Annotated in this window: 222 protein-coding genes, 3 tRNA genes and 2 rRNA genes (2 of these 227 cut by a window edge); 97 read left to right on the top strand and 130 right to left on the bottom strand. The window is 64.8% G+C overall.

Annotated elements, in window-relative coordinates; genetic code table 11:
- Positions 1-401, top strand: partial view of a phospholipase D-like domain-containing protein gene (locus K0P03_RS19795; RefSeq protein ID WP_023513947.1) — the 3' end only. It extends 1060 nt beyond the left edge of the window; the window shows 401 of its 1461 coding nt (coding positions 1061-1461); its start codon lies beyond the left edge, outside the window; its stop codon occupies positions 399-401.
- Here the strand turns inward: K0P03_RS19795 and K0P03_RS19790 are convergent.
- Both K0P03_RS19790 and K0P03_RS19785 read right to left on the bottom strand, forming a co-directional pair.
- On the bottom strand, positions 373-1197 hold the full coding sequence (locus tag K0P03_RS19790) for an endonuclease/exonuclease/phosphatase family protein (RefSeq protein ID WP_272790506.1): 825 nt from the start codon (positions 1195-1197) through the stop codon (positions 373-375). The two genes, K0P03_RS19795 and K0P03_RS19790, sit on opposite strands and share 29 nt — an antisense overlap.
- Before the next feature lie 110 nt (positions 1198-1307).
- Positions 1308-1787: an Lrp/AsnC family transcriptional regulator gene (locus tag K0P03_RS19785; RefSeq protein ID WP_023513945.1), complete on the bottom strand. Its 480-nt coding sequence runs from the start codon at positions 1785-1787 to the stop codon at positions 1308-1310.
- Between the two features lie 148 nt (positions 1788-1935).
- On the opposite strand from K0P03_RS19785, the gene K0P03_RS19780 reads away from it, so the two are divergent.
- The 3 genes from K0P03_RS19780 (at position 1936) to K0P03_RS19770 (ending at position 4157) form a co-directional block, all read left to right on the top strand.
- Complete coding sequence (locus K0P03_RS19780) at positions 1936-3105, top strand: amino acid aminotransferase (protein WP_272790404.1); 1170 nt, start codon at positions 1936-1938, stop codon at positions 3103-3105.
- Positions 3106-3112: 7 nt separating this feature from the next.
- The gene (locus tag K0P03_RS19775) at positions 3113-3733 is read left to right on the top strand and encodes a YitT family protein (RefSeq protein ID WP_023513943.1); all 621 of its coding nucleotides are present in this window, start codon (positions 3113-3115) and stop codon (positions 3731-3733) included.
- A 79-nt stretch (positions 3734-3812) separates the two neighbouring features.
- Positions 3813-4157: an ArsC family reductase gene (locus tag K0P03_RS19770; RefSeq protein ID WP_050742819.1), complete on the top strand. Its 345-nt coding sequence runs from the start codon at positions 3813-3815 to the stop codon at positions 4155-4157.
- A 3-nt stretch (positions 4158-4160) separates the two neighbouring features.
- Here K0P03_RS19770 and K0P03_RS19765 read toward each other — a convergent pair whose 3' ends face one another.
- Complete coding sequence (locus K0P03_RS19765; protein WP_050742695.1) at positions 4161-5060, bottom strand: helix-turn-helix domain-containing protein; 900 nt, start codon at positions 5058-5060, stop codon at positions 4161-4163.
- A gap of 183 nt (positions 5061-5243) precedes the next feature.
- On the opposite strand from K0P03_RS19765, the gene K0P03_RS19760 reads away from it, so the two are divergent.
- From K0P03_RS19760 to K0P03_RS19730, 7 genes are all read left to right on the top strand, one after another.
- Entirely contained in the window at positions 5244-6470 is a 1227-nt protein-coding gene (locus tag K0P03_RS19760; RefSeq protein WP_272790403.1) for an amino acid ABC transporter substrate-binding protein, read from the top strand.
- Between the two features lie 257 nt (positions 6471-6727).
- Positions 6728-7600 (top strand): branched-chain amino acid ABC transporter permease, encoded by an 873-nt coding sequence (locus K0P03_RS19755; RefSeq protein WP_272790402.1) that lies wholly within the window; start codon positions 6728-6730, stop codon positions 7598-7600.
- Positions 7597-8520 carry a branched-chain amino acid ABC transporter permease gene (locus K0P03_RS19750; RefSeq protein WP_272790401.1) on the top strand — a complete coding sequence of 308 codons (924 nt, stop codon included), beginning with the start codon at positions 7597-7599 and terminating at the stop codon, positions 8518-8520. Before K0P03_RS19755 ends, K0P03_RS19750 begins: the two co-directional genes overlap by 4 nt.
- Entirely contained in the window at positions 8517-9245 is a 729-nt protein-coding gene (locus tag K0P03_RS19745; RefSeq protein ID WP_050742698.1) for an ABC transporter ATP-binding protein, read from the top strand. Before K0P03_RS19750 ends, K0P03_RS19745 begins: the two co-directional genes overlap by 4 nt.
- The gene (locus K0P03_RS19740; protein ID WP_050742699.1) at positions 9238-9951 is read left to right on the top strand and encodes an ABC transporter ATP-binding protein; all 714 of its coding nucleotides are present in this window, start codon (positions 9238-9240) and stop codon (positions 9949-9951) included. Before K0P03_RS19745 ends, K0P03_RS19740 begins: the two co-directional genes overlap by 8 nt.
- A 21-nt stretch (positions 9952-9972) precedes the next feature.
- Positions 9973-11424, top strand: coding sequence for an aldehyde dehydrogenase (locus tag K0P03_RS19735; RefSeq protein WP_272790400.1), 1452 nt, complete (start codon positions 9973-9975; stop codon positions 11422-11424).
- Positions 11425-11427: 3 nt separating this feature from the next.
- Positions 11428-12186: an SDR family NAD(P)-dependent oxidoreductase gene (locus K0P03_RS19730; protein WP_272790399.1), complete on the top strand. Its 759-nt coding sequence runs from the start codon at positions 11428-11430 to the stop codon at positions 12184-12186.
- A gap of 68 nt (positions 12187-12254) precedes the next feature.
- Here K0P03_RS19730 and K0P03_RS19725 read toward each other — a convergent pair whose 3' ends face one another.
- The 13 genes from K0P03_RS19725 to pcaD all read right to left on the bottom strand — a co-directional run bounded on the left by K0P03_RS19725 (position 12255) and on the right by pcaD (position 23664).
- Positions 12255-12431, bottom strand: a complete 177-nt coding sequence (locus K0P03_RS19725; RefSeq protein ID WP_272790398.1) for a hypothetical protein — start codon at positions 12429-12431, stop codon at positions 12255-12257.
- 141 nt (positions 12432-12572) lie between these two features.
- Positions 12573-13106, bottom strand: a complete 534-nt coding sequence (locus K0P03_RS19720) for a 2,4'-dihydroxyacetophenone dioxygenase family protein (protein WP_272790397.1) — start codon at positions 13104-13106, stop codon at positions 12573-12575.
- Between the two features lie 23 nt (positions 13107-13129).
- Positions 13130-14851 (bottom strand): thiamine pyrophosphate-requiring protein, encoded by a 1722-nt coding sequence (locus K0P03_RS19715; protein WP_272790396.1) that lies wholly within the window; start codon positions 14849-14851, stop codon positions 13130-13132.
- A 151-nt stretch (positions 14852-15002) separates the two neighbouring features.
- Positions 15003-15719 carry an ABC transporter ATP-binding protein gene (locus tag K0P03_RS19710; protein WP_023516219.1) on the bottom strand — a complete coding sequence of 239 codons (717 nt, stop codon included), beginning with the start codon at positions 15717-15719 and terminating at the stop codon, positions 15003-15005.
- Complete coding sequence (locus tag K0P03_RS19705) at positions 15700-16464, bottom strand: ABC transporter ATP-binding protein (protein ID WP_272790395.1); 765 nt, start codon at positions 16462-16464, stop codon at positions 15700-15702. The genes K0P03_RS19710 and K0P03_RS19705 overlap by 20 nt, the downstream gene beginning before the upstream one ends.
- Complete coding sequence (locus K0P03_RS19700; RefSeq protein WP_023516217.1) at positions 16461-17468, bottom strand: branched-chain amino acid ABC transporter permease; 1008 nt, start codon at positions 17466-17468, stop codon at positions 16461-16463. Before K0P03_RS19700 ends, K0P03_RS19705 begins: the two co-directional genes overlap by 4 nt.
- Positions 17468-18331 carry a branched-chain amino acid ABC transporter permease gene (locus K0P03_RS19695; RefSeq protein WP_023516216.1) on the bottom strand — a complete coding sequence of 288 codons (864 nt, stop codon included), beginning with the start codon at positions 18329-18331 and terminating at the stop codon, positions 17468-17470. Before K0P03_RS19695 ends, K0P03_RS19700 begins: the two co-directional genes overlap by 1 nt.
- A gap of 189 nt (positions 18332-18520) precedes the next feature.
- Positions 18521-19693 (bottom strand): ABC transporter substrate-binding protein, encoded by a 1173-nt coding sequence (locus tag K0P03_RS19690; protein WP_272790394.1) that lies wholly within the window; start codon positions 19691-19693, stop codon positions 18521-18523.
- 139 nt (positions 19694-19832) lie between these two features.
- On the bottom strand, positions 19833-20888 hold the full coding sequence (locus tag K0P03_RS19685; protein WP_272790393.1) for a 3-carboxy-cis,cis-muconate cycloisomerase: 1056 nt from the start codon (positions 20886-20888) through the stop codon (positions 19833-19835).
- Between the two features lie 195 nt (positions 20889-21083).
- The gene (pcaG, locus tag K0P03_RS19680) at positions 21084-21698 is read right to left on the bottom strand and encodes a protocatechuate 3,4-dioxygenase subunit alpha (RefSeq protein WP_272790392.1); all 615 of its coding nucleotides are present in this window, start codon (positions 21696-21698) and stop codon (positions 21084-21086) included.
- Positions 21698-22447: a protocatechuate 3,4-dioxygenase subunit beta gene (gene pcaH, locus K0P03_RS19675; RefSeq protein WP_272790391.1), complete on the bottom strand. Its 750-nt coding sequence runs from the start codon at positions 22445-22447 to the stop codon at positions 21698-21700. The genes pcaG and pcaH overlap by 1 nt, the downstream gene beginning before the upstream one ends.
- A 7-nt stretch (positions 22448-22454) precedes the next feature.
- Complete coding sequence (pcaC, locus tag K0P03_RS19670) at positions 22455-22859, bottom strand: 4-carboxymuconolactone decarboxylase (RefSeq protein ID WP_023516211.1); 405 nt, start codon at positions 22857-22859, stop codon at positions 22455-22457.
- Complete coding sequence (pcaD, locus tag K0P03_RS19665) at positions 22852-23664, bottom strand: 3-oxoadipate enol-lactonase (RefSeq protein ID WP_023516210.1); 813 nt, start codon at positions 23662-23664, stop codon at positions 22852-22854. Before pcaD ends, pcaC begins: the two co-directional genes overlap by 8 nt.
- Positions 23665-23758: 94 nt before the next feature.
- Here pcaD and pcaQ point away from each other — a divergent pair, with 94 nt between their 5' ends.
- Together pcaQ and K0P03_RS19655 are read left to right on the top strand one after the other, a co-directional pair.
- Entirely contained in the window at positions 23759-24682 is a 924-nt protein-coding gene (gene pcaQ, locus K0P03_RS19660) for a pca operon transcription factor PcaQ (protein ID WP_023512545.1), read from the top strand.
- 88 nt (positions 24683-24770) lie between these two features.
- Positions 24771-25637 (top strand): phosphotransferase family protein, encoded by an 867-nt coding sequence (locus tag K0P03_RS19655; protein ID WP_272790390.1) that lies wholly within the window; start codon positions 24771-24773, stop codon positions 25635-25637.
- On the opposite strand, the gene pobA is transcribed toward K0P03_RS19655, so the two are convergent.
- Positions 25631-26803, bottom strand: coding sequence for a 4-hydroxybenzoate 3-monooxygenase (gene pobA / locus K0P03_RS19650; RefSeq protein WP_272790389.1), 1173 nt, complete (start codon positions 26801-26803; stop codon positions 25631-25633). The genes K0P03_RS19655 and pobA overlap by 7 nt on opposite strands.
- A 115-nt stretch (positions 26804-26918) precedes the next feature.
- Between pobA and K0P03_RS19645 the strand changes: the two genes are divergently transcribed.
- A complete protein-coding gene (locus K0P03_RS19645; protein ID WP_272790388.1) occupies positions 26919-27803 on the top strand; it encodes a helix-turn-helix domain-containing protein in 885 nt (294 codons plus the stop codon).
- Here the strand turns inward: K0P03_RS19645 and K0P03_RS19640 are convergent.
- The gene (locus K0P03_RS19640) at positions 27788-28438 is read right to left on the bottom strand and encodes a sulfite oxidase-like oxidoreductase (protein WP_272790387.1); all 651 of its coding nucleotides are present in this window, start codon (positions 28436-28438) and stop codon (positions 27788-27790) included. The two genes, K0P03_RS19645 and K0P03_RS19640, sit on opposite strands and share 16 nt — an antisense overlap.
- A gap of 83 nt (positions 28439-28521) precedes the next feature.
- Positions 28522-29277, bottom strand: a complete 756-nt coding sequence (locus tag K0P03_RS19635; RefSeq protein ID WP_272790386.1) for an IclR family transcriptional regulator — start codon at positions 29275-29277, stop codon at positions 28522-28524.
- Positions 29278-29540: 263 nt separating this feature from the next.
- Between K0P03_RS19635 and K0P03_RS19630 the strand changes: the two genes are divergently transcribed.
- The 6 genes from K0P03_RS19630 (at position 29541) to K0P03_RS19605 (ending at position 35121) form a co-directional block, all read left to right on the top strand.
- On the top strand, positions 29541-30248 hold the full coding sequence (locus K0P03_RS19630; RefSeq protein WP_272790385.1) for a 3-oxoacid CoA-transferase subunit A: 708 nt from the start codon (positions 29541-29543) through the stop codon (positions 30246-30248).
- The gene (locus tag K0P03_RS19625) at positions 30245-30934 is read left to right on the top strand and encodes a CoA transferase subunit B (protein ID WP_272790384.1); all 690 of its coding nucleotides are present in this window, start codon (positions 30245-30247) and stop codon (positions 30932-30934) included. The genes K0P03_RS19630 and K0P03_RS19625 overlap by 4 nt, the downstream gene beginning before the upstream one ends.
- A 101-nt stretch (positions 30935-31035) precedes the next feature.
- A complete protein-coding gene (gene pcaF, locus K0P03_RS19620) occupies positions 31036-32241 on the top strand; it encodes a 3-oxoadipyl-CoA thiolase (protein ID WP_023512537.1) in 1206 nt (401 codons plus the stop codon).
- A gap of 299 nt (positions 32242-32540) precedes the next feature.
- On the top strand, positions 32541-33014 hold the full coding sequence (ybaK, locus tag K0P03_RS19615; protein ID WP_272790383.1) for a Cys-tRNA(Pro) deacylase: 474 nt from the start codon (positions 32541-32543) through the stop codon (positions 33012-33014).
- Positions 33015-33082: 68 nt separating this feature from the next.
- Positions 33083-34336 carry an aminopeptidase gene (locus K0P03_RS19610; protein ID WP_272790382.1) on the top strand — a complete coding sequence of 418 codons (1254 nt, stop codon included), beginning with the start codon at positions 33083-33085 and terminating at the stop codon, positions 34334-34336.
- The gene (locus K0P03_RS19605; RefSeq protein WP_023512534.1) at positions 34333-35121 is read left to right on the top strand and encodes a pyrroline-5-carboxylate reductase family protein; all 789 of its coding nucleotides are present in this window, start codon (positions 34333-34335) and stop codon (positions 35119-35121) included. Before K0P03_RS19610 ends, K0P03_RS19605 begins: the two co-directional genes overlap by 4 nt.
- Here K0P03_RS19605 and K0P03_RS19600 read toward each other — a convergent pair.
- Complete coding sequence (locus K0P03_RS19600; RefSeq protein ID WP_272790381.1) at positions 35072-35986, bottom strand: EamA family transporter; 915 nt, start codon at positions 35984-35986, stop codon at positions 35072-35074. The two genes, K0P03_RS19605 and K0P03_RS19600, sit on opposite strands and share 50 nt — an antisense overlap.
- 83 nt (positions 35987-36069) lie before the next feature.
- Between K0P03_RS19600 and K0P03_RS19595 the strand changes: the two genes are divergently transcribed.
- A complete protein-coding gene (locus tag K0P03_RS19595) occupies positions 36070-36552 on the top strand; it encodes a MarR family winged helix-turn-helix transcriptional regulator (RefSeq protein WP_272790380.1) in 483 nt (160 codons plus the stop codon).
- A 60-nt stretch (positions 36553-36612) separates the two neighbouring features.
- Here K0P03_RS19595 and K0P03_RS19590 read toward each other — a convergent pair whose 3' ends face one another.
- From K0P03_RS19590 to K0P03_RS19580, 3 genes are all read right to left on the bottom strand, one after another.
- The gene (locus tag K0P03_RS19590; protein ID WP_272790379.1) at positions 36613-37203 is read right to left on the bottom strand and encodes an NAD(P)H-dependent oxidoreductase; all 591 of its coding nucleotides are present in this window, start codon (positions 37201-37203) and stop codon (positions 36613-36615) included.
- A gap of 7 nt (positions 37204-37210) precedes the next feature.
- A complete protein-coding gene (xseA, locus tag K0P03_RS19585) occupies positions 37211-38797 on the bottom strand; it encodes an exodeoxyribonuclease VII large subunit (protein WP_272790378.1) in 1587 nt (528 codons plus the stop codon).
- An 80-nt stretch (positions 38798-38877) separates the two neighbouring features.
- Entirely contained in the window at positions 38878-40641 is a 1764-nt protein-coding gene (locus tag K0P03_RS19580) for a hypothetical protein (RefSeq protein WP_272790377.1), read from the bottom strand.
- A 180-nt stretch (positions 40642-40821) separates the two neighbouring features.
- Here K0P03_RS19580 and K0P03_RS19575 point away from each other — a divergent pair, with 180 nt between their 5' ends.
- The 3 genes from K0P03_RS19575 to K0P03_RS19565 are packed head-to-tail and all read left to right on the top strand — an operon-like array spanning position 40822 to position 42898.
- A complete protein-coding gene (locus K0P03_RS19575; protein WP_336314290.1) occupies positions 40822-41811 on the top strand; it encodes a glycosyltransferase in 990 nt (329 codons plus the stop codon).
- A gap of 17 nt (positions 41812-41828) precedes the next feature.
- The gene (locus tag K0P03_RS19570; RefSeq protein ID WP_023512451.1) at positions 41829-42536 is read left to right on the top strand and encodes a class I SAM-dependent methyltransferase; all 708 of its coding nucleotides are present in this window, start codon (positions 41829-41831) and stop codon (positions 42534-42536) included.
- The gene (locus tag K0P03_RS19565) at positions 42533-42898 is read left to right on the top strand and encodes a transporter (RefSeq protein WP_050742723.1); all 366 of its coding nucleotides are present in this window, start codon (positions 42533-42535) and stop codon (positions 42896-42898) included. Before K0P03_RS19570 ends, K0P03_RS19565 begins: the two co-directional genes overlap by 4 nt.
- A gap of 6 nt (positions 42899-42904) precedes the next feature.
- Here K0P03_RS19565 and K0P03_RS19560 read toward each other — a convergent pair whose 3' ends face one another.
- A complete protein-coding gene (locus K0P03_RS19560) occupies positions 42905-43678 on the bottom strand; it encodes a helix-turn-helix domain-containing protein (RefSeq protein ID WP_037405661.1) in 774 nt (257 codons plus the stop codon).
- A 126-nt stretch (positions 43679-43804) separates the two neighbouring features.
- Here K0P03_RS19560 and K0P03_RS19555 point away from each other — a divergent pair, with 126 nt between their 5' ends.
- From K0P03_RS19555 to K0P03_RS19540, 4 genes are all read left to right on the top strand, one after another.
- Positions 43805-44215, top strand: coding sequence for a hypothetical protein (locus tag K0P03_RS19555; protein WP_023512454.1), 411 nt, complete (start codon positions 43805-43807; stop codon positions 44213-44215).
- Positions 44216-44368: 153 nt separating this feature from the next.
- A complete protein-coding gene (locus K0P03_RS19550; RefSeq protein ID WP_023512455.1) occupies positions 44369-45394 on the top strand; it encodes a histone deacetylase family protein in 1026 nt (341 codons plus the stop codon).
- A 142-nt stretch (positions 45395-45536) separates the two neighbouring features.
- Complete coding sequence (locus K0P03_RS19545; protein ID WP_023512456.1) at positions 45537-46427, top strand: EamA family transporter; 891 nt, start codon at positions 45537-45539, stop codon at positions 46425-46427.
- Between the two features lie 78 nt (positions 46428-46505).
- The gene (locus K0P03_RS19540) at positions 46506-47168 is read left to right on the top strand and encodes an OmpA family protein (RefSeq protein WP_023512457.1); all 663 of its coding nucleotides are present in this window, start codon (positions 46506-46508) and stop codon (positions 47166-47168) included.
- A gap of 27 nt (positions 47169-47195) precedes the next feature.
- On the opposite strand, the gene K0P03_RS19535 is transcribed toward K0P03_RS19540, so the two are convergent.
- Complete coding sequence (locus K0P03_RS19535) at positions 47196-48020, bottom strand: lipo-like protein (protein ID WP_272790376.1); 825 nt, start codon at positions 48018-48020, stop codon at positions 47196-47198.
- A 221-nt stretch (positions 48021-48241) separates the two neighbouring features.
- Between K0P03_RS19535 and mbfA the strand changes: the two genes are divergently transcribed.
- Positions 48242-49225, top strand: a complete 984-nt coding sequence (gene mbfA / locus K0P03_RS19530) for an iron exporter MbfA (RefSeq protein WP_130517912.1) — start codon at positions 48242-48244, stop codon at positions 49223-49225.
- 263 nt (positions 49226-49488) lie between these two features.
- On the opposite strand, the gene pheT is transcribed toward mbfA, so the two are convergent.
- The 6 genes from pheT to infC form a co-directional block, all read right to left on the bottom strand.
- Entirely contained in the window at positions 49489-51915 is a 2427-nt protein-coding gene (gene pheT, locus K0P03_RS19525) for a phenylalanine--tRNA ligase subunit beta (RefSeq protein WP_272790375.1), read from the bottom strand.
- A 23-nt stretch (positions 51916-51938) separates the two neighbouring features.
- On the bottom strand, positions 51939-53021 hold the full coding sequence (pheS, locus tag K0P03_RS19520; RefSeq protein WP_023513680.1) for a phenylalanine--tRNA ligase subunit alpha: 1083 nt from the start codon (positions 53019-53021) through the stop codon (positions 51939-51941).
- Positions 53014-53877, bottom strand: a complete 864-nt coding sequence (locus tag K0P03_RS19515; protein WP_023513681.1) for a hypothetical protein — start codon at positions 53875-53877, stop codon at positions 53014-53016. The genes pheS and K0P03_RS19515 overlap by 8 nt, the downstream gene beginning before the upstream one ends.
- Positions 53878-53978: 101 nt before the next feature.
- Positions 53979-54383, bottom strand: coding sequence for a 50S ribosomal protein L20 (rplT, locus tag K0P03_RS19510; RefSeq protein WP_064332218.1), 405 nt, complete (start codon positions 54381-54383; stop codon positions 53979-53981).
- Between the two features lie 39 nt (positions 54384-54422).
- Positions 54423-54626 (bottom strand): 50S ribosomal protein L35, encoded by a 204-nt coding sequence (gene rpmI / locus K0P03_RS19505; protein WP_024270153.1) that lies wholly within the window; start codon positions 54624-54626, stop codon positions 54423-54425.
- Positions 54627-54845: 219 nt separating this feature from the next.
- Complete coding sequence (gene infC / locus K0P03_RS19500; protein WP_037405667.1) at positions 54846-55382, bottom strand: translation initiation factor IF-3; 537 nt, start codon at positions 55380-55382, stop codon at positions 54846-54848.
- Positions 55383-55614: 232 nt separating this feature from the next.
- On the opposite strand from infC, the gene K0P03_RS19495 reads away from it, so the two are divergent.
- Positions 55615-56433 carry an alpha/beta hydrolase gene (locus tag K0P03_RS19495; RefSeq protein ID WP_272790374.1) on the top strand — a complete coding sequence of 273 codons (819 nt, stop codon included), beginning with the start codon at positions 55615-55617 and terminating at the stop codon, positions 56431-56433.
- A 108-nt stretch (positions 56434-56541) separates the two neighbouring features.
- Positions 56542-57159 (top strand): transglutaminase-like cysteine peptidase, encoded by a 618-nt coding sequence (locus tag K0P03_RS19490; RefSeq protein WP_130517920.1) that lies wholly within the window; start codon positions 56542-56544, stop codon positions 57157-57159.
- Between the two features lie 76 nt (positions 57160-57235).
- Here the strand turns inward: K0P03_RS19490 and K0P03_RS19485 are convergent, their stop codons facing one another.
- The gene (locus K0P03_RS19485; RefSeq protein ID WP_130517922.1) at positions 57236-57772 is read right to left on the bottom strand and encodes a GNAT family N-acetyltransferase; all 537 of its coding nucleotides are present in this window, start codon (positions 57770-57772) and stop codon (positions 57236-57238) included.
- 14 nt (positions 57773-57786) lie between these two features.
- A complete protein-coding gene (locus tag K0P03_RS19480) occupies positions 57787-58365 on the bottom strand; it encodes a helix-turn-helix domain-containing protein (protein ID WP_272790373.1) in 579 nt (192 codons plus the stop codon).
- Between the two features lie 142 nt (positions 58366-58507).
- On the opposite strand from K0P03_RS19480, the gene K0P03_RS19475 reads away from it, so the two are divergent.
- Positions 58508-59758, top strand: coding sequence for an MFS transporter (locus K0P03_RS19475; protein ID WP_272790372.1), 1251 nt, complete (start codon positions 58508-58510; stop codon positions 59756-59758).
- A 61-nt stretch (positions 59759-59819) separates the two neighbouring features.
- Complete coding sequence (lepA, locus tag K0P03_RS19470; protein WP_024270155.1) at positions 59820-61652, top strand: translation elongation factor 4; 1833 nt, start codon at positions 59820-59822, stop codon at positions 61650-61652.
- Between the two features lie 36 nt (positions 61653-61688).
- Here lepA and K0P03_RS19465 read toward each other — a convergent pair whose 3' ends face one another.
- From K0P03_RS19465 to K0P03_RS19450, 4 genes are all read right to left on the bottom strand, one after another.
- The gene (locus K0P03_RS19465; protein ID WP_023514916.1) at positions 61689-61919 is read right to left on the bottom strand and encodes a hypothetical protein; all 231 of its coding nucleotides are present in this window, start codon (positions 61917-61919) and stop codon (positions 61689-61691) included.
- Between the two features lie 105 nt (positions 61920-62024).
- Complete coding sequence (locus K0P03_RS19460) at positions 62025-62771, bottom strand: F0F1 ATP synthase subunit A (RefSeq protein ID WP_023514915.1); 747 nt, start codon at positions 62769-62771, stop codon at positions 62025-62027.
- Between the two features lie 207 nt (positions 62772-62978).
- The gene (locus K0P03_RS19455) at positions 62979-63608 is read right to left on the bottom strand and encodes a class I SAM-dependent methyltransferase (RefSeq protein ID WP_272790371.1); all 630 of its coding nucleotides are present in this window, start codon (positions 63606-63608) and stop codon (positions 62979-62981) included.
- 77 nt (positions 63609-63685) lie between these two features.
- Positions 63686-64402 carry a pyridoxamine 5'-phosphate oxidase family protein gene (locus tag K0P03_RS19450; protein WP_272790370.1) on the bottom strand — a complete coding sequence of 239 codons (717 nt, stop codon included), beginning with the start codon at positions 64400-64402 and terminating at the stop codon, positions 63686-63688.
- Between the two features lie 43 nt (positions 64403-64445).
- On the opposite strand from K0P03_RS19450, the gene pdxR reads away from it, so the two are divergent.
- Positions 64446-65876, top strand: coding sequence for a MocR-like pyridoxine biosynthesis transcription factor PdxR (gene pdxR / locus K0P03_RS19445; RefSeq protein ID WP_272790369.1), 1431 nt, complete (start codon positions 64446-64448; stop codon positions 65874-65876).
- 19 nt (positions 65877-65895) lie between these two features.
- Here pdxR and K0P03_RS19440 read toward each other — a convergent pair whose 3' ends face one another.
- From K0P03_RS19440 to K0P03_RS19425, 4 genes are all read right to left on the bottom strand, one after another.
- Positions 65896-66621: a type 1 glutamine amidotransferase gene (locus tag K0P03_RS19440; RefSeq protein ID WP_272790368.1), complete on the bottom strand. Its 726-nt coding sequence runs from the start codon at positions 66619-66621 to the stop codon at positions 65896-65898.
- 138 nt (positions 66622-66759) lie between these two features.
- Positions 66760-66936 carry a hypothetical protein gene (locus K0P03_RS19435; protein ID WP_023514910.1) on the bottom strand — a complete coding sequence of 59 codons (177 nt, stop codon included), beginning with the start codon at positions 66934-66936 and terminating at the stop codon, positions 66760-66762.
- Between the two features lie 100 nt (positions 66937-67036).
- Positions 67037-67465, bottom strand: a complete 429-nt coding sequence (locus K0P03_RS19430; RefSeq protein ID WP_050742736.1) for an RbsD/FucU family protein — start codon at positions 67463-67465, stop codon at positions 67037-67039.
- Complete coding sequence (locus tag K0P03_RS19425) at positions 67466-68695, bottom strand: ROK family transcriptional regulator (protein ID WP_050742737.1); 1230 nt, start codon at positions 68693-68695, stop codon at positions 67466-67468. It lies immediately after the preceding gene.
- A gap of 289 nt (positions 68696-68984) precedes the next feature.
- On the opposite strand from K0P03_RS19425, the gene K0P03_RS19420 reads away from it, so the two are divergent.
- The 5 genes from K0P03_RS19420 to pyrC all read left to right on the top strand — a co-directional run bounded on the left by K0P03_RS19420 (position 68985) and on the right by pyrC (position 73905).
- Positions 68985-70007, top strand: a complete 1023-nt coding sequence (locus K0P03_RS19420) for a sugar ABC transporter substrate-binding protein (RefSeq protein ID WP_272790367.1) — start codon at positions 68985-68987, stop codon at positions 70005-70007.
- Positions 70008-70266: 259 nt separating this feature from the next.
- Complete coding sequence (locus tag K0P03_RS19415) at positions 70267-71349, top strand: ABC transporter permease (RefSeq protein ID WP_023512746.1); 1083 nt, start codon at positions 70267-70269, stop codon at positions 71347-71349.
- Positions 71349-72128 (top strand): ATP-binding cassette domain-containing protein, encoded by a 780-nt coding sequence (locus K0P03_RS19410; RefSeq protein ID WP_023512747.1) that lies wholly within the window; start codon positions 71349-71351, stop codon positions 72126-72128. The genes K0P03_RS19415 and K0P03_RS19410 overlap by 1 nt, the downstream gene beginning before the upstream one ends.
- Positions 72125-72748, top strand: coding sequence for a nucleoside triphosphate hydrolase (locus K0P03_RS19405; protein ID WP_050742738.1), 624 nt, complete (start codon positions 72125-72127; stop codon positions 72746-72748). The genes K0P03_RS19410 and K0P03_RS19405 overlap by 4 nt, the downstream gene beginning before the upstream one ends.
- 116 nt (positions 72749-72864) lie before the next feature.
- Positions 72865-73905, top strand: coding sequence for a dihydroorotase (gene pyrC, locus K0P03_RS19400; protein ID WP_272790366.1), 1041 nt, complete (start codon positions 72865-72867; stop codon positions 73903-73905).
- A gap of 55 nt (positions 73906-73960) precedes the next feature.
- Here pyrC and K0P03_RS19395 read toward each other — a convergent pair whose 3' ends face one another.
- Positions 73961-74722: a Crp/Fnr family transcriptional regulator gene (locus K0P03_RS19395; protein WP_050742740.1), complete on the bottom strand. Its 762-nt coding sequence runs from the start codon at positions 74720-74722 to the stop codon at positions 73961-73963.
- 186 nt (positions 74723-74908) lie between these two features.
- On the opposite strand from K0P03_RS19395, the gene K0P03_RS19390 reads away from it, so the two are divergent.
- Entirely contained in the window at positions 74909-75307 is a 399-nt protein-coding gene (locus K0P03_RS19390) for a hypothetical protein (RefSeq protein ID WP_024270056.1), read from the top strand.
- Here K0P03_RS19390 and K0P03_RS19385 read toward each other — a convergent pair.
- Positions 75298-75747 (bottom strand): DoxX family protein, encoded by a 450-nt coding sequence (locus K0P03_RS19385; RefSeq protein WP_024270055.1) that lies wholly within the window; start codon positions 75745-75747, stop codon positions 75298-75300. The genes K0P03_RS19390 and K0P03_RS19385 overlap by 10 nt on opposite strands.
- A gap of 179 nt (positions 75748-75926) precedes the next feature.
- On the opposite strand from K0P03_RS19385, the gene K0P03_RS19380 reads away from it, so the two are divergent.
- Positions 75927-76229, top strand: a complete 303-nt coding sequence (locus K0P03_RS19380) for a SelT/SelW/SelH family protein (RefSeq protein WP_272790365.1) — start codon at positions 75927-75929, stop codon at positions 76227-76229.
- A gap of 52 nt (positions 76230-76281) precedes the next feature.
- On the opposite strand, the gene K0P03_RS19375 is transcribed toward K0P03_RS19380, so the two are convergent.
- Positions 76282-76677, bottom strand: a complete 396-nt coding sequence (locus K0P03_RS19375; protein ID WP_023513980.1) for a BA14K family protein — start codon at positions 76675-76677, stop codon at positions 76282-76284.
- Between the two features lie 128 nt (positions 76678-76805).
- On the opposite strand from K0P03_RS19375, the gene K0P03_RS19370 reads away from it, so the two are divergent.
- The 4 genes from K0P03_RS19370 to gdhA all read left to right on the top strand — a co-directional run bounded on the left by K0P03_RS19370 (position 76806) and on the right by gdhA (position 81242).
- Positions 76806-78236 carry a phosphomannomutase gene (locus K0P03_RS19370; protein WP_272790364.1) on the top strand — a complete coding sequence of 477 codons (1431 nt, stop codon included), beginning with the start codon at positions 76806-76808 and terminating at the stop codon, positions 78234-78236.
- Between the two features lie 136 nt (positions 78237-78372).
- Positions 78373-78459, top strand: a tRNA-Leu gene (locus K0P03_RS19365).
- Positions 78460-78645: 186 nt separating this feature from the next.
- Positions 78646-79797: an HPP family protein gene (locus tag K0P03_RS19360; RefSeq protein WP_272790505.1), complete on the top strand. Its 1152-nt coding sequence runs from the start codon at positions 78646-78648 to the stop codon at positions 79795-79797.
- 89 nt (positions 79798-79886) lie between these two features.
- A complete protein-coding gene (gene gdhA / locus K0P03_RS19355) occupies positions 79887-81242 on the top strand; it encodes an NADP-specific glutamate dehydrogenase (protein WP_023514799.1) in 1356 nt (451 codons plus the stop codon).
- 17 nt (positions 81243-81259) lie between these two features.
- On the opposite strand, the gene K0P03_RS19350 is transcribed toward gdhA, so the two are convergent.
- Complete coding sequence (locus K0P03_RS19350; protein WP_053190725.1) at positions 81260-81766, bottom strand: hypothetical protein; 507 nt, start codon at positions 81764-81766, stop codon at positions 81260-81262.
- Positions 81767-81945: 179 nt separating this feature from the next.
- Entirely contained in the window at positions 81946-82371 is a 426-nt protein-coding gene (gene rnk / locus K0P03_RS19345) for a nucleoside diphosphate kinase regulator (protein WP_023513088.1), read from the bottom strand.
- 359 nt (positions 82372-82730) lie between these two features.
- On the opposite strand from rnk, the gene K0P03_RS19340 reads away from it, so the two are divergent.
- The 4 genes from K0P03_RS19340 (at position 82731) to K0P03_RS19325 (ending at position 85741) form a co-directional block, all read left to right on the top strand.
- Positions 82731-83366, top strand: coding sequence for a carbonic anhydrase (locus tag K0P03_RS19340; RefSeq protein WP_272790363.1), 636 nt, complete (start codon positions 82731-82733; stop codon positions 83364-83366).
- Positions 83338-83685 carry a DUF488 domain-containing protein gene (locus K0P03_RS19335; RefSeq protein ID WP_023513086.1) on the top strand — a complete coding sequence of 116 codons (348 nt, stop codon included), beginning with the start codon at positions 83338-83340 and terminating at the stop codon, positions 83683-83685. The genes K0P03_RS19340 and K0P03_RS19335 overlap by 29 nt, the downstream gene beginning before the upstream one ends.
- Positions 83686-83803: 118 nt before the next feature.
- On the top strand, positions 83804-84970 hold the full coding sequence (gene metB / locus K0P03_RS19330) for a cystathionine gamma-synthase (protein ID WP_272790362.1): 1167 nt from the start codon (positions 83804-83806) through the stop codon (positions 84968-84970).
- 57 nt (positions 84971-85027) lie between these two features.
- Positions 85028-85741, top strand: coding sequence for a 5-formyltetrahydrofolate cyclo-ligase (locus K0P03_RS19325; RefSeq protein ID WP_272790361.1), 714 nt, complete (start codon positions 85028-85030; stop codon positions 85739-85741).
- Here K0P03_RS19325 and K0P03_RS19320 read toward each other — a convergent pair.
- The 8 genes from K0P03_RS19320 to K0P03_RS19285 form a co-directional block, all read right to left on the bottom strand.
- A complete protein-coding gene (locus tag K0P03_RS19320) occupies positions 85705-86982 on the bottom strand; it encodes a CynX/NimT family MFS transporter (protein ID WP_050742748.1) in 1278 nt (425 codons plus the stop codon). The genes K0P03_RS19325 and K0P03_RS19320 overlap by 37 nt on opposite strands.
- Positions 86979-87656 carry a FadR/GntR family transcriptional regulator gene (locus K0P03_RS19315; protein ID WP_272790360.1) on the bottom strand — a complete coding sequence of 226 codons (678 nt, stop codon included), beginning with the start codon at positions 87654-87656 and terminating at the stop codon, positions 86979-86981. The genes K0P03_RS19320 and K0P03_RS19315 overlap by 4 nt, the downstream gene beginning before the upstream one ends.
- Positions 87657-87773: 117 nt before the next feature.
- A complete protein-coding gene (locus K0P03_RS19310; protein WP_272790359.1) occupies positions 87774-89579 on the bottom strand; it encodes an aminopeptidase P family protein in 1806 nt (601 codons plus the stop codon).
- A gap of 33 nt (positions 89580-89612) precedes the next feature.
- Positions 89613-90608 (bottom strand): ABC transporter ATP-binding protein, encoded by a 996-nt coding sequence (locus K0P03_RS19305; RefSeq protein ID WP_130517965.1) that lies wholly within the window; start codon positions 90606-90608, stop codon positions 89613-89615.
- Positions 90605-91609 (bottom strand): ABC transporter ATP-binding protein, encoded by a 1005-nt coding sequence (locus tag K0P03_RS19300; protein WP_272790358.1) that lies wholly within the window; start codon positions 91607-91609, stop codon positions 90605-90607. Before K0P03_RS19300 ends, K0P03_RS19305 begins: the two co-directional genes overlap by 4 nt.
- 1 nt (position 91610) lies before the next feature.
- A complete protein-coding gene (locus tag K0P03_RS19295) occupies positions 91611-92477 on the bottom strand; it encodes an ABC transporter permease (protein ID WP_050742752.1) in 867 nt (288 codons plus the stop codon).
- Positions 92474-93415, bottom strand: a complete 942-nt coding sequence (locus tag K0P03_RS19290; RefSeq protein ID WP_050742753.1) for an ABC transporter permease — start codon at positions 93413-93415, stop codon at positions 92474-92476. The genes K0P03_RS19295 and K0P03_RS19290 overlap by 4 nt, the downstream gene beginning before the upstream one ends.
- 81 nt (positions 93416-93496) lie before the next feature.
- Entirely contained in the window at positions 93497-95074 is a 1578-nt protein-coding gene (locus tag K0P03_RS19285; protein ID WP_272790357.1) for an ABC transporter substrate-binding protein, read from the bottom strand.
- A gap of 221 nt (positions 95075-95295) precedes the next feature.
- Here K0P03_RS19285 and K0P03_RS19280 point away from each other — a divergent pair, with 221 nt between their 5' ends.
- Positions 95296-95916, top strand: coding sequence for a cupin domain-containing protein (locus tag K0P03_RS19280; RefSeq protein ID WP_023513075.1), 621 nt, complete (start codon positions 95296-95298; stop codon positions 95914-95916).
- 5 nt (positions 95917-95921) lie between these two features.
- Here the strand turns inward: K0P03_RS19280 and K0P03_RS19275 are convergent, their stop codons facing one another.
- Positions 95922-96953: a trans-3-hydroxy-L-proline dehydratase gene (locus tag K0P03_RS19275; protein ID WP_130517973.1), complete on the bottom strand. Its 1032-nt coding sequence runs from the start codon at positions 96951-96953 to the stop codon at positions 95922-95924.
- Between the two features lie 154 nt (positions 96954-97107).
- Between K0P03_RS19275 and K0P03_RS19270 the strand changes: the two genes are divergently transcribed.
- Positions 97108-97809, top strand: coding sequence for a GntR family transcriptional regulator (locus K0P03_RS19270; protein WP_272790356.1), 702 nt, complete (start codon positions 97108-97110; stop codon positions 97807-97809).
- Between the two features lie 119 nt (positions 97810-97928).
- Here K0P03_RS19270 and K0P03_RS19265 read toward each other — a convergent pair whose 3' ends face one another.
- Complete coding sequence (locus K0P03_RS19265) at positions 97929-99980, bottom strand: HAMP domain-containing methyl-accepting chemotaxis protein (RefSeq protein WP_272790355.1); 2052 nt, start codon at positions 99978-99980, stop codon at positions 97929-97931.
- Positions 99981-100134: 154 nt separating this feature from the next.
- Between K0P03_RS19265 and K0P03_RS19260 the strand changes: the two genes are divergently transcribed.
- Entirely contained in the window at positions 100135-100860 is a 726-nt protein-coding gene (locus tag K0P03_RS19260) for a sulfate transporter family protein (RefSeq protein WP_050742826.1), read from the top strand.
- On the opposite strand, the gene K0P03_RS19255 is transcribed toward K0P03_RS19260, so the two are convergent.
- Complete coding sequence (locus K0P03_RS19255) at positions 100843-101268, bottom strand: VOC family protein (RefSeq protein WP_050742755.1); 426 nt, start codon at positions 101266-101268, stop codon at positions 100843-100845. The genes K0P03_RS19260 and K0P03_RS19255 overlap by 18 nt on opposite strands.
- 141 nt (positions 101269-101409) lie before the next feature.
- On the opposite strand from K0P03_RS19255, the gene K0P03_RS19250 reads away from it, so the two are divergent.
- The gene (locus K0P03_RS19250) at positions 101410-101982 is read left to right on the top strand and encodes a TetR/AcrR family transcriptional regulator (protein ID WP_272790354.1); all 573 of its coding nucleotides are present in this window, start codon (positions 101410-101412) and stop codon (positions 101980-101982) included.
- Here K0P03_RS19250 and nth read toward each other — a convergent pair.
- The gene (gene nth, locus K0P03_RS19245; protein ID WP_023514168.1) at positions 101972-102727 is read right to left on the bottom strand and encodes an endonuclease III; all 756 of its coding nucleotides are present in this window, start codon (positions 102725-102727) and stop codon (positions 101972-101974) included. The two genes, K0P03_RS19250 and nth, sit on opposite strands and share 11 nt — an antisense overlap.
- 75 nt (positions 102728-102802) lie before the next feature.
- Between nth and K0P03_RS19240 the strand changes: the two genes are divergently transcribed.
- Both K0P03_RS19240 and K0P03_RS19235 read left to right on the top strand, forming a co-directional pair.
- A complete protein-coding gene (locus K0P03_RS19240; RefSeq protein WP_272790353.1) occupies positions 102803-103303 on the top strand; it encodes a DUF2244 domain-containing protein in 501 nt (166 codons plus the stop codon).
- A gap of 125 nt (positions 103304-103428) precedes the next feature.
- Positions 103429-104301, top strand: a complete 873-nt coding sequence (locus tag K0P03_RS19235) for a methylated-DNA--[protein]-cysteine S-methyltransferase (RefSeq protein ID WP_050742758.1) — start codon at positions 103429-103431, stop codon at positions 104299-104301.
- Positions 104302-104412: 111 nt separating this feature from the next.
- On the opposite strand, the gene K0P03_RS19230 is transcribed toward K0P03_RS19235, so the two are convergent.
- The 6 genes from K0P03_RS19230 to mepA all read right to left on the bottom strand — a co-directional run bounded on the left by K0P03_RS19230 (position 104413) and on the right by mepA (position 110574).
- Entirely contained in the window at positions 104413-105048 is a 636-nt protein-coding gene (locus tag K0P03_RS19230; protein WP_023514165.1) for a 2,3-bisphosphoglycerate-dependent phosphoglycerate mutase, read from the bottom strand.
- Between the two features lie 79 nt (positions 105049-105127).
- The gene (gene dapB, locus K0P03_RS19225) at positions 105128-105946 is read right to left on the bottom strand and encodes a 4-hydroxy-tetrahydrodipicolinate reductase (RefSeq protein WP_272790352.1); all 819 of its coding nucleotides are present in this window, start codon (positions 105944-105946) and stop codon (positions 105128-105130) included.
- An 80-nt stretch (positions 105947-106026) separates the two neighbouring features.
- On the bottom strand, positions 106027-107823 hold the full coding sequence (locus K0P03_RS19220; RefSeq protein WP_023514163.1) for an ABC transporter ATP-binding protein: 1797 nt from the start codon (positions 107821-107823) through the stop codon (positions 106027-106029).
- A 120-nt stretch (positions 107824-107943) separates the two neighbouring features.
- On the bottom strand, positions 107944-108969 hold the full coding sequence (locus tag K0P03_RS19215) for a glucokinase (RefSeq protein ID WP_272790351.1): 1026 nt from the start codon (positions 108967-108969) through the stop codon (positions 107944-107946).
- A gap of 50 nt (positions 108970-109019) precedes the next feature.
- Entirely contained in the window at positions 109020-109400 is a 381-nt protein-coding gene (locus tag K0P03_RS19210; RefSeq protein ID WP_023514161.1) for a methylglyoxal synthase, read from the bottom strand.
- A gap of 103 nt (positions 109401-109503) precedes the next feature.
- The gene (mepA, locus tag K0P03_RS19205) at positions 109504-110574 is read right to left on the bottom strand and encodes a penicillin-insensitive murein endopeptidase (protein ID WP_443020564.1); all 1071 of its coding nucleotides are present in this window, start codon (positions 110572-110574) and stop codon (positions 109504-109506) included.
- Between the two features lie 182 nt (positions 110575-110756).
- Between mepA and K0P03_RS19200 the strand changes: the two genes are divergently transcribed.
- The 5 genes from K0P03_RS19200 (at position 110757) to K0P03_RS19180 (ending at position 117640) form a co-directional block, all read left to right on the top strand.
- On the top strand, positions 110757-112607 hold the full coding sequence (locus tag K0P03_RS19200) for an extracellular solute-binding protein (protein WP_272790350.1): 1851 nt from the start codon (positions 110757-110759) through the stop codon (positions 112605-112607).
- A 153-nt stretch (positions 112608-112760) separates the two neighbouring features.
- Entirely contained in the window at positions 112761-113837 is a 1077-nt protein-coding gene (locus K0P03_RS19195) for a microcin C ABC transporter permease YejB (RefSeq protein WP_272790349.1), read from the top strand.
- Positions 113837-114976 (top strand): ABC transporter permease, encoded by a 1140-nt coding sequence (locus K0P03_RS19190; protein WP_023515701.1) that lies wholly within the window; start codon positions 113837-113839, stop codon positions 114974-114976. Before K0P03_RS19195 ends, K0P03_RS19190 begins: the two co-directional genes overlap by 1 nt.
- Positions 114973-116607 carry an ABC transporter ATP-binding protein gene (locus K0P03_RS19185; RefSeq protein ID WP_050742764.1) on the top strand — a complete coding sequence of 545 codons (1635 nt, stop codon included), beginning with the start codon at positions 114973-114975 and terminating at the stop codon, positions 116605-116607. The genes K0P03_RS19190 and K0P03_RS19185 overlap by 4 nt, the downstream gene beginning before the upstream one ends.
- 73 nt (positions 116608-116680) lie before the next feature.
- On the top strand, positions 116681-117640 hold the full coding sequence (locus K0P03_RS19180) for a 2-hydroxyacid dehydrogenase (RefSeq protein ID WP_023515699.1): 960 nt from the start codon (positions 116681-116683) through the stop codon (positions 117638-117640).
- A gap of 27 nt (positions 117641-117667) precedes the next feature.
- Here the strand turns inward: K0P03_RS19180 and K0P03_RS19175 are convergent, their stop codons facing one another.
- The 3 genes from K0P03_RS19175 to K0P03_RS19165 all read right to left on the bottom strand — a co-directional run bounded on the left by K0P03_RS19175 (position 117668) and on the right by K0P03_RS19165 (position 120355).
- Complete coding sequence (locus tag K0P03_RS19175) at positions 117668-118522, bottom strand: C40 family peptidase (protein ID WP_050742766.1); 855 nt, start codon at positions 118520-118522, stop codon at positions 117668-117670.
- Positions 118523-118545: 23 nt separating this feature from the next.
- The gene (locus K0P03_RS19170) at positions 118546-118896 is read right to left on the bottom strand and encodes a MarR family transcriptional regulator (RefSeq protein ID WP_023515697.1); all 351 of its coding nucleotides are present in this window, start codon (positions 118894-118896) and stop codon (positions 118546-118548) included.
- A 67-nt stretch (positions 118897-118963) separates the two neighbouring features.
- A complete protein-coding gene (locus tag K0P03_RS19165) occupies positions 118964-120355 on the bottom strand; it encodes a leucyl aminopeptidase family protein (RefSeq protein WP_050742767.1) in 1392 nt (463 codons plus the stop codon).
- Positions 120356-120490: 135 nt separating this feature from the next.
- Here K0P03_RS19165 and K0P03_RS19160 point away from each other — a divergent pair, with 135 nt between their 5' ends.
- A complete protein-coding gene (locus K0P03_RS19160) occupies positions 120491-121306 on the top strand; it encodes a tetratricopeptide repeat protein (RefSeq protein ID WP_130517990.1) in 816 nt (271 codons plus the stop codon).
- Positions 121307-121449: 143 nt separating this feature from the next.
- On the opposite strand, the gene K0P03_RS19155 is transcribed toward K0P03_RS19160, so the two are convergent.
- From K0P03_RS19155 to K0P03_RS19115, 9 genes are all read right to left on the bottom strand, one after another.
- Positions 121450-122433: a type II secretion system F family protein gene (locus K0P03_RS19155; RefSeq protein ID WP_023515694.1), complete on the bottom strand. Its 984-nt coding sequence runs from the start codon at positions 122431-122433 to the stop codon at positions 121450-121452.
- An 11-nt stretch (positions 122434-122444) separates the two neighbouring features.
- Positions 122445-123455 (bottom strand): type II secretion system F family protein, encoded by a 1011-nt coding sequence (locus K0P03_RS19150; RefSeq protein WP_024270980.1) that lies wholly within the window; start codon positions 123453-123455, stop codon positions 122445-122447.
- Positions 123456-123464: 9 nt separating this feature from the next.
- Positions 123465-124937, bottom strand: coding sequence for a CpaF family protein (locus tag K0P03_RS19145; RefSeq protein ID WP_023514250.1), 1473 nt, complete (start codon positions 124935-124937; stop codon positions 123465-123467).
- A gap of 36 nt (positions 124938-124973) precedes the next feature.
- Positions 124974-126257 carry an AAA family ATPase gene (locus K0P03_RS19140; RefSeq protein ID WP_272790503.1) on the bottom strand — a complete coding sequence of 428 codons (1284 nt, stop codon included), beginning with the start codon at positions 126255-126257 and terminating at the stop codon, positions 124974-124976.
- 62 nt (positions 126258-126319) lie between these two features.
- Positions 126320-127036 (bottom strand): CpaD family pilus assembly protein, encoded by a 717-nt coding sequence (locus K0P03_RS19135; protein WP_023514252.1) that lies wholly within the window; start codon positions 127034-127036, stop codon positions 126320-126322.
- Positions 127037-127047: 11 nt separating this feature from the next.
- Entirely contained in the window at positions 127048-128586 is a 1539-nt protein-coding gene (locus K0P03_RS19130; protein WP_272790348.1) for a type II and III secretion system protein family protein, read from the bottom strand.
- A 23-nt stretch (positions 128587-128609) separates the two neighbouring features.
- Complete coding sequence (gene cpaB, locus K0P03_RS19125; RefSeq protein ID WP_024270979.1) at positions 128610-129416, bottom strand: Flp pilus assembly protein CpaB; 807 nt, start codon at positions 129414-129416, stop codon at positions 128610-128612.
- Positions 129417-129606: 190 nt separating this feature from the next.
- A complete protein-coding gene (locus tag K0P03_RS19120) occupies positions 129607-130110 on the bottom strand; it encodes an A24 family peptidase (RefSeq protein WP_024270978.1) in 504 nt (167 codons plus the stop codon).
- Positions 130111-130232: 122 nt separating this feature from the next.
- Complete coding sequence (locus K0P03_RS19115; protein WP_023517587.1) at positions 130233-130421, bottom strand: Flp family type IVb pilin; 189 nt, start codon at positions 130419-130421, stop codon at positions 130233-130235.
- A gap of 322 nt (positions 130422-130743) precedes the next feature.
- On the opposite strand from K0P03_RS19115, the gene K0P03_RS19110 reads away from it, so the two are divergent.
- The 7 genes from K0P03_RS19110 to K0P03_RS19080 all read left to right on the top strand — a co-directional run bounded on the left by K0P03_RS19110 (position 130744) and on the right by K0P03_RS19080 (position 136194).
- Positions 130744-131157 carry a pilus assembly protein N-terminal domain-containing protein gene (locus tag K0P03_RS19110; protein ID WP_156032038.1) on the top strand — a complete coding sequence of 138 codons (414 nt, stop codon included), beginning with the start codon at positions 130744-130746 and terminating at the stop codon, positions 131155-131157.
- A gap of 124 nt (positions 131158-131281) precedes the next feature.
- Entirely contained in the window at positions 131282-131872 is a 591-nt protein-coding gene (locus tag K0P03_RS19105; protein ID WP_037408207.1) for a TadE/TadG family type IV pilus assembly protein, read from the top strand.
- A complete protein-coding gene (locus K0P03_RS19100) occupies positions 131872-132483 on the top strand; it encodes a TadE/TadG family type IV pilus assembly protein (protein ID WP_272790347.1) in 612 nt (203 codons plus the stop codon). Before K0P03_RS19105 ends, K0P03_RS19100 begins: the two co-directional genes overlap by 1 nt.
- 119 nt (positions 132484-132602) lie before the next feature.
- Positions 132603-133832 (top strand): phosphopentomutase, encoded by a 1230-nt coding sequence (locus tag K0P03_RS19095; RefSeq protein WP_272790346.1) that lies wholly within the window; start codon positions 132603-132605, stop codon positions 133830-133832.
- Positions 133833-133840: 8 nt separating this feature from the next.
- On the top strand, positions 133841-134797 hold the full coding sequence (locus K0P03_RS19090; protein ID WP_443020586.1) for an adenosine deaminase: 957 nt from the start codon (positions 133841-133843) through the stop codon (positions 134795-134797).
- Positions 134798-134902: 105 nt separating this feature from the next.
- Positions 134903-135532 carry a uracil phosphoribosyltransferase gene (upp, locus tag K0P03_RS19085; RefSeq protein ID WP_023515052.1) on the top strand — a complete coding sequence of 210 codons (630 nt, stop codon included), beginning with the start codon at positions 134903-134905 and terminating at the stop codon, positions 135530-135532.
- A gap of 125 nt (positions 135533-135657) precedes the next feature.
- A complete protein-coding gene (locus K0P03_RS19080; protein ID WP_023515051.1) occupies positions 135658-136194 on the top strand; it encodes a retropepsin-like aspartic protease family protein in 537 nt (178 codons plus the stop codon).
- On the opposite strand, the gene deoA is transcribed toward K0P03_RS19080, so the two are convergent.
- The 7 genes from deoA to K0P03_RS19045 are packed head-to-tail and all read right to left on the bottom strand — an operon-like array spanning position 136184 to position 143113.
- On the bottom strand, positions 136184-137497 hold the full coding sequence (gene deoA, locus K0P03_RS19075) for a thymidine phosphorylase (protein WP_272790344.1): 1314 nt from the start codon (positions 137495-137497) through the stop codon (positions 136184-136186). The two genes, K0P03_RS19080 and deoA, sit on opposite strands and share 11 nt — an antisense overlap.
- Position 137498: 1 nt before the next feature.
- Positions 137499-138275, bottom strand: coding sequence for a deoxyribose-phosphate aldolase (gene deoC, locus K0P03_RS19070; RefSeq protein WP_272790343.1), 777 nt, complete (start codon positions 138273-138275; stop codon positions 137499-137501).
- Positions 138268-139080, bottom strand: coding sequence for a purine-nucleoside phosphorylase (locus tag K0P03_RS19065; RefSeq protein ID WP_023515048.1), 813 nt, complete (start codon positions 139078-139080; stop codon positions 138268-138270). The genes deoC and K0P03_RS19065 overlap by 8 nt, the downstream gene beginning before the upstream one ends.
- Positions 139077-139469 carry a cytidine deaminase gene (locus K0P03_RS19060; RefSeq protein ID WP_023515047.1) on the bottom strand — a complete coding sequence of 131 codons (393 nt, stop codon included), beginning with the start codon at positions 139467-139469 and terminating at the stop codon, positions 139077-139079. The genes K0P03_RS19065 and K0P03_RS19060 overlap by 4 nt, the downstream gene beginning before the upstream one ends.
- A 3-nt stretch (positions 139470-139472) precedes the next feature.
- Positions 139473-140444, bottom strand: coding sequence for an ABC transporter permease (locus K0P03_RS19055; protein ID WP_023515046.1), 972 nt, complete (start codon positions 140442-140444; stop codon positions 139473-139475).
- Between the two features lie 3 nt (positions 140445-140447).
- Complete coding sequence (locus tag K0P03_RS19050; protein ID WP_272790342.1) at positions 140448-141581, bottom strand: ABC transporter permease; 1134 nt, start codon at positions 141579-141581, stop codon at positions 140448-140450.
- On the bottom strand, positions 141578-143113 hold the full coding sequence (locus K0P03_RS19045; RefSeq protein WP_024270976.1) for an ABC transporter ATP-binding protein: 1536 nt from the start codon (positions 143111-143113) through the stop codon (positions 141578-141580). The genes K0P03_RS19050 and K0P03_RS19045 overlap by 4 nt, the downstream gene beginning before the upstream one ends.
- Before the next feature lie 155 nt (positions 143114-143268).
- Here K0P03_RS19045 and K0P03_RS19040 point away from each other — a divergent pair, with 155 nt between their 5' ends.
- On the top strand, positions 143269-143502 hold the full coding sequence (locus K0P03_RS19040; RefSeq protein WP_272790341.1) for a SlyX family protein: 234 nt from the start codon (positions 143269-143271) through the stop codon (positions 143500-143502).
- Positions 143503-143565: 63 nt separating this feature from the next.
- Here K0P03_RS19040 and K0P03_RS19035 read toward each other — a convergent pair whose 3' ends face one another.
- The 3 genes from K0P03_RS19035 to K0P03_RS19025 all read right to left on the bottom strand — a co-directional run bounded on the left by K0P03_RS19035 (position 143566) and on the right by K0P03_RS19025 (position 145830).
- Positions 143566-144558, bottom strand: coding sequence for a BMP family lipoprotein (locus K0P03_RS19035; RefSeq protein WP_023516382.1), 993 nt, complete (start codon positions 144556-144558; stop codon positions 143566-143568).
- Between the two features lie 218 nt (positions 144559-144776).
- Positions 144777-145427 carry a peptide-methionine (S)-S-oxide reductase MsrA gene (msrA, locus tag K0P03_RS19030; RefSeq protein WP_023516383.1) on the bottom strand — a complete coding sequence of 217 codons (651 nt, stop codon included), beginning with the start codon at positions 145425-145427 and terminating at the stop codon, positions 144777-144779.
- 82 nt (positions 145428-145509) lie between these two features.
- On the bottom strand, positions 145510-145830 hold the full coding sequence (locus K0P03_RS19025) for a hypothetical protein (protein WP_023516384.1): 321 nt from the start codon (positions 145828-145830) through the stop codon (positions 145510-145512).
- A 234-nt stretch (positions 145831-146064) separates the two neighbouring features.
- Between K0P03_RS19025 and K0P03_RS19020 the strand changes: the two genes are divergently transcribed.
- From K0P03_RS19020 to K0P03_RS19010, 3 genes are all read left to right on the top strand, one after another.
- Positions 146065-146154: transfer RNA gene (locus K0P03_RS19020), tRNA-Ser, on the top strand.
- Positions 146155-146550: 396 nt separating this feature from the next.
- Positions 146551-146910 carry a hypothetical protein gene (locus K0P03_RS19015; RefSeq protein ID WP_272790340.1) on the top strand — a complete coding sequence of 120 codons (360 nt, stop codon included), beginning with the start codon at positions 146551-146553 and terminating at the stop codon, positions 146908-146910.
- Positions 146911-147369: 459 nt separating this feature from the next.
- Entirely contained in the window at positions 147370-148119 is a 750-nt protein-coding gene (locus K0P03_RS19010) for a sulfotransferase family 2 domain-containing protein (RefSeq protein WP_272790339.1), read from the top strand.
- A gap of 100 nt (positions 148120-148219) precedes the next feature.
- On the opposite strand, the gene lhpI is transcribed toward K0P03_RS19010, so the two are convergent.
- The 7 genes from lhpI to K0P03_RS18975 all read right to left on the bottom strand — a co-directional run bounded on the left by lhpI (position 148220) and on the right by K0P03_RS18975 (position 155889).
- Positions 148220-149902 carry a cis-3-hydroxy-L-proline dehydratase gene (gene lhpI / locus K0P03_RS19005; RefSeq protein WP_272790338.1) on the bottom strand — a complete coding sequence of 561 codons (1683 nt, stop codon included), beginning with the start codon at positions 149900-149902 and terminating at the stop codon, positions 148220-148222.
- Between the two features lie 107 nt (positions 149903-150009).
- Positions 150010-151260, bottom strand: coding sequence for an NAD(P)/FAD-dependent oxidoreductase (locus K0P03_RS19000; protein ID WP_023514920.1), 1251 nt, complete (start codon positions 151258-151260; stop codon positions 150010-150012).
- 7 nt (positions 151261-151267) lie between these two features.
- Positions 151268-151990, bottom strand: coding sequence for an amino acid ABC transporter ATP-binding protein (locus tag K0P03_RS18995; RefSeq protein ID WP_023514921.1), 723 nt, complete (start codon positions 151988-151990; stop codon positions 151268-151270).
- Positions 151983-152633 (bottom strand): amino acid ABC transporter permease, encoded by a 651-nt coding sequence (locus K0P03_RS18990; protein WP_023514922.1) that lies wholly within the window; start codon positions 152631-152633, stop codon positions 151983-151985. The genes K0P03_RS18995 and K0P03_RS18990 overlap by 8 nt, the downstream gene beginning before the upstream one ends.
- Positions 152634-152647: 14 nt before the next feature.
- Positions 152648-153313, bottom strand: a complete 666-nt coding sequence (locus tag K0P03_RS18985) for an amino acid ABC transporter permease (RefSeq protein WP_023514923.1) — start codon at positions 153311-153313, stop codon at positions 152648-152650.
- 70 nt (positions 153314-153383) lie between these two features.
- Complete coding sequence (locus K0P03_RS18980) at positions 153384-154193, bottom strand: ABC transporter substrate-binding protein (RefSeq protein WP_023514924.1); 810 nt, start codon at positions 154191-154193, stop codon at positions 153384-153386.
- 178 nt (positions 154194-154371) lie between these two features.
- Positions 154372-155889: an aldehyde dehydrogenase (NADP(+)) gene (locus K0P03_RS18975; RefSeq protein ID WP_272790337.1), complete on the bottom strand. Its 1518-nt coding sequence runs from the start codon at positions 155887-155889 to the stop codon at positions 154372-154374.
- Between the two features lie 149 nt (positions 155890-156038).
- Here K0P03_RS18975 and K0P03_RS18970 point away from each other — a divergent pair, with 149 nt between their 5' ends.
- On the top strand, positions 156039-157076 hold the full coding sequence (locus K0P03_RS18970; RefSeq protein WP_023514926.1) for an Ldh family oxidoreductase: 1038 nt from the start codon (positions 156039-156041) through the stop codon (positions 157074-157076).
- Between the two features lie 41 nt (positions 157077-157117).
- Here the strand turns inward: K0P03_RS18970 and K0P03_RS18965 are convergent, their stop codons facing one another.
- The 5 genes from K0P03_RS18965 to epmA form a co-directional block, all read right to left on the bottom strand.
- Positions 157118-157750, bottom strand: a complete 633-nt coding sequence (locus K0P03_RS18965) for a LysE family translocator (RefSeq protein ID WP_023514927.1) — start codon at positions 157748-157750, stop codon at positions 157118-157120.
- Positions 157751-157879: 129 nt separating this feature from the next.
- Positions 157880-158842, bottom strand: coding sequence for a dihydrodipicolinate synthase family protein (locus K0P03_RS18960; protein WP_023514928.1), 963 nt, complete (start codon positions 158840-158842; stop codon positions 157880-157882).
- Between the two features lie 122 nt (positions 158843-158964).
- A complete protein-coding gene (locus K0P03_RS18955; protein WP_023514929.1) occupies positions 158965-159669 on the bottom strand; it encodes a GntR family transcriptional regulator in 705 nt (234 codons plus the stop codon).
- Positions 159670-159893: 224 nt separating this feature from the next.
- Positions 159894-160955, bottom strand: coding sequence for a lysine-2,3-aminomutase-like protein (locus tag K0P03_RS18950; protein ID WP_272790336.1), 1062 nt, complete (start codon positions 160953-160955; stop codon positions 159894-159896).
- Positions 160952-162007, bottom strand: coding sequence for an EF-P lysine aminoacylase EpmA (epmA, locus tag K0P03_RS18945; protein ID WP_272790335.1), 1056 nt, complete (start codon positions 162005-162007; stop codon positions 160952-160954). Before epmA ends, K0P03_RS18950 begins: the two co-directional genes overlap by 4 nt.
- A 161-nt stretch (positions 162008-162168) precedes the next feature.
- Between epmA and efp the strand changes: the two genes are divergently transcribed.
- Both efp and K0P03_RS18935 read left to right on the top strand, forming a co-directional pair.
- A complete protein-coding gene (gene efp, locus K0P03_RS18940; protein ID WP_024270973.1) occupies positions 162169-162738 on the top strand; it encodes an elongation factor P in 570 nt (189 codons plus the stop codon).
- Positions 162739-162971: 233 nt separating this feature from the next.
- Positions 162972-163964: an adenosine kinase gene (locus K0P03_RS18935; RefSeq protein ID WP_023514640.1), complete on the top strand. Its 993-nt coding sequence runs from the start codon at positions 162972-162974 to the stop codon at positions 163962-163964.
- On the opposite strand, the gene K0P03_RS18930 is transcribed toward K0P03_RS18935, so the two are convergent.
- A complete protein-coding gene (locus K0P03_RS18930) occupies positions 163957-164496 on the bottom strand; it encodes an SH3 domain-containing protein (protein ID WP_023514639.1) in 540 nt (179 codons plus the stop codon). The two genes, K0P03_RS18935 and K0P03_RS18930, sit on opposite strands and share 8 nt — an antisense overlap.
- 180 nt (positions 164497-164676) lie before the next feature.
- Between K0P03_RS18930 and K0P03_RS18925 the strand changes: the two genes are divergently transcribed.
- Positions 164677-165681 carry a 2-hydroxyacid dehydrogenase gene (locus tag K0P03_RS18925; protein WP_050742785.1) on the top strand — a complete coding sequence of 335 codons (1005 nt, stop codon included), beginning with the start codon at positions 164677-164679 and terminating at the stop codon, positions 165679-165681.
- Here the strand turns inward: K0P03_RS18925 and K0P03_RS18920 are convergent, their stop codons facing one another.
- The 3 genes from K0P03_RS18920 to recF are packed head-to-tail and all read right to left on the bottom strand — an operon-like array spanning position 165682 to position 168037.
- Positions 165682-166155, bottom strand: a complete 474-nt coding sequence (locus tag K0P03_RS18920) for a GNAT family N-acetyltransferase (protein ID WP_272790334.1) — start codon at positions 166153-166155, stop codon at positions 165682-165684.
- Positions 166152-166916, bottom strand: coding sequence for a molybdopterin-synthase adenylyltransferase MoeB (locus tag K0P03_RS18915; RefSeq protein WP_272790333.1), 765 nt, complete (start codon positions 166914-166916; stop codon positions 166152-166154). The genes K0P03_RS18920 and K0P03_RS18915 overlap by 4 nt, the downstream gene beginning before the upstream one ends.
- Positions 166913-168037, bottom strand: a complete 1125-nt coding sequence (gene recF / locus K0P03_RS18910; protein ID WP_272790332.1) for a DNA replication/repair protein RecF — start codon at positions 168035-168037, stop codon at positions 166913-166915. Before recF ends, K0P03_RS18915 begins: the two co-directional genes overlap by 4 nt.
- A 272-nt stretch (positions 168038-168309) precedes the next feature.
- Here recF and K0P03_RS18905 point away from each other — a divergent pair, with 272 nt between their 5' ends.
- Positions 168310-168984, top strand: a complete 675-nt coding sequence (locus K0P03_RS18905) for an HAD-IA family hydrolase (RefSeq protein WP_272790331.1) — start codon at positions 168310-168312, stop codon at positions 168982-168984.
- A 4-nt stretch (positions 168985-168988) separates the two neighbouring features.
- On the opposite strand, the gene K0P03_RS18900 is transcribed toward K0P03_RS18905, so the two are convergent.
- A complete protein-coding gene (locus K0P03_RS18900; RefSeq protein ID WP_272790330.1) occupies positions 168989-169600 on the bottom strand; it encodes a TetR/AcrR family transcriptional regulator in 612 nt (203 codons plus the stop codon).
- A gap of 99 nt (positions 169601-169699) precedes the next feature.
- On the opposite strand from K0P03_RS18900, the gene K0P03_RS18895 reads away from it, so the two are divergent.
- Positions 169700-169936 carry a hypothetical protein gene (locus tag K0P03_RS18895; RefSeq protein WP_272790329.1) on the top strand — a complete coding sequence of 79 codons (237 nt, stop codon included), beginning with the start codon at positions 169700-169702 and terminating at the stop codon, positions 169934-169936.
- Between the two features lie 77 nt (positions 169937-170013).
- Here the strand turns inward: K0P03_RS18895 and dnaJ are convergent, their stop codons facing one another.
- Together dnaJ and dnaK are read right to left on the bottom strand one after the other, a co-directional pair.
- Positions 170014-171135: a molecular chaperone DnaJ gene (gene dnaJ / locus K0P03_RS18890; protein WP_023514631.1), complete on the bottom strand. Its 1122-nt coding sequence runs from the start codon at positions 171133-171135 to the stop codon at positions 170014-170016.
- Positions 171136-171373: 238 nt separating this feature from the next.
- Positions 171374-173284, bottom strand: coding sequence for a molecular chaperone DnaK (gene dnaK, locus K0P03_RS18885; RefSeq protein ID WP_024270972.1), 1911 nt, complete (start codon positions 173282-173284; stop codon positions 171374-171376).
- Between the two features lie 467 nt (positions 173285-173751).
- Between dnaK and K0P03_RS18880 the strand changes: the two genes are divergently transcribed.
- Both K0P03_RS18880 and K0P03_RS18875 read left to right on the top strand, forming a co-directional pair.
- Complete coding sequence (locus K0P03_RS18880) at positions 173752-174471, top strand: hypothetical protein (RefSeq protein WP_272790328.1); 720 nt, start codon at positions 173752-173754, stop codon at positions 174469-174471.
- Positions 174472-174475: 4 nt separating this feature from the next.
- The gene (locus K0P03_RS18875; protein WP_272790327.1) at positions 174476-174844 is read left to right on the top strand and encodes a hypothetical protein; all 369 of its coding nucleotides are present in this window, start codon (positions 174476-174478) and stop codon (positions 174842-174844) included.
- Between the two features lie 11 nt (positions 174845-174855).
- Here K0P03_RS18875 and K0P03_RS18870 read toward each other — a convergent pair whose 3' ends face one another.
- From K0P03_RS18870 to K0P03_RS18850, 5 genes are all read right to left on the bottom strand, one after another.
- Entirely contained in the window at positions 174856-177069 is a 2214-nt protein-coding gene (locus K0P03_RS18870) for a transglycosylase domain-containing protein (RefSeq protein WP_272790326.1), read from the bottom strand.
- Between the two features lie 208 nt (positions 177070-177277).
- Positions 177278-177718 carry a BA14K family protein gene (locus K0P03_RS18865; RefSeq protein WP_023517190.1) on the bottom strand — a complete coding sequence of 147 codons (441 nt, stop codon included), beginning with the start codon at positions 177716-177718 and terminating at the stop codon, positions 177278-177280.
- A 101-nt stretch (positions 177719-177819) separates the two neighbouring features.
- On the bottom strand, positions 177820-178767 hold the full coding sequence (locus K0P03_RS18860; RefSeq protein ID WP_050742793.1) for a lysylphosphatidylglycerol synthase domain-containing protein: 948 nt from the start codon (positions 178765-178767) through the stop codon (positions 177820-177822).
- 195 nt (positions 178768-178962) lie between these two features.
- Positions 178963-180354: a M20/M25/M40 family metallo-hydrolase gene (locus K0P03_RS18855; protein ID WP_272790325.1), complete on the bottom strand. Its 1392-nt coding sequence runs from the start codon at positions 180352-180354 to the stop codon at positions 178963-178965.
- 117 nt (positions 180355-180471) lie between these two features.
- Positions 180472-180912 (bottom strand): MarR family winged helix-turn-helix transcriptional regulator, encoded by a 441-nt coding sequence (locus K0P03_RS18850; protein ID WP_023514972.1) that lies wholly within the window; start codon positions 180910-180912, stop codon positions 180472-180474.
- 380 nt (positions 180913-181292) lie between these two features.
- On the opposite strand from K0P03_RS18850, the gene polA reads away from it, so the two are divergent.
- On the top strand, positions 181293-184262 hold the full coding sequence (polA, locus tag K0P03_RS18845; protein WP_272790324.1) for a DNA polymerase I: 2970 nt from the start codon (positions 181293-181295) through the stop codon (positions 184260-184262).
- A gap of 85 nt (positions 184263-184347) precedes the next feature.
- Here polA and K0P03_RS18840 read toward each other — a convergent pair whose 3' ends face one another.
- A complete protein-coding gene (locus tag K0P03_RS18840) occupies positions 184348-186156 on the bottom strand; it encodes an ABC transporter ATP-binding protein (protein WP_272790323.1) in 1809 nt (602 codons plus the stop codon).
- A 307-nt stretch (positions 186157-186463) separates the two neighbouring features.
- Between K0P03_RS18840 and K0P03_RS18835 the strand changes: the two genes are divergently transcribed.
- Complete coding sequence (locus tag K0P03_RS18835) at positions 186464-187462, top strand: glycoside hydrolase family 5 protein (RefSeq protein ID WP_443020585.1); 999 nt, start codon at positions 186464-186466, stop codon at positions 187460-187462.
- Between the two features lie 94 nt (positions 187463-187556).
- Here the strand turns inward: K0P03_RS18835 and K0P03_RS18830 are convergent, their stop codons facing one another.
- Positions 187557-187745, bottom strand: coding sequence for a hypothetical protein (locus K0P03_RS18830; RefSeq protein ID WP_023514543.1), 189 nt, complete (start codon positions 187743-187745; stop codon positions 187557-187559).
- Between the two features lie 153 nt (positions 187746-187898).
- On the opposite strand from K0P03_RS18830, the gene K0P03_RS18825 reads away from it, so the two are divergent.
- Both K0P03_RS18825 and K0P03_RS18820 read left to right on the top strand, forming a co-directional pair.
- Entirely contained in the window at positions 187899-188480 is a 582-nt protein-coding gene (locus K0P03_RS18825; RefSeq protein WP_050742797.1) for an IMPACT family protein, read from the top strand.
- A 309-nt stretch (positions 188481-188789) separates the two neighbouring features.
- Positions 188790-189449, top strand: a complete 660-nt coding sequence (locus K0P03_RS18820) for a peroxiredoxin (RefSeq protein WP_023514541.1) — start codon at positions 188790-188792, stop codon at positions 189447-189449.
- A 65-nt stretch (positions 189450-189514) separates the two neighbouring features.
- Here the strand turns inward: K0P03_RS18820 and K0P03_RS18815 are convergent, their stop codons facing one another.
- Positions 189515-190501, bottom strand: a complete 987-nt coding sequence (locus K0P03_RS18815) for a Gfo/Idh/MocA family protein (RefSeq protein WP_023514540.1) — start codon at positions 190499-190501, stop codon at positions 189515-189517.
- Between the two features lie 159 nt (positions 190502-190660).
- Between K0P03_RS18815 and K0P03_RS18810 the strand changes: the two genes are divergently transcribed.
- A complete protein-coding gene (locus K0P03_RS18810) occupies positions 190661-191611 on the top strand; it encodes an aldo/keto reductase (RefSeq protein ID WP_272790321.1) in 951 nt (316 codons plus the stop codon).
- Positions 191612-191614: 3 nt separating this feature from the next.
- Positions 191615-192058 carry a GNAT family N-acetyltransferase gene (locus K0P03_RS18805; RefSeq protein WP_024270464.1) on the top strand — a complete coding sequence of 148 codons (444 nt, stop codon included), beginning with the start codon at positions 191615-191617 and terminating at the stop codon, positions 192056-192058.
- A 77-nt stretch (positions 192059-192135) separates the two neighbouring features.
- Here K0P03_RS18805 and K0P03_RS18800 read toward each other — a convergent pair whose 3' ends face one another.
- A complete protein-coding gene (locus K0P03_RS18800; protein ID WP_023514537.1) occupies positions 192136-193026 on the bottom strand; it encodes a LysR family transcriptional regulator in 891 nt (296 codons plus the stop codon).
- Positions 193027-193177: 151 nt separating this feature from the next.
- Here K0P03_RS18800 and K0P03_RS18795 point away from each other — a divergent pair, with 151 nt between their 5' ends.
- Positions 193178-194176: an aldo/keto reductase gene (locus tag K0P03_RS18795; protein ID WP_272790320.1), complete on the top strand. Its 999-nt coding sequence runs from the start codon at positions 193178-193180 to the stop codon at positions 194174-194176.
- A 90-nt stretch (positions 194177-194266) separates the two neighbouring features.
- Here the strand turns inward: K0P03_RS18795 and K0P03_RS18790 are convergent, their stop codons facing one another.
- The 4 genes from K0P03_RS18790 to gcl form a co-directional block, all read right to left on the bottom strand.
- Positions 194267-195535, bottom strand: a complete 1269-nt coding sequence (locus K0P03_RS18790) for a glycerate kinase type-2 family protein (RefSeq protein WP_272790319.1) — start codon at positions 195533-195535, stop codon at positions 194267-194269.
- A 251-nt stretch (positions 195536-195786) separates the two neighbouring features.
- Positions 195787-196671 (bottom strand): 2-hydroxy-3-oxopropionate reductase, encoded by an 885-nt coding sequence (locus K0P03_RS18785; RefSeq protein WP_023516801.1) that lies wholly within the window; start codon positions 196669-196671, stop codon positions 195787-195789.
- Between the two features lie 35 nt (positions 196672-196706).
- Positions 196707-197486 carry a hydroxypyruvate isomerase gene (hyi, locus tag K0P03_RS18780; RefSeq protein ID WP_272790318.1) on the bottom strand — a complete coding sequence of 260 codons (780 nt, stop codon included), beginning with the start codon at positions 197484-197486 and terminating at the stop codon, positions 196707-196709.
- 21 nt (positions 197487-197507) lie between these two features.
- The gene (gene gcl / locus K0P03_RS18775; RefSeq protein ID WP_130520188.1) at positions 197508-199292 is read right to left on the bottom strand and encodes a glyoxylate carboligase; all 1785 of its coding nucleotides are present in this window, start codon (positions 199290-199292) and stop codon (positions 197508-197510) included.
- Positions 199293-199459: 167 nt separating this feature from the next.
- Between gcl and bhcR the strand changes: the two genes are divergently transcribed.
- Both bhcR and K0P03_RS18765 read left to right on the top strand, forming a co-directional pair.
- Positions 199460-200287, top strand: a complete 828-nt coding sequence (bhcR, locus tag K0P03_RS18770; protein ID WP_050742800.1) for an HTH-type transcriptional regulator BhcR — start codon at positions 199460-199462, stop codon at positions 200285-200287.
- A 146-nt stretch (positions 200288-200433) separates the two neighbouring features.
- Complete coding sequence (locus K0P03_RS18765; RefSeq protein ID WP_023515601.1) at positions 200434-200730, top strand: hypothetical protein; 297 nt, start codon at positions 200434-200436, stop codon at positions 200728-200730.
- Here the strand turns inward: K0P03_RS18765 and guaD are convergent, their stop codons facing one another.
- The gene (gene guaD, locus K0P03_RS18760; protein ID WP_023515602.1) at positions 200731-202071 is read right to left on the bottom strand and encodes a guanine deaminase; all 1341 of its coding nucleotides are present in this window, start codon (positions 202069-202071) and stop codon (positions 200731-200733) included.
- Positions 202068-203309, bottom strand: coding sequence for a urate hydroxylase PuuD (locus K0P03_RS18755; RefSeq protein ID WP_050742801.1), 1242 nt, complete (start codon positions 203307-203309; stop codon positions 202068-202070). Before K0P03_RS18755 ends, guaD begins: the two co-directional genes overlap by 4 nt.
- Positions 203310-203449: 140 nt before the next feature.
- Between K0P03_RS18755 and K0P03_RS18750 the strand changes: the two genes are divergently transcribed.
- Genes K0P03_RS18750 through K0P03_RS18740 form a run of 3 tightly spaced genes read left to right on the top strand, consistent with a single transcriptional unit; the run spans position 203450 to position 205138 of the window.
- Complete coding sequence (locus K0P03_RS18750) at positions 203450-204418, top strand: LysR family transcriptional regulator (RefSeq protein ID WP_272790317.1); 969 nt, start codon at positions 203450-203452, stop codon at positions 204416-204418.
- Between the two features lie 37 nt (positions 204419-204455).
- Positions 204456-204710, top strand: coding sequence for a type II toxin-antitoxin system Phd/YefM family antitoxin (locus K0P03_RS18745; protein ID WP_272790316.1), 255 nt, complete (start codon positions 204456-204458; stop codon positions 204708-204710).
- Complete coding sequence (locus tag K0P03_RS18740; RefSeq protein ID WP_272790315.1) at positions 204710-205138, top strand: type II toxin-antitoxin system VapC family toxin; 429 nt, start codon at positions 204710-204712, stop codon at positions 205136-205138. The genes K0P03_RS18745 and K0P03_RS18740 overlap by 1 nt, the downstream gene beginning before the upstream one ends.
- Positions 205139-205144: 6 nt before the next feature.
- On the opposite strand, the gene xdhC is transcribed toward K0P03_RS18740, so the two are convergent.
- From xdhC to uraH, 4 genes are read right to left on the bottom strand one after another with little or no spacing between them, the layout of a single operon-like run.
- Positions 205145-205990 carry a xanthine dehydrogenase accessory protein XdhC gene (gene xdhC, locus K0P03_RS18735; RefSeq protein ID WP_272790314.1) on the bottom strand — a complete coding sequence of 282 codons (846 nt, stop codon included), beginning with the start codon at positions 205988-205990 and terminating at the stop codon, positions 205145-205147.
- Positions 205991-206038: 48 nt separating this feature from the next.
- Entirely contained in the window at positions 206039-208405 is a 2367-nt protein-coding gene (gene xdhB / locus K0P03_RS18730; RefSeq protein ID WP_272790313.1) for a xanthine dehydrogenase molybdopterin binding subunit, read from the bottom strand.
- A gap of 3 nt (positions 208406-208408) precedes the next feature.
- Positions 208409-209893: a xanthine dehydrogenase small subunit gene (gene xdhA, locus K0P03_RS18725; RefSeq protein ID WP_023515077.1), complete on the bottom strand. Its 1485-nt coding sequence runs from the start codon at positions 209891-209893 to the stop codon at positions 208409-208411.
- A 3-nt stretch (positions 209894-209896) separates the two neighbouring features.
- Positions 209897-210262 carry a hydroxyisourate hydrolase gene (uraH, locus tag K0P03_RS18720; protein WP_272790312.1) on the bottom strand — a complete coding sequence of 122 codons (366 nt, stop codon included), beginning with the start codon at positions 210260-210262 and terminating at the stop codon, positions 209897-209899.
- Positions 210263-210424: 162 nt separating this feature from the next.
- Here uraH and puuE point away from each other — a divergent pair, with 162 nt between their 5' ends.
- The 5 genes from puuE (at position 210425) to K0P03_RS18695 (ending at position 214843) form a co-directional block, all read left to right on the top strand.
- The gene (gene puuE / locus K0P03_RS18715; RefSeq protein ID WP_272790311.1) at positions 210425-211843 is read left to right on the top strand and encodes an allantoinase PuuE; all 1419 of its coding nucleotides are present in this window, start codon (positions 210425-210427) and stop codon (positions 211841-211843) included.
- Positions 211844-211854: 11 nt separating this feature from the next.
- Complete coding sequence (gene alc / locus K0P03_RS18710) at positions 211855-212871, top strand: allantoicase (RefSeq protein ID WP_272790310.1); 1017 nt, start codon at positions 211855-211857, stop codon at positions 212869-212871.
- Positions 212868-213353, top strand: coding sequence for an ureidoglycolate lyase (locus tag K0P03_RS18705; RefSeq protein WP_272790309.1), 486 nt, complete (start codon positions 212868-212870; stop codon positions 213351-213353). Before alc ends, K0P03_RS18705 begins: the two co-directional genes overlap by 4 nt.
- A 97-nt stretch (positions 213354-213450) precedes the next feature.
- The gene (locus tag K0P03_RS18700) at positions 213451-214062 is read left to right on the top strand and encodes a winged helix-turn-helix domain-containing protein (protein ID WP_272790308.1); all 612 of its coding nucleotides are present in this window, start codon (positions 213451-213453) and stop codon (positions 214060-214062) included.
- On the top strand, positions 214046-214843 hold the full coding sequence (locus K0P03_RS18695) for an SRPBCC family protein (RefSeq protein WP_272790307.1): 798 nt from the start codon (positions 214046-214048) through the stop codon (positions 214841-214843). Before K0P03_RS18700 ends, K0P03_RS18695 begins: the two co-directional genes overlap by 17 nt.
- Positions 214844-215020: 177 nt before the next feature.
- Here the strand turns inward: K0P03_RS18695 and K0P03_RS18690 are convergent, their stop codons facing one another.
- The 6 genes from K0P03_RS18690 to K0P03_RS18665 all read right to left on the bottom strand — a co-directional run.
- Positions 215021-216313 (bottom strand): NCS2 family permease, encoded by a 1293-nt coding sequence (locus tag K0P03_RS18690; protein WP_023516878.1) that lies wholly within the window; start codon positions 216311-216313, stop codon positions 215021-215023.
- 330 nt (positions 216314-216643) lie between these two features.
- Positions 216644-217102 carry a YbaK/EbsC family protein gene (locus K0P03_RS18685; protein ID WP_023514690.1) on the bottom strand — a complete coding sequence of 153 codons (459 nt, stop codon included), beginning with the start codon at positions 217100-217102 and terminating at the stop codon, positions 216644-216646.
- 71 nt (positions 217103-217173) lie between these two features.
- Positions 217174-218571 carry a DUF2793 domain-containing protein gene (locus K0P03_RS18680; RefSeq protein ID WP_272790306.1) on the bottom strand — a complete coding sequence of 466 codons (1398 nt, stop codon included), beginning with the start codon at positions 218569-218571 and terminating at the stop codon, positions 217174-217176.
- Between the two features lie 123 nt (positions 218572-218694).
- Positions 218695-218771: transfer RNA gene (locus K0P03_RS18675), tRNA-Met, on the bottom strand.
- Between the two features lie 269 nt (positions 218772-219040).
- Positions 219041-219155 (bottom strand): 5S ribosomal RNA (gene rrf, locus K0P03_RS18670).
- Positions 219156-219393: 238 nt separating this feature from the next.
- Positions 219394-221312 (bottom strand): 23S ribosomal RNA (locus K0P03_RS18665); it runs 880 nt beyond the window's last position.

The raw sequence follows: 221312 nt of genomic DNA, 5'->3' as shown, positions 1-221312 counted from the left end.
TCGTCACGGCGGCGCGGCGCGGTGTGGAAATCGACATCGTCGTGCCATCGGCCAACAACCTGAAGCTCGTCGATCTCGCCATGACGGCGCAATTCGACCAGATGCTGAAACACGGCTGCCGAATCTGGCGGGCCTCCGGCGCGTTCAACCATTCCAAGCTCACGGTCATCGACGGCGCCTGGTCCTATATCGGCTCGTCGAACATCGACCCGCGCTCGCTGCGGCTGAATTTCGAGGTGGATATCGAGGTGATCGATGCGGACTTCGCCGATCTCATCGGCCAGCGCATCGCCGCCGCCCTGTCCGAAGCCGAGGAGGTCAAGCTCGATGAGCTCCGGGCGCGTCCCTTCGCCCAGCGCCTCGTCGAGCGCATCACATGGCTTGGCTCACCCTATCTGTAGGGTCGAACGAGCGCTCCCAGACGACCTTGAGGTCGATATGCGCCTTGATCGGCAGGTGATCGGACGCAACGCGCGCAAGCGGTGTGTCGTGCACCTCGACGGACGTGACGAGATCGTGCGGATGGCCGAGCGCGCGGTCGAGCGCGAGGACCGGAAAACGGGAAGGAAAGCTCGGCACCGCGCCGGACGCGGGGTCGAAGGTCGGCTGCAGGCGCGAGAGCGAGGACCTACGGCCGATGCGCCATTCATTCAGGTCGCCGACGAGCAGGGTTGGCATCTCCTCCTCCTCTGCGACGGACGCGAGGATCGCCATGGCCTGCTGCTCGCGCGAGCGTTTCAGGAGACCGAAATGGGCGGCGACCAACCGCAGCTTGCCCACCGGCAGGTCGAGCGTCACGACCAGCGCACCGCGCGGCTCGACGCCCGGCAGCTTCAGCTGGCGCACCCCGCCAACGGCGCCCTTGCGGATCAGGATCATGTTGCCGTGCCAGCCATGGCCGGTCGACGACAGCGCGGTGATCGGCACCGGAAGGAGACCACAGTTCCGTTCGAGGACATCGAGATTAAGCAGGCCGGAACGCTCGCCAAAACGCTTGTCCGCCTCCTGGATGGCAATGATGTCGGCGTCGATCTCGGCAATCACGCTTGCCGTGCGCTCCGGATCGAAGCGCCGGTCGACGCCCACGCACTTGTGCACGTTGTAGGACGCGATCACGGTATCGCCGGGGCGATTGTTTTCCGGCGGCCGATGGCCGCGGCGGTTGCGGATGGCCGACAGCAATGCGGTCGACATCATCTTGTCGTTCAGTTTCCTGTCCACGTGTCCTTCCTTGTGGCGCCTTCATCATATGGGCGCTTTGCCCCGATCGGCAACCTTTCACGACCAAGAAGGTTCCGTGAAAATGGCTAGGGAAGCGCACTCACCTGCATTTTCGGGCTGTCGAGCAGGATGGTCGAACGCAGCGTCTTGATCTCGCCGATTCGCTCGAACTCGCTCCAAAGCAGCCGACGATAGTCGGCGACGTCCTTCACGGCGATCTTCAGGAGGAAATCGAAATCGCCGGCGACCGTGTGACACTCCACCACTTCAGGCATGCGCCGCACGAGATCGATGAAGCGCTCGCCGACGCGCGGGGCCGTGCGCTCGAGCGTCACCTCCAGAAAGGCCTGAAAACCGATGCCGGCGGCGCGCGGATCGACGATCACCGTGTGGCGGATGACGCCGCTCGCCTCCAGCCGCGCCAGCCGTCGCGACAGCGGGGCCGGCGAGAGGCCGACCTTCTCGGCAAGCTGGTTGTTGGAGAGCCCCGCATCCTCGACGAGCAGGCGGATGATGCGCCGATCCGTCTGGTCCAGCGTCAGCTCATCGTCCGGCTTCCTGCCCATGTCCCGCTCCACGCAAAAACCTGCACCAATCTAGCAGCGGAAAGCAAGAAGACAAAAGCTTCTTGCGCTTTCTCCGCAATATCATGGTCGATTTTGCGGCAGCTTTGGCCTACACCGCTTGCAGACCCACCGCACAAGGAACCCGGCCATGTTCGACGCCCTCACCCGCCAGCCCGACGACCCGTTGCTTGCCCTGATCGGCCTTTTCCGGGCAGACGAGCGCGCCGGCAAGGTGGACCTCGGCGTCGGCGTCTATCGCGACGAAACGGGTGCGACGCCGATCTTCCGCGCGGTGAAGGCGGCGGAGCGGCGCCTCGTCGAGATGCAGCCGACCAAGGCCTATGTCGGCCCGGAGGGCGATCCGGTCTTCCTGGAGCGCCTGTGGACACTGACGACGGGCGAAGCCGGCCGCGGCCGCGCCACCGCCGCGCTGCAGACGCCGGGCGGATCCGGCGCGCTGCGCCTTGCCGCCGACCTGATGGCCCGCATGGGCGTCAAGGGCATCTGGCTCGGCCTGCCGAGCTGGCCGAACCATGCCAGCATCTTCAAGGCGGCCGGCCTCGAGGTCGTCACCTATCCCTTCTTCGACATCCCCTCGCAGACGGTGCTCTTCGACCGCATGATGGAGGCGCTTTCGGGCGCCGCGCCGGGCGATGCGGTGCTGCTGCATGCCAGCTGCCACAACCCGACGGGCGCCAATCTTTCCGCGGAACAGTGGCGCGCCGTCTCCGAGCTCATCGCCGCACGCGGCCTGCTGCCGCTCGTCGACATCGCCTATCAGGGCTATGGCCGCGGCCTTGACGAGGATGCCGCCGGGCTGCGCACGCTGCTTGCCGCCGTGCCGGAAGCGCTGGTCGCAGTCTCCTGCTCGAAGTCCTTCGGCCTCTACCGCGAGCGCACCGGGGCGATCTATGCCGCCTGCGGCAGCGCGGAGACGGCGCTGTCCGTGCGCACCAACCTCGCGGCCCTCGCCCGCACCAGCTATTCCATGCCGCCGGACCACGGCGCGGCCATCGTCGCGACAATCCTCGGCGACGACGCGCTGAAGGCCGACTGGATGGCGGAAATCGAGACCATGCGGCTGCGCATCACCGCGATCCGCGAACGCCTCGCTGCCGGCCTCTCCGGCCGCTGGCAGGTGCTGACGGCCGTCCGCGAGCAGGAGGGCATGTTCTCCCTGCTGCCGCTGGAGGAGGCGGACGTCCTGAAGCTGCGCGCCGAACACGCGATCTACATGCCAACCTCCGGCCGCATCAACATTGCCGGCCTCAAATCGGCCGAAGTCGATGCGGTGATCGAGAAGTTCCTGAGCCTCTGAGGAAACGATGTCTGTCGAAACAGCAGCCCGGCCCGAGCGCCATTCCGCCTACGAGGATGCCATCGCCATCGTCGTCGGCACGATGTTCATGGCGCTCGGCGTGGTGATTTATACCAAGGCCGTGCTGCTCGCCGGCAGCACGGCGGGCCTCGCCCTGCTCCTGCAATATGCCAGCGGGGTCGGCTTCTGGTGGCTGTTCTTCGCCATCAACCTGCCCTTCTATGTCCTTGCGGTCAAAAAGCTCGGCTGGGCCTTCACGCTGCGCACCTTCGCGGCCGTCACGCTCGTCTCGATCTTTACCCGGCTAACTTCCGACCTCATTTCCTTCTCCCACCTCGACCCGCTCTATGCGGCCGTCATGGGCGGAGCGCTGTCCGGAACAGGCCTGCTCATCCTCTTCCGCCACCGCACCGGCCTCGGCGGCATCAATGTGCTGGCGATCTATCTGCAGGACCGTTTCGGCATCCGGGCCGGCTACTTCCAGCTCGCCGTGGATCTCGCCATCCTTGCCACCGCCGCCTTCGTCATCCCGCCCGATCGCCTCGCGCTCTCCGTGCTCGGTGCCGTCGTCGTCAACATGACGCTCGCCATCAACCATCGTCCGGGCCGCTATCTCGGAGTGACGTGACGTCCGGACGCAAAACCGCTGCGCAGTTTTGCCGGAATCGCTCTATGAAGGCGGCGACCATAAAACGAAGGAGACCGGCGTGACCGTCACGATCTACGGCATCAAGAACTGCGACACGATGAAGAAGGCCCGGACCTGGCTCGACACCAAGGGCGTCGCCTATCGCTTCCACGACTACAAGGCGGAAGGCATCGATGCCGCGAGCCTGACGCGCTTCGTCGATGCGCTCGGCTGGGAGACGGTGCTGAACCGTGCCGGCACCACCTTCCGCGCCCTGCCGGATGCCGACAAGCAGGCCCTTGACGCCGGGAAGGCGATCGCACTCATGCTCGCCCAGCCCTCGATGATCAAGCGCCCCATGCTCGACCGCGACGGCGCCGTGACAGCGGGCTTCAAGCCGAAAATCTACGAAACCTTGTTCTGAGATCTACGGCCAGGCGGCATAGGAGGTTTCCGCGCGCACCTGCCGGCTGGCAAGCCCCGCCCGCCGGGCGCGCGGCGAGACCCCGGCCAGTCGCTTGAAGAACCGGCTGAAATAGGCCGCATCGCGAAAGCCGAGCGCTTCGGCGACCTCGGCGATCTGCAGGCTCGACCCATCGAGCAGCATCTCCGCCTCCATCATCAGCCGGGCATGGATCAGCTCCATCGGCGAACGCCCCGTGGCGCGCCGCACCGCCGTGTTCAGCCGGTCCGGCGTCACGCCCAGGACGGCGGCATAGTCGGCGAGCGACCATTGCTCGCGCATATGCAGCTCCACGAGATGCAGGAAGCTGCGCACGGTGGCGCGCGGCGAGGGTTTCGGCTTTTCCGTCGCCGGATTGGCGCGGCGCCAGATGGCGATCAGCAAGAGGGCAAGGTGATGACGCACCACCTCCTGCATGCCCGCCGCGTTCTCGCGCAGCTCCGCCTCGATCGTCTCCACCGTCTGGAGCATCTTTCTCGCATCCGCCAGCGCCAGCTTGGCGCCGAGGATCGGCCGGGCGATGGCGTCGCGCACCTCGGCGAAGATCGCTCCCGTCGGCATGGCGGGGCCAAGCGCCAGCTCCGGGATCGCCAGCGCCGCCCCCTCCGCGCCGGCATCGAAGAGCACCGTGCCCCGCTCGCCGGCCGGCGCCCAGACGATGGAGGGACCGGAGAGCCCGAGATCGGCCGGACCGAGCGACACCCGGCCGCTGCCGGAGAGGAGCAGGAAGACGCGGTTGCGCCCGCCGCGGAAGGTCCAGCCGGACTGCGACAGCGCACCACGGAAGAGCCGCGCCTCCGTCGGCAGCGGCGGCGTGTTGCCGGCGGCGCGATGCTGCGGCGCAAGAGCATCCTGGAAGGGCATGGCGGCAGTCTCCTTGCCGTGAAAAGTACAAGTATCTCTTGTAAAAGTCTATTCCGCCCCGCCCTGCGTCCGGCTAACCTTTCATCCGTCAAGAGGCGACAGAAGGCCCGGAGGAGAATGCGGCCGCTGCCCGCCTTGGCGCGACGCCTGCCGGAAGAGCAGGCCTTTTGGGAGGAATCGACGATGAAATCTCTGCAACGCAGGCACGTCCTGCGCGTGATGGCGGCTGCCTCCGCCCTCCTGGCGACGGGCATCGCGCCGGGCGCGCTGGCACAGGACCGCAGCTCGGTGAAGATCGGCTACGCCATTTCCAAGACCGGCCCCAATGCCGGCGGCGCCGGCATCACGACGCTGCCGAACTACCAGCTCTGGGTGAAGGACGTGAACGACGCCGGCGGGCTCGAACTGCCCGACGGTAAGAAACTGCCGATCGAGGTAATCGAATATGACGACCGGTCCACCTCGGAAGAGCTGGTACGCGCCGTCGAACGCCTGGCGACGCAGGACGAGGCGGACTTCATCCTCGCGCCCTGGGGCACCGGCTTCAACCTTGCCGCCGCGCCGCTCTTCGACCGCTACGGCTACCCGCAACTCGCCGTCTCCTCCGTTACCGACAAGGCGCCGGATTTCGTCAAGCGCTGGAAGAAAAGCTTCTGGATGCTCGGCGGCGGCCACGACTATGCCGGCGCGCTCGCCGGCCTCATCAAGAGGGCCGTCACCGACGGCACGCTCAACAACAAGGTCGCCATGGTCTCGGTCGCCGACGGCTTCGGCATCGATCTCGTGAACGCCGCACGGCCGGCCTTCGCGGAAGCCGGCATCGAACTCGTCTACGACAAGACCTATCCGGTCGGCACGTCGGACTTTTCGCCGATGATCAACGAGGCGAAGGCGAGCGGCGCCGACAGCTTCGTCGCCTTCTCCTATCCGCCGGATACGTTCGCGCTGACCCAGCAGTCGCAGGTCGCCGATTTCAATCCGAAGCTGCTCTATCTCGGCGTCGGCACGGGCTTTCCGGTCTATGGCAAGAACAACGGCGACAATGCCACCGGCATCATGAGCCTGGGCGGCATCGATCCGGCGAACGAGGCGAATGCCGCCTATCGCAAGCGCCACGAGGAGGTGACCGGCCAAGGTCCCGACTATTGGGGCAGCGTCATCACCTATGCCTCGCTGCAGATGCTGCAGGAGGCGATCAAGCGCAAGGGCCTCGACCGCGAGGCCGTGTCCGCGGAGCTGTCGACCGGTACATTCCAGACCGTGCTCGGCGAGACGAAGATGGAAGACAACCAGCTTCGCACGCTCTGGTGGACCGGCCAGTGGCAGAACGGCCAGTTCGTCGGCATCGCCCCTGCAGACCGTACCGGCGCCAGCCAGCCGATCCTGCCGCGGCAAGCGTGGAAGAAGTAGCGGCCTTCGTCACGCGGGATCGAAGGGCGCTTTGGCGGACCGGCGCTTTCCCTCGCTGACGACCGGAACGGGCACGACTGCCCCTCACCCCGGCCCTCTCCCCGCAAGCGGGGAGAGGGGGATGGCAACGGTATAGCCAGGTTTCCTTCTCCCCGTTCACGGGGAGAAGGTGGCCGGCAGGCCGGATGAGGGGCATTCTGCCATCGACTGAAAACGGCGCGGTGCATGCCATCGGCCGGCAAATGTAAGGAGCGGCCATGCTCGTCACGGCCTTGTTGTCCGGGCTCGTGCTCGGCGGAACCTATGCGCTGGTCGCGATGGGGCTGACGCTCCAGTACGGCATCGCGCGCATCATGAACCTTGCCTATGGCGAGACGATCATCGCGGCAGCCTTCCTTGCCTATGTGCTGTTCAACGGTCTCGGCATCAATCCGGTGCTCGGTCTTCTAGCCGCCGTGCCGCTCGGCTTTGTCTTCGGCTATCTCGTCTACGGCCTGATGATGCGCCCGCTGGTGCGCCGCGCGAAGAACCGGGAGACGCTGGAGATCGACTCCATCCTCGCCACCTTCGGCCTGCTCTTCGTCATCCAGGGCGTCATGCTCGTCTTCTTCGGCAGCAATTATACGAGCTACAGCTATCTCAACATCGGCGTCAGCGTGTTCGGGGCCACCATCGCGGCCAACCGCCTCATCGCCTTCGCGCTCGCCATCGTCCTCGGCAGCGGGCTGTACCTGCTCCTCACCCGCACCCTCTGGGGCACGGCGCTACGCGCCGTCGCCGTCTCGCCGACCTCCGCGCCGCTCGTCGGCATCGATGTCGAGCGTGCCGCCCGCACGGCCTTCGCCATCGGCGGAGCGCTGGCGGCCGCCGGCGGTGTGGTCATCTCCATGTACCAGACCTTCACCGCCACAGCCGGTGTCGTCTTCACCATGAAGGCGCTGATCGTCATCATCATGGGCGGGGTCGGCAATATTCTCGGCGCGCTGTTCTCCGGCCTGCTGCTCGGCCTCGTCGAGACCTTCGTTGCGACCTATGTCGATCCGGGCCTGACGCTCGCCGCCACCTACCTCATCTTCCTCGCCATCCTGCTCTGGCGCCCCGCCGGCCTCTTCGGGAGGAGCGCACGGTGACGGCACGCACGCTTTTCGGCCTCCTCGTCGCCGGCCTCGTTCTCGCCGCGCTCGCCGCCCTGCCCTTCTTCGCCGGACCCTATGCGGTGACATTGATGATCGGCATGACCGGCTATGTGGTGCTCGCCACCGCCTGGGGCCTGTTCTCCGGCCCGACGCGCTATGTCTCGCTCGCCACCGTCGCTTTCTTCGGCATCGGCGCCTATACGGTCGGCGTCTTCAGCGAGACCCTGCCCTATCCGCTCGTCCTTTTCGTCGCGGCGATGATCGGCCTTGCCGTGGCGCTGGTCGTCGGTCTCTCGACGCTCCGCCTTGCCGGCGTCTATTTCGTGATCTTCACCTTCGGTCTTGCGGAGCTCATCCGCCAGCTCGTCACCTGGTACGAGGTCAACGTGACGGGCACGCTTGGCCGCTACATCTTCCTGCCCGTGACGCCGGAGGGGATCTACTGGCAACTGCTGGCGCTCGCCGCCGCCACCTTCCTCTTCTCCTGGGGCATCGGCCGCACGCGCTGGGGCCTCGCCTTGAAGGTCATCGGTGACGACGAGGTGGTGGCGAGCCATTGCGGCATCGACATCACCAAGCTCAAGCTCGCGCTCTTTGCCGTCAGTGCCGTGATCATCACGCTCGTCGGGGCCATCCAGGCGCCGCGCTGGACCTATATCGAGCCGAGCATCGTCTTCAACCCGACCATCTCCTTCCTGACGCTGATCATGGCGCTGCTCGGCGGGGCGGACCGACTGTGGGGCCCGCTGCTCGGCGCCATTCCGCTCTTCCTGCTCTTCGAGTGGCTTTCCGCCAACTTTCCGAACCATTATCCGATCATCCTTGGCCTTGTCTTCATCGCCATCGTGTTCCTCCTGCCGAAGGGCGTGCTGGCAGCCGTTGAAAGCCGGCTAAGGAAAGGCGGTGCGCGATGAGCGAACTTCTCGCCCTCACCGGCCTTACCAAGCGCTTCGGCGGGCTTACCGCCGTCAACGCCGTCTCCTTCTCGCTGGAGCGCGGCGAGGTCGTCGGCCTGCTTGGCCCGAACGGCTCCGGCAAGACGACGGTGCTCAACATGATCTCCGGCTTCCTGCCGCCGACCGGCGGGCGGATCGCCCTCAACGGCGAGGCGATTTCCGGCCTTGGCCCGAACCGCATCGCGAGGAAAGGTGTCGCCCGCACCTTCCAGCTGGTGCGCGCGCTTCCCTCGCTGACGGTGGCCGAAAACGTCGTGACCGCACTAGCCTTCGGCCGCCGGAAGCTCTGGGGCAAGGCAGCCCACGAGGCAGCCCAGGCCCATCTTGCCGCCGTCGGCCTTGCCGGACGCGCCGACCAGCCGGCCGGCTCCCTCACCTATATCGACCAGAAGCGCATGGAGCTTGCCCGGGCGCTCGCCGCCGAACCGGAACTGCTTTTGCTCGACGAATGGCTCGCCGGCCTCAATCCGACGGAGCTTCGCACCGGCATCGACCTCATCCTGTCGCTGAGGGAGCGCGGCATCACGGTGCTCCTTGTCGAGCATGTCATGGATGCCATCCGGGCGCTCTGCGGGCGGGCCATCGTGATGAATGCCGGCCGCAAGATCGCCGACGGCCCGACCGCCGAGACGCTGCGGGATCCGGAGGTCGTGCGCGCCTATCTCGGAGACGGCCATGCTTGAGATCCGCGACCTCTCCCTCCACTACGGCCCGCACCTTGCCCTCGACCGGATCTCCGTCACCGTCGGCAAAGGCGAGACCGTCGTCATGCTCGGCGCCAACGGTGCGGGCAAGTCATCGCTGCTCAAGGCCGCCGCCGGCCTCGTCCGGCCCGATCCCGGCGCCGATATCCGCTTTGTCGGCGCGGACATTGCCGGCCGGCCCGCGCATCTGGTGCTCGAAGCCGGCATCGCGCTGGTGCCGGAGGGCCGCGGCGTCTTCGGCGACCTGACGGTCGAGGAGAACCTTGCCCTCGGCGCCTATGCCAGGCGCGCCCGCGCCCATGGCAAGGCGAGCCGCGAGCTAGTCTACGGCCTCTTCCCGAAACTCGCGGACCGGCGCCGGCAGTTCGTCAACACCATGTCGGGCGGCGAGCAGCAGATGGTGGCGATCGGCCGCGCGCTGATGTCGAAGCCCGACCTCCTGATGCTCGACGAGCCGAGCCTCGGCCTTGCCCCCGTCGTCGTCGGCGAGCTCTTCGCCGCGCTCGGCCGGGTGCGCGAGAGCGGGCTGGCGCTCTTGATCGTCGAACAGAACGTCAAGATGAGCCTTTCGATCGCCGACCGCGGCTACCTTCTGGAGGCAGGCCGCATCGTCGGCGAGGATACCGCAACAGGACTGATGAACGACGACGCGGTAAAACGCGCGTTCCTCGGCGCAACCGTCTGAATGTCAAGCAGGGAGCAAACCATGTCCGTCCTTGGACTGAAGATCAACAATCTCGACCAGGCCGCCTCTGACGGGCGCACCTTCACCCGCATCAACCCGATTTCCGGCGAAATCGCTTCGGAGGTCGCCGCCGCCTCGCTGGAGGATGCACGCCAGGCCGTCAATGCCGCGGCGAAGGCCTTCCCTGCCTGGGCGGCGACCGGGCCCGGCCAGCGCCGAAAGCTGCTTCTTGCCGCCGCCGACAAGCTGCAGGCGAGAACCGCCGATTTCGTCGCCGCCATGGCCGCCGAAACGGGCGCGACGGCCGGCTGGGCAATGTTCAATGTCGGCCTTGCCGCCGACATGCTGCGCGAGGCCGCATCGCTGACGACGCAGATCGCCGGCGAGATCATCCCCTCCAACCGCCCCGGCTCGCTCGCCATGGGCATGCGCCAGCCGGCCGGCGTCGTCCTCTCCATGGCGCCGTGGAACGCGCCGGTCATCCTCGGCGTGCGCTCGCTCGCCACCCCGCTTGCCTGCGGCAACACGGTGGTCATGAAGACTTCCGAAATCTGCCCGCGCACCCACCGGCTGATCGTCGACGCGCTGCACGAGGCCGGTCTGCCGGAAGGCGTGCTCAACGCCGTCTCCAATGCGCCTGACGATGCCGCCGCCATCGTCGAGGCGATGATCGCCCATCCCGCCGTGCGCCGCGTCAACTTCACCGGCTCCACCCGCGTCGGCCGCATCATCGCCGAGACCGCCGGGCGCTACCTGAAGCCGGCGCTGCTGGAACTCGGCGGCAAGGCCCCCTTCGTGGTGCTCGACGATGCCGATATCGACGCAGCCGTCGCCGCCGCGGCCTTCGGCTCCTATATGAACCAGGGGCAGATCTGCATGTCGACCGAGCGCATCGTCGTCGATGAGACGATCGCCGACCGCTTCGTCGCAGCCCTTGCGGAAAAAGCCGCCACACTGGTTGCCGGCGATCCGCGCGAGGGCAACACACCGCTTGGCTCGGTCGTCGATGCCCATGCGGCCCAGAGGCTGGAACAGCTCATCCGCGACGCCGTCGGCAAGGGCGCGGTGCTCTCGGCCGGCGGCAGCGTGCGGGGCACGATCGTCGACGCCACCCTGCTTGACCGGGTGACGCCCGCCATGCGCATCTACGGCGAGGAGAGCTTCGGCCCGGTCGTCAGCGTCATCCGCGTCGGCTCGACCGACGAGGCGGTGCGCGTCGCCAACGACACGGAATACGGCCTTTCCGCCGCCGTCTTCGGCAGGGACGTCAACCGCGCCATGCAGGTCGCCCGCCGTATCGAATCCGGCATCTGCCACATCAACGGCCCGACCGTGCATGACGAGGCGCAGATGCCCTTCGGCGGCGTCAAGGAATCCGGCTACGGACGTTTCGGCGGCAAGGCCGGCATTGCCGAATTCACCGAGTTGCGCTGGATCACCGTGCAGGACGGCGCCATCCATTATCCGATCTGACCCATGGCGCTCCTCCACAACAAGACCGCCATCGTGACGGGCGGGGCCGGCAGCATCGGCCTTGCCGTCGCCCGGCTTTTCCTTGCCGAGGGTGCCAATATCGTGCTCGTCGACAACGACCGCGCGGCGCTTGAACGGGCCGTTGCGGGCCTGCCGAAGGAGCGTGTGGCCTGCGCGGCAGCCGATGTCACCGACAGTATCTCGACGCAGGCCTATATCGGCCTTGCCGTCGAGCGCTTCGGCGGCATCGACGTGCTGTTTTCCAATGCCGGCACTTTCGGCACAATCGCACCCATCGCCGACTATCCGCTCGACATCTTCGACGCCGTGCAGGCGGTGCATGTGCGCGGCGCCTTCCTTGCCGCCAAACACGCCGTGCCGCATATGCGCGATGGCGGCAGCAGCATCATCACGTCGAGCGTGGCGGCGACGCGCGGCGATCCCGGCGTCTATGCCTATATCACCGCCAAGCACGCCCAGACCGGCCTGATGCGCTGCCTAGCCAAGGAGCTCGCCCCGCGCGGCATCCGTGTCAACACGGTCAATCCCGGCCCCGTCGACAACGGCTTCCAGCTTGCCGTGGAACAGGGTTTTGGCGCCGCGACCGGCATGGACGGCACGGATTTCTTCAACAGGCTCATCCCGATGGGCCGCCATGCCAGCGCCGAGGAAATCGCCCGCTCGGTGCTCTATCTCGCCTCTGACCAGGCAAGCTTCGTCACCGGCACGATGCTGATGGTCGATGGCGGCATGAGCATCTGACCGCAGCACGGCAAAAGACCCGGATGCAGGGAACATCCGGGCCTTCGGGGAGGTCAATGGGGAGGTGCTTACTTGCAGACCTTGATCTTCTTGATGATGACGTTGCCGTAGTAGTCGTAGGACTTTACCTTCTTGATGAAGCAATGCGGCTTGTAGCCGTAGCTGTAGTAGCCGGCCTGCGAGGGGGCGGCGAAGGAGACGGCAGCGATGGCGGCGATGGCAGCGGAAACGATGATCTTGCGCATGGGGTCTCTCCTGATTTCATTGGGATGAGCCTCTCTCATCCGGTGACCAGAAGGTCGCACATCGCCGCGCCCGCCGCTGTTCCGCAGGAAACAGGCCCTTTTACCTGACGCCGAAGCGATTTCGCTTCGGCTGGAACGGCTCTAGCGAAAAAGCCGCTCCACATAATCCCGCCCGAGCCCGACCTTCTCATAGTGGTCACGACAGAGGGCAATGTAGTTGTGCACGTCGAAGAAGCCGTCGGGCTCTCCCTTGTCGTCGAGCCAGATCAGCGGCCCCTTGACCTGGAAGAACACCTTCATCGGTTGCTCGTGCTCATAGGCGACGAGCGTGTGGCCCTCGCCGGGCGTCTCGTAGACGAAGTCGCCGGCCGTCGCCGTCCAGTCGTGCTCCAGATAGCCCCACTTGCCGGAGATCGTATAGGCGAAGACCTCGTGCGGGTGGTAGTGGCGATTCACCAGCCCCGCCTTCTTCGCCATCAGGATGTCGCACCACTTGTTCTGCGTCGGCGAGATCCACAGCGGACGGGAGGAGACGGGCTCGGTGAAGGGCACGTAGTAGCGCTCGTCGTCGGTCGGCGCATTCTGGAGATAGACCTCCGGCTGGGCGTCCGGCTGGAACACCGTGTCGATCGGCTTCAGATCCTTCCAGAATTCGTTCTTTGCAAGCTCGGGCATGGATTTCCTCCTCGTATGATGGTTCAGGCGCGGACGGCGATGTCGAGCAGCGCGAGCGTCCGCTTCGTCTCGATATGGTCGATCGCCTCGGCAAGTGCATCGGAAAGGGCGGCGCCGTCGGTGACACGTCTTGCATAGGCCCGGCTCGCCTCGGCGACCTTCACGAAATCCGGCACCGGCGAAAGCGCGGTCAGCGGCATGCGGTTGGTCTTCGCCGCATACCCGTCCGGATAGAGGCCGAGCACCGACTGGCGCACCGCACCCCATTCGGCATTGTTGACGATAAGGACAAGGATCGGCAGTTCCAGCGCCTCGGCGATCTGATGGCAGACGACGGGATTGGCGAACATGTACGAACCGTCGCCCATGGTGGCGACGATGAGCCGCTCTCGCCGCGCCAGCTGCATGCCGAGCGCGGCGGGAAAGGACCAGCCGAGGCCGCCGGAATGCGGCTCCTGATACCAGGCCTGATGATGAGAAAGCGTCATCGGTGCCAGCGGGCAGCCGAGTTCGGAAAGCACGGTGGCATTCCGGCCCGCCAGCGCCTCGGAAAGCGTCAGGCTGACGAAATCCTTCGTCATCGGCGTGCCGCCTCCGCGCCGGGCCGCATCAAGAACGCCGTTGCGGGCCATGCGGTTGCGTTGCGCAACCGCCGTGGTGCGACGTTCCGCCGTGGTGCGATGGGCGGGCAGCAGCAGGTCCATCGCCACCTTCAGGGCCAGCAGGCCGGTATCGACATCGCCGGCGAGCGTCACGTCGGAGCGGAAGTAGCGTACCGGCTGGCGCTGGCAGAGCGGATCCTGGGCGAGCTGGATGACCTTGCAGCCGGGCCGGAGCAGATGGACATCCGGCGACCAGGGCGCCAGCGCATCGAGGATGAGCACCACGTCGGCAGCCTCCAGGAGGGGCCCCGGATCGGCCTGTGCGGCCATCGGATGGTCCGTCGCCATGGCAAGCTGCACCGCCCAGTACTGGCAGACGGGAATGCCCCAGTCACCCGCCAGCGCCGCGAGGGCGGCAAACCCCTCGGCCGACCCGGCGCCGTGCTGCGCGAAGATAACCGGGCTCTCCGCCGCCGCCAGAAGACGCGCGGCCTCCGCAACCGCTTCGGCCGATGGCGTGGAGACGGCAGGCATCATGGTTGCCGGCGCCGCAAGGTCCTCCGTCGGGCAAGGCTGGCAGAGCACCTCGCGCGGCAGGCTCATATAGACCGGCCCGCGCGGCGTGGAATTGGCGATGGCATGCGCCCGGTCGACCATCTGCGGGATATGCTCGGGGAAGCGCAGCTCGTCGTCCCACTTGCAGGCCTCGCGCACCAGCGCCGCCTGGTCGCGCATCTCCTGCCCCCAGCCGATCGGCACGGTGCGTGACCCCTTTCTTCCGCGCTCGGTGACCGGCGTGCGGCCGGAGAACAGGAGAACCGGGATATGCTCCATCGCGGCGTTGATGGCGCCGATGGCGCAATTGGCAAGGCCGACATTGGTATGCGCCATCACCGCCTGGGCACGGCCGGTGGCGAGATAATAGCCGTGCGCCATGCCCATCGCCGCCGATTCATGCGGCATGACGAGCGCTTGCGGCAGGGCGATGCCCTTCGCCTCCGCCTCGGCCAGGCCCTCGATGATTGGCGGAAAATCCGTGCCGGAATTGGCGAAGATAAAGTCGATGCCGACCGCCTTCAGTCGGGCGAGCAGCGCACCGCCCGCCGTCATTGCCGGCGCCCCGGCAAGATCGTCTTCGCCCATCGGAACCTCCCCGTCGTGCGGCAGCCTGCCCGCGGCCGCCGGTTTCCTCGAACCGGACGGCACAGGTCTCAGGCAGCACTCTGACAGGCAGGACAGTGATGTAAAATGAAATGCCGGCCACGATACATAACGAAAGCCGTATGAATTGCTCTCAGTGCAGCCCGCCGACGCCGAGCAGCGCCTCAACCGTGTGCCGGTCGGCAGCGAGCGCCGCCGGAGTGCCGGTCCAGGCGATGCGGCCGCGCTCGAGGATGATCACGTCGTCGGCGAAATCGAGCGCGCTCTGGATGCGCTGTTCGACAAGCAGGATGGTCATCTCGCCGGAGGCCGCAAGCGTACCGAACGCCGCCATCAGTTCCTCGCAGATAACAGGGGCAAGGCCCTCCAGCGGCTCGTCGAGCAGGAGCACGGAGGGTTGGCCGAGAATGGTGCGCGCCGTCGTGAGCATCTGCTGCTCGCCGCCGGAAAGCTGCGAGCCGAGGTTCCTGCGCCGCTCCTTGAGCCGAGGGAACATGGCATAGGCCTCATCGATAGCCGTGCGCGGGCGGCCCTTCAGCCCGACGAAGAGGTTTTCCTCCACCGTCAGCGTCGGGAAGACGTCGCGAGACTGCGGCACGTAGCCGAGCCCCTTCAGCGCGCGGGCGGAGCTGCCCATACCCTCGATCGCCTCTCCGCCGAGGCGGATAGCGCCACCATAACGCTTCGTCTGGCCGGCGAGCGTGGCGAAGAGCGTGGATTTTCCCATGCCGTTGCGGCCGAGCACGGCGAGCCTGCGGCCGGCATCCGCGGCAAAGGAGATATCCTCCAGAACCCGCGTCGGGCCGTAGCCGGCGGAAAGACCGGCGATTTCAAGCGACGCTGCGGGCATCGGCATAACTCCCGAGATAGGCCTGTCGAACACGGGCGTCCTTCGTCACCGCGTCTGGCGATCCGTCGAAGATGATCTCGCCCGCCGCCAGCACGATGACGCGCTTTGCGAAGCGGAAGACAAGGTCCATGTCGTGCTCGATCATCAGAACGGCAAGATCCGCCGGCAGATCGGCAATCGCCTGCTCGATGCGCGCCGTATCGCTCTGCGGCACGCCGGCGGCGGGCTCGTCGAGCAGCAGGACCCTGGGTTTGAGCGCAAGCGCAAGCGCGAGTTCCAGCAATCTTTGCTGGCCGTAGGCGATCTCGCTGACGCGGCGGCCGGCAAGCTGGGCGATGCCGAGCCGGGCAAGCAGCGCATGCACCTCATCCATCACGTCAGGCATGGCGCGGTGGCTGGCGAACATGCGGCCGGACCGGCCTTGGCGCTGCAGGATGGCGAGCGCGACATGGTCCTCCGGCGTCATCTCGGAGAAGAGCCGCGTCACCTGGAAGGACCGCACGAGGCCGCGGCGCACGCGCTCCGTCGGCCCGAGGCGGGTGACATCCTCGCCGCCGAGCGTGACCGTGCCGGAATTCGGCAGGAGATTGCCGGTGACGAGGTTGACGAAGGTCGTCTTGCCGGCGCCGTTCGGGCCGATCAGCGCAACCCGGTCGCCCGGTGCCATCGACAGGGACACATCGTTGGTGACGGCGAGGCCGCCGAAGCTCCGCTTCAGGTTGCGGACATCAAAAATCGCGTTCATCGGTCCTTCCTTCCGCGGCGTTCGAGGAGGGCGGCGAGCGAGCCGTAGAGCCCCTTCGGCGCGAAGAGCACCACGGCGATCAGCAGCGCGCCGACGATGGTGAGCCAGTGGAACGGATTGGCCGCCGAGACGACGTCCTCGAACCACAGGAAGGAGAGTGTGCCGATCAGCGCGCCGTAGAGCGAGCCGGTGCCGCCGAGCACGAGCATGACGAGGGCTTCGGCCGAGAGCGTGAAGGACAGGCTGTCGAGGCCGACGACCTGGGTCGAGATGGCGTTGAGTGCCCCGCCCGCCCCGGCGACGGCACCCGAGATGGCGTACATCCGGATCAGCGTGCCGTGCACCGAGGCGCCCATGGCGCGCACGCGCAGCGGGTCCTGCTTGATGCCGCGGCAGAGCATGCCGAAGGGCGAGCGCACGATCTGGCGCAGAACGACGAAGACGGCGACCAGCAGCACGATGCCGAAGACATAGGCCGTGCGGCCCCACAGGTCGAATTGCCAGAGGCCGAAGACGGCATCCGGCATGATGCCGGCAAGACCGTCGCTGCCGCCGGTCCAGCCGGACGCCTTGTTGGCCGCCTCGTGGGCCAGATGGACGATGGCGATGGACAGCACAAGCTGCGGCAGGCCATGCGCCCGCAGAACGACGGCACCGGAGACAAGGCCGGCGAGCGCACCCGCGACCACGCCGACGGCGAGCATGGCGATCGGATCGGTAATGCCGAAATGGGCCGCCGCGATGCCCGCCCCATAGGCCCCTGCACCAAACAGCGCGGCATGGCCGAGCGTTGCCACGCCGCAGTAGCCGGTGACGAGATCGAGCGAGAGGACCAAGAGCGCGATCGCCGTGATGCGTGTTAGCAGCGCGAGGTTGTTGGGAAAGAGGAGATAGCCGAGGACGGCGACCACAAGGATAACGAGGACCCCGATCGCATCGCGCGTCAGGCGGGCGCGGCGGTCGTGGGTGGTGGAGAGGTTGTCGGTGTTCATGGTGAGCGCCATCACTTCATCCTTCCGGCAAGGCCGCGCGGGAAAATCCAGACGATGGCGATGACCGCGAGATAGAAGAAGAATTCGCCGAATTCCGGCATCAGGTAGCGCCCCGTCGTATCGATGGCGCCAAGCAGCAGGCAGGCGGCGAGCGCACCCGGAATGGAGCCCGCCCCGCCAACCGAGACGACGACGAGGAAGGTCACCATGTAGCGCAGCGCATAGTAGGGCTCGATCGGCAACAGCTCGGCGCCGACGACACCCCCGAAGGCGGCAAGGCCGACCGCGACGGCGAAGCTGACGGCATAGACGACCTCGGTCTTCACTCCGAGGGCGGCGGCCATGGCCGCGTTGTCGACGCTCGCGCGCAACTTCACGCCGAAGGCCGTGCGCTCGATGAAATACCAGAGGCCGAGCGCGACCGCGGCACCGCAGGCAATGACGAAGAGGCGATGCGCCGAAACCGTACGGAAGCCGAGGCTGACCGGCGCGCGCAGGCTTTCCGGCGTCGGAATGGTCTTCAGCGTCGGCCCGAAGACATAGTTGGCGATGCCGATGACGCAGAAGGTGATGCCGATGGTCATCAGCACCTGCGTCAGCTCCGGCTGGCCATAGACGCGGCGATAGAGCAGGCGCTCGACGGGAATGGCGATCAGGATGGTGCCGAAGACGGCAAGCATGACGGCAACGGCATAGGCAAGGCCGAGGTCGCGCGCGGCATAGGAGGCGATGTAGCCGCCGATCATCGCGAAGGCGCCATGCGCGAGGTTGACGACCCGCATCAGCCCCATCGTCACCGAGAGGCCGATCGAGATGACGAAGAGCACCATGCCGTAGGCGAGGGCGTCGACGCCGATGCTGAAGACCGTTTGCATCCAACTATCCTGCTGTGGTGGAGGAACAGCCCCTCATCCGGCCTGCCGGTCACCGTCTCCCCGCGAGCGGGGCGAAGGGACATGCCGCACCGTTTTCCTCAAATCTACACCGTGGTGCGGGGCACGTCCCCTCTCCCCGTCTGCGGGGAGAGGGTTAGGAACAAGCCATTTGCCAGGCAGCAACGATGGTTACTTCGCCGCCGCAAGGCCGGGGTCGCCCTGCTTTTCGAAGGTCTGCACCTCCTTGTTGTAGTAGGTCCCGTCATCGGCCTTGGCCACTTCGCGCAGGTAGATGTTCTGCGTGATATGACGGCTTGCCGGATCGATCGAAACCGGTCCGCGCGGGCTTTCCCAGGAAAGACCCTTCACGGCCTCGACCGCCTTGGCCGCATCCTGCGCGCCGCCCGTTGCCTCGATCATCTTGTAGATGACATGCATGCCGTCATACGCGCCAACCGCGGGGAAGGAGAGCTCCGCCGGATTGCCGATCGCCTTGCCGGCGGCCTCGACGAATGTCTTGTTCTCCGCTGAATCGTGTGAGACGGCATAGTGGAAGGTGGTCGTGAGACCCAGCGCCGCCTCGCCGAGCGCCGGCAGGTCGGATTCCTGCGTCAGGTCGCCGGGCGCGAAGAACTTGATGCCGCCGGCTTTCAGACCGTTCTCGTTGAAGGCCTTGACGAAGCCGAGCGTCGTCGGGCCCGAGGGCAGGAAGGCAAAGACGCCTTCGGCGCCGGAATCCTTGATGCGCTGCATGATCGGCGAGAAGTCGTTGGTCTGGAGCGGCATGCGGATCGCCTCGACAATCTCGCCGCCCGCCGCCTCGAAGCCCGCCTTGAAGGCAGCTTCCGCATCGACGCCCGGACCATAGTCGCTGACGACGGAAATGATCTTCTTGGTGCCACCGTCGAAGGCGACCTTGGCGATCGGCGTCGAAGTCTGCCAGGTGGTGAAAGAGGTGCGCACCACATAGGGGCTCTTGGTGACGATGGCTGACGTCGCCGCGTTCATCACCACCATCGGCACATTGGCCTGTTCGAGCAGCGGGGTCGCGGCCATCGCATCCGGCGTGAAGTAGAATCCGGCTAGGTACTGTACGCCTTCCTTGACGACGAGCTCCTGCGACAGCGCCTTGGACTGGGCCGGGTCGGCGGTCGGGATGTCGCGGTAGATCACCTCGATCGTGTCGTCGCCAACCGTGTTGCCGTTCAGCGCCATATAGGCGTCGATGCCTGCCTTGAAGTTCTTGCCCTGGAGCGCGAAGGGGCCGGAGAACGGCCCGACGACGCCGACCTTGATTACATCGGCATGGGCAGCACTTCCCATCAGCACAGCCGCCAGCGCGGCGATCGCGACATGTTTCATGTTTTCCTCCCTGAAAGGCCGGTCTCCCACCGGTGCTCGATCCTGTCCAAAACTGGATTTTTGTCAGATTGACAGATGAAACGGTAATGTAAAATGAAAAAATATGGCTATTTCATAACTTAGAAATTATGAAAACACATCAGGCCGCACCCAGATGCCGAACGGACGACAGCATCGTATCGGCCAGGCGAAGGGCAGCGCCGGTGGCGACCACCATCTGTGGCAGGATCATCCATTCCAGCGTCCAGGCCGCCCCGGAACGCTCCTGTTCATGCACCATCGCCTGCGCCAGACCGCCGAGCTGTGCCGCATTGAACCGGGCAAGCGCGACCAGCCCTTCGGCGGCGACCGGGTTCTGCTTGTGCGGCATGGCGGAGGAAGAACCGCCGCCGGCAAGCGCGATCTCGTCGCCACGGTCGGCCATCAGGACGACATCCTGCCCGATCTTTCCAAGGCTGCCGCTGATGCCGGAAAGGAGGGCGGCAAGGTCCATGATGCGGTCCCGCTGGCTATGCCACTGCGGGACATCCACAAGACCGAGATTGCGGGCAAGCGCGGCACGCACGGCCGGTGCTTTCTCGCCCAGTTTCTCCAGCGTGCCCGCCGCGCCGCCGAACTGCACGACAAGCCCCTCCTCCATCAGACCCTTCAGGCGCGTATGATGGCGCTCAAGGGGCGCACGCCAAGCGCCGACGCGGTCCGCCACGGTAATGGGGATGGCAGCCTGCATGCGGGTGCGCCCCATCAACACCCGGTCGCCGAAGGTGACGGCGAGACCATCGAGCACGCCGGTCAGCGCTTCCAGCCGGTTTTCAAGAACAGGCAAGACGCGTGAGAGGCGCAGCATCAGCCCGGTGTCGACGACATCCTGGCTGGTCGCGCCGACATGTACATGCCGGCGATGCGGCTCGCCGACGGCGGCGCGGAGTTGGCGAACGAAATCGGGCACCACCACACCGTCGCGGGCGGTGGCGGCCCTGAGACTTGCGACATCCGGCGAGAAGCGGTGCGCGGCAGCCTCGATCGCCGCGGCGGCTTCTGCCGGGATCACACCCGCCTCTACTTCGGCCCTTGCCAGCGCCACCTCGAACGCGAGCATGGCCTCAAGCTCAGCAGCGACGGAAAACAGCGCTGCCACCGCCTCGTCGCCGAGCAGGCCGGAGAGATAGGGATGGTCGAAGGGAGAAACGGTCATGTGTCGCTCTTTTCCGATGGGAAGCGCGTGGATCGTCGGGTCAAGCCCGAGAATGACGGAGAGGAGGAGAGGTCACGGACCTCATGAACGATGCGGCATGCGGCGCCGTCAATCTGACTGCAAACCTCGCTTCTTTCGTCATCCTCGGGCTTGATCCGAGGATCCACGTAGCCGGTGCCGAGCTTAGCACACAGCCTAGATATCGAAGAACACCGTTTCCTTCTCGCCCTGCAGATGAATGTCGAAGCGGTAGCTGTCCCCGTCCACCGCTGCGATCAACGTCGACACGCGCACCCGGTGTTCGATGCGGGCGAGCACCGGGTCCTCGGCATTGGCCGCCTCTTCATCGCCGAAGTAGAGACGCGTGTTGAGGCCGAGATTGATGCCGCGGGCGACGATCCAGAACGAAATGTGCGGCGCCATCGGGCGGCCGTCCTTGAAGGGCGCGCGGCCAGGCTTGATGGTCTCGAAGCGGTACTCGCCGGTCTCTCCGTCGGTGGCGGCACGACCCCAGCCGGTAAAATTGGGATCGGCGCTGCCGCGCAGCTCCGAGAGGCTGTTGTAGAGACCTGCCGCATCCGCCTGCCAGATCTCGATCAGCGCATCCTTCAGTGGCGTGCCGGTGCCGTCGAGCACCCGCCCGGTGATGGTGATGCGCCGTCCGAGCGTCCTGTCGTTCACCATGGTGGCACCGAGATCGCTCTCATAGACGCCGGCAATGCCGGAAAAATTCGGCGTGAGACCGATATGGACATAGGGGCCTGCCGTCTGCGAGGCGCTTTCCTTGAGATAACCGAGCGGCTGCACCATCAGTTGCCCTCCATCCGGTTTTCGAAGAGCGTCGAGCGGCGGCCGCGCAGCACGATGTCGAACTTGTAGGCGCGCGCATCCATGGGGATCGTGTTGCCCCAATCGAGCGCGGCGACCAGCTGCTCGATGGCCGCCTTGTCCGGAATCGTCTGCACGATGGGACATTTCCAGATCATCGGGTCACCCTCGAAATACATCTGCGTGATCAGCCGCTGGGCGAAACCGTGGCCAAAGACGGAGAAATGAATATGCGCCGGGCGCCAGTCGTTGACGCCGTTTGGCCAGGGATAGGGGCCGGGCTTGACGGTGCGGAAGGCATAATGGCCGTCTTCATCGGTGATGGTGCGCCCGCAGCCGCCGAAATTCGGATCAAGCGGCGCGAGATAGCTTTCCTTCTTGTGGCGGTAGCGCCCGCCGGCATTGGCCTGCCAGAACTCAAGCAGCGCGCCCGCCACCGGCCGCGCCCGCTCGTCGAGCACCCGGCCGTGCACGATGATGCGCTCGCCGATCGCGCTTTCGCCCGGTTTTGCGAAATTGTGAATCAGGTCGTTGTCGAGCTCGCCCAGCATCGCATGACCGAAGACCGGGCCGGTGATTTCCGAAACCGTGCCGTCGAGCGACAGAAGGGCCTTCTGCGGCGAGCGCAGCACGGAGGTCTTGTAGCCCGGCGTCAGGCCCGGCGGATGCCACAGGCGATCACGGGAGAAGAAGGCGCCTGTTTCGGGCTTGCGATTGGAAAGGTCCGTCATGGTTTCCTCAGGCCGCCTTTTCGGCGTCCATGTCCTCGAAGACGTGCTTGGCGATCTTGATCGCCCGGTTGGCCGCCGGCACGCCGGCATAGATCGCGACATGCAGAAGCGCCTCGGCGATATCCTCGCGGCTGGCGCCGGTGTTGACGGTGGCGCGCACATGCATCGCCACCTCCTCATCGTGACCGAGCGCGGCGAGCAGCGCGATCGTCACCATCGAGCGCTCGCGCATCGTCCAGCCGGGCCGCGACCAGACCGTGCCCCACGCCGCTTCGGTGATCAGCTCCTGGAAGGGCTGGTCAAAGGCGGTGGCGCCGGAGGAGGCGCGGTCGACATGACTGTCGCCGAGCACCGCGCGCCGGGTCACCATGCCCTGGCGGTAGCGGTCGGAAAAGGTATGCGCATCAGCCATGGGGCTCGTCTCCGGCAGGTAGGGTGGCGATGAAGGCGCGGATCATCTCCGTCAGCATTTCCGGCTGCTCGACGCAGGGAATGTGCCCGGCATCCTTGATGACCTCGTAGCGGGCGCCGGCAATGAGCTTTGCCATGGACAGCACCACATCCGGCGGGGTCGAGCCGTCCTGGTCTCCGACGACGCAGAGCGTCGGTACGGCAAGGCGTTCCGTCGAACGGGTGAGGTCGGCGTCGCGCAGCGCGGCGCAGGTGGCGGCATAACCGACCGCGGACTGGCGGGTGAGCATGTTGCGGTAGCCGTGATAGGCGGCGTTCTCCGGACGACGGAAGGCCGGCGTGAACCAGCGCTCCATGACGGCGTCGACGAGACCTTCGATACCCTTCGTCTCGACGCTTTCGATACGCGCATTCCACATCTCGGCCGTGCCGATCTTGTGCGCCGTGTCGCAGAGCACCAGCGCCCGGACGAGGTCCGGCCGCTTCGCCGCAAGGCCCTGCGCGATCATGCCCCCGACGGAAAGGCCGCAGATGACGGCACCCTTCACATCCAGCCGGTCGAGCAGTGCGGCGAGATCGAGGACATGGTCGTCGATCGAATAGGGTACCTGGCCGAGATCGGACAGGCCATGGCCGCGCTTGTCATAGGTAACGATGGGGAAGTCGCCAGCAAGGCGCACGACGACGTCACGCCAGATGCGGAAGTCGGTGCCGAGCGAATTGGCAAAGACGATCACCGGCCGGCCCGCCGGCCCGCCGATCAGCTGGTGGTGCAAGATGACGTCGTTGACGGTTGCGAACTGCACTTCTGTCTCCTCCGGACCCTCAGATTGGCCCCTTGATCTGGTTAGGTAAAATGATATTTCATGCCGTTTCGTTAACTTGAGGGTTATGGAAACCATGGTCGATAGCCGTATCAAGTTCCGCCATCTGCAGACCTTTGTCGAGGTGGCCCGCCAGAGAAGCGTGATGAAGGCAGCGGAAATCCTGCATGTCAGCCAGCCTGCCGTGACGAAGACGATCCGTGAACTGGAGGAGGTTCTCGGCGTCGCCGTCTTCGAGCGCGAGGGGCGCGGCATCAAGATCACCCGGCATGGCGAGGTCTTCCTCAAGCATGCCGGCGCAGTGCTGGCGGCGCTCCGGCAAGGCTTTGATTCGGTCTCGCAGGCGCTTTCCGGCGATGCCCCGCCGATCCGAATCGGCGCATTGCCCACCGTCTCGACGCGCATCATGCCGAAGGCGATGGCGCTGTTTCTCGCGGAAGAGACGGGCGCACGCTTAAAGATCGTCACGGGCGAAAACGCGGTTCTGCTGGAGCAGCTGCGCGTCGGCGACCTCGATCTCGTCGTCGGGCGCCTTGCTGCACCGGAGAAGATGACGGGCTTCTCCTTCGAGCACCTCTATTCGGAAAAGGTGGTCTTCTGCGTGCGCGCCGGCCATCCGCTGCTTGCCGGCGGATCGGCCTTTGCCGGGCTCGACGCCTATCCCGTGCTGATGCCGACGCGCGCCTCGATCATCCGCCCCTTCGTCGAAAGCTTTCTGATCACCAACGGTATTGCCGGCCTTCCGAACCAGATCGAGACCGTGTCCGACGCCTTCGGCCGCGCCTTCGTGCGCGAAAGCGATGCGATCTGGATCATTTCCGAAGGGGTGGTGGCGGCGGATATCGCGGATGGTGCGCTCGCGGCGCTGCCGATCGATACGAGCGGCACGAAGGGGCCCGTCGGCCTCACCATGCGCACCGACGCCGTGCCGTCCATGCCACTGTCCATCCTCATCCAGACGATCCGCGAAGTGGCAGGCAAGGTATCGCCCGCGGCTTGAGCCCTTCGCCCCTCGGCCAGAGGGTTCGCCACAATTGCGGGCGCAAAGCCGCTTCCCGCTTTTGCTGGAATTGCTCTAGGAAGGGTGCATGACAAGCGAACTTATCTCTTTCCGCACCGCGATCGTCGCACTTTATCCCGATCTGGAAAATGCCGCCTTCCGGCTACTGCCGGGCGGCTGGCATTCGCGTGCGGTGGCGGTGGACGAACGTCGCGTCTTCAAGTTCCCGCAGGGCGAGGAGGCGGAACAGGCGCTGCGCCGCGAAGCCTCTATCCTCGCGACCATCCGCCCGCATCTTGCAATGCCCGTTCCAGACCTTCACCTCCACGAGGGCGCACCGCTCTTTTCCGAACACGCAATCATCCCCGGCGACCATTTGGAAACCGCTCACTACGAGACGCTGCCGGAGCCGGCGCGGAGGGCGTTGGGTGAGACGCTCGCCCGATTCTACACGCAGCTGCATGCCCTCCCCCGCCCGTTGATGGAGGCCGCCGGCGCGCGGCCCATCGAGCGCTGGCTGGATGCCGATGGCATCGCGGCAAGGGCCCTGCCGCTGCTGCCGGAAGACCTGCATGGCTTTGCGGGCGAAATCCTTTCCGGGTGGCGCACGCTGGCGCCGGATCCTCATGGCGAAACCTACGGGTTCTTCGATGGCCACGGCTGGAACATGGCCTTCGACCATGCCGCCGGACGGCTCAACGGTATCTACGATTTCGCCGATTCCGGTTTCGGCCCGCTGCACCAGGATTTCATCTACACGAACTTCATCAGCCCCGACCTCACCGCGCGGGTTGCGGACAGCTATGAACAGCTGACGGGCCGGGCGCTCGATCGTGCCCGCATCCATCTCCTGACCGGCGTGCACCGGCTCTGGGAACTTGCAGCCCTCGCCGAAGCGTCGGAGCACCACGCGACGATGATCGCCTCCATCGCCGCCTGGGCGGCGCGTCAGTAAGGCAGGCCGACGTAGTTTTCCGCCAGCACCATTTCGGCCGCGCGGGAATGGGTGAGATAGTCGAGCTCGGCTTCCTGGATCTTCTGGTCGAAATCGCCGGCCCCGGGAAAACGGTGCAGCATGCTCGTCATCCACCAGGAGAAACGCACGGCCTTCCAGACCCGGGCGAGCGCCCTTGCCGAATAGGCGTCGAGGCCGGCCTCGGAGCGCTCCCGATAGTGTTCCACGAGACCGGAGAAAAGGTAGTGTACGTCGCTTGCGGCAAGGTTCAGCCCCTTGGCGCCCGTCGGCGGCACGATATGGGCGGCGTCGCCGACGAGGAACAGCCGGCCGAAGCGCATCGGCTCGGCGACGAAGGAACGCAGCGGCGCGATCGACTTCTCGAAGCTCGGTCCGGTGACCAGCGCGTCACCATGATGGGCGGGAAGGCGGCGGCGCAGCTCGTCCCAGAAGCGCGCATCGGACCAGGCTTCGATCTTCTCGTCGAGCGCGCACTGGAGATAATACCGGCTGCGGGTGCGCGAGCGCATGGAACAGAGGGCAAAGCCGTGCGGATGGTTGGCATAGACCAGCTCGTCGCTGACCGGCGGCACTTCTGCGAGAATGCCCAGCCAGCCGAAGGGATAGACCTTTTCGAAGGTGCGGATCGCCTTCTCCGGCACGGCCTTGCGGCTGGCGCCGTGGAAACCGTCGCAGCCGGCGATGAAATCGCAGTCGATCCGGTGCGTGATACCGTCCTTCTCGTAGGTGACGTAGGGCGTGGCGCCGTCGAAGCCATGCGGCGTGACATTTACCGCCTCGTGGATCGTCAGCCGGCCGTCGGCTTCCCGCTGTTCGATGAGATCACGGGTCAGCTCCGTCTGGCCATAGACCATGACGCGCTTGCCGCCGGTGAGATCGAAGAGGTCGATGCGGTGATCGCGGCCGTCGAAGGCGAGCGAAAAACCGTCATGCGGCAAGCCTTCGGCATGCATGCGCGCGCCGACGGCGGCCTGGTCGAGCAGTGCGGTCGTGCCCTCCTCCAGCACCCCGGCCCGCACGCGACCAAGGATATGCGCGCGGCTCGACCGGTCGAGGATCACCGTCTCGATGCCGGCATTGCCGAGCAGCTGGCCGAGCAGCTGGCCCGAAGGCCCCGAACCGATGATGACGACCTGAACGCGCATAGTGTCCTCCCGAACTGGCATTTCGCAAATTGTCGGCGGGAAGGGTGGTGCCGAGCAATGGACGGATCGGCCACAAAATTGTACAAATCGAACATCGCGAGACAGTGGCAGAACGATGAAGCGACCGGCCCCGACCTACGATCTCTACGGCGAAAGAGCCGGAAACGGTCCGGATTTCTGGCTGCACTGCGAAACGATCCCTTCGCGCAGCAGCCTGCACCGCTACGAGATCGGCCTGCATCGGCACGAGAGCTTCTTCCAGATCCTGTATATTTCCGCTGGTTCGGGCGATGCGCTGTTCGAAGACCGGCGGTTGACGCTGACCCCGCCCGCCATCGCCACGGTGCCGCCGGCGCTTGAGCACGGCTTCCGGTTTTCCCGCGATGTCGACGGCTATGTTTTCACCCTGCTCGCCTCGCATCTGCGCCTTGCCGGCGAGGCGGGACGCTTCGTTTCCGAGCCGCGCGTGACGCCGCTCGATCCCGGCGATGCGGACGGTGCCTTCGTGCTTTCGACGCTCGGACGGCTTGCCGCCGAATGGACGACGCGGCGAAGCGGGCGCACCGACCTGATGCAGGCCTATCTGGTCTCGGTCCTGACGCTTTCCGCGCGGCTCTGGAGCCGGGACGAAACAGCAGGCGACGCCGGTGAGACGGCACGGCGCATGGAACATCTCAACGGTCTGATCCAGCAGCATTTCCGCGGCCAGAAGCCGGCCGGCTTCTACGCCGGCGAGCTCGGCATTTCGCCGACGCATCTCAACCGCATCGTCAAGGCCGCGACGGGCCTGACGGCCCATGCCTATGTCGGTCGAAAGCTGATCGACGAGGCGAAACGCGAACTCGTCTTCACCGAGGCGCCAGCGCAGGAGATCGCGCTTGGCCTCGGTTTTGCCGACCCCGCCTATTTTTCCCGCTACTTCCTGCGCGAGACGGGCGAGACACCGCGCGCCTGGCGGCTGCGGGAACGGGAGCGGCTTTCCGCTCAGTCGTCGGAATAGCGCTCCTCGGCCCAGGGGTCCCCGCGCATATGATAGCCGTTGCGCTCCCAGAACCCCGCCTGGTCGCCGGGCAGGAAATCGATGCGCGTCAACCATTTGGCGCTTTTCCAGAAATAGAGATGCGGCACGACGAGGCGCATCGGCCCGCCATGCTCCGCCGAGAGCGGCTGGCCCTCCCAATGGGTGGCGAGGATAGCGTCCTCGACAGCGAAATCGGCGAGCGGCAGGTTTGTCGTATAGCCGTCATAGCTCGTCAACATGACGAAACTCGCCTCCGACCGCGGCATGACACGGTCGAGCAGATCACGGGTAGCGACACCCTCCCAGCGGTTGTCGTAGCGCGACCAGGTGGTCACGCAATGGATATCCGAAAGTCTTTGGCTCTGCGGCAGTGCCAGGAACTCCGTCCAGCTGAAGGATTGCGGGTTTTCCGCGCCACCCTTCACGTCGAGCCGCCAGCTTTCCCGGCGGATGGCCGGCTGCTGGCCGAGATCGAGCACCGGCCAGTTCTTTACGAGATGCTGGCCGGGCGGCAGGCGGTCGGTCTCGGGCCGGGAAATGCGCCCCGTGAGGAACCTGCCCTCGTCCGCCCAGCGGCGTTTCGTGCGGGTGAGCTTGCTGTCGTCGTCGCTCATGGTGGCCTCCTGCTGCGGTGCAAAAGGTGGGGCCGCGACCTTGCTTCTGTCAAGATCGGCACCCGGCAGGGCCGGAATTGCCTTTAGGCGAGCACCGGCCGCAGTGCCGCCTGCACCTCGCGCATCGCCGGCAGGTAGCGGGTCACCATCTCCTCCGCCGAGGCGAGAGCGGCCGGCGCACCGATATTGAGCGCGGCGACAACGCGGCCGCGGGCGTTTTCGAGCGGCACGGCGATGGAGCGAAGCCCGATCTCCAGCTCCTGGTCGATCAGGGCAAAGCCGTTCCGCCGCACGCCGGCCAACTCCTCCATCAGCGCCTCCGGCGCCGTCTTGGTATAGGGGGTGTTCGCCTTGCGATCGGAAGCTTCCACAATCGCCCGCGCCTCCGCTTCCGGGAGAGCGGCCAGGAGAACGCGGCCCATCGAGGCGCAGTAGGCCGGCAGGCGCGAACCCGGCGTGAGGTTGATCGACATCACCCGCTTCTGTGCAGCCCGCGCCACATAGACGATTTCGACCCCGTCCAGTACCGAAGCGGACGCGCTCTGGCCGACCCTCTCCGAGAGCTGGTCGAGATAGGGCTGCACCAGCCGCGGCAGGGGTGTCGCCGAGAGATAGGCGTGACCGAGGCGCAAAATCTTCGGCGTCAGTTCGAAGAACTTGCCGTCATAGGCGGCATAACCAAGTTCGGCCAGCGTCAGCAGGCAGCGCCGCGCCGTCGCCCGGTCGAGGCCCGTTTCCTTTGAAACATCCGTGATGGTGAGGCGGGGTTTTGCCTCACCGAAGGCCTCGATGACCATCAGCCCCTTGGCAAATCCGCCGATGAAATCCGTTTCCCGCACTTTTGTCTCCTCATCGGCTGGCCGGACGGCATTGTAGCATGCAGGGGTGCCGCCGCCTGCCCCTCCTGTCTCCGCCCTCTCCTTTGTCACTTCGGGTCTGGCCCGAGGATGACGTCGAGAGCGGGGTCGGCGCCGCGGCTGATCCCACCACGGCGTTCAATCCATTTTGTGCGATTATTGAACAAATGTCAAATATCGCACAAAATGGATTGCCGGTTTACCGGTTTGGATTTACCTCTGTTGGCGACAACGGGAGATTTTGCATGGACAAGACAATTCCCAGCCTTGCGGAGGCCGTATCGGGCATCGGAGACGGCGCGGTTGTGATGATCGGCGGCTTCGGTGGCTCCGGCGCCCCGATCGAACTGATCCACGCCCTCATCGACAAGGGCCCGAAGGGCCTGACAGTCATCAACAACAATGCCGGCAACGGGCGCATCGGCATCGCCGCGATGATCGATGCCGGCATGGTGAAGAAGATGATCTGCTCCTTCCCCCGCTCCACCGATCCGCGCGCCTTCACCGACCGCTATCTCGCCGGCGAGATCGAGCTGGAGCTGGTGCCGCAGGGCACGCTCGCCGAGCGCATCCGGGCCGGCGGCGCCGGCATTCCCGCCTTCTACACACCGACGAGCTACGGCACGGAGCTCGCCAAGGGCAAGCCGGTCGCCGAATTCGACGGCCGCATGTATGTGCAGGAGCGCTGGCTGAAAGCAGACTTTGCGCTGATCAAGGCGCATGTCGGCGATACCAACGGCAACCTCACCTACAACAAAGCCGCCCGCAATTTCAGCCCGCTGATGTGCATGGCGGCGACAAAAACCGTCGTGCAGGTCAGCAAGTTGGTCGAGCCCGGCGGCATCGATCCGGAACAGGTCATCACACCCGGCATCTTCGTCGACCAGCTCGTCGAGGTTTCCGATCCGAAGCAGGAAGAAGATCTCATCCGTGCAGGAGTGGCCTACGCATGACCGTCGATACACGTGAAGACATCAAGCTTTCCAACGCCCAGATCGCCTGGCGCGCCGCGCAGGACATCTTTGACGGCGCTTATGTGAACCTCGGCATCGGCTTTCCCGAAATGGTCGCCCGCTACCAGCCGGAAGGCCGCGCGGCGATCTTCCATACGGAGAACGGCATCCTCGATTTCGGCGAGGCCCCACCCGCCGGAGAAGAGGACTGGGACCTGATCAACGCCGGCAAAAAGGCCGTGACGCTGAAGCCGGGTTCGGCCTTCTTCCATCATGCCGACAGCTTCGCCATGGTGCGCGGCGGCCATCTCGACGTGGCGATCCTCGGTGCCTACCAGGTGGCCGAGAACGGCGACCTCGCCAACTGGCGTGTCGGCTCCAAGGGCGTGCCGGCGGTCGGCGGGGCAATGGACCTCGTGCATGGGGCCAAATCGGTCGTCGTCATCACCGAGCACGTCACCAAGAACGGCGAGCCGAAGCTCGTCGAGCGCTGCACCTTCCCGCTCACGGGCGTCGGCTGCATAACCCGCATCTATACCAGCCATGCCGTCATCGACGTTTCGGACAGCCGTTTCGTGCTGCGCGAGAAACTTGCCGGCATGAGCTTTGACGAATTGCAGGCGATGACCGGCGCGAAGCTGCATGTCGACGGCCCCGTCGCCGATCTCGTCGTGCCGGAACTCTAGGGAAAACCCGAAGCCGGTTTCGCCCCGGGATACTGTTTTTGACGCATTCCCCAACACCGAAGGGCGACCCGTTTCGGCCGGGAATGCCTGAGAGGAACATCATGTCTGACGCCTATATCTGCGACTATATCCGCACGCCCATCGGCCGTTTCGGCGGTTCGCTCTCCTCCGTCCGCGCCGACGATCTCGGCGCCATCCCGCTGAAAGCCCTGATGGCGCGGAATGCGGGCATCGACTGGGAAGCGGTCGACGACGTGATCTTCGGCTGCGCCAACCAGGCTGGCGAGGACAACCGCAATGTCGCGCGCATGTCCTCGCTTCTCGCCGGGCTGCCGGTCGCCGTGTCCGGCACGACGATCAACCGGCTCTGCGGCTCGGGCATGGATGCCGTCATCGCCGCGGCCCGCGCCATCAAGTCCGGCGAAGCGGACCTTGTCGTCGCCGGCGGCGTCGAGAGCATGAGCCGCGCGCCCTTCGTGATGCCCAAGGCGGAGACGGCCTTTTCCCGCCATGCGGAGATCCACGACACGACGATCGGCTGGCGCTTCGTCAATCCGCTGATGAAGAAACAGTACGGTGTCGATTCCATGCCGGAGACCGGCGAAAACGTCGCCGAGGATTTCAAAGTCTCCCGCGAGGATCAGGATGCCTTCGCCGTGCGCTCGCAGGCCAAGGCCGCCGCGGCGCAGGCGAACGGCCGGCTGGCGAAGGAGATCACGTCCGTCACCATCGCGCAGCGGAAGGGCGATCCGGTCGTGGTGGAGAAGGACGAGCACCCGCGCGCCACGACGCTTGAAGCCCTCGCCAAGCTGGGCACGCCCTTCAGGAAGGACGGTGGCACGGTGACGGCGGGCAATGCCTCCGGCGTCAACGACGGTGCCGCAGCGCTCGTCATCGCCTCGGAGGCGGCGGTCAAGAAATACGGCCTGACGCCCATCGCCCGCATTCTCGGCGGCGCCATGGCTGGCGTTCCACCGCGCATCATGGGGATCGGCCCGGTCTATGCCACGCAGCGCCTGTGCGCCCGGCTCGGCCTGAAGCCTGCCGATTTCGACGTGATCGAACTCAACGAGGCCTTCGCCTCGCAGGGCCTTGCGACGCTGCGCGCGCTCGGCATCGCCGATGATGCGGATCACGTCAATCCGAACGGCGGCGCCATCGCACTCGGCCATCCCCTCGGCATGTCCGGCGCCCGCATCACCGGCACGGCGGCGCTCGAATTGCAGCTCACCGGCAAGAAGCGCTCGCTCTCCACCATGTGCATCGGCGTCGGGCAAGGTATCGCGGTGGCACTCGAGCGCGTCTGAGGCTTCGACCTGCTCCTCTCCCTGCAAGCGGAGAGAGGGAATGTGCCCCACGCCGCAAACTGGCAGGAAAGCCGTTGCGACATCCCCTTCTTCCCGCCCGCGGGGAGAAGGTAGCGAAAACCGGATAAGGGCTGCGCGCAAAAACGGCGCCTCGGAAGTATCGTCGCATCCCGTCGGCACAGCGCTTTGGCGCTGGCAAAGTCCGCCGCCGCCTCGCCCTCGGCAATCGAACGTTGACAGCGCCCCCGCGCTCCTGCACCCATGCGGGTCATCCTTCTCGCATCGATGACGGGTCCGCCATGTCCAAGACCACCCGCGCCACCCAGGCCCTTGCCAAAGCCGGCGTTTCCTTCACCGTCCATACCTACGAGTACGATCCGAATGCCGACCGCGTCGGCATCCAGGCAGCCGCGGCGCTGGGAGAGGATCCGGGCCGGGTGCTGAAGACGCTCATGGCGGAGGTGGACGGCAAACCGGTCTGCGTCATCGTGCCCTCGGACCAGGAGGTCAGCATGAAGAAGCTGGCAAGCGCCTTCAGCGGCAAGTCGGCCAACATGATGAAGCCGGCAGATGCCGAACGGCTGACGGGCTTCGTCGTCGGCGGCATCAGCCCCTTCGGCCAGAAGAAGCAGGTACCGACCGCGATCGAGGAGGCGGCGCTGGTCCATGACCAGGTCTATATGAACGGCGGGCAGCGCGGCCTTCAGGTGCGCCTTGCCCCGCGCGACGTTCTGGTGGCGGTGAAGGCGATCGCCGCGCCCGTGATTGCCTGATTGCGCCTTCTCTTTCGGCGCCAGGCACACTAAGTTTCCTTCATCCGAGTAGAACAGACAGGCATGCCATGACCTATCCCGCCAATTCCGCCTCCGCCGTCGATCCGCAAAAGCTCGACAAGCTCGCAGAAGTCGCCGTGCGTGTCGGCCTTCAGCTCCAGAAGGGGCAGGATCTCGTGATGACGGCGCCCGTCGCCGCCCTGCCGCTTGCCCGGCTCATCACCAAGCACGCCTATATGGCCGGCGCCGGTCTCGTCAGCACCTTCTATGCCGACGAAGAGGCAACGCTCGCCCGCTACCACCACGCGCCGGACGAAAGCTTCGACCGGGCCAGCGACTGGCTCTACGAGGGCATGGCCAAGGCCTATGCCAACGGCGCTGCGCGCCTTGCCATTGCCGGCGACAACCCGATGCTGCTCTCGGGTGAGGACCCGGGCAAGGTCGCCCGCGCCAACAAGGCGAATTCCATGGCCTACAAGCCGGCGCTGGAAAAGATCGCCAATTTCGACATCAACTGGAACATCGTCTCCTATCCGAACCCGTCCTGGGCCAAGCAGGTGTTCCCGAACGACCCGGAAGAGGTGGCGGTCGAAAAGCTCGCCAATGCCATCTTCGCCGCCTCGCGCGTCGATGTCGCCGACCCCGTCGCCGCCTGGGCGGCGCACAATGCTGGCCTTGCCAGGCGCTCGGCCTGGCTGAACGGCGAGCGCTTCACCGCGCTGCACTTCAAGGGGCCGGGCACGGACCTGACCGTGGGACTGGCGGACGGCCACGAATGGCACGGCGGCGCATCGATGGCCAAGAACGGCATCACCTGCAATCCGAACATCCCGACGGAAGAGGTCTTCACCACGCCGCATGCGCTGCGCGTCGAGGGCCATGTCTCCTCCACCAAGCCGCTCTCCCACCAGGGCACGCTGATCGACGATATCCAGGTACGCTTCGAGGGCGGCCGGATCGTCGAGGCAAAGGCGTCGAAGGGTGAGGCAGTGCTGAACAAGGTGCTGGACACCGACGAGGGCGCGCGCCGGCTCGGCGAAGTGGCCCTCGTGCCGCATTCCTCGCCGATCTCGGCGAGCGGCATCCTGTTCTACAACACGCTGTTCGACGAGAACGCCTCCTGCCACATCGCGCTCGGCCAGTGCTATTCGAAGTGCTTCCTCGACGGCGCGAGCCTGACGCCGGATCAGATCCGCGCACAGGGCGGCAATGAAAGCCTCATCCATATCGACTGGATGATCGGCTCGGACAAGGTGGACATCGACGGTATCCGCGCCGATGGCAGCCGCGCGCCCGTCATGCGCGGCGGCGAGTGGGCATGAACCATCTCGGCGTGATCGGCGGCGGCGGATGGCTGGCCGGGGCCTTGCTCCGGCCGGTGCTGACCGACCGCCTCATCAAGCCGGCCGACCTCGTGCTTTCTTCCCGCTCGGGCAACATTTCAGGCTACGAAGCCTGGCCGGGCGTGCACATGACGACGGACAACGCGATCCTCGTCGATGCCTGCGACACCATCGTCCTGTCCGTCCGAGCCGGCGATCTCGACGAGATCGATATCGACCTGCGCGGGCGGTTCGTCATCTCCGTCATGGCGGGGGTGACGGTGGAGGAGATCAGCGACCGCTTCGGCGCGCGGCGTATCGTGCGGGCGATGCCGAATGCCTGCGCCGAGCAGCGGCTGTCCTTCACGCCCTGGTGCATGACCGACGACGTGCGCAACCCGGAAGCGGATTTCGCGCGGCGCTTCTTTGCAGCCTCGGGCCGTCAGCACTTCATCACCGACGAGCACGAGCTCGACTATTTCACCGCACTGACAGGATCGGGCGCGGCCTTTCCGGCACTGATGGCCGATGCGATGATCCGCCATGCGATCGAAGCGGGCATCGGCCCGGAGACGGCGGTCCTTGCGGTCCGCCAGCTCTTCCTCGGCGCCGCCACGCAGATGGCCAGTGTCAGCGATACGCCGGCCGATATCGTGGAACTGTTCATGGAATACCATGGCACCACGGCTGCCGGCCTTTCCGCGATGATCGACGCCGATCTCGCCCATGCGGTCTTCACCGGGTTGACGGCTGCACGCCGGCGGGCGCAGGACGGCGCGGACTGATCCCGTCGGATACCGGACGCGCAGCCTGCGCCCGCTGGCTAAGCCAGACGCTCCCGAGCACCACGAGCATTCCTGCGGTCTGCAACAGGCCGAGATCCTGCCCGAGCAGCGCCCAGCCGAGCACGACGGCAACGAGCGGGCTGAGGAAACCGAGCGGCGAAATCGTCGCCGGGTCGAGCCGTGCAAGGCCGCGGAACCAGACGATGTAGGTGAGCGCTGCGCCGATCACGCCGAGATAGAGAAAACCGAGCAGGTTTTCCGTCGTCGGCACCGGCAGGGCCGGCTCGAACCAGAGCGCGACAGGCACGAGCAGCAGGCCGCCCGCGGTGAGCTGCCAGGCAGTGAAGGTAAGCGGTGGCACCGGTGGTTTCCAGTGGTGCGACAGCACGGTCCCAAAGGCCATGGCAACCGCGCCGGCAAGACCAGCGGCGACACCGACCGGGTCGAGGGCCGCCGAGGGCGTCAGCACCAGCAACGCTACCCCGCCTATACCGGCAAGACCGGCGAAGACGGCGAGTGGCCGCACCGTCGTGCCGATGACGGCGCGCGAAAGCCCGAGCACGACCAGCGGCTGGATGGCGCCGACCGTTGCCGCAACGCCGCCCGGCAGACGATAGGCCGAGACGAACAGCATCGCCCAGAAAAACGAGAAGTTCAGCGCGCCGAGCAGGAAGGTCCGCGGCCACCAGACACCCTGCGGCAGGCGCCGGACGAGGAGCAGAAGAAGGAGCCCCGCGGGCAGCGCGCGCAACATGGCGACGGTGAGCGGATAGCCGGCCGGCAGAAGCTCTGTCGTCACGACATAGGTACTGCCCCAGACGGCCGGAGCGGTTGCAGTGAGGAGGACATCGGTGGTGCGAGACATGATTATCTCCAATCAAAGAATCTTGAAATCAAGATATATCATTTTATCTTGACGTCAAGACGATGGGACCGCTAAATCCGGCCATGGATCACGTCGACAGAATTCTTACGCAATGGAGGCAGGAGCGGCCCGACCTCGATATCGCGCCGATGGGCCTGCTCGGCCGCCTCGCGCGGCTGCGCACCCATCTTGCGCGGGAAATCGAGAAGGCGATGGCTGCGCACGGGCTGAACTCGGCAAGCTTCGACGTGCTGGCGACCCTGCGCCGTGCCGGCCCGCCCTACCGGCTTTCGCCGGGCGATCTGCTCGCCACCACCATGGTCAGCTCGGGCACGATGACCAACCGGCTCGACCAGCTTGAAAAGGCAGGCCTTATCGAACGCTCGCATAACCCGGAAGACCGGCGCAGCGTCATCATCGCGCTGACGCCGACGGGATTTGCACTGGTCGATGTAGCGGTCACGGCCCATGTGGAAAACCAGCACCGCCTGCTGGAAACGCTGAGCGCGGACGAGCGCGTGGCACTGGACGACCTTTTGCGAAAGTTCCTCGCCGCGTTCGAATAGAGCATCTCCGCTTTTCCTCGACGCGGAACCGTTTCGCGGTTTTTCCGGATTCTCTCCCGGTCAGAGGCGGCCCGCGAGCCGCTCGACCCGCGCAAGATGCGCCTTGCGTATTTTCTCGCTTGCACGGTCCATGTCGTGCAGGCTCACCATCCTGAAATCGAGGCCCTTGGCGCAGAAGGCGGCGATGCCGCGCTTCAGGAGCCGCTTCACCGGGTTGCCCATATAGAGATGCACCACCCACCAGGGTGAGCCGGTCGTGGTGAAGGCCCAGAAGAGGCGGATGTTGCCGAGCCGCGGCTGGATGCGCCCCCCGGCCGGATCGTTCTCGAAGGCGACGCCAGGGGCGAACACCCGGTCGAAGAACCCCTTCAGGATGGCCGGGAAATTGAACCACCATTGCGGAAAGACGAGCACGAGCCCTTCCGCCGCTTTCAGGCGGGAGACGAAGGGTTCGGCATCGGACGGATCATAGCCCGGTTCGAAATAGCGCGACCGCTCGGAGGGCGTCATGCGCGGATCGAAGCCCTCTCGGTAGAGGTCGAGCAGATCGACCACATGGCCGTTTGCCTCCAGCTTCCGCCGCACCGTTTCGGCGATGCCGGCGGCAAAACTCTCTTCCAGCGGATGGGCGAGCACGAGCAGGATGCGCATGCCGGCCTCAGAACAGCGAGCCCTGGCGGGGCGCGGGCTTTTCCTCCGCCTCGCCCTTCATGCCCTTCTTGCGAGGCGGCACGCCGCCGCCGGCTCCGGTGACGGCATCCACCGTGCCGTCGGCGAACTCGATGGCAATGGCGCGGCCGGGGCCAAGGCTGGCGGCGCCCTTCACCGGCGCCCCCTCCTCGTCCCGCACCAGCGCATAGCCACGCTTCAGGACATTCCGGTAGGAAAGCGATTGCAGCATGCGGTCCTGCGCCTGCAGAAGGGCGCGGCGGCGGGCAAGGTCGCCGGCAAGCGCGCTTTCGGCACGCAACGCAAGACCCGACAGACGGTCACGCGCGCGACCGGTTTGCGCGGCGATACGGGCGGGTGTTGCGCGCAGCGAAACATCGAAAGCGGAAAGGCGCGCACGGACCTGGTCGAGCCGGCGCTCGACGATGCGGTCGGCGCGCTGCAGGCGGTCGGCGACGCGCTGGCGCCGCTCGGCGATGCGCGTCAGCAGCATGTCGGGCCGCAAATGCGCTGCCGTACGCTCGAAGGCGCGGCGCTTGCCCACGGTGTTCATCTGCAGGCCGCGGCCAAGGCCCGCCGCCGCCTCGTCGAACCGGCGGCGCGGCAAGGCGAGAAGCTGGTCGAGCGAGGGCAGCGCCCGAGCGAGTGCGCGAACGCCCTGCCGACGGCTGTCCATCTGGCGCGCCGTGGCGCCGCGCAGGCGCGCGGTGAGCGAAGCGATTTCCGCATCGAGATCGGCCTTGACCGGCACTGCCATTTCGGCCGCCCCCGTCGGCGTCGGGGCACGGCGATCGGCGGCGTGGTCGATCAGCGTCCAGTCCGTCTCGTGGCCGACGGCGGAGATCAGCGGGATTTTCGAGGCCGCGGCAGCGCGCACGACGATCTCGTCGTTGAAGCTCCAGAGGTCTTCGAGACTGCCGCCGCCCCGGGCAACGATCAACACGTCCGGTCGCGGGATCGGGCCGGCCGGCTCGAAGGCGTTGAAGCCCTCGATAGCCGCGGCAACCTCCTGCCCCGACCCTTCGCCCTGGACCTTGACCGGCCAGACGACGACATGGACCGGGAAGCGGTCGGCGATGCGGTGCAGGATATCACGGATGACGGCGCCCGTCGGCGAGGTGACGACACCGATCACCTTGGGCAGGAACGGCAGCGGCTTCTTGCGTTCGGCATCGAAAAGGCCTTCGGCCGCGAGCTTGCGGCGACGCTCCTCGAGCAATGCCATCAGCGCACCGGCACCGGCCGGCTCCAGTGCCTCGATGACGATCTGGTATTTCGAGGAGCCCGGGAAGGTGGTGATCTTGCCGGTCGCGATCACCTCCATGCCCTCTTCCGGCTTGAAGCGCAGGCGCGAAAAGCTGCCCTTCCAGATCACCGCATCGATGCGCGCGCGATCGTCCTTCAGCGAGAAATAGGCATGGCCCGAAGAATGCGGGCCGCGATAACCCGATATCTCGCCGCGCACGCGCACCTGGTCGAAGGCCTGTTCGACCGTGCGCTTGATGGAGCCGGAAAGCTCCGACACCGAATATTCGGCAAGATTGCTGGGCGAATCAGTCTCGGGGAAAAAGCTCATGCGGCAAAGTGTAGTGCGTTTGCCGGCGGATGACAGGGTGCTGCCGCCAGCATCCCCAGCCCACTTTGCGCTTTCCCACCCTATTCCGGCTTCACCCGGTAGAGGCGCAGCACAGCCCCTCCGGCCCCTTCGACCGGTTCGAGATACGCCGGGACCTCCCCTTTCAGAAGGTCGGCATAGAGCCCTTCCGGTTCCGCATCCGCAAGAAGCAGCGTTTCGGTGTTGCCGGGGCAGAAGGCAAGCAGCGTCACGCCGGCACCGCGCAGGAAAGCCTCGGCCTGGCGGGGATTGGACAGACCGATATGCAGCTGCGTCAGCATGCCGCCCTGGTTGCGGTGGTAGGGTGCCGAGAGCACGCGATGACCGCTGAAACGCAAGATCGACGTGCCGATATCCGAAACGGCAGCCACCACACCGGCCGGCTCGCGGGCGAGCGGCGCCAGAACGGCCTCGTCGGTGCAGGCCGGCGGCTTCGCTCCGCCGGCAAGCTCGGCGCGCAACATATTGCCGGAATAGCCCGGCACCAGGGCGCCGGCGAGCGCCCAGGTTGCGGGCGTCGAGGCAAGCGTCAGACCGGCGAAGGCAAGGCCCAGCCTCAGGTTCTTCGGCTGCGCATTGGCGGCCGTGCGCAGCTCGGCGATCATCCGGCCAAGTGGAATGGCGGCGAGCACATGGACGAAGATCGAGCCACGGACCTGGAGGAGGGAAACGGCAAAGGCGACGGCCAGCAGCGCTAGCAGGATAAGATGCGCCTCGGTGGCCTCGCGGCGATAGACGCTTCTGACGCAGACGGCGATGGCGAGAAGACCCGTCGCATAGAAACTGCCGATCGATGTGGGATCGAGACGGAATTGCGCCAGCGCCGATTGGGCCTCGATGACCATGTCGAGCCAGAAGGTCTTCAGCAACGGATCAAGCGCGGCGAGCGGATTGGCGAGGCACCCGGGCGCGACCAGCAGCACCGCGACGGCAACGATGCCCCCTGCAGCCGCAAGGGCAGCCAATCGGCCGCGGAAAGACCAGGTGCTCGCCAGGGAAGCCGTGAGAAACAGCGTGCCGCCGCCGAACGTCGCCAAGGCATAAAAGCCATAGGAGAGGCTGTCGCAGGTCACCTGCGTGTAGCGCGACGGCGCGACGGTGGCAAAGAAGGCGGCGGTCACCGTCAGGGCGAGCGAAAGGCCGAAGGCGGTGGCCGCATCATGGAAGGCACGGCCATGCCAGACCCAGCGCAAGGCGACGACGAGGCAGACCGCGCCGATGAGCGGCGTCGTCTCCACGCCGATGGCAATGGCAAAACCGGCAAGCACGCCGGCAATGGCGTGGTCGCGCGCCCGCATGGCGGGGGCGAGCAGCATCGCGGCAATACCGACGATGAGCGCGACCTGGACGTTGTGGTGGTCGATCGAACCGGGCTGGAAGCGGTTGAGCGAGACGACAAGAATGACCGTCAGGACCAGCGTCGTGTGCATCGCCATGGTGCCGCCGAGCCGATAACCGGCAAGCCCCGCACTGAAAAGCACGGGCAGGACGAGGAACGACGGCCAGACGGCAAGCGCCAGCGCCTCGGCCTGTCGCTGCCCGGCGAAGAGCGAGAAGAAGCTGATCAGGTTGGCGATCGGCAGATCGACGAAGCGCGACCAGTGCATGAGCGTACCGCCGGCAAGACCAAGGCGATACTGGGTCGTATCGAACCAGCTCTGCCCGGCCAGGAGATCCCGCACCACGACGAGGCGCATCCTGTCGTCGTTGTCGACCCCGACGTAATCGGTCGCGAAGGGCAGCGACAGTGCGAGCAGAAGCGCAATCGTCAGGAGACTGTAGAGAGCAAGCACACGCCATGTCATCCCGAAGCGCCCCGTGGACGCATCCCGGGTTGCAAACGACAGGGCAGCAGGCATGGATTTCGACACGTTTCGCCCCTTCGTCCACCATTGGAAGCCTGCCGAAACCTAGCCTTAACCTTCTCAAGAAATAGTAAAATCGTGGGTCGCATGAAGGGGCCCGCGCCGGGAGAACGCGCCACCATGACGGAAAACCTGATGGAAGACCTGGAGATCGCCGTGCTGCTGCCCTGCTACAACGAGGCGCAGACGATCGGCGACGTCGTTCACGGCTTTCGCGCCGCCCTGCCGTCCGCCCGCATCTATGTCTACGACAACAACTCCACCGATTCGACCGCATTGCGCGCGGCGCTGGCCGGTGCGACGGTCGTGCGCGAGCGCCGCCAGGGCAAGGGCAACGTGGTGCGCCGCATGTTCTCCGACATCGAGGCCGACATCTACATCATGGCCGACGGCGACGGCACCTACGCCGCGTCCGATGCGGCCGAACTCATCCGCACGCTGATCACCGAAGGCGCCGACATGGTCGTCGGCACGCGCCGCGGTGTGCATGCGGATGCCGGCCGACAGGGCCACGCCTTCGGCAACCGCATCTTCAACACCCTGTTCCGCTCGCTCTTCGGCAACGATTTCTCCGATATCTTCTCCGGCTACCGCGCCTTCTCGCGTCGCTTCGCGAAGAGCTTTCCCGCCGTTTCCGGCGGCTTCGAGATCGAGACCGAAATGTCCGTGCACGCCTCTCGGCTGCGCATGCCGATCGCCGAGCTGGAACTCGACTACGGCCGCCGGCCGGAAGGCTCGCATTCCAAGCTCTCCACCTTCAAGGACGGCGCGAAGATCCTCTGGATGTTCGCCATGCTGATGAAAGAGACACGACCCTTCGTGTTCTTCAGCGCCATCAGCGGCGTCTTCATGGCGGCGAGCCTCACCTTCATGGCGCCGGTTCTGGCCGCCTATTTCCACACCGGCCTCGTCGAGCGCATGCCGACCTGGGTTTTCTCGCTCGCCCTGATGATGATCTCGTTCCTCGTCTTCTCCGCCGGCCTCATCCTCGATTCCCTCGCCCGCGCCCGCGCCGAGCAGTTGCGCATCCACTACATGAACCAGCCCGCAGGCCGGCATATCCGCAGCGTCCGCAAGGCGGACAAGGCCACGCGGCATCTTGCGGCCTGATCGAACGGAAGACGAGCATGAACAGGGAAACCACCAACCGCATTCGTTTCGTCATCGAGGACGTGCTGCCACCGATCCTGCGCGATTCCGCGCTCTTCCGGCAGGCGGCAAGCCTCGTATGGGGCAAGCACATCGGCAAGCTCGCAAAATTCCGTGAGCGAGCGCCGTTTCTGACTGCTGCGGAATATGAAGACCTCTATCGCGAACATCCACGCGTCCATGCCGGCACGGACAATTCGCAGGCCTGCATCGACCGCATCGTCGGCTCCATCGCCGGGGAAAGCATCTGCGACGTCGGTTGCGGCACCGGCGCGCTGCTCAGCTACATCAAGGCCGGCAACCCTGATCTCAAACGGCTGACCGGCGTCGATTTCGTCGTTGACGACGCGGCCCATATCGCAGGCGTCGAATATGTCGCGGCGATGATCGAATCCCTGCCCTTCGCCGATGGCGAGTTCGATACGGTCGTCTGCACCCATGTCATCGAACATGTGCTGGAATACCGCCAGGCGATCGCGGAACTTCGCCGCATCGCGCGCCGGCGTCTGATCATCGTCGTGCCGCGCGAGCGAGAGTACCGCTATAGCTTCAACCCGCATTTCAACTTCTTCCCCTACACGCATTCCTTCCTGCGCGCCGTGCATCCTGTGCCGCCCCGCCACGTCTGCCTCGATATCGGCCGCGACATCTTCTACATGGAAGACCGTGCGGAGGCCGAAGCGTGACGGCGAGCGCCTATAGCCCTGCGGTCTGGGCCGGCCTGCTCGGCACGCCGCTCCTGATCGCCACGGGACAGGTGCTGTTCAAGCTGACGAGCGGCACGACCGGCGATTTCGGCCTCAAGGGGCTGGCAGCGCTGGCGTTCAATCCGCTTCTTCTTCTCGCCCTCGCGATCTACGGGGCAGGCACCATCATCTGGATCTTCGTGCTGAAAGCGGTGCCTCTGACGATCGGCTATTCGTTCATGGCACTGACCTTCTGCTTCGTGCCGCTCTTCGCCAGCCTTTTCCTCGGCGAAGCGCTGACGCTGCGCTACGCGGTTGGGGCCTTCCTCATCATCGGCGGCATGCTCGTCATCAACACCTGACTGTCCTCATTCCTCGAAATGTGCCCGCGTCCCGGCATCCGCCGGGAAGAAGCTTTCGATCAGCACGCCCTGCACCAGCGCATCCTGCACGGAGCCGAAGGAGGTAAGCGTGGTGATCCAGTTGAAATGTTTTGTCCCGATCTTCATCTCGATCGGCAGGATCGGCAGCCGGCCCGTCTCCGGAAAGGCTTGCAGCGCGGCCTGGATGTCAGCCGCGGCGGCCAGCCGCTCGATGCGCTTCAGGAGCGGGCTGCGCGGCCCCTGCAGCCAGGCCTCGGCACGGATGCGGTGCACGAGATCGGCGGCCGATTGCGCCCAGTTGACGACGATCGAGCGTAGCGGCGTCGGCCCGAGATAGGCATCGAGGAAGTTGTCGCCCGGCGAGACGGCGATGCCCGCCATGCCGGCAAGACCAAGAAAGGCCTGGTTGGCGGTCAGCACGTTGTATTCGTGGTCGAAGACAACGCCCGGATAGGGATCGTGGCGGGCGAGGATGAGGCCGATCGCCTCCGCCACGGCAGGCGGGAAGGCGGCAAGGCTCGTGGCCGGTGCCGTTGCGAAGCGTGGGCGAAAGCCGGCGGCGGAAAACAGCAAGCCCTGATCGCGCGCCGGAATATCCAGCACCGCGGAGAGGCGCAGGATCATGCCTTCCGAGGGGCGCGAGCGACCAGTCTCGAGAAAAGACAGATGGCGGGCTGAAATGCCGGCCTCGCTTGCCAGCTCCAGCTGGCTCATACGGCGATGGCCGCGCCACTCCTTGAGATGCTCACCGAATTCCATGCGGTCCTCCTTTTCATCTCCCGCACTAAACAGGAGGCCCGGCATGATTTCCATTACCTCCAAGGTAATTGGTTTACACCACCGGCCCCGGCAGGATCAGCACATCGAAACCGAAAGGAGCCCACAATGTTCGCTGCCATCAACCGCAACCTGCTGAAGTCCATCATGCTTGCCGACGGCGTCTTCTCGCTTGCCGCTGCCGTCCTTCTCTTTGCCCTGTCGGGCCCGATCGGCGCCCTCGTCGGTCCGCTCGCAACACCGGCTGTCCTCAACGGTTTTGCCGCTTTCTTCGCCCTCTGGGGCGCCTTCCACCTCGCTGTCGGGCGGCAGGAGCAGCCCTCGGTCTCGGCCGTCCGCTTCGCCATTGCGGGTGATGCAGCCTGGATCGTCGGCAGCATCGCCGTCCTCGCCCTCGCCGGCAGCGGGCTGACGCTTGCCGGCATGGGGCTGATTGCGCTTGCCGCCGTGGTCGTCGCCGATGTGCTTCTCCTCAAGAAGATCGGCCTTGGCCGCCGGCAGCGCGCCGCGCTTGCCTGACCGCGCCGATGCCCCCACCACGTGCCCTCGCCATTGGCGGGGGCACGTGCCGTTTCAGGGCCGACACAATGCAGCCGCCTACCGCGCAAGGGAGATTCCCCTTCTCTGGAAAATGCACTACCGTCGCGCCCGAATGAAAACGGGGAACCCTTCATGCGTGTTATTTTTTCCGAGGACCACAAGCTCAGGAACGCTCGTAGCGAGCTTTACGGCGGCGAGCTCGTGCCGCCCTTCGAGGCGCCGTTCCGGGCGGAGTGGATCCTCGCCGCGGTCAAGGATGCCGGTTTCACCGACGTTTCCGCGCCGGTACGCCACGGGCTGGAAACCGCACTGAAGGTGCATGATGCCGGCTACCTTTCCTTCCTGGAAGGCGCCTGGGAGAAATGGAAGGCCGCCGGCTACAAGGGTGAGGCCATTGCGACCTCCTTCCCGGTGCGCCGCACCTCGTCGCGCATCCCGAGCCAGATCGACGGCCTGCTTGGCTACTATTGCAATGCGACAGAAACGGCGATCACCTCCGGCACCTGGCAGGCCGCCGTCTCCTCCATGCAGAGCGCGGTGACAGCGGCCGATATCGTGGCTGACGGCGCGAAGGCGGCCTTCGCGCTTTGCCGCCCGCCGGGCCATCATGCGTGCATCGACAGTTTCGGCGGCTACTGCTTCATCAACAACGCCGCCGTCGCCGCCCAGCGCTTCCTCGACAAGGGCGCCAGGAAGGTTGCCGTGCTCGATGTCGACTTCCATCACGGCAACGGCACGCAGGATATTTTCTACGAGCGCGGCGACGTCTATTTCGCCTCGCTGCATGGCGACCCGACCGAAGCCTTCCCGCATTTCCTCGGCTATGCGGAAGAGACCGGCAAGGGCGCAGGGGTAGGCACGACACAGAACTATCCGATGCCGCCCGGCACCCCCTTCTCCGTCTGGGAGGCGGCACTCGCCGATGCCCTGAAGCGCATTTCAGCCTTCGGCGCCGAGGTGATCGTGCTCTCGCTCGGCGTCGACACCTTCGAGAAGGACCCGATCTCCTTCTTCAAACTGACTTCGCCGGACTACATCACGATGGGGCGGGCGGTCGCGGCCAGCGGCGTGCCTGTCCTCGTCGTCATGGAAGGCGGCTACGGCGTGCCGGAAATCGGCCCCAATGTCGCCAACACGCTGAAGGGCGTTGCCGGCTGAGGCCAGCATCAATTTTCCTGAAGCAAGGCGTCACGATTATCCATTTGCCGCGTGACGCCCCCTCCACTAATGCATGTCCCGCTAAAGTGCGCTGAGGTTCTTCAAACCCGGTGCTTTCAGCGGGCAGCCGGGAGGGCATTTCATGGCCGATCAACAGACAGCGACAGGCGGCGGGCTTTCGGGCTCCGGCAATGCAGGTCTTCTCACCGGGGTCATCCTCTGCCTTGCGTCCATGTCGAGCGTGCAGTTCGGCGCAGCCTTTTCGGCCACCGCGATTGCCGACTACGGGCCCTTTGCCACGACCTTCCTGCGCCTCGTGATGGCAGCGTCCGTGCTGGCGCTGATCGTGCGGCCCCCCATGCGCTCCTACAGCCGCGAACAGTGGAAAAGCGCGCTGGCGCTGGGCACCACCATGGCGGCGATGACGCTCTGCTTCTTCGCCGCCATCGGGCGCATCCCGCTCGGCCTTGCCGTGGCGATCGAGTTCCTCGGACCGCTCGCCGTGGCGACATGGGGACTCGGCGGCGGCTGGCGGCTGATCTGGCCCCTCGCGGCCTTCCTCGGCGTGGTGCTGCTCTCCCATGACGGCGACGGCTGGGTCGGCGATCCCGTCGGCCTGCTCTTTGCCTGCGGTTCCGGCATCGGCTGGGGCACCTACATCGTGCTGATGAAGAAGGCCGGCCGGGTCTTTCCGGGCCTCGAAGGCCTTGCCATGTCGCTGATCATAGCCGCGGTCGTCGCCGCGCCCTTCGGCCTGGTGCGGGCGCATGAGGCGATGAGCCCGGAAGGCCTCGGCATGATGCTCGGCCTTGCGCTTCTGGTGCCACTCATCCCCTATGCGCTGGAAATGATTGCCCTGCGCCGCATGCCGGTGGCCGCCTTCGGCATTCTGATGAGCCTCGAGCCCGCCCTTGGCGCGCTTGCCGGCTTCCTCGTGCTCAGCCAGCCGATGACGCCTTTGCAGATGCTCGGCACGGGCCTCGTGGTCGCCGCAAGCGCCGGCGTCACTTCCAGCGGGGGCGGCGAAACCTAGGCAAATGCGCGCCTCTTTCATGTTCCTGCCGCAATCGGTAGGTTGAAGCAGAATCATCGAAGTCTCGGGGATGCCTGCATGTACAAGAAATGCGCTGTTGTCGCGGTTGCCGCGGTCTATCTTTCTGCCTGCACGACCACCGACCCCTATACGGGCGAACAGAAGGTTTCCAACACGGCCGGCGGTGCGGCGATCGGCGCGGGCGTCGGCGCGGTCGCCGGTCTCCTGATCGGCAACAACCCGGTGCAACGTCGCAATGCCGCGCTGATCGGTGCCGGCGTCGGGGCACTGGCCGGTGGCGCCATCGGCAACTACATGGACAACCAGGAAGCCGAGCTGCGCGCCCAGCTTCAGGGCACCGGTGTTTCCGTCACGCGCATGGGGGATCGCATCATCCTCAACATGCCGTCGAACGTCACCTTCGCTACGGATCAGGACCAGGTGATCCCGCCGTTCTATCCGACGCTCGATTCGGTCGCGCTCGTCTTGCGCAAGTTCAACAAGACGCTGATCGACGTCGACGGCCACACCGATTCGGTCGGCAATGCCGGCTACAACATGGACCTCTCCAACCGCCGCGCCAATTCGGTCGCCAATTACCTGGCCGGCCGCGGTGTCGACCCGCGTCGCATGTCGGCGATGGGCTACGGCCTGGAACGTCCGATCGCCTCCAACGCCTCGGAAATGGGTCGCGCGCAGAACCGGCGCGTCGAAATCGCGATCTCGCCGCTTAAGCAATAAGATACCGCAGATTTTCGCGGGGGGCCATCAGGACCCTTCGCGACCCGGCGCCCATTCCAGCCGCTTGTAATCGAAACCGTATTTCAAGGTCGGCTTGACGATCTCGAAATAGGGCGAGAGATCGAAGTCGCGCGGCGTATAGAGCGAATGATGGCGGATGTGCAGGATTTCTTCGCGCGAATAGGTCGACGTCGCCGCGGCATGGCCGGGCGCTCGCGTGATGTCGGGCAGGATCGGATAGCGGATCGCCTCGAAGGCTTCCGCAATCAGCGTCGAGCAGATCGCCCGCGTCGGATCGCCTGAACCGAAGGCGATCATGCGGCGGCGCCAGCGGACGGGCACCGGCGGCGTGGGCATGAAATAGCGCAACATGTCCGTGATGTTCTTCAGATCGTATTTCAGCCCGAGGCGCGAGATCATGAAGGCGACGAGCGTGTCGCGATCCTCCGGCGTCAGCCCCACCGGGCGGCAGATGCGCGTATTGTAGGTACGGTACTTGGTGAGCGGCACGGCAACGCAGCCCTCGCCGAGATTGACCTCGATAAGCTGCGGGCGCTGCGCCGCCGGCAGCGTTGCCTGATCCAGCGTCAGCGGCACCTCATCACCGACGAAGAGCGCCGCATGCGACCAGGTGGACTGCGTCAGGTACTTGATCGCGGCCGAGACCTTCTGGTTGCCCTCCACCAGCAATACGTCGCCGGGCCGCAACGTGCGCGCCAGCGTTTCAGGATCGGAAGGCGTGTAGGGCTCATAGCCGGAGGTCTGGCCTTGCAGCTTGTCGGCAAAACGGCGGCCGAGGCGATCGAGCAGCGTGTCGCGGCTTGCGGTAAGCGGCTTCAGTCCGGCGGTCACATCACGTCCTTCGCAGTCTCCACTACGGCCACACTAAAGCATGTCGCGCAAAAGTGTGCAGCGGTTTTACGAGAACGGCACGCGGAAAATCAGGCCCCCCAGCGGAACGAGCGAGCAAGGATATCGGATGCGCCTTGGCCCGCAGGCGCGACATCCTGTCGAGGTTGACCAAGGCATGTTCGATCCTATATTTAGAATTATTCTAAACTGGATTGTTACCGATGTTCTCCCGCCTTTTCCGCCCCGGCAAACGCAGCCTCGAATCCCTAAGCGAACAGGAGATCCTCGCCCTTGCCATCTCCTCGGAAGAGGACGACGGGCGCATCTACCTTGCCTATGCCGATGCGCTGCGCGACGCCTATCCGCATTCCGCCCGCATCTTCGAGGAGATGGCCGAGGAGGAGAGCCATCACCGCCAGATGCTCATCGATCGCCATGTGGCGCGCTTCGGCGACCGCATCCCGCTGGTGCGGCGCGAACATGTGCGCGACTTCCCGGAACGCAAGCCGGACTGGCTGATCCAGAACATGCCTCTCGAGGCGATCCGCGCGCAGGCCGAGGCGATGGAGGACGCTGCGCACCGCTTCTACCTTGCCGCCGCCTCCCGCACCGAGGACGCCGCAACGCGAAAACTGCTCGGCGACCTGGCGCTTGCGGAGAAATCCCATGAATCGCTCGCCCGCCGGCTTGGCAAACAGCACACACCTGAAGATGTGAAGGCGGAGGAAGACCAGACGGCACAGCGGCAATTCGTGCTGACCTATGTGCAGCCGGGCCTTGCCGGCCTGATGGACGGCTCCGTCTCGACGCTCGCGCCAATCTTCGCCGCCGCCTTCGCCACGCAGGACACCTGGCAGACCTTCCTTGTCGGTCTCTCGGCCTCGGTCGGCGCCGGCATCTCGATGGGTTTCACGGAAGCGGCCCATGACGACGGGAAACTCTCCGGCCGTGGTTCGCCGGTCAAGCGCGGCCTTGCCTCGGGCATCATGACCGCCGTCGGCGGTCTCGGCCATGCCCTGCCCTATCTGATCCCGAACTTCATGCTGGCGACGACCATCGCCGTCTTCGTCGTCTTCGTGGAACTCTGGGCGATCGCCTTCATCCAGAACCGCTACATGGAAACGCCGTTCTTCCGCGCGGTTCTCCAAGTCGTGTTCGGAGGCAGTCTCGTGCTGGCTGCTGGCGTGCTGATCGGCAATGCATAGGGAGACGGAGAGGCCTAGCGGCCTGTCGGGCGGTTCATGTCGCGCACCACCCAGCGGAAGAAGAGATAGACGCCGATACCCATGATGGCGAGCGGCAGGAGATTGGCAGCAGAATCCATTTCGACCTCGATAACCTCCCGGGGAGGGAATTAAGGCCTTGCTAACCAATGTTCAATCCACAAGCCGGCAACGGTCCGTTCACAAAATGCGACCGGTGCTCACGAATTGGAAAGCGGGGCGTGACCGCCCCGCTCCGGTCCCGGTCAGGCGCGCAGCGTGCCGCCCGTGGTCTTGACGACATTGCCGACGATCTTGGCGGTGAGTGCCTCGAAGTCCTCGTCCGTCAGGGTCTTGTCCGTCGGCTGGAAGACGACTTCGATGGCGATCGACTTCTTGCCATCGCCGAGCGATGCGCCCTCGAAGACGTCGAAGACGTTGACGGCGGCGATCAGCTTGCGGTCCGCCCCCGTCGCAGCGCGCACGATGGCGCCGGCTTCCACCGTCTTGTCGACGACGAAGGCGAAGTCGCGCTTGACGGCCTGGAAGGGCGAGAGATCGAGTGCCGGCTTGGTGCGGGTCGCCTTCTTCTTCGGGTCCGGCATGGCATCGACAAAGATCTCGAAACCGCAGAGGGCGCCGGATACGTCGAGCGCGCCGAGCGCCTTCGGGTGGAACTCGCCGAAATATCCAAGCACGATCTTCGGGCCCATCTTGATCGTGCCGGACCGGCCCGGATGATACCAGCCGGGCGCACCGGGCTCGATCTGCACATTGCCCATCGGCAAGCCGCAGGCCTCGATCACGGCCAGCGCATCGGCCTTGGCGTCATAGACGTCAACCGGCTTGCCGCCACCCTTGGCGGCATTCGACCAGAGGCGGCCGGAACCGGCAAGCGAGGCCGTGCCGCGGCGCACACCGCCGGCAACGCGGCGCTGGCCCTCGGGCCTGTCGTTCTCATAGGTGCCGGAGACCTCGAAGAGCGCGACATCGCCATAGCCCTTGTCGGCATTGCGCTGTGCGGCGGCAAGCAGGCCCGGCAGCAGCGACGGGCGCATGTCCGACATATCCGATGCAATCGGATTGGAGAGCGCCAGCGAGGCAGCACCGCCGCCGAAGAGTTCGGCATGGGCCTTCGGGATGAAGGACCAGGTGACGGCCTCCAGCATGCCGCGTGAAGCAAGCGCCCGCTTGGCAAGGCGCGAGCGGATCTGCAGCGTGGTCAGGATGCGGCCATTGACGGCACCATGGCTTTCGAGCGGCGCCGGCTTGATGTTGTCGACGCCGTGGATGCGCATGACCTCTTCCACGAGATCCGCCTTGCCATCGACGTCGGGACGCCAGGAGGGGACCGCGACGGAGACCCGCTCGCCCGAGCCGGCGACGGTGAAGCCGAGACGGGTCAGGATATCAACGCTCTCTTGCGACGACACTTCAAGGCCGGTCAGGCGCTTGACCTCGGAGAAGGGGAAATCGACGGTCTTGGCGTCAAAACCCTTGTAGCCGACGACATCCGTCTTCGCGGCCACGCCGCCGCAGAGTTCCAGCACCAGCGCTGTGGCGCGCTCGATGCCGGGAACCATATATTGCGGATCGACGCCGCGCTCGAAGCGGTAGCGCGCATCGGTGATGATACCGTGCGCACGGCCGGACTTGGCGATGTTCATCGGGTCCCAAAGCGCCGATTCGATCAGTACGTCGATCGTGTTCTCGTCGCAGCCCGAATGTTCGCCGCCCATGATGCCGCCGATCGATTCGATGCCGTTGTCATCGGCGATGACGACGTTGGCCGGGTTCAGCGTGTATTCGCGCGTGTCGAGCGCCAGCACCTTTTCCCCCTCGGCCGCGCGGCGCACGACGAGGTTGCCCTTCACCTTGGCCGCGTCGAAGACGTGCAGCGGGCGGCCCTGGTCGAAGGTCATGTAGTTGGTGATGTCGACGAGCGCGTTGATCGGGCGAAGACCGATGGCGAGAAGCCGCTGCTGCATCCAGCGCGGGCTCGGGCCATTCTTCACGCCGCGCACAAGCCGGAGCGCGAAACCGGGGCAGAGATGATCCTCCCCGCCAAGCTCCAGCTTCACCTTGACCGGTGTCTCGCCCTCGACCGGGAAGGACGGTGCCTTTGGGGCCTTCAGCGTACCGAGGCCGGAGGCGGCAAGATCGCGGGCGATACCGAAAATGCTCGTGCAGTCCGGGCGGTTCGGCGTCAGGTTGATCTCAATGACCGGATCGTCGAGGCCGGCATAGGCCGCATAGCTCGTGCCGACAGGCGCATCGGCCGGCAGGTCGATGATGCCGTCATGGTTGTCGGAAATTTCCAGTTCCTTTTCCGAGCACATCATGCCGCGGCTCTCGACGCCGCGGATGGTGCCGACGGCAAGCGTCACGTCGATGCCGGGCACATAGGTGCCGGGCGCGGCGAAGGCGCCGACAAGCCCCGTACGCGCATTCGGCGCGCCGCAGACGACCTGGATCGGGTCGCCCTTGCCGGTATCGACCATCAGCACGCGCAACTTGTCGGCGTTCGGGTGCTGCTCGGCGGAAACGACCTTGGCGATGACGAAGGGCTTGAAGGCCGCCTTGTCGTCGACATCTTCCACTTCAAGGCCGATCGCCGTCAGCTTCGCGCAGATCTCTTCGAGCGTGGCGTCGGTCTCAAGGTGATCCTTCAGCCAGGAGAGGGTGAATTTCATGAAAATGTCTCCTTGGATGCCGGTTACGCGCTGAGGCCGCCGAACAATGTCGGCATGTCGAGCGGGCGGAAGCCGTAGTGGCTGAGCCAGCGGACATCGGCGTTGAAGAAGTCGCGCAGGTCAGGCATGCCGTATTTCAGCATGGCGATGCGGTCGAGGCCCATGCCCCAGGCAAAGCCCTGATATTCATCGGGGTCGAGCCCACCGGCGCGCAGGACGTTCGGATGGACCATGCCGCAGCCGAGGATTTCCATCCAGTCGGTGCCTTCGCCGAACTTGACGATCGGGCCCGAGCGATCGCACTGGATATCGACCTCGAAGGACGGCTCGGTGAACGGGAAGAAGGACGGGCGGAAGCGCATCGTGACGCTGTCGACCTCGAAGAAGGCCTTGCAGAACTCTTCCAGCACCCAGCGCATGTTGGCGACATTGGCGGTCTTGTCGACCACGAGGCCTTCGACCTGATGGAACATGGGTGAATGGGTCGCGTCACTGTCCTGACGGTAGGTCTTGCCGGGAATGATGATGCGGATCGGCGGCTTCTGCGCTTCCATGGTGCGGATCTGCACCGGCGAGGTGTGCGTGCGCAGCACCTTGCGCTCGCCGTTCTCGTCCGCGGGGAAGAAGAACGTGTCGTGCATCTCGCGGGCCGGATGGCCTTCCGGGAAGTTCAGCGCCGTGAAATTATAGTAGTCCGTCTCGACGTCGGGACCTTCAGCGATGGAAAAGCCCATGTCGCCGAAGATCGCGGTGATCTCGTCGACGATCTGGCTGATCGGATGGATGCGGCCGCGCTCGGCGGGCGAGGAGCGCACCGGCAGGCTGACATCCACCGTCTCGGCGGCAAGGCGCGCCTCGATGGCAGCGTCGCGCAGCGCCGTCTTGCGCTCGGTGATCGCATCGGTGACGCGGGTCTTCAACGCGTTGATCGCCGCGCCGCGCGTCTGGCGCTCTTCCGGCGACATCGTGCCGAGCGTCTTGAGGAGTTCGGAGACGGAACCCTTCTTGCCGAGGGCGCCGACGCGCACGGCTTCGATCGCCGCCTCGTCAGAGGCTTCGGCGACGGCGGAAAGGAGGCCATGTTCCAGTGTATCGAGTTCAGTCATCTTTACCTGCTTTGCTTGCGTCGGCCGGGCGGGGCGGCAGGAGAACCTGCGACAGATAGCGGGTTGCGGCGAGGAAACGCCGCAGATCACTACCCATGTGCACGCGCCCGATCAATCGGGTGAGCCATAAAAACTTGGCGAGAAACGCCACGAGAAGACAGAGTTCGGAAAGCGCATCACCGGGCGCGCTCTCCATCCAGGCGGAAAGCGCCCGGCCCGCGGTCGTTTCGCCATCGAGCGCGCTCGGCACGAGCTGGAGAAACAGGAGCCAGAGGTCGCGCGCCTGGGCGGCGGGCAGCGGCATGGCGGCTTCCGGTTCCTCCTCGAAATCCATGTAGCCGACACGGCCATTCTCGAGAAAGAGGTCACGCGGATGCGGGCGTCCGTGACAGAGGTTCAGCGCATGCACGGACCCGAGATCGGCAGCACAGGCAACGAGCAGCGCATCATGGCGCGCCGGATCGGCTGATTTCAGCGTTCCCAGCTGCATGCCGATCGTCGGACCGGCATCGGACAGGACAAGCGCACCGTCCGAGCGATAGAGCACCTTCGGCACCGGCAAGCCCTCGGCAGCGAAGGCCTCGAGCCGCCGCACCTCGCGATCCACCATGGCCTTGCGGTCCAGACGCGGAGAGGCGCGCAGGAAGGGTTTGCGGAACAGCCGGGCGAGCGCATTTTGCGCATGCGTCCAGACGATCGGCTTTTCCGTGCCGTAGCGCTTCACCCAGACGGTGCCGAACGACATTTCCACGCGCTCGATACGGCGCGCACCACGGGCAAGAACAGCGAGAAGCGTCTCGATGTCCCTGGGGGTCGCATCCGGGATCGCGGATAGATCGTTCAGCCTGCCATCCATCTCCAGTCCTCCGATGAGGCCGGTCCACAAAGCAAAAACCCGCACCGGTTCCCCGGCGCGGGTTTCACAACGAAACGATGTTTTGGTTGTGGAAGCGCCGGTTAGTTTACGGCGGCTTCAAACTCGTTCTTCGTGCCGGCGTCCTTGAGGTATTCCAGCGCCTTCTTGGCGGCTGCGACGAGCGCGCCGAAAGCTGCGGTCTCATGGATCGCCATGTCGGACAGAACCTTGCGGTCGACTTCGATGCCAGCCTTGTTCAGGCCATCGATGAAGCGGCCATAGGTCAGGCCGTGCTCGCGGACGGCAGCGTTGATGCGCTGGATCCAGAGCGCGCGGAAATTGCGCTTGTTGACCTTGCGGTCGCGGTAGGCGAACTGCTTGGAACGATCAACCGCGGCCTTGGCGGCGCGGATGGTGTTCTTGCGGCGGCCGTAGAAGCCCTTGGCTGCCTTCAGCGTCTTCTTGTGCTTGGCGTGGGAAGTTACGCCGCGTTTTACACGTGCCATGTCATGATCTCCTTAACGTATCAAATCGCGCGATTAGTCTCAGAGACCGTTCGGCAGGTAGTTCTTGATGACCTTCTTGCCATCGGGCTCGGCCAGCACCATGGTGCCGCGCGCGTCGCGAATGAACTTGTTGGTACGCTTGATCATGCCGTGGCGCTTGCCGGCGGCAGCTGCAACGACCTTGCCGGTCGCGGTGATCTTGAACCGCTTCTTGGCAGAGGACTTCGTCTTCATCTTGGGCATTTTGCTACTCCATTCTTCTTGAATTCGAGAGGCACTGACGAGGTGCATCTCCAGCGTAAAGAACGGCCACGGCATGCCCTGCCGGACCGTTCGGACGGCGGCTTGTAACCGATGTCCCTCAAAAGCGCAACCGGAATCCTCGAACCTCGACATCCGGCAGGCAGAAACGGAAAAGCCGCCCCGAAAGGCGGCTTCGATCCGGTGGTCATGGGGTCGCGATCACCGCGGCGCGAGCACCATCATCATCTGGCGGCCTTCGAGCTTCGGCTCGGCTTCCACCTTGGCGATGGTCTGCGTATCTTCCTTGACCTGCATCAGGAGCTTCATGCCAAGCTCCTGGTGGGCCATTTCGCGGCCGCGGAACTTCAGGGTCACCTTGACCTTGTCGCCTTCGTCGAAGAAGCGGTTCATCGCCTTCATCTTCACGTCATAATCATGCGTGTCGATGTTCGGGCGCATCTTGATTTCCTTGATCTCGACGATCTTCTGCTTCTTGCGCGCTTCGGCCGCCTTCTTCTGGTTGGCGTATTTCAGCTTGCCCAGGTCAAGGATCTTGCAGACGGGCGGCTCGGAGTTCGGCGAAATCTCCACGAGATCGAGGCCGGCTTCTTCGGCCATGCGGAGTGCCTGATCAGTCGGGACGGTGCCGTGGTTGTTACCGTCGGCATCGATAAGCTGAACCCGGGGAATCCGGATTTCCTTGTTGGAGCGCGGGCCGTCCTTGACGGGGGCTTCCGCTTTAAAGGGTCTGCGAATGGTCGTGTTCTCCTCGAACTGTTTCGATAGGTATGGGCCTGCGTCGACCGGGCCGTTTGCCCGCCTGACGGCGTTTTCCGGCAATGTGTTGATCGCGCTTGCGAAGTCAATAGCATGCCGCGTGGAAAAAATCACCACCTGTCCTTGCACGCGCGAATCTGGTCTAGCTCTCGGCAAAAGACCGGCCGGCGAGCGCTTTGCCGCGGTCGGGGCACAGGACAAGGAGATAGGCATGACGGCGTCGAACGGCAACGGGGTCCCTGCGGAATTCATCACCGTGGGCGCGGGTGACGACGCCCGCAAGATCGCGATGGCGCTTCAGCCGGCCGCAGCCGGCAACGATCTGGCGCACGTCATTTGGCTCGGCGGCTACCGGTCCGACATGACCGGCACCAAGGCGGTGGAGCTTGCCGGGCTTGCCGCCCGCCTCGGCACCGGCTGCGTACGCTTCGACTATTCGGGCCACGGCGCCTCGGGCGGCGCCTTCGTCGACGGCACGATCTCACGCTGGCTGGAGGAGACGCTCGCGGTGATCGACCACGCGGCAAAGACGCTCGGCTCGCGCCGCACGGTGCTCGCCGGCTCCTCGATGGGCGGGTGGATCGCACTGCGTGCCGTGGCCGAACTTGCCGGGCGCGGCGGCATCGACGTCGCTGGCCTCGTGCTCATCGCGCCGGCGCCGGATTTCACCTCGGACCTGATCGAGCCGAACCTGACGGAGGCCGAGCGCACGGCGCTGGCCGAGCGCGGCCAGTTCGAGGAGCCGACGCCCTACGGCCCCGACCCGAACATCTATACGCGCAAACTCATCGAGGACGGCCGCGACAACCGCGTTCTGACCGGCGCCATCGAGACCGGTTGCCCCGTGCACATCCTGCAGGGCATGGCCGATCCCGATGTGCCCTATGGCCATGCGGTGCGCCTGATGGAGCACCTTTCCGGCGACGACGTCGTGCTGACCATGATCCGTGACGGGGACCATCGCCTGTCGCGCCCGCAGGATATCGCCAAGATCCTCGAGGCAACAGAAGCCCTCGTCCGCGGGCAATGAGGCCCCGACCCGATCACATTTTAACCATATTCCCGCATCGCCAAATCTCATGATTGACGAAGTGCCCGCCTGGCCGTTAACTCTTTGTTAACGATTAGGGGACGTTTCATGGCACGAATGATTGGTGCGAAGGCTGGGGTTGCGGCGGTTCTCGCTCTCCTCGTTTCTTCTTCCTCGGCTTTCACGGCGCCGGCCTCGGCGCTGACCATGCAGACCGGCGGCATCACGTCCCAGCCGATCGGCCATTATGAATTCTGTCAGACCAACGCTTCCGAGTGCCGCACGGGCGTGCGCGGCCAGGCGCCTGCCAAGGTGACGGCCTTCGGCTGGACGGTGGTGCGCGAGATCAACGCCAGCACCAACCGTGCCGTCACGCCGATGACCGACAAGGACCTCTACGGCAAGGACGAAGTCTGGGCCTATCCGGACGGCGCAGGCGACTGCGAGGATTATGTTCTGCTCAAGCGCAAAAAGCTGATCGAAAAGGGCTTTGCTGCCGGCGATCTGCTGATCACCGTCGTGCGCAAGCCGGATGGCGAAGGCCATGCCGTGCTGACGCTGCGCACCACGGAGGGCGACTTCATCCTCGACAACCTTAACAACGAGGTCAAGCTCTGGACGGAAACGCCCTATCGCTACCTGAAGCGCCAGGCTTCTTTCCACGCCGGCCGCTGGGTCTCGATCGAAAACGGCGATGCCGTCATGGTGTCGTCGGTCGGCCAGTAAGACACATTTCGCAGGGGGACTGCGAAGGCCGCGGAGCAATCCGCGGCTTTTGTCTTTTCAGGAACCGGCCCCAACGTTACACCGCCAGGGCCGCCTCGCCGATCCGCTTGTAGAAGAAGGTCGTCGCGCAGAATCGGCCATCCGGGTAGAGCGCATAGTCAGGAATAACCCCGGCGCGTTGCCAGCCGAGGCGTTCGTAGACGGTTTCCGCGGGGCTGCCGGTGGCGGTATCGAGCACCAGCACAGTCTTGCCGCGCTGCGCGGCCTCCGCCTCGGCAGCGGCCATCAGCCTGCGGGCGACGCCGCGGCCGCGCTCACTCTCCTTGACGAGCAGCTTCTTCACATCCGCCCGGTGCGGCTGGTTCGGCATCTGGCGGATGCCGACCTGCACCGTGCCGACGATCCGCCCTTCCCGTTCGGCGGCAAAGAGCAATGTCGCGCCCTCACCCACCGCCGCCGCCACATCCTGCCAGAAGGGCAGCGCATCGGCCGGCCCATAGGGCGCCATGAAGCCGACGGAGGCCCCGCCGGTCACGCAATCGGTCAGCACATCCGCCAGTTCGCCCAGCCGGGCCCGGGTTTCATCGGCATCGAGCAGCCTGATCTCGCTCATCTCGTCCTCCTGGCTCAGGGTCGGCCGCGGTCCAGCACCACGGCATAATGCGCCGGCTCCACGCCGGGATTCTCGAAGACATGCCCTTCGGTGATGCTCATATAGAGGCAGTCCCCGGGGTAAAGCTCGTGCACGGCCGTGCCGACCGTCATGCGCAGACTGCCGGCAAACAGCCAGACGTGCTGCGTCATGCCGGCCTTGGCCGTTTCCGGCGGATAGGCGATGCGCGCGCCCGGCGGAAACGCCACGTCGATCACCTCGACGCGCGAGGCCGTGTTCGGCGCCGAGACGGCACGGCGCTGGTAGCCCGTTTCGGGATCCCGCCAGACCACCTGGTCCTCAAGCCGCGACAAGGGATCGCCCGCCGCCTCGGAGAAGGCGAAGAAGGCGGAGAGGGTGAGATCGAGCGCCGCACAGAGCCGCGAGAGCAATTGTGCCGTCGGGCTCGCCTCGCCTCGCTCGATGCGCGAGATCATCGCCCGGCTGACGCCGGAGGCGCCTGCAAGGTCTTCCAGCGTCTGGCCGCGCGCCATGCGCAACAGCCGCACGCGCTCGCCGATGGCACTTTCCAGAGGGTCGATTGCTTCTTCCATTATAATGGAATAATTATCTCTTATAATAGAGTCAATGTACTGAGCCTTTCCAAAATAATATTTTCCGGCGATGCCGCTCCCGCGACAATGCGACATCCACCTGCCGGATAAGGTGCCGCAGCAAGAATCGGAGGGCGGGCGGATGACAGGTGAAGCACAGCGGGCGTCCTCGCTCTTTTCCATCACCGCCATCGTCGTTTCGATGACCTTCGTCGCCATCGGCAACGGGGTGATGCTGGCCTATGTGCCCTACGTGCTGTCGCGCGCCGATGCGCCCTCCTGGACGCCGGGGGCAGCCGTCACGGCGATCGCCTTCGGCGGGCTTGTCGGCTGCGTCATCGCGGGCCCCGTCATCCGCCGCGTCGGCCATGCCCGCGCCTTTTCCTGCTCGCTGGCGCTGGTCATCATCGCGGCCTTCCTCGTCGCGCTCGGTGTCAACCCGGTCGTCTGGATCCTCGCCCGCGGCATCTACGGCGTGGCCGGCAATGCGAATTTCATCATAGCCCAGAGCTGGCTCAACCATGCCAGCGACAATCGCTGGCGCGGCAAGGCCATGTCCTTCTTCTACATGGCCTATGTGCTGGGGCTCGGCGTCGGCGCCTGGCTGTTCGGCCGCATGCCGGCGGATGGCAATCTCGCACCACTCGTTACCATCTTCGTCACCACGATCGCGCTGCTGCCCATCGGCCTCACCCGACTGCCCACGCCACCGGCACCCGCCCGGGTCAGCGTCGATTTCGCCATGGCCTGGCGCAACTCGCCTGTCGCGCTGATCGGCGTCCTGGCCGCCGGCGGCCTCTCCATGGTCGTACAGGGCTTTACGCCGATCTATGCCGCCACGAACAAGGTCGGCCAGACGGATGTGGCGCTCCTGATGTTCGTCATGCAGTTCGGCCTCATCTTCGTACAGTACCCGCTTGGCACGCTCTCCGACCGTATCGACCGGCGCATCGTGCTGATCGCCACCTGCATGCTGATCGCAAGCACTGCGGTCGCGGCTCTTTTCGTCTCCTTCCAGGCCTTCGTCATCCTCATGATCGTCTTCGCGCTTTGGGCGGGCGCCGTCGAAAGTGTCTATTCGATCGCCAATGCGCACGCCAACGACCGGACCGACCCCGAGGATTTCGTGCCGCTCGCCTCGACCCTCCTCGTCGCCTGGTCGACGTCTGCGACACTGGTTCCACTGGCCGTGACGGCGCTGACCCCGGTCTTCGGCCCGAAGACTTTCATCTATGCCGCCATGGCCGTGGCGCTGCTCTATGCCGGCTTCGTTGCCCAGCGGCTGCGGCTGCGCGAGACCGTGCCGCCGGAGGCGCGGGAGAACTTCGAGATCAGGAGCGCCCAGCTGCCGAATGCCGGCGCGCTCGTCGAAGGCGAAAAAGCCCCGGAATAGCGGCGTTCGCACGCACGAAACCCTTCATTTACCGCTTTGCGGGAATCTCCCCCGCTGCTATATGGCGCGCATGAGCACCAACAATTCGACGCCCCTCGACCATATCCGCAACTTCTCGATCGTGGCCCATATCGACCACGGCAAGTCGACGCTTGCCGACCGGCTGATCCAGTCGACCGGCGGCCTTGCCGACCGCGAGATGTCGGAGCAGGTCCTCGACAATATGGATATCGAGCGCGAGCGCGGCATCACCATCAAGGCCCAGACCGTACGCCTGCACTACAAGGCGAACGACGGCGAGACCTATGTGCTGAACCTCATCGACACGCCCGGCCACGTCGACTTCGCCTACGAAGTCTCGCGCTCGCTGTCGGCCTGCGAGGGCTCGCTGCTCGTCGTCGATGCCTCCCAGGGGGTCGAGGCCCAGACGCTCGCCAACGTCTATCAGGCGATCGACAACAATCACGAGCTCGTCACCGTGCTCAACAAGATCGACCTGCCGGCCGCCGAGCCCGACCGCATCAAGGAACAGATCGAGGAGGTCATCGGCATCGACGCGTCGGAAGCCGTGCTGATCTCCGCCAAGACCGGCCTCGGCATCCCGGATGTGCTCGAAGCCATCGTCCAGCGATTGCCCGCGCCGAAGAGCGAGGGCGGCGAGAAGGCCCCCCTGAAGGCGCTGCTGGTCGACAGCTGGTACGATACCTATCTTGGCGTCATGGTTCTCGTGCGCGTCATCGAAGGTCGCATCAGCAAGGGCCAGACCATCCGCATGATGGGCACGGATGCGAAGTACACGATCGAGCGCGTCGGCGTGCTGACGCCGAAGATGGTGGCGATGGATTCGCTCGGCCCGGGCGAGATCGGCTTCATCACCGCCTCGATCAAGGAAGTGGCCGACACGCGCGTCGGCGACACGATCACCGAAGACAAGCGCCCGACGGCAAAGGCCCTGCCCGGCTTCAAGCCGGCCCAGCCTGTCGTCTTCTGCGGCCTCTTCCCGGTCGATGCTGCCGATTTCGAGGACCTGCGCTCGGCAATGGGCAAGCTGCGTCTCAACGACGCCTCGTTCTCCTTCGAAATGGAAAGCTCGGCCGCGCTCGGCTTCGGCTTCCGCTGCGGCTTCCTCGGCCTTCTGCACCTCGAAATCATCCAGGAACGCCTGGAGCGCGAGTTCGATCTGGACCTGATCGCGACGGCCCCCTCGGTCGTCTACAAGCTGTTCATGACTGACGGGTCCGAACGAGAGCTGCACAACCCGGCAGACATGCCCGACGTCGTGAAGATCTCGGAAATCCATGAACCGTGGATCCGCGCGACGATCCTCACGCCAGACGATTATCTCGGCGGCATCCTGAAGCTCTGCCAGGACCGCCGCGGCATCCAGATCGAGCTGACCTATGTCGGCACCCGCGCCATGCTGACCTACGACCTGCCGCTCAACGAAGTCGTCTTCGACTTCTACGACCGCCTGAAGTCGATCTCCAAGGGCTACGCCTCGTTCGACTACCAGATCACCGACCACAAGGAAGGCCATCTGGTGAAGATGTCGATCCTCGTCAACGGCGAGCCGGTCGATGCGCTGTCCATGATGGTGCACCGCATGGCGGCGGAAAAGCGCGGTCGCGACATGTGCGAGAAGCTCAAGGAGCTGATCCCGAAGCACATGTTCAAGATCCCGATCCAGGCCGCCATCGGCGGCAACGTGATCGCCCGCGAGACGATCTCGGCGCTGCGCAAGGACGTCACCGCCAAGTGCTACGGAGGCGACGCCACCCGCAAGCGCAAGCTGCTCGACAAGCAGAAGGCCGGCAAGAAGCGTATGCGCCAGTTCGGCAAGGTGGAGATTCCGCAGGAAGCCTTCATCGCCGCGCTCAAAATGGGCGACGAATAAGACAAAAAGGGAGGCTCGGGCCTCCCTTTTCTTTTCTCAATCCCGCTTGATCGTCGCCAGGACCTCCCAGAGGTCGGCTCCCGTTTCGAAGACCGCCGCATTGGCACGAAAACCGGTTTCGGCGAAGACAAGGTCCAGCACATCCTGCGCCGGATCGCCCGCGGCCGGAGAAGCGGCGCCTGCGATGGTGCGTGCGGCTCTCTCGATGCGCGCAGTTTCCGTCGCCATGCCCTCGCGGGCCGTGTTCATGATGCCGGCAATCTGCATGAGAGGCGCCCCTTTAAAACTGGTGCCCTTCTACACGACCGCCCTTTCCATACCGTGAATGCAGGAATCGCGGCCCTGTGCCGAAACCGCACAGGGCCGCTGGCCTCAGTGACCGGGATGCAGCGCGTCGTTCAGGTACATGCAGGTCAGCATGGTGAAGACATAAGCCTGGATGACCGCCATCAGCAGTTCCAATGCGGTCAGGGCGACGGTCATACCGAAGGGCAGGATGGCGCCGATGACGCCGAGCGTGCCGAGGCTGCCCATCGAAACGACGAAGCCGGCGAAGACTTTCAGCGTGATATGGCCGGCGAGCATGACGGCGAACAGACGGACCGAATGGCTGACGGGACGCGAGAGGTAGGAGATCACCTCGATCGGCACGATGATCGGCGTCAGGATCAACGGCACGCCATCAGGCACGAACAGCCGGAAGAAGCGGGTGCCGTGCTTGAAGAGGCCGTAAAGCGTGACCGTGGAGAAGACCAGCATGGCCAGCGCGAAAGTGACGATCAGGTGGCTCGTCACCGTGAAGGCATAGGGGAACATGCCGACGAGGTTGGCGACGAGGATAAACATGAAGAGCGAAAAGACCAGCGGGAAGAAACGCATGCCCTGCTCACCCGCATTGGCCCTAAGCGTCGTCGCGACGAATTCGTAGACCATTTCGGCGCTCGACTGCCAGCGGCCGGGCACCAGGCCGCGCCGGCGCGTGGCGAAAAGCAGGAAGCCGCTCGCGGCGGCAATGGTCAGCACCATATAGGCAGAGGAATTAGTGAAGCTGAGGTCAAGTCCGCCGACCTCGAACGGGACAAGCGGCTTGATCTCGAATTGCTCAATGGGTCCGGCCATCGGATATCCTCGGGAAGGCTTCAGGGCGCACGACAGGCGTGCGCGCTGCGACTGCGGCACGCGAAAACCGCGCGGCTGATTTCGAAAAGGGAGGGTGTGAAGGGTTCACGCGGGGCTTTCTCTCTCGATTGCGAGATGAGGGGCCGTCCCCGGAACGAACAAGGCGCAGGTCGTCCAGCGCGAGAGCTGTTTAGCCGCTCGGCCGCATCATGGCAAGGGCCGCGATCGCACCCCACTCCATTCAAAAACCATCCAGGTCCAGTCCACGCCGAGCGCACGGTTGCCCGCCTGGTGTGATTCGGCCTTGCGGCTTCGAAGCAGCGTCAGGTCACAGCGCGCCGCGGCGTCGATCGTCTCCTCGTCCGAGAGCCGGAAGGCCGGCCTTCCCGGTGCGCCGGGCCCGTGGCGCAAGGCAAAGACCAGCCGGCCGCCAGGTCGCAGCATATTGGCCAGAACCGGCAGGGCAACGGCGCGCGCAGGCGCATCGAGATGGTGCCAAACGCCGTTAAGGGTGACGAGATCGAAGAGACCGTGATCCCGCACCCTTGCAAGATGGGGCAAGTCATCGTCGAGAAAGACGATGCCGACATCGCCGTGCCGCGCCAAGCCGGCCTCGCGGAGCGGCTGTACGGGCTCGACCGCCAGAACCGTATGCCCCTGCCGGACGAACCACGCCGCATCCCGCCCCGTTCCCGCACCGATATCGGCGACACGGCCCGGCGCCCGCGGCAGCAGGTCGAGCACGGGCGCATAGAGCGCCGCCGGATCGAAGGCCTCGTAGCGCTCGATCAGCGCCGGCGTCGCCGCGGCAGCGTAGCCTTTCAGAACATCGTTCATCTGCCCTCCGGTGTTCCGCTTCACCGGAGAGCTGTTCGGCGCGGCTGTCAACCGCGTTGACGCGCGGTGCGAAAACCTCACACGCCCTCGTAGATCCGCTGGCCGGTGAGGAGTGCCGCATCCAGTGGCCCGCCCTCCGGGAAGATCGACAGCGTGTCGGGCATGTCGACGCCCTCGACCAGCCGGTGGCAGGTCTGCACAGGGCCGAGCACCGTCGTAACAGGGATGACGCCGGCCCAGATCGGCAGGGCGAAATCCTCCTCGTCGTCACCAACGCCCTTGGCACGCACCTTGGCCGCCGCCTCGTCGATCGGCATGGCGATGATCGTCGTCGCCTTGGCTTCCTGTGGCGTGATGGGGCGCAACAGCGTGCTGCGGTCCGGATAGAAGCGGTCTACGACATCGCGCATCGCCTCGATCTTCTCCTCCGGGTCCTCGACGAGCCGCGCCGTGCCGAAGCACATGGCAGAGCGGTAATTGGCCGAATGGTTGAAGCCGGACCGGGCGAGTACCAGCCCATCGAGATGGGCGACGGTGAGACAGGCGGGCGTCCCGGTCTTCAGGTGGCGCAGCATGCGGCTGGCGGAGGAACCGTGCCAGTAGAGCGTATCGCCCTTGCGCCAGAAAAGCGTCGGCGTCGCGTAGGGCTGGCCTTCGATGACATAGGCGACGTGACAGAGCATGGCCGCATCGAGAATGGCATAGACGCTTTCACGGTCGTAGCGGCCGCGCTCGTGCATGCGCTTGACGCGGTTGCGCGGGGTGACGGGATAGGCGACGGTCTCGGTGCTCATGTGCAGGGCTTGCCTTTCAAAGGAGAGGCCGCCATGGTGCGCCATGCCATTGGATCGAAAAAGCACCAATTCTGATCAAAAAATCAGGACCACTTTACCAGACTGGTCCTCGCTCGTTCCTGTTCTTCCCGCAGCAGGCAGGCGGACGCCGTCGCTTTACCGCGAGCTGCGCCGGCTGATCGAGGCCGGGGACATTCCGCCCGGCAGCAAGCTGCCGCCGACGCGGGATCTCGCGCACCGCCTGAAAACCTCGCGCGGCAGCGTGGTCGCCGCCTTCGAAACGTTGATCGCCGAGGGCTTTGCCGTCGCCCGTACCGGGGCCGGCACCTTCGTTGCCGACCGGGTGCCAACCCTGAAACCCTCGGCCCCCATCGAGCGGGAAAGCAGCGCCCCGAAAATGCCGTTGCCAGGCACGCTCGGCGTCGCCATGGCCGATGCACGCACGCTGAAACAGTTCCGCACGCTGCTCGGGCGCCATCTCGCCCGGCCGGGGCCGGAGCATTTCTATTATGGCGATCCACGTGGCGGCGACGCGCTGCGCCAGGCGGTCGCCGCCTATCTCCGGCAAGCGCGCGGCGTGCGCTGCGAGGCACGTTCGATCATCATCACGACCGGCACGCAGCAGGGCATAGATCTCGTCATCCGCAGCGCGCTGTCGTCGGGCGACCGGGTGATGATCGAGGATCCCTGTTATCCGAGCGCCCGGGCGGCCTTTTCCGGCAACGGTCTGGTCCTCTCCGGCCTTGCCGTGGATGGCGAGGGGGCGGATATCGCGCTGGCAGCACCGGGCGCCCGCGCGATCTACGTCACGCCGTCGCACCAGTTCCCGCTCGGCGTTACCATGAGCATGCGCCGGCGGCTCGCCCTCATCGACTGGGCGCGGGAGACCGGCGGCTGGATCATCGAGGACGACTATGACAGCGAGTTCCGCTTTGCCGGGCCGCCGCTCGCCGCCATGCAGGGCATGGACGACAGCGGACGTGTGATCTATCTCGGCACCTTCTCCAAGGTGCTCTTCCCGGGCCTCCGGCTCGGCTATGCCGTCATTCCCGATCCGCTGCTGGAGACGGTCGTGGCCTTGCGCAGCCGCAGCGACCGCAGCCCGCCGACGCTGGCCGAAGCCGCCCTCACCGACCTTCTTCGCGAAGGCCATTTCGCCGCGCACCTGCGTCGCGCCCGGCGACAGGCGCAGGCGGCGCGCGATGCGCTGGTGGCAGGGCTTTCAGCGACCGGCGCGCTTTCAGTCGGCGTGCCCGACCAGGGCCTGCACCTCGTCGCCGGCCTGCCGGCTGGACTTGCCGATACGGAGGCTGTGGAAATTGCCGCGCGCGCAGGGCTGGGTGCCCGGGCGCTCTCGACCATGACCGTCACCAATCCGCCACGGCAGGGCCTTGTCATCGGCTTTTCCGGCTTTGCCCCCGATACCCTTGATGCCGCTGCCGCGCGTTTTGCAGCAGCGATATCCGCGATCTGACGCCCTATCCGAAGCCGCGTCAGGCGACCCGGCGCGTTGCGACGGGGGCAATCGTCGCCACCCAGGCCCGTGCGATGGCAAGGCCCGTCGCGTCGGCGCTCGGGCCGTTCTCATCGGCCAGCGCGGCGCGTTTTTCGAGCCAGCCGGGCTGGAGCGCTTCGATGAGCTGCGGGAAGGTGTCGACCCAACCGTCCACCACGGCGCGGCTCGCCTCGAAATGGAACTGCGTGCCGTAGGTGGCCCGGCCGATACGGAAAGCCTGGTTCTCGGCAGCGCCATTGGTGGCGAGGCGCACGGCATTGTCCGGCAGGGTGAACGTATCGCTGTGCCACTGGAAGATCGGAAACGCACCAGCCGCCGCCGATAGAACCGGATCACCGGCACCGTCCTTCGTCAGCGCGACCGTACACCAGCCGAATTCCGGCGTCGCACCGATCAGGTTTTCCGCACCATAGGCCCGGGCGAGAAGCTGGCTGCCGAGGCAGACGCCGAGCACGGACTTGTCCGCATCGCCGAAGCGCCGCATCAGCGCGGCGAGCGCAGGGAGATAAGCGTGGCGATCGTCGTCGCGTGCGTTCTGCGGACCGCCCATCACGACGATGGCATCGTGGGCCGCATCATCCGCCGGAATGGCATCGCCCGCATGGGGGCGGCAGAGGTCTAGTTCGGCACCCGCCTCTTCCAGCGCGACGCCGATCTGCCCGAGCAGCGTTACCTTATCGTTCTCAATCACCAGAACCCGCATGCCAAACTCCTGCTTCCCGATTCTCGCGCGAGACAAACACGAGCCTCCGCTTCATTCAAGGGCATTGAAGAGCCGAAACAGAAAGAACCCGGCTCCTACGAGCCGGGCAAGTCGGGGAGGATCGGCAGAAGGAAGGGATCAGTGGCAGACGCGGATCTTCTTGATGATGACGTTGCCGTAGTAGTCGTAGGACTTCACCTTCTTGATGAAGCAGGACGGCTCGTAGCCGTAGCTGTAGTAACCGGCCTGGGAAGGCGCCGCAAAAGAGATGGCGGCAACGAGGGCGACGGTGGCGGAAACGATGATCTTGCGCATGGGGGTCTCTCCTGATCTCTGGTAAGGATGAGCCTCTCTCATCCGGTGATCAGAAGGTCGCACATCGCCCCGCCGCCCGCTGTTCCGCGGGAAACAGGCGTCACGGATAGATGACGCCCTTGCGCAGGATGACGTTGGCGTAGAGCCGCGGCTCGCTGGTCTGCACCAATGTATGGGCAGCGCGCACACGGCCGTAGAAGTCGGCACCGACCAGCGGCACCACCGCGCGATCCGGCTCGTGGCCGGCGCAGCAGTCGATGATTTCGCGGTGCACGGGCTCCAGCGTGTCGCGGTCCTGGCGGTAGGTGGAGCGGAAGATGGCCTCCTCGACGAAATCATCGATCGGCATCACCGAGAGCACGGCATTCAGCACGGGAATGAGCGGCACGCCGTCGAGGCGGATGAGACGACGGGCGTGCTCGACGCCCGGATAGTTGCCGTCGACGATCGCAATCTCGTCGCCGTGGCCCATGGCACGCAGCGTGGCGAGCAGCTCCGGGCTCAGGATGGGGTCAAGACCTTTCAGCATTCAGGCAAGCTCCTTGAAGAGGACGTTGTGGTCCGGCAGATAGCGGGAGAAGAGCGGCAGGCTCGCCCCGCCGATCGAGCGCGCGGCACTGCCGACCGCACCCTCGACGATCTCCGGCAGGGTGACGCCCTGGAGATCGAGGCGGGCGACGGCGGCCTGCGTCGCCGCGACCACGCGTTCGCGCACCCAGGCGGGAAAACCGCCGTCGATGATGACTGCAGAGAAGTCGATGACGGAGGCGGAGGCGACGACGGCCTGCGCGAGCGCGGCCGCCATGTCCTCGATCCAGATTGCAAGCGGCGCGCCGAAATCGATCCAGCCATCCGTCGAATACCACAGCGGCTTCGGATCGATGCCGTGCTCGCGCAACAGGTTTTCCAGACGATAGACCGAAGCGATCTTCAGGAGCTGCACCGTCTCGCCGTTGCGACCCTGCACGGGAAGGGGGCCGATGGCGCCCGCCGTGCCGGTACGGCCGGTGAACAGCGCCGAGTTCAGCACCACACCGCCGCCGATGAAGGAGCCGATGAAGAGATAGAGGAAATCCGGATATTGCGGGCCGAGGCCGAAGACGAGCTCGGCGGCGCAGGCGCTCGTCGCATCGTTCTGGAGCACCACAGGATGGGACACGCGGCTGGCGATCTCCGCCTCGAGGTCGACACCGCGCCACTGGTCCATGTCGGCCTGCGGCGCCCCGACTTCGCTCGCCCAGCTCCAGAGTTCGAACGGCGCGGCGACACCGAAACCGGCAATGCGGGCGCGTTCTTCCGGCGTGATGGCGGCTTCGAGTTCCGCAAGGCCCTCCTCGACGAAGGCGAGCAGCGGACCGGGCATGGGATAGGGATAAGTCCGCCGCACCTGCCGGCGGATGCCGCCGACGAAATCCATCATGACGAGATCGGCGCTGCGGCGACCGATCTTCAGGCCGAAGGAATAGACGGCATCGGGATTGAGCCGCATCGGCACGGAAGGCTGGCCGACCTTGCCGCGCATCGGCTCGCCGCGCATCAGAAGCCCTTCGGCCTCCAGCGCGCGCATGATGACGGTGACGGTCTGGGCGGAAAGGCCGCTGCGCCGGGCGATCTCGGCCTTGGACAGGCTGCCGTGCCGCCGCACTAGCGACATGACCAGGCGTTCGTTATAGGCCCGGACGCGCACCTGGTTTGCACCGCCGCTCGGATCGAGGATTTCGGCCGGCACGGCATGTGCCGTCACGTCCTTTCTGATCATCGTCTCCTCCCGTTCCGGACCGGGCGTCGCGCACCCTTTCCGGTCCTCTTATCGGCTGGCGTTCCGCTCTTCCACCGGAAACGCACAGCGGGGCTTTTCGCCCGATCTTTCCTGCAGCATGCCACAACGAATTAATAATTCAATTCGATTTATTTATTGACAGCCATTTCTTTTGGTGTTCTCTTGAGGACGGAAGCGAGGATCGGCCGGCAGAAGACCTGCCCGCCCACCCTGCGACCGGATCGCCCCAGGAGAGGGGCGCATCCCGTTTCGTCCTTGGGAGGATACCATGAAGAAAACCATCATTTCCGCCGCTCTCGGCGCGCTTGCACTCGGCGTCGCCTTCTCCTCGCCGGCAGCCGCCGAAACCACGGCCTGCCTGATCACCAAGACCGACACCAATCCCTTCTTCGTCAAGATGAAGGAAGGCGCGGAAGCCAAGGCCAAGGAACTCGGCGTGACGCTGAAGGCCTATGCCGGCAAGATCGACGGCGACTCGGAAAGCCAGGTTGCGGCCATCGAGACCTGCATTGCCGACGGCGCAAAGGGCATCCTGATCGCGGCCTCGGACACGAAGGGCATCGTTCCCTCCGTGCAGAAGGCGCGTGAGGCAGGCCTGCTCGTCATCGCGCTCGACACGCCGCTCGAGCCACTCGACAGCGCCGACATGACGTTTGCCACCGACAACCTGCTCGCCGGCGAACTGATCGGAAAATGGGCTGCCGCCACGCTCGGCGACGCCGCAAAGGACGCAAAGATCGCCTTCCTGAACCTCACGCCGTCGCAGCCTTCGGTCGATGTGCTGCGTAACCAGGGCTTCATGAAGGGCTTCGGCATCGACGTGAAGGACATTTCCAAGATCGGCGACGAGGACGATGCCCGCATCGTCGGCCATGACGTGACCAACGGCAACGAGGAAGGCGGCCGCACCGCCATGGAAAACCTTCTCCAGAAGGATCCGTCCATCAATGTCGTGCACACGATCAACGAACCGGCCGCTGCCGGCGCCTATGAAGCGCTGAAGGCCGTTGGCAAGGAAGAGGACGTGCTGATCGTTTCCGTCGACGGCGGTTGCCCGGGCGTGCAGAACGTCGCAGACGGCGTCATCGGCGCGACCTCGCAGCAGTACCCGCTGATGATGGCCGCCCTCGGCATCGAGGCCATCAAAAAGTTTGCCGACACCGGCGAAAAGCCGAAGGCGACCGAAGGCAAGGACTTCTTCGACACGGGCGTGACGCTCGTCACCGACAAGCCGGCAGCAGGCGTCGAATCCATCGACACCAAGGCCGGCAAGGACAAGTGCTGGGGCTAAGGCCCCCGCCGGCCCGGCTTGACCGGGCCGGCTTTCCGCTACGGACGCGGTCTGGGTCGCGGGAAATACCGACCCTGCTTTGACAACAGCAACAAGACATGGGCACCTTTCTTCCCGGGCGACGGCACGAGCCGGTTCACCTTGGGGAGGAGACCGCCCGCAGATGGCGGCAGGTGCGCGAAGCGCGCCCTGCCGATGCGTCCACGCACCATTTCATCCGGCACGCCGCGACGGTCGGCACCGGAAGGGGAGGAAAATCATGAGTGAGACATCGACGGCCTCACAGCCTTCGCAGGAATTCGAGAAGGTGCTATCCGGCAGCGCGACGCAGGTCGCCTCCTTCGATACGCACGACAAGACACCCATCCAGAAATTCCAGCATTTCCTGCACGGCAGCCCCTCCGCGGTGCCGCTGATCGTGCTCGTGATCTCGGTCGCGGTGTTCGGCGCGGTGCTCGGCGGCAAGTTCTTCTCCGCCTTCACGATGACGCTGATCCTTCAACAGGTGGCGATCGTCGGCATCGTCGGCGCGGCGCAGACGCTGGTGATCCTCACCGCCGGCATCGATCTTTCGGTCGGCGCGATCATGGTGCTCTCCTCCGTCGTGATGGGCCAGTTCACCTTCCGCTACGGCCTGCCGCCCTCGCTTGCCGTGCTCTGCGGCCTCGCCTGCGGTGCCCTCTGCGGTTACATCAACGGCCTGCTGGTCGCCCGCATGAAGCTGCCGCCTTTCATTGTCACGCTCGGCATGTGGCAGATCATCCTCGCCTCGAATTTCCTCTATTCGGCCAACGAGACGATCCGCTCGCAGGATATTTCCTCGCAGGCGCCGCTCCTCCAGTTCTTCGGCAACAACATCAAGCTCGGCAGTGCCGTCTTCACCTACGGCGTCATCGCCATGGTGCTACTGGTGGCGCTGCTCTGGTACGTCTTGAACCACACCGCCTGGGGCCGCCATGTCTACGCGGTCGGCGACGACCCCGACGCGGCGGAGCTCGCCGGCGTCAATGTCAAGCGCATGCTGGTCTCGGTCTATACGCTGTCCGGCCTCATCTGCGCGCTGGCTGGCTGGGCCCTCATCGGCCGCATCGGCTCGGTCTCTCCGACCGCCGGCCAGTTCGCCAACATCGAATCGATCACGGCCGTTGTCATCGGCGGCCTCTCGCTCTTCGGCGGACGCGGCTCGATCCTCGGCATGATCTTCGGGGCGCTCATCGTCGGCGTCTTCTCGCTCGGCCTTCGCCTCATCGGCACGGACCCGCAATGGACCTATCTCCTGATCGGCGTCCTCATCATCTCGGCTGTCGCAATCGACCAGTGGATCAGAAAGGTAGCAGGCTGATGGCACTCGAACCCATTCTCACCGCCCGCGGTCTCGTCAAGCGCTACGGCCGCGTCACCGCCCTCGACCATGCCGATTTCGATCTCTATCCCGGCGAGATCCTTGCGGTGATCGGCGACAACGGCGCCGGCAAGTCCTCGATGATCAAGGCGATCTCCGGCGCCGTCACGCCGGACGAGGGCGAAATCCGCCTCGAAGGCAAACCGGTGCATTTCCGCTCGCCGATCGAGGCCCGCGGCGCCGGCATCGAAACGGTCTACCAGAACCTCGCGCTTTCCCCAGCCCTCTCGATCGCCGACAACATGTTCCTCGGCCGCGAGATCCGCAAACCGGGCGTCATGGGCCAATGGTTCCGCAAGCTTGACCGCACGGCGATGGAGAAGTTCGCCCGCGACAAGCTTTCGGAGCTCGGGCTGATGACCATCCAGAACATCAACCAGGCGGTGGAGACGCTTTCGGGCGGCCAGCGCCAGGGCGTCGCGGTGGCGCGCGCTGCCGCCTTCGGCTCGAAGGTCATCATCCTCGACGAGCCGACGGCGGCGCTCGGCGTCAAAGAAAGCCGGCGCGTGCTGGAACTCATCCTGGACGTCCGCCGTCGTGGCATTCCGATCGTGCTGATCTCGCACAACATGCCGCATGTCTTCGAGGTGGCGGACCGCATCCACATCCACCGGCTCGGCCGGCGGCTCACGGTCATCAACCCGAAGGACTACACCATGTCCGACGCCGTCGCCTTCATGACCGGTGCCAAGCTGCCTGCGGAGGCCATCGCGGCATGACAACGGTCGAAACGATCGTGGACGACCTTCTGCGGCGCGCTGAAAACGCGCGCCGCTTCCTGCTCGGCATTGCCGGTCCGCCGGGTGCCGGAAAGTCGACGCTGGTCGAAGCCGTCAAGGAGCGGCTTCTCGCCCGCGGCGAGACGGCAGAGATCCTGCCGATGGATGGCTTTCATATGGACAATGGCATTCTTTCCGAACGCGGCCTCCTGCCGCGCAAGGGGGCGCCCGAAACCTTCGACGCCCGCGGCTTCATCGATATCGTCACAGCCCTGAAAAGAGCCGAGGACGAGGTGCTCGTGCCGGTCTTCGACCGCACGCGCGAGATCGCCATCAACGCCGCCCGGGCCATTCCGGCCGAAACGCGCTTCGTGCTCGCCGAGGGCAACTATCTGCTGCTGACCGAAACGCCCTGGGATCGGCTGGAAGAAAAATTCGACTTCACCATCTTCGTCGGGCCGCCCTATGCGGTGCTGGAGGAGCGGCTGCGCCGGCGCTGGCTCGGCTACGACCTGCCGGAAGACGAAATCCAGCGCAAGCTCTACGGCAACGACCTGCCGAACGGAAAGCGCATCCTTGAAAATTCCCGCCCGGCGGACCTCACCATCGACATCTTCTGAAACGATTGTCGTTCCGCTCCACGGATGCTATCGCAGCCGCCAGAGAAATCCCGGCAGGAATGCGAGAGCGTTTCACATCCGGGATCGCTGCAAAGCCAAGGGCGGGAGCTACGCCGATGACCACAGAACTCACCATCCGCCGGCCGGACGACTGGCATCTGCACCTGCGCGACGGCGCCATGCTCGAAGGCGTGATCGGCGACACCAGCCGCCATTTCGCCCGCGCGATCATCATGCCGAACCTCGTGCCGCCGGTCGTCACCACCGCGGATGCGAGCGCCTATCGCGACCGCATCCTCGCCGCCCTTCCGAAGGGCGACCGGTTCGAACCGCTGATGACGCTCTACCTCACCGAGCACACCGACCCCGACGACGTCGAAGCCGGCTACAGGAGCGGCCTGATCCGTGCCGTCAAACTCTATCCGGCCGGCGCGACGACCAATTCGCATGGCGGCGTGCGCGACATGGACAAGGCCATGCCCGTCCTGGAGCGCATGGCGAAGATCGGTCTGACGCTCTGCGTGCACGGCGAGGTGACGACGCCCGAAGTCGACATCTTCGACCGCGAGGCCGTTTTCATCGAGACCGTGCTTGATCCGCTGCGCACGCGCCTGCCGGAACTGCGTGTCACCATGGAGCATGTCACGACGAAAAACGGCGTTGACTATATCAAGGCCGCGAAGGCAAACCTTGCCGGCTCGATCACCACGCACCACCTGATCATCAACCGCAACGCCATCCTCGTCGGCGGCATCAAGCCGCATTACTACTGCCTGCCCGTCGCAAAACGCGAGGAGCACCGGCTGGCGCTGCGCAAGGCCGCGACGTCGGGCGACAAGCGCTTCTTCCTCGGCACCGATTCGGCGCCGCATGTCGATCCGCTGAAGGAGTGCGCCTGCGGCTGTGCCGGCATCTACACCTCGATCAACACGATGAGCTGCCTTGCCCACGTCTTCGAGGAGGACGGCGCACTCCCCATGCTCGAAGCCTTCGCCTCGCTGAACGGTCCCGCCTGGTATGGCCTGCCGGTCAACGAGGAGACGATCCGCCTCGTCAAGCGTGCGGAGCCGGTGGCTTTCCCGGCAAAGATCGAAACGGGCGCCGGGACTGTAACGGTGTTCGACCCGATGTTCCCGCTGCACTGGGACGTCGCCTGAACGGTTCAAAAGGTCGAAGCGGTTCTGCCAGCCGGAACCGCACCGGTCAAAAAGATCAGATGAAGGGGCGGGCCTGCTTGTTCAGTCCCTCCCAGCCGGCCAGCGCCAGAAGACCGTCGCCGTCAAGGATTTCGCAGCCCTTGTCCTGCCAGCGCATCAGCTTGCGGTCGGCGAGCTTGCGCAACGTCTTGTTGGTGTGAACGAGCGAGAGGCCGAGCGTATCGGCGACATGCTGCTGGGTGATCGGAATGACCCGCCGCCCACCGTTGACGCCGGCAGAATGGGCGCGCTGGTGGATGAAGGAGAGCAGATAGGCCGTGCGCTCCAGCGCCGAGCGACGGCCGATGCTGAGCAAGTGCTCGTCAAGGATGCGCTCCTCATGCGCCGCGATCCAGGTGAGATCATAGGCGAGTGACGCGTGACGCTCGAACAGCCGCTCCAGCTTGGAGCGCTCGAAGACGCAGAGCGTCACCGGCGTGAGCGCCTCGACGGAATGATCCATCTCGCCCATCAGGCTTCCCTGCAGGCCGATGAGATCGCCGGGCAGGAGATAGTTCATGATCTGCCGGCGCCCGTCCGGCAAAAGCTTGTAGCGGAAGGCCCAACCTGAAAGCACGGTGAAGAGATGGGCGCTGTGCATGCCCTCGACGAGGATCGTGGCGCCGCGCTCGCTGGAAAGCTCGCCGCTCTTGAATTGCGAGACGAAGTCCAGCTCCTTTGCCGAAAAGTCCCGGAAAGTCGAAAGAGCGCGCAGGGGACATTGCTGACAGGGCGTGCGCCATCTGGATTGCTGATTGACCGCCGTACCACCCGACATTACGCCTCCGCCGCGTTTGATCCTGCCCAAACCCGCGGGCTGGCCCGGAAAACGCGGCGCGTGCGCCGTTGTTCCATCGCACGGGTGCTATGTCTTTTTTAAATGACACTCCCGGGGGGCAAGCCCAAAGTCCGCCTCCCGAACCGCCCCCTCCGGCGGTATCACATGGACGAGGAGTGCGGCGCCATGAACCATTCACTTCCGCACATCTTGATCGCCGAACGCGAATTCCTGATTGCGCTCGACGCGGAATATCTGATCAAGGCGGCATTGAACTGCCGGACCACCCTTCTGCGGCCGGAGCAGCTCGACCAGTGGGATACGACGGCGCTGGCCGATGTCGATCTCTGCCTGCTCGACATACCGCTGGATGCCACGCTGATCACGGAGCGTATCGAACGGCTCGTTGCCAAGGGCGTTCCGCTGCTCTTCACGACCGTCGGTGACATCCATCGCGATGGCGTCGAGGGTTTTGAGGTGATTCCCGTCGTCATGAAGCCGCATGACGCCGAAACGCTGGTCGTCAATGTCAGGAAACGGCTGCGGCCGAGGCCGCAACCATCACAGGAGACGGATCAGAACTGACGGCCAAGTTTGGCATCGACCGAATGGGCGTTGGCCCCGCGGATCACGAAATAGAACATGATCAGCGTCCAGAGGATCGATTTTTCCGCGCCCATCAGGCCCTCGGCCTGCACGATGCCGTGGAAGTAGACGGTGACGGCGAGCACGATCATTGCCGCGAAGGCGGCAGGACGTGTGAACAGGCCGATCGCGATCAGGATTCCGCCGAAGAATTCGGTCGCGGCGAGCAGCGGCGACCAGAAGGCGCCGGGATAAAAGCCGAGGCTTTCCACCATGCCGCTGGCACCGAAGGGATTGAGGATCTTTCCATAGCCGTGCGTCACGAGAAGCACGCCGGCGGCAACGCGCAGGATCGTTTCCGCGCTTTCGCCGAGCGCGGCATAGATGCTGCCGAGCGAGGGAATGATAAGGCGGGAGCGGGTGGTGGCAAGCTCTGTCATAGGGTCTCCGGTTGATCTGTTGCGGTGCACCACGTCTCCTCCAGGAATCCGGCTGCGACAAGATGTCCGCCAACAAAACATGATAAATTGAGTTGACAATTCTGTGAGGGGACCGCGAGTGGGCGCGTGCCAAGAGGACGCCGCTGCTATATGCTTTTCGCATCGATCAGGAGGTGACCATGACCGGGGAAAAGCCGCGCGTTTCCATTCTCTACTGTACCCAGTGCAACTGGCTGCTGCGCGCCGGCTGGATGGCGCAGGAGCTGCTTTCGACCTTTTCCGATGGACTCGGCGAGGTGGCGCTCATTCCCGGCACCGGCGGCAATTTCGAGATCCGCGTCGGCGAGACCCTGGTCTGGGAGCGCAAGCGCGATGGCGGCTTTCCCGGGCCGAAGGAGCTGAAACAGCGCGTGCGCGACATTATCGAGCCGGGCCGTGACCTTGGCCACACGGACCGTGTCACGGGCAGCGGTCAGGGCTGAAACGAAAACGGCGGGCCGAAGCCCGCCGTCCGTGTGACGATCCCCGCCGTGCTCAGCGATAAGGCGAGTAGCACAGACGGTAGACACCGCCGCCGGCATGGTAACGGTTGGTGTAGGGGTCGTAGGTGCGATAGCGATTGGCGCACCAGTTCACATGCGCCCGGCGCCCGCCATAGTAGCGCGGCCGCTCGTAGCGTGGTCGTTCATAGCGCGGCCGATAGTAACGGCGCTCGTAACCGCCGTAATAGGGCTCATAGTGGCGGCGATAGTAACGGCGGTCGCAGCCGTCGCCATAGCAGAATTCCACCTGTGCCTTGGTGACGTCGCTTTTCGTCTCCACCTTCATGTCCGGCACGGCAAGCGGAACGGCCTGCGCCGCCCCGATGGGCGCGATCGCGGAGGCAATCCCCATCGCGCAACCGAAAACAAGATTTCGAATCTTCGACATGTGATCCTCACTGTTCTGGCGGGATTTTTCCCTGACACGTCCCTGCTTTGCATTACGTTCACGCATTTTGTTTTATTCATGTCGCATCCTCCGCAGGATCGGACCGCAAGAAGACATGAGGTGACTGCATGAGCCTGAAATTCGGAACCAGCGGCCTGCGCGGCCTTTCCGCGGATCTCGAAGGGCCGGCCACAGCACTGTATGCCACCGCCTTCGCCCGCCACCTTCTGGCCGCCGGAATCGCCCGGCAGGGCGACGAGATCCTGATCGGCCGTGATTTCCGCGCCTCCAGCCCCGCCATCTCGGCCATCGCCATCGCCGCCCTCGGCAAGGCCGGCTTCTCCCCGCGCGACTGCGGCACGCTACCGACGCCAGCGCTCGCCCTGCTCGGCCTTGCCCGCAAGGCGGCCTGCCTGATGGTGACGGGCTCCCACATTCCCGCCGACCGCAACGGCATCAAGTTCTACCGGCCGGACGGCGAGATCGACAAGGCGGACGAGGCCGCCATCACCGCGGCCGCCGAAACGATTCGCGCCGAGGGGCTCACCTTCGACGCCGCAAGGGAGACCGCCGACGATCTTCATGAGGCCGCGATGGCCCTCTATACCGCACGCAGCCGCACGCTGCTGCCCGAGCAGGCGCTTGCCGGCCTTCGCATCGGGGTCTACCAGCATTCGACGGTCGCACGCGATCTCTTCGTTTCGGTGCTTGCCCATTATGGCGCGGACGTCGTCGCGCTCGGCCGGTCGGAGAGCTTCATTCCCGTCGACACGGAGGCGGTTTCCGCCGAGACGATCGGCCTCCTGCAAGGCTGGGCGGGGGAGCACGGGCTCGCCGCCATCATTTCCGCAGATGGCGATGGGGACCGGCCGCTTGTCACCGACGAGACCGGAACGCCGCTGCGCGGCGACCTCGTCGGCCTCATCGCCTGTCGCTTCCTCGGCGCGACTGCCGTTGCGACACCGGTCACCTCCAATTCTGGAATCGAGGCCGCAGTTTCCGGCACGGTGCTGCGCACCCGGGTCGGCTCGCCCTTCGTGATCGCCGCCATGAACGAGGCGGTCCTGGCCGGGAAAGCCGCTGTCGCCGGCTTCGAGGCCAATGGCGGCACGCTGACGGCAACGCCCTTTGCCGTGAACGGCCACATGCTCAGTGCGCTGCCCACCCGCGACAGCCTGATGCCGGTTCTCGCCGTGCTCGCCCTCGCGGCAGGGCAAAGCCGGCCGCTCTCCGAAATCGCCGCCGGCTTTGCCCTGCCGGCCGCGGCCAGCGACCGGCTGGAAAACATGCCGGTGGAGGCCAGCGCCGCCCTGATGGCGGAACTGCGCGCGGGCGCCGGCCCGCTTGCTGCCTTCCTCGCGCCGATCGGCGTGCCGGCAGCGGTAAGCGACATCGACGGGCTGCGCGTCACTTTGGAGGACGGCAGCGTCATCCACTTCCGCCCCTCCGGCAACGCGCCGGAAATGCGCTGCTATGTCGAAGCGGAGAGCGAAGCCGCCGCCGCACGGCTGCTTGCAGCCGGGCTGGAACGGATCCGCGCCTGGGTCACGAACCACTGAGCATTTCGCCTGTCCGGACGTTCTCCACGAAACCGTCGAGGCCATTTGTGGAAAAGACAGTTTTTGCCAAGCTGTTGCGAAAACTTCAAAAAGCCTGTTGACACCAGCGAGCGGTCCTTCTACATGCCTCTCCGTCGCCCAGATGGCGGAATTGGTAGACGCGCCAGCTTCAGGTGCTGGTACTCGAAAGGGTGTGGAGGTTCGAGTCCTCTTCTGGGCACCAAATTCCCATTCCGGATTTTCCGGAACATGCAAAAAAGCCCGGCTCTGCCGGGCTTTTTTGTTGCTCGCACCCGGCGCCGTTTCGCTTCCTTTCCGGCAAAACAGAATCTTCCGGTTGCGCCCTTGCGTCATGCGCGCGATAGGCACATAAGCCTGCAAAATAATCATCTGCCTTTTTAAGATCAGGATCATCGTGGCCCCGCCTCAACACGATGCCCAAAAACCGGGCAACCTGTCCAAATTTCGGCTGTTCGCACCGATTCTTGCCGGCGCCACCCTCAAGGAGCGCCTGATCGGTTGCGTTGGAGCCCTGGTCGGCATCTGCCTCACCGGCCTCGTCTGCGGCTTCGTGATGGGCCAGGACCCGCATCTGCCCCTGATCGTCGCGCCCATCGGCGCCTCCGCGGTTCTGCTCTTCGCCGTGCCTGCCAGCCCCCTCGCCCAACCCTGGTCGATCGTCGGCGGCAACACGATTTCCGCCTTTGTCGGCGTCACCGTGACCACACTGGTCAGGGATCCGGCCATCGCCATCGGCCTTGCCGTGGCATTGGCGATCCTCGCCATGTCGCTGACCCGCTCGCTGCACCCGCCGGGCGGAGCGGCCGCGCTGACCGCCGTTATCGGCGGGGCGGCGGTCAGCCGGTCGGGCTTCTGGTTTCCGCTCGTGCCGATCGCGATCAACTCTTTGATCCTCGTAGCCCTCGGCATGATCTTCCACCGGCTGGCCGGGCGGCAATATCCACACCGCCAGACGATTGCGCCCGTCAACACGCACAAGACCGCCGATCCGCCCGCCGCCTTCCGCGTCGGCTTCAACAGCGAGGATATCGATACGGCGATCGCCAACCTCAACGAGACGCTGGATGTCAGCCGTGCCGACATCGACACGCTGCTGCGTCAGGTCGAGCTGCAGGCCTTGTTGCGCCAGCGCGGCGAGTTGAGCGCCGCCGACATCATGTCGCGCGATGTGGTGACGGTGACCCGTGATGCCACGGCCGACGAGGCCCGCAGCCTCCTGCTCGACCACGACATCCGCACGCTGCCCGTGCTCGACGCCGACCGGCAGCTTCTCGGCACCGTGGGGCTGCGGGAACTGGCCGCCATGGCGCCGGACGCCCATCTGCCCATTTCCGAGGCGGCGACCGCCCGCCCGTCCGATCCGGCCATCGGCCTGCTGCCGCGGCTGACGGACGGCTCCATCCATGCCGTCGTCGTCGTGGACGACGAGCGCCATGTGGTGGGTATCATTTCCCAGACAGATCTTCTGGCCACACTCGCGAAAAGCCTCTCCCAGACCGGTCCCCCGGGCCTGATGGGCGGCCACGGGCAGGGCATCTGACCATGCCCGGACGATGTCAATCGGGCCTGCCGGCGCCAGACCGGCGGCCCTTCCAAGAAATGTGAGACCGAGACGAAAGGAGTGTCGCCATGGCGACCGTCGACGAAAAGCTTGAACCGATCCTTGCCCAGGTACTGCAGCGCAACCCTGCCGAACCGGAATTCCACCAGGCTGTGCGCGAGGTCCTGGAAAGCCTCGGGCTCGTCGTCTCCAAACATCCCGGCTACCTGACGGACGCGCTGATCGAGCGCATCTGCGAGCCGGAGCGCCAGATCATCTTCCGCGTACCGTGGGTCGACGACAAGGGTCAGGTACAGATCAACCGCGGCTTCCGCGTGCAGTTCAATTCGGCGCTGGGACCCTACAAGGGAGGCCTGCGCTTCCATCCCTCCGTCAATCTCGGCATCATCAAGTTCCTCGGCTTCGAGCAGATCTTCAAGAACGCGCTGACGGGCCTGCCCATCGGTGGCGGCAAGGGCGGCTCGGACTTCGACCCGAAGGGCCGCTCTGACGGCGAGATCATGCGCTTCTGCCAGTCCTTCATGACGGAACTCTACCGCCATCTCGGCGAGCACACAGACGTGCCGGCAGGCGATATCGGCGTCAGTGGCCGCGAGATCGGCTGGATGTTCGGCCAGTACAAGCGCCTGACCAACCGCTTCGAGGCCGGCGTCTTCACCGGCAAGGGCCTGAGCTACGGCGGCTCGCTGGTGCGCAAGGAGGCGACCGGTTACGGCGCGGTCTATTTCACCCGCGCCATGCTCTCCACCAAGGGCACCGATTTCGAAGGCAAGCGGGTCACCGTCTCGGGCTCGGGCAATGTGGCGATCTACGCTATGGAGCAGGCCATCAAATATGGCGCCAAGGTCGTCGCCTGCTCGGACAGCAGCGGCTACATTCTCGACGAGGAAGGCATCGACCTCGCACTGGTCAAGGAAATCAAGGAAGTGCGCCGCGAACGCCTGTCGGAATATGCCCGCGCCAAGACGACCGGCGTGCATTTCATCCCGGCCGGCAAGGGTTCGATCTGGGACGTGCCCTGCGACGTGGCGTTGCCCTGCGCCACCCAGAACGAACTGTCCGGCAAGGACGCCAAGACGCTGATCAAGAACGGCGTCATCGCCGTCGCCGAGGGCGCCAACATGCCCTCGACGCCGGAAGCCGTGCGGGCCTTCCAGGAATCGGGCGTGCTCTTCGGCCCCGGCAAGGCCGCGAATGCCGGCGGCGTTGCCACCTCGGCACTGGAAATGCAGCAGAATGCCAGCCGTGACAGCTGGAGCTTCGAGACGGCCCGCGAGCGCCTCGGCCAGATCATGCAGGGCATCCACGACCGCTGCGCCGAAACGGCGGAAGAATATGGCGCCAAGGGCAACTATGTGCTCGGCGCCAACATTGCCGGCTTCACGCGCGTCGCCGAAGCCATGCGCGCGCAGGGCGTGATCTGATCACCTCTCGCTGAATCTCAGGCAGCCGACGGCCCCGGACCCTGTCCGGGGCCGTTTTCGTTGGCGGGCGTGAAGGCGCGGTCGGCAAGGCCGCCGGCGATAACCCGGAAGGGCGATCGGACCGCCTCTGCCGGCGCCTCTGGCGCGAGGCCACCGGCTGCCGGCTGGAACAGCACCTTTTCCAGGACGATCCAGTCGCGCCGGCCTTCCGGCCGGTCGAAGGTCATCGCCTGGCCTTCGCGCAGGCCAAGCAGGGCAAGGCCATAGAAGGTCGTGATCGGCAGGAAGGCGCTGCCCGGCGCGTAGGTGCCCGGCAGACACAGCGTTCGGGTATCGGTGAGCCCGCTTTCGCAGCGGAACGTCACCCGCGCATCGATCATCGCGAGATCGGCGGGGATGCACCCGCCGGCAGGCAGGCACCCGCTTGCCAGCTTGCGGTTCAACAGCACCAGCCATTCCTCCGTCAGCGGCGGCCAGTCGCGCAGCATCTTTTCCAGCACATATCCATCTCTTGCCGTGAGCATAGCGGGATTCCGTCCCATAACCATTCTCCATCCTGCCTGCGCGAGCGCGCGGCTTGAAAACCCGTGGTGGAGAAGCCCCCTGGCCGCAGCCGCGGCACAGGGGGTCACGATCCTGCGACGAGGCAGCCTCCGATGCGCCCGGACTGGAGGAAGGACAGGAATTTCAAGGCAGAATATCCTCAGGAGGCCTCGGCCGCATCCGGCACCGCGACATGCACGGCGATGATGCTGAGGCGCCGCACCTTTCCGTCGCGTGCCGCCCATTCGATCGACTGGCCGGCCGAAAGGCCGAGCAAAGCAGCACCGACCGGCGTCAGCACGGAAATGCGATGGCGGGAAATATCGGCGTCCTTCGGAAAGACCAGCTCGGCGGTCTGCGGCGGTTCATCGTCGATACGGAACTCGGCAACCGAGCCCATGCGAATGATGCCGGGCGCCATGCGGGCGTCATCGACGACTTTAGCGCGGTCGAGCTCGGCGGCAAGCTGTTCGGCCGCATGCGGGTCGCGCTCGGCCAGCATGTCGGCAAGGTTCGACAGGCGCGCATGTTCGGAGCGGGCAATGGTGATGGCAGGCGGGCGGATGGCCTTGGTCTTGGCGGTCATTGAAACCTCGCGGCACGGGTCTTCGCGGCCCGGCGGGCACGCGGAAAGTCGAAGATCTAGGGGGAATGTCGCGCTTTCCGGTGCGGTTTTCGTGCAGAAACGAAACCGCTATTGCCCCACGGCCGGGGCGCGACGCGACCAAGCCGAGGGGCTAGTGTCCTGCGAGAGGAAACAACCGTTTCAAGAACCGGGCGATGGATTGCGTCGTGGTCATGCCACCATGATGGCTTGAGGGCGCGGAGAAAGTCAAGCCGGGCCACGACGGCGCGGCCGAACGCCGCCCCTGCGACGGTCTGCCGGTTTGACAGAAGTCAGGTCCGGGCGGAGAACGCACCATCCCCACAAGCCGGAGCCACGTCATGATCGAGGACCTTTTCGCCAGGAACAAAGTCTGGTCCGCCGAGCGCAAGGCTGAGAAGGCCGATTATTTCGACCGCCTCGCCAACCTTCAGCAGCCGGACTATCTGTGGATCGGCTGTTCCGACAGCCGCGTGCCGGCCAATGTGATCGCCGGGCTGGAACCGGGCGAGGTCTTCGTGCACCGCAACGTCGCCAACCTCATCCATCCGGCCGACCTCAACATGCTCTCCGTGGTCGAATATGCCGTGCACCAGCTTGGAGTGAAGCACATCATCATCTGCGGGCACTATGGCTGTGGCGGCATCCGCGCTGCCGTCAGCGGCGAGCGTTTCGGCCTGATCGACCATTGGCTTCAACCGATCCGCGATGTGGCGGACCGGCGTTTCGAATGCCGGGAATGTGCGCCCTGGAGCGATGCCGACCTCGACCGGCTCTGCGAGGCCTCGGTCGCTGCGCAGGTGGAGCGGCTGGCCCGCACGCCCACCCTCCAGACGGCCTGGCAGGCCGGCCGTGCGGTTTCCATCCACGGCTGGGTCTACGGCTTGAAGGACGGGCTGCTTTCTGATCTCAAATGTACGATTGGCAGTGGCCAGAGAGGCAAAACCCATGCCGGTGGAGACCAAACGCATCTATGACGACCCCGAACCCACGGACGGGACACGCATCCTCGTCGACCGGCTCTGGCCGCGCGGCCTTTCCAAGGAAAAGGCCGGTTTCGACCTCTGGATGAAGGATGCGGCGCCCTCCACGGCGCTGCGCAAATGGTTCGATCACAAGCCGGAGCGCTGGCCGGAATTCCAGGCGCGCTACCGGGAGGAACTGCAGGGCAACCCGGCGCTGGAGGATCTGCGCGAGCGCGTTGCGGCTGGCACGGTCACGCTGCTTTACGGCTCGCGCAACCGTGAATTCAACCATGCGGCCGTGCTTGCCGACATTTTGCAGAACGGGATCTAAGGTTCCGCACTGCCCGGCAATGACTGCAAAATTGTTGCTGGCTGACTGCAAGAGAATTCATTTGTCAGAGACCGGTGGGCTGGCCATTTTCTTCTCGTAACACGAGGAGCAGGCATCGATGCCCGAGCGAACGGCGATCGAAATTCAACCGGAAACCATTGCCGCGGCGCATGGGGTGGCAAGCGATACCGCCTTCGGCGCGGTGGCACCGCCGCTCTACCTTTCCACTACCTACGAGTTTGCGGATTTCGACACCCCGCGCGCCTATGACTACGGCCGCGTCGGCAATCCGACGCGCGATCTGCTGGCGGATGCGATCAGCAAGCTGGAGGGCGGAGCCGGCGCGGTGATGGCGCCGAGCGGCATGGCCGCCGTCGATCTTCTCGTCGGGCGACTTCCCTCCGGCAGCCTGGTCCTTGCGCCGCACGACTGCTACGGCGGCACGATGCGCCTGCTCAAGGCGCGCGCCACGCTCGGCCACCTCTCGCTGCGGCTGGTCGACCAGTCGGATCTCAACGCCTTCAAGGTGTCGCTCTGGGACCATCCGGCGCTGGTGCTGATCGAGAGCCCGAGCAACCCGCTGATGCGGGTGGTGGATATCGCCGCCCTCTCCGCGCTGGCGAAGGCCGCCGGTGCGCGCGTCGCCGTCGACAACACCTTCCTCTCGCCCGCCCTGCAAAAACCGCTGTCGCTCGGCGCCGACTATGTGCTGCATTCGACGACGAAGTTCCTCAACGGTCATTCGGACGTCATTGCCGGGACGGTGATCGCCGCCGATGCGGAGGATGCCCGCGCCCTGAAGCACTGGGCCAACGTAACCGGCGCGACGGCCGCGCCCTTCGATTCCTGGCTGACGCTGCGCGGGCTCCGGACCCTCTTTGCCCGCATGGCCGGGCAGGAGCGCAACGCCATGGCGATCGCCGAGCGGCTTTGCGCGCATCCTGCCGTTTCTCGGGTGCACTATCCGGGCCTTGCCGACCATCCCGACCATGCACTCGCCGCCCGCCAGCAGCAGGGGTTCGGCGCGATGATGAGCTTTGAGCTTGCCGGCGGCGCCCCGGCGGTACGGGCCTTCGTGAAGAGGGTGCGCTGCTTCACCTTTGCCGAATCGCTCGGCGGCGTCGAAAGCCTCGTCGCCCACCCCGCCACCATGACCCATGTCGATATGGGCGTGGAGGCGCGCGGCAAGGCGGGCATCGGCGACGGGCTGCTCAGGCTTTCCGTCGGGCTCGAACATGTCGATGACCTGCTCACTGGGCTCGAGGCCGGCCTTTCAGGTTGCTGACGCGTTTTCATTCGCAATCGCTCGCGCACACTCTACACTGTCGAAAGGGAGGGCACGATGGAGGCCGATGACGACATTCCCGCGACTTTCGCCTCGCCGGCCTGCTTCATGCACGAAGTCGACCCGACCTATATGGGCCTGCCCGGCCCGCTCGACCGGCAGGCCTGGACGGACGTCAATCGCTGGCGCCGAAACGAACGCGAACGCCTGATCGCCGAGCGCCTCGCCGTGCCGGCCGAGCGGCGCGCGCAACAGGGCGAAGCCATCGCTGAAGGCATTCTCGCCGAGATCGGCGATGTCGAGGGACGCATCGTCAGCACCTACTGGCCCTTCCGCGGCGAGCCGGACCTGCGGCCGCTGCTTGCCGAGGTCGCAAGACGCGGCGGGCGCACGGCGCTGCCCGTCGTCGTCGAGAAGGCGAGGCCGCTGGAATTCCATCTCTGGCAGGCAGGCGATCCGCTTTCCCGTGGCGTCTGGAACATCCCGATACCGGCCGAGCAGAACCGCGTCCTGCCCGATATCGTGCTTTCGCCCGTCGTCGGCTACGATGCCGCCTGCTACCGGCTCGGCTATGGTGGCGGCTTCTTCGACCGGACACTGGCGGCCATGCCGGCACGGCCGCGCGTCATCGGTCTCGGCTACAGCGCGGCACGACTTCCAACGATCTATCCGCAGCTGCACGACATTCCGATGGACCTGATCGTGACGGAAACCGGCATCGTGCGCCCCGGGCCTCAGGCGGGCGTTTCCACCGTGCGTGCATTGACATAGAGCGCCCGGCCGGCAAACCAGCCGTTGACCGCCGCGCCGAGGCCGAGCAGCACGAAGAGCACGGCACTCCAGGCAAAGCTGCCGGTCCAGCTGCGGATGAGGCCGACGACCAGTGGGCCGATGGCGGCAAGCAGATAGCCGACGCATTGCGCCATGCCGGACAGATGCGCCGCCACATGCGGATCGCGCGTGCGCAGCACGATGACGGTGAGCGCCACCGCGATCAGCCCGCCCTGCCCGATGCCCTGCAGCACCGCCCAGACCCAGACCGTGGACAGCGGCGCGAAAAGCAGGCCGAGAAGGGCGACGACGGCGAAGCCGCAAAGCACGACGTTGATCAGCCGCTGATCCTTGCCGCGCACGGCGATATGCGGCGCGACGAGGCAGGACGCGGCCTGCACCATGACGGAGACGGACACGATGGCCCCGGCGGTGACGCCATCGAGCCCGCGCTCGCGCAGGATCGGCACCAGCCAGCCGAAGACACAATAGGCGAGCGCCGATTGCAGCCCCATGAAGAGGGTGACCTGCCAGGCGAGCCTGTCGCGCCACAGCCCCTCGACCCGGAAGCCCGAGCGCTTGACTTGCGAGCGCGTCGCCAGCACCTGCGGCAGCCACAGGAAGCCGACGATGAGCGCCGGCAGCGCCCAGACCGCAAGTGCCCCGTCGAGCGAACCGCCCAGCGCGTGCTCGATCGGCAAGGTCAGGCCGGCAGCGCTCGCCGCGCCGGCGCAGAGCGCCATCGTGTACCAGCCGGTCATCAGCGCCGCCTTGTCGGGAAAATCGCGCTTGACGAGGCCCGGCAGCAGCACGTTGCCGACTGCGATACAGGCACCGGCAAGCGCCGTGCCGAGGAAGAGCAGCGGAATCGAGGAGAGGCCGCGCAGCGCCGTGCCGAGCGCCAGCAGGAAGACGACGAGGAGCAGCGTGCGCTCCGTGCCGATGCGCTGGGCAAGGCGCGGCGCCAGCGGCGAGAACAGGCCGAGGCAGACGACCGGCAGCGTCGTCAGGAGGCTGGCACCCGTGGCCGAAAGGCCGAGCGTGTCACGGATTTCCGGCAACAGCGCCGAGGCGCTGGAAAAGACCGGCCGCAGGTTGAAGGCGATGAGCACGAGGCTGGCGCCGAGCAGGAAGCGCGTGACGGCGGCCTTCGGACGCTGCGGCTCGGGCGTCGGCACGCTGTCGGCTTCGGCATCGATCAAGTCGATCGAGCCGGGATCGTTCTTGGCAAGATAGGTCATGACATCAGCAACCGGTCGAGGGCGGAAAGGACGGGTGCCATGAAGCGGCGGACGGCGGCATCGGCAGCGTCCGGACTGCCGCTCTCGATGGCATCGACGATGGCGACATGCGCGGCCATGTCGGGTTCCGGCAACTCCTGGCCAAGGGTCGCGTCGATGGTTTCAGCAATCAGCGTCGAGAAGAAATCGTACATGCCGATCAGCACCACGTTCTGCGAGGCGGCGACCACGGCCTGATGGAAGGCGAAATCGCGCGCAATGAAACCGGCCTTGTCACCACTGCCGTAGTCGCCACGGGCGGCCAGCAGGGTCCGAAGTCCCACAATGACGGCCGGCGTGTGGCGCAGCGCCGCAAGCCGCGCGGCCTCCGCATCCAGCGCCAGCCGCGCCTCGAACTGGTCGCGTAGCCCCGCGCGCCGGGCCATACCGAGCGGGCGCACGCTATCGGCCGTCGAGAGCACATAAGTTCCCGAGCCCTGCCGGGTTTCGAGATACCCCTGCGAGACGAGCACGCGCACGGCCTCGCGCACCGTGCCGCGGCTGACGGAGAGCATGGCCGAGAGTGCCGCTTCGTTCGGCAGCTTCTCGCCCACCGTCCAGCGATGCTCCAGGATTTCGGTACGGATCGCCTCGACGGCGGTGTCGGCGAGATTGGTCTTGCTGAGGGCACGCATGGATTCAATCACAAAGTCATCAGATGACTTTGTGATTATCTCTCTTTCCTCGGGCCGTCAAAGGGAATCGGCCAGCCCATCTACGAGCCGGCCGATGATGCGTGGCAGATAAAATCCTTAGCCGGCTATAATGGGCGTTGTACGGGCCGCCAGCCAGTCGGCGACCTCCGGCTCCAGCAAGCCATCCATCGCCGCGGCGACCTCGGCGTGGTAGACATCGAGCCAATGGCGCTCGGCCTCCGTCAGGCTGCCGAGATCGGCAAGGCGCAGATCGATCGGCACCAGCGTCAGCGTCCGGAAACGAAGGAAACCGTCCGTATCGGCGACGACTTCCACCTGGTTTTCGATGCGGATGCCGTATTCGCCGGCCTTGTAGTAGCCGGGCTCGATCGTCGTCACCATGCCGGGGGCGAGCACGATCTCGTTGATGCGGCGGTCGAAGCGCTGCGGCTGCTCGTGAACCGAAAGGAAATGGCCGACACCGTGGCCAGTCCCATGGTCGTAGTCGAGACCGAGATCCCAGAGCGGGCGCCGGGCAAAAGCATCGACCTGATGACCGCAGGTGCCGACGGGGAATTTCAACGACATCATCGAGATGAAACCCTTCAGCACGGCGGTGTAGCTGCGCCGGACATCCTCGCCGACAGGCGCGAATGCGGTGGTGCGCGTGGCGTCTGTCGTGCCGGAAAGATACTGGCCGCCGGAATCGAGCAGATAGACACCCTTGGCGGAGATCGGCGCGCTGCTCACGGCGCTCGCCGCATAGTGGCACATGGCGGCATGGCCGGCGGCCGCCGAGATGGAGCGGAAGCTCGGCTCGACGAAGATCTCGGACATCTGCCGGAAGGCGAGGATGCGCTCTTCCGCCTCCAGCTCGGTTATCGGCCGGCCGCCCGCTTCACGCTCGACTGCATGCCGTTCCAGCCAGGCGAAGAAGCGGATCCAGGCCGCGCCATCGAGGCGGTGGCAGTCGCGGAAGCCGGCAAGCTCGACCGGGTTCTTGACCATCTTGGCGAGCGTGACGGGGCTGCGGGCAAGCCGCACCGTGCCGCCTGCCGACCGCACCGCATGGGCGACGGCCGATGGCGCGAAGGCCGGATCGAGCAGCAGGGTGCGGCCGGGCGCAGCGGCGCGAGCGCGCTCGATCAACGTTTCCGGCGCAGCCATGGTCACGCCATCGAGCTCGAAATCGGCAAGATCGTTCGGCAGCTTGCGGTGATCGACCAGCCATTCGGCCGTGCCCGCCCGGTCGAAGATCAGGAAGGACTGCGGCATGGGATTGAAGGCGACATCGCTGCCGCGCACGTTGAGGAACCAGGCAATGTTGTCCGGCTGGGTTTCGACGAGGAAGTCCGCGCCCTCCTTCGCCAGCATGGCGGCGATGCGCCCCTTCTTCTCAGCCACCGCCTCACCGGCATGGGAAAGCGGAAAGGCCATGATCTTGCCGAGCGGGCGTTCCGGCTGGTCGGCCCAGATCGCATCGACGAGATCGCCCGAGACCGGCACCCAGTGGCCGCCCGCGGCCTCGACGGAGATACGGCAATCCGCATCCCAGGTGGAGGGCAACAGCATGGCGTTGAAACCGACGCGCTCGCCGGAGCGCAGGTTCTTCGCCAGCCAGTCCTTCAACGGCGCATCGTAAAAATGCTCGATGGAGAACAGGCCCTGGTCGATCTCCTCGCGCACCTGCACCTGATAGCGACCATCCACGAAGATCGCCGCGCGGTCGCGCATGACGATGGCAACGCCCGCCGAGCCGGAAAAGCCGGTGACATGGGCAAGGCGATTGTCATGGGCGGCGCAATATTCGCCCTGGTGCTCGTCGAAGCGCGGAACGACATAGCCGTCGAGCCCTTCCTCCGCGAGTCTTGCGCGAAGGGCGGCGACGGGGCCGGCGGTCTGCGGCCGGGTTTTCGGGGTCATGGCAATGTCCTTGGATTGCAACGGAGAGGGATTTCAGGTGCCCGGCAGCGCGTCCGCGAAGTGGCAGGCCGCAAGGCCTGCACCGGCCGGCCGGAGCGCCGGCTTCTCACGCCGGCAGATCTCGCCGGCATGCGGGCAGCGCAGATGGAAGGGGCAGCCCGGCGGCACATTGAGCGGCGATGGCAATTCGCCGGCGATGGCAGGCTTGCGCCGGCGTTTTCCAGGATCGAGCGAGGGGGCGGCGGCAAGCAGCGCGCGGGAATAGGGATGCACGGGATTGGCGAAGAGCGGACCGGACGGGCCGATCTCGACGATGGCGCCGAGATAGATGACGGCGACGCGGTGCGAGACGTGGCGGACGAGCCGGAGGTCATGCGCGACGAAGAGCACTGTCAGGCCGAGCGTATCCTGCAGCTCCATCAGAAGGTTGACGACCTGCGCCTGGACGGAGACGTCGAGCGCGGAGACCAGCTCGTCGGCGACGAGGCAGGCGGGCTCCAGCGAAAGCGCGCGGGCAATGCCGATGCGCTGGCGCTGGCCGCCGGAAAACTCGTGCGGGTACTTGTCCGCCGCCCCCTCGGGCAGGCGCACGAGGTCCAGCAGCTCCTCGACACGCCGGCCGACCGCCGCGCCGCTGCGCATGCCGTGTACGGTGATCGCCTCCTCCAGCGTGTCGCGCACCGTCATGCGGGGATTGAGCGAGGTATAGGGGTCCTGGAACATCATCTGGACACGGCGGTTGTAGGCGCGCCGCTTTGCGCCCCGGAGGCCGACGACGCTTTCGCCCTCGAAGAGGATGTCGCCCGAGGTCGGCCGGTTGAGGCCGGCGATGCAGCGGGCGAGCGTGGACTTGCCGCACCCCGATTCGCCGACGATGCCGAGCGTCTCGCCGGGCATGACATCGAGCTCGACGCCGTTCAGCGCCGAGACGACCTTTCGCGGCCGGCGCGCGACGGTATCGGCGAGCGAGCGGGGTTTTGCGAATGTCATCGACAGATCGCGGATGGAGAGAAGTGGGGCAAGGCTCATTGGGCTGCCTCCCGTGCCGAGAAAAAGGCCGCGGCTTCGGGGAGCCGGTGGCAGGCGACGAGCCTCCCACCCGAAAGCACGGCAAGCGGGGGCCGGACATTCCGGCAATCAGGCCCGGCGACCGGGCAACGCGCCGTGAAGGCACAGCCCGCCGGCATGGCGGAGAGCGCAGGCGGCGCGCCGGGAATGGAATAGAGCGGCGTGCGCGGCGGCACGTCGCGCGGGATGGAGCGCAGGAGGCCGAGCGTATAGGGGTGTCGGGCGTCCCCGATCACCGCCGCCGTCTCGCCGGTCTCGCAAAGCCGTCCGCCATACATGACCGCGACGCGGTCGCAGGTCTCCGCCACCACCGCCATGTCATGGGTAACGAGGATCATCGCCATGCCGAGTTCCTCGGCGAGCGACTGGATAAGGCGAAGGATCTGGTCCTGGATCGTCACGTCGAGCGCCGTCGTCGGCTCGTCGGCAAGAAGCAGGCGCGGATTGGAGGCGAGCGCAATGGCGATCATCACCCGCTGGCGCATGCCGCCGGAAAATTCGTGCGGATAGTCGCCGAGCCGGCTGCGCGCGGCAGGAATACCGACCATGTCGAGCAATTCGACGGCGCGGGCCTTGCGGGCGCGGGCGTCGAGATCCGTATGGGCGACGAGGTTTTCCTCGATCTGCAGGCCGACCGTCAAAAGCGGGTTGAGCGAGGACATCGGCTCCTGGAAGATCATGGCGATCTCTCGCCCGCGCACGGCCCGCAGGCGCGTCTCGTCCAGTGCGGCAAGATCGCGGCCCTTCCAGAGGATTTCCCCGAAGACCCGGCCGCGGGGCTGCACGATGCCGAGGATCGAGCGCAGCGTGATGCTCTTGCCCGAGCCGGACTCGCCGACGAGGCCGAGGATCTCGCCTTCGCGGACCTCGAAGGAAACTCCATCGACGGCGACGAGGGGATGCGCGGCGGGACCGAATTCGGTGCGCAGGTTCCGCACCGCAAGAACGACCGGTTTTTCCATGTCAGCGTCCCTTCGGGCGAAGCAGGTCCGCCAGTGCATCGCCGAGCAGGCTGAAGCCGAGGCCGGTGACGACGATGGCGATGCCGGGCATGAGGCTCATCCACCAGGCGGTCATCAGGAAGTTGCGGCCCTCCGCAATCAGCACGCCCCATTCGGCGGCGGGCGGCTGGGCGCCGAGGCCGAGATAGCCGAGCGAAGAGCCGAGCAGGATGGCGAGCGCCATGTCGGTCATCCAGTAGACGATGACGGGGGAGATGGCGTTGGGCAAAAGATGGCGGAAGATGATGCGGGTATCGGAATAGCCGAGAACGCGGCCGGCGGCGGCATAGTCGTTCGCCTTCTGCGCCATGATCTCCGCCCGCGTCAGCCGGGCATAATAGACCCAGTTCACGGCAGTGATTGCCACATACATGTTGACGAGGCCGGGGCCGAGCACGGCGACGATGGCGATGACCAGAACGAGAAAGGGAAAGGTGATAATGGCATCGACACAGCGGCCGAAGATCATGTCCGCGACACCGCCGTAATAGCCGACGAAGGCGCCGACGGTGACCCCGATGAGAAGTGCGAAAATGGTGGCGAAGAAAGCCATCTGCATATCGACCGAATAGGCCCAGATGACGCGCGAGAGCATGTCGCGGCCGAAATTATCGGTGCCGAAGGGATGGGCAAGGCTCGGACCCTGCTGGATCGCGTTGAGATCGAAGGCCAGCGGGTCGTAGGGCGCAAGCACCCCGGGGAAGAGGGCGAGCGCCAGCGACAGGACGAGGATGGCAAAGCCGGTAACGAAGGCGGGCTTGGCGAAGGCGCGGGCAAGGAAGGCCTTGAGCCGCGAGGGTCTTGCCGCGGAAAGGGTGACGGTGCTCATGACTGGCGAAGCCTCGGATCGAGCCAGGACTGCACGACATCCGTCAGGAGGAAGACGACGGAGACGAGCACGGCGAAGGTGAGCGTCAGCCCCTGGATCAGCGGATAATCGCGCGCGAAGATCGCCTCCAGCATCAGCCGGCCGACGCCCGGTACGGCAAAGACCGTCTCGGTCACCAGCGTGCCGCTCATCAGGTTGCCGATGGAAAGGCCGAGCAGGGTCACGGTGGAAACCATGGCGTTGCGCAGCACATGGCGCGTCATGATGATGCGCGGGGAAAGACCCTTTGCGCGGGCGAACTGGACGTAGTCGGCATCCAGCACCTCGATCAGCGAGGCGCGCAGGTTTCGAAGGATGACCGCCGACGTGTAGAGCGCGACGGAAAGCGCCGGCAGGATGAGGTGGTAGAGATTGTCGAGGAAGCTCGTGCCGTAGCCGCCGACCGGAAAGAGGCGGAGCTTTGCGGCGAGCACCGTCAGCAGGAGGAGGCCGATATAGAAGACCGGCATCGACAGGCCCACCTGGAAGATGCTGCGGATCGCGATATCGGTCGCACCGTTGGCACGGGCGGCGGCAAGGAAGGCGAGCGGCCCGGCAAGACAGATGGCGAGCACGATGGAATAGAGCGCCAGGAAGATCGTCGTCGGCAGGCGGGCGAGGATGACCTCGGTGACCGGCGCCTTCAGCATGATCGAACGGCCGAGATCGCCCGTCAGCGTGTTCTTGACGAACACGCCGAACTGCACCGGCAACGGCTGGTCGAGACCGAGATTGCGGCGGATCTGCTCGATCTGCGCGTCGGTCGCCTTGGCCTCGGCCATGGCGATGGCCGGATCGCCCGGCAGGAGGCGCACGAGAAGGAAGATGAAGATCATCACCAGGAGGAAGGTGGGGATGATCTGCACCAGCCGCGCCAGAAGATAGGAAAGCGAAGGCATGGATGGAACCTCAATGCCACCTGCCGCAGGCAACAAGGCATACGGCAGGCAACGTTCGAGCTGGTGTCGTCGGGGCTGGCACTACTTGGCGCGCCAGGCCTCGGAGAAGTCGTTCGCACCGAGCGGGGTCTGCACATACCCCTCGATGGAGCGCGAGACGGCAACGGCGAAGGGCGTCTCGAAGAGGAAGAGCAGCGGCGCCTCCTGCGCATAAATCTCCTGCATGCGCTTGTATTCGCCCTTGCGCTTTTCCGGATCGATCTCGGAGTTCGATGCCTCGAAGAGCGTGTTGAATTCCGCATTGTTCCAGCCGGTGCCGACGGCCTGGCGCTGCTTGTAGTAGCCGAGCCAGCCGGTGACCTGCGCCGGGTCGTTCACGTCGTTGGCCCAGCCGTAGGTGTGGATATCGAAGGCGCCGGAGCGGTTCTTCTCGCCGCGCGTCGGGTTGTCGACCTGCTCGACGGTGAGATTGACGCCGAGCGGCGCCCACATCTGCTGGAGCGCGGTGAAGAGCGTGGCGTCGTCGGCGCTGCCGGCAAGCGTCGTCAGCTTCACCTCGAAGCCGCCGGAAAGGCCGGCTTCGCCGAGCAGGGCCTTTGCCTTCTCCGGATCATAGGGGTAGAGCGGCGCGGGGCCGTGGTGCAGCTGGGTCGCGGCCGACATCAGCGAGGTCATCGGCTTGCCGGTGTCGAAGGTGACGAGCTTGATCAGCACGTCCTTGTTCGTCGCATAGTTCAGCGCCTGGCGCACCTTCACGTCGGCCAGCGGGTTCTTCGCCCCGTCGGCGCGCGTCTCGCGCGTGTTGATCGGCGCATAGACGATGCGCGTCGAGGGGAACAGCTCCATCTTGAGGTTCGGATCGGCACCGAGCTCCCCGACGCGGGCGAAGGGGATGAACTCGGCCGCATCGACCTCGCCGGCCTGCAGCTTCAGGATACGCGTCGCGTCGTCGGGAATGACGGCGAAGGTGACCTCGTCGAGATAGGGCAGCGGCTTGCCGTCCTCGCCGGGGCGCCAATAGTTCGGGTTGCGGGCAAAGCTCATGCTGGCGCCCTGCACGCGGCTCTTCAGCATGAAGGGGCCCGACGTGACGGGGCCGCCCGCGAAGAAGGCCTGCGCCTTCTCCTGGTCCGTCGCGCCCGCCGCCTTCTCGAAGGCCGCTTTCGGCATGATGCCGGTGTTGAAGGTCGCAAGGATCGAGAGAATGGTCGGATCGGGCTGCTTCAGCGCGAGCGTGACGGTGTCGCCCTCGGCCGTCACGTTTTCAACCGAACCGAGCAAGCCGGCCCAAGGGCCGAGATCGGGATTGCGCGCCCGGTCGAGCGAGAAGATGACATCCTCTCCGGTGATCGGCGAGCCATCGGAGAACTTGAGGCCGGACCGCAGGGTCAGCGTGATCGCCTTTCCATCGGCGGAAACCGCGTGGCTTTCGGCAAGACCGGGCACGATGGAGCCGTCAGGACCGTTGCGCAGCAGCGTTTCGTAGAAGGCGTTGATCATCCACAGATCGGGATTCCGGTCGGCATAGACGGGGTCGATGATCGCCGAATCGTCATAACGGGCAAAGGCCATCGACCCGCCGCGCTCGATGGCGAGCGCCGAAGTCGCGGCGGCAAGGCCAAGGGCCGCGCCCAGGAAAAGTGGCAGCAAAGGCTTCATGTCATTCCTCCTCGATGGTCCGGCAAGGCCGGCATCTGCCTTTTTGGATATTGGATCCAATTTTTCCGGACAGGGCTTGCCCTTTCCGGCATGAAAACGCAGACGTTCGTGTTGATCCCCCTTAAAAACCGGCGGCAGGCACGATAGGCTCGCGAGCTTGCGTAACCGACTTTAGTCAAACTAAAGTCCATCACGCGATGCAAGTCAAGCGGAAAGCCACGATGACCCTCGACGACGACAAGATGCCCGCCAGCGACGCCGGAGGAACCGGCAGCGACATGCCCGCGCCCGCCGCCCTCGGCCGGATGCTGCGCCAGCGCCGCAAGGCGATCGGCAAGACGATGAAGCAGGTTGCGCTTGAGGCTGGCCTCACGGAGGGCTTCATCAGCCAGATCGAACGCGGGCTTTCCACGCCCTCGCTGATCTCGCTCTACAACGTTGCCAACGCGCTCGGCACCAGCGTCGATACCTTCCTGTCGCAGCCGCCGCGGCATGAGCACTCGATGGTCTCCCATGCCGGCGAGCGGCCCGGCTACAATGTGGCGACGAAGGACCGGGTCTATGAACTGCTCGAACGCGGCTTTCCCGGCGCCATGCTGAACGGCTGCATCACCCAGATTCCGGAAGGCTATGTCTCCGAGCTGACGAACCATGAGGGCGAGGACTTCATCTACCTGATCGAGGGTGAAATCCTCTACGAGGTGGACGGCAAGGACTATCACCTGAAGGCCGGCGACACGCTGCACTTCCCCTCGAAACTGCCGCACCGGGCCCGCAACATAGGCAAGGGCCCGGCGCGTGAGCTCTGGGTCGGCACGACCCGGATCATCACTGAAGACTGACCGCGTTACTGCTTGCGCGGCCAGGTGTCGGCAAGGCGGTAACCCGCCGGCCACGGATCATCCGGATCGAGCATGACCTGGCTGGTGCCGGTGACCCAGGCGCGGCCGGAGATTTCCGGCACGATGGCCGGACGGCCACCGACCGTGGTTTCGCCGACGATACGGCAGTCGAAGCGCGAATCGAGGATCGAATAGCCGGAAAAGCTCTGGCCGACCTTGATCTGGCCGCGGGCATGCAGCACGGCCATGCGGGCCGAGCAGCCGGTGCCGGTCGGCGAGCGGTCGAGCTTGGCCGGCTGGATGACGACCGTGTTGCGGCCATGCAGCGCTCCGTCGCGCTCTTCCACCGGCAGCGTCAGCTGGCAGAAGGAGATGTGGCTCCATTCCGGGTTTTCGGGATGGGTGAAGCCGAGCTGCTCGTTGGCCGCCTTGGTGATGCGGATACCGGTCTCCGCCAGCTCGCGCGCCTCGTCCGGTGTCACGGCGAAACCAAGCGCGCGCGCATCGGTGAGGACGAAGCTGTCGCCGCCATAGGCAGTGTCGACGGTGAGCGTGCCGAGGCCCTCCACTTCAAGCTTCGCATCCAGCTTGTCGGCGAAGGAGGGGACGTTGGTGACGGTGATGCGCTCGGCCTTGCCGTTGCGGCACGCGGCGACGACATTCACCAGCCCGCCCGGCGCTTCCAGCACCATGTGGGTTTCGGGTTCGACCATCGGCACGATGCCGCTGTCGAGCAGCACGGTGGAGACGCAGATCGAATTGGAGCCGGACATCGGCGGTGTGTCCTCCGGCTCCATGATGATGAAGCCCATCGTGGCGCGCGGATCCTTCGGCGGCACGAGCAGGTTGATGTGGCGGAACACGCCGCCGCGCGGCTCGTTCAGCACGAAATTGCGCAGGGCCTTGTCCTCGGCGATGAACTTGCGCTGCTCCCACAGCGTCTTGCCGGGCGGCGGGGCGACGCCCCCGACGATGACGTCGCCCACCTCGCCCTCGGCGTGGCAGGAAACGATGTGGATGACCTTGCTGCTGCGCATGGCTCTTTCTCCGATTTCAGGCTGTTTCGGCGCGGTCGGCCTTGCCTTGCCGACACAGTTCCGCTTTCATAGAAAAATTGGATCCAATATACAATCGTGTTTTTCATGGGGCCACTCCAGCAGGGTTCTGTTGCCCCGCCTCTGGTTTCGACCTATGACCGATCGCTTCATTCCACCGGGGTTCGACGTGATGAAATTTGCTGCCGTCGATGTCAGGCAGGCCGCTTCGGCGGCGGACATCGTCTACGAGGCCCTGCGCAAGGCGATCATCGAGGGCGACCTTGCCGAGGGCGAGAACCTTCGGCAGGACCAGATCGCGCAGATGTTCAACATCAGCCGCATCCCGGTGCGCGAGGCCCTGTCACGGCTGGAGCAGCACGGCCTCATCACGACCCAGCGCTACAAGGGCGCCGTCGTGGCCGGCCTTTCGATCGAGGAGATCGAGGAGATCTTCGAGTTCCGCGCACTGATCGAGGCGGAGGTCATCCGCCTCGCCGTGCCCAACCTCGACCGGGAGACGCTGGAAAAGGCACGGCGTTACTGCAACGAATTCGACCGGGAGACCGATCCGCACCGCTGGGGCGAGGTCAACCGCAACTTCCACTACAGTCTCTATGAGGCTTCGCGCCGGCCGTATTATCTGCAGAACGTGCGCTCCTCGCTCGACCGCATCGACCGGTATCTGCGTGCCCAGCTGACCTTCACCAACGGGGTGCCGCGTGCCGGGCGCGAGCACGAGGCGATCCTTGCCGCCTGCGAACAGGGTGATGCGGATCTCGCCTCGAGGCTCACCCGCGCCCACATCCTCGATGCCGGCCGATCTCTGATGACGTTCTTGCGGGAGCAGCGAGGCTGAGCATGGCGCCTCAAGGCCCGAACACAGGTTCGGCCGCCGCGCCGGCTCTGCTGAAGGGATGATCTATCTCGCGAAAGAGCCTGCCGGGTCGAAGCGCCCCGCCGACCACCCGGTTTTCGTCAAAACTCTTCCCAGTCCCCGTCATTCCCCTTGTCCTGCCGCACGCCAAGGGCGCCTGCCAGCTTTTCGCTGAGCGCGAGGGCCGGAGAGGTGACGGGGCGGGATACGCTGTTGGCGGGCTTGACGTTCCATTGGCCGGGCGACTTGCGGGCGAGTTTCGGAGCCGTGGTGGACGCCACCGCCGGCGAAACCGGGGGCGATGCCGGCGTCGACGACGGCACGACATGCAGATGCGGGGCATGCACGGTGCGGCCGGCGGCGGCGCTGCCGCCGACATTGAAACGGCCGATCAGCGCGTTGAGCGCCTGCACCTCGGAGGCGAGGCCATGGCTTGCGGCGGTCGTCTCCTCCACCATGGCGGCGTTCTTCTGCGTGCCCTGGTCCATCGCATTGACGGCGGTATTGATCTCCTGAAGGCCGGACGACTGTTCACGCGCCGCCTCGACGATCGCCTGGACGTGGCCGTTGATCTCCTGCACCTCGGTGACGATCGCCTGCAGTGCGCGGCCCGTATCGCCGACGAGGGAGACGCCGGAGCGCACCTGCTCGCCCGAAGTCGTGATCAGTGCCTTGATCTCCTTGGCGGCCTTGGCCGAGCGCTGGGCGAGTTCACGCACTTCCTGCGCGACGACGGCAAAGCCCTTGCCCGCCTCGCCTGCCCGGGCCGCTTCCACACCCGCATTGAGGGCAAGGAGATTGGTCTGGAAGGCGATCTCGTCGATGACACCGATGATGCTGGTGATCTCGCTGGAGGACTTTTCGATCTCCTGCATGGCCGAAACGGCGCGGCGCACAATGTCGCCGGATTTTTCAGCGCCCGTGCGGGTGCGTGCGACGAGCTGGCCCGCCTCCTCCGCCCGCCGGGTGGAATCCTTCACGGTGGTGGTGATCTCTTCGAGCGCGGCGGCGGTTTCCTCGACGGAGGCAGCCTGCTGCTCGGTGCGGCGCGACAGATCGTCAGCGGCGACGCGGATCTGGCTGGCGCCGGCGTCGATCGCGCGGGCATTCTCGCCGACCTCGCGCAGCGCATCGCTGAGGCGCGAGACGGAGGCGTTGAAATCCTCGCGCAGCCGGTCGAGATCGCCGTCGAAGGGTTTTTCGATACGGCAGGTCATGTCGCCGCCCGCAAGCCTGCCGAGCGCTTCGGCAAGGCTGGCGACGGCCTCCTGCACACGGCCGCTGTCGCGGGTGCGCTCTGCCTCACGCGCCTGGCGCTCGCCCTCGGCGCGGCGACGATCGTCGTCGCCCTGACGTTCGAGGCGCTGGCGCTCGGCCGCATTGTCGCGGAAGACGGCGACGGTGCCGGCCATCTCGCCGATCTCGTCCCTGCGGTCGGCATGCGGGATGGTGACGGCGGCGTCACCGGCCGCCAGCTTCTTCATTGCGCCGGCAAGACCGTTGAGCGGTCTGACGACGCGGCGGTTGACGAGGACGATCGCGGCAAGCGCAAGACCCATGGAGATGACAAGCGAAGCCCAGGTGAGTGCGAAGGCCGAGCCTTCCTCGCCGCGCGCCGAAAGGATCGTCTCGTCCGTCACCTTCTGGGTGCTGGCGACGAGGTCGTTCAACGAAGCGCTGATCGCATCGGCGCTCGCCTGCATCGGCCCCTTGTAGACTTCCAGCGCCGGACCCTTGGCGGCAATGGCCGAGAACTGGATGAGCTTTGCCGCATCGTCGAGATAGGTTTTCAAGGTCGCCTTGATGCCGTCGATTTCCGCGACGGCGGCCGCATCGCCGCTGTTGGCCGCGCCATAACTATCCACCATGCCGGCAAAGGCATCGGCGCGCTCCTTGATGCGCGCCTCGATACGGCCGATCTCGTCGGGATCCATCGAGAGCAAGTGTTCGGAATAGGTCGCGTTGAGCTCGGAGAAGGCGTGGCTGAGCTGGAGGATGCGGCTCATCTCGGGCATGCGCTCGGCGCCGATACGCTCGATATGGCCGGTCATCGCCGAAAGGGAGCGGAAAGCGACGACGCCTTGCAGGGCGCCCAGCACGACCATGAGGACGAAGAGCGCGGGCAGGAGCCTGCTGATCCGGACATTACGCATGACAGTTCCCTGATAGTCTTCGGCGGCACGGCTTCGTGCGGGTGCGCAAAAGTTTAGGAGCGGTCGTTTAACGCAGGCTTAATGGACGGACCCGACCTCCTGCCTTGCCGGCTGCTTTTCCACACCCTACATGCGGGGCGAACAGGAGTTTTCGATGATCCTCGACGCCGCCCGCCTTTCGCTTGCCAATCTCTTCGCTCCCGAGACGCGGGGCGTCTTCTGGAAAGTCATCGGGCTCACCCTGCTCGCGCTCATCGTCCTGTGGTTCGGCCTCAGGGAAACCTTCATCGCCTTCGCCTGGCCCTTTCTGCAGGGCATGATGATGCCCGACCTGCCGGAATGGGCGGGCTGGCTCACCTTCGTCTTCGGCATCCTCGCCAGCATCGGCCTGGCGCTCGGCCTTGCCCTTCTGCTTGCGCCGGTGACGGCGATCATCGCCGGCTTCTTCCTCGACGACGTCGCCGAGGTGATCGAGAAACGCGACTATCCCGGACAGCCGCCCGGGCAGGCACTGCCGCTCGGCCAGGCGATTGCCGGCTCGATCAAGTTCCTCGGCATCGTCATCCTCGGCAACCTTTTCGCGCTTTTCCTGCTGTTCATCCCGGGCATCAACCTCGTCGCCTTCTTCCTGGTCAACGGCTACCTGCTCGGCCGGGAGTTCTTCGAATTCGCGGCCATGCGCCACCGGACACCGGCAGAGGCGCGCCTGTTCCGGGCCAAGCACGCCTCGACGGTGTTGATCGCCGGCCTCCTGATCGCCGCGTTCCTGGCGATCCCGATCGTCAATCTCCTGACGCCCCTCTTTGCCGCCGGCCTCATGGTGCATCTCCACAAGGCGCTGAGCGGCAAGGATCCGGGCTTCTCACTGCGGCAGGGCTGACGTCTCGTACAGCGCGACATAATCGCCCTTCGGCGGGATCGGCTTGATCACGTCGATGAGCATGCCGTTGGGATCGGCAGTGATGAAGTGGCGCTGGCCGAAATCCTCATCGCGAATATCGAGCAGGATGGGCAGCCCGGCGGCGCGCAGGTCCGCATAGACCGCATCGACATCCTCCACTTCGAAGTTCAGCAGCATGCCGGAAACCCTGCCGCGGCCGATGGCCGGGATCGTCTCATGGCTGCCGTCGAGTACCGCAAGCGTAACCTTCTCATCCTCGCGCGACTGGAGGTGGACATACCAGCCACTGTCGAAGAGGGCTTCGAAGCGGAAGTGCTTTTCATAGAAGGCGGCCGTGCCGGCGACGTCGTTGGTCATGATCACCGGATAGTAACTGATCGTTTTCATCGGGCTTCTCCTGGTTCCGTTTTTCGTGTCGCGACGGCCAACCGCCTTATGGATTTCACTGGATTCGCCGTCTAATTAAACATACAATCTGTATGTTTCCGTCAATTAACATACATTCTGTTTGCATGTAAAGGAGAAAAAATGGCGCGCAGCAACAAAGAACGCACCGAGGCGACGCGCCTGGCGCTGATCGAAGCAGCCCGGCGGCTTTTCGTGGAGAAGGGTTATGCGGAGACGGCAACGCCCGACATCGTGGCGGAGGCCGGAGTGACGCGCGGCGCGCTCTACCACCATTTCGAGGACAAGAAGGCCCTGCTCCGCGCGACGCTGGAGCGGGAAGCGGAGGCAGTTGCCGCTCATATCGAAAGGGTCTCGCTACCCTCCGGCTCGCCGCGCGACGCGCTGCTATCAGGCGCGACCGCCTATTTCGACGCCATGGCGGAGCCCGGCCGCACGCGCCTTCTGCTGCTCGAGGCCCCCGCCGTACTCGGCTTCGAAAGCACCGGCGCGATCGACAGGGACAATGCGGAGAGCACATTGAGGGTCGGGCTTTCCGACCTGCTCGGCAAGGATGTGGATGCAGCAAGGCTTCAGGCCCTGACCGACCTCATCTCCGCCGCCTTCGACCGGGCGGCGATCGCCATCGAGACGGGCGCCGACCGGAAAACCTATGAGGCGGCGATCGCCAGCCTGCTGGACGGGCTCACGGCGTAGGGCCGAAGAGCTGCGGCGGCAGCTCCACGAGGGGCGCCGGCACGTCGCAGGTCTTTTCCGGCGAGCGACAGAGATCTGCAATCACGCAGTGCTCGCATTCCGGCTTGCGCGCCTTGCAACAGTATCGCCCGTGCAGGATCAGCCAGTGATGCGCGTGGTAGAGATACTCGTCCGGAATGAGGCGGATCAGCTTGTCCTCCACCTCGTCGGGTGTTTTTCCCGGGGCCAGTCGAAGGCGATTGGCGATGCGGAAGATATGCGTATCGACCGCCATCGTCGCCTGGCCGAACGCCATGGACAGCACCACGTTCGCCGTCTTGCGCCCGACGCCGGGCAACATGATCAGCTCCTCGCGGGTGCGCGGAACCTCGCTGCCAAACCGGTCGACAAGCATCTGGCTGAGGGCGATGACGTTCTTCGCCTTGTTGCGATAGAGCCCGATCGTCTTGATGTAGTCGCGGACCTTTTCCTCGCCGAGCGCCAGCATCTTTTCCGGCGTGTCGGCGACCTTGAAGAGCGCGCGCGTCGCCTTGTTCACGCCGGCATCCGTCGCCTGGGCGGACAGCGCCACGGCAACGACCAGCGTGAAGGGATTGACGTGCTCCAGCTCACCCTTCGGCTCCGGCCGCTGGATGGAGAAGCGGCGAAAGATCTCCTTCAGCTCATCCTGCGAATAGAGGCTCTTCGGCCGGGCCGGCGTCTTGCGCCGCGGCGCTGCTTTCTTCTTGATCGTTCCGTTTTCCATGGTGCTCCCGCAGGACGCATGCCGTCCGGCAAAACCGCTACACAGTTCCGCGCGACTTGCTTATAGTCATGCCCCATGACGCAAGGCAACGCCGACCTCACGATGAACGACCTGCCGGTCTTTTCCGCCGAACTGCACCCCTACCGGTCGCTCGGGCGCAACGGTCACCGCATCTTCTTCATCATCGCCGGCGCACTCAGCTTCGCCCACATGGCCGTTTTCATGATCTCCGGCGCCTGGCCGGTTGTCCTGTTCTTCGGCCTCGACTTTCTCGTGCTCTTCGGCGCCTTCTGGCTGAACAACCGGGCGGCGAAGGCCCGCGAAGTGGTCTCGCTCTCGCGCACCAACATCTCGATCCGCAAGATAAACCCGTCAGGCCGCGAGACCGAACATGCCTTCAATCCGCTCTGGGCGCGCTTCCTCGTCTCGCGCAAGGCGAAGATCGGCATCACCGCGATGCATGTGCGCGGCAACGGCCGCGAGACGGACGTCGGCACCTTCCTGCCGCTCGACGACCGCGAGCGTTTTGCCTCGGCCTTTTCCGGCGCGCTCGCCCGCGTCAAGCGCGGCTACTGACCATAACGTTCCAACCGGTTGCAGGCGCAAACCGCCCGCATGTCTTCACTCCAGTCGTCTGGTCGCAGGAATCGGGTGGCGGGCACGCCAAGGGCGTGCTTTTCTGGCGATACAGGAGAAGAACGATGAACATTGCCGCAAGCCTGCAGACCGACATCACGCCCGAGGGCGACGACTATTCGACCGTGCGCCGGGTCATCGAGCTCATTACCGAGGATTACCGCGAACAGCCGGGCCTCGAGGAGATCGCCGGCCGGCTCGACCAGTCGCCGACGCAGCTGCAGAAGACCTTTACCCGCTGGGCCGGCCTTTCGCCAAAGGCCTTCCTGCAAGCGGTGACGCTCGACCATGCCAAGCGACTGCTCCGCCAGGAGGAGCTTCCGCTGCTGGAGACGAGTTTCGAGGTCGGTCTTTCCGGCCCCGGCCGCCTGCACGACCTCTTCGTCACGCATGAGGCGATGTCGCCGGGCGAATGGAAGGCGCGCGGCGCTGGTCTGACAATCCGCTACGGCCTGCACGCCTCGCCCTTCGGCGGAGCGCTCGTCATGATCACCGATCGCGGCCTCGCCGGCCTTGCCTTCACCGACGAGGCCGACGGCATGGACGCTTTCGAGGACATGTCCTCGCGCTGGCCGAATGCGCACTATGTGGAAGATTGCGAAGCGACCGCCGCCTATGCGGAACGCATCTTCGATCCGAAGCGCTGGGATCCCAAGGCGCCGCTCCGCGTCGTGCTGATCGGCTCGGATTTCCAGGTGCGCGTCTGGGAAGCCCTGCTGCGCATCCCGATGGGCTGCGCCGTCACCTATTCGTCGATCGCCGAAAAGCTCGGCCAGCCGACCGCCTCACGCGCCGTCGGCGCCGCCGTCGGCCGCAACCCCATCTCCTTCGTCGTGCCCTGCCACCGGGCACTTGGCAAGAGCGGGGCGCTGACGGGCTACCACTGGGGCCTGACGCGCAAGCGCGCAATGCTCGGCTGGGAATCGGGCAAGGCCTGAATGGCGGGGCGACTGCCCCTCATCCCGCTGCCGCGACCTTCTCCCCGCTTGCGGGGAGAAGGTGCCGGTAGACGGATGAGGGGCTTGGGCCACACCCGCTTAGGTTAGCGCTCAATGCGCGCCGGACATGTCTCCGAGAACGTCCTTCGACTTCACCGTCGAATCCGCGTTCAGCACGTAGACCATCGGCACACCGGTGGCGAGGTTGAGCTTCAGGATCTCTTCCTTGGAAAGCTTGTCGAGCACCATCACCAGCGAACGCAGCGAATTGCCGTGCGCGGCGACGAGCACCTTTTCACCGCGCAGCACGCGGGGCAGGATTTCCGTGAGATAGTAAGGCCAGACGCGGGCGCCGGTGTCGCGCAGGCTCTCGCCGCCCGGCGGCGGCACGTCATAGGAACGGCGCCAGATATGCACCTGCTCCTCACCCCATTTTTCGCGCGCATCGTCCTTGTTGAGGCCGGACAGGTCGCCATAGTCGCGCTCGTTCAGCGCCTGGTCGCGAATCGTTTCCAGACCCTGCTGGCCGATCTCGTCGAGGATGAGCGACAGCGTCTTCTGGGCGCGGGTAAGATCGGACGTGAACGCGATATCGAACTTGATGCCCGTCTCGGCAATCGCCTTGCCGCCGGCCTTGGCTTCCTCGATGCCAAGTGCCGTCAGGTCCGGATCGCGCCAGCCGGTGAAGAGGTTCTTCAGGTTCCATTCGCTCTGGCCGTGGCGAACGAGGACGAGGGTTCCGCTCATATGTCTGTCTCCTGAGGGTTAGCAACGCTTCGAAACGTGGATACCGGCGTCCGGAACGATGCGAAAACGAAAGAAAGGATCAGTTGAGCCCGAGCACGTCGAGCATGGAATAGAGGCCGGGCTTCCTGTCACGCGCCCAGAGCGCCGCCTGCACGGCGCCGCGTGCGAAGATCGAGCGGTCCGTCGCGCTGTGCGACAGGGTCACGATCTCGCCCTCGCCGGCCAGCATCACCGAATGCTCGCCGATGACCGAGCCGCCGCGGAGCGTGGCGAAGCCGATCGAGCCGGCGAGGCGCGGGCCGGTGTGGCCATCGCGCACGCGCACCGAATGGTCGGCAAGCGCGATGCCGCGTCCCTTGGCGGCGGCATCGCCGAGCAGCAGCGCGGTGCCCGAGGGCGCATCGACCTTGTGCTTGTGGTGCATTTCCAGCACCTCGATGTCCCAGTCGGCAGGGCCGAGCGCTCGTGCAGCCGTTTCGGTGAGCACGCCGAGCAGGTTGACGCCGAGGCTCATATTGCCCGACTTGACAATGCGGGCGTGGCGAGCGGCGGCCTTGATCTTCTCGTCGTCGGCCGGCGAGCAACCGGTCGTGCCGACGACATGCACGATACGCGCCTGAGCGGCGAGGCCGGCAAATTCGATCGTTGCGGCGGGCGCCGTGAAATCCAGAACGCCCTCTGCCGCGACGAAGGCTTCAAGCGGCTTGTCGGTGACGGGAACGCCGATCGGCCCGAGGCCGGCCAGTTCCCCCGCATCACGGCCGACGAAGGGCGAGCCTTCGCGCTCGACCGCCGCAAAGACCTCGGCCCCCTCGATCGCATGGATCGTGCGGATCAGCGTCTGGCCCATGCGGCCCGCAGCCCCCACGACGACCAGCTTCATTGCGTTGCCGCTCATGTCCCGTTCCGTCCCTTCTGCGGAGTGCCGGCGCACTCCGGTTTCCTGTCTTTCCGCACGGTCGCCCGCCGTAGAGCCACCTATTTGCCCGTGCTGCCGGCGGCGGGCGCCTGGAGGCTGTTGAGACGAGCGTAGAGGCCGTTCTCCCGGCTCGCAAGCGCCTCATGCGTGCCCTCTTCGGCAACCGTGCCGGCCTGCATCACGATGATCTTGTCCGCCCGCACGACGGTGGAGAGCCGGTGCGCGATGACGACGACGGTACGTCCGCTCATCGCCTCGTCGAGCGCCTTCTGCACGGCCTGCTCGGATTCCGTATCGAGCGCCGAGGTCGCCTCGTCGAGCAGGAGAATCGGTGCACCCCGCACCAGCGCGCGGGCGATCGACAGCCGCTGGCGCTGGCCGCCGGACAACGTCACGCCGTTCTCGCCGACGGGCGTATCATAGCCGAGTGGCTGGGCGAGGATGAAGTCATGCGCATAGGCATGGCGCGCCGCCTCCTCGATCTCCGCATCCGTCGCATCGGGGCGGCCATAGCGGATATTGTCGCGGATCGTGCCCTCGAAGAGATAGGGCTGCTGCGAGACATAGGCGATGGCGTTGCGCAGCGACTGTTTCGTCACATGGGCGATGTCCTGCCCGTCGATGAGGATCTCACCCACTTCCGGATCGTAGAAGCGCGGAATGAGGTTGATGACCGTCGACTTGCCGGCGCCCGACGGCCCAACGAGCGCCGTCGTGCGGCCACCCTCGGCGGTGAAGCTGACATCCTTGAGGATCGCCTCGTTTTCCGAATAGCCGAAACGCACGCCCCGGAAGGTGATCGTGGCATTGGAAACGGCGAGCGGCTTTGCATCCGGCCGGTCGGCCTGCCGAGGCTTCAGGTCGAGCACCTCGTAGATCATGCGCGCATTGACGACCGCGCGCTCCAGCGAGACCTGCAGGCGGGCGAGGCGCTTTGCCGGGTCGTAGGCCATCAGCAGCGCCGTGACGAAGGAGAAGAAGGCGCCCGGCAGCACGCCGCCGTAGATCGAGCGGTAGGCCGCATAGGCGAGCACGCCGGCAATCGCTGCACCCGCAAAGGTTTCGGTCATCGGCGCGGTGCGCTCGGTCAGCCGCGCGATGCGGTTGGAGCGGCTTTCGGCTCTCTCGATGATGCCCTCGACCTTGGTCTTCAGCTGCGCCTCCATGGTGAAGGCCTTGACGATGGCGATGCCCTGGATCGTCTCCTGCATGGCGCCGAGCACATGGCTGTTGAGCTCGACGGATTCGCGCGTGGCACTGCGCAGGCGCCTGGAAACGTAGCGCAGGCCGATCAGGAGCGGCGGGGCGACGACGAAGACGATCAGCGTCAGCAGCCAGTCCTTGGAGATCATCACGCCGATGAGGGCGACGAGCGTCAGGAAATCACGCGCGACCGAGGTCACCGTCATGTTCAGGACGTCGCGGATGCCGGTAACGTTCTGGCTGATCTGGGCGGCGAGATAGGCCGAACGCGATTCGTTGAAATAGCCGACGCTCAGCGCCATCAGGTGCGAGTAGAGCCGCCGCTGGTAGCGGGCGACGATATTGTTGCCGATCTTCGACAGGATGACGGCCTGGTAGTAGGTGGCAAAGCCGCGCAGCACGAAGGCGATGAAGATCGAGCCGCAGATGAGGGCGACGAGGTCGGCGCGCTTGTTCGCGAAGGCCTCGTTGACCACCGATTCCATGATCCAGGCGGTAAAGCCCGTCGTACCGGCGACGATGGCGAGGCAGAGGATGGCCAGGACATAGCCGCGGACGTGCTCGCGGCCGTTTTCGGCGATGATGCGCTTGAGCACGGTGGCGACGGTGTCGGAGCTGACGTGTGGGCGCTCGGTTCGACTCTTATCGGCCAATAAACTGACTTTCCTGCACGATCCTGCGGCACCGGGAGGATGTGCCGCGCTGGACCCGCTCTATAGGGGCTCGGTCCCTCTTTGGCGAGTCCGCGGCGCAGCGAAGCGCCGGCGGAGGCTTCACCTTTTCCAGTGGCGTCCCTCGGTTGCAACACCAAAGCGGTCGGGCATGCGCGCAAAGGCGGCAAGACCGGCAAGGGCTGCGACCGGATGGGTGACCACATAGGTCGGGATCGTCTTCAGAAGCGCGCTGTGCGGCGCCTTGTCCTCGAAAGCGGCGCGGAACTCCGGTCCACGCAGCGCCGGTAGGATCTTCTGCGAGATGCCGCCGGCAAGGAACACGCCGCCCTTGGCCATGAAGATCATCGCCATGTCACCGGCGACGCGGCCGAGATAGGTGGAAAACAGCGAGACGGTCTCGATCGCCGCGCGATCCTCCTGCGCCAGCGCCCTGGACGTGACGTCCGCCGGGGTTTCGAGCGGAGCATCGACGCCGTCGGCCGCCGAGACGGCGCGGTAGATGTTCATGATGCCGCGGCCGCACAGGAGCTGCTCGGCGGAAATGCGGCCTTCGATGGGCTCGAGAAAGGGCCAGATCTGGTGGTCGCGCTCGCTGCGCGGGCCGACATCGACATGGCCGCCCTCTCCCGGCACCGGGATCCAGCTGTGGCGCGCATAGACGAGCCCGGCAACGCCGAGCCCCGTGCCGGGACCGAGTACGGCGCGTGAGGCGGCCTGCCGCTCGACGCCGGGGCCGATCTTCTCGCGGTCCCCCTCACCGAGCGAGGCGATGGCAAGCGCCTGCGCCTCGAAATCGTTGACGAGCAGTACGTCGTCGAAACCGAGATTGGCGATCATGTCGTGCGGGCGCACCACCCAGGGGCAATTGGTCAGCGGCACTTCGTCGCCCTCGATGGGGCCGGCAAGCGCCAGAATGGCCGAACGCGGCTGCACCGAACTCGTGTCGAGGATGCATTGCTGGAGCGCGTCGTCGATATTCTTGAAATTGGCCGTCTGGACGATCGGAAACTGCTTCGGCTCGGCGAAGGCATCGACCAGCAACGCAAAACGCGCATTGGTGCCGCCGATATCCCCGATCAGGATGGGAAAGGGGAAGTTCGTTTCGGTATCGTTCGGCCGCACCATCAGGCTGTCCCGTTCATTTCGCGTGGAGGTCGTTTCCGGTGAACGTGCCGTCAAACGGCGGCAAAGTCGAGCAGATGTTCCGCCGTCGCACGGTTCAGCGCCATCGGAATGTCGTAGACGATGGCGAGCCGCATCAGCGCCTTGACATCGACGTCGTGCGGCATGGGGGTCAATGGATCGACGAAGAAGATGAGCAGATCGACCTCGCTCGTCGCGATCAGCGCACCGATCTGCTGATCGCCGCCGAGCGGGCCGCTCTTGAGACGGGTGACGTCGAGACCCGGGCAAGCCTCCAGCACCCTGCCGCCCGTCGTACCAGTCGCGACGATTTTCGCCTGCGCCAGCACCCTCTCGTTCTGCAGCGCAAAGGCTGCCATGTCGTCCTTCTTTTCGTCATGCGCGATGAGCGCGATGCATTTCTGGCGCGACATGGGCGTTCCCTGCGATTTTAAATCGATTTGAACGCCTTATACAAAAGCGGCAGCGGGTTGAAAAGCCCCGACCAGACACGCCCCTCATCCGCCTGCCGGCACCTTACTGAAGCGGCCGCGGGATCGGGATCGGCACGATGGCCGGAAGCATCGTGTCGGCGGCGATCACCGATTCGATCGTGCGGCCGGCACTCTCGCCACCGCCGGAGAAGGCGAGTGCGGTGGAGGAAACGCCGCCATTGCCTCGATAGGTCACCTCCTGCTCGGAGGTCGGTGAAGCGCTGGCCAGCACCGTGCTGCAGGCATTCGGCAGGTCGGAGAGCTTGACATAGCGTGGCTTGACGGGCTTGGCGTCCTTCTTCGGCGTCGGCTTTGCCCACGGCTCCTTGGTGAACCACCAGGCGAGCGACTGGTCGCAGCCATCGCCGGCCGGAACGCGCGCCTGCGGCTTGCAGCCGGCCGCGCCTTCCGGGCATTTGATGCGGATATGGAAGTGCTCGTCATGGCCGTAGATCGGCCGCACCTTGCCGAGCAGGGAACGATCGCCCTGCCAGGTCTCGCACAGCTTCTTCTTGATGGCCGGGTTGACGAAGACGCGATCGACCTGCGGGTAGCTTGCCGCCTTCATGACGAGGCGGGCATGGGTCGAGGTCCAGCGACGCGAATCGACCGTCAGGAACTTGCTCTTGTCGAGCATGGAGGTGAAGGGCAGCTTTTCACGCTCTTCGGCCGAAAGCCGTTGGTCCGGCATGGGCGTGAACCAGATGTCGGCATCCAGCCCAACCTGGTGGGAGGCATGGCCCGACAGCATCGGCCCGCCGCGCGGCTGGGAGATATCGCCAAGCAGCAGTCCCGGCCAGCCGAGCTTCTGCGCATCCTGCGAAAACTGCTCGATGAGCGCAATCATGTCGGGATGACCCCAGCGCCGGTTGCGCGACAGGCGCATGGCCTGCCAGGACGGGCCGTCCGTCGGGATCGCCACCGCACCGGCGATGCAGCCCTTGGCATAGGAACCATAGGGGCTCGCCGCCATCTTGGCCGGCAGGCGCTTTGCGCCGAACAGTTCCTTGGCCGGCCGCTCCTCGGCGGCAAGCGGCCCGGCAAGCGCGGTCAGCGCAAGGCCGGCGGCGAGGAAGCAGGTGGTCAATCGGGAAAGCATGGAATGCACAGGCATCGTCCGGTCTGAAAATCGCAATCGCTGACGAAAGGTTAAAGGATCATCCTTTCGCGGAAGTGAATCGTTGCCCGGAATAGGCACGCCAAAAACCGCCGCTTTCATGGCAGGCCTGTCATTTGCCCGGATTTTGCCTATTCTCTGGTTCACGCTTCGGCAAACGAAACGAAAGGGATTTTGGCATGCAGGCAGCCTCCGGGAAAATCGTGTTCACCATCGCCATCGCCCTGTCGCTGGCGGCCGCGACCGGTGCAAGGGCCCAGGAGGCAAAGGAGCCCGTCTGGCGCACGGGTATCTCGACGATCGGCGAATTGAAGCGTCCGAACGGCTTTGAACGCTTCGACTATGTCAATCCGGATGCGCCGAAGGGCGGCGAGCTGAAAATGTCCGAAACCGGCACATTCGACACCTTCAATCCCGTTCTCTCGAAGGGCGAGGCTGCGACAGGCGTCACCTCCCTCGTCTTCGACACGTTGCTGAAATCCGCCGACGACGAGATCACCGCCTCCTACGGCCTGCTCGCCGAGGCGGTCTCCTATCCTGACGACATCGCCTACACCACCTTCCGCCTGCGCCCGGAGGCGAAGTGGGCCGATGGCCAGCCGGTAACGCCCGAGGACGTGATCTTCTCCTTCGACAAGTCGAAGGAACACAATCCGCTTCTTTCCAACTACTACCGCCATGTGGTTTCCGCGGAAAAGACCGGCGAGCGCGATGTCACCTTCCGCTTCGACGAGAAGAACAACAAGGAGCTCCCCAACATTCTCGGCCAGTTCCCGATCGTGCCGAAGCACTGGTGGGAAGGAACCGATCCCAAGGGCTACAAGCGCGACATCAGCCGCACGACGCTGGAGCCTGTCATGGGCTCGGGCCCCTACAGGATCGCATCCTTCCAGGCAGGCGGCTCGATCCGCTTCGAACTGCGCGACGACTATTGGGCCAAGGACCTCAACGTGAATGTCGGCCAGAACAATTTCGGCGTGATCAGCTATACGTTCTTCGGCGACCGGAATGTAGAGTTCGAGGCCTTTCGCGCCGGCAATGTCGACTTCTATCGCGACAACAGCTCCAGCCACTGGATGACGGCCTATGATTTTCCAGCCGTGAAGGATGGCCGCATCGTGCGCGAGGAGATCGAAAATCCGCTGCGCGCCGTCGGCATCATGCAGGCCTACGTGCCGAACCTGCGCCGGGAACGGTTCAAGGACCAGCGTGTGCGCGAGGCGCTGAACTACGCCTATGATTTCGAGACGCTCAACCGCAATCTCTCCTTCGGCAGGCTCAACCGCATCGACAGCTACTTTTGGGGCACCGAGCTTGCCTCCTCCGGCCTGCCGGAAGGGCGCGAAAAGGAGATCCTCGAAGAACTGAAGGACAAGGTACCCGCTTCCGTCTTCACCACGCCCTACACCAATCCCGTCGCCGGCGACCCGAAGAAAACGCGCGAGAACCTGCGCAAGGCCATGACGCTCTTCAAGGAGGCGGGTTACGAGCTCAAGAACCGGAAGATGACGAACATCAAGACGGGCGAGCCGTTCGGCATCGAGATCCTGCTCTCCAACCCCTCGCAGGAACGCACGGTCCTGCCCTACGTCAAGAGCCTCAACGACATCGGCATCGACGCCCGTATCCGCACGGTGGACGCCTCGCAATACACCAACCGCGTGCGTGCCTTCGACTATGACATGATCTACGGGATCTGGGCCCAGACGCTGGTGCCGGGCAACGAGCAGAGCGACTACTGGGGCTCTGCCTCCGTCGACCAGCAGGGCTCGAAAAACTATGCCGGCATCGCCGATCCCGCGGTCGATGAACTGATCCGCCGCATCATCTTCGCACCGAACCGTGCGGAGCTCGTGGCGACGACCCATGCGCTCGACCGCGTCCTGCTCGCCCATCACTATCTGGTGCCGATGTTCTATTCGAAATCCCAACAGGTCGCCTATTGGAACCACCTCGCCCGTCCGGCGGAGCTGCCCTATTACAGCCTTGGTTTCCCGGATGTCTGGTGGTCGAAGAATGCCGTGAAATGAGCCGGGGCTTGCGCCATGCGGCGTCCTCGGCTCCATATAGCGATGACGAATCACCGCCGCGGACAGCGGCGGCAGAACGGAAGGGTTGGGCTTGACCGACTGGACTGCGCCAAAACAAGAAGACGGACGACAGGCTGCGATGGGTAGCTGCTGATGGGCGCGTATATCCTTCGCCGCCTCCTGCTGATGATCCCGACGATCTTCGGCATCATGGCGATTTCCTTCGCGATCGTGCAGTTCGCCCCGGGTGGCCCTGTCGAGCAGGTGATTTCCGACCTTACCAGCCAGGGTTCTGGCGACCGCCTCTCCGGCAGCGGCGGCGACCTGCAGAATATCGGCCAGGACAGCGCCTATCGCGGTGCACGCGGCCTCGATCCGGAATTCATCGCCAAGCTGGAGAAGCAGTTCGGTTTCGACAAGCCGCCGCTCGAACGCTTCTTCACCATGATGTGGGACTATCTGCGCTTCGATTTCGGCGAGAGCTTCTTCCGCAACACCTCGGTGATCGATCTGATCGCCCAGAAGATGCCGGTCTCCATCTCGCTCGGCGTGTGGATCCTCGTCTTCTCCTATGCCATCTCCATTCCGCTCGGCATCCACAAGGCCGTGAAGGACGGTTCGGCCTTCGACGTCTGGACCTCCGGCATTATCATTGTCGGTTACGCCGTGCCGAGCTTCCTCTTCGGCATCCTCCTGATCGTGGTCTTTGCCGGCGGCTCGTTCCTCGACTGGTTCCCGTTGCGCGGCATCGTCTCGGACAATTTCGACAGCCTCGCCTGGTGGCAGAAGCCGCTCGATTACATGTGGCACATGACGCTGCCGCTGATCACGCTGTTGCTCTCCGCCTTCGCCACGACGACGCTTCTGACGAAGAATTCGTTCATCGACGAGATCAAGAAGCAATACGTCACCACCGCGCGCGCCAAGGGCCTGACCGAGCGGCAAGTGCTCTACGGCCACGTCTTCCGCAATGCCATGCTGATCATCATCGCCGGCTTTCCGGGAGCCTTCATCTCGGCCTTCTTCACCGGCTCGCTGCTCATCGAATACATCTTCTCGCTCGATGGCCTCGGTCGCCTCGGCTATGATTCCATCGTCCGGCGCGACTATCCGATCGTCTTCGCAACGCTCTTCATCTTCTCGCTGATGGGTCTCCTCGTCAGCCTCGTCTCCGACCTCATCTATACCTGGGTCGATCCGCGCATCGATTTCGAGCGGAGGGACGTGTGATGAGCGCCGTCACGGAAACAGCACCGGTCGCGCCGCCGAAGAAGGGCCTGTTGAACCCGACGAACCTGCGTCGCTGGGAGAATTTCAAGGCGAACCGCCGCGGCTACTGGTCGCTGTGGATCTTCCTCGTCATCTTCGTGCTCAGCCTGTTCGCCGAGTTCATCGCCAACGACCGGCCCGTCCTCGCCTCCTACAAGGGCGAGATCCTCGTTCCCGTCCTTGTCGACTACCCGGAGGAGAAGTTCGGCGGGTTCCTCGCCGAGACGGACTATCGCTCGGATTTCATCACGGAAGAGATCAACGCCAACGGCTGGATGATCTGGCCGCCGATCCGCTACTCCTACAACACGACGAACTCCAACATCCCTCATTCCGCGCCGACGAAACCCTTCTGGCTGATGTCCGGCGAGGAGCGCTGCGCCGGTTATCCAGGTGGCGCCGGCGACCCGAACTGTACGCTCGCCAACCTCAACTGGCTCGGCACCGACGATCAGGCGCGCGACGTGCTCGCCCGCGTCATCTACGGTTTCCGCATCTCCGTGCTGTTCGGCCTGGCTCTCACCATCGCCTCTGCCATCGTCGGCGTGACGGCCGGTGCGGTGCAGGGCTATTTCGGCGGTTGGACGGACCTTCTGATGCAGCGCTTCATCGAGATCTGGTCCTCGATGCCGGTGCTCTATATCCTGCTCATCATCGCCGCGATCCTGCCGCCCGGCTTCTGGATCCTGCTCGGCATCATGCTGCTCTTCTCCTGGGTCGGCTTCGTCGGCGTGGTGCGCGCGGAGTTCCTGCGCGCCCGCAACTTCGAATATGTGCGGGCCGCCCGCGCGCTCGGCGTCGGCAATGCGACGATCATGTACCGGCACCTCCTGCCGAACGCGATGGTGGCGACGCTGACCTTCCTGCCCTTCATTCTATCGGGGTCGATCACCACGCTCACCTCGCTCGACTTCCTGGGCTTCGGCATGCCGCCGGGTTCACCCTCGCTCGGTGAACTGGTCGCGCAGGGCAAAAACAATCTCCAGGCGCCGTGGCTCGGCCTGACCGCCTTCGTCGTCATGTCCCTCATGCTGTCGCTGCTGATCTTCGTCGGCGAAGCGACGCGTGACGCCTTTGATCCGAGGAAGACCTTCCGGTGAGCGCTCCCGAACCCCTCCTCTCCGTCCGCGACCTCTCCGTCGCCTTCCACCAGGGTGGCAACACTTCGCTTGCCGTCGACCGCGTTTCCTTCGACATCCGTCGCGGCGAGGTCGTGGCGCTTGTCGGCGAGTCCGGCTCCGGCAAGTCCGTGACCGCCAATTCGATCCTGAAGCTGCTGCCCTACCCGGCCGCCAGCCACCCCTCGGGCGAGATCCATTTCAACGGCGAGAACCTGCTGAAGGCCGACGATGCCGCGCTGCGCGCGGTGCGCGGCAACGACATCACGATGATCTTCCAGGAGCCGATGACCTCGCTCAATCCGCTGCACTCCATCGAGCGGCAGATCGGCGAGATCCTGAAGCTGCACCAGGAGATCGAAGGCCCGGCCGCCCGCGCAAAAACGCTCGAGCTGCTCAACCAGGTCGGCATCCGCGAGCCGGAAAAGCGCCTCGCCGCCTATCCACATGAGCTTTCCGGCGGCCAGCGCCAGCGCGTGATGATCGCCATGGCGCTCGCCAACCGCCCGGAGCTGCTGATCGCCGACGAACCGACCACCGCGCTCGACGTCACCGTCCAGGCGCAGATCCTGGAACTCCTGAAATCGCTGAAGGTCGAGCACGGCATGTCCATGCTCTTCATCACCCACGACCTCGGCATCGTCCGAAAATTCGCCGACCGGGTCTGCGTGATGACCAAGGGCAGGATCGTCGAGACCGGCCCCGTCGAGGAGATCTTCTCCAACCCACAGCACGCCTATACCCGCCACCTGCTCGCCGCCGAGCCGAAGGGCGAGCCCCGCCCGGGCGACGATAGCCAGCCCGTCGTTATCGAGGCGGAGGACGTCAAGGTCTGGTTCCCGATCAAGGCGGGCTTCCTGCGCCGGGTCGTCGATCACGTAAAGGCGGTCGACGGCATCGACGTCACGCTGCGTGCCGGCCACACGCTCGGCGTGGTGGGCGAGTCCGGTTCCGGCAAGACGACGCTTGGCCTCGCGCTGACGCGGCTCATCGCCTCGAAGGGCCGCATCGCCTTTGCCGGACAGGATATTGCCGGACACTCCTTCAGCGAGATGCGCCCCCTGCGCCGCCGCATGCAGATCGTCTTCCAGGATCCTTTCGGCTCGCTCTCGCCGCGCATGTCGGTCGCCGATATCGTTGCAGAGGGCCTGAAGGTTCACGAACCCTCGCTTTCCGAGGCCGAGCGCGACCACCGCGTCGCCTTCGCGCTGGAAGAGACCGGCCTCGACCCGGCCACCCGCTGGCGTTACCCGCACGAATTCTCCGGCGGCCAGCGCCAGCGCATCGCGATCGCCCGCGCCATGGTGCTGAAGCCGGAATTCGTCATGCTCGACGAGCCGACCTCGGCGCTCGACATGAGCGTGCAGGCGCAGGTGGTGGAGCTCCTGCGTGACCTGCAGGCAAAACACAATCTCGCCTATCTCTTCATCAGCCATGACCTCAAGGTCGTGCGTGCGCTCGCCAACGACATCATTGTCATGCGCGGCGGGCAGGTGGTGGAGAAGGGACCGGCGAAGGATATCATCGAACGGCCAAGCGAGGCCTATACCAGGGCGCTGATGGCCGCCGCCTTCAATCTCGAAGCGGTCCGCAACGAAAGCATCCGTCAGTAGAGCCTTTGTTTTTACGCATTGTCCGACGCCGAAGCGATTTTGCTTCGGCTGAAATGCTTCAGCAGGAACCAGCATGCAGACGAAAAGCCCCGTCATCATCGATCTGAAATTCGACCAGGAACAGGTCGCCACTGCGCTGAAAGGCGCCTTTGCGGACCGCGAGGTGATCAACCTCCAGCATCCGGCAAATCGCAACCGCGACCTCTCCGGCATCGACTATGCCGTGGTCTGGAAGCCCGGCGCCGATCTCTTTTCGCGGGCGAAAGACCTGAAGGTGGTGTTTTCCGGCGGCGCGGGCGTCGATCATGTGCTGACGCTGCCAGACCTGCCCGCGGTGCCGCTCGTGCGCTTCGTCGACGAGACGCTGACGACGCGCATGAGCGAGTGGGTGGTCATGCAATGCCTCCTGCATCTGCGCCAGCACCAGGCCTATGAGGCACAGCGGGAAAAGCGCGTCTGGCGCGAACTCGCCCAGCCGGAAGCGAAGGACATGACGATCGGCATCATGGGCTTCGGCGTTCTCGGGCAGGATTCCGCCGCCAAGCTGAAGACGCTCGGCTTCAACGTCATCGGCTGGTCGAAGAGCGGCCGCAAGATCGACGGCTTCGAGATCTTCGACGAAGCCGGGCTCGACACCTTCCTCGGCAGGACCGACATCCTCGTCGGCCTGCTGCCGCTGACACCGGAGACGAAGGGCATCTACAATACCGGGCTCTTCACCCGCCTCAGCCGCAAGGGACCGTTCGGTGCGCCGGTCTTCATCAATGCTGGCCGCGGCGGCAGCCAGGTGGAGGCCGATATCGTCGCTTCCCTCAACGACGGCACGCTGCACGGCGCCTCGCTCGATGTCTTCCAGCAGGAGCCGCTGCCGCTCGAAAGCCCGTTCTGGGCGATGGACAAGGTGTTCATGACGCCGCACGCCTCGGCGGCATCGGATGTCGCAGCACTCTTCCGCCATGTCGCAACACAGATCGAACGGCTTGAAAGCGGGAAACCGCTGGAGCATCTGGTAGATCGCAGCGCAGGGTATTGAGGCCCGCCGAAGCCGGCCCGATATGCGTCAGGGCCGGCGGTAGCCGGTCGGCTGCTCGTAGAGCCAGCCGATGCGCTCGATGGCTGCATCCAGCCCCTCACGCGCCACGCTCATCGTGTGGCCGTTGGCGTGGATGATGGTCGCGTCGTCTTCCATGATCGCGACATGGCCCTTCCAGAAGACGAGGTCGCCGCGACGAAGCGCGGCACGCTCGATCGGCGCGCCGAGGCCGGCGGCCTGCATGTCGCTGTCGCGCGGCGCGGTGCGGCCCGTCATCATCATCGAAAGCTGCACCAGGGCGGAGCAGTCGAGGCCGAAGCCCGAGCGGCCGCCCCACAGATAGGGCGTCTCAAGGAAACGTCCGGCGATGGCGACATAGTCGTCCCCCGCCCTCTCCCCGACGGCAAGGCAGTGGCTGGCAACGACAGACTGACCGCTTGCGAGCGTGAGATAGCGGGTACCGCGCGTTTCGCTTTCCCCGACTGCCGTTATCCGGCTACCGATCGACAGGGCAAAGGCAGCGGGTGTGCGCAGGTCCGGCCCGGAATAGGCAAAGGTGCGTGGCACGGCGACGACATGGGTCGCCGCAGGCGCGTCCGCATCGAGCGCCATCTCCGGTAAATACCCGACATATCCGTCGAAATCGGATTTCACCCAGGCCCAGCCTTCCGCCCGGTCGAGCACGCGCACGCCTTCACCGAAGAGGAGTTCCGTATCAATGCCGGCGGCGGCATCCGGCCGGGGACGCAGCGCGACGACGGGCTGCACCACGAGGGCCGGCGTACCCGTGACATAGTGTTCGGCCGGAACGGTGCCGCGCAGCGCTTCCTCGGCAAGATCCGGGCGGAAGGCGTTGAGGCGGCGGTCGGGAAGGGCGTTCATGGATCTGGTCTCGCGGTGCCGGTTCAGGGGGTCTGTGCTCGGCCCCGGGCGATGATGAGGTCGCCGAGGCGTTCGAGATAGAGCGCACCATCCACGGTGCGCTTGATGATGACATTGCGGCGATCGCGGTCGTCGCGCATGCGGGTAACGAGGCCCTGCTCGCCCATCGTGTCGAGCGCGCGGGTAATCACCGGCTTGGTGACGCCAAGCTTCGCCGCCAGCCCCCGCACCGTATGCGGCGGGGGCACCAGATAGATTTCCAACAGGATCGCCAGCTGGCGCAATGTAAGGTCGCGCCCGTCCTCATGGACCTGTTGCAGCGTCACCTCGTGCCAGAGGCCGAGCGCCTGCGATGGGGTCAGATCTAGCGGCACGGCGTCTCCGGGTACGACGGCATTTTCGTTACGATACCGTATCGTTTCCCGGAAGAAAAGCCGTGGCTCAGGCCGCCGCCTTGCGCAGGTGATGATAGAGCGCGCGGATGGCCTGCGCCTCGCCGCCGACAGGCGAATGCGGCCGCTCGGCCTGTGCCCAGCCATAGATGTCGAAATGCGCCCAATGCTTGTTGCGGGTGACGAAGCGCTTGAGGAACAGCGCCGCGGTGATCGACCCCGCCATGCCGCCGGCGGGAGCGTTGGTGAGATCGGCGATGCGGGCGGAGACGTCCTTGTCGTAGCCCATATAGAGCGGCATGCGCCACATCGGATCATCCACCGTCAGGCTCGCCTCGGTGAGGTCGTGGGCAAGGTCCTCGTCGTCGGTGAAGAAGGGCGGCAGGTCCGGGCCGAGCGCGACACGGGCGGCGCCCGTCAGCGTCGCCATGTCGACGATGAGGTCGGCCTCGGCCTCGTCGGCATAGGCAAGCGCGTCGGCAAGGATCAGCCGGCCCTCGGCGTCGGTGTTGTCGATCTGCACGGTGAGGCCCTTGCGGCTCTTGTAGATATCGCCAGGGCGGAAAGCGTTGGCCGAGATCGAATTCTCGACGACCGGCAGGAGCACGCGCAGGTCCACCTTCAGCTTGGCGTCCATGATCATCAGGGCAAGGCCCATGACATTGGCCGCGCCGCCCATGTCCTTCTTCATCAGCAGCATGGACGCGGCCGGCTTGATGTCGAGGCCGCCGGTATCGAAGCACACGCCCTTGCCGACCAGCGTCACGCGCTTGTGACCCTTCTTGCCCCAGGTGAGCTCGAGCAGACGCGGGGCCTGTGCGGAGGCGCGGCCGACCGTGTGGATGAGCGGGAAATTCTCCTTGAGGAGATCATCCCCCGTGATGACAGAGACCTTGGCCTTGTAATGCTCGCCGAGCGCGCGAAAAACGTCTTCAAGCGCTTCCGGGCCCATGTCGTTGGTCGGCGTGTTGATGAGGTCGCGGGCAAGGAAGACGCCGGCGAGCTGACGCTTGATGTCTGTCGCATCGGCATCGCTGGGGATGAGCAAGGTCGGGGCTTCCGAGGCGGAGGCCTTGTAGCGCTCGAAACGGTAACTGCCGAGGCCGTAGCCGAGCGCGAGGCGATTGGCCGTCAGCGGAGCGGTCTCGATATGCCAGTCGCCGGCCGGCAGCGCACGGGCGAGCTTGCCCGTCAGGAAGGGTGCGTCGGACGGATTCTTGCCGAGGCCGAACAGGGCGCCGCCGAGATGGCCGTCCGCCGTCGGCACCATCAGCAACGCCCCGGACTCCGCCTTAAAACCGGCCTTCTTCGCCCAGTCCAGCGCGATGGGATCGATCGTCCCCGTCTCGATATGGGCCGGGGTGATCGCGAAAATCGGCAGCGTCTTGCCGTTCTTGGTGTTGAAGGGAGAGGGCCGGTCGATGTACTGGAAGGGGGCCATGGCGGAACCTTTGGGCAGGGCTTGAGAATCAGGCGATTAACACTCTGTTAGGGTTAACAGATTATTGCTGGAGCGGAGATTGCGGCGTGATTCCTTGACCGCCGCGACCTGCGGAAATCGCTTCGGGGACTTGTCATGGCCGCTTCGCTCACACGTTTGTCATTCCGTTCCGGGCTTCTGAGAGGCGCAGCCCTCGTCGTCATCGCCACTGCGGTGGCGGGTTGTGCGGGCAAGAGCAACCTCACGACCGGCTCCATTCCGAAAATGTCGAAGCCGGTTTCCGAGATGAATGCGACGGAACTGCGGGGGGCCGCCGAGACGATCGGCCGGGCCTACGAGAAGAACCCGAAGGACCGCACGGTCGGCATAAACTATGCCAATGTACTGCGCATGAACGGACGCAACGATCAGGCGCTCGCCGTCATGCAGCAAGTCGCCATCAACAATCCGAGCGACCGCGACGTGCTCGCCGCCTACGGCAAGGCACAGGCCGCCGCCGGCCAACTCGAACAGGCGCTGAACACGATCCTGCGCGCGCAGACACCGGACCGGCCGGACTGGCGGCTGAAATCGGCCGAAGGCGCGATCCTCGACCAGCTCGGCCGTGCCGGCGAGGCACGCGGGCGTTATCGCGAGGCGCTCGACATCAATCCGAACGAACCTTCGGTCCTGTCCAATCTCGGCATGTCCTACCTCCTGGCAAAAGACCTGAAGACCGCGGAAACCTACCTGCGCTCCGCCGCCTCGCAGCCCGGTGCCGACAGCGGCGTGCGCCAGAACCTGGCGCTGGCCGTCGGCCTCCAGGGCCGCTTCCAGGAGGCCGAGACCATCGCCCGCCGCGAGCTGACCACCGAACAAGCCGAGGCGAATGTCGCCTATCTGCGCTCGATGATGACCCAGCAGAACGCCTGGAAGAAGCTCGCTGCCGACGACAGCGGCAACACCAACTGATCTCCTCGACCGGGATGCGCCCACGGACGCAAAACCGCCGCACAGTTTTGTTGCAATAGCCTTGATACTTGCTCCCAAGCACGACCTCGCCCCGGCAGACATCTCGACCGGGGCTTTTTTTGATCTAGGCTCCGTCCGTCTTTCTAGAAGCGATCGGCGACCTGGATGCCGGCGGGGCCGAGGATGACGGCGACGAGCACGGGCAGGAAGAACAGGATCATCGGCACGGTGAGCTTCGGCGGCAGGGCAGCGGCCTTCTTTTCCGCCTCGTTCATACGCTGGTCGCGGCATTCCTGGGCGAGGACACGCAACGCCTGGGCAAGCGGCGTGCCGTAGCGCTCGGCCTGGATGAGGGCCTGCGTCACGGATTTCACCGTATCGAGGCCAGTGCGTACACCGAGGTTTTCATAAGCCGCGCGGCGTTCCTGGAGGAAAGAGAGCTCGGCCGTGGTCAGCACCAGTTCCTCGGCCAGTTCCGGCGAGGCCATGGCGATTTCATCGGCCACGCGCCTGAAGGCGACCTCGATGGAAATACCGGACTCGACGCAGATCAGCATGAGGTCGAGCGCATCCGGCCAGGCCCGCTTGATGGACAGCTGGCGCTTCGACACGCGGTTGGAGATGTAGAGATTGGGCAGGTAGAAGCCGATATAGGCCGCGACGACTGTCGCCAGGATACGCATCGGCAACGGCTTTTCGCCAAGGAAGCCGAGAAAGAAAATGTAGAAGATGGCGACGGCAGCGACGACGAAGGGCAGCACGAAGCGCGCAAAAAGGAAGACATTGAGCGCATTCTGCGAGCGGTAGCCGGCCTGACGCAGGCGGTTCATCGTGTTGGCGTCGACCAGCGCCTCACGCAGGTTGAGCCGCTCGACGACCTGGCGGACGGGAGCGTTGTGCTGGGCGCGCAGCGAGGCCTTGCTCTGGCTGGCTTCAGCGCTCATGCGGGCACGTTCGCGCGCGCGCATCTGCTCGCGCTCCAGTGCCACGGACTTCATGCGCTTGTCGAGGTCGCCGCGGTCGAGATAGGGCGCGGCAAGCGTGTAGACGGTCGCGAGCACCGCAATCATCACGAAGGCCGGCAGCAGCACGGCCGGATCGGTAAGGGTGGTGACTAATCCCGACATGCCCCTGCCCCTCAGATATCGAAGTTGATCATGTTGCGCATCACGAAAATGCCGATGGACATCCAGACGGCCGAAATGCCGAGAATGAGATGGCCGCGCGAATCCTGGAACAGGATCATGATGTAGTCGGGTGAGGTCAGGTAGACGAGGAAGGCGACGATGAACGGCAGGGCGCCGATGATGGCGGCCGAGGCCTTCGCCTCCATCGACAGCGCGCTCACCTTGGCTTTCATCTTGCGCCGTTCGCGCAGGACGCGGGAGAGGTTGCCGAGCGCTTCGGACAGGTTACCACCGGCCTGGCTCTGGATCGCGATGACGATGGCGAAGAAGTTGACTTCCTGCAGTGGAATATTGGTGAACATGCGCGCGCAGGCTTCCGACACGCTGAGGCCCACCTGCTGCGCTTCGACCAGCCGGCGGAATTCGGTGCGCACCGGCTCCTGGCCTTCGGCCGCGATCAGGCGCAGCGCGTCGGTCAGCGGCAGGCCGGACTTGATCGAACGCGTCATCACGTCGAGCGAATTGGGAAACTCCTCAAGGAATTTGTTGAGGCGCCGCTTGACGAGATAGCCGACGACCCAGCGCGGCAGGCCGGCACCGGCGATGAAGGCCGCACCCAGACTGAGGAGCAGGCCGGAGCCCGCAATGAAGGCGAGCAGGAAGATGAAGATGCCGGCGGCGACGCTGAGAAGGTAGAACTGCGTCATGCTGATCGAAAGCCCAGCCTGGACCAGCTTGGCCTTGAGGGTGGTGGCAATGCGCTTGGTCTGCTCCTGCTGCTTCTTTTCCAGGTCCTTCAGCGAATCCTGCACCGACTTGCGGCGCTTGGACAGTTCCTGCATGCGGTCGCGCGCCGCCTTGGCCTTGCCCTGGTCGGTTTCGGCAGCCTGGACGCGGCGTACGCGGCTTTCCGTCTTCTTCGCCGCCTCGATGCGCGAGAAGAGCAGGCCATAGGCAAGCCCCGCGGTGGAAAGGGCCGCAAGGGCGAAGATCGCAACGATGGTGATATCCAGTCCGAACATCCCTGCCCCTTACGGCTTTTCCATCGCGTCGAGCGTTGCCGCCAGGCGCTTGTCCTCGTTGAAATAGCGGGCGCGATCCCAGAAATGCGGCTTGCCGATGCCCGTTCCGGTGTGCTTGCCGATCAGGCGGCCATTGGCATCCTCGCCCTGGATATCGAAGCGCATCAGGTCCTGCGTGACGATGACGTCGCCTTCCATGCCCACCACCTCGGTGATGTGGGTGATGCGGCGCGAACCGTCGCGCAGGCGCGAGGCCTGGATGATGATATCGATCGAACCGGCGATGATCTCGCGCACGGTCTTGGCTGGCAGCGTGTAACCGCCCATGGCGATCATCGATTCCATACGGGAGAGGCATTCGCGCGGCGTGTTGGCGTGGATCGTGCCCATCGAACCATCGTGGCCGGTGTTCATGGCCTGGAGGAGATCGAAGACCTCCGGGCCACGCACTTCGCCGACGATGATGCGTTCAGGCCGCATGCGCAGGCAGTTCTTGATGAGGTCGCGCATGGTGATCTCGCCCTCGCCCTCGATGTTCGGCGGGCGGGTTTCGAGACGCACCACATGCGGCTGCTGGAGCTGGAGTTCGGCCGAGTCCTCGCAGGTGATGACGCGTTCATCGCGATCGATGTAGTTCGTCAGGCAGTTGAGCAGCGTCGTCTTGCCCGAGCCGGTACCACCGGAGATGACGAGGTTGCAGCGCACGCGACCGATGATCTGCAGCAACGTCGCGCCTTCGAGCGTGATCGAGCCGAACTTGACGAGCTGGTCGAGCGTCAGCTTGTCCTTCTTGAACTTACGGATGGTGAGCGCGGTGCCGTCGATGGCAAGGGGCGGGGCGATGACGTTGACGCGCGAACCGTCCGGCAGGCGCGCGTCGCAAATCGGGCTCGATTCGTCGACACGACGGCCGACCTGGCTGACGATGCGCTGGCAGATCGACAGGAGCTGGGCATTGTCGCGGAAGCGGATCTCCGATTCCTGCACCTTGCCGGCTACTTCGATATAGGTCTTGCCCGCGCCGTTCACCATGATGTCGGCAATGTCGTCACGCGCGAGCAGCGGCTCCAGCGGACCATAGCCCAGAACATCGTTGCAGATGTCGTCGAGCAGTTCCTCCTGCTCGGAGATCGACATCGCGAAATTCTTGATGGTGATGATGTCGTTGACGATGTCGCGAATTTCCTCGCGCGCGCTCTCGGTATCGAGCTTGGCGAGCTGCGACAGGTCGATCGTGTCGATGAGCGCGGAGAAAACCTGGCTCTTCGTGTCGTAGTAGTCTTCCGTGCGCGGCGCGCGGCGGCGGGCGGCAGCAGCCGGTGCAGGCACCGGGGCGGGGGCCGGCTCGAAGACGGGTTGCGGCGGCGCGGCCATGGCCGGGCGCTCCGCCGTCACCGTCGTGACGGCAGCCGGCGTGGCCTGGACCGCCTGGCCCGCCGCCCCGCTCTTGCCGAAACCTTCATTGCCGCGTTTGCCGAACATGCCACTTCATCCAGTCTGTTGCGCCGCGCGTCGGGCCTATTTCTTGCCGAGCAGGCCGAGCAGATTGCCAAGGCCTGCCTTCTTGGGTTTCTTGATCGTCGCTCGGCCCGTCACGAGATGGGCGATCTGCGAGAATGTCTCCGCCGTCGGTGACTTGCGGCCCATCTCCGCGATCATGCGGCCGCTGTTGGCGGCAGTGCCGAAGAGCTGCGCATCGAAGGGAATGACCGCGACCGGCTGGATGCCGAGCGGCTCGCAGAAATCGGCCGTGGCGATCTCCGGCCGCTTCGGCAGACCGACCTGGTTGAGGATCAGGTGCGGCGGCTTGTCGTTCGGCCGAAGCTTCTTCAAGGCATCGAGCATGTTCTTGGTGTTGCGCAGGTTGGCGAGATCCGGCACCGCCGTGATCACCAGCTCGTCGACCTCCGAGAGCAGCGTGCGTGTCCATTCCGACCAGGCATGCGGCACGTCGAGCACGGTTACCGGGGCACTGCGCTGCAACACCTCGATGATCGGCTGGAAAGAGCCGCGCTCCAGGTCATAGGCACGGTCGAGCATGGAGGGAGCGGCGAGCAGCGACAGGCGCTCCGAGCATTTCGTCAACAGGCGATCGAGGAACACTTCATCCAGCCGGTCCGGTGCGTAGATCGCTTCGGAAATGCCCTGCGGCGGATCCTGATCGAAATCGATATTGGCCGTCCCATAGGGCAGGTCGAGATCGGCGAGGATCACTTCCGTCTGGAAGAGGCTCGAAATGTCGAAGGCGCAATTGTGCGCGATCGTCGACGCCCCCACCCCGCCCTTGGCGCCGATGAAGGCGATGGTGCGACCGAGCGGCTCGGCGTCCGGATCGACGAAGATTGCCGACATGGCGTTGAGGATGTCGGCCATGCCGACCGGGCCGACCATATACTCGGAAATACCGTTGCGGATGAGGTCGCGATAAAGCGGAATATCGTTGTAGCTGCCGACGATGATGACCTTGGTGCTGGGATCGCAGACCTCGGCAAGCGGGGCGAGCTCGTCCATGATGCCGCGCGGTTCCGTCGAGGTCTCGAGGATAAGCAGGTTCGGCGTCGGGGCCGAGCCGAACATATTGGCCGCCGCCGCAATGCTGGCGCTGGAAACCTTGAGGCTCACCTTGGCCATACGCCGGTCCTGGCCGCACCGCTCCATGGTGCGCAGCATGGCCTCGCTTTCGCAGAAGGCATGAACCGAGATGCGCGGCAGCGGGCGAACGCCCTCCAGTTCGGTGGAGCGGACCGTCTCTTCCGCCTCAAATGCGTCCGCGCGCTCGATGGTGTAGTCTACTGTGCTCATCGTCATGCCCGTTCCTGGTGTCCGGCGGACCGGATGGATATGTGCCTGGCCCTAGCCGGCGATTACAGCAGCGGCTGGCCGAACTCGCGATAGTCCTGAATCACCACGTTGCGCTGCTCGGCGTCGATCGGGGTCATGCCACGCGGCTGCACGAGATCCATCGGATTGGCGATCTGGGCGGCCAGATTGGCCTGCGATGCACAGCCGAAGTTCTGGTAGTTCTTGTTTTCCATCGTGTTGACGACAAGGTCTTCCGGCCATTGACCGCAGGGGCCCGTCTGCGCGGTGATGGCGAAGAAGGCAAGCCGGATCGGCGCATTGGCGCCGTAGCCGCTCGCATCGTAGCTCGTCTCGATCAGCTGGTCGCGCTTCAGGCCCGCTCCGGTCAGCGTGGTGCGGATATCCTTGCGCAGATAATTGGCCGTTGCCGCATTGGCCGAGCCGCGCGGCAGCATGATCTGCACGGCACTGCGTGACTTCGCGGCATGGTCGGCGGCAAAACCGCGAATGTTGTCGCGCATGGCCATCGTCAGCGAACGGTCGCCGGTGGCGATCGGGATGTCCATCGTCTGTGCGGATTCAGCCAGCACGATCGGGTGGCGCGTGCGGTAGTCGTCCGGGATCGACGCCGTCGTGGAGCGATCCGGTCGCGCACCGCAGCTGGCGAGCACGGTGGCGGACAGGATGAGGGTCGCCGCGAACACGGCGCGCATCGGCAGGGGCTGGTGCATGGTGCGGTTCCTCGCGGAAAGCCAAGTCTTGCTGGTCGTGTCGCGCATGTCCCGTCCCGTCACTTGTAGATGAAGCCGATGGAGCCGTGGTAGTTGCCCGCCGGCATGGCGTCTTCCTTGCGGCCATAGACCTTGTTCACCTTGCCGAGGAAGAAGCTCGCCGCATCGTTGGTCGCGTTGAAATTGTCATCAGGACGCTGGAGCGCGCTGCGCGCGACAGGCCGCACGAGATAGGGCGTGGCGATGATGACCATTTCCGTCTCGTTGCGCACGAAGTCCTTGGAGCGGAACAGCGTGCCGAAAATCGGAATCTTCGAAAGACCCGGCAGGCCGGAAACCGCCTGGCGGATATCGTCCTTGACGAGGCCGGCAATGACGATCGAGCCGCCAGACGGCAGTTCGACGCTCGTCGTGGCCTCGCGGCGCCGGATGCCAAGCACCGTCATGCCGGGAATGCTGTGGACACCGCCATAGGTTGCCGAGCCCTCGAAGGTCGGTTCGGATACCTCCGTCTCGACACGCAGGCTGATACGGCCGGGCGAGAGCACGACCGGGCGGAAGTTCAAGCGGATGCCGTATTCGACCTCGGTGAGGCTGCGGGTGACCGTAGGGGGTTTGCTTTCGTCGCCACCGTCGATCGTCTGTTCCGTCGGGAGACGGAAATCACCGCCGACATAGAAGCGCGCCTCTTCGCCCGAGATCGCCGTCAGGCTCGGTTCGGCAAGGGTGCGCATCACGCCGGCCTGTTCCATGGCGCTCATGCTGCTGGCAAGAGCAAGGCCGCCGATCGTGCCGGAGGCTGCGCCGTTGGAAACCCAGTCCGCCGCGCCACCGAGATTGGTCGGGTTGCGGAAGGAGATGCCGCCGTTCGATCCCTTGACAGAACCGTTGAAACCAAGCTGCTTGAGCACCTGGCGGCTGACTTCCGCCACGGTGATCTTCAGCGTCACCTGGTCCTCGCCGTCGATCTTGAGCATGTTGACGACCTGCGAACGCTGGCGCACTTCGCCGAAGATCGCTGCATCGCCGTTGTTGCCCTGAGCCGTGATGTTGCGGGTCGTTGCTTCACCGCCCCTCAGGAAGATCTCGGCAAGACGCGTCGCCTGGGCGGCGTCCTGCGGGGTCCGCACCGTGCCGTTGAGCACGATGTTGTCCGAGATGATCTCGACCTGGATGTCGGAGTCCGGGATGAAGCGGCGCAGGTTCGCCTGCAGGCCATCGATGTCACGCTCGACGGTAAGATCGATGCTGACAATCTCCTCGCCGCCCGGTCCGAAGATGAAGATGTTGGTCTGGCCCACTTCCTTGCCGAAGAGATAGATGCGGCGTGACGTACGCGTGACGGCATCCGCCTTGCCCGGGTCGGCGACGAGGATGTCGTGCGCGTCTGTCGGAAGGTCGACCACGATCGCCTTGTTGAGGCCCAGCTTGACAGCCTTGCGGGCACCGGGCCCGGCATCGTTGATGCGGATGACGGAGGCCGTCGCCGCCTCGGCGACACGTGCCGGCGTACCGGTCAACACGATCTCCGGCAGGCCGGAAAGCGCCAGGCAGAGGCTCATTCCACCGGCGACAGAAGCCCGAAAAGTCCTTGTCATTCCAAACACGGGTCAGCTCCTGGTCACTTCTGGGCTGCGGGCTCGCCGCCGTTTACGATTTCACCGGTCTTGATCACCTGTATGATCGGCATGCCATCGCCACCGCTGAGAAGGTAGTCGGCCGCGCCGGTATCGGATTCCTGGGCATCGGCGATGCTGCGCAGCGCCAGCGACAGACGCTCGGCCATCTGCTGGGCGACGGCGATCACCTTGGTCTGGTCGGGTGTAAGCTCCAATGTCGCAGTGGTGCCGACGGCGGATTTCGAACCGTCCTCGTTTTCCTGGATCTGCTGGTCGATGGCGAGCACGCGCACATTCGACAGGACAGTCTCGGTTATGTAGGAGCCTTCCGGGCTCTTGCGCACCATGATGACGTCAACGCGGTCGTTCGGAAGGATGAAACCACCGGCGCCCGTCGCGACCGAGATTTCGGTCGCGACCGCCCGTTTGCCCGACGGCAGCAGCGACGACATGATGCGGTTGCTCGAATCGGCGATCTTCTCCTGGCGGATCGGCTCGCCGTTGAAGATCGGCATGCGGGCAATGGCACCGTTGAGGTTTTCCATCGCGTCCGGCTGGTTCTGGTCGGTGATGAAACCCTCGGCGACCGAGCCTTCCGGCCAGGCCGTCCAGGCGATCGTTTCCGGATTGAGCCGCGCACCGACCGGCAGGCTTTCCCTTGCAACCAGCACGTTGACCGTCGGCTCCCGTTCGACGACAGCCTCCGGCTGGACAGGCGTGCCCCCACCGGCGACCTTCAGGGCCAGAAGCCCTGCGACGCCGGCCGAAACGACGGCCACTGCCAGAATGATGATTCGCGCCGGTCTCATGTGGTTTCCCTGGGCTGCGGACTTTTCTATCCGCCCACATTGACCGGCAATGGTGTAATTATGGTTAATGGCTGACTTACGGGTATGGTTAATGCAGCGCTAACAACACAGAGGACCGAACGCGCATAAGCTCCGGCATTTCAACCGGAGCCAGCAGAACGACCATGAAAACGAGCGCGGGGTAGTCGCCTTAACCGAGCGCCGCGAGCATCAGTGGCGAGGACGGATAGGCAAGGAAGGCGCCAATCCCGATCGCGATACCATAGGGCACCTTCTTGGCCTTGAGGAGGTGATCGGGGACCGGCAGGCCTGACGCGAGGATCAGGTTCGTGTTGGCGCGCAGAGAGAGAATCGCGAAGGTCAGCAATCCGCCGAAGAAGGATACATAAACCAGATATTCGATGAGGGAGAAACTCATCCCGAACCAAACCGCGCTGGCGGTCAGGAGTTTGGCATCGCCACCACCCATGACATTGAGGGCGAAGAGCGCGAAGCAGATGGAGAAGACGAGAAGGCCGGCCGCGAGATGCATGGCGACCTCCGTCAGACCAAGGCCCGCCAACGGTGCCACAACGATGAAGGCGCCAAGGAGTATCGCCGAGACCCGATTGGGAATGAGCATCGTCAGGAAATCGGAGCAAGCCGCGACCGCGAGGCATAGCGGGAAAACCACGAAGATGATGGCCAGGGTCATATTGCTCTCCTTTCAGCGCATGATGCGCTTGATCCGTTTCGGAAAGGATAACGGCGCAAAACAGAAAGCCGCCTCGAAGGCGGCTTTCCGGTAGAGATGTTTATTCCGGCAGTGCGTTCTGCTTACGGCGCGCTCTTGTTCACAGCAGTCGTCAGCTTGGTGCCGAGGCTACTGAACGTCGTGTCCAACGAGTTGCCGAGGGCGGTTGCGCCGGTGATGAGGGCAACGGAAATCAGGGCAGCGATCAGGCCGTATTCGATGGCGGTGGCGCCCGATTCGTCCTTCATAAGGCGAGCGAAAATCTTGGTCATGGTATTCTCCTAGCTCCACGATGTTGGTTCAGCACGTCCGCCAACTGTTTCCGTTGTTCGGATGACTGCAACCTACAGGCAAGCCATTTCCATCGACTTAAGGAAACCGGTTAACAAGACCCTGCCAATCGATTGCCGAATTTATGGTAAGCAATGGGTAAAACTCCCTACGCGCGCGAATCTCCTCTATTATTGAACCCGCTTGCGGTGCAAAGCGGGCAGAATGTGCGACAGATAATTCTGCAAGGTTAGCGAGTGGCTTAAGGCTTCATTCACCATTCACGGCGATGCTGTCGGTGTTTTATCGCCGGGATGACTGTTTATGGGACGCGACTGGATTTTCACGGCGTTGGCCGCAAGGCTTGCAACAGCCGCTTTTGTCATGGTGGCGGCGGTTTTCCCCGCTCTTGCCGAGGAGCCGTTGATGCGCGTCTACATGGACCACGCCCGCGTGCTTAAACTCGACCGCCCCGTCAGCAAGGTGATCATCGGCAATGCCGACGTTGCCGATGCGACCGTGGCCGATGCCCAGACGATCGTGCTGACTGGTCGTAATTTCGGAACTACCAACCTAGTCCTGCTCGATGCGGACGGCAACGCCATTGTCGATGAGCGCATTCTGGTCTCGATCGACGAAGGCAACACGGTGCGCGTCTTCCGGCAGACGGACCGCTCTGTCCTCTCCTGCACGCCCAATTGCGAAGAGCACGTCGCCCGAAACAAGAGCGGAGGCTGACGCCACGTCTCGCTTCGGGCGTCCGAATGCGGGAAACCCTTCAACTCTTTCGCATCACGCATACGAAATATAAACGTTCCCCGGCCTATTGTCGCCCGTGTCCAGCATTTGGGAACGGATCGCGATGTCGCTCGATCATGATGCACCTGTACGCCGGAGGCCAATGAAGGGTCTTTTCGGTCGCCTTCTTGCCCGGCGCGACGGCGCGACGGCTATTGAGGTTGCGCTTCTCAGCCTGCCCTTCTTCCTGATCGTCTTCGCTTCGATCGAGACCTTCGTCGCCTTTTCCGCAGAGCAGCTTCTCGCCAACGCCACGGAAACCATCGCACGCAAGATCAGGACAGGGGAAATCCGTTCCAACATCAAGGAAGAGGATTTCCGGAAGGCCTTCTGCGACGAGATTGCCATTCTGATGCCATGCTCCCCCGAAGAAATCAAAAAGGCCAACAAACTGTTTCTCGACGTTCGAAGCTTCGCAAAGTTCTCGGATATCCCCAAAACCATTCCGCTCGTCGGCACAGATCTCGATACCGCGTCCTTCACGATCGCCCCGGGCGGCAAGCGAACCATCAATATCGTACGCGCGTACTATCGTTGGGACATCGTGACGGACCTCGTCCGCCCCTACATCTCCAACATCCGCGCAGCCGACGGTTCCCGGCAGAACTATCTGATGATGGCGACGACCGTGGTCCAGAATGAGGACTATCCGTGATGCGAATGGTTCTTTCCCCTTCGGATGCCGTGAAAACCTTGCAGGCCACCGGGCACGGCGTACTGCTGCGCCTGCGCCATTTTATCCAGGATCGCCGCGGCGTCGGCGCCATCGAGTTCGCGATTGTCGCACCGCTGCTGATAATGGCCTATGTAAGCGCCTTCGAGGTGACCGTCGCCATCACGGCCTCGCGCAAGGTGAGCCGCGCGTCGGCAACCGTTTCCGACCTCCTGACGCAGAGCAATACGACCAACAAGGCGACGCTCGACACGATGAAGGATCTTGTCGCCAAGATCGTGGCGCCGTTCCCCGTCAACAGCGCCTATACGCTGAAGATCACCGGTGTCGCGGTTGCAGCTGACGGCAAGGCAACCGTGGCCTGGTCCCGCGACCAGGCCGGAAACGTCCCCTATGCCAAGGGCGGTGCGGTTCCGCTGCCAAGCGACATCGGCGCCATGGAGACCTTCATCGTGCGCACGGAACTGTCCGTGCCCTATTCGATCCTGCTGCTCGCGCCGAATCTCGATTCGAATCTCAACAAGATCAATCTCGGCCGGACAAGCTACTTCCGCCTGCGTGTCGGCAAGAAGATCGATTGCTCCGACTGCTGAGCCAACGTCTCGTTCATCCGGCGATTTCGCTTGAACCGCGTACAAGCGCCATGCCATGTCTGGCGGTTCATCCACCCATCCGACCGGCAGGCCGGATACGGGCAGACGGCAGGTGATCCATGGCGCGAGCCTTTCTCTTCGTTCTCGATTCCTTCGGCATCGGCGGCGGCCCGGATGCGGCCGCCTTCGGGGATCTCGGTGCCGATACGCTCGGCCATATCGCGGAATTCTGCGCGGCTGGCGTCGCCGACCGGCCGGGTCTCCGCCAGGGACCACTGAAACTTCCGAACATGTCGGCACTCGGTCTCCTGCACGCCGCCCGTGCCGCGACCGGCCGTTTCCCGCAGGGCATGGACGTGCCGCAACGCGTCTTCGGCTACCACGGCGCCGCCAGCGAGGTTTCCAACGGCAAGGACACACCTTCCGGCCACTGGGAGATCGCCGGCACGCCCGTCGCCTTCGACTGGGGGTATTTTCCGACCGAAGGGGACGCCTTCGAGCCGGAACTCGTCGAGGCCATCTGCAGTGCCGGCAAGGTCTCCGGCATTCTCGGCAATTGCCACGCCTCGGGCACCGACATCATCGCCCGCCACGGGCTGGAACATATCCGCAGCGGCAAGCCGATCTGCTACACCTCCTCAGACTCCGTCTTCCAGATCGCCGCACACGAGCGCATCTTCGGCCTCGACCGGCTGCTCGCCTTCTGCGAAACGGTGCGGCAGATTCTCGATGAGCGGCCGGGCGGGCGCATCGGCCGGGTCATTGCACGGCCTTTCGTCGGCGAAACGCCGGAAACCTTCGAGCGCACCGGCAACCGCCGCGACTATTCCGTGCTGCCGCCCGAACCGACCCTGCTCGACCGGCTGACCGAGGCCGGCCGCACCGTACATGCCGTCGGCAAGATCGGCGACATCTTCGCCCATCAGGGCATCGGCAGGCTGACCAAGGCAAACGGCAACATGGCGCTGTTCGACGCGACGCTCCATGTCATGGACGAGGCCGCGGACGGCGATCTCGTTTTCACCAATTTCGTCGATTTCGACATGCTTTACGGCCATCGCCGCGACGTGGCGGGATACGCCGCCGCGCTCGAAGCCTTCGACCGGCGCCTGCCGGAGGTGGACCGCAAGCTGAAGCCCGGCGATATCGTCATCCTCACTGCCGATCATGGCTGCGACCCGACCTGGCGCGGCACGGACCACACGCGCGAACGCGTGCCGATCATGAGCTTCGGCCCGGGCCTGCGCTCGCGCCTGCTTGAAACCCGCACCACCTTCGCCGATATCGGCGAAAGCATCGCCCGCCATCTCGGCATTCCGCCGGGCCCGCATGGAAGGAGCTTTCTGTGACCAGACGCATGCCCAAGGCGGAACTGCACTGCCATATAGAGGGCGCGACCCCGCCTGCCCTCGCCCTTTCCCAGGCGAAACGCTACGGCATCGACACCTCGGCGTTCATCCGCGACGGCGAATATGCCTGGCAGGATTTCACCAGCTTCGTTGCAAGCTACGACGCGACGGCAAACCTCTTCCGCACGGAGGAGGATTACGCGCTGCTCGCCGAGACCTATCTCATCGAGATCGCCGAAGCCGGCGCCATCTACAGCGAGCTGATCGTCTCGCCCGACCAGGGTGACACCATCGGTATCGGCGCCGATGCCTATATACGCGGCCTCGCCGAAGGGGCCGAGCGGGCCAGGGCGAAGACCGGCATCGAAACGCGCCTCCTCATCGTCGGAATCCGCCATTTCGGCCCGGAACGGGTGGTGAAGGCGGCGGAATATGCCGCCCGCCGGCCGCACCCGCTGATTTCCGGCTTCAACCTTGCCGGCGAGGAGCGCATGCATCGCGTCGCCGATTTCACCCGCGCCTTCGACATCGCCCGCGATGCCGACCTCGGCATCACCATCCATGCCGGCGAGCTTTCGGGTGCCTTCAGCGTGCGCGACGCGCTCGACCATGTTCGCCCCACCCGCATCAGCCACGGCGTGCGCGCCATCGAGGACGGCGACCTTGTAAAGCGGCTGGCGGACGAGGGCGTGGTGCTGGAAGTCTGCCCCGGCTCGAACGTGGCGCTGAAAGTCTTCCCGGACTTTGAGCGCCACCCGCTGCGCGCTCTCCACGAGGCTGGCGTGCGCGTCACGCTCAATTCCGACGACCCGCCTTTCTTCCACACCTCGCTTGCCCGGGAATACGAGATCGCGTCCTCCGTCATGGGTTTCAGTGATGGCGAACTTCTCGGCATGACGCGAACCGCAATCGAGGCTGCCTTCGTCGACGAACCGACGCGCCAGCTGCTGCTTTCCCGGCTTTGAGGGGTAAGCCGGCTGGGGATGTTTCCGGCCGGGTGCTCTCCACTCTTGCGGCCTTGCGCCGTTCCGTGGAAAAAGAAGCGTTTACTCATTCTCGGAAGGTTGGCCATGGACGGCGTCACAGTCATCGATCACCCGCTCGTGCAGCACAAGCTGACCATCATGCGCAAGAAGGAGACCTCGACCGGGAGCTTCCGCCGCTTGCTGCGCGAAATCTCCACTCTGCTCTGCTACGAGGTCACGCGTGACCTGGAGCTGACCACGCAGCGCATCGAGACGCCGCTCGAAGAGATCGACGCACCGGTGCTCGAAGGCAAGAAGCTGGTCTTCGCCTCGATCCTTCGCGCCGGCAACGGACTGCTCGAAGGCATGCTGGAGCTGGTGCCGTCCGCCCGCGTCTCCCATATCGGCGTTTACCGCGACCACGAGACGCTTGAAGCGGTCGAGTATTTCTTCAAGGCGCCAGACAGCATCGACGAGCGCCTCGTGATCGTCGTCGACCCAATGCTGGCGACGGGAAATTCGGCAATTGCCGCCATCGACACGCTGAAGAGCCGTGGCGCGACGAACATCCGCTTCCTCTGCCTGCTCGCCGCACCCGAGGGCATCAAGAGCTTCCGCGCGCACCATCCGGATGTACCGGTCTACACCGCCTCCATCGACCGCCAGCTCAACGAGAAGGGCTACATCGTGCCCGGCCTCGGCGATGCCGGCGATCGCATGTACGGCACGAAGTGAGCGGTTAACCCATCCTTTACCAAGTCCATCGAAGTTCGTGGAGAGGGGCGCCGACGGGTGCCCCTTTTGCCGTCCGTTAGCCGGATGCGTGCTATTTCGGGACAGATCCTCCCGGAGACTGTCCCATGTTCGTTCGCAGCCTTGTCTTTCTCGTCGGTTCCGTCGTCGCAGCCGCGGCCTTCGTGCCCGGCGTCGCGACCCGTTATCTCGACGCGACCGCCAAGGCGCCCGAAGCGAAGGTGGAACAGGCGGCCCTGGAGACCGGAAAGAATGCGGCGCGCTACACCGGCAACCGCAGTGCCGTCATCAGCGCCGATCCGAGCGGTCATTTCACCGGCCTCTTCGCCATCAACGGTCGCAAGGAAGAGGGCATGGTCGATACCGGCGCCAGCATGGTCGCCATCAACATCTCGACGGCGCAACGCCTCGGCATCGCCAAGGCGGATCTTGATTTCCGCTATGCCGTCGATACGGCGAACGGCAAGGCGCGCGCCGCCTATGTCCGCCTCGACCGCGTCGAGATCGGCCCGGTGCGCATGGAGAATGTCGGCGCCATGGTGCTCGACGACAAGGCGTTGTCGGGCACGCTGATCGGCATGAGCTTTCTGAAGGGGCTGTCGTCCTACCGTGTCGAGGACGGCCGGATGCACCTCACCCGCTGATGCGGGTCAGGATATCCGGCGACGGCAGGGGTGCATCCGGTGCGATCCGGTAGAGCCCGGCAAGGCGCGCCACGCCATGCGCAGCGCTCTCCGCATCCGACGCATGCACGCGGCCGATCTCCTCGCCCTTCTCCACCTTCGTGCCGAGCGGCAGCAGCCGGTCGAAACCGACGCGATGGTCGATCCTCTCGTCCGGGCGGCTGCGCCCGCCGCCGAGCTCGATGACGGCAAGGCCGACGCCGCGTGTGTCGCAGGCCGCAAGATAACCGGATTGCCGGGCGATGACCGGCCGGGTGACCGGGGCCGGCACAAGATAGGCGTCCGGCCGCTCCAGGAGGTCGGCCGGGCCGCCGAGCGCCTGCACCATGCGCCCGAACGCCTCGGCCGCCGCGCCGCCGGCTAGGGCCGCGGCAGCCCGGCCTTCGGCCGCGGCGATATCCTGTTCCAGCCCCGACAGAACCAGCATTTCCGCCGCGAAGGCGAGCACGATGCGTTCGAGCCGCGTCCCGGCCTTCCCACCCTTCAGGAAGGCGATGCAGTTGGCGATCTCGATGGCATTGCCGGCGGCATCCGCGAGCGGCTGGTTCATGTCCGTAATGAGGGCGGCGGTCGTGACTCCGGCCCCGTTCGCGACCGCGACCAGCGAGCGCGCCAGCGTCTCCGCCTCGCCCGTATCCGCCATGAAGGCGCCGTTGCCGACCTTCACGTCGAGCACCAGCGACTGGAGGCCGGCGGCGAGTTTCTTCGACAGGATGGAGGCCGTGATCAGCGGTACCGAATCGACCGTCGCGGTGACGTCGCGGATGGCATAGAGGCGCTTGTCGGCCGGCGCGAGATCGGCTGTCTGGCCGATGATGGCGCAGCCGACCTCTCGGACCGTGCGGCGGAAGCGGTCGGCGGAGGGCATGATCGTATAGCCGGGGATCGCTTCCAGCTTGTCGAGCGTGCCGCCGGTATGGCCGAGCCCGCGACCGGAAATCATCGGCACGGCAAGCCCGCACGCGGCAGCGATCGGCGCCAGCATGAGGGAGACATTGTCGCCCACCCCGCCGGTCGAATGTTTGTCGGCGACCGGCCGGTCGATATCCGACCAGTCGAGCACATCGCCCGAATCGCGCATGGCGAGCGTCAGCGCCACGGTCTCCTCACGCGCCATGCCGTTGAACCAGACCGCCATGGCGAAGGCCGCCACCTGCCCTTCCGAGACGCTGCCATCCGTGAGGCCGGCGATGAAGCGGGCGAGCTCCTCCGCGGTGAGAACCTCGCCGTTCCGCTTGCGGCGGATCGTCTCCTGCGGGAGCATGCTAGTAGCTCGCGGGCGGCGGGGGCGGTGCGGACTGCCCGCCGAGCACGGAGAGGATGTCGCCGAGAAGGCCGGAGGCGCCGAAGCGGAAGGTTTGCGGTGTCGCCCAGTCCGCGCCGAGGATCGAGGCGGCGAGCGCGAGATATGCGTCGGCATCCGCAACGGTGCGCACGCCGCCCGCCGGCTTGAAGCCGGCCGGCTTGCCGCTGTCCTTTATCGCCGTCAGCATGATTTCGGCGGCCGGCAGTGTCGCGTTGACGGAGACCTTGCCGGTCGATGTCTTGATGAAATCGCTGCCGGCGGCAATGGCAAGGTCCGACGCCTTGCGGATGAGCGCCGCATCCTTGATCTCGCCGGTTTCCAGGATCGTCTTCAGGCACACCGGCGGCGTGCAGGCGGCCTTGATCGCCGTCACCATCTCGCTCACCGCCGCCTCGTTGCCTGAAAGGAAGGCGCGGTAGGGGATGACAAGGTCGATCTCGTCGGCGCCATCGGCGATCGCCTGTTTCGTCTCCGCCAGCACGTCGGCAACAGCAAGGTCGCCGGAGGGGAAGTTGACGACGGTCGCGATCTTCACCGCATGGCCCGCGCCGAGGATGCCCCGTGCCTGCGCCACGAACCGCGGCCAGATGCAGATTGCGGCCGTGTTTCCAAAGCGCGTCTGCGCATGGGCGCAGAGCTTGCCTATGGCGGCGGCATCGCAGGTGTCGCTGAGGTCCGTCAAGTCGAGCAGCGAGAGCGCCTTTTGCGCAGTGGCCTTGATACTGTCTTCATGCATGGTCTTCATCTCCACCCGCGATCATTTCGGCAAGGATCGCGGCAAGCCGCTTCCCGCCGACCGGGGCCATGTCCTTGGTTTCGTGGTGGCTGAGCTCGCCGCCCGTCATGCCGGCACCGAAATTGGTGATGACCGAGGCGGCGGCGACGTCAAGGCCAAGATGGCGGGCGATCAATACTTCCGGCACCGTCGACATGCCGACGGCATCGGCACCGAGGACGCGCGCCATGCGGATCTCCGCTGGCGTTTCGAAATTCGGGCCGGAGAACCACATGTAGACGCCTGACGACAGCGGGATCCCCAGTTTCCCGGCCGCCCTTTCCATGCGCGCGGCAAGCGCCGTGTCATAGGCATTGGTCATGCCGACGAAGCGATCGTCGCTGTCGATGCCGATCAGCGGATTGGCGCCGGAAAAATTGATGTGGTCGGAAATCCGCATCACCGAGCCGGGCGGCATGTCCTCACGCAGCGAGCCTGCCGAATTGGTGAGAATCAGCGACGTGACGCCGAGCCCCTTCAGCACCTCGATGGGCGGGCGCATGGCGTTGGCATCGCCACGCTCGTAATAGTGCACGCGGCCGGAGAGCATAATGACCGGCACCGCGCCGAGCGTGCCGATGACCATTTCGCCGGCATGGCCGGAAACGGAACTGACGGGAAAGCTCGGCAGGTCCGAGTACGCGATGCGCAGGGGGTTCTCGACTGCTTCGACGAGCGATCCGAGGCCGGAGCCGAGCACGATGCCGTAACGCGGCAGCACGCCGCCGAGGCGGGCGCGCAGCAGTTCCGTGGTTTCGGCACTCATCCGATTACATCCGTCGCAAAGCTGTGCGGCAGAAGCTCGTCCATGGTCATGGTCTTCTTCACACCCGCCTCGTCACAGAGATAGATCGGTGTCCTGGCGGTGGCGAACTCCGCGATCTTCTGCCGGCAGCCGCCACAGGGCGGGCAGAGCGGCAGCTTTTCGGCGATGACGGCCATTTCGACGATCTTCTTGTTGCCGGCCATGATCATGTGGCTGATCGCGGTCGGCTCGGCGCACCACCCCTGGGGGAAGGAAAGGTTCTCGATATTGGCGCCGGCGTAGATCTTTCCGTCCTCGGCGCGGATCGCCGCGCCGACGGGGAATTTCGAATAGGGCGCATGGGCGAAGGCCATCGCGGCGCGCGCCGCCTCGAAGAGGTCGTGGGACATTTTTTATCGCTCCTTGACGTAGGGCACCCCGCCGGCCTTCGGCGGAATGGCCTTGCCGATGAAGCCTGCGAGCAGGATCACGGTCAGGATATAGGGCAGCGCCTGCATGAACTGTACCGGCACCTTGCCGATCAGCGGGAAGGCATAGCCCTGGTAGCGGATGGCGAAGGCATCCAGAAAACCGAAGAGCAAGCAGGCGAAGAGGATGCTCTTCGGCCGCCACTTGGCGAAGATGAGGGCGGCAAGCGCGATATAGCCCTTGCCCGCCGTCATGCCCTTGGTGAAGCCGGCATTGGCGGAAAGCGAGAGATAGGCCCCGGCGATGCCGCACAGGATGCCGCAGCAGATGACGGCACGGTAGCGCAGCCAGATCACCGAGATGCCGGCCGTATCGACCGCACCCGGGTTTTCGCCGACAGCGCGAAGGCGAAGGCCGAAGCGCGTGCGGTAAAGGATCCACCAGCTGGCCGGCACCATCAGGAAGGCGAAATAGGTCAGCGGCGAATGGCCGGAAAGCAGGCCCGAATAGATCTGCCCGAGGACCGGCACGTCGCGCACCGCATCCGCGAAGGGCAGCGTGATCCGCCCGAAGCGGCCATCCTCCGTCAAAGCCGGCGTACGCCCGCCCTGGCGGAACCAGGCTTCGCCGAGGATGACTGTGGAGCCGGCGACGACGAAATTGATCGCGACGCCCGAGACGATCTGGCTGCCGCGCTGGGTGATCGAGGCATAGCCATGGACCAGCGAGAGCAGCACGGAGACGAGCACGGCGGCAAGAAGCCCCATCGTCACGGACTGCGTGATGTAGGCAACGGAGCCCGCCGCGAAGGCGGCGCCCAGCATCTTGCCTTCGAGGCCGATGTCGAAGATGCCCGCCCGTTCGGTGAAAAGACCGGCAAGCGCGGCAAGGATCAACGGCGTGGAGACGCGGACGGTCGACTGGGCCAGCTCGATGAAGACCTGAAAGAAATCCATGGCTCAGGCTCCCTTGGTGGCGGCGACGTCGCGGGTCTTCGGCGAGAGCCCGAGGACGATGCGCGTGATGGCGGGGCGGAACATGTGCTCGAGCGCGCCGGCGAAGAGGATGACGAGACCCTGGATGATGACGATCATGTCGCGCGAGATGGAGGGCATCTCGAAGGAGATTTCCGCCCCGCCCTGGTAGAGCATGCCGAAGAGCAGCGCGGCAGGAATGATGCCAGCCGGATGGGACCGGCCCATCAGCGCCACCGCGATGCCGACGAAGCCCGCGCCCTGCACGAAGTCGAGCTGCATGCGGAACTGCTCGCCCATGATCGGGTTCAGTGCCATCATGCCGGCAAGCCCGCCCGAGATCATCATGGTGATGACGATGATCTTCGCCTCCTTGATGCCGGCATAGCGCGCGGCGGCGGGGCTGTGGCCCATCGTGCGCATCTCGTAGCCGAGCTTCGTGCGCCAGATCAGCACCCAGACGCCGAAGGCCGCAAGAAGCGCCAGCAGGAAGGAAATGTTGAACGGCGCCGTGCCGACGGAAAGGCCGAAGATCGACATCAGCCAGTCGAGCTTGGGCAGCTGGCCGCCGGCATCGAAGGTGCGGGTTTCCAGCGACATCGAGCCGAGCGGCTTGAACACCTTGTTGAGCAGGTAGTTCATCAAGCTGGCGGCGATGAAATTGAACATGATCGTCGTGATGACGATATGGCTGCCGCGCTTGGCCAGCAGCCAACCGGGGATCAGCGCCCAGAGCGCGCCGAAGAAGGCGGCGCCGAGGATGGCGATCGGGAAGACGAGATACCAGGGCAGCGTCTGGTCGAAGGACAGGCAGGCGAGCGCCACACCGATGCCGCCGATATAGGCCTGCCCTTCGCCGCCGATGTTGAACAGGCCGCAATGAAAGGCGACGGCCACGGCAAGGCCGGTGAAGATGAAGGTCGTGGTATAATAGAGTGTGAAGCCGATGTATTCGCCGCGGCCAAAGGCGCCATTGATCATGTGGTAGGCGGCTTCCAGCGGGCTTTCGCCGACGATGAGAACGACGAGGCCGGAAATCAGGAAGGCGACGGCGAGGTTGACGAGCGGGATCAGGCCATATTCGGCCCAGGCCGGCAGTTTCGCATGGGGAACACTCATTCCGCGGCCTCCTTCCGGCCTTCCACCCCGGCCATCAGCAGGCCAAGCTCTCCTTCGGTGGCATCCGGCGTACGCTCGCCGACGACACGACCGGCGAACATGACCAGGATACGGTCGGACAAGGCACGGATCTCGTCGAGCTCGACCGAGACGAGCAGCACCGCCTTGCCTTGGTCGCGCATCTCGATGATACGCTTGTGAATGAACTCGATGGCCCCGACATCGACGCCGCGCGTCGGCTGGCCGATGACCAGCACGTCCGGTCCGCGCTCCATCTCGCGCGCCAGCACGATCTTCTGCTGATTACCACCGGAGAAATTGGCAGTCTTCAGCCGCGGGTTCGGCGGGCGGATGTCGTAGGCGGCAATCTTCTCCTCCGCATCGGCGCGGATGGCGTCGATGTCGAGCAGCATGCCCTTCCGGTATTTCGGATCGTCGTGATAGCCGAGGATGGCGTTTTCGCTTTCCTCGAACTTCAGGACCAGGCCGACATGGTGCCGGTCCTCAGGCACATGGGCGAGACCGCGCTTGCGCAGGTCTGCCGGGTCGGCATGGCCGGTGACGTCGATGGGGCTGCCCTTGAGCAGCACGGTGCCGGATTTGGCGCGGCGGATGCCGGAGATCGCCTCCAGTAGTTCCGACTGGCCGTTGCCGGCAACACCGGCGATACCGACGATCTCGCCGGCGCGGATGTCGAAGGAGACGTCATCGACCATCGTCACGCCCCGGCTGTCGCGCACGGTAAGGTTCTTCACCGAAAGCTTGACGTCGGCAGGCTTCGCCTCGCCCTTTTCGACGCGCAGCAGCACGCGGCGGCCGACCATCAGCTCGGCCAACTCCTCCACCGAGGTATCCTTCGTCATGCGTGTCGCCACCATCTCGCCGCGGCGCATGACGGAGACCTCGTCGGTGATCGCCATGATCTCGCGCAGCTTGTGCGTGATGAGCAGCACCGTCTTGCCCTCGGCCTTCAGCTGCTCGAGGATGCGGAAGAGGTGATCGGCTTCCGCCGGCGTCAGAACGCCCGTCGGCTCGTCAAGGATGAGGATGTCGGCCCTGCGGTAGAGCGCTTTGAGGATTTCCACGCGCTGCTGGATACCGACGGGCAACTCCTCGATGACGGCATCCGGATCGACCTCCAGCGCATATTCCTTTTCCAGCCGCTTCAGCTCGGCACGGGCCTTGGTGATGCCGGCATTGAGGATCTGGCTCTCTTCCGCGCCGAGCATGATGTTTTCCAGCACGGTGAAATTCTCGACCAGCATGAAATGCTGGTGCACCATGCCGATGCCGGCGGCGATCGCCGCATTCGGGTCACGGATACTGACCTTGCGGCCACCGACCAGGATGTCGCCATGGTCGGCCTGGTAGAAGCCGTAGAGGATCGACATGAGGGTGGATTTTCCGGCACCGTTTTCACCGATAATGCCGTGAATGGTACCCTTGCGGACCTTCAGGTTGATGTTCCGGTTGGCGTGGACGAGGCCGAAGCTCTTGTCGATGCCCTGCAGTTCGATTGCCAATTCGCTCATGACGATCCACTCTTACGGGGATTTGAGGCCAACGGGCCTTTCGGCCGATCGGGCTTAGTCTTGTTGCTTCCGCCGTGCTTGTCCAGCCTGATTGCGGGTTGATGCGGCCCTCGCTATAGCTCGTGCCGCCGGCAGCGAGCGACGAGGACCGCCCCATGACACCGCCTGAGACCACGCCCGACCTTCTCGAAGATGACCGCATCGCCCGCCTGGAAGAGCATATCGCCCACCAGGCGAAAACGATCGAGGAGCTTTCCGACCAGCTCGCCGAACAATGGCGCGTGATCGAACAGCTGCGGTCGAAGCTCGACCGGCTGACGGAGCGGTTCCTCGTGCTGGAAGAGGGCTCTCTCGATGCCCCGGCCATCACCCGCCCGCCGCATTATTGAGATCTAGGACGGGGAGACGGAATCGGCCCGTCCGCCTTCCGGCAAACGGGCCGTCACTGCCGCTTAGTAGGGGCAGGTCTCGTCCGACATGTAGTCGTGCGGCTTCACCGTACCGGCGATGATATCGGCGCGCGCCTTGTCGACGGCAGCCTTCATTTCGGGGGTGATGAGCGGCGCATTGTTCTCGTCCATGGCGACGTCGACGCCATTTTCCTTGAGGCCGAGCACGTTGACGCCTGGCTTGAACGTGTCGTTCTTGGCGGTGATGAAGGCGTCATAGACGGCCACGTCCACACGCTTGACCATCGAGGTCAGAACCTTGCCCGGATGCAGGCCGTTCTGGTTGGAATCGACGCCGATGCCGAGCTTGCCGGCATCGACTGCCGCCTGGAGAACGCCCACGCCCGTGCCGCCGGCCGCATGGTAGACCACGTCGGAGCCCTGGTCGAACTGGGACTTGGCGATTTCACCGCCCTTGACCGGGTCGTTCCAGGCATCCGGCGTCGTGCCCGTATAGGCTTCAAGCACCTTCATGTCCGGGCCGAGCGACTTGGCGCCGCCGATGTAACCGCAGGCAAACTTGTGGATCAGCGGGATATCCATGCCGCCGACGAACGAGACGGTCTTCGTCTTGGACGCCATGCCGGCGAGGATGCCGGCGAGCCAGCCGCCTTCCTCTTCCTTGAAGACGACCGAGCGGACGTTCGGCTTGTCCACGACCATGTCGATGATGGCGAACTTGGTGTCCGGATATTCGGCAGCGACCTTCTCGAGCTGGGCCGCCCAGGAGAAGCCTGCCATGACGATCGGGTTGTTGCCGTCGCTGGCGAAGCGGCGGAGCGCCTGCTCACGCTGCGCGTCGTTGGCGATTTCGAAGTCGCGATATTCGATGCCGGTCTCGGCCTTGAACTTTTCCGCGCCGTTATAGGCTGCCTCGTTGAACGACTTGTCGAACTTGCCGCCGAGGTCGTAGATGATCGCCGGCTTGATGTCCGCGGCAAGCGCGCTTGCCGACATGGCGGCCGTGGCAAGAAGAGTGAGAAGGGTTTTTTTCATTGTGCAGCCCTGTTCGCTATTGATCTTATAGGGACCTTCCGCGTGGGCGCCCGAAAGGCGCGCAACGGAGCCACCGACCCGTTCCCTTGGGTCAGGCTGGCGGCATCCTTGCATGGCTCAAGGAAAAATTCACCAGAAATTTTTCAACTGGTAAAAAATAGAAGCCGCCACGAAAGTCTTTTCGCAGCGGCTCGCATGTTTCTGAAAATTTTACGAAATCAGCCGATGGCGCAGGAGACGCCTGTGCCCCGCAGGCCGCAATAGCCGCCCGGGTTCTTGGCAAGATATTGCTGGTGCACATCCTCGGCGAAGTAGAACGGCCCTGCCTCGGCGATCTCCGTGGTGATCTTGTCCGTGCGCCCGGCCGCGATCAGCGCCGCCTGGTAGACGTCGCGTGCGCGGCGCGCGATCGCAAGGTCCGCCGGGTCGTCGAGATAGATCGCCGAGCGATAGGTCGTGCCGATATCGTTGCCCTGCCGCATGCCCTGCGTCGGGTCATGAGCCTCGAAGAACGCCTTCAGCAGCGTCTCGAGGCTCACCACGGCCGGATCATAGACCACCCGCACGACTTCGGTATGGCCGGTCAGGCCCGTCGTCGTCTCGTGGTAGGTCGGGTTGGGCGTGAGACCGCCGGAATAGCCTGCCGCCGTCACATGGACGCCCGGGATCTTCCACAGCAGCCGCTCGGCACCCCAGAAGCACCCCATGCCAAGCAGCACGGTCTTGAAACCATCGGGATAAGGCCCCTTCAGCGGACGCCCGCTCACGAAGTGGGTCTCGGATGTGGGAATGGGCTCGGCGCGCCCGGGCAGAGCTGCGCCGGGGGCGGGCATGACGGTCTTCTTGTTGAACATGTCGATGAGGAACATTTTTGGCCTCCTGGCCAGTTGGGCGATTCCAGCAACGGTGCCTGGCGACCTGCCTGGCGAGAACTGCGTGAAAAGGCATCTTTCAGGCGGTAAAGCGACCCGCGACGGGCGGACGCCGATAGGCGATCAGCCAGAAGAACAGCGAGACGGCGAGCAGGACGGCAAAAGCCGGCTGCGAGAGCACCCACATGGCCGCCGGATCCCAGACATAAGGATGGAGGTTGCGCATGATGCCGTCGGCAACGAGTGCAATCGTGTCCGGGCTTGCCGTGCTCCAGGCCACGGCGAGTGGCGTCAACACCGGCTCGGAGGCCGAAACCGACTGGATCGCATCGATCGTGCCGGCCATGACGGCGACGACCAGCGCGAGAAGGCTGATGGCCTTCAGGATGAACCGTATCATCGCGCACCCTCCATGTACCGCCTGCGTAAGCCTAAATCCGCTCCGCTTCCTTCGTGCCTATAGATAGGAAGACGGCCGGCATTCCGCAATCCTTCGCCCGAAGCCGAACATCCTTCAAAAATCTGTCAGAAAGCGGTTGATCCCGCCGCAAACCTCGGTATATATCGCGCCGTCCCGCCGAAATGGAAACAGGAAAGCGGTCCGCGCCGGATTGACCATCGGCTGCGAGCGGACGGACAGGTGGCCGAGTGGTTGAAGGCGCACGCCTGGAACGCGTGTATAGGGGAAACTCTATCGAGGGTTCGAATCCCTCTCTGTCCGCCATTTTCTCAAATCGCCTCCTCATGCTAGATTTCCGTTCATCTGGTGCCCGGCGCCTTTCGTCGTCGGATCATTGCAAACGCTGCCTGCGTATTCGGGCGCAATGCCTGGCACGCCCTTGAAGACTTTTGCCGGACCCGGGGTTCGACAAGGCCCCCTAACGAAGAGGCGTCACAGCAACGCTGCTGTTTTCGAACTGGCTAGCCTTGGCAGAAATGGTTTAATGGCTTCCACCTGCGGGCAAAATGCTGAGTATCCGCTCGTGCCTGTTTCGCTGTACTGGCTCTGAGATAGCCGAAAAACTTCAACTTTTCGCTTCCTCAGAAAATTTATCCCACAAGTCAACATCTGTTCTTCGACAAGAAACCAGCCATTTCACCTGACCGAGCAAGGGTTTGATTGGCCGGCGCATTTGTCGAGCGTATTGATTTCAAAATTTCCATCCTGAGTGGAACCATTGTCTACCTACAACAGTTTACCGAAGAACAACCGGTGATGGTGGGGTCCGGCATGCACGATATTGTTGTTCGGGTCTTCAGCAGGAATGGCCATGAGCTTCTCGCCATGATTCCTCTAAACAGCATGGCCTTCGTTCGTCAGGACGGCATCCCCGGCTCGGACAGTGAAATCATAGCGGGCGCCATGCTGTTGCTTCGCGACCAGAGGCGGTTTTCAGATGCGGAGATCGAGTCCTTTCGCTACCGGGTGGAGCACCCGCGACGCCCTGACGTCTCGGCCTTCAACGCTGACGGCGCATAGCTTCGTTTGACATCTGAATTTCCGGACATCCAGGACCATTGATGGCGGGGCGCAAGGCGTCACGCGACGCGTTTTGAACCTGCCGACCTCGACCCGCGCCACACGGTGCTGCACGCAGGCGTTCTGGGTGGATTTCGGCATGCTCCATCTGCCGGCCGCTCCTTGGCACGCGCCCCGCTTCAGGAGCCGATCCTTGCCAGTGCGATCGGCATCGCATGAACCGCGCAGTTTCCCATTCGCTCTCCTGCACGTCCCCGGCGCGGCCTTTGCAAGCACCGCCAAGATTTTAGATTGAATTTTCCACGCACCCCATCCATCACGAAAAGTTTTCATGGGATTTCTGGATATATCGAAAGAGCCGCTCTACAATCCTTTGAATCAATAGAAAGGTTGCATAGATCGCTCCGCACAATCTTCAAAAATGAGCGGTCAGATATACCACAAACCGGGAAAAGCTCGTTGGTCGTTACCATAGAAAAACTAAAGGTTGCATATTTTCCGGTGCCGAAGGCTGCGAATACCTCGATGAAGCATCTGCTTCACGGCATCAAGACTGGGAAGAGATTTACAACGACTACGGATCAGGCAACCGGCGCTGTCCGCCACATCCACAGGGAGTACAGAACGCCGAAATTTTCGTCCATCAAATCCGAGGATTATCGCGGGTTCTTCAAAATCGCGATCGTCCGGGACCCGGTCGAAAGAGTGGTCTCTGCCTGGCGGAACAGGGTCATGCATCACAAGGAGCTGGAAGACGGAAGTACAGCGGAAAAAATCCATCATGTCGGCCTCCCCCAAAAGCCGACACTGCCGCAGTTTGTCGAGTGCCTGGAAGAATACCGGGCGGTGAACAAGTCCATTGCCGTTCATACGGCACCGCTTGTTGATTTTCTGGGCCCGTCCCGAAATTACTACGACTTGATCTTCGACATTTCCGAATCCCGCCAGATCGAAGTTTTCTTCTCGACCCTCACCGGTGAAGACAGAAAGCTGCCGGTCAAGCAGATTGGCGGGCCACCGGCGAACCGGGATCAACTGCCTGACGAACTCGTTCAAAAACTGGAAGGCATCTACAAGGACGACTACCGGCTTTTTGGAGATGTTTTCGGCAGGCAGACCGATCTGCAGCTGATCGCCAAGCGCGCCAAAAGGCACAAGGCTTCCCTGAATGGTTTTCTTGCCCGCCTGAAATCAAGGCTGCTGAAATAGAAACACACACCGGGTGGGCCGCTTGCTCCATGCGAGAAAGCCCGAGATGCGGTCCACACATACTCGCCTTGCCGACGCCCGCCGGGGCATTGTTTTCCGGTCAGGAGAGCCAGGATGGCAGGCGAGGCGGCACGCGGGCGGTCAGAGCCGCCTCGATACAGTCGGAAAGATTGCCGAAGCGAACGGTGCGGCCGGAAAGGCCCGGGCCGTAATGGGCGTATTTGCCGGAATTGGTGAGAAGTGTGCGGGTCCTCGGCGGGAAGACCGGCTCGGAGATCGAGCACCAGCAGAGGTCGGGCAGGACCTGGACGCCGCTTTCCCTTAGCCGGGCAACAATCGGGCCGGCTTCCGCCATGACATCACGGCCGGCGGTGACGATCACGGCGACGTCCGCGTGGCAGCTGCGGCCGGCAAGGGCATCGGCAAGGGCCTGGCATTCCGAGAGCGAGGCATGCGGGCTGCCGATGGCGACGAGCTCGACCTCAGCCGGCCCCTCATTGAACATCGTCCAGACCTCGGCCATGTCGGCGCGGGTGATCGTCACGAAGTCGGCGGCAAGCGATGCCGCACCGTGCGCTTCGGGCGTGACACCCTCGATATGCAGCATGGGGGCGGCGGAGGTGGTGCCGAAGGCGGCGCAGAGGGCCTTGAGATCGTCCCGCGTCGGCTTTGCGGCGGCAAGGCCGCGCAGGAGCGGGATGCGGTCGGGCGCGGCGCGGCCGGCGAGATAGCCGATGAGCGGCCAGAAGGCATCGTCGATCCCATCGGGCAGATCGACATCGACAATCCGCCTGGGTTTGCGGTGTTCGTCGAGATAGACGCCGGACAGTGGCGCGCGGCCGGTGAGCGCGATGCAGAGGTCGAGGAAATCGGGGTGCTTTGCCGTGCGAGCACCGAGCACGGTGTTGGCGAAGATCACCGCATTGGATTCGGCCCAGGCGATGGCTTCGCCGGCCTTCGGTGCACTGTCGAGCAGGTAGGGCGAACAGGTGAAAGTTGGGCGGCAGCCCATGCGGACATAGGCATCGGCGAGGCGAGCGGCAGGGTCGCCGAAGGACGGCGGCACGCCCTGGGCCTGCCAGTTGGCACGGTCAACGGAGATGGCGTTCATCGTGGTCGGCACGCGGACCGTCGCCCCCATCTCGGCCATCTTTTCCGCAAAGGTAAGATTGGCGGGGCTGGCATAGATGCAGCCGTCGATATGGCCCTGCACGACATCGACGAGTTTCAGGGCACCCTGCTGGGCCGCCATGGCGGTGGTGATGCGCATGGCGAGCGCCACGGCGATGCCGTCGCGGCCCTCAAGCATGGCGCGATCGTCTTCCGTCAGGTCGAGCGCGGCGGTGGCGGGCGGAGCGACGGGGATGGTGAGACCGTCGGCCTCGATCATGGTTTCACCGATCCGGGCGCTCTTGGCACGACAGAGTGCCTCAAAGGCCGCTGGGGAGAGGCGCAGGACCGGCAGGGATTTGCCGAACATTTCCGCAGCGATCAGCGCGCCAAGGGTCAGAACGTCCTCCGCCTCGCTGAAGACGAGGGCTGCGGGGGCACGGCCTGTGAGGGCGAGATCGAGCAGCACGCCGGAGCCGGTGCACGAGCCGCGGCTCGACGGCATCATCAGGATGCCGCCGGTGATCGTCAGGCCATGCAGCGGGTGGTGCACGTCGATGACGCTTCCGGTGGCGGGATCGACACCGCCCCAGAAGCTCAAGGCCTCGCCGGTTGCGATGACCGGACCGGAGGCGGTGCCGGAAAGGATGCTGCGGGCAGAAAGGTCGGCCATGGGACGGTTCCTCTATTGCTGGGGCTATTCCATCAAAGCGACGATGCGGCGCTACCGGAAAACCGGAGAATGCAGCTTGCCCGCACCCCGAGGAGCGCGGGCGTGGCCTAGAAGCGCTGCGGCGAAAAGGACACGATGTCGATTGCCGGCGGATGGCCGGCGACGAGATCGGCGACGAGCCGCGCCGTGCCGGCGGACTGGGTGAGACCGAGATGGCCGTGGCCGAAGGCATAGACGACATTGGGGGTGGCGCGGGCGCGGCCGATGGCGGGCAGGCTGTCGGGCAGCGAAGGGCGGAAACCCATCCACTGCACGCCGCCCGCCGGCTTCAGGCCGGGCAGGAAAGCTTTCGCCTTCTCCAGCATCGCCTCGGACCTGCGGAAATTCGGCGGCAACTTCAGCCCGCCGAGCTCCACCGCACCCCCGACGCGGATGCCGGTCGATAGCCGGGTAACGACAAAGCCATGGCCACCGAAGGTGACCTGTGTCTTGAGGTCGAAGGCGTCGGCAGGCAGGGTCGTGTTGTAGCCGCGCTCGGTTTCGAGCGGGATGGATTCGCCAAGTGTACGGGCGACCTGGTGCGAGAAGGCGCCGGCCGCGAGCACGACCTTTTCCACCCGGCGCGTGCGGCCGTCCGTCGTCGTGATCTCGACACCGCCTTCGACGGGCCTGAGGCCGGACACCTCGGCCCGCTCGATCCTGCCGCCCCTGGCACAAAAATGATCGGCAAGCGCCAGCGTATAGAGCTTCGGGTCGGCGATGGAATACCAGCCGGGCGTGAAGGTGCCGTGCGTGAAGCGCGGAGCGAGGCCGGGTTGGATCGCGGCCATCTCGGCCGCGTTCATGTGGCGGAACTCGATGCCGTGCGCCTCGCGCGCCTTCCAGCCGGGCAGCGATGCATTGAGTTCGGCCTGGCTTTCATAGACTTGGAGGTTGCCCTCCTTGCGCAGCATGGGAAGCGTGCCGGTCTCGGCGAGGAAGGGTTCCAGCTCGGCCCTCGAAAGGTCCATCAGCGCAGTCTGCGCGGTCGTGGAATGGGCGACGCGGCCTGCCGAGCAGGCGCGCCAGAAGCGGAACATCCAGGGCGCGATCTGCAGCGCGTAGGACGGCGGCACGCTGAGCGGCCCGAGCGGGTCGAGCAGCCATTTCGGCGCTTTCTTCAGGATGCCGGGCGAGGCCAGCGGCAGGATGTCGGTGAAGGCGAAGGCGCCGGCATTGCCCGCAGAGGCGCCGGCGGCGGGGGCTTCACGCTCGATGACGGTAACGGCAAGGCCACGGGCCTGGGCGGCAATCGCCGCGGAAAGGCCGACCACGCCAGCGCCGATGACGACGACGCCGGGTTCGATTCCAATCTGCATCATGGCCTCAGTGCGTCGCGGCGAGGAAGGTCTTGAGGTCGGCATCCTTCGGGGCGCCGAACAGCTCTTCCGGCGGCGCGATTTCGGCCATCACACCCTTGTGGAAGAAGGCGACGCGATCGGAGACCTCGCGGGCGAACTTCATTTCGTGCGTGACGCAGATCATCGTCATGCCCTCGGAGGCGAGCATGCGCAGCGTGTCGAGCACTTCGCCGACGAGCTGCGGGTCGAGTGCCGAGGTCACCTCGTCGAACAGCATGTAGGCCGGCGACATGGCAAGCGCGCGGGCGATCGCCATGCGCTGCTGCTGGCCGCCCGACATGCGGCTCGGATAGACCTTCAGCTTGTCGCCGAGGCCGACATGGGTGAGCTGCTTGACGGCCATGGCCTCGGCCTCGGCCTTGGACTGGCCGAGCACCTTGACCGGCGCCAGCATGACGTTTTCGAGCACGGTGAGGTGCGGGAAGGCGTTGAACTGCTGGAAGACGATGCCCAGCTTGCGGCGCAGCTTGTTGAGATCCGTGCCCTTGGCATGCACGTCCGTGCCGTCGACGACGATGCGACCGCCGTCGATGGTCTCGAGGCCGTTGATGCAGGTGAGCAGCGTGGATTTTCCCGAGCCCGAGCCGCCGATGATGGTCAGGACCTCGCCCTTCTGGACGGTCAGGTTGATCCCCTTCAGGACTTCCAGCGAGCCGAAGGATTTGCGGACGTTTTCGATCTCAATCATTGGACCACCGTCTTTCGAGATAACCGCCGAGCCGGGCGATGGGGAAGCTGATGATGAAGTAGATGGCGCCGCAGATGAGCAGGATGAACAGCGGCTCCTGCAGGCGCGTGACGAGGATCTGCGAGGCGCGCAGAAGCTCGATGAGGCCGAGCCAGAGCACGAGGGCCGAATCCTTCATGACGCCGAGCGTCAGGCCGATCCAGGCGGGCAGCGAGACGCGGGTGGCGAGCGGGGCGACGATGTAGCGCATGTCCTGCCACCAGGTCATGCCGAGCGACCGCGCCGCGCGGCGCGTGGTGGCCGGTACGGAGGAAATGCCGCCGCGCACGATCTCGGTGCAATAGGCCGCCGTATAGAGCGACAGCACAACGCAGGAGGTGGTGAAGGGCGCCCAGCCGAGCTTCATGATCGATTGCAGCGCATTGCCGAGCACGAGCTGGATGAGCAGCGGAACGGAACGGAAGATATCGAGCACGAAGGTGAGCGGCATCGACCAATAGGGGCCGGCCTGGTTGCGGATGACGCCGCACAGGATGCCGAGAACCGTGCCGGCAAGGACGGAGACGGCGGTGACGGCAAGCGTCATGGCCGCGCCCTTGGCGAGGAAGCCGAGATCGGCGAGGGTGAGAGCGGTGTCGAACATGGTGTTTCCCCCTCTCAGTAGCGGAACATGCGCGCGGCAGCGAGGCGTGCTGCCAGCGTCACAGCCTTGGCGATCAGGTAGTAGATGACCGCGGCAAGAGCGAAGAATTCGAATGTGCGGAAGGAGACCGCGTTCAGCGCCTGGGTGATGCCGGCCAGATCCGTGTTCATGCCGACGGTGACGCCGAGCGAAGTCATCAGGATCGCCCAGACCATCTGGTTTGTGGCGGGCAGGAAAGCGATGCGCAGCATCTGCGGCATGACGATATAGCGGAAGGCCTGCAGCGGCGTCATGCCGAGCGAGCGGCCGGCGCGGGTCTGCGTCTCCGGGATCGCCTTCAGGGCGCCGCGGAAGTTTTCCGCGAGATAACCGGCATTGTTGAAGGCGATGCCGACGAGCAGCGCCGTATAGGGGCTGAGGTGGATGCCGAAGCTGCCGAGGCCGAAATGCGCCATGTAGATCTGGAAGAGGGCCGGCGTGTTGCGCGCGATCTCGACCCAGGCCGTGGCGAAGCCGCTGAGAATGCGGTTGCCGGACAGCCGGAAGAGCGTCAGTGCCAAAGCGACCACGAGGCCGATGGCCATGGAGAGAAGCGCGATCTGAAGCGTGACCAGCGCGCCGTCCAGCATCTGGGGCAACGCCTTCAGCGCCTGGTTCCAATGGAAAGTGTAACTGAACATTGCCGTCTCACCCTTCGGAAACGATGAACGGCGCGGGACGCATGTCCCGCGCCGCCAGGGAAGCGGCAGATTAGCGATAAACGCCGTTCACGGACAGGTCCGGCACGTCGCCGCCGACCCACTTTTCGTAGAGTTCGTTGTAGCGGCCGGTGCGAACCTGCTGGTTGACGAAAAGGTTCAGGTAATTGATCAGGCCGTATTCTTCGCGGTTGGTGAAGAGCGCGACATAGTCGATGTCATAGGGCGCCTTGCCGACGACGGAGATGCCGGCGAACTTGCCGCTCTTGACGTTGGACTGGGCGACCGTCGAGGTGGAGACCGTGGCGTCGATCTGGCCCTGGCTCAGTGCCAGGAAGACGTCGGCCTGGGTCTGGTACGGGCGGAATTCACCGGCACCCCATTCCTTGACCGACTTTTCGAGCGCGATGGCCTCGAACGTACCGGCGGTAGCGCCGACCGTTTTACCCTTCATGTCCTCGAAGGACTTGACGCCCGACTTGTCATTGGCCGTGACGGCCATTTCGAAGGCGAAGTAGGGGATCGACATGCCGACAGTCTTGGCGCGCTCCAGCGTGTCGGAGGTCGAGGCGACGCCGACGTCGACGCGGCCGGACATCAGGGCCGGGATGCGCTCCGGGAAGGGCGTTTCAACGATCTCGGCGGTGACACCGAGGGCCTTGGCCAGATCGTTGCAATAGTCGACGTCGAAACCGATCGGGTTGTTGCTCTCGTCGCGCGCGCCCATCGGCGGGAAGTCGAGAACGACGGCGCAGCGCAGCGTGCCGGACGAGATGATGTCGTCCAGCTTGTCGGCCTTGGCCGGGCTGGTCAGAGCGGTGGCGGCCACGAGGCCGAAGGCGAGGACCGAGGTCTTCTTCATAACTCTCTCCCTGGGTTGGTCTGTCGATTCACGCGGCGGAGGTCCGTCCTGCGCCAGAACTGTAAACCGCCACTAAAATACAACTAATATACAAAAAGTATATACCCGGAAGGAGAAAATATGCGGGCCGGGCTTCCCTCACGGAAAACCAGGCCCACAGGACGCATACGCTATTGAATCAGTTGATAAAATCTTCCGGCAGAAGACCTTCCGGCATGTTCTGGTAGGAGACCGGGCGCAGGAATCGGCGGATTGCCATCGTGCCGACGCTGGTGGCACCGAAATTCGTGGAGGCCGGATACGGGCCGCCATGCACCATGGAATCCACCACCTCGACGCCCGTCGGGAAGCCGTTGACGAGCACGCGACCAGCCTTGCGCTCGAGCGCCGGGCGCAGGCGCTTAGCGTCTGCAAGATCACCGTCATCCATGTGGATGGTCGCCGTCAGCTGGCCTTCGAAATTGCGGGCGAGCTTTTCCATCTCGTCGACCGAAGAGACGCGCACGACGAGGCCGAGCGGACCGAAGACTTCTTCCGACAGAGCATGGTCGGCAAGGAACTGTTCGCCCGAGATCTCGAAGAGGTTCGGCAGCACCGTGCGGCCGGTGGATGCGGTCGTCAACAGCGGCTTGACGGTGTTGCGGCTTTCAAAGCGCGCCTGACCGTCCTGATAGGCCTTGGCGATGCCGTCGGTCAGCATGGTCTGCGGAGCGACCTTGCCGAGGGCCTCCACGGCGGCTGCCGTGAAGCGATCGGCATCTGCGCCGTCCTGGACGATGGCAATGCCCGGATTGGTGCAAAACTGGCCGGCGCCCATTGTGAGCGAACCCGCCCAGCCCTGGCCGAGGCCTTCCGCCCGGGCCTTCATGGCCTCCGGGAGCAGGAACATCGGGTTGACCGAGCCGAGTTCACCGAAGAACGGGATCGGCTCCGGGCGCGCGGCGCACAGGTTAAAGAGGGCGCGGCCGCCGGCGAGCGAGCCGGTGAAGCCGACAGCCTTGATCAGCGGATGCTGTACCAGAGCCTCGCCGACCTGGCGGTTGCCGCCCTGGATGAGCGAGAAGACGCCCGGATGCATACCGGTCTTGCGGATGGCGGCCTCGATCGCCTCGGCGATGATCTCGCCCGTACCCGGATGGGCGGAATGCCCCTTGACGACGACGGGGCAGCCGGCAGCCAGCGCGGCCGCCGTGTCGCCGCCGGCCGTGGAGAAGGCGAGCGGGAAGTTGGAGGCGCCGAAGACGGCGACCGGGCCGATCGGCCGCTGGATCAGGCGGATCTCCGGGCGCGGCGCCGGCTGGCGATCGGGAAGAGCCGCATCGAAGCGGCGGTCGAGATAGTCGCCCTTCTCGATATGGTCGGCGAAGAGGCGGAGCTGGCCGGTGGTGCGGCCGCGCTCGCCCTGAAGGCGGGCGACCGGCAGGCCGGTTTCCTGCGTGCCGATCTCGGTGATGGCCTCTGCACGCGCATCGATCTCGTCGGCGATGGCGCGCAGGAACGCGGCCCGCTCGGCGCGCGAGGAGTAGCCGTAGCTGAGGAAGGCCTCTTCCGCGGCTTCCGCGGCCTTGTTCACCAGCTCCACCGTGCCGACGGCGAAATCATGCGCCGGGCCATGGGCGGGCGAGGAGGTGAACGTGCCGTTTCCGTCAAGCCATTGCCCGGCGACGAGATGTTTACCGTTGGGGGTGAAAGCCATTAGACGTACCTTTCTCACGGGAAGAGGGATTCGCCCCCGACATAGACTCTTGCGGGGTGAATTGCACTTGTCGAAATCTTGTATACTCTATGTATGCAAATGATCAATCGCCAACCTGACCCGGTCGGCAAAAGTGGAAGAGACCAGAGATGACGCAGACCTCCACCCTGACGATTGCCGCCCTTCACGAACGGGTAGAAGCGATCTTCCGCAAGGCCGGCCTCAACGCCGTGCAGGCCGGCGCGCTTGCCCGCGTCATCGTCGCCGGGGAGCGGGATGCCTGCAAGTCGCACGGCATCTACCGGATCGAGGGTGCACTGCGCACCGTCAAGGCCGGCAAGGTGAAGCCGGACGCCGTGCCGGTGCTGGACGCCAACGAGGGCTCGGCGATCGTCAAGGTCAATGCCAGCGGCGGCTTCGCCAACCCGGCCTTCGAACTCGGCGTGCCGGTACTTGCCGAGCGCGCCCGCAAGCTCGGGATTGCCGCGCTCGTCATCAACGACTGCACACATTTCTCCGCCCTCTGGCCGGAGGTCGAGGCTGTCACCAATGAAGGGCTTGCCGGCCTCGTCATGTGCCCGAGCTATGCCACCGTCGCGCCCACCGGCGGCAACAAGCCGCTGCTCGGCACCAATCCCTTCGCCTTCGGCTGGCCGCGCAAGGGCGATGCGCCCTATGTCTTCGACTTCGCCACCTCGGTCGCCGCCCGCGGCGAGATCGAGCTGCACCGCCGCGCCGGCAAACAGCTGCCCGAAGGCTGGGCGATCGACGCAGACGGCAACCCGACCACCGATCCGGAAGCCGCGCTCGCCGGCGCCATGCTGCCCTTCGGCGGCCACAAGGGTTCGGCCATCGGCACGATGATCGAACTGCTCGCCGGCATCATGATTGGCGACCTCACGAGCCCTGAGGTTCTCGACTATCTCGGTACCACGACGCTTGCTCCCTTCCACGGCGAGCTGATCATCGCCATGTCGCCGGAAGCCTTCTCCGCCGGTCGCCCTGGCGATCCCTTCGCCCGCGCCGAAGTGCTGTTCGAGGCCATCGTCGGCCAGGGTGCCCGCCTGCCCTCGCAGCGCCGCTTCGTGGCGCGCAGGACGTCCGAAACGGACGGCGTCACGCTCACGGCTGCCGAACTGGAACAGCTCGACCGCCTGCTGGAAAAGGGCCTCGACGCCATCGCATAAGGGGTTCAGCCCCGCCGCCGCGGCAAGACATTGCCGCGGCTTCAGCCCTTCTGCAGGGCGAGATGGGCACCGAGGCCGACGAGGATCGTCCCGCCTGCCCGGCGCACCAGCGCCTGCACCCCGCTCGACCGCTTCAGCCGCGCCAGGATGACATCAGCCAGGAGCACGGTGACGATATCGGCGAAGGTGAAGATGAGGTTCACCATCGTTCCGAGAATGGCAAGCTGTACCCAGACCGGCAGGCTGGCGCCGCTGTCGACGAACTGCGGCAGGAAGGCGAGGAAGAAGATCGCCGTCTTGGGGTTGAGCACCTCGACGGTGATGCTCTGGATAAACGCCCGCCGCCCACCCTTCGGCACCACGGTGACATCACCCTCTTCCCGCATATCCGTCGATCGGAAAAGCGAAATGCCGAGCCAGACGAGATAGGCGGCTCCCAGCAGTTTGACGACGGTATAGGCGACCGGCACCGCATGGAACAGGGCGGAAAGCCCGGCCGCGGCGGCGATGATATGGGCATAGGATCCCAGATGGATGCCGAGCACCGCCATCAGGCCCGCCGCGCGACCGCCCGCCATGGTCCGGGCGGCGGCATAGAGCATGGCGGGGCCGGGAATGAAGGCGAAGATCGCCGTGGTCACGGCAAAGGCAAGCAGCACGTCCAGGGAAGGCATTTCCGGTTCCTCGCGATCGATTTTCGCGACTGTCGCAAAAGCGGACCACGACGGCAATGCAAAACGAAACGCCGCCCGCAGCGTGGGCTGCAGGCGGCGTGAAATGCCCGTAGAGGGGTGATCGGAGGCTTACGCCTTGTAGGTCTGCACGGCGCCCGGCAGCTTACTCCATTCGGCATACCAGGTATCGAACAGCTTCAGCTGGCTTTCGACATAGCCGCGCTGGCTGTCGGAAAGCGCGTCGGTCTCGTAGAAGTGCAGCGTGTATTCCTTGTCGCCCTTCAGCACCATCATGTGCTTGAAGTAGAGAACGAGGTCCGGGCCTTCGTCGAAGGAGGAGAGCACGGCAAGCGCCGATTCCAGCTCCAGCGCACGGGCGCGGGCATCCGGGTCGCCCTTGGCGGCAGCCTGGGCGAGGTTGCACATGTGGATGACTTCCTTCGGCAGCACGCAGCCGATGCCGGTGATCGCGCCGACGGCGCCGCAATCGACGAAGCCGGTGAAGACGCAGGTATCGACGCCGATCATCAGCGAGACGTCATCGTCGCGGCTGGTGATGTTCTCGGCCGCATAGCGCATGTCGGCCGCACCGCCGAATTCCTTGAAGCCGACGAGGTTCTTGTGGTCTTCGCGCAGCGCGAAGAACAGGTCTGCGCGGGTGGCGAAGCCGTAGTAGGGGCTGTTGTAGATGACGGCCGGCAGATCCGGCGCAGCGGAGAGGATCGCCTTGAAGTGGTTCTTCTGGGCAGCGACGACGGAGCCGCGGGAGAGGACGCGCGGGATGACCATAAGACCCTGTGCACCGACCTTCTGGGCATGGGCGGCATGGGCAACGGCCGAGGCGGTGTTGACGGCGCCGGTGCCGACGATGACCGGGATGCCCGCCTTGACGAGGCGCTCGACGCCCTCCATGCGCTGCGCGTCGGTCAGCAGCGGCCAGTCACCCATCGAGCCGCAATAGACGACAGCCGACATGCCCTTTTCGATGAGTTCCTTGCCCTTGCGCACCAGCTGGTCGAAATCCGGCGTGCGGTCGTCCTTGCAGGGGGTCATCAGGGCGGGAATGACGCCGGAAAAAATCTTGGCCTTCATGTCGGTCTCCTTTGGCGGTTCATCGGATGGTCGGCCGGCACGATGCACTGGGCCTCCCCTCTTTCTGATGATGGGTATAGCATCTTGTATTTTATTTGTCGACAAGAAAAATACAGCGCCTGTCAGAGCGCAATGTCGAGCCTGTCGTTGCGGCTGAACAGCTTCTGCACCTGGGCGACGATCGCCTCGGCATGGGCCTTGCCGAGCCGGTCCGCCTCCTCGATGTCACGGGCCTCGATGGCGGCAATGATCGCGGCGTGCTCATCCACGAAGCGCTGGGGAAACTGCTCGTCGTAGGACTGGTAGTAGAGCTGCAGGATGCGCCGTCCCTCGTCGAGCAGCCGGCGGAACAGACTGGTGAAATAGGGGTTGCGCCCGGCCTCGGCGATCGCGGCGTGGAAGGCCGCGTTGGTGGCGATCATCGTCAGGGCGTCGCGCGCCTTGAGCGCCGCCGCATAGTCCTCGTGAAAGCCCCTGATGATGGCGAGGTCCTCGGGGCGGTGCGCCTGCGCCGCAAGCCGCGTCGTCACCCGGTACATCAGCACCAGCGCGTCGAAGAAGGTGTGCAGGTTGAGGAAGTCGATGTTCGAGACCATGGTCGAGCGGTTCGGCAGGGTCTCGATCAGCCCCTCGCCGGCAAGCCGGACCAGCGCCTCGCGGATCGGTGTGCGCGACATCTTGAACCGCTCGGCAAGCTGCACCTCGTCGATCGGGCTGCCGGGGGCAAGCTTCAGGTCGAGGATCTCGTCGCGCAAGAGGTCATAGACCATCTTCACACCGGAGCCTCGTTTGCGTTCGGGCAAGGAACTGGAATCGGTATCGGTCATCGAAAATCCTCTTGTCGACAAAAGAAATACAATTGTCCGGCAACGCTATCAATCGTTTAAAGTGGGCATTTTGACGAAAGTGTCGTCAAGTCTCCGAAGCGCGGGATTCCCCGAAATCCTGCGGCTCCCCCGCACAAAGACGAAAAAACGCGTGCGAAAGCCCGCTGGCGAGACGCCGGCAGCCGCTCTTTTGTCCTGAAGGATGCCGTCACCTCGCGCTGACGTTATGCCTCGTCCTGCCGTGGCGGATAGGAATGCGTTTGCCCGCGAAAATCACGAAGACGGAAACAGCCATCGTCCGCCTCTTCGACCGCCGCCGAATCCGCACGCACCTTGCCGTGCCCGCCGGGGATGTCGAGGATGTAGTCCGGCTGGCAGAGACCCGAGACATGGCCGCGCAGGCTCTCGACCAGCGCCCTGCCCTCGGCGAGCGTCAGGCGGAAATGCGCCGTGCCCGGTGCAAGGTCGGGATGATGCAGGTAGTAGGGCTTGATCCGGTTCTCGACGAAAGTGCGCATCAGATCGGCCAGCACCGCCGCATCGTCGTTGACGCCTTTCAGCAGCACCGTCTGGCTGATCATCACCATACCGGCATCGACGATGCGGGCGATGGCGGCACGGGCCTCGGCGGTGAATTCGCGCGGATGGTTGGCGTGCAGCGCCACATAGGTCGTCTTGCCGGAGGCCTTCAGCGCCGCGATCAGCGCGGCATCCACCCGCGCGGGATCGACGACAGGCACGCGGCTGTGGAACCGCACGATCTTCACATGGGGGATGGCGGCAAGCCGTTCCATCATGGCCTGCAGCCGGCGCGGCGAGAGCACGAGCGGATCGCCGCCCGTCAGGATCACCTCCCAGATCGCCGGCCGCGCCGCGATATAGGCGATCGCCGCATCGAGTGCCTGGGCGGACAGGGTGCCGAGCCCTTCGGGCCCGACCATCTCGCGGCGGAAACAGAAGCGGCAATAGACCGGGCAGACATGCACGGCCTTCAGGAGGACACGATCGGGATAACGGTGCACGATGCCCTCGACCGGGCTGTGCGCGAGATCGCCGATCGGATCGGCGCGCTCCTCCGGCAAAGTCTCGAGCTCGGCGGGGTCGGGCACGAACTGGCGGGCGATCGGATCGTCGCGGTCCGCAGGATCGATCAGCGCGACGAGCGGCGGCGTGACGGCGACGGCATAACGCGCGGCAACGGCCGTCGCGCCCGCCCGTCCCGCCTCGGGAACGAGACCGGCCTCGACGAGTTCGGCCACCGTCGTCAGGCTGCGTGCCACCGTCATGGCGCCGTCTCCGCGACCGGCGCCCAGATCACCTGGTCGATGCGCGCGGCGCCCGTCGCCAGCATGACCAGCCGGTCGAAGCCGAGCGCGATGCCGCTCGCCTCCGGCATATGGGCGAGTGCGGCAAGGAAATCCTCGTCGAGCGGATAGGTCTCGCCGTAGACGCGGACCTTTTCCGCCATTTCCAGCTCGAAGCGTCGGCGCTGCTCGTCCGGATCGGTCAGCTCGCCGAAGGCATTGGCCAATTCCACGCCGCAGGCATAGAGCTCGAACCGCTCGGCGACCCGCCGGTCCCGCGCCGCCGGGCGGGCAAGCGCCGCTTCCGCGGTCGGATATTCACACAGAATGGTGGCGCGGCCGAAACCGAGCTGCGGCTCGACCTTTTCAACCAGAATACGGCTGAAGAGATCGGCCCAGGTGTCGTCTTCCGCCACGCGCAGCCCGGCCGCCCGCATGGCGGCGGCAAGGCGCGCGCGGTCCGTCGCGCCATCAGGGTCGATCGAAGCGAGAAGGTCGATGCCGGCATGCCGCCGGAAGGCATCCGCCACTGTCAGCCGCTCCGGCAGCAGGGCCGGATCGCAGGTCGCACCGCGATAGGTGAGCATCGATGCGCCCGTCACTCCGGCGGCCAACACGAGGATTTCGGCGCAATCCTCCATCAGCAGCTCATAGGCCTCGCCCGCCCGATACCATTCCAGCATGGTGAATTCCGGGTGATGCAGCGGCCCGCGTTCCCGGTTGCGGTAGACATGGGCGAAGCAGGCGATGCGCTGTTCGCCCGCCGCCAGCAGCTTCTTGCAGGCGAATTCCGGCGAGGTGTGCAGGTAAAGCGGCGTCCTTGCACCGGAATGGCCGATCGCAGCGGTTTCGAAGGCGTGCAGATGCGCCTCGTTGCCCGGAGAGACCTGCAGCGTCGCCGTATCCACCTCGGTGAAGTCGCGCGCCGTGAACCAGCCGCGCAACGCCGCCTGGATGCGGTTTCGCGCCAGAAGGAACGGCCGGCGATCGGCATGGACATCGGGCGCCCACCAGGGCGAGGGCTTCAGGCTCATGACGTTCCTGTGGCAGGTTTCTTCGCGCTTGCCGGCGGACAGACTGGTCTTTTGCCGGAATATAGGATAGTTGCGGCCCCGAAAACACATTTTCGGCACTCGGGGAAGGCGTCTCACGGCGGTCCTGTACGCCGCGATCCATCCAGTTACAAGGAAGACTTATGGTAAAGATCATCGCCTCTTCCGTCCGCAAGGGCAATGTCCTCGAGGTCGAAGGCAAGCTCTATGTCGTGCTGACGGCGCAGAACTTCCACCCGGGCAAGGGCACGCCGGTCACCCAGGTCGACATGCGCCGCATCTCCGACGGCGTGAAGGTTTCCGAACGCTACCGCACGACCGAACAGGTCGAGCGCGCCTTCGTGGAAGACCGCGAGCACAACTTCCTCTATGAGGATGGCGACGGCTACCATTTCATGAATCCGGAAAGCTACGACCAGCTGACCATGTCCCACGAGGACATCGGCGACCTCAAGGCCTATCTCCAGGAAGGCATGACGGTCATCCTGTCGGTACATGAAGGCGTTGCCATCGCCATCGACCTGCCGCGCCACGTCACGCTCGAGATCACCGAGACGGAACCGGTCGTAAAGGGCCAGACGGCCTCGTCGTCCTACAAGCCGGCGATCCTGTCGAACGGCATTCGCACGCTGGTGCCGCCGCACATCACCGCCGGCACGCGCGTCGTCATCGCGACGGAAGACGGTTCCTACGTGGAACGCGCCAAGGACTGATTCTTTTTAAGGGCGCACAATGCCTTTCCTTCGATCCACACCGATCGAAAGGCTTATGCGCCGCACCATAAGAAGCTGCCCGCCGGAGACGGCGCGGCGGCTTTTTTTCTTCCAACTTGCGGAAAATCCGTTAAGACCAACCCCCGGCTCTTACCACTTGTTTTGGCGCATGCCGTCGTCGCAAAACCGCTGAGCACTTTTGCGCGGCATGCTTAGGGAGACGGGAACCCCGCATGACCAAATTCGACGTGCTGACGGTCGGCAATGCCATCGTCGACATCATCGCGCGCTGCGATGAGAACTTCATCACGGACAACGGCATCATCAAGGGCGCGATGAACCTCATCGACGCCGAACGGGCGGAACTGCTCTATTCCCGCATGGGTCCCGCACTCGAAGCCTCCGGCGGCAGCGCCGGCAACACCGCCTCTGGCGTCGCCAGCTTCGGTGGCAGGGCCGCCTATTTCGGCAAGGTGGCGAACGACCAGCTCGGCGAGATCTTCATCCACGATATTCGCGCCCAGGGCGTGCATTTCGAGACGAAGCCGCTGGCCGGCCCGCCGCCGACCGCCCGCTCGATGATCTTCGTCACGCCCGACGGCGAGCGCTCGATGAACACCTATCTCGGCGCCTGCGTGGAGCTAGGCCCCGAGGATGTGGAGGAAAGCGTCGTCGCCGAGGCCAAGGTCACCTATTTCGAAGGGTATCTCTGGGATCCGCCGCGCGCCAAGGATGCGATCCGCGATTGCGCCCGCATCGCCCATGCGAGCGGCCGTGAAATGTCGATGACGCTGTCGGACAGTTTCTGCGTGCACCGCTACCGCGGCGAATTCCTCGACCTCATGCGCTCCGGCACGATCGACATCGTCTTCGCCAACAAGGCGGAAGCCCTGGCGCTCTACGAGACCGAGGATTTCGAGGAGGCACTGACACGCATCGCCGCGGATTGCCGGCTGGCGGCAGTGACGATGAGCGAGGAAGGCTCTGTCATCCTGTCGAAGGGCGAGCGCATCAATGTGGACGCGATCAGCATCCCCAGCGTCGTCGATACGACGGGCGCGGGCGACCTCTATGCCGCCGGTTTCCTCTATGGCTATACGGCCGGACGGTCGCTGGCCGATTGCGGCCGGCTCGGCAGCCTCGCCGCCGGCCTCGTCATCCAGCAGGTCGGCCCCCGCCCGCTGCTGTCGCTGGCGGAGGAGGCCAGGAAGGTCGGCCTTATTTGAAGGCCTCGCCGGGATAGGCACCCCAGATTTCGTTCTGCGAGACCCAGCCGGCCGTGCCATCCGCCTCGGCGCGGCACCAGTCGCCATTGCATTCGCCGACCTTGACGACGACGCCGGGCTGGATCTTCGCAATGACCGACGAGTTCGACATGGCGTCGCGGCGCATGTTGACGAAGATGCCCTCGCCCTTGCCGCGCATCCACGGCGCGGTCACGGCCGTGCGCTCGCCTGACAGGAGCGCCTGGTTGACCCAGCCCTCGGTGCCATCCGCATCGCGGATACGGCGCCAGTTGTCATACTCCTGGATGATTTCGACCGGCACACCGGACTTGAGGTAGCGCCAGGCAACGGCATAGTCGACGCTGGGGCCGACGCGCAGGTTGACGCTTTTCGCCTTGAGGCTGACGAAGCGGGGCAGCGGCAGGCCGCTCGGCCCCTTGGCCGCCTGGGCATGGGCGTACTGGACGCCGGCAACGGAAACGAGGATGCCCGCAAGGGCGGCAAGGCTGAGACGCAGGACAAGGTTACGCATGGACGATCCGCACAAACTGGAGAGGGCATGATACTGCCGGACCGGCGCAAAGTGGCAAATCGCGGGAACGCCAAAGACGGCGGATTGTCTTCGCGACCGGGTCTGGTAGAAAATGCCCCTGATGAAGCAATCCTTGCCCAACTTGGTTAAGGACCCGTCAACAGGACGCCGGAACAGCCCATGACCCAGAAGAAAAAACCGAAGGTCTACATCACCCGCCGCCTGCCCGAGGTCGTGGAGACCCGGATGCGCGAGCTGTTCGACGCGGAACTCAACATCGACGACACGCCGCGCAGCCAGCCCGAACTCGTCGCCGCCGTCAAATCGGCCGACGTTCTGGTGCCGACGCTGACGGACCGGATCGACGCCGCGCTCATCGAGCAGGCCGGCCCCCAGCTCAAACTGATCGCCTGTTTCTCCAACGGTGTCGACAATGTCGACGTGGAGGCGGCGGCCCGGCGCGGCATCACCGTCACCAACACGCCGAACGTTCTCACCGAGGACACGGCCGACATGACGATGGCACTGATCCTCGCCGCCCCACGCCGGCTGGCGGAAGGTGCGCGCATCCTGACGGACCGCAAGGGCGAATGGGCCGGCTGGTCGCCGACCTGGATGCTCGGCCGACGCATCTGGGGCAAGCGCCTCGGCATTGTCGGCATGGGCCGCATCGGCACCGCCGTCGCCCGCCGCGCCAAGGCCTTCGGCCTCTCCATCCACTACCACAACCGCCACCGCGTGCGCCCGGACACGGAGGACGCGCTGGAGGCGACCTATTGGGACAGCCTCGATCAGATGCTGGCGCGCGTCGACATCGTTTCGGTCAACTGCCCCTCGACGCCGGCGACCTATCACCTGCTGTCGGCCCGAAGGCTCGAGCTGATGCAACCGACGAGCTACATCGTCAACACGGCGCGCGGCGGCATCATCGACGAGACGGCGCTGATCAAGTGCCTGCGCGACGGCAAGATCGCCGGCGCCGGCCTCGACGTCTTCGAGAACGAGCCGTCGGTCAACCCGAAGCTGCTGAAGCTCGCCGCCGAGGGCAAGGTCGTGCTGCTGCCACACATGAGTTCGGCAACGCTCGAAGGCCGCGTCGACATGGGCGAGAAGGTCGTCATCAACATCCGCACCTTCTTCGACGGCCATCGGCCGCCGGACCGCGTGCTGCCGAGCCGGGTGTGATCAGACCAGCGTCTTGCACATTTCGATCGAGGTGGGGCGCGCGAAGCCGGGATGGGATTTCTCGGCCGTCCTGACGAAGCCCCACCGGGCAAAAAGGGCATGGTTGGCGGCCAGTTCGACCCGCGTTTCGAGCCGGAGCGTCGCCAGGCCCTTTTTCCGCGCCAGCGCCTCGGCGTGCTCCAGGAGAGACCGCCCCACGCCGCGTCCCTGAAAGGACGGCAGGACAGCGAGCTTGCCGATATAGAGGCTTTCTTCCTCCGGCTTCAGGAACATGCAGCCGACCAGCATGTCCCCCTCCACGGCGAGAAGCCCGATTTCCTCCCGCGCCTTCTTGGCAAGTGCGTCGGGTGTCAGCCGATGGGCGGAGGATGGCGGGTCTATGAGACCGTCCATGAAGGCGAAAGCCGAGAGGATCAGCGACAACAGCGCGTCCCAGCCGTCGAAATCCGGCCCGATCGAGCGGACTTCCGTCATTGCCCGCCCTTGCGACGCTTGTATTTCAACGTCTCGAAGCGCGCAGCCAACCCATCATAGAGCAACAACCGCCCGACCAGCGGATCACCGGCGCCCGTGACGAGCTTGATCACCTCCATCGCCATCAACGTGCCGACGACACCCGTCAGCGCACCGACGATACCGGCTTCGGCGCAGGCCGGCACGACGCCCGGCGGAGGGGCCGTGGGGAAGAGATCGCGGTAGCCGGGATTGAGCATGCCGTCCGGCCCGGCCTCGTAGGGCTTCAGCACGGTGACCGAGCCGTCGAAGCGGCCGACAGCACCGGTGACGAGTGGAATGCGCGCAATCTCCGCGGCATCGGCGGAGGCATAACGCGTGTCGAAATTGTCGGAACCGTCGACGAGGAGGTCGTAGCCGGCGAGGAGACGTGCGGCCGTGTCGGCCGTCAGCCGCTCGGCGATGCCGGTGAAGGTCACGTGCGGGTTGAGACGGGCAACGGCGGCTTCGGCGCTCGCGATCTTCGGCGTGCCGAGCCCGGCGGTGTCGTGGATCACCTGGCGCTGGAGATTGGAGAGGGAGACGCTGTCATCGTCCAGCACGCCGATATGGCCGATGCCGGCAGCGGCAAGGTACTGGATGACCGGCGCCCCGAGCCCGCCGGCGCCGACGATCAGCACATTCGCCTGCTTCAGCTTCTGCTGCCCCGCACCGCCGATCTCTGCGAGCACGATATGCCGCCGGTAGCGGTCGATCTCTTCGGGACTGAGCGGATCGGTCATGGCACGATGCCTCCATGCGAGACGGTGAGGAACTGCGCGCGATCGCCGAGCGCATCGAACATCGACCGGTCGGTACCGGTCATGAAGGCCTGTCCTCCGAGTGCATCGACCCGGTCGAACAGCGCGGCCCGGCGGCCCTCGTCGAGATGGGCGGCGATCTCGTCGAGCAGCAGCACCGGTGCATGGCCGGTCATGCCGCCGACAAGGCCGGCATGGGCGAGGATGAGGCCGACGAGCAGCGCCTTCTGCTCGCCCGTCGAGCAGCGTTCGGCCTCCATGTCCTTTTCGCGGTGGCGGATCAGGAGATCGCCGCGGTGCGGGCCGTCCAGCGTGCGGCCGGCGGCGGCGTCCCTATAGCGGCCATCCTGCAGCATGCCGAGATAGATGTCCTCGATCTCATAGGCCGGGCGCTGCCATTCTCCGTCAAGGAAGCCGGAGAGACGCATGCTCGCCGACGGGAACGGTCCATCGTCGCGCGCCGCCTCCACGAGGCCGGAGATGAGGCCGACGAGTTCGTGGCGGGCATGCGCCATGGCGATGCCGAGCTCGGCCATCTGCTTTTCCAGCGCCGTCAGCCAGGCAGGATCCGGCCGCGGTTCGGAGAGCAGCCGGTTGCGACCGCGCATCGCCTTCTCGAAATCCGCTGCCCGGCGGCCGTGTTCGGGATCGAGCGACAGCACCAGCCGGTCGAGGAAGCGACGACGATCGGCGGAGGGACCGGTGAAGAGGCCATCCATGGACGGTGTCAGCCAGACGACACGCAGGTGGTCCAGCAGTTCATCGACGGTGCGGGCAGGCGTGCCGTTCAGCCGGAGTCTTCGCGCCTGGCCCTCGTCGCCCCCCTCCGTGCCGGTGCCGATATCGACCTCGCCCATCATGCCGTCGAGCGTGGCGAAGATCGTGAAGCCGGCGCTGGCGCTGGCGCGCACGACATCGCCATAGGGCGCGCGGCGCAGGCCCCGGCCCGGCGAAAGCAGGGATACGGCTTCCATGAGATTGGTCTTGCCCGCACCGTTCTGCCCCGTCAGCACGACGTGCCGCCCGTCGAGCGGCAGCGACAGGCCCGCATAGTTGCGGAAATCCGTGAGCTTGAGGCGGGAAAGGGAAACCTTGTGCGGCATGGGGTGAGAGCTAGAGCATTTTGCCGCCAAGGGGAATCACCCTGCGGCGCATAAATCGGGCAACAACAGAAAGATGGGCAGGCGCCTGGCGCCACGCAAGCCGCAACGGCGAGAACAGCGGGCGGAACCCGTGCCAGGGACAGCGCTCCACCGAACAGGGCCGTGCGGAAAATCCAGCAGTTCAAGCCGGTTGCCTGCATGGCCGGGAGCAGGTAAGCCAGGACATCCCGCCGCGCTTCGCATCCTCCCCTCCCAGCCCGCAGGTCCTTGCCTTGTCCTCTTCCCTTCCCGTCTTCGACCGTTCGTTTTCCGCCTTCCTCTTCGACATGGACGGCACGATCATCAACTCCATTCCGGCCACCGAACGCGTCTGGACACGCTGGGCGCTGAAGCACGGGCTGGACGTCGCCACCTTCCTGCCGACCATGCATGGCGTGCGCGGCATCGATACGATCACCCGGCTCGGTCTGCCGGGCGTCGATCCCATTGCCGAAGCCAAGGAGGTCGAACGCGAGGAGATGGAGGATATCGAGGGCGTGCTGCCGATCCCGGGTGCGATCGCCTTCCTCTCCGCCCTCCCAGCCGGCCGCTGGGGCATCGTCACCTCGGCGCCGGTGGCACTCGCCCATCGCCGCCTCGCCGCCGCGGGCATCCCCCTGCCGACAGTCATCGTGACGGCCGACGACGTGACCCGCGGCAAGCCGGCGCCGGACGGCTACCGGCTCGGCGCCGAGCGTCTCGGCTTCGATCCGGCCGATTGCCTGGTCTTCGAGGACGTGCCGGCGGGCATTCTGGCCGGCGAGGGCGCCGGCGCCCATGTCTTGGTGATGACGGCAACGCACCATCATCCGATCGAGACCGGCCATCCGACGCTGCAGAGCTATGAGGGCGTCACGACGAAGATCGACGCCGATGGCCGCCTGACGCTGCTGCGAGCCGCGGGCTAAGCCATCAGCCGGCCGGCTTCACGGCGATGCCGGCCAGCACCGTCTCGATCACGGCGTCGATTTCCGCCTCGGAGACATCGAGCCGTTCGGTCAGAAGCCGACCCCAGGCGAAGCTCGACAGAAGTTCGGTGACGAGCTCGGGGCTGGCGTCCGGGCGCACCTCGCCGCGCGCCTGCGCCATCTCGATGATCCGGCTGCTCTGGCGGCGGCGATCGCGCATATAGGCCGAAAGGGCAGCCAGCGCATCGGGCTCGCCCTGCGCCTTTGCCACGACGCAGCGGAACACTTCGCCGCCCGTGCCCACGCGCCATGTCGTCAGCAGGCCAGAAAGATGGGCCCGCAGGTCGTCGCGAACGTTGCCTGTGTCCGGGAAGGTGAAGTTCGCCCGCTTGCGACGATGATAGACATCCAGCAGAAGCGCAGCCTGCGACGGCCACCAGCGATAGATCGTCGGCTTTCCGGCGCGTGCGCGCCGCGCCACCGCCTCGATGGAGAAGCCGGAGAGCCCGCTTTCCACGAGTACCGCCTCCGCCGCAGCCAGGATCGCCTCCTCGCTTGCCGGATTGCGTGTGGCACCGATTGAACGGCGGGCGGGTCTGGTCTCTGCCTCTGACATCCGATCTTCCATTTTTGCCGTTTCTAGCATGGGCGACACTTGAACGGAACGTTTCGTTTCTATATAAACGAAACGTTCCGTTTTATAAAGGTTGCTCCCATGACCGACGATTCTCCGGCCCTCCGGCTGTCCAAGCCGCACCTGGCGCTCGCCCTGCTGTTGCCCGTCTACCCGCTGATCACCGTCCTGCTCTACATCGTGCTGCCCCTCACCGAGGGCTGGACGATCTGGCAGCGCACCGCCGTGATCACGCCGATCATGGTGTTCGCCATGGTCTTCGTCGTCTCACCCTTCGTGCAGAAGCGCTTTGCCGCCTTCATCCTGCGCGCCGCATGAAAAAAGCCGGGGCGTTTCCACCCCGGCTTCCATTGTCCATCAAACGCCGACCGAAGCAGCGCGCGAGAACGCGGCGATCAGCCCTCGAAGAACTCCTTCATCCGCGCGAAAAAGCCCGCGGATTCCGGGTTGTTGTCCTTCGAGGAAATCTCCTCGAACTCCTTCAGCAGCTCGCGCTGGCGCTTGGTCAGCTTTTGCGGCGTCTCGATCTGGATCTGGATGTAGAGATCACCGACCTGCGTGGAACGCAGCACCGGCATGCCCTTGCCCTTGAGGCGGAACTGGCGGCCGGCCTGGGTGCCCTCGGGCACCGAGACGCGCGACTTGGTGCCGTCGAGCGTCGCCACGTCGAAGGTGCCGCCGAGCGCTGCCGTCGTCATCGAGATCGGCACGGTGCAGTAAAGGTCCGCCCCGTCGCGCTGGTAGAACTCGTGCGGCTTGACCGACAGGAAAATATAAAGATCGCCCGCCGGCCCGCCGCGCACGCCTGCTTCACCCTCGCCCGAGAGCCGGATGCGCGTGCCGTCCTCGATGCCGGCCGGAATGTTGACGGAGAGCGAACGCTCTTCCGTGACGCGGCCATGGCCGTGGCACTTGGTGCAGGGATCGCTGATCGTCTGGCCGCGGCCGTGGCAGGTCGGGCAGGTGCGTTCGATCGAGAAGAAGCCCTGCGCGGCGCGCACGCGGCCGGAGCCCTGGCAGGTGGCACAGGTCTTCGGGCTGGTGCCGGGTTTTGCGCCCGTACCGGTACAGACGTCGCAGGTGATCGACGTCGGCACACGGATCTGCGCCGTCTTGCCGGCATAGGCCTCTTCCAGCGAGATCTCCATGTTGTAGCGAAGATCGCCGCCGCGTTCACGCCCACTGGCAGAGCGCCGCTGGCGCCCGCCGCCCATCATCTCGCCAAAGATGTCCTCGAAGATGTCCGAGAAGCCACCGCCCTGGAAGCCGCCGCCACCGCCCATGCCGCCCTGCTCGAAGGCCGCGTGGCCATAGCGATCATAGGCCGCCCGCTTCTGCGGGTCCTTCAGCGTCTCATAGGCTTCGTTGACGTTCTTGAACGTCTGTTCGGCGGAGGCATCACCCGGATTCTTGTCGGGGTGGTACTTCATCGCCATCTTGCGGAAGGCGCTCTTCAGCTCCTTCTCGTCGGCGGTCTTGGAGACACCCAGCGTCTCGTAAAAATCAGCTTTTGCCATTCGGGTTCACGTCCGTTTCGTGGGAACGGTCTTCTTGTTATGGACCTGGAAGCTTGCCTTAGCCTGCGCTTGCAAAGCACGCACGCAAAGAGGCGGAAGCCGGTGCGAAGAAAAGACCATGACATCGTCACCGCTTGCAACGGGAGTGATCATCTTGGCCTTGTTCCCTTCGCGCTGACTTCCGCCTTCTTGCTATCCGTTGCACCGGCCGCCTGGGGCGGCCGGCTTTTCAGGAGAATTAGGCCGACTTCTTACGGTCGTCCTCGTCCTTGACTTCCTCATAGTCGGCATCGACGACATTGTCGCCGGCCTCACCCGAGGATGCATTCTCTTCAGCCTGCTGAGCCTCGTAGATCGCCTGACCGAGCTTCATGGAGACTTCCATGAGCGTGTTGGTCTTCGCCTTGATGTCGTCCGCGTCGGGCTCGGAGGCTTCGACGGCGGTCTTCAGCGCGGCGATCGCGTCCTCGATGGCCTTGCGATCGGCTTCCGTGACCTTGTCGCCATATTCCTTGAGGGACTTTTCCGACGAATGGATCAGGCTTTCGGCCTGGTTCTTCGCCTCGACGCCCTCACGGCGCTTCTTGTCGGCCTCGGCATTGGCTTCGGCGTCCTTGACCATCTTCTCGATATCGGCGTCGGAGAGGCCGCCGGAGGCCTGGATGCGGATCTGGTGCTCCTTGCCGGTGCCCTTGTCCTTGGCCGAAACCTGCACGATGCCGTTTGCGTCGATGTCGAAGGTGACCTCGATCTGCGGCATACCGCGGGGTGCCGGGGGAATGCCGACGAGGTCGAACTGGCCGAGCAGCTTGTTGTCCGCAGCCATTTCACGCTCGCCCTGCGAGACGCGGATGGTCACGGCCGACTGGTTGTCCTCGGCGGTCGAGAAGGTCTGCGACTTCTTCGTCGGGATCGTCGTGTTGCGGTCAATCAGACGGGTGAAGACGCCGCCCAGCGTTTCGATGCCCAGCGAGAGCGGGGTCACGTCGAGGAGCAGGACATCCTTGACGTCGCCCTGGAGAACGCCGGCCTGGATGGCGGCGCCCATGGCGACCACTTCATCCGGGTTGACACCCTTGTGCGGCTCCTTGCCGAACAGCTGCTTGACGACTTCCTGCACCTTCGGCATGCGGCTCATGCCGCCGACGAGAACGACTTCGTCGATCTCGGCCGCCGTGACGCCGGCATCCTTGAGGGCTGCCTTGCACGGTGCGACGGTGCGCTGGACGAGGTCGTCGACCAGGCTTTCGAACTTGGCACGCGACAGCTTCATCGTCAGGTGCTTCGGACCGGAGGCGTCCGCCGTGATGAACGGCAGGTTGATTTCGGTCTGCTGCGAGGACGAGAGCTCGATCTTTGCCTTTTCGGCAGCTTCCTTGAGGCGCTGAAGGGCGAGCTTGTCGTTCTTCAGGTCGATGCCCTGGTCCTTCTTGAACTCGGCTGCGAGATATTCGACGAGACGCATGTCGAAGTCTTCACCACCGAGGAAGGTGTCGCCGTTGGTCGACTTCACTTCGAAGACGCCGTCGCCGATTTCCAGGACCGAGATGTCGAACGTGCCGCCGCCAAGGTCGTAGACGGCGATGGTCTTGCCGTCCTTCTTGTCTAGGCCGTAGGCGAGCGCGGCTGCGGTCGGCTCGTTGATGATGCGCAGCACTTCAAGACCCGCGATCCTGCCGGCGTCCTTGGTCGCCTGGCGCTGCGCGTCGTTGAAGTAGGCGGGAACCGTGATGACGGCCTGGGTGATGGTCTCGCCGAGATAGGATTCGGCGGTTTCCTTCATCTTCTGAAGGATCATGGCGGAGATCTGCGAAGGGGAATAGCCCTTGCCGCGGGCATCGACCCAGGCATCGCCGTTGTCGCCCTTGACGATCTTGTAGGGAACGAGACCCTTGTCCTTCTCGACGAGCTTGTCGTCGTAGCGGCGGCCGATGAGGCGCTTGACGGCGAACAGGGTGTTTTCCGGGTTGGTGACCGCCTGGCGCTTGGCCGGCTGGCCGGTCAGCCGCTCACCGTCTTCGGTGAAGGCAACCATGGAAGGCGTCGTGCGCGCGCCTTCGGCATTCTCAATGACCTTCGCGTCCTTGCCATCCATGACGGCGACGCAGGAATTGGTCGTCCCGAGGTCGATACCGATTACTTTAGCCATGTCATTCTCTCCTTGAAGCGAACTGCCGGAACCCATTCAGGCGTTCTTTTGGCAGCCCCTAATGGTATGGTCTTATCGAAAGCACGGGCCTCAGCCCTGCCTTGCGGCGTATATAAGGAGCCCTCCAGACGACTGCAAGACATTGCCGGGCCGCAAAGCTCGCAAAATCAGCGCGTCCGTTGGAATTGGTGTACCGCCGCCGCAACCCGCAATCAACCACAATCCTCTCAGGTGTCTCAAGCGGCGGATTGCGGTTTTGGTGGCTATCGGAGAGATAGTATCTCCCGGCTCGGAAATGTAGAGCCTCCAGTACAAACGGAGATGCCGAAGAGAGAATGGCCGAAGGAAATATATAATATTTCCCTTCACTTGAACGCATCGTGAAATTTTCCCGGGGTCAATTCATCCCCGTCGCCGCCACCTCGCCCACACTTGTTCGACTGAATCGCGAGCGGATTGTGCGGCAAATGATCTCGACGGACCCGACCGAACCAGCCTTTTTACAATTGAGCTACAGACATGCGGCGATATTAGTCGAAATCCGCGCGCTGGCTCTATCCCTCCAATTGAAGGCCGGCTTCCGCGCCGACCAGCCGCGCGTGCCCGCAGGCAATCCCGACGGCGGGCAATGGGTCGACGAAGGTTCCGGCAACCAGCCGATCCTCGTCAGCCGCCGCGGACCTCGCGGTGGGAGACAAGTTCGCATCCTCGGTAGGTTGCAAACTATCACGCCCGCGCAGGAGGTGCGGCTGGCGATCAGTACAAGTCGCATGCAAGAGGCGCTACGCGCCGTTCATAGGCGTGAACCGAACTGGAAACCAACCCCGCAAATCTACGAGACGCTTGAGGGGTTAATACGAGCCAACGAAGCGACAACGCAGGAAGCGATGCTCCGCGTGCTCCAGGCGAAGCTACCACAAACTGGGCTTGGCCCCTATGCAAAAGAGTGGGTTGTTACACCAGAAACAAATAGACGATTTAACCGGACGGAGCAGTCCGAGATCGATCGCATCGGCCGAACCTATGGATGCCATTGGTGTGGTAGAAAGACTTCGGGAACACCTCGCGGCCATTTCATCGGTGACCATCAGGTACCAAAATCAGTTGGCAAGCCAAGCAGGATTTATCCACACTGCTGGTGGTGCAGCAATTCACAGGGCGGACTTTTATCGAAGAGGAGATTTTGACACTATGGCCGTGCAACACCTATCGATCGCCCCGGAATATGTAAGCTTTTACGTCGCAGGCCGCCGAAATGTAGACGTTCCAGTTCATATGGACAGGCAGGGAATCTTTGTTTCCAATGACTGTGTCAACATTCCAGCCTATTACTGGAGCGATGGAGACACTCATGTGACGCTCGGACCCTATTCCGAGGTTGCGGAGGCAAGGGAGCCGGATTCCGACACCATTCTGAACACGCCCAACCAACAGCTCATTCTGTTCGATGCGAACGAGCCTCAATACGCCATTGCACAGGTGCCATCCACGAAAACACGCATCCGGGTCTGGATGGATCACCCGGTCGAGCCGTCAAACGTCACCATCGCCTTTGGATAAACGGACGGCCGTCAGCCGCCCAGAAGCACGTCGAGGAGGGTCGTCCGGCGCGTGCCGGTCTGTCCCTGCTGGCCGACATCGGCGGGCGGCGTAAAACCATCGTCGAGCGGGACGGCGCCCGTCTGTTCGTCCGCCACCGCCTGTCCGTCGCGGGCGGGTTCGTTGCCGAGCGTGCGGGAGATGATGTCGAAGAGCTGGTCGCCTTCCGGCGCGGGTTCGGTTCCGTCCACCACCGGCTCTCCGCCGCCGGCGGTTCCGAAGAGCGGCGAGGGCGCAAGGCCCTCGTGGGCGGCGGTCATGAACTGGCTCCAGGCCTTTGCCGGAAGCCCGCCGCCCGTCACCTTCTTCATCGACTTGCCGTCGTCGTTGCCGAACCAGACGCCCGTCGTCAGGTTGCTCGTATAGCCGACGAAGAGCGCGTCGCGGAAGGATTGCGTCGTGCCGGATTTGCCGGCGGCCGACCAGCCGGGAATGCGGGCGTTCTTGCCGGTGCCCTCGGTGATGACGCGCATCATCATGCCGTTCATCATCGAGACGATATTCTGCTCCAGCACGCGCGGCGGGTTGTCGTAGGTGTTTTCGTAGAGCACCTTGCCGTCGGCCGTCGAAATGCGGCGGATGATGTGCGGCGTCGCCTTGTAGCCGCCGTTCATGAAGGGCGCATAGGCGGCGGTCAGCTCCACCAGCGTCACCTCCGAGGTGCCGAGCGCGATCGAGGCGTTCGATTGCAGCTCCGATTCGATGCCGAGCCTTCGGGCGAGTTTGATCACCTCGTCCGGGCCGACTTCCATGACCAATTGGGCCGCAATCGTGTTCAGCGACTGGGCGAGCGCGGAGGAAAGCGTCACCTCGCCACGGTATTTCTGGTCGTAGTTTTCCGGCGTCCATTTGCCGATCCTGACCGGTGCGTCGTTGCGCACCGAGAGCGGCGAGCGACCGGCTTCGAGCGCTGCGGCATAAACGAAGGGCTTGAAGGCCGAGCCCGGCTGGCGCTTGGCCTTGGAGGCGCGGTCGAACTGGCTTTCAGCATAATCGCGCCCGCCGACGAGCGCGCGGATCGCGCCCGTGCCGTCGATCGAGACGAGCGCGGCCTGCGAGGCGTTCGATTTTTCGCCGTCCTTGTCGAGGAGCGCGGTGATCGCCTCGTCGGCCTTCTTTTCCAGATCGAGGTCGATCGTCGTGTCGATGACGAGGTCTTCCTTGATGTCGCCGATCATGCCCGGCAGCTGGGCCATGACCATGTCGGCGGCATAGTGCTGCGCGCCGGACCAGTAGCTCTTCGCCCGGGCCGGCGTCTGGGACATCGCCGTCGTGATTTCGGTGTCGGTGACGAACCCTTCCTCGCGCATCGCGCCGAGGACGACCTGGGCGCGGGCTTCGGCGGCTTCCGGATCGCGCGCCGGCGAAAGGCGGGACGGCGCTTTCAGGAGGCCGGCCAGAAGCGCGGCCTCGCCGAGGTTCACGTCGCGCGCCGACTTGTTGAAATAGCGCCGCGATGCAGCCTCGACCCCGTAGGAATTCGAGCCGAAGAAGACACGGTTGAGATACATCGCAAGGATCTGGTCCTTGGAATATTTGTGCTCCAGCCAGAAGGCGAGCAGCACTTCCTGCACTTTGCGCTCCAGCGTGCGCTCCGGCGAGAGGAACATGTTTTTCGCAAGCTGCTGGGTCAGCGTCGAGCCGCCCTGCACCATGCGGCCGGTCGTGATGTTGGTGATCATCGCACGGGCGAGGCCGAGCGGATCGATGCCGAAATGCGAATAGAAGCGCCGGTCCTCGATGGCGATGACCGCCTGCGGGATATAGGGCGACATGTTTTCGAGCGACAGCGCCTCGCCGCCGGTGAGGCCGCGGTTGGCGATGGCATCGCCGCTGACGGCGAGGATCTTGATGTTCGGCGGCCGGTCGGGGATCGACCAGCTCGTGGCGCTCGGCATGCGCGCACCGTAATAGAGCACGAGACCGCCGACGCCGATGGCGCCCCAGATGCCGAGCACGACGCACCAGTAGAAGAGCCGCCGGAACAGGCCGAAGAAACCGCCACCGGACGACTGGCGGCGCCGGCCGGAACCGCGCCGCGGCCGCTCGGCCTTCGCCGGCTTGCCGCGTCCCTTGCGCCCGCCCGCCACGCGATCCCCTGCGTCGACGTGGAAATCGTCGTCGTGGCGGCCTCCCGATCCCTGGAAGGACGGTTCGATGCGCTGGGATTTGCGGTTGGCTGCCATAAGCGGTTGGATACACCCTTAAAAATATCGCCGTCCGGTGGACCTTAAATGCGGCGATTTAAGGGGTCGTTAAGAAGCGGTGAACGCGCGGGCGACAGTTTGAGGGGGATTTGAGAGAAAGATCGGGCGGCCGATGGGCCGCCCGGAAAAATGCGCCGGTTTGCCGCGCCGTTTCCGGCGCGGAACCACTCAGACGGCTGCGCCTTGCTCAATAATAGGGCGAGTAGCACTGGCGGCGGCCGCCATAGTTGGGCTGGAACGTGTTGTCATAGTCGCGATACGAGCGATAGCGCGCATAGCACCATTCGGTGTGACGCGGGTTGATGCCCTCGTAGCGCGGCTGCGAATAGCCGTCATTGGCGATCGCGCCGCCGATGATGGCACCCGCACCGAAGGCTGCCAGCGGATACCACCAGCCGTCCGAGTGGCGGCGATAGCCGCGGCGTTCATAGCGATAGCCGCGATGGCCGCCATACCAGCCGCGACGCTCGTGGCGTTCACGACGCCACTGCACGTCCTGCACATCGCTCGCCTGAGAAGCGCCGACCTTCGGCATCGGCATGGCGAAGGCCGGTGCGGATACGAATGTCGTGGCGAACATGGCGACGGCCATGGCAGCGGCAATGCCGCCCTTGATCGTTGTCTTCATGTCGGTCTCCCTTGGATAGTCACTGTTTTACAGTGATCAAGACGGATGACAGCATGAAACAATTCGACTGAATGCAAGATGAACCAAACTTCTCCATCGCCTCAATCCTCGCCGTTGCTCAGCCGGCTGAGAAACCGCTGCCGTTCGAAGATGAGAATGACCACCAGCGCCATGATGAAGGGGATGATCAGGTAGAACAGCCGGAAGACGGCAAGCGCCGCCAGCACCGCCGCCGGATCCATATCCGGCAGGCCGGCGATGAAGACGAGCTCCAGGACGCCGATGCCGCCCGGCGCATGCGACAGCAGCGCGACCGAGAAGGAGGCGAGGAAGATGCCGAGCACGACGAAGAAGCCCGGATTGCCCGCCTCCGGCAGCACGAAGTAGATGATCGCCGCCGCGCCGATGAGTTCGATCGGCGCGATGAAGAGCTGGCGGAAGACCAGCGAGGGTTTTGGATATTCCAACTTCAGCCAGCGGGTATCGATCGGCCGGAAGCCGACGAGACTGCCGACCACGTAGAGCGCGACCAGCGCAAGAATGAAGATTCCCGTCGAAAACGCCGCCTCGATCGGCAGAAGATGGGAGAAGCGCTCGACGATTTCCGGTTCCAGCACCAGCACCAGGCCGAACAGCATGACCGTGCCGAGCGCGAAGGTGAAGGAGCAGAAGGCGACGAGAACGCCCACCTCCGATCCTGTCAACCCCTTCGACGTATAGGCGCGATAGCGCACCAGCGCGCCTGAAAACACCGAAGCGCCGATATTGTGCGACAGCGCATAGGTGGTGAAGGAGGTGATGGTGATGAACCACAGCGAGATACGGTGACCAAGGTGTTCGAGCGCCAGATGGTCATAGGCGGCAAGCGCCGCATAGGCGAGCAGGGTCGCGCCGCAGGCGAGCAGCCAGCCGGAGACCGGAATGGCATGGAGGCTTGCCATGAACTCGTCGAGCGACAGGCCCCGCAGGTCCTTGTAGAGGATGTAGATCGACAGGATGATCGCGGCTGTGCTGACGAGCGGCCAGAAGAATTTTTTCAGCCGCTTCATCCTGCCTCCCCCTCTGCTCCCGGCGCGCCATAGCCTGAGCAGCGAGGGTTTCTCGCAATCTTTCCTGATGCCATCCTCACCCTTCCCCATGTCCGGGCCGTCGTCGCCTGTCCGCGCGCGGCCCTTGTTTTTTGAAGAAACCAGCATTTCCGTTCCGTCCGGTTAATGCTGGCCTCCCATCTCATCACATCTGCGTCAGCGCGCTGCGAGCGCCGAAAGAATGCGCACCCACGAGCGGATGCCCTTTTCGAAGGAGCGCAGCTCGTATTTCTCGTTCGGCGAATGGATGCGGTCGTCCGACAGCGCGAAGCCGACGAGCAGGGATTCCATGCCGAGCATCTTCTGGAAATCGCCGACGATCGGGATGGAGCCACCCATGCCGATGACCACGGCGGGCTTTGGCCATTCGTCCGACAGTGCGCTCTTCGCCTTGCCGAGCAGCGCGGAATCGTAAGGGAGCTGGATGGCCGGCGAACCGCCATGGGCGTGGAACGTCACCGAGCAATCGGCCGGCACCCGGGCCCGCACATAGGCGCGGAACGCGTCGCGGATCTTCGCCGGATCCTGCTTGCCGACGAGGCGGAAGGAGACCTTTGCCGAGGCTTCGGCGGCGATCACCGTCTTGAAGCCTTCGCCCGTATAGCCGCCGGTGATGCCGTTGACCTCGGCGGTCGGGCGCGCCCAGGTGAGTTCGAGCACCGAGCGGCCCTTTTCGCCCGAAGGAATCGACAGGCCGATCTCGCCGAGGAAGCTCTCAGCCGTCTTGCCGAGCGTTTCCCATGCCGCCTTGATCTGGGTCGGCGTCTCCTCGACGCCGTCGTAGAAGCCGTCGAGCGTCACGCGGCCGGTGTCGTCGTGCAGGCCGGCGAGGATGTCCGACAGGATGTGGATCGGGTTTGCCGCAGCGCCGCCGAAATAGCCGGAATGCAGATCCCGGTCAGCCGCCTTGACGACGATCTCCTCGCCGACGAGGCCGCGCAGGCCTGCGGAGATCGCCGGCGTGTCGGCGTCCCACATGCTGGTATCGCAGACGAGGGCGAAATCGGCCGTCAGCTCGGCGGCATTGGCCTCGAGGAAGGGCTTCAGCGAGGGCGAACCCGACTCCTCCTCGCCTTCGAAAAGGATGGTGACGCGGCAGGGCAGCGCGCCCGTCGTTTCCTTGTAGGCGCGGCAGGCTTCCACGAAGGTCAGGAGCTGACCCTTGTCGTCAGAGGTGCCGCGACCGGTGATGACGCGCCGACCCTCGCCCGCATCGCGCACCGCCGGCTCGAAGGGATCATGGTCCCACAGGTTCAGCGGATCGACCGGCTGGACGTCGTAGTGACCGTAGAACAGGACATGCGGCGCATCGGGCCTTGCGCCATCGTGATGGGCGACGACCATGGGGTGGCCGGGCGTGTCGCGCACCGTCGCGTCGAAGCCGAGCGAGCGCAGCTCCGTGACCAGCCACTCGGCCGCCCGGCGGCACTCCACCTTGAAGGCCGGATCGGTCGAGATGGACTTGATGCGCACCAGTTCGAACAGGCGTTCGAGGCTGGCCGGAATGCCGGCGCTGGCACGATCGAGGACGGGCAGGATATTGGTCATGGATGAACCCCTAGAACATGATGCGGTCGCGCTCTTGCGATGCAACATGCGGCAAATCAAATGAATTTCGGCGCGACATTAGACCGATCGGCTCGGTCAGGGCAAATCGTATGACGATCAGATGCGCGGATCGCGGCCGAGATTGGCAAGCACCAGGCGCATATATTCCAGAAGCAGCTCCCGCTCGAAACGCCGGAACCCCTGGAACAGCGTGTCCTCGGTGGCCGAGGCCGCCGCCATCGCGGTTTCGCGCAGCGCCTTGCCACGGTTCGTCAGGAAGACGAGCTGGGCCCGCTTGTCCTTCGGGTGACGCCGGCGGGAGATGAGCCCGTCGCGCTGCATGCGGGCAAGCGTGTTGGCCATGGTCGCCTGCTCGATGTCGAGCCGGTCGAGCAGTTCGCGCTGGGTGAGACCGTCGCCGCTCCAGAGCTCCAGGAGGACCGGGAACTGACCGGGCGCAAAACCAGCCCCGTCCGCCCGCACCTGAAGGGCGCGGGACGCCGCCTTCGCCAGGAGATTGGCGAGGTATGCTGCCGACTCCTTCCGGTCAAATTCCATGGCGGGAAGGTATGCCGCTTTCAGGGGGAAGACAACTATGGATCGCAGGCGATCCATCTGCCCCAAAACGAGAAGCCGCCGACGACAGGAGGCTTGTCGCGGCGGCTTCTTCGAATGATGGACAAAGGCCCGGAGAGGGGGATGAGGCCTTTGTCCTTTGTCTGGCGCGGCGGGGGACAGGCCGGGTGCCAGACAACGGCTTTGATCAGGTGCCGATGACCAATATCTGTGGGTTCGAATGTGGCTTTTCAAGGGATTCAGGAGGCCTGGAAAATTACAAATTGGTAACGTTCGTGTGAGGCTTTCCACGCCCCGGGAGCGCCCGTTTTCCCACAATGAAAGATGGACGCGGAAAGCCGCCCGCGCTATCCATTCACCCCATGAAAAAAGGTGATCATCTCTTCCTCGTCGACGGCTCGGGTTTCATCTTCCGTGCCTTCCACGCCATCCCGCCGCTCAACCGCAAATCGGACGGGCTGCCGGTCAATGCCGTCTCGGGTTTCTGCAACATGCTGTGGAAGCTCTTGAAGGATGCGCGCAACACCGACGTGGGCGTGACGCCGACCCATTTCGCGGTCATCTTCGACTATTCCTCGAAGACCTTCCGCAACGAACTCTACGACCAGTACAAGGCGAACCGGTCGGCACCACCGGAAGACCTGATCCCGCAGTTCGGCCTGATCCGCCATGCGACACGCGCCTTCAACCTGCCCTGCATCGAGAAGGAAGGTTTCGAGGCCGACGACCTGATCGCCACCTATGCCCGCCTTGCCGAAGCCGACGGCGCCGGCGTCACGATCGTCTCTTCCGACAAGGACCTGATGCAGCTCGTGACCGAGAACGTCTCGATGTACGACGGCATGAAGGACAAGCAGATCTCCATTCCCGAAGTCATCGAGAAATGGGGCGTGCCGCCGGAGAAGATGATCGACCTCCAGTCGCTGACCGGCGATTCGACCGACAACGTGCCCGGCGTGCCCGGCATCGGCCCGAAGACGGCCGCGCAGCTTCTCGACGAATATGGCGACCTCGATACGCTGCTCGCCCGCGCCGAGGAGATCAAGCAGGCCAAACGCCGCGAGAACATCATCGCCAATCGCGACCTCGTGCTGCTCTCCCGCCAGCTCGTTACGCTGAAGACGGACACACCGCTCGATACGCCCCTCGACGACCTGATCCTGCACCCGCAGGACGGGCCCCGGCTAATCGCCTTCCTGAAGGCGATGGAGTTCACCACGCTGACACGCCGCGTCGCCGAAGCCTGCGATTGCGATGCCGGCGCCATCGAACCGGCGGACGTGCCGGTCGAAGGGGGCACCGAGGCGCGCGGCTCGGACCTCGACAAGGGCGACAGCGCGACAGCCCCTGCCGGCACGGAAACGGCTGCCGCAGCGCCGCCGCCTGCCGCGGCTGCGGACGGCGATACGCCCGCCGCGCTCGCAAGGGCACGCGCCGAGCGCTTTGCCGCCGTACCCATCGACCATGCCGGCTACGAGACCGTCCGGGACCTCGAAGCGCTGGACCGCTGGATCGCCGCCGCACAAGAGACCGGTCTCGTCGGTTTCGACACGGAGACGACCTCGCTCGACGCCATGCAGGCCGAACTCTGCGGCTTCTCCCTGGCGATCGCCGACAATGCCAAGGATCCGGCCGGCACCGCCATCCGCGCCTGCTATGTGCCGCTCAACCACAAGACCGGCGTCGGCGACCTGCTCGGCGGCGGGCTTGCCGAGGGGCAGATCCCGATCCGCCCGGCGCTGGAGCGGCTGAAGAGCCTGCTGGAGGATCCGTCCGTCCTGAAGGTCGCGCAGAACCTCAAATACGACTATCTCGTCATGCGCCGGCACGGCATCACCGTGAAGGGCTTCGACGACACGATGCTGATGTCCTATGCGCTCGATGCGGGCACCACCACGCACGGCATGGACACGCTTTCCGAACGCTGGCTCGGCCACAAGCCGATCGCCTACAAGGACGTCGCCGGCTCCGGCAAGGGCGCGCAGACCTTCGACATGGTCGATATTTCCCGCGCCACGACCTATGCCGCCGAGGATGCCGACGTGACGCTGCGCCTCTGGCACGTGCTGAAGCCGCGCCTTGCGAGCGAGCGCATGACCACCGTCTACGAGCGGCTGGAGCGCCCGCTGGTGCCCGTGCTGGCGCGCATGGAAGAGCGCGGCATCACCATCGACCGCCAGGTGCTGTCCCGCCTTTCCGGGGAGCTCGCACAGGGCGCTGCCGCCCTTGAAGAAGAGATCTACGAGCTTGCCGGCGAACGTTTCAACATCGGCTCGCCGAAACAGCTCGGCGACATCCTGTTCGGCAAGATGGGCCTGTCCGGCGCCTCCAAGACGAAGACCGGCCAGTGGTCGACGTCCGCGCAGGTGCTCGAAGACCTTGCCGCACAGGGTATTCCGCTGCCGCGCAAGATCGTCGACTGGCGCCAGCTGACCAAGCTGAAATCAACCTATACGGACGCCCTGCCCGGCTTCGTCCATCCCGAGACGAAGCGCGTGCACACATCCTATGCGCTGGCCGCGACGACGACCGGCCGCCTCTCCTCCTCCGATCCGAACCTGCAGAACATTCCGGTGCGCACCGCGGAAGGCCGCAAGATCCGAACGGCCTTCATCTCGACACCCGGCCACAAGCTGGTCTCGGCCGACTACAGCCAGATCGAGCTGCGCGTGCTCGCCCATGTCGCCGACATCCCGCAGCTGAAGCAGGCTTTTGCCGACGGCGTCGACATCCACGCGATGACGGCCTCCGAGATGTTCGGCGTGCCGGTCGAAGGCATGCCGTCCGAAGTCCGCCGCCGTGCGAAGGCGATCAATTTCGGCATCATCTACGGCATCTCGGCCTTCGGCCTTGCCAACCAGCTCTCCATCGAGCGCTCGGAGGCCGGCGACTATATCAAGAAGTATTTCGAGCGCTTCCCGGGCATCAAGGACTACATGGACCAGACCAAGGCCTTCGCCCGCGAGAACGGCTATGTCGAAACCATCTTTGGCCGCCGCGCGCATTACCCGGAGATCAAGTCGTCCAATCCCTCCGTGCGCGCCTTCAACGAACGCGCCTCGATCAACGCGCCGATCCAGGGTTCTGCCGCCGACATCATCCGCCGCGCCATGATCAAGATGGAGCCGGCACTTTCCGCCGCCGGCCTCTCCGCCCGCATGTTGCTGCAGGTGCATGACGAACTGATCTTCGAGGTCGAGGACAGCGAAGTGGAAAAGGCGATCCCGATCATCGTCGACGTGATGGAGAACGCTTCCATGCCGGCGCTTGCGATGAAGGTGCCGCTGAAGGTGGACGCCCGTGCGGCGACCAACTGGGACGAGGCGCACTGAGGGACGCAAGGCGGTCCCTCATCCTGTTGCCGCGACCGTCTCCTCGCAAGCGGGGAGAAGGTGCCGGCAGGCGGATAAGGGGTGCTTATGCCGTCTCGTTCATCTCCGCATGCCCCGTCTGGATGTTCCATAGCGTGCGATAGAGCCCCGGCCGTTCCACAAGCTCGTCGTGCGCGCCCGACTGGATCACCCGCCCGGCCTCCATGACGTGGATCGCATCCGCATGTACCACCGTGCTCAGCCGGTGCGCGACGAGGATCACCGTGCGCTTGCCCTTCATCCTGGCGAGCGAGCGCTGGATCGCCGCTTCCGTCTCGTTGTCGACGGCGCTCGTCGCCTCGTCGAGGATGAGGATCGCCGGATCGATCAGCAGCGCACGGGCGAGCGCGATGCGCTGACGCTGGCCGCCCGAAAGTTTCTGGCCGTATTCGCCGATCTGGCTTTCGTAACCCTCCGGCAGGTCGCGGATGAAGCCGTCGGCCTCCGCCATGCGCGCCGCGGCTTCCACCTCTTCGCGGCTCGCCTCCGGCCGACCGTAGGCGATATTGTCGGCGATCGACCCGGAAAACAGCGTCACCTCCTGCGGCACCCAGGCCATGCTGGTGCGAAGACATTCGCCGGACCAGTCGGCGAGCGGCACGCCATCAAGGGAAATGCGCCCCCTTTGCGGGCGGATGAAAAGGCCGAGGAGCTTGATAAGGGTCGACTTGCCGCTGCCCGTCGGGCCGACGAGGGCGACTGTCTCGCCCGCCTTGATGGCAAGGTTGATGTCCGTGACGCCGCCGGGGCTCGTCGCATAGCGGAAGCCGACACCGTCGATCTCGAAGCGGCCGGAGACCTTTGACTCGTGCGTCCCGTGCGGTTCGCCGCGCGGCTCGTCGAGCAGGCGCAGGATGCGCCGCGTCGAGGCCATGGCGCGCTCGTAGAGGTCGGCGATCTCGGCAAGGCCGGTCATCGGCCAGAGCAGACGCTGGGTGAGGAAGACGAGCAGGCCATAGGCGCCGACCTGCATCTCGCCGTTCAGCGTCAGCCAGCCGCCGATCAGGAAGGTGGCGAGGAAGCCGGACAGGATCGCCATGCGGATGATCGGAATGAAGGCGGAGGAGACGCGAATCGCCGCGCGGTTCGCCTCGACATAGCCACGGCTTTCTGCCGTCAGCGTCGCCGTCTCGCGCGCCTCGGCACCGAAGGCGCGGATGGTCTGCAGGCCCTGCAGGTTGGTGGTGAGCCGCGCGCCGAGCCCGCCAGCCCGCGCCCGAACCGCATCGTAGCGCGCCTGCGCGCGGCGCTGGAACCAGAAGGCCCCGGCGATGATCGCCGGCACCGGCGTAAACGCGATGACCGCGATCAGCGGGCTGACGATGAAGAACACCGCGCCGACGAGCAGGACGGCGGCGAAGGTCTGGATCAGCTCGTTCGCCCCGCGGTCGAGGAAGCGTTCCAGCTGGTTGATGTCGTCGTTCAAGACGGCGACGAGATCGCCGGAACGGTTCTCCTCGTAGAAGCTCGTCGGCAGATGCTGGGCATGGTCATAACAGAGGATGCGGAGGCGATGCTGCACGTCCTGCGCCAGCCCCCGCCAGAGGATCTGATAGAAATATTCGAACAGCGATTCGCCGAACCAGATGACGAAGGTGGCGATGCCGAGCAGGGCGAGCTGGTGTACGGGATCGGTGATGCCGACCTTGGCGACGAAGGAATCCTTCCCGCGCACCACCACGTCGAGCGCGATGCCGATCAGGATTTCCGGCATGACGTCGAAGATCTTGTTGATCACCGACGAGGCGACAGCCCGCACCACACGACCCTTCTCGTCGCTGACGAGCGACAGGAGAACACGCAGTGGATGGCGATTGCCGGAGGACGGGGGAGCGGACGTCGCGGGAGCGGGCATGGAAAGAACCTGTTGTCGAGGCCTGCCGGTCCACCGGCGGCGTCCCCGCCTCTAGAGCATTTTACGGCCAAGTGGAATCACCGCTCCGCCCGCGTGCGGCTGACGGCAGCACGACGGTGGCATTCTCTTAATCCATTTCGCGAAAAGGCGAGCCGCCTTAACACCGCCTTAAGATCGTGCGCGTCTTGATCGGCTCTCATAGGCGGGGTGCAAGACCCCAGGAACGAACCGGCACCCGGCCGGAACGGAGGCAGGCGTGCAATCCCTATCCGGCGCGGCAGCGCGCTTTCGACTGCTGGCGGCTGCAATGGCCGTGATGCTTCCCGTTCAGGCGAGCGCAGCCTGCCTCAGCGGCGTGAATCTCGCCGGTGCCGAATTCGGCGAGGGGCGCGGCACGTTCGGCAAGGACTACACCTATCCCTCTGCCGAAACGATCGCCTATTTTGCCGGCAAGGGCTTCAACGCCGTGCGCCTTCCCTTCAAGTGGGAACGGCTGCAGCCGCGATTGAACCGCGGCTTCGACAAGGCGGAGCGCAAGCGGCTCGCCGACACCGTCAAGGCATTGCGCGGCGCCGGCATGACCGTCATTCTCGATCCGCACAACTATGCCTATTACGGCGACAAGCAGATCGGCTCGCCGGACCTGCCGGACAGCGCCTTCGCCGATTTCTGGCGCCGGCTCGCCGAGGACTACAAGAACGACGGCGGCGTGCAGTTCGGCCTGATGAACGAACCGCACGACGTGCCCGCCACGCAATGGCTCGCCTCCGCCAATGCCGCGATCGCCGCGATCCGCGAGACGGGCGCAAAAAACCTCGTCCTCGTGCCCGGCACGATCTGGACGGGCGCGCACAGCTGGGAAGAGGAACGCGAGGGCGGCGCCAACGGCACCGTCATGCTCGACGTCAAGGACCCCGCCAACAACCACGTCTACGAGGTCCACCAGTATCTCGACGCCGATTTTTCCGGCAAGGCGGATACCTGCACGCGGGCGGACGACGCTGTCGCCGCGCTGGAGCGCTTCACCGACTGGTTGAAGCGTAACAACAAACGCGGTTTCCTCGGAGAGTTCGGCGGCTCGGCGGACAAGACGTGCCTGGACGGACTGGCCCGCATGACGGCGCTGGTCGGCAAGGAGCGTGCAGTCTGGACCGGCTGGGCCTATTGGGCGGCCGGCGACTGGTGGCCGGCAACAGAACCGCTCAACATCCAGCCGACCGCTGACGGCGACCGGGCACAGCTAGCCGCCCTCATCGCCGGCGGCGGGCTGCCGGCCAAGCCCGGGGCCTGCCCGGCGCTTCCCTGACATGCCGGTTCCGGCCCTGCGGTGAAGCGGCTGCGCCCGCTGTTGCTGCTCGACTACAAAAAATCACCGATGACTTTCTGCAGTCTCCCCCGATTCAAAAGAAGACGTGCAACGGCCACTGGACAGGGCGACGGGAGAAGGAAAGCCGGCTTCCTTCGAGCGGCAGCCTGTCTTCCGTCACGCGGCCAGCCGTATCCTCCGAACGGGATTGCTCTTCCTTCGGCTGGAAGCCGACGGGATAGAGGTTGAAGTAGCCAAGCGTCACGCCGCCGAGATAGATCATGCGGAAGGCTCCCGTTCTGTTTAACGTCCCGGCCGACATCATGGCAAAATCGTGGCGTCTGTCAATAGTCTATAGAATTAGTGCTCTATTCCGCGCTTGATATGAAGGGCGCCGAGGGGGTACGAGGCGGCCAGACGCCACCGGGAAGATGCCTTGTACACGCTGGACCAGACTGCGCTGTTCGAAGAGGAGATCCGCAAGAGCCGGTTCCGCGCGATCGCCTGTCCCGTCGAGAACGAGGCGGAGGCGAAGACGCGGCTGGCTGAAGTGTCGGATCCTGCGGCGAACCACAATTGCTGGGCCTTCCGCATCGGCCAGACCTATCGCTTCAGCGACGACGGCGAACCGAGCGGTACGGCCGGAAAGCCGATCCTGCAGGCGATCGACGGCCAGGCGCTCGACCGCACGCTCGTCGTCGTCACGCGCTGGTTCGGCGGCATCCTGCTCGGCAGCGGCGGGCTCATCCGCGCCTATGGCGGCACCGCGGCCGCCTGCCTGCGCGCGGCAGCCAAGACCGAATATGTCGAACGCATCGCGCTCTCCGTCTCGCTCGGCTTTTCCGACCTTGCCCTCGTCAAGGCGCGGCTGTCCGCCCTGGCGGGCCTGGTGATGGACGAGGAGGCCTTTCACGAGAGGGGCGCGCGCCTTTCCTTCCGGGTACCGGTGGAAAAGGCGGACGAGATCGGCCGGATGGTCGCCGACCTGACAAGCGGGCGCGCCGAGATCGACGAATAAACGGCTTGCGCGCAAAAACCGCCGCCTCCATGCATGGACAGGGTTCCCGCACCGGATTCCGCCCTCCGGCCAAAAGAAATCGTCTTCCACATCCCGTCGGCTTCGCAGAACGGTTTGGCGCAGCATGCCCGAGCGGCCGAAAGCCTTCATCCCGCCGGCGAAAAGGGCGCAAAGATGCGCTTCTGCGCGGGTCGCCAGCGACGGTGTGCCGCTATAGGCAAGGTGGTTTTTTCGTTCTATCTACCAGCCCGGACATATTTTTCGCGGGGGCTCCCCTGCGATCCCCGCACGAAAGAGAGGACGATCCCCATGAGCCTTCGCATCAACGACATCGCTCCGGACTTCACCGCCGAGACCACCATCGGCCCGGTCAGCTTCCATGACTGGATCGGCGACGGCTGGGCCGTGCTCTTCTCGCACCCGAAGAACTTCACCCCGGTCTGCACCACCGAGCTCGGCGCCATGGCCGGCGTCGAGGGCGAGTTCCGCAAGCGCGGCGTCAAGATCATCGGCATCTCCGTCGATCCGGTCGACAGCCACGTCAAGTGGAAGGCCGACATCCGCACCGCCACGGGCTTCGACGTCGAATACCCGCTGATCGGCGACAAGGACCTGAAGGTGGCCAAGCTCTATGACATGCTGCCGGCCGCCGCCGGCGACACATCGGAAGGCCGCACGCCCGCCGACAACGCCACGGTGCGCTCCGTCTTCGTCATCGGCCCGGACAAGAAGATCAAGCTGATCCTCACCTACCCGATGACGACGGGCCGCAACTTCGCCGAGATCCTGCGCGCGATTGACTCCATCCAGCTCACCAGCAAGCACCAGGTGGCGACGCCTGCCAATTGGCAGCAGGGCGACGACGTCATCATCACCGCCGCCGTTTCCAACGAGGACGCCATCACCCGCTTCGGCGCCTTCGACACCGTCCTGCCCTACCTGCGCAAGACGAAGCAGCCGGCCGCCTGATCGGCCCCGGCCAACATGTGAAATCCCCTCCGCCCTGCCCTTGCGTGGCGGAGGGTGAGCCGGCTTTAGACCGGCTCCCAGCCATCCTTCTCGCTGGCGCGGTAGATGGCGTCGATGAGCCTCTGGTTGAGGCGCGAATTTTCCAGCGACACGACCTCCTCGTCCCCCCCGAGCGCCGCCCGGGTGAAGGCCTCGGCTTCGCGCCTGTACTGGCGGGCATCCTGGAAGCGGAAGAACTGGCTTTCGCTGTGGCTCTGGTTGGTAAGCTCGATCTCCTCCGCCCCGTAGCGATCGGCATTGAAGGGCGATTTCACCTCGATGAAGCCCTTGTCGCCGTGGAAGACCATGACCTGACGCTGGGCGAGCTGGGTGGAAACGTAGAAGGAGAGCTCGAAATCGCCGAAATCGGCGCGCACGCTGGAATAGACGTCCGTGCCGAATTCCGGGTCGCGATCGGTGCTCGCCTGCACGCGGACCGGCTCCTTGCCGGTGGAAAAGCGCGTGGTGATGGTCGGGTAAACGCCGATATCGGGCAGACCGCCGCCGCCGAGCGCCGGCACGTTGCGCATGTTGCCGGGGTCGCGGTTAAAGTAGGTGAAGGCACCCTGCACGTGGCGCAGCCGGCCGATCGCCCCTTCGGCCAGCAGCGCGCGGACCTTCCGCCAGACGGGGCTGTAGGTGACCATGAAGGCTTCCGAGATCAGCACCTTGTTGCGGTCACGCGCGGCGATGAGCGCATCGATCTCCTCGGCCTTGAGTGCGATCGGCTTCTCGCACAGCACATGTTTCCCCGCATCCGCCGCCTTGATCGACCATTCCACATGCTGGGACGTCGGCAGCGGGATATAGACGGCGTCGATCGTGTCCGAGGCCAGCATCTCCTCGTAGGAGCCGAAGGCATGCGGCACCGAGAAGCGGTCGGCCATGGCGCGGGCCTTGGCGAGGTCGCGGCTGGCAATGGCGGTGATGACGCAGTTTTCCGCATCCTGGATGGCCGGCACGACGAGTTCGCGGCCGATCTTGGCCGTCGACAGGATTCCGAAACGCAGCATGATGATCTCTCCTTGATTGCGACAGGAGACTAGTCGCGAGGTACGTTCCTCGCAAGCCGAGCCACCCGGCAAAAAGTCGGATCCGCTGCGTGCAAAGGCGCCGGCTGCGCCCTATGTTGCAGGAAGCCTTTTTTCAGCACGAACCCTTTGGAGGACCCCATGCAGCTTCGCGCCCTCGGCAAGACCGGCCTTTCGATCGCTCCTCTCGTCTTCGGCGGCAATGTCTTCGGCTGGACGGCCGACGAGAAGACCTCCTTCGACCTGCTCGACGCCTTCACCGGCGCCGGCTTCAACGCCATCGACACGGCCGACGTCTATTCCCGCTGGGCGCCGGGCAACCAGGGCGGCGAATCCGAGGCGATCATCGGCAAGTGGTTGAAGCGCTCCGGCATCGCCCGCGACAAGGTGGTCGTCATCACCAAGGTCGGTTCCGACATGGGCCAGGGGCGCCGGGACCTGCGCAGGCGCTGGATCGTCGAGGCCGTCGAAAACTCACTGAAGCGGCTCCAGACCGATCATATCGACCTCTACCTCTCGCACTGGCCGGATCCGGAAACGCCCTATGAGGAAACCCTGGAGGCCCATGCGAGCCTGGTGAAGGCCGGCAAGGTGCGTGCCTTCGGCGCCTCGAACCTCGATGCCGGCCAGTTGCAGGCCTCGTTCGAGGCCGCCGACAAGGCCGGCCTGCCGCGCTATGGCGCGCTGCAGCCGGAATACAATCTCTATGACCGCGCCGGTTTCGAGGGCGCGCTGGCCGACCTCTGCCGGAAAGAGGATCTTGGCGTCATCACCTATTACAGCCTCGCCTCCGGCTTCCTCACCGGCAAGTACCGCACGAAGGCGGACACGGAAGGCAGAACCCGCGGCGAGGGCGTCGTGCACTATCTCGACGACAAGGGCCGGCGTATTCTCGCCGCGCTCGACACGGTAGCCGCCGACACCGGCGCGACACAGGCCGAAATCGCGCTCGCCTGGCTGATGGCCAAGCCCGCCGTCACTGCGCCGATCGCCAGCGCCACCGGCCTCGGCCAGCTCGCAAGCCTGACGAAGGCGGCGGCCCTGACGCTGAGCGCGGAGCAGATGGCGGCGCTCGACACGGCGGGGGCGTGACTCATGGCCATCATCATCCGCGATGCGCTGGAAAGTGACGAAGCCGCCTGGAGAAAGCTCTGGGCCGGCTACCTCGCCTTCTACGAGACCGACGTGCCGGAGGAGGTCACTGCCTTCACCTGGGCCCGCATCCTCGACCCCGGCTCCCGCGTCTCGATGCGCCTTGCCGACGAGGACGGGACGGTGCTGGGCTTTGCCATCCACCACTATCACGATTCCACCTGGGACATCGCACCGGAAGGCTATCTCGAGGACATGTTCGTCGATGAAGACACGCGCGGCAAAGGCATCGGCCGGGCACTGATCAACGATCTCGTCACCATTTCCCGGCGCAACGGCTGGCGCGGGATCTACTGGCACACCCGCCATGACAATGCGCGCGCCCGCAAGCTCTATGACAGCTATGTCGAGACCGACGGGCACATCCGCTACCGGCTGGAGACCTAGAGCTTTCCCGCATTGTCCGACGCCGAAGCAATCCCGCTTCGGCCGGAAACGCTCGAGCATAACCTGCCGAGCCGGGGTCAGCCGCGGAACCGGAAGAAATCGACGAAAGCGCGCAGCGCCGGGCGCATCTGCCGGCGCGAGGGGTAATAGATCGAAAAGCCGTCGAAGGCCGGGCACCAGTCTTCCAGCACCGCGACGAGACGGCCGGCCTCGATATCGTCGGTGACGCGCTGGTCGAAGACATAGGCAAGGCCCGCGCCGTCGATCGCGGCCGCGCGCATCAGCCGCTGATCGGAGACGATCAAAGGGCCGGTAACGTCGACCGTCACCAGCCGCCCGCCCTTTTCCAGTTCCCAGCGATAGACCCGTCCGCTGGAAAAGCGCCGCCGGATGCAGCGGTGCTGCATGAGATCGCGCGGCTGGACAGGTTCCGGATGGTTTTCGAAATAGGCAGGCGCGCCGACGATGAGGCCGCGCCAGGGACCGCTCGCCCTCACCGCGATCATGTCGGCCTCCAGATGTTCGCCAAGCCGCAGCCCCGCATCGAACCCCTTCTCGACGATGTCCTCGAAGCGATCGTCGGTCCTCAGGTCCAGCTCGATCTCCGGATAGGCGGCGAGGAAGGCGCCGAGCCGCGGCATGACGATGTCTTCGGCGGCGATCAACGGCATGGTGACGCGCAACGGCCCGGCAGGGCGGCCCTGCCGGTCGGCAAGCGCCTCCATGGCCGAACCGATATCGGAAAGCGCCGGCGCCAGCGTGTCGAGCAGCAGGCGCCCCTCCTCGGTCGGCGCCACGGAGCGGGTGGTGCGCGCAATGAGGCGCACGCCGAGGCTTGCCTCCAGCGCGGAGACCGCATGGCTGACGGCGGAGGGCGCAATACCGAGTTCACCCGCCGCCTTGCGAAAGCTGCGCGTCTCCGCGACGATGGCAAGCACCGCGAGTTGAGAAAGCTGGGTTCGGTTCATTGTTCCAACAAATAGAACAAGCTGTTGGCTTTTGCAGCAATTTTCCGATGAAGCACCGCGCTCTAGATTGGCCTTGTCCGGATGACGGCAGATCGTTCGCCGTCCGGCCGTGCGGCCCCGCCTCCGGGGTCCAGAGAAAAAGGATTTCGCCATGAAACACAGACAGCTCGGCACGCTCGACGTTTCCGCCCTCGGCCTTGGCTGCATGGGCATGAGCCATGCCTACGGCCCCTCCGGCGACGAGACGGCGGCCATCGACACGCTGCACCGCGCCGTCGATCTCGGCATCACCCTGTTCGACACGGCCGAGGTCTACGGCCCCTACAGAAACGAGATTCTTCTCGGCAAGGCGCTGAAGCCTGTGCGCGACAAGGTGGTGATCGCCACCAAGTTCGGCTTCCGCATCGACCCCGCAAAACCCTCCGCCGAGATGATCACCGGCACGGACAGCCGGCCGGAAAACGTCAAGGCCGTCGCCGAGGCCTCGCTGAAGCGACTCGGCATCGAGGTCATCGACCTCTACTACCAGCACCGCGTCGACCCGGCGGTACCGATCGAAGAAACGGTGGGCGCCATGGCGGAGCTGGTGCAGGCGGGCAAGGTGAAGGCGCTGGGTCTTTCGGAAGCCGGCAGCGAGACGATCCGCAGGGCCCATGCCGTGCACCCGATAGCCGCCGTCCAGAGCGAATATTCGCTCTGGACCCGCGACGTCGAGGAAAACGGGGTGCTGGAGACCTGCCGCACACTCGGCATCGGCTTCGTGCCCTTCAGCCCTCTCGGCCGCGGTGTGCTCACCGGCGCGCTGAAGAAGCTGGACGGCCTTGCCGACGACGATTTTCGCCGCTCGCTGCCGCGCTTTGCCGCGGAGAATTTCGACGCCAATCTCGCGCTGGTCGCCCTCCTTGAGGAAATGGCGGCGGAAAAGGGCGTCGCCCCGGCGCAGCTGGCGCTGGCCTGGGTGCTCGCGCAGGGCGATTTCATCGTGCCGATCCCCGGCGCCAGCAAGGTGCCGCACCTGGAGCAGAACGCTGCCGCCGCCGAGATCGTCCTGACACCGGAGGAAGCCGCCCGCCTCGGCGACCTCCTGTCACCGGCCAAGGTGGCCGGCGGACGCTACTCGCAGCGCATGGCCTCGATGGCCAACCGGTAGCGCGTTCGCAGCCGGGTGACGGCTTTCCCAACGGCAAAGGGCCGCGGATCACTCCGCGGCCCTTCCTGTCTTTAGCCGGCTTCTTCCACCCTACTGAATGAGGATGGCCCGGAAATCGTTGACATTGGTGCCGGTCGGCCCGGGCACGAAGAGGTCGCCGAGCGCGTCGAAGACGGTCCAGCTGTCGTTGCGGCCGAGAAACTCGGCAGCGTCCTTGCCCTTGTCGGCAAGCCGCGCGACGGTGGTGCCATCGGCGAAAGCGCCGGCATTGTCCTCTGATCCATCGATCCCGTCCGTATCGGCGGCAAGTGCAAAAAGACCCGGCAGACCATCGATGCCGCAGGCGAAGGACAGAAGGAATTCGCCGTTGCGCCCGCCCTTGCCCTTGCCCTTGATCGTCACGGTCGTCTCGCCGCCCGACAGCACGACGACGGGCTTGCGGAACGGCCGATCGCGGCGAACCACCTCGGCGGCGATCGCCGCGTGCACGCGGCCGACCTCGGCCGCCTCGCCCTCGATGGCATCGGAGAGGATGACGGCCTCTACACCCGCCTCGCGCGCCGCTTCGGCGGCGGCTTCCAGCGAGACGGCGGCGGACGCGACGAGCTTCACCTCGTTGCGGGCGAAGGCGGCATCGGATGGCAGCGGCGGCTCGTCCTTGCCATCACGGATGTGGCGCATCACGGCTTCAGGCAAGTCGAGGCGGTAGCGCTCGATGAGGCGCAGCGCATCCGCGCGGGTGGTCTCGTCCGCGATGGTCGGACCGGAGGCGACGAGGGCAGGATTGTCGCCGGGAATATCCGACACGACGAGCGAGACGACGCGGGCCGGATGGGCGAGCGCGGCGAGCCGGCCGCCCTTGATGCGCGAGACCTGCTTGCGCACGGCATTCATGGCACTGATCGGGGCACCGGAGGCGAGCAGCGCCTTGTTGACGGCGATCTCGTCGGCAAGCGTCAGGTCGCCGGCCGGCGCCGGCAGCAGGGCCGAGCCGCCGCCGCAGACGAGCGCGACGACGAGGTCGTCCTCCGTCAGGCCGCGCACGGCGGCCATCAGCCGGCCGGAGGCGAGAAGCCCGCTGTCATCCGGCACCGGATGGGCGGCCTCGAGGATTTCGATGCGCTCGCAGGCAACCGCATAGCCGTAGCGCGTGACGACCACGCCGGTGAGCGGTGCGTCCCACAGCCGCTCGAAGGCACGCGCCATCTGCGCCGCGCCCTTGCCGGCGCCGATCACCACCGTGCGGCCCTTCGGCTTTTCCGGCAGATTGGCGGCCAGCACCTTGTCCGGATCGGCGGCGGCGACCGCGACGGAAAAGAGGCTTTCGAGAAAGGCGCGCGGATCGGCGATGGGCGGCATGGGTTCCTCCGGGTCATGCTGCCGCCCGGCCGCCTCGAACACGAGGGATTCCGGCAGCAGATTCAAAATTCTACAGCGGCCGTCGCCGCGCGCGCGGCAGCGGCGCTTCGGGCCGGGCAATTAAGCACAGCCCCTCACCCGCCCGCCAGCACCTCCTGATGAAAAAGAGCCGCGGCGAGGGATGAGGGGCTGCGCCTCCTCCTCCAGAAGGGGTGGCCGGGCGGGGCTCCCCTCCCCGCCCGGCCAGGCCGTCATGCGACGGCGTGGTTCGCCATGCGCTCCAGCGCCTTGACGAGACCTGAGTGATCGAGCCCAGCCTCGCCATGGGCGGCGCACTGGTTGAAGAGTTCCTGCGTGGACGCGGTGTTCGGCAGGGCGACGCCGAGTGCCTTGGCTCCTTGCAGCGCCAGGTTCAGGTCCTTCTGGTGCAGCGAGATGCGGAAACCCGGATCGAAGGTGCGCTTGACCATGCGCTCGCCATGCACTTCGAGAATGCGCGAGGAGGCAAAGCCGCCCATCAATGCCGAGCGCACGCGCGCCGGATCGGCACCGGCCTTCGACGCGAAGACGAGAGCTTCGGACACCGCCTCGATGGTCAGTGCGACGATGATCTGGTTGGCGACCTTCGTCACCTGGCCGTCGCCGCAATCGCCGACCAGGGTGATGTTCTTGCCCATCAGCTGGAAGAGCGGCAGCGCCCGGTCGAAGCTCTCCTGCGAACCGCCGGCCATGATGGAGAGCGAGGCGTTCTTGGCGCCAACCTCACCACCCGAGACCGGGCCATCGACAAATTCGGCGCCGGTTGCGCGGATCTTCTTGGCAAATTCCTTGGTGGCGATCGGCGAGATCGAGCTCATGTCGATGACGAGCTTGCCGGTCGCAAGGCCGTAGGAGACGCCGTTCTCGCCGAAGAGCACGTCTTCGACCTCGGGCGTATCGGGCAGCATGAGGATGATCGTGTCGACGGTCTCGGCCAGTACCTTCGGGCTATCGACGATCTCAAGACCGTTGTCGAGCAGTTCCTGACGTGGCGGGATTGCGAATTTCGAGGTGATGACCGTGTGGCCGGCGTCCTGAAGGTGACGCGCCATGGGGGTGCCCATGATGCCGAGGCCGATAAAACCGATAGTTGCCATGATTTAAACTCCCAGACTTTGAATGCGTTTTGTCTTCAGCGACCGACTTCGGCCAGCCAGCCGAGGCCTTCCTGCGTCGTGGTGCGCGGCTTGTATTCGCAGCCGATCCAGCCGTCATAGCCAAGCGCGTCGAGCGTCTTGAACACGAAGGGATAGGCGATCTCGCCGGTACCCGGTTCGTTGCGGCCCGGATTGTCGGCAAGCTGCACATGGGCGATCTGCGCCTGGTGCTTCTTGAACGTGCCGATCAGCTCACCCTCGGTGCGCTGCTGGTGGTAGAGGTCGTACTGGATGAACAGGTTGTCGCTGCCCACCTCGGCGATGATGGAAGCCGCCTGGTCCGGGGTGTTGAGGTAGAAGCCCGGAATGTCGAAGCGGTTGATCGGCTCGATCAGAAGCCGGATTCCATGTTTGCCAAGCTCGCTCGCGGCCAGCTTCAGGTTGGCGACGAAGGTGGCGCGCAGCTCCTTGTCCGAAACACCCACCGGGGCGATGCCCGAGAGGCAGTTGACCTGCTTGCATCCGAGCGCCGTCGCATAGTCGATCGCCGAGGCCACGCCGCGGCGGAACTCGTCGACCCGGTCCGGCAGGACCGCGATACCGCGCTCGCCGCCGGCCCAGTTGCCGGCCGGCAGGTTGTGCAGCACCTGCGTCAGGCCATGAAGATCGAGCGCTGCGCGCAGCGCCTCCTTGTCGAAATCGTAGGGGAAGAGATACTCCACCCCTTCGAAGCCGGCCTTCGCGGCCAGCGCGAAGCGCTCGAGGAACGGCACCTCGTTGAAGAGCATGGTCAGGTTGGCCGCGAATTTGGGCATGGTGTTTTCCTTCTCTTCGTCTCAGTCCAGAAGAGCCAGCGTGGCGGTCGGGGCATCTTCGCCGCGTTCGGCCAGGTCTTCGAATTCGACGACGGCATTGATATCGGCGCCCATGGCGATGTTGGTGACGCGCTCGAGGATGAACTCGATGACGACGGGAACCTGGTGCTCCTTCATCAGCGCCTGCGCAGTGTTGAAGGCTTCCTGGAACTCGTTCGGGCTGCGGACGCGGATCGCCTTGCAGCCGAGGCCTTCGGCAACGGCAACATGGTCGACACCATAGCCTGCTTCCGAATCGCCCGTCGCATTGATGTTATCGAAGGCGAGCGAGACCTCGAAGTCCATGTTGAAACCGCGCTGGGCCTGGCGGATGAGGCCGAGATAGGAATTGTTCACGACCACATGCAGGTAGGGCAGCTTGTGCTGGGCGCCGACCGCAAGCTCCTCGATGAGGAACTGGAAGTCGTAGTCGCCGGACAAGGCGACGATCGGACGATCGGGATCGGCGGCCCGCACACCGAGGGCAGCGGGCAGCGTCCAGCCGAGCGGGCCGGCCTGGCCGCAGTTGATCCAGTTGCGCGGCTTGTAGACATGCAGGAACTGCGCGCCGGCGATCTGGGAAAGACCGATGGTCGAAACGTAGCAGGTGTCGCGGGCAAAGGCCTTGTTCATCTCTTCGTAAACGCGCTGCGGCTTCAGCGGCGTCTGGTCGAAATGGGTCTTGCGCAGCATGGTGCGCTTGCGCTCCTGGCATTCCTCGGCCCAGACCGACCAGTCACGCAGCTTGCCGGCGACCTTCCATTCGGTCGCGACGTCGAGGAACACCTTCAGCGCGGCGCCGGCATCCGAGACGATGCCGAAATCCGGCGTGAAGACGCGGCCGATCTGGGTCGGCTCGATATCGACGTGAACGAAGGTGCGGCCTTCCGTATAGGTCGGGATATTGCCGGTGTGGCGGTTGGCCCAGCGGTTGCCGACACCGAGAACGAAGTCGGAGGCGAGCAGCGTCGCGTTGCCGTAGCGGTGCGAGGTCTGCAGGCCGCACATGCCCGCCATCAGCCGGTGGTCGTCCGGGATCGTGCCCCAGCCCATCAGCGTCGGGATGACGGGAACGCCGGTGATCTCGGCGAACTCGACCAGAAGGTCCGAGGCATCCGCATTGATGATGCCGCCGCCGGCGACGATCAGCGGGCGCTCGGCCGCGTTCAGCATGGCGAGGGCCTTTTCGGCCTGGGCGCGGGTAGCGGCCGGCTTGTAAGGCTCGAGCGGCTCGTAGGCGTCGATGTCGAACTCGATCTCGGCGAGCTGGACGTCGATCGGCAGGTCGACCAGGACCGGGCCGGGACGGCCCGAACGCATCGTGTGGAACGCCTTCTGGAAGACGTAGGGAACAAGGCCCGGCTCCATGACCGTGACGGCCCACTTGGTGACGGGCGCAGCGATCTTGGCGATATCGACCGCCTGGAAGTCTTCCTTGTCGAGGCGGGCGCGGGGCGCCTGGCCGGTGATGCAGAGGATCGGGATCGAATCGGCGGAGGCCGAGTAGAGGCCGGTGATCATGTCGGTGCCGGCGGGGCCGGACGTACCGATGCAAAGGCCGATATTGCCGGCGCGGGCCCGTGTATAGCCCTCTGCCATGTGGCTTGCGCCCTCGACGTGGCGGGCGAGCACATGGCGGACCGTGCCGCGCGCCCTCAGCGCCGAATAAAAGGGATTGATCGCAGCGCCCGGTACACCGAAGGCACAATCGATGCCTTCCTTTTCCAGAACCAGGACCGCTGCATCGACAGCACGCATTTTAGCCATGGGATTTCCTCCGTCTCTCGAGAAGGAAGGTAGCGCATCTGTTTCTGCGCGCAATCATAAAATGGAAATCAATCCCATCATACGGAAATAAACATTTTCAACGAAACTGGAACAATCGCCCCGGGCCGGCTATGTCATGAATGCACAGAGACGGAAGAGAGGGACGCATGGCGGAGCAGCAGGAGAAGATGCGGGGGCGGCCCGGCCGCAAGGCCGGCGAGAATGCGGCACCGTCCTCGGTGCAGGTGCTGGACCGCAGCCTGAAACTTCTCGATCTCGTGGCGCGGGCGGACGGCGCGGCGCTGACCGATCTTGCCGACCAGTCGGCCATGGCGCCCTCCACGGTGCACCGCCTGCTGACCTCGCTTTCCCAGCACGGCATGGTCGCCCATGACGCGGAGACCGGCGCCTGGACGATCGGCGTGAAGGCCTTCGAAATCGGCACCGCCTATCTGCGCTTCCGCAAGCTCGGCACGATCAGCCGGCCGTTTCTCAAGCAGCTGATGGAAGGGTGCGGCGAGACCGCCAACATCGCCATCGAGGACGACGGCGACGTGGTCTTCATCTCGCAAGTCGAAAGCCACGCGCCGATGCGCGCCTTCTTCCGCCCCGGCCGACGCGGGCCGATCCATGCCTCCGGCATCGGCAAGGCGATCCTTTCGACCTGGCCGGATGCCCGCATCGAAGCGTTGCTCACCGGCCGCACGCTGCAGCATTTCACCGACAAGACCCGCGACACGATCCCGACGCTGCTGGAAGACATCGGAAAAATCCGTATCCGCGGCTGGTCGATCGACGACGAGGAGCACACGCTCGGCATGCGCTGCGTGGCCGCGCCGATCTTCGACGAATATGGCGAGGCGGTCGCCGGCATTTCCGTGTCCGGACCGGCGGTGCGCCTGCCCGACAGCAAGGTCGATGCCTTCGGCCCGGTGGTGCGTGCGGCGGCGGAAGGGCTGACCAAAGCGATGGGCGGGCGCCTGAAGGGTCCCTGACGCCATCTCCCCCAACAGGCCGATACGATAAGCCGTTCCGTCTTGCCCAAGGCGGAAAACGTTCTTCTCCTTGATTTCCCGCAAGCCGGCGGCACCGTTGTGGCGTAGTCTGGCGGCAACTCTCTCGGACAAGGAAGGACGATCCCATGACCCCCATCCGGATTGCGGCCACGGCCGCCTCGCTTCTATTGGTCGCCAGCCCCGCCCTGGCTAAAATCCCGCTCGTCAACGCCACCTGCCCCGGCAATATCGAGGTGCATGCCGACGAGGGCGGGCCGATCTACATCAATGGAAAGGAAGGCAAGCTGCACGTCTTCAACGACAACTACTATGAGGCCAAGGGCGGCGGCGTGACGATCTCGCTCAGCATCAACCCCGACGGCACGGCCGCCGTCTCCTATACCGGACACGGCGGCGCGAACGGCATCTGCACCGTCAAATGATCAGGCCGTCTCGAGCAGGCGCTGCCTTGCGGCATCCGCCTTGCCCTTCCCCTTCATCGCCTTGCCGGCGACATAGACCTCGGCGACGCAACGGTCGTCGCCCATGGTCTGAAGGATGAAGAGCTCTTCCGCGAGCGAGGTGGCGGTGCGCATGCGGTACTCCATCGCCGACTTGCCGGACGAATCGAGCACGACGATATCCGCATCCGCCCCTGCATGCAGCGAGCCGATATGCGTCTCGAGCCCGAGCGCGCGGGCATTGCCCAGCGTCAGGCGGTAGAAGGAATTGAACGGCGTCAGTTTCTGGCCGTTGAGGTGCAGCACCTTGTAGGCCTCGTCCATCGTTTCCAGCATGGAGAAGCTGGTGCCGGCACCCACATCCGTCGCCACCGACCAGCGCGCGCCGAGCCGGTCGAACTTGTCGCGATCGAAGAGACCCGAGCCGAGGAAAAGGTTTGACGTCGGGCAGAAGACGCCGACGGCACCCGTCTCGGCGAGCACGGAAACCTCGCGGTCGCTGAGATAGATGCAATGGCCGAGCAGCATGCGATCGTTGAGCAGGCCGTAGCGGGCATAGATATCGGTGTAGTCCTTCGCCTGCGGGTAGAGCGAGGTGGCAAACGCGATCTCGTCGCGGTTCTCCGAAAGATGCGTCTGCACGTAGCAGGAGGGATGTTCGGCGACGAGCGCCTGGCTCATCTCCATCTGCTCCGGCGTCGAGGTGATGGCGAAGCGTGGGCTGATCGCATAATGCGCGCGGCCGCGGCCATGCCATTTCTCGATGAGCCGCTTCGTCTCGTCATAGCCCTGCTGCGGCGTGTCGCGCAGGGCGTCGGGCGCGTTGCGGTCCATCATCACTTTGCCGCCGACCATGCGCATGCCCCGCGCCTCGGCCGCCGAGAAATAGGCCTCGACGCTCTCGGGATGCACCGAGCAATAGGCGACGGCGGTCGTCGTGCCGTTCGAGATCAGCTCGTCCATGAAGCGATCCGCCACGGCGGCCGCGTGGGCGGCCTCGGCGAACTTCTGCTCCTCGACGAAGATGTAGGTGTTCAGCCATTCCAGAAGCTGCGCGCCATAGGACGCGATGGCCTGGGTCTGCGGAAAATGCAGATGCGTGTCGATGAGGCCCGGCAACACGAGGTGCGGGCGATGGTCGGCAACCGCGACGCCCGGGCCGGCATGCCTGCTGACCTCGGCATGCTCGCCGATCTCCACGACCTTGCCGCCGCGGACGAACACCGCGCCATCCTCGATGTAGCGCCAGGCGGCCGTATCGTCGATGCCCTGCGGCTCGGCGAGAAAGGTCAGCACGCGGCCGCGGATCAGGAGTTCGTTCATTGGGTCTTCTCCCCGCTGACGGCATTTTCGTACCAGGCGACGAGCAGGCGGCGCTCCTCGTCGGAGATCTGCGTCACATTGGCCGGCGGCATGGCATGCGAGCGGCCGGCCTGCAGGTAAATCTCCCGCGCGTGGTTGGCAATCTCGCCGTCCGTTTCCAGGACGACGCCCTTCGGCGCCGTGATGATGCCTTCCCAGCCCGGCTCCTTCGCGTGGCACATGGCACAGCGCCCGAGGATGGTGTCGCGCACCTGCGGAAAGCCGTCCGCCGAAACGAAGGTCTGCTGGATGGCCGAGACCTTGGTTTCCGCCGGTTCGCCTGTCAGGATCTTCGGCACGGTGGACAGCCACATGATGGCAACGAAGAGCAGGGCGGTGACGAGCCAGGTCCAGGTCGGATTGCCGGCATTGGCGGACGTGGTGTTGAAGTAGTGGCGGATCGTGACGCCCATCAGGAAGACCAGCGAGGCGATGATCCAGTTGAATTCCGTGCCGAAGGCCAGCGGATAGTGGTTCGACAGCATCAGGAACAGCACCGGCAGCGTCAGGTAGTTGTTGTGCGTGGAGCGCTGCTTGGCGATCTTGCCGTATTTCGGATCAGGCGTGCGACCGGCGATGAGGTCTGCGACGACGACGCGCTGGTTCGGCATGATGATGAAGAACACGTTGGCCGACATGATCGTCGCCGTGAAGGCACCGAGATGCAGGAAGGCGGCGCGCCCCGTGAAGAGCTGCGTATAGCCCCAGGCCACAGCGACGAGGATGAAGTAGAGCGCCACCATCAGCCGCGTGTTGTCATTGCCGAAGGGCGACTTGCAGATCAGGTCGTAGATGATCCAGCCGAAGGCGAGCGAGGCCAGGGAAATACCGATCGCCACCGGCTTGGAGACGTCGAGCACGTTCGGGTCGATCAGATAGAGGTCTGCGCCTGCATAATAGACGAGACAGAGCATGCCGAAACCGGAAAGCCAGGTCGCATAGCTTTCCCATTTGAACCAGACGAGGTGCTCGGGCATCTGCGCCGGCGCGACCAGGTATTTCTGGATGTGATAGAAGCCACCGCCATGCACCTGCCATTCCTCGCCGTGGGCGCCCGGTGGCAGCGCGGGATGCTTCTTCAGGCCCAGATCGAGCGCGACGAAATAGAACGACGAGCCGATCCAGGCGATCGCCGTGATGACGTGCAGCCAGCGGACGGCAAACATGAACCAATCCCAGGCTATGGCATATTCGTACATAGGGACCTCCTCCCATTTTCCATGGGCTTGTTTGCCATCAAGTGATTTTCTCGGAAATCCCGGTGAATCCCGAACACTTTCAAAAAAATCTAAAAGATGGCCGCCTCTTTGCTCTGCACGCCAATGTGGTAGAAAGGGCCATGTCCTATCTCGATAATGTGCGCGTCTTCGTTCGCGTGGTCGAACTCGGTACCCTTTCGGCGGCGGGGCGCGACCAACGTGTCACTCCCGCGGTCGCCAGCAATCGCATCAAGGAGCTGGAACGCCATCTCGGCGTGCGGCTGTTCAACCGCACGACGCGCAAGCTCTCGCCGACCGAACATGGCCGCGTGTTCTACGAGGGCGCCGTGAAGATCATCGAGGCGGTGAACGAGGCGGAGGCGGCGATCGCCGACCTCTCGCGCAATCCCAAGGGCTCGCTCCGCATCACCGCGCCGCTCGGCATCGGCCGGCGCCTCATCGCGTCGGGCATTCCGGAGTTCCACGACAAGTATCCCGACATCGAGGTGCGGGTACGCTTGTCGGATCACAATGTCGATATCCTCGCCGAGGGCGTCGACGTCGCCTTCAAGCTCGGCGTGCTCGAGGATTCGAACCTGCGCATGCGCGGCATCCTCAATTGCGAGCGTGTGCTCTGCGCTTCGCCCGCCTATCTTTCCCGCCGCGGCAGACCCGCCACTGCAGACGCGCTGATCGCCGAAAAGCACGACTGTCTGCTGCTGCGCTATCCCGGCTCGAAGGAGTATTACTGGACGCTGGTGACGGCCGAAGGCGTACGCAAGTTCGAGGTCGCCGGCCCCTATGACAGCGACGACGGCGACGTGCTCACCCAATGGGCGCTGGAAGGCCGGGGCATCATCAACAAGCCGCTCTTCGAGGTGAAGGCCCACCTTGCCGAGGGCCGCCTGGTGGAAATCCTGAAGGACAGCCCACCCGCCTCCGTGCAGCTCGCGGCAATCTACCCGCACAAGCGCTTTCAGGATCCGAAAGTGCGGCTGATGATCGATTTCATGGCCGAGCGATGTCAGCGGCTGATCGGCCGGCTGCTCGGAGAGGAACCGGTCGCTGACGGCAAAGCAGAGTTTGTTGAAGTGAATGGCGAAAAATAGTATATTTCCTGCTGGAATATACTAGGTGGAGAAGCCTATGTCCTTCGCCTCCATGACCAGCGCCGACTTCAACCAGAATCCAAGCAAGGCAAAGAAGGCGGCAAACGAAGGCCCCCTCGTCATCACCGAACATGGCGAGGCGAGCTATGTGCTTATCCGCTACGACGATTTCAAGGACCACTGGCGAAAGTCGAAAAGCCTGTACGACGCCCTCAATGACAAGGGTTCGAAGTTCGATGACGATTTTACGCCCGAACGCGTCAGCTTCGAGGGACGGGACGTCGAATTCTGATGGCATTCCTGATCGATACGAATGTTGTTTCCGCATCCCGCAGGGCTGAGCGTCAAGCCATTGAATTTCAGCAGTTCCTCCATACGTTCGATGTCGAGACCGCTTATCTTTCGACGATAACGATCATGGAGATCGAATTCGGCATACAACGCGAACGTCTTCGTAATCCCGATTTTGCCGATGACCTTTCTCTATGGCGGACGGCCCACGTGCTGCCGGAATTTTTCGCAAGGCTTCTGCCATTCGATATGCAGACGGCCTCGATCGCAAGCCGGTTGCCGACACCCGGAAAGAAGCCGACCGCCGACGGCATGATTGCGGCGACAGCGCTCGCCAACAATTTGGTCGTCGTCACACGCAATCTTTCAGATTTTCAGCCGCTCGGGGTCCCCTGCCTCAACCCTTGGGAAACGGCTCCCAGGGAATAGACGGCCTCACCCCTTGGCAAGGACCGCCTTGTTGCACGCGCCCGTCCAGGTCAGCGCCGCCGTCATGATCTCGGCGGCCGCGAGCGCTGCGATCACCGTCGGGCGCTTGTCCTTCACGACCGTACCGCCGATCGGGCAGACCAGGCGATCGAAAAGGTCCGGCTGGCCGATCTCGCGCGACAGCCAGTTGCGGAAGGTCGTGCGCTTGGTCTTTGAACCGATCATGCCGACATAGGCGGCATCGCTGCGCTTCAGCGCCTCGGCCGTGATCAGGAAATCCAGCGCGTGATCGTGGGTCAGGACAACAAAACTGCTGCCGGCCGGCGCATCGCGCACCACGGCCTCGGGCATGGCGGTGAGACAGGTCTCGATGCGCGGCACCGTCGAGGCGACGAGCTCGTCCTCGCGCGTATCCACCAGCACGACGCGCAGCGGGGCGAGCGACAGCGCCATGGCGAGCGCATCACCGACATGGCCGGCGCCGAAGACATAGACGTGCGGCCGCAGGGCCATCTCGCGGTCGCTGCGGGCGACGAGATCGCGCGCCAGCGCCGGGTTCATGGCAGTGAAGGTGAGGCCGACGCGCCCGCCGCAGCACTGGCCGATCTCCGGGCCGAGCGGCACGCTCATCGGCTCGGCGGCAGCGCCCAGGCGCAGTGCTCGCCGGGCCTGATCGATCGCCATGTATTCGAGCTGGCCGCCGCCGATCGTCGCGAAGATCTCCCGTTCCGAGACCAGCATGAAGGCATCCGTGTCGCGCGGCGTGGAGCCCGCCGCACCCGTCACCTCGACCAGGATCGCCCCCGGCGCCCGGCGCAGGAAATCCCTGATATCTTCGCGCGCGGCAGGCATGGCCTCACCCCTTGCTTTCTTTGCCGCAATTCCGGACGGAAAACCGCATCACACTTTTCCTGGAGCTGCTTGGGCCGCCTTGAGACGCTCGATCGCCATCAGCACGCATTCGGGTGTCGCCGGGGCGTCGAGCCGTGGGCAGATCTGATAGTCCGCCACGCTCGCCACCGCATCCGACAGCGCATGCAGCACGGCAAGGCCGAGCGGCAGCGGCGGCTCGCCAACCGCCTTGGAGCGGTGGATCGTCGGCTCGTAGGCTTCCGACCAGTCGGTCAGCGCGACGTTGAAGATCTTCGGGCGATCCGAGGCGAGCGGGATCTTGTAGGTGGAGGGCGCGTGGGTGCGAAGCCGCCCCTTGCCGTCCCACCACAATTCCTCCGTGGTCAGCCAACCCATGCCCTGGATGAAACCGCCTTCGACCTGGCCGATGTCGATGATCTTGTTCAGCGACCGGCCGGTATCGTGCAGGATGTCGGTGCGCTCGACGACATATTCGCCGGTCAGCGTGTCGACCGAAACCTCAGAGCAGGCCGCGCCATAGGCGTAGTAATAGAACGCGTGGCCGCGGCCCTTCGAGCGGTCCCAGTGGATCTTCGGCGTCTTGTAGAAGCCGGCCGCCGAGAGCTGGACGCGCGCCATATAGGCCTTCTTCACGAGATCGTTGAAGGACATCTCGGAATTGCCGATCCGCACGCGGTTCGGCAGGAAGACGACCTGATCGCGTGGCACCTGATGGCTTTCCGCAGCGAAATCGATCAGCCGGTCCTTGATCTGGCGCGCGGCGTTCTGCGCCGCCATGCCGTTGAGGTCGGCGCCGGACGAAGCCGCGGTCGGTGAGGTGTTCGGCACCTTGGCCGTCGTCGTCGCGGTGATTTTCACCCGGTCGAGATCGATCTGGAACTCTTCCGCCACCACCTGCGCCACCTTCAGGTGCAGGCCCTGGCCCATTTCCGTGCCGCCGTGATTCATGTGCACGGAACCGTCCGTGTAGACATGCACCAGCGCGCCGGCCTGGTTGGATTCCGTCTTGGTGAAGGAGATGCCGAACTTGACCGGCGTCAGTGCCAGGCCGCGCTTGACGATGCGGCTCTTCGCATTGAACGCCTGGATCGCCTTGCGGCGGCCGGCATAGTCGGCGCTCTCTTCGAGTTCGGCGACGATGCGCTGGATGATGCAGTCCTCCACCTTCTGGTGGTAGGGCGTGAGGTTGCGGGTCCCCTCGACGCCCATCGCATCGTAGAAATTCAGCTTGCGGATATCCAGCGGGTCCTTGCCGACGGCGAAGGCCACCTCGTCGATGACACGCTCGGCGCCCACCATGCCCTGCGGGCCGCCGAAACCGCGGAAGGCGGTGTTCGACACGGTGTTGGTGTGCAGCAGCGCCGTCTTGGCGTGCACATGCGGGAAGAAATAGGCGTTGTCGCAGTGGAACAGCGCGCGGTCGCCCACCGGACCGGAGAGGTCCGCCGAAAAGCCGGCGCGAAGCGCGAAGGTGTAGTCGATGCCGAGAATGCGGCCCTCGTCGTCGAAGCCGACATCATAGTCGATGGCGAAATCGTGCCGCTTGCCGGTCGCCACCATGTCCTCGTCGCGGTCAAGGCGAAGCTTGACGGCGCGGCCCAGCTTCTTGGCGGCGATGGCGGCGAGCGCAGCGCACTGGTTGGCCTGGGTCTCCTTGCCGCCGAAGCCGCCGCCCATGCGGCGCACCTCCACGGTCACGGCGTGGCTCGGCACGCCGAGCGCATGGGCGACGAGATGCTGCGTCTCGCTCGGCCCCTGGGTGGAGCAATAGACGGTGACCTCGTCATCCTCGCCGGGTACGGCGAGCGAGACCTGGCCTTCGAGATAGAAATGGTCCTGCCCGCCCAGCCGCATGCGGCCCTTCACCCGGCGCGGCGCGCTGTCGAGGGCCGCGGCCGCATCGCCGCGCTTCAGCGTCAGCGGCGGAAAGACCTGGCGATGCGTCGTCTGGTCGAGGTCCCAGATGTCGATATTGGCGGGCAGCTCCTCGTATTCGACCTTGGCCAGGCGCGCAGCGCGGCGGGCTTCCTCGCGCGTTTCCGCGATCACGCAGAAGATCGGCTGGCCGTGGAACTCCACCTTGCCGGCGGCGAGCACCGGATCGTCATGCATGCCCGAGGGCGAGATGTCGTTATCGCCGGGCACGTCCTCATAGGTCAGCACGTCGACGACGCCGGGCGCGGCGCGCACCGCCGAAAGGTCGAGGGACTTCACGGTACCGTGGGCGACCGTGGAGAGGCCGAGGCCGGCATGCAGCGTGCCGGCGGGCTCGGTGATGTCGTCGATATAGACGGCCGTGCCGGCAACGTGCTTGTGTGCGGAATCGTGGCGCGGGCTCGAATGCACGCCGCCGGTGATCTTTTCCGCCTTGAGGTCTGGAGTGTGCTTGTTCATGGCTTACGCAGCCTCGTATCTGGACACCTGCGCGGGCTCTGCGCTGGTCGTCGTTTCCACATAGAACCGCAAGAGCAGGTTCTTCGCCACCAGCGCGCGGTATTCCGCTGTCGCGCGCATGTCGGTCAGCGGCGCATAGTCCTCGGCATATTTCGCCATGGCCGCTTCCACCGTCGCCTCCGTCCAGCTCTGACCGAGCAGTGCCTTTTCGACGGCAAAGGCACGCTTCGGCGTCGCCGCCATGCCGCCATAAGCGATGGTGATGGCAGCGACCGTGCCGTCGGCAGCAAGCGCCAGGCGGAAGGCGCCGAGCGTTGCGGTAATGTCCTCGTCGCGGCGCTTGGTCACCTTGTAGACGGCGAACTTTTCCGCCGCAGGGGGAACGGGCACCGCAAGGGATTCCACGAATTCGCCCGGCTGACGGTCCTGCTTGCCATAGGCGATGAAGAAATCCTCAAGCGGGATGGTGCGCCGTTCCGCGCCCTTGCGCAAGGTCACCGACGCACCGAGCGCGATCAGCGCCGGCGGCGTGTCGCCGATCGGCGAACCGTTGGCGACATTGCCGCCGATCGTGCCCATGTTGCGCACCTGCTGGCCGCCGATCCGGGTGATGAGCGGGCCGAGCGCCGGAATGTGCTGCGAAAGCGTCGCGATGGCCTCGGTATAGGTGACGCCGGCGCCGAGCGTGATCACGTCGTCCTTCACCGCAATCGCCTTCATCTCCTGAAGGCCGGCAATGAAGACGACCGGCGTGATGTCGCGCATGTGCTTGGTGACCCAAAGGCCGACATCGGTGGAACCCGCCACGATCGTGGCGGCGGGTTCCGCCTCCAGCATAGCGGCGAAATCGTCGAGATTCGCCGGCACGACGAACCGCTTCCTGCCTTCGCCGACTTCGACGCGCGCGCCATCGGCAAGTGCCCGGAGGCGCTTGATCATCGTCTGACGTTCGGCGAGAAGCGGGTCCTTCTCCGTGCCGCCATAGGTGGAAATAGCGCGGGCGGCGCGCAGGATCGGCTCATAGCCGGTGCAGCGACAGAGATTGCCCTGCAGCGCAGTCTCGATCTCCTGATCGCTCGGGTTCGGCGCCTGCATCCACAGTGCATAGAGCGACATGACGAAACCCGGCGTGCAGAAGCCGCATTGCGAACCGTGATAGTCCACCATGGCCTGTTGCACGGGGTGCAGGCGGCCGTCGCGGGCGGCGAGATGCTCGACGGTGACGACATGACAGCCATCCAGCGAGCCGAGGAAGCGGATGCAGGCATTGACGCCTTCGTAAACAAGGCCGTCCTCAGGTGTCAGCCTGCCCACCAGCACCGTGCAGGCGCCGCAGTCGCCTTCGGCGCAGCCTTCCTTGGTGCCCTTCAACAGGCGGGACAACCGCAGCCAGTCGAGCAATGTCTGGTCCGGCCCGACGTCGCTGACAACAACGTCCTGGCCATTGAGGATGAAACGCAGTTCCGCGCGGATCGAGACGGCCGCCATGGATTAGCTCCCGCGATAGGTTGAATAGCTGAAGGGCGAGACGAGCAGCGGCACATGGTAATGCGCGCCCTCGTCGGCAAGGCCGAAGCGAATGGGGATGATGTCGAGGAACAACGGGCTATCCCCCGTGCGGCCGAGATAATCGCCGGCGTGGAAACGCAGCTCGTAGGTGCCGGCCTTCATCGTCTCGCCGGCGAGCAGCGGCGCATCGCAGCGGCCGTCATCGTTCGTCTCGGTGGTCTTGAGAAGACGCAGTGTGTCGCCCTCCACCTGGTAGAGATCGATGCGCAGGCCTTCTGCCGGCTTGCCGCGCGCCGTGTCCAGCACATGGGTGGTGAGGCGGCCGGCGCCTTGCGAATGAGTTTGCATGTTTTTCCTCCCGAACACAGCACTCCGATAATCACTATCCTCCAGCCTCTTGCCACTGAAAAGCAGCAGGATCGTTCGAGACTTTCAAAATTTCCGTAGGGAATGACACGGGCGATTTGCGGTTAGAAATTCTGCATCGAAAGCGTTTGGAGGAGCGTTCCCATGCGATATTGCCGTGACATGCACGGATATGGACAGACACCGCCGGCTGCCGGGTGGCCGGACGAGGCACGCGTCGCCGTACAGTTCGTGCTGAACTACGAAGAAGGTGGCGAGAATTGTGTGTTGCACGGCGATGCGGCATCGGAAGCCTTTCTCTCCGAGATCGTCGGCGCCGCCCAATGGCCGGGCCAGCGCCACTGGAACATGGAATCGATCTACGAATACGGCGCGCGCGCCGGCTTCTGGCGCCTGCACCGGCTGCTGACGGAAAAGAACGTGCCCGTCACGGTCTACGGCGTCGCCACCGCGCTCCGCCGCTCGCCCGCCCAGGTGGCCGCCATGCAGGAGGCCGGCTGGGAAATCGCCTCGCACGGCCTCAAATGGGTCGAGCACAAGGACATGACGGTGGAGGACGAACGCGCGGCCATTGCCGAGGCAATCCGCCTGCACACGCTCGTCACCGGCGAACGGCCGCGCGGCTGGTATACCGGCCGCTGTTCGGTCAACACCGTCGATCTCGTCACCGAAGCCGGCGGCTTCGACTATGTTTCCGATACCTATTCCGACGACCTGCCCTACTGGCACGAGCATGGCGGCCGGCAGCAGCTGATCATCCCCTACACGCTCGACGCCAACGACATGCGCTTCGCGACGCCCCAGGGCTTCAACAGCGGCGACCAGTTCTTCAGCTACCTGAAGGATAGTTTCGACGCGCTCTATGCGGAAGGCGCCAAGGGCAGCCCGAAGATGATGAGCATCGGCCTGCACTGCCGCCTGATCGGCCGGCCGGGCCGCGTCATGGCGCTCGCCCGCTTCATCGACTATGTGCAGAGCCACGAAAAAGTCTGGATCGCCCGCCGCGTCGACATCGCCGAGCACTGGGCAAAAACCCATCCGCCAAAGCCGGTCGCAGAGCGCCCGTCGCAGATGGCGGAAGAGGCGTTCGTCAAACGCTTCGGCGATATCTTCGAGCACTCCCCCTGGATCGCCCGGCGCGCCTTCGCCGACGAACTTTCGCCGGCGAACGATACCGCGATCGGCCTTTCTGCCGCGCTCACCTTCCAGTTCCGTGCGGCGAGCGAGGAGGAGCGTCTGGGCGTTCTTGTCGCCCACCCGGATCTCGCCGGCAAGCTGGCCGTGGCCAAGCGCCTGACGGCAAGCTCGACGGAAGAGCAGGCGTCGGCCGGTCTCGACGCGCTGACCGACGAGGAGCGCGCACGCTTCACCGAGCTCAACAACCGCTATGTCGAAAAATTCGGCTTCCCGTTCATCATCGCCGTGCGCGACAACACCAAGGCGAGCATTCTCGCCGCCTTCGAAAAACGCATCGCGAACGACCGCGTCGCCGAATTCGCCACCGCCTGCAAGCAGGTCGAGCGAATCGGCTATCTGCGGCTCAATTCGCTGCTGCCGGCCTGAGCGACCGCGTCATGTCGAGCGGCGCCACGCCTTCGTTCACACGCGGAACGATCAACCTTGCCTCGGCCGGCCTCGGGGCAAGGGGTATCTTCGCCACGGACGCGTTTTTCGGTCCGCTGTCGCGCATGCTGGCCGACGAGCCCGCCGTCTACAAGCCCGGCGTCTATGACGAGCACGGCAAATGGATGGACGGCTGGGAGACGCGGCGGCGGCGCGGGCCGGGGCATGACCATGCGATCGTTGCACTGGCAACGCCCGGCCGCATCAAAGGCTTTGAGGTGGATACGGCACATTTTACCGGCAACTACCCGACGGCCTGCGCCATAGAGGGCTGTCTTGCGCCTGGCGGGCCGGGCGAGGCTACGGTGTGGACGCCCCTTTTGGCCGCAAGCCCACTCGGGCCGAATGCCCCGCATTTCTTCGATTGCGCCACGGACGGGCTGTTCAGCCATGTGCGGCTGCGCATCTATCCCGATGGCGGGGTGGCAAGGCTGCGCGTCCACGGACTTCCGGCGCTCGACCGCAGCGCCGCCGAAAACGAACCGATCGATCTTGCCGCCGCTCTTGCGGGCGGGACCGTCGTCGCGCTCTCGAACGGGCACTACGGCCACCAGCGCTTGCTCGCGCCCGGTCGCGGCATCAATATGGGTGACGGCTGGGAGACCAGCCGCCGCCGTACACCGGGCCACGAATGGATCGTGGTCAGGCTTGCCGCACGGGCGACGATCGAAAGCATCGTCGTCGATACCGCCCATTTCAAGGGCAACTACCCGGATGCCTGCTCCCTGCAGGCCGCCGACCTGACGGGCACGACGGGGGACCTCCCCACCCTTGTCACCGCCGCGTCGATGTTCTGGCAGGAGATCCTGCCCGAGCAGAAACTTGCCGCCGACCGTATCCATACGTTCGACGGCAATCTCGTGAAACGGGCGGACGCCGTGACGCATGTCCGCCTGAACATCCATCCGGACGGCGGTGTCAGCCGCCTGCGCATTTTTGGCCATCTGGCCGAGGGAGGAAAGACATGAAGACCATCGAGATCAAGCCGCTCACCCGCGAGGCCTTCGCGCCCTTCGGCCAGGTGATCGAGCAGGACGGTGCCCACAACTTCCCGATCAATGCGGGAAAATGCACCCGCTACCATGACCTCGCCAATATCGAGACGACGGGTGACAAAGCCCGGCCGATGATCAGTCTCCTGCGCGGCGAGCCCTATTCCCTGCCGCTGGAGCTGACGATGGTGGAGCGCCACCCGCTCGGCAGCCAGGCCTTCATTCCCTTGAGTGATGCCTCGTTCCTCGTCGTCGTCGCCGGGGAGACCGAGAACGGACCCACTGAGCCGATCGCCTTCCGCACCGCGCCCGGCCAGGGCGTCAATATCGGCCGCAATGTCTGGCACGGCATCCTGACACCGCTCGACACCGTCTCCGATTTCGCTGTTGTGGATCGCGGCGGGGAGGGCGTGAACCTCGAGGAGCATTTCTATTCGGAACCCTTCCTGATCCGCTGATCCACCCACCGGGATCACGGATCCGCCGGCCCGCCTCCACGGGCCGGCACTTTTTTGAGTCCATTGACAAATTTTCTTGTCAATGGAATCCTGCCACATGCTCGATCTCGATATCCTTGACACACCGGCCGCCGTTGCCCTTGCCCTCGACCCCGTGAAGGCGCGCCTGCTCGCCGAGCTTTCCACGCCAGCCTCCGCAGCCACGCTCGCCGGTCGGGTGGGACTGACACGCCAGAAGGTGAACTATCACCTCAGGGCGCTGGAGGACGAGAGGCTGGTGGAACAGGCCGAGGCCCGCCAGTGGGGCGGCATCACCGAGCGGCTGATGGTGGCAACGGCGCGCTCCTATGTCGTCTCGCCGGCCGCGCTGGGGCCGGTCGGGGCCGATCCCGATGTTTCCGGCGACCGGTTCTCGGCAAGTTATCTCGTGGCACTCGCCGCCCGCAGCCTGCGCGAGGTCGGCATGCTCTGGCGTGGCGCGCGCGCTGCAGACAAGCGGCTTGCCACGCTCTCCATCGACACGACGATCCGCTTCGCCTCCCCCGCCGCGCGCGCCGCCTTCACGGCCGATCTCACCGCGGCGGTCGCAACGCTCACCGCCCGCTACCACGACGAACAGGCCCCGGCCGGGCGGGCGCACCGGCTGGTCGTCGCCGCCTATCCCGCACCACCAGACAAGGAAAGGAAGTCCGATGCCGACGAAATTTGACGCCAGCGGCAAACGCTGGGTGGAAATGGAGTTTCTCGTTCCCGGCACGCCCGAGGAGGTCTGGCATGCCATGGCGACCGGCCCCGGCAACGCCGCCTGGTTCACCCGGGCCGAGATCGAGGAGAAGATCGGCGGCCAGCTCACCTTCCACTTCATGCCTGGGGTCACCTCCGGCGGCACGGTCACCGGCTGGGAGCCGCCACACCGCTTCGGTTATGTGGAGGTCGGCTGGGCGGATAATGCCCCGCCGATCGCCACGGAGATTTCCATCACCGCCCGCTCGGGCGACGAGTGCCTCGTGCGCATGGTGCATTCCCTCTTCAGCTCAACGGACGACTGGGACGACCAGATGGAGGGGTTCGAGTCCGGCTGGCCCGGATTCATCGAGGTGCTGCGGCTCTATCTCGCACACCATGCCGGCCAACCCGCTGCCTCTTTCCAGCTGTCCGCCGAAGCAGCGGGCGATGGCCTCGTCACATGGCGCAAGCTGCTCGACGGCCTCGGCCACGAGACGGCCGATGTCGGCGAAAACTGGACCGTCGAAGCCGGCGAAATGTTTTTCGGCGAGGTCGTCGGCGTGCGGCAGGACGATCGGCAGCGCTACGTGCTGGTCCGCATCGATGGCGAAATGCCGGGCGTCGGCCTCTTCGGCCTCTACCGTACGGGCGAAGCGATCCGCCTCAGCGTCTGCCGCTTCTTCTACGGAGAGAAGGCTGCGCAGGTGGCCATGGCAAGCGAACCGGAATGGCAGGCTTGGCTGGACGGTGTCGCCCGGCCCTGACATGCAAAAAGGGCCGCGCTCATCACGCGGCCCTTTTGATGTGTCGCACGAACCCCTCTACCATCAGCTTGGCCCTGACCCGAGCCCCCATCAGCCGTGGCGGCAGATGGATCCTCGGCCAAACGCCGAGGATGACGATGGAGTTTGTGGTACGGTCCGCCCGAATGATCGGGCCCCTTATTCCGCGAAAAAGGCGAAGCGGATGATGAAGAGGGCCGCGACGATCGCCGTTGCCGGATGGATCTGCTTCCACTTGCCGGTGAAGAACTTCAAGACGACATAGCTGACGAAGCCGAAGGCAAGGCCGTTGGCGATCGAGTAGGTGAAGGGCATGGCGAGCGCAGTGAGCGCAGCCGGAGCCGCTTCCGTCAGGTCATCCCACTCGATTTCCGTCAGTTCGCGCATCATCAGGCCTGCGACATAGAGCAGGGCCGGTGCCGTCGCATAGCTCGGCACGGAGCCGGCGAGCGGCGAGATGAAGAGGGCAGCGAGGAACAGGATAGCGACGGTGAAGGCGGTGAGGCCCGTGCGACCGCCGGCCTGCACGCCCGAAGCGCTTTCGACATAGGCCGTGGTGCTGCTCGTGCCGATCAGCGAGCCGGCAACGATTGCCGTGCTGTCGGCGAGAAGCGCGCGGCCGAGGCGGCTCTGCTTGCCTTCCTGGATGAGGTTGGCACGCTTGGCCACGCCGATCAGCGTGCCGGTCGCATCGAACACTTCGACGAGCACGAAGACGAGGATGACATGCAGCAGGCCGCCGTGCAGCGCACCCATGATGTCGAGCTGCAGGAAGGTCGGCATGATCGACGGCGGGGCGGAAACGAGGCCGCGGAACTCGCTGACGCCAAAAATCCAGGAGAGGACCGTGACGGCGAGAATGCCGATCAGGATCGCCCCCTTGACGCGCAGCGCATCAAGCACGGCAATGATGAAGAAACCGAGGATGGCGAGCAGCGGGCCGGTCTGCTTGAGGTCGCCGAGACCGACGAGCGTCGCCGGATTGTCGACGACGATGCCGGAACTCTTCAGGGCGATGATGCCGAGGAAGAGGCCGATACCGGCGGCGATCGCGCTGCGCAGCGAATGCGGAATGCCGGCAATCAGCCAGCTGCGCACACCGGTCACCGTCAGGATGACGAAGATGATACCGGAAATGAACACCGCACCCAGCGCCTGCTGCCAGGTGAAGCCGAGCGCCGCCACGACCGTGAAGGCGAAGAAGGCGTTGAGGCCCATGCCGGGCGCCATGCCGATCGGCCAGTTGGCGACGAGCGCCATGACCATGGAGCCGAGCGCGGCGGCAAGACAGGTGGCGACGAAGACGGCGTCGCGGTCCATGCCCGTCGTCGACAGGATGTCCGGGTTGACGAAGATGATATAGGACATGGTGAGGAAGGTCGTCAGACCCGCGATCACCTCGGTGCGCACGCTCGTTCCGTGCTCACTCAGCTTGAAAAACCGTTCAAACATGTTTTCTCCCCCTGGCGCGCCAGCGGCTGCGCCGTGCAAAACCTCCGGGCCAGATGCTCCTCCAGCAACCCGGGACCTAGCCGACGCTTCGCACTGCGAACCGCCTGCCCGCGGGTCTCCCCGCGTCCGCGCGCCGCTGTCCGCCGAAAGCCGGCCGCGGTTGATCACAGTTTCGTCATATTGCGTGTTCAGGCGGGATTTTTCCAGCCGGGCATTTCCCCGGATTTTCGCGAAACTCTTTCACGATTCGCTCGGCGGAGGGTTTTGGAGAAATCGCTCTGGCGACTTGTTTCGACTGGACTATCCGGCGCCAGCCGGAAAGCCGTGACGTCACTCGCAGACGTCGACCCATTCGCCCTTGACGAGGTCCGCCATGCGGTCCGGCGCAATGCGCACGGCAGCATTCGTCGCGCCTGCGGCCGGAACCACCTCGTCGAAAGGTTTCAGCGAGACGTCGCAATAGACGGGCACGGGCGCAGGCAGGCCGAACGGACAGACGCCACCGACCGGATGGGAGGTGACGGCCAGCACCTGCTCGGCATCGAGCATGCGCGGCTTTGCGGCAAAACGGTCCTTGAATTTCCGGTTGCTGAGCCGCGCCGTGCCGGCCGCAACGAGGAGCACGATCTCCTCGCCGACCCTGAGGCAGATCGTCTTGGCGATCTGTTCCGGCGCCACGCCATGCGCCGCGGCGGCAAGCGGCACGGTCGCAGAGCTCTCTTCGGTGACCAGCACCGCGACATCAGGCGCATTTTCGGAGAAGAAGGTACGGACGGATTCGAGCGACATGTCTTTTCATAACCAGTCCGGCAGCCCTCGCGCAAGGGCCGCCTGGAATGCAACGCATGCTATGCTTTTCCTCAGGCATAAATGCCACCGGTCGGATTGGTGCCCGCGAGGGTACCCGGCAGGAACGTCGTCGCCTTGCCGAACGTGTTGATGACCCCGTTGGTTTCGGCAATGTAGCGCCCGCCGGTGGCCGTGCCCGCTATGGTTGGATTGGAGAGCGCGACGGTGCCGCAGTTCGAGGCGGCGATGAACTGCGTGAAGGCGGGCGTGCCGGTCAACGTGAAAGTGCGGTTCGCGCCGGCAAGGTGGCCGACGCCGATATTCATGTGCCGCCGCGCACCCCCGGTGATCGTATAGTTGTCTTCCAGCACGATATGGCAGGGGCCGTCGCAGAAAATATGGTCGGCATTCGCGCCGACCGCGCCGAACTCCACCTTGCCGAGCCGCAGATGCACACCAAGGCCTACCGAAAGCGCATGGATGAGATCCGTTGCAATGGCGATCCGCACGCCGGCAACGCGCACCTGGGCCCCATTGCGAAAGCCGAGCCCCGAGGACAGCACGACCGAGGCCGGCGTCGTCTCGTTGCCCTTGATGACGAGCGTGCCCCCGCCGATCAGCGGCCGCGCGATGCTCGCCCCGGCATAGGTGCCGTTGGCGATCTCGATCGTCACGTCGAAGGAGGCACAGTCGAGATTGTGCGCCACGTCGATTGCCTTCTGGATCGTCGCGAAAGGCGCACCCGCCGTCAGCCCGTTGTTGCCGTCGCTCCCTGTCGTTGCGACATAGTAGGTCCGGTGCCCCGTCAGTTGCGGCCGGACGCCCACGACCCCGGCCGGAAACGTCACCCGCCCCGTCTCCGGATCGACGACCAGGGCGTCGTGGAAGGTGGAACCATCAGGGCTCACCTTGACGCTGAAGGCATCGCTCCCGGCAAGCCCCATTTCAGCCCGCCCCGACCAAGCACTCTGGAAGAGCAACGAGGCGGTATGGCCGGTCGCGGCCTTGTTGACCTTGATCTGGTGCCCCGTCCCCTCATGGGTGAAGAGGGAGGCTGGGGAGGCGACAGCGAACCTGTTTGTTAGATCGGCGGCTGTATTGATACCGAGGCGGTTTTGGGTGGTTGTATTGACGGTTGCGCTGGTCCAGGCGCCGTGCTGGAAGGCGAGCATGGTGTTTTCGTCTGTGGCATAGGCGATCCAGCCTTCTCTGGGTTGATAGAAGGTCCAGACGGCGTCCTGCCATGCGGCTATGGCGTTTTGGCTGCCGGCCCAGGCGCCGGTTGCGGCTGCGGGCACGATGTATCGATCGCCGGCGGCAGGGTTTGCCGGCGGGCTTGCGAGGCTCCTGCTTTTGACGGCGAGATGGAGGAGGGCATCGATGGTCTTGATGGCCTCGTTGTGGGTCACATGTTTCTGGGCCTGTGCGGGGATGATGTAGGGGAGATTGAGGTTTTCGGACGCGTCCATGGTTTCCGTCTCCGTTGCCGATTTCGTTGGCATTATAGGGCTGCGGCTAGCGGGGTGGAAAAGGGGGGTTGTTTTGGGGCTTCAAACGCAAAAAGCCCTCCGCGAAGGGAGGGCTTTTAGATTTGGTTGCGGGGGCAGGATTTGAACCTGCGGCCTTCAGGTTATGAGCCTGACGAGCTACCGGGCTGCTCCACCCCGCGTTACCCGGTTTTGCCGGAGGCAAAATACCGCGACGATTGTCTCGTCCTGAACGCTTTTTCCCGGTCCGGTTTTTGCCGGAGGCAAAACACCGTTGTATTTCTGTGGCCTCGCACCGAGGTCTGGAAAGCACAAAGGCCGCTTGAAGCGGCCCTTTGGTTTCGGCAGGGCCGAATGCGTGTCGAGAAGATCGTTGTCGGTATTTTACCTTGCGGTAAAAACCTGTCGGTATTTGTCTTTCGACAAAACCTGCTCACATTGCCTTTAGCAGACCTGGCAGCGACCTACTCTCCCGCGTCTTAAGACGAAGTACCATTGGCGCTGGGGCGTTTCACGGCCGTGTTCGGAATGGGAACGGGTGCGGCCACCCCGCCATGACCACCAGGTCGGCTAAGGGCAATGTGATGAGAAGCTGGTAGAAGGGGATGCCTTCATTTGTCTTATTTTATGAACACGTCTTTTTCTTCTGTGGGCAACGGAGCGTAGCTCCGCAAGACCAGAGGCCGTCGCGCCCCGGTTTTTGCAAAGCAAAATACCGTATGGCGCGGCCCGTCCGGAGCACTGCGTGCGTCAGGACAGAAGAGATGGCTCATCGAATTTATTCGATGAGCATGAACAATGAGAACGATCAAGCCAATCGAGCTATTAGTACCGGTAAGCTTCACACATTGCTGCGCTTCCACACCCGGCCTATCAACGTGGTCGTCTTCCACGGCTCTCAAGGGAATACTCGTTTTCAGGTTGGTTTCCCGCTTAGATGCCTTCAGCGGTTATCCATTCCATATATAGCTACCCTGCTATGCCCTTGGCAGGACAACAGGTCCACCAGAGATATGTCCATCCCGGTCCTCTCGTACTAGGGACAGATCCTGTCAATATTCCTACACCCACGGCAGATAGGGACCGAACTGTCTCACGACGTTCTGAACCCAGCTCACGTACCGCTTTAATTGGCGAACAGCCAAACCCTTGGGACCTGCTCCAGCCCCAGGATGCGATGAGCCGACATCGAGGTGCCAAACAACCCCGTCGATATGGACTCTTGGGGGTCATCAGCCTGTTATCCCCGGCGTACCTTTTATCCGTTGAGCGATGGCCCTTCCACGCGGGACCACCGGATCACTATGACCGACTTTCGTCTCTGCTCGACTTGTCAGTCTCGCAGTCAGGCGGGCTTATGCCATTGCACTCGACGACCGATTTCCGACCGGTCTGAGCCCACCATCGCGCGCCTCCGTTACTCTTTCGGAGGCGACCGCCCCAGTCAAACTACCCACCATACACTGTCCCGGACCCGGATGACGGGCCGCGGTTAGACATCCATGACGATAAGGGTGGTATTTCAAGGATGGCTCCACGCAAACTGGCGTCCGCGCTTCAAAGCCTACCACCTATCCTACACATGCCGACACGAATGCCAGTGTAAAGCTATAGTAAAGGTGCACGGGGTCTTTCCGTCTAACCGCAGGAACCCCGCATCTTCACGGGGAATTCAATTTCACTGAGTCTCTGCTGGAGACAGCGGGGAAGTCGTTACGCCATTCGTGCAGGTCGGAACTTACCCGACAAGGAATTTCGCTACCTTAGGACCGTTATAGTTACGGCCGCCGTTTACTGGGGCTTCGATTCAAAGCTTGCACCTCTCCTCTTAACCTTCCAGCACCGGGCAGGCGTCAGACCCTATACGTCGTCTTGCGACTTCGCAGAGCCCTGTGTTTTTGATAAACAGTCGCTACCCCCTGGTCTGTGCCACCCCAAAATACTTGCGTACCTTGGGGTCACGCTTCTTCCGAAGTTACGCGTGCAATTTGCCGAGTTCCTTCAGCAGAGTTCTCTCAAGCGCCTTGGTATGCTCTACCTGACCACCTGTGTCGGTTTCGGGTACGGTCTATACGGTGGAGCTATTTCCTGGAACCGCTTCCCCGCCCAGACAATCCAATAAGTCTGAACAAGTTACGCAATCCGTCACTACCACCAGGCCCACGAATATTAACGTGGTTCCCATCGACTACGCGTGTCCGCCTCGTCTTAGGGGCCGGCTAACCCTGCTCAGATTAACTTTAAGCAGGAACCCTTGGTCTTTCGGCGAGAGGGTCTCTCACCCTCTTTATCGTTACTCATGTCAACATTCGCACTTCCGATACCTCCAGAGGCCCTCACGGGTCCTCCTTCGCAGGCTTACGGAACGCTCCGCTACCACGTATCTTGCGATACATCCTCAGCTTCGGTGCATGGCTTTAGCCCCGTTACATTTTCGGCGCAAAGACCCTTATTTAGACCAGTGAGCTGTTACGCTTTCTTTAAATGATGGCTGCTTCTAAGCCAACATCCTGGTTGTTTTGGGATCCTCACATCCTTTCCCACTTAGCCATGACTTGGGGACCTTAGCTGGAGGTCAGGGTTGTTGCCCTTTTCACGACGGACGTTAGCACCCGCCGTGTGTCTGCCGACTAGTACTCTCAGGTATTCGGAGTTTGGTTAGGATCAGTAAGACGGTGAGTCCCCATAGCCCATCCAGTGCTCTACCCCCTGAGGTATTCGGT

Source organism: Shinella sp. HY16 (genome assembly GCF_028534175.1).
Taxonomy (GTDB): domain Bacteria; phylum Pseudomonadota; class Alphaproteobacteria; order Rhizobiales; family Rhizobiaceae; genus Shinella.
The sequence above is the reverse complement of the archived record's forward strand: the minus strand, read 5'-3'. Positions and strand labels throughout refer to the sequence as shown.

Excerpts from the sequence above, each read along its gene's own strand:
- K0P03_RS19790 (WP_272790506.1), bottom strand. The coding sequence starts at position 1,197 with ATGATGTCGACCGCATTGCTGTCGGCCATCCGCAACCGCCGCGGCCAT.
- K0P03_RS19785 (WP_023513945.1), bottom strand. The coding sequence starts at position 1,787 with ATGGGCAGGAAGCCGGACGATGAGCTGACGCTGGACCAGACGGATCGG.
- K0P03_RS19780 (WP_272790404.1), top strand. The coding sequence starts at position 1,936 with ATGTTCGACGCCCTCACCCGCCAGCCCGACGACCCGTTGCTTGCCCTG.
- K0P03_RS19775 (WP_023513943.1), top strand. The coding sequence starts at position 3,113 with ATGTCTGTCGAAACAGCAGCCCGGCCCGAGCGCCATTCCGCCTACGAG.
- K0P03_RS19765 (WP_050742695.1), bottom strand. The coding sequence starts at position 5,060 with ATGCCCTTCCAGGATGCTCTTGCGCCGCAGCATCGCGCCGCCGGCAAC.
- K0P03_RS19760 (WP_272790403.1), top strand. The coding sequence starts at position 5,244 with ATGAAATCTCTGCAACGCAGGCACGTCCTGCGCGTGATGGCGGCTGCC.
- K0P03_RS19755 (WP_272790402.1), top strand. The coding sequence starts at position 6,728 with ATGCTCGTCACGGCCTTGTTGTCCGGGCTCGTGCTCGGCGGAACCTAT.
- K0P03_RS19745 (WP_050742698.1), top strand. The coding sequence starts at position 8,517 with ATGAGCGAACTTCTCGCCCTCACCGGCCTTACCAAGCGCTTCGGCGGG.
- K0P03_RS19740 (WP_050742699.1), top strand. The coding sequence starts at position 9,238 with ATGCTTGAGATCCGCGACCTCTCCCTCCACTACGGCCCGCACCTTGCC.
- K0P03_RS19735 (WP_272790400.1), top strand. The coding sequence starts at position 9,973 with ATGTCCGTCCTTGGACTGAAGATCAACAATCTCGACCAGGCCGCCTCT.
- K0P03_RS19730 (WP_272790399.1), top strand. The coding sequence starts at position 11,428 with ATGGCGCTCCTCCACAACAAGACCGCCATCGTGACGGGCGGGGCCGGC.
- K0P03_RS19725 (WP_272790398.1), bottom strand. The coding sequence starts at position 12,431 with ATGCGCAAGATCATCGTTTCCGCTGCCATCGCCGCCATCGCTGCCGTC.
- K0P03_RS19720 (WP_272790397.1), bottom strand. The coding sequence starts at position 13,106 with ATGCCCGAGCTTGCAAAGAACGAATTCTGGAAGGATCTGAAGCCGATC.
- K0P03_RS19715 (WP_272790396.1), bottom strand. The coding sequence starts at position 14,851 with ATGGGCGAAGACGATCTTGCCGGGGCGCCGGCAATGACGGCGGGCGGT.
- K0P03_RS19710 (WP_023516219.1), bottom strand. The coding sequence starts at position 15,719 with ATGCCCGCAGCGTCGCTTGAAATCGCCGGTCTTTCCGCCGGCTACGGC.
- K0P03_RS19705 (WP_272790395.1), bottom strand. The coding sequence starts at position 16,464 with ATGAACGCGATTTTTGATGTCCGCAACCTGAAGCGGAGCTTCGGCGGC.
- K0P03_RS19700 (WP_023516217.1), bottom strand. The coding sequence starts at position 17,468 with ATGGCGCTCACCATGAACACCGACAACCTCTCCACCACCCACGACCGC.
- K0P03_RS19695 (WP_023516216.1), bottom strand. The coding sequence starts at position 18,331 with ATGCAAACGGTCTTCAGCATCGGCGTCGACGCCCTCGCCTACGGCATG.
- K0P03_RS19690 (WP_272790394.1), bottom strand. The coding sequence starts at position 19,693 with ATGAAACATGTCGCGATCGCCGCGCTGGCGGCTGTGCTGATGGGAAGT.
- K0P03_RS19685 (WP_272790393.1), bottom strand. The coding sequence starts at position 20,888 with ATGACCGTTTCTCCCTTCGACCATCCCTATCTCTCCGGCCTGCTCGGC.
- pcaG (WP_272790392.1), bottom strand. The coding sequence starts at position 21,698 with ATGGTGCAGCCGCTCGGTTATCTCAAGGAAAGCGCCTCGCAGACGGCA.
- pcaH (WP_272790391.1), bottom strand. The coding sequence starts at position 22,447 with ATGACGGACCTTTCCAATCGCAAGCCCGAAACAGGCGCCTTCTTCTCC.
- pcaC (WP_023516211.1), bottom strand. The coding sequence starts at position 22,859 with ATGGCTGATGCGCATACCTTTTCCGACCGCTACCGCCAGGGCATGGTG.
- pcaQ (WP_023512545.1), top strand. The coding sequence starts at position 23,759 with ATGGTCGATAGCCGTATCAAGTTCCGCCATCTGCAGACCTTTGTCGAG.
- K0P03_RS19655 (WP_272790390.1), top strand. The coding sequence starts at position 24,771 with ATGACAAGCGAACTTATCTCTTTCCGCACCGCGATCGTCGCACTTTAT.
- pobA (WP_272790389.1), bottom strand. The coding sequence starts at position 26,803 with ATGCGCGTTCAGGTCGTCATCATCGGTTCGGGGCCTTCGGGCCAGCTG.
- K0P03_RS19645 (WP_272790388.1), top strand. The coding sequence starts at position 26,919 with ATGAAGCGACCGGCCCCGACCTACGATCTCTACGGCGAAAGAGCCGGA.
- K0P03_RS19640 (WP_272790387.1), bottom strand. The coding sequence starts at position 28,438 with ATGAGCGACGACGACAGCAAGCTCACCCGCACGAAACGCCGCTGGGCG.
- K0P03_RS19630 (WP_272790385.1), top strand. The coding sequence starts at position 29,541 with ATGGACAAGACAATTCCCAGCCTTGCGGAGGCCGTATCGGGCATCGGA.
- K0P03_RS19625 (WP_272790384.1), top strand. The coding sequence starts at position 30,245 with ATGACCGTCGATACACGTGAAGACATCAAGCTTTCCAACGCCCAGATC.
- pcaF (WP_023512537.1), top strand. The coding sequence starts at position 31,036 with ATGTCTGACGCCTATATCTGCGACTATATCCGCACGCCCATCGGCCGT.
- ybaK (WP_272790383.1), top strand. The coding sequence starts at position 32,541 with ATGTCCAAGACCACCCGCGCCACCCAGGCCCTTGCCAAAGCCGGCGTT.
- K0P03_RS19610 (WP_272790382.1), top strand. The coding sequence starts at position 33,083 with ATGACCTATCCCGCCAATTCCGCCTCCGCCGTCGATCCGCAAAAGCTC.
- K0P03_RS19605 (WP_023512534.1), top strand. The coding sequence starts at position 34,333 with ATGAACCATCTCGGCGTGATCGGCGGCGGCGGATGGCTGGCCGGGGCC.
- K0P03_RS19600 (WP_272790381.1), bottom strand. The coding sequence starts at position 35,986 with ATGTCTCGCACCACCGATGTCCTCCTCACTGCAACCGCTCCGGCCGTC.
- K0P03_RS19595 (WP_272790380.1), top strand. The coding sequence starts at position 36,070 with ATGGATCACGTCGACAGAATTCTTACGCAATGGAGGCAGGAGCGGCCC.
- K0P03_RS19590 (WP_272790379.1), bottom strand. The coding sequence starts at position 37,203 with ATGCGCATCCTGCTCGTGCTCGCCCATCCGCTGGAAGAGAGTTTTGCC.
- xseA (WP_272790378.1), bottom strand. The coding sequence starts at position 38,797 with ATGAGCTTTTTCCCCGAGACTGATTCGCCCAGCAATCTTGCCGAATAT.
- K0P03_RS19580 (WP_272790377.1), bottom strand. The coding sequence starts at position 40,641 with ATGACATGGCGTGTGCTTGCTCTCTACAGTCTCCTGACGATTGCGCTT.
- K0P03_RS19575 (WP_336314290.1), top strand. The coding sequence starts at position 40,822 with ATGACGGAAAACCTGATGGAAGACCTGGAGATCGCCGTGCTGCTGCCC.
- K0P03_RS19570 (WP_023512451.1), top strand. The coding sequence starts at position 41,829 with ATGAACAGGGAAACCACCAACCGCATTCGTTTCGTCATCGAGGACGTG.
- K0P03_RS19560 (WP_037405661.1), bottom strand. The coding sequence starts at position 43,678 with ATGGAATTCGGTGAGCATCTCAAGGAGTGGCGCGGCCATCGCCGTATG.
- K0P03_RS19555 (WP_023512454.1), top strand. The coding sequence starts at position 43,805 with ATGTTCGCTGCCATCAACCGCAACCTGCTGAAGTCCATCATGCTTGCC.
- K0P03_RS19550 (WP_023512455.1), top strand. The coding sequence starts at position 44,369 with ATGCGTGTTATTTTTTCCGAGGACCACAAGCTCAGGAACGCTCGTAGC.
- K0P03_RS19545 (WP_023512456.1), top strand. The coding sequence starts at position 45,537 with ATGGCCGATCAACAGACAGCGACAGGCGGCGGGCTTTCGGGCTCCGGC.
- K0P03_RS19540 (WP_023512457.1), top strand. The coding sequence starts at position 46,506 with ATGTACAAGAAATGCGCTGTTGTCGCGGTTGCCGCGGTCTATCTTTCT.
- mbfA (WP_130517912.1), top strand. The coding sequence starts at position 48,242 with ATGTTCTCCCGCCTTTTCCGCCCCGGCAAACGCAGCCTCGAATCCCTA.
- pheT (WP_272790375.1), bottom strand. The coding sequence starts at position 51,915 with ATGAAATTCACCCTCTCCTGGCTGAAGGATCACCTTGAGACCGACGCC.
- pheS (WP_023513680.1), bottom strand. The coding sequence starts at position 53,021 with ATGACTGAACTCGATACACTGGAACATGGCCTCCTTTCCGCCGTCGCC.
- K0P03_RS19515 (WP_023513681.1), bottom strand. The coding sequence starts at position 53,877 with ATGGATGGCAGGCTGAACGATCTATCCGCGATCCCGGATGCGACCCCC.
- rplT (WP_064332218.1), bottom strand. The coding sequence starts at position 54,383 with ATGGCACGTGTAAAACGCGGCGTAACTTCCCACGCCAAGCACAAGAAG.
- rpmI (WP_024270153.1), bottom strand. The coding sequence starts at position 54,626 with ATGCCCAAGATGAAGACGAAGTCCTCTGCCAAGAAGCGGTTCAAGATC.
- K0P03_RS19495 (WP_272790374.1), top strand. The coding sequence starts at position 55,615 with ATGACGGCGTCGAACGGCAACGGGGTCCCTGCGGAATTCATCACCGTG.
- K0P03_RS19490 (WP_130517920.1), top strand. The coding sequence starts at position 56,542 with ATGGCACGAATGATTGGTGCGAAGGCTGGGGTTGCGGCGGTTCTCGCT.
- K0P03_RS19485 (WP_130517922.1), bottom strand. The coding sequence starts at position 57,772 with ATGAGCGAGATCAGGCTGCTCGATGCCGATGAAACCCGGGCCCGGCTG.
- K0P03_RS19480 (WP_272790373.1), bottom strand. The coding sequence starts at position 58,365 with ATGGAAGAAGCAATCGACCCTCTGGAAAGTGCCATCGGCGAGCGCGTG.
- K0P03_RS19475 (WP_272790372.1), top strand. The coding sequence starts at position 58,508 with ATGACAGGTGAAGCACAGCGGGCGTCCTCGCTCTTTTCCATCACCGCC.
- lepA (WP_024270155.1), top strand. The coding sequence starts at position 59,820 with ATGGCGCGCATGAGCACCAACAATTCGACGCCCCTCGACCATATCCGC.
- K0P03_RS19465 (WP_023514916.1), bottom strand. The coding sequence starts at position 61,919 with ATGCAGATTGCCGGCATCATGAACACGGCCCGCGAGGGCATGGCGACG.
- K0P03_RS19460 (WP_023514915.1), bottom strand. The coding sequence starts at position 62,771 with ATGGCCGGACCCATTGAGCAATTCGAGATCAAGCCGCTTGTCCCGTTC.
- K0P03_RS19455 (WP_272790371.1), bottom strand. The coding sequence starts at position 63,608 with ATGAACGATGTTCTGAAAGGCTACGCTGCCGCGGCGACGCCGGCGCTG.
- K0P03_RS19450 (WP_272790370.1), bottom strand. The coding sequence starts at position 64,402 with ATGAGCACCGAGACCGTCGCCTATCCCGTCACCCCGCGCAACCGCGTC.
- pdxR (WP_272790369.1), top strand. The coding sequence starts at position 64,446 with ATGCCATTGGATCGAAAAAGCACCAATTCTGATCAAAAAATCAGGACC.
- K0P03_RS19440 (WP_272790368.1), bottom strand. The coding sequence starts at position 66,621 with ATGCGGGTTCTGGTGATTGAGAACGATAAGGTAACGCTGCTCGGGCAG.
- K0P03_RS19435 (WP_023514910.1), bottom strand. The coding sequence starts at position 66,936 with ATGCGCAAGATCATCGTTTCCGCCACCGTCGCCCTCGTTGCCGCCATC.
- K0P03_RS19430 (WP_050742736.1), bottom strand. The coding sequence starts at position 67,465 with ATGCTGAAAGGTCTTGACCCCATCCTGAGCCCGGAGCTGCTCGCCACG.
- K0P03_RS19425 (WP_050742737.1), bottom strand. The coding sequence starts at position 68,695 with ATGATCAGAAAGGACGTGACGGCACATGCCGTGCCGGCCGAAATCCTC.
- K0P03_RS19420 (WP_272790367.1), top strand. The coding sequence starts at position 68,985 with ATGAAGAAAACCATCATTTCCGCCGCTCTCGGCGCGCTTGCACTCGGC.
- K0P03_RS19415 (WP_023512746.1), top strand. The coding sequence starts at position 70,267 with ATGAGTGAGACATCGACGGCCTCACAGCCTTCGCAGGAATTCGAGAAG.
- K0P03_RS19410 (WP_023512747.1), top strand. The coding sequence starts at position 71,349 with ATGGCACTCGAACCCATTCTCACCGCCCGCGGTCTCGTCAAGCGCTAC.
- K0P03_RS19405 (WP_050742738.1), top strand. The coding sequence starts at position 72,125 with ATGACAACGGTCGAAACGATCGTGGACGACCTTCTGCGGCGCGCTGAA.
- pyrC (WP_272790366.1), top strand. The coding sequence starts at position 72,865 with ATGACCACAGAACTCACCATCCGCCGGCCGGACGACTGGCATCTGCAC.
- K0P03_RS19395 (WP_050742740.1), bottom strand. The coding sequence starts at position 74,722 with ATGTCGGGTGGTACGGCGGTCAATCAGCAATCCAGATGGCGCACGCCC.
- K0P03_RS19390 (WP_024270056.1), top strand. The coding sequence starts at position 74,909 with ATGAACCATTCACTTCCGCACATCTTGATCGCCGAACGCGAATTCCTG.
- K0P03_RS19385 (WP_024270055.1), bottom strand. The coding sequence starts at position 75,747 with ATGACAGAGCTTGCCACCACCCGCTCCCGCCTTATCATTCCCTCGCTC.
- K0P03_RS19380 (WP_272790365.1), top strand. The coding sequence starts at position 75,927 with ATGACCGGGGAAAAGCCGCGCGTTTCCATTCTCTACTGTACCCAGTGC.
- K0P03_RS19375 (WP_023513980.1), bottom strand. The coding sequence starts at position 76,677 with ATGTCGAAGATTCGAAATCTTGTTTTCGGTTGCGCGATGGGGATTGCC.
- K0P03_RS19370 (WP_272790364.1), top strand. The coding sequence starts at position 76,806 with ATGAGCCTGAAATTCGGAACCAGCGGCCTGCGCGGCCTTTCCGCGGAT.
- gdhA (WP_023514799.1), top strand. The coding sequence starts at position 79,887 with ATGGCGACCGTCGACGAAAAGCTTGAACCGATCCTTGCCCAGGTACTG.
- K0P03_RS19350 (WP_053190725.1), bottom strand. The coding sequence starts at position 81,766 with ATGCTCACGGCAAGAGATGGATATGTGCTGGAAAAGATGCTGCGCGAC.
- rnk (WP_023513088.1), bottom strand. The coding sequence starts at position 82,371 with ATGACCGCCAAGACCAAGGCCATCCGCCCGCCTGCCATCACCATTGCC.
- K0P03_RS19340 (WP_272790363.1), top strand. The coding sequence starts at position 82,731 with ATGATCGAGGACCTTTTCGCCAGGAACAAAGTCTGGTCCGCCGAGCGC.
- K0P03_RS19335 (WP_023513086.1), top strand. The coding sequence starts at position 83,338 with ATGCCGGTGGAGACCAAACGCATCTATGACGACCCCGAACCCACGGAC.
- metB (WP_272790362.1), top strand. The coding sequence starts at position 83,804 with ATGCCCGAGCGAACGGCGATCGAAATTCAACCGGAAACCATTGCCGCG.
- K0P03_RS19325 (WP_272790361.1), top strand. The coding sequence starts at position 85,028 with ATGGAGGCCGATGACGACATTCCCGCGACTTTCGCCTCGCCGGCCTGC.
- K0P03_RS19320 (WP_050742748.1), bottom strand. The coding sequence starts at position 86,982 with ATGACCTATCTTGCCAAGAACGATCCCGGCTCGATCGACTTGATCGAT.
- K0P03_RS19315 (WP_272790360.1), bottom strand. The coding sequence starts at position 87,656 with ATGCGTGCCCTCAGCAAGACCAATCTCGCCGACACCGCCGTCGAGGCG.
- K0P03_RS19310 (WP_272790359.1), bottom strand. The coding sequence starts at position 89,579 with ATGACCCCGAAAACCCGGCCGCAGACCGCCGGCCCCGTCGCCGCCCTT.
- K0P03_RS19305 (WP_130517965.1), bottom strand. The coding sequence starts at position 90,608 with ATGAGCCTTGCCCCACTTCTCTCCATCCGCGATCTGTCGATGACATTC.
- K0P03_RS19300 (WP_272790358.1), bottom strand. The coding sequence starts at position 91,609 with ATGGAAAAACCGGTCGTTCTTGCGGTGCGGAACCTGCGCACCGAATTC.
- K0P03_RS19295 (WP_050742752.1), bottom strand. The coding sequence starts at position 92,477 with ATGAGCACCGTCACCCTTTCCGCGGCAAGACCCTCGCGGCTCAAGGCC.
- K0P03_RS19290 (WP_050742753.1), bottom strand. The coding sequence starts at position 93,415 with ATGCCTTCGCTTTCCTATCTTCTGGCGCGGCTGGTGCAGATCATCCCC.
- K0P03_RS19285 (WP_272790357.1), bottom strand. The coding sequence starts at position 95,074 with ATGAAGCCTTTGCTGCCACTTTTCCTGGGCGCGGCCCTTGGCCTTGCC.
- K0P03_RS19280 (WP_023513075.1), top strand. The coding sequence starts at position 95,296 with ATGACCCTCGACGACGACAAGATGCCCGCCAGCGACGCCGGAGGAACC.
- K0P03_RS19275 (WP_130517973.1), bottom strand. The coding sequence starts at position 96,953 with ATGCGCAGCAGCAAGGTCATCCACATCGTTTCCTGCCACGCCGAGGGC.
- K0P03_RS19270 (WP_272790356.1), top strand. The coding sequence starts at position 97,108 with ATGACCGATCGCTTCATTCCACCGGGGTTCGACGTGATGAAATTTGCT.
- K0P03_RS19265 (WP_272790355.1), bottom strand. The coding sequence starts at position 99,980 with ATGCGTAATGTCCGGATCAGCAGGCTCCTGCCCGCGCTCTTCGTCCTC.
- K0P03_RS19260 (WP_050742826.1), top strand. The coding sequence starts at position 100,135 with ATGATCCTCGACGCCGCCCGCCTTTCGCTTGCCAATCTCTTCGCTCCC.
- K0P03_RS19255 (WP_050742755.1), bottom strand. The coding sequence starts at position 101,268 with ATGAAAACGATCAGTTACTATCCGGTGATCATGACCAACGACGTCGCC.
- K0P03_RS19250 (WP_272790354.1), top strand. The coding sequence starts at position 101,410 with ATGGCGCGCAGCAACAAAGAACGCACCGAGGCGACGCGCCTGGCGCTG.
- nth (WP_023514168.1), bottom strand. The coding sequence starts at position 102,727 with ATGGAAAACGGAACGATCAAGAAGAAAGCAGCGCCGCGGCGCAAGACG.
- K0P03_RS19240 (WP_272790353.1), top strand. The coding sequence starts at position 102,803 with ATGACGCAAGGCAACGCCGACCTCACGATGAACGACCTGCCGGTCTTT.
- K0P03_RS19235 (WP_050742758.1), top strand. The coding sequence starts at position 103,429 with ATGAACATTGCCGCAAGCCTGCAGACCGACATCACGCCCGAGGGCGAC.
- K0P03_RS19230 (WP_023514165.1), bottom strand. The coding sequence starts at position 105,048 with ATGAGCGGAACCCTCGTCCTCGTTCGCCACGGCCAGAGCGAATGGAAC.
- dapB (WP_272790352.1), bottom strand. The coding sequence starts at position 105,946 with ATGAGCGGCAACGCAATGAAGCTGGTCGTCGTGGGGGCTGCGGGCCGC.
- K0P03_RS19215 (WP_272790351.1), bottom strand. The coding sequence starts at position 108,969 with ATGGTGCGGCCGAACGATACCGAAACGAACTTCCCCTTTCCCATCCTG.
- K0P03_RS19210 (WP_023514161.1), bottom strand. The coding sequence starts at position 109,400 with ATGTCGCGCCAGAAATGCATCGCGCTCATCGCGCATGACGAAAAGAAG.
- mepA (WP_443020564.1), bottom strand. The coding sequence starts at position 110,574 with ATGCCTGTGCATTCCATGCTTTCCCGATTGACCACCTGCTTCCTCGCC.
- K0P03_RS19200 (WP_272790350.1), top strand. The coding sequence starts at position 110,757 with ATGCAGGCAGCCTCCGGGAAAATCGTGTTCACCATCGCCATCGCCCTG.
- K0P03_RS19195 (WP_272790349.1), top strand. The coding sequence starts at position 112,761 with ATGGGCGCGTATATCCTTCGCCGCCTCCTGCTGATGATCCCGACGATC.
- K0P03_RS19190 (WP_023515701.1), top strand. The coding sequence starts at position 113,837 with ATGAGCGCCGTCACGGAAACAGCACCGGTCGCGCCGCCGAAGAAGGGC.
- K0P03_RS19180 (WP_023515699.1), top strand. The coding sequence starts at position 116,681 with ATGCAGACGAAAAGCCCCGTCATCATCGATCTGAAATTCGACCAGGAA.
- K0P03_RS19175 (WP_050742766.1), bottom strand. The coding sequence starts at position 118,522 with ATGAACGCCCTTCCCGACCGCCGCCTCAACGCCTTCCGCCCGGATCTT.
- K0P03_RS19165 (WP_050742767.1), bottom strand. The coding sequence starts at position 120,355 with ATGGCCCCCTTCCAGTACATCGACCGGCCCTCTCCCTTCAACACCAAG.
- K0P03_RS19160 (WP_130517990.1), top strand. The coding sequence starts at position 120,491 with ATGGCCGCTTCGCTCACACGTTTGTCATTCCGTTCCGGGCTTCTGAGA.
- K0P03_RS19155 (WP_023515694.1), bottom strand. The coding sequence starts at position 122,433 with ATGTCGGGATTAGTCACCACCCTTACCGATCCGGCCGTGCTGCTGCCG.
- K0P03_RS19150 (WP_024270980.1), bottom strand. The coding sequence starts at position 123,455 with ATGTTCGGACTGGATATCACCATCGTTGCGATCTTCGCCCTTGCGGCC.
- K0P03_RS19145 (WP_023514250.1), bottom strand. The coding sequence starts at position 124,937 with ATGTTCGGCAAACGCGGCAATGAAGGTTTCGGCAAGAGCGGGGCGGCG.
- K0P03_RS19140 (WP_272790503.1), bottom strand. The coding sequence starts at position 126,257 with ATGAGCACAGTAGACTACACCATCGAGCGCGCGGACGCATTTGAGGCG.
- K0P03_RS19135 (WP_023514252.1), bottom strand. The coding sequence starts at position 127,036 with ATGCGCGACACGACCAGCAAGACTTGGCTTTCCGCGAGGAACCGCACC.
- K0P03_RS19130 (WP_272790348.1), bottom strand. The coding sequence starts at position 128,586 with ATGACAAGGACTTTTCGGGCTTCTGTCGCCGGTGGAATGAGCCTCTGC.
- cpaB (WP_024270979.1), bottom strand. The coding sequence starts at position 129,416 with ATGAGACCGGCGCGAATCATCATTCTGGCAGTGGCCGTCGTTTCGGCC.
- K0P03_RS19120 (WP_024270978.1), bottom strand. The coding sequence starts at position 130,110 with ATGACCCTGGCCATCATCTTCGTGGTTTTCCCGCTATGCCTCGCGGTC.
- K0P03_RS19115 (WP_023517587.1), bottom strand. The coding sequence starts at position 130,421 with ATGACCAAGATTTTCGCTCGCCTTATGAAGGACGAATCGGGCGCCACC.
- K0P03_RS19110 (WP_156032038.1), top strand. The coding sequence starts at position 130,744 with ATGGGACGCGACTGGATTTTCACGGCGTTGGCCGCAAGGCTTGCAACA.
- K0P03_RS19105 (WP_037408207.1), top strand. The coding sequence starts at position 131,282 with ATGTCGCTCGATCATGATGCACCTGTACGCCGGAGGCCAATGAAGGGT.
- K0P03_RS19100 (WP_272790347.1), top strand. The coding sequence starts at position 131,872 with ATGCGAATGGTTCTTTCCCCTTCGGATGCCGTGAAAACCTTGCAGGCC.
- K0P03_RS19095 (WP_272790346.1), top strand. The coding sequence starts at position 132,603 with ATGGCGCGAGCCTTTCTCTTCGTTCTCGATTCCTTCGGCATCGGCGGC.
- K0P03_RS19090 (WP_443020586.1), top strand. The coding sequence starts at position 133,841 with ATGCCCAAGGCGGAACTGCACTGCCATATAGAGGGCGCGACCCCGCCT.
- upp (WP_023515052.1), top strand. The coding sequence starts at position 134,903 with ATGGACGGCGTCACAGTCATCGATCACCCGCTCGTGCAGCACAAGCTG.
- K0P03_RS19080 (WP_023515051.1), top strand. The coding sequence starts at position 135,658 with ATGTTCGTTCGCAGCCTTGTCTTTCTCGTCGGTTCCGTCGTCGCAGCC.
- deoA (WP_272790344.1), bottom strand. The coding sequence starts at position 137,497 with ATGCTCCCGCAGGAGACGATCCGCCGCAAGCGGAACGGCGAGGTTCTC.
- deoC (WP_272790343.1), bottom strand. The coding sequence starts at position 138,275 with ATGCATGAAGACAGTATCAAGGCCACTGCGCAAAAGGCGCTCTCGCTG.
- K0P03_RS19065 (WP_023515048.1), bottom strand. The coding sequence starts at position 139,080 with ATGAGTGCCGAAACCACGGAACTGCTGCGCGCCCGCCTCGGCGGCGTG.
- K0P03_RS19060 (WP_023515047.1), bottom strand. The coding sequence starts at position 139,469 with ATGTCCCACGACCTCTTCGAGGCGGCGCGCGCCGCGATGGCCTTCGCC.
- K0P03_RS19055 (WP_023515046.1), bottom strand. The coding sequence starts at position 140,444 with ATGGATTTCTTTCAGGTCTTCATCGAGCTGGCCCAGTCGACCGTCCGC.
- K0P03_RS19050 (WP_272790342.1), bottom strand. The coding sequence starts at position 141,581 with ATGAGTGTTCCCCATGCGAAACTGCCGGCCTGGGCCGAATATGGCCTG.
- K0P03_RS19045 (WP_024270976.1), bottom strand. The coding sequence starts at position 143,113 with ATGAGCGAATTGGCAATCGAACTGCAGGGCATCGACAAGAGCTTCGGC.
- K0P03_RS19040 (WP_272790341.1), top strand. The coding sequence starts at position 143,269 with ATGACACCGCCTGAGACCACGCCCGACCTTCTCGAAGATGACCGCATC.
- K0P03_RS19035 (WP_023516382.1), bottom strand. The coding sequence starts at position 144,558 with ATGAAAAAAACCCTTCTCACTCTTCTTGCCACGGCCGCCATGTCGGCA.
- msrA (WP_023516383.1), bottom strand. The coding sequence starts at position 145,427 with ATGTTCCTCATCGACATGTTCAACAAGAAGACCGTCATGCCCGCCCCC.
- K0P03_RS19025 (WP_023516384.1), bottom strand. The coding sequence starts at position 145,830 with ATGATACGGTTCATCCTGAAGGCCATCAGCCTTCTCGCGCTGGTCGTC.
- lhpI (WP_272790338.1), bottom strand. The coding sequence starts at position 149,902 with ATGGCCGACCTTTCTGCCCGCAGCATCCTTTCCGGCACCGCCTCCGGT.
- K0P03_RS19000 (WP_023514920.1), bottom strand. The coding sequence starts at position 151,260 with ATGCAGATTGGAATCGAACCCGGCGTCGTCGTCATCGGCGCTGGCGTG.
- K0P03_RS18995 (WP_023514921.1), bottom strand. The coding sequence starts at position 151,990 with ATGATTGAGATCGAAAACGTCCGCAAATCCTTCGGCTCGCTGGAAGTC.
- K0P03_RS18990 (WP_023514922.1), bottom strand. The coding sequence starts at position 152,633 with ATGTTCGACACCGCTCTCACCCTCGCCGATCTCGGCTTCCTCGCCAAG.
- K0P03_RS18985 (WP_023514923.1), bottom strand. The coding sequence starts at position 153,313 with ATGTTCAGTTACACTTTCCATTGGAACCAGGCGCTGAAGGCGTTGCCC.
- K0P03_RS18980 (WP_023514924.1), bottom strand. The coding sequence starts at position 154,193 with ATGAAGAAGACCTCGGTCCTCGCCTTCGGCCTCGTGGCCGCCACCGCT.
- K0P03_RS18975 (WP_272790337.1), bottom strand. The coding sequence starts at position 155,889 with ATGGCTTTCACCCCCAACGGTAAACATCTCGTCGCCGGGCAATGGCTT.
- K0P03_RS18970 (WP_023514926.1), top strand. The coding sequence starts at position 156,039 with ATGACGCAGACCTCCACCCTGACGATTGCCGCCCTTCACGAACGGGTA.
- K0P03_RS18965 (WP_023514927.1), bottom strand. The coding sequence starts at position 157,750 with ATGCCTTCCCTGGACGTGCTGCTTGCCTTTGCCGTGACCACGGCGATC.
- K0P03_RS18960 (WP_023514928.1), bottom strand. The coding sequence starts at position 158,842 with ATGAAGGCCAAGATTTTTTCCGGCGTCATTCCCGCCCTGATGACCCCC.
- K0P03_RS18955 (WP_023514929.1), bottom strand. The coding sequence starts at position 159,669 with ATGACCGATACCGATTCCAGTTCCTTGCCCGAACGCAAACGAGGCTCC.
- K0P03_RS18950 (WP_272790336.1), bottom strand. The coding sequence starts at position 160,955 with ATGACGGTGGCACGCAGCCTGACGACGGTGGCCGAACTCGTCGAGGCC.
- epmA (WP_272790335.1), bottom strand. The coding sequence starts at position 162,007 with ATGAGCCTGAAGCCCTCGCCCTGGTGGGCGCCCGATGTCCATGCCGAT.
- efp (WP_024270973.1), top strand. The coding sequence starts at position 162,169 with ATGGTAAAGATCATCGCCTCTTCCGTCCGCAAGGGCAATGTCCTCGAG.
- K0P03_RS18935 (WP_023514640.1), top strand. The coding sequence starts at position 162,972 with ATGACCAAATTCGACGTGCTGACGGTCGGCAATGCCATCGTCGACATC.
- K0P03_RS18930 (WP_023514639.1), bottom strand. The coding sequence starts at position 164,496 with ATGCGTAACCTTGTCCTGCGTCTCAGCCTTGCCGCCCTTGCGGGCATC.
- K0P03_RS18925 (WP_050742785.1), top strand. The coding sequence starts at position 164,677 with ATGACCCAGAAGAAAAAACCGAAGGTCTACATCACCCGCCGCCTGCCC.
- K0P03_RS18920 (WP_272790334.1), bottom strand. The coding sequence starts at position 166,155 with ATGACGGAAGTCCGCTCGATCGGGCCGGATTTCGACGGCTGGGACGCG.
- K0P03_RS18915 (WP_272790333.1), bottom strand. The coding sequence starts at position 166,916 with ATGACCGATCCGCTCAGTCCCGAAGAGATCGACCGCTACCGGCGGCAT.
- recF (WP_272790332.1), bottom strand. The coding sequence starts at position 168,037 with ATGCCGCACAAGGTTTCCCTTTCCCGCCTCAAGCTCACGGATTTCCGC.
- K0P03_RS18900 (WP_272790330.1), bottom strand. The coding sequence starts at position 169,600 with ATGTCAGAGGCAGAGACCAGACCCGCCCGCCGTTCAATCGGTGCCACA.
- K0P03_RS18895 (WP_272790329.1), top strand. The coding sequence starts at position 169,700 with ATGACCGACGATTCTCCGGCCCTCCGGCTGTCCAAGCCGCACCTGGCG.
- dnaJ (WP_023514631.1), bottom strand. The coding sequence starts at position 171,135 with ATGGCAAAAGCTGATTTTTACGAGACGCTGGGTGTCTCCAAGACCGCC.
- dnaK (WP_024270972.1), bottom strand. The coding sequence starts at position 173,284 with ATGGCTAAAGTAATCGGTATCGACCTCGGGACGACCAATTCCTGCGTC.
- K0P03_RS18880 (WP_272790328.1), top strand. The coding sequence starts at position 173,752 with ATGATCTCGACGGACCCGACCGAACCAGCCTTTTTACAATTGAGCTAC.
- K0P03_RS18875 (WP_272790327.1), top strand. The coding sequence starts at position 174,476 with ATGGCCGTGCAACACCTATCGATCGCCCCGGAATATGTAAGCTTTTAC.
- K0P03_RS18870 (WP_272790326.1), bottom strand. The coding sequence starts at position 177,069 with ATGGCAGCCAACCGCAAATCCCAGCGCATCGAACCGTCCTTCCAGGGA.
- K0P03_RS18865 (WP_023517190.1), bottom strand. The coding sequence starts at position 177,718 with ATGAAGACAACGATCAAGGGCGGCATTGCCGCTGCCATGGCCGTCGCC.
- K0P03_RS18860 (WP_050742793.1), bottom strand. The coding sequence starts at position 178,767 with ATGAAGCGGCTGAAAAAATTCTTCTGGCCGCTCGTCAGCACAGCCGCG.
- K0P03_RS18855 (WP_272790325.1), bottom strand. The coding sequence starts at position 180,354 with ATGACCAATATCCTGCCCGTCCTCGATCGTGCCAGCGCCGGCATTCCG.
- K0P03_RS18850 (WP_023514972.1), bottom strand. The coding sequence starts at position 180,912 with ATGGAATTTGACCGGAAGGAGTCGGCAGCATACCTCGCCAATCTCCTG.
- polA (WP_272790324.1), top strand. The coding sequence starts at position 181,293 with ATGAAAAAAGGTGATCATCTCTTCCTCGTCGACGGCTCGGGTTTCATC.
- K0P03_RS18840 (WP_272790323.1), bottom strand. The coding sequence starts at position 186,156 with ATGCCCGCTCCCGCGACGTCCGCTCCCCCGTCCTCCGGCAATCGCCAT.
- K0P03_RS18835 (WP_443020585.1), top strand. The coding sequence starts at position 186,464 with ATGGCCGTGATGCTTCCCGTTCAGGCGAGCGCAGCCTGCCTCAGCGGC.
- K0P03_RS18830 (WP_023514543.1), bottom strand. The coding sequence starts at position 187,745 with ATGATCTATCTCGGCGGCGTGACGCTTGGCTACTTCAACCTCTATCCC.
- K0P03_RS18820 (WP_023514541.1), top strand. The coding sequence starts at position 188,790 with ATGAGCCTTCGCATCAACGACATCGCTCCGGACTTCACCGCCGAGACC.
- K0P03_RS18815 (WP_023514540.1), bottom strand. The coding sequence starts at position 190,501 with ATGCTGCGTTTCGGAATCCTGTCGACGGCCAAGATCGGCCGCGAACTC.
- K0P03_RS18810 (WP_272790321.1), top strand. The coding sequence starts at position 190,661 with ATGCAGCTTCGCGCCCTCGGCAAGACCGGCCTTTCGATCGCTCCTCTC.
- K0P03_RS18805 (WP_024270464.1), top strand. The coding sequence starts at position 191,615 with ATGGCCATCATCATCCGCGATGCGCTGGAAAGTGACGAAGCCGCCTGG.
- K0P03_RS18800 (WP_023514537.1), bottom strand. The coding sequence starts at position 193,026 with ATGAACCGAACCCAGCTTTCTCAACTCGCGGTGCTTGCCATCGTCGCG.
- K0P03_RS18795 (WP_272790320.1), top strand. The coding sequence starts at position 193,178 with ATGAAACACAGACAGCTCGGCACGCTCGACGTTTCCGCCCTCGGCCTT.
- K0P03_RS18790 (WP_272790319.1), bottom strand. The coding sequence starts at position 195,535 with ATGCCGCCCATCGCCGATCCGCGCGCCTTTCTCGAAAGCCTCTTTTCC.
- K0P03_RS18785 (WP_023516801.1), bottom strand. The coding sequence starts at position 196,671 with ATGGCAACTATCGGTTTTATCGGCCTCGGCATCATGGGCACCCCCATG.
- hyi (WP_272790318.1), bottom strand. The coding sequence starts at position 197,486 with ATGCCCAAATTCGCGGCCAACCTGACCATGCTCTTCAACGAGGTGCCG.
- gcl (WP_130520188.1), bottom strand. The coding sequence starts at position 199,292 with ATGGCTAAAATGCGTGCTGTCGATGCAGCGGTCCTGGTTCTGGAAAAG.
- bhcR (WP_050742800.1), top strand. The coding sequence starts at position 199,460 with ATGGCGGAGCAGCAGGAGAAGATGCGGGGGCGGCCCGGCCGCAAGGCC.
- K0P03_RS18765 (WP_023515601.1), top strand. The coding sequence starts at position 200,434 with ATGACCCCCATCCGGATTGCGGCCACGGCCGCCTCGCTTCTATTGGTC.
- guaD (WP_023515602.1), bottom strand. The coding sequence starts at position 202,071 with ATGAACGAACTCCTGATCCGCGGCCGCGTGCTGACCTTTCTCGCCGAG.
- K0P03_RS18755 (WP_050742801.1), bottom strand. The coding sequence starts at position 203,309 with ATGTACGAATATGCCATAGCCTGGGATTGGTTCATGTTTGCCGTCCGC.
- K0P03_RS18750 (WP_272790317.1), top strand. The coding sequence starts at position 203,450 with ATGTCCTATCTCGATAATGTGCGCGTCTTCGTTCGCGTGGTCGAACTC.
- K0P03_RS18745 (WP_272790316.1), top strand. The coding sequence starts at position 204,456 with ATGTCCTTCGCCTCCATGACCAGCGCCGACTTCAACCAGAATCCAAGC.
- K0P03_RS18740 (WP_272790315.1), top strand. The coding sequence starts at position 204,710 with ATGGCATTCCTGATCGATACGAATGTTGTTTCCGCATCCCGCAGGGCT.
- xdhC (WP_272790314.1), bottom strand. The coding sequence starts at position 205,990 with ATGCCTGCCGCGCGCGAAGATATCAGGGATTTCCTGCGCCGGGCGCCG.
- xdhB (WP_272790313.1), bottom strand. The coding sequence starts at position 208,405 with ATGAACAAGCACACTCCAGACCTCAAGGCGGAAAAGATCACCGGCGGC.
- xdhA (WP_023515077.1), bottom strand. The coding sequence starts at position 209,893 with ATGGCGGCCGTCTCGATCCGCGCGGAACTGCGTTTCATCCTCAATGGC.
- uraH (WP_272790312.1), bottom strand. The coding sequence starts at position 210,262 with ATGCAAACTCATTCGCAAGGCGCCGGCCGCCTCACCACCCATGTGCTG.
- puuE (WP_272790311.1), top strand. The coding sequence starts at position 210,425 with ATGCGATATTGCCGTGACATGCACGGATATGGACAGACACCGCCGGCT.
- alc (WP_272790310.1), top strand. The coding sequence starts at position 211,855 with ATGTCGAGCGGCGCCACGCCTTCGTTCACACGCGGAACGATCAACCTT.
- K0P03_RS18705 (WP_272790309.1), top strand. The coding sequence starts at position 212,868 with ATGAAGACCATCGAGATCAAGCCGCTCACCCGCGAGGCCTTCGCGCCC.
- K0P03_RS18700 (WP_272790308.1), top strand. The coding sequence starts at position 213,451 with ATGCTCGATCTCGATATCCTTGACACACCGGCCGCCGTTGCCCTTGCC.
- K0P03_RS18695 (WP_272790307.1), top strand. The coding sequence starts at position 214,046 with ATGCCGACGAAATTTGACGCCAGCGGCAAACGCTGGGTGGAAATGGAG.
- K0P03_RS18690 (WP_023516878.1), bottom strand. The coding sequence starts at position 216,313 with ATGTTTGAACGGTTTTTCAAGCTGAGTGAGCACGGAACGAGCGTGCGC.
- K0P03_RS18685 (WP_023514690.1), bottom strand. The coding sequence starts at position 217,102 with ATGTCGCTCGAATCCGTCCGTACCTTCTTCTCCGAAAATGCGCCTGAT.
- K0P03_RS18680 (WP_272790306.1), bottom strand. The coding sequence starts at position 218,571 with ATGGACGCGTCCGAAAACCTCAATCTCCCCTACATCATCCCCGCACAG.